This is a genomic window from Dermacoccus sp. 147Ba, assembly GCF_004151355.1.
Classification (GTDB): domain Bacteria; phylum Actinomycetota; class Actinomycetes; order Actinomycetales; family Dermatophilaceae; genus Dermacoccus; species Dermacoccus abyssi.
Genome location: NZ_SEHL01000003.1, coordinates 1 through 228,227, shown reverse-complemented (window position 1 = coordinate 228,227; position 228,227 = coordinate 1). Strand labels below are relative to the sequence as shown.

General features: G+C 69.2%; 205 protein-coding genes, 3 tRNA genes, 2 pseudogenes and 1 riboswitch (1 of these 211 running past the window's edge). Of the genes and pseudogenes, 102 read left to right on the top strand and 108 right to left on the bottom strand.

What is annotated here, in order from left to right:
• From EVU97_RS05530 to EVU97_RS05495, 8 genes are all read right to left on the bottom strand, one after another.
• On the bottom strand, positions 1 to 493 hold the 5' portion of the coding sequence (locus EVU97_RS05530) for a LemA family protein (protein WP_047310458.1). It extends 251 nt beyond the left edge of the window; 493 of the gene's 744 nt are visible here — the first part of the coding sequence; its start codon is at positions 491 to 493; its stop codon lies off the left edge, out of view.
• A gap of 100 nt (positions 494 to 593) precedes the next feature.
• Positions 594 to 818 (bottom strand): hypothetical protein, encoded by a 225-nt coding sequence (locus tag EVU97_RS05525; protein ID WP_047310459.1) that lies wholly within the window; start codon positions 816 to 818, stop codon positions 594 to 596.
• Between the two features lie 36 nt (positions 819 to 854).
• Positions 855 to 1,583 carry a sirohydrochlorin chelatase gene (locus EVU97_RS05520; RefSeq protein WP_129664183.1) on the bottom strand — a complete coding sequence of 243 codons (729 nt, stop codon included), beginning with the start codon at positions 1,581 to 1,583 and terminating at the stop codon, positions 855 to 857.
• Positions 1,580 to 2,401, bottom strand: coding sequence for a uroporphyrinogen-III synthase (locus tag EVU97_RS05515; protein WP_129664181.1), 822 nt, complete (start codon positions 2,399 to 2,401; stop codon positions 1,580 to 1,582). The genes EVU97_RS05520 and EVU97_RS05515 overlap by 4 nt, the downstream gene beginning before the upstream one ends.
• Complete coding sequence (gene cobA, locus EVU97_RS05510) at positions 2,398 to 3,150, bottom strand: uroporphyrinogen-III C-methyltransferase (RefSeq protein ID WP_225911048.1); 753 nt, start codon at positions 3,148 to 3,150, stop codon at positions 2,398 to 2,400. Before cobA ends, EVU97_RS05515 begins: the two co-directional genes overlap by 4 nt.
• A gap of 159 nt (positions 3,151 to 3,309) precedes the next feature.
• The gene (locus tag EVU97_RS05505; protein WP_129664177.1) at positions 3,310 to 4,197 is read right to left on the bottom strand and encodes a DUF4031 domain-containing protein; all 888 of its coding nucleotides are present in this window, start codon (positions 4,195 to 4,197) and stop codon (positions 3,310 to 3,312) included.
• Between the two features lie 71 nt (positions 4,198 to 4,268).
• Complete coding sequence (pyrE, locus tag EVU97_RS05500) at positions 4,269 to 4,823, bottom strand: orotate phosphoribosyltransferase (protein ID WP_129664175.1); 555 nt, start codon at positions 4,821 to 4,823, stop codon at positions 4,269 to 4,271.
• A 20-nt stretch (positions 4,824 to 4,843) separates the two neighbouring features.
• Positions 4,844 to 5,623, bottom strand: coding sequence for an SDR family oxidoreductase (locus EVU97_RS05495; protein WP_129664173.1), 780 nt, complete (start codon positions 5,621 to 5,623; stop codon positions 4,844 to 4,846).
• 731 nt (positions 5,624 to 6,354) lie between these two features.
• On the opposite strand from EVU97_RS05495, the gene EVU97_RS05485 reads away from it, so the two are divergent.
• On the top strand, positions 6,355 to 7,143 hold the full coding sequence (locus tag EVU97_RS05485; protein WP_129664169.1) for an exodeoxyribonuclease III: 789 nt from the start codon (positions 6,355 to 6,357) through the stop codon (positions 7,141 to 7,143).
• Positions 7,144 to 7,218: 75 nt separating this feature from the next.
• Positions 7,219 to 8,691, top strand: coding sequence for an NAD(P)/FAD-dependent oxidoreductase (locus EVU97_RS05480; protein WP_129664167.1), 1,473 nt, complete (start codon positions 7,219 to 7,221; stop codon positions 8,689 to 8,691).
• Here the strand turns inward: EVU97_RS05480 and EVU97_RS05475 are convergent.
• From EVU97_RS05475 to EVU97_RS05455, 5 genes are all read right to left on the bottom strand, one after another.
• Positions 8,684 to 9,130 carry a hypothetical protein gene (locus EVU97_RS05475; protein WP_129664165.1) on the bottom strand — a complete coding sequence of 149 codons (447 nt, stop codon included), beginning with the start codon at positions 9,128 to 9,130 and terminating at the stop codon, positions 8,684 to 8,686. The genes EVU97_RS05480 and EVU97_RS05475 overlap by 8 nt on opposite strands.
• Before the next feature lie 109 nt (positions 9,131 to 9,239).
• Entirely contained in the window at positions 9,240 to 10,499 is a 1,260-nt protein-coding gene (locus EVU97_RS05470; protein ID WP_240730139.1) for a glucose-1-phosphate adenylyltransferase family protein, read from the bottom strand.
• A gap of 72 nt (positions 10,500 to 10,571) precedes the next feature.
• Entirely contained in the window at positions 10,572 to 11,075 is a 504-nt protein-coding gene (locus tag EVU97_RS05465; protein ID WP_129664163.1) for a tRNA (cytidine(34)-2'-O)-methyltransferase, read from the bottom strand.
• 25 nt (positions 11,076 to 11,100) lie between these two features.
• A complete protein-coding gene (locus tag EVU97_RS05460; RefSeq protein WP_129664161.1) occupies positions 11,101 to 12,738 on the bottom strand; it encodes an AMP-binding protein in 1,638 nt (545 codons plus the stop codon).
• A 127-nt stretch (positions 12,739 to 12,865) separates the two neighbouring features.
• On the bottom strand, positions 12,866 to 13,492 hold the full coding sequence (locus EVU97_RS05455; RefSeq protein ID WP_129664159.1) for a TetR/AcrR family transcriptional regulator: 627 nt from the start codon (positions 13,490 to 13,492) through the stop codon (positions 12,866 to 12,868).
• A gap of 234 nt (positions 13,493 to 13,726) precedes the next feature.
• On the opposite strand from EVU97_RS05455, the gene EVU97_RS05450 reads away from it, so the two are divergent.
• Positions 13,727 to 14,428, top strand: a complete 702-nt coding sequence (locus EVU97_RS05450; RefSeq protein ID WP_129664157.1) for a hypothetical protein — start codon at positions 13,727 to 13,729, stop codon at positions 14,426 to 14,428.
• Positions 14,429 to 14,498: 70 nt separating this feature from the next.
• On the opposite strand, the gene EVU97_RS05445 is transcribed toward EVU97_RS05450, so the two are convergent.
• Complete coding sequence (locus EVU97_RS05445) at positions 14,499 to 15,041, bottom strand: GNAT family N-acetyltransferase (protein WP_240730138.1); 543 nt, start codon at positions 15,039 to 15,041, stop codon at positions 14,499 to 14,501.
• Positions 15,042 to 15,268: 227 nt separating this feature from the next.
• Between EVU97_RS05445 and EVU97_RS05440 the strand changes: the two genes are divergently transcribed.
• The 7 genes from EVU97_RS05440 (at position 15,269) to EVU97_RS05410 (ending at position 23,542) form a co-directional block, all read left to right on the top strand.
• A complete protein-coding gene (locus EVU97_RS05440; protein WP_129664155.1) occupies positions 15,269 to 15,547 on the top strand; it encodes a hypothetical protein in 279 nt (92 codons plus the stop codon).
• A 218-nt stretch (positions 15,548 to 15,765) separates the two neighbouring features.
• On the top strand, positions 15,766 to 17,343 hold the full coding sequence (locus EVU97_RS05435) for a carboxyl transferase domain-containing protein (RefSeq protein WP_129664153.1): 1,578 nt from the start codon (positions 15,766 to 15,768) through the stop codon (positions 17,341 to 17,343).
• Between the two features lie 6 nt (positions 17,344 to 17,349).
• Entirely contained in the window at positions 17,350 to 19,524 is a 2,175-nt protein-coding gene (locus EVU97_RS05430; protein WP_129664151.1) for a biotin carboxylase N-terminal domain-containing protein, read from the top strand.
• A gap of 71 nt (positions 19,525 to 19,595) precedes the next feature.
• On the top strand, positions 19,596 to 20,774 hold the full coding sequence (locus tag EVU97_RS05425) for an acyl-CoA dehydrogenase family protein (protein ID WP_129664149.1): 1,179 nt from the start codon (positions 19,596 to 19,598) through the stop codon (positions 20,772 to 20,774).
• A 199-nt stretch (positions 20,775 to 20,973) separates the two neighbouring features.
• A complete protein-coding gene (locus tag EVU97_RS05420) occupies positions 20,974 to 21,483 on the top strand; it encodes a MaoC family dehydratase (RefSeq protein ID WP_047310477.1) in 510 nt (169 codons plus the stop codon).
• Positions 21,484 to 21,588: 105 nt separating this feature from the next.
• Positions 21,589 to 22,410 (top strand): CoA ester lyase, encoded by an 822-nt coding sequence (locus EVU97_RS05415; protein WP_129664147.1) that lies wholly within the window; start codon positions 21,589 to 21,591, stop codon positions 22,408 to 22,410.
• A gap of 202 nt (positions 22,411 to 22,612) precedes the next feature.
• Complete coding sequence (locus tag EVU97_RS05410) at positions 22,613 to 23,542, top strand: formate/nitrite transporter family protein (protein WP_129664145.1); 930 nt, start codon at positions 22,613 to 22,615, stop codon at positions 23,540 to 23,542.
• Positions 23,543 to 23,623: 81 nt separating this feature from the next.
• Here the strand turns inward: EVU97_RS05410 and EVU97_RS05405 are convergent, their stop codons facing one another.
• Together EVU97_RS05405 and EVU97_RS05400 are read right to left on the bottom strand one after the other, a co-directional pair.
• Complete coding sequence (locus tag EVU97_RS05405; protein WP_129664143.1) at positions 23,624 to 25,354, bottom strand: MFS transporter; 1,731 nt, start codon at positions 25,352 to 25,354, stop codon at positions 23,624 to 23,626.
• Positions 25,351 to 26,061: an LppX_LprAFG lipoprotein gene (locus EVU97_RS05400; RefSeq protein WP_129664141.1), complete on the bottom strand. Its 711-nt coding sequence runs from the start codon at positions 26,059 to 26,061 to the stop codon at positions 25,351 to 25,353. The genes EVU97_RS05405 and EVU97_RS05400 overlap by 4 nt, the downstream gene beginning before the upstream one ends.
• Before the next feature lie 131 nt (positions 26,062 to 26,192).
• Here EVU97_RS05400 and EVU97_RS05395 point away from each other — a divergent pair, with 131 nt between their 5' ends.
• Positions 26,193 to 27,053 carry an alpha/beta fold hydrolase gene (locus EVU97_RS05395; RefSeq protein WP_129664139.1) on the top strand — a complete coding sequence of 287 codons (861 nt, stop codon included), beginning with the start codon at positions 26,193 to 26,195 and terminating at the stop codon, positions 27,051 to 27,053.
• 58 nt (positions 27,054 to 27,111) lie between these two features.
• On the opposite strand, the gene EVU97_RS05390 is transcribed toward EVU97_RS05395, so the two are convergent.
• Positions 27,112 to 27,450 carry a TetR/AcrR family transcriptional regulator C-terminal domain-containing protein gene (locus tag EVU97_RS05390; RefSeq protein ID WP_129664137.1) on the bottom strand — a complete coding sequence of 113 codons (339 nt, stop codon included), beginning with the start codon at positions 27,448 to 27,450 and terminating at the stop codon, positions 27,112 to 27,114.
• A 68-nt stretch (positions 27,451 to 27,518) separates the two neighbouring features.
• Between EVU97_RS05390 and EVU97_RS05385 the strand changes: the two are divergent.
• The 3 genes and pseudogenes from EVU97_RS05385 to EVU97_RS05375 all read left to right on the top strand — a co-directional run.
• A pseudogene (locus tag EVU97_RS05385) lies at positions 27,519 to 28,739 on the top strand (MFS transporter); the annotation flags it as partial.
• Positions 28,740 to 28,863: 124 nt separating this feature from the next.
• The gene (locus EVU97_RS05380) at positions 28,864 to 30,201 is read left to right on the top strand and encodes a M20/M25/M40 family metallo-hydrolase (RefSeq protein ID WP_225911051.1); all 1,338 of its coding nucleotides are present in this window, start codon (positions 28,864 to 28,866) and stop codon (positions 30,199 to 30,201) included.
• Positions 30,202 to 30,206: 5 nt separating this feature from the next.
• A complete protein-coding gene (locus EVU97_RS05375; RefSeq protein ID WP_129664133.1) occupies positions 30,207 to 31,637 on the top strand; it encodes an MFS transporter in 1,431 nt (476 codons plus the stop codon).
• A 72-nt stretch (positions 31,638 to 31,709) separates the two neighbouring features.
• Here EVU97_RS05375 and EVU97_RS05370 read toward each other — a convergent pair whose 3' ends face one another.
• Together EVU97_RS05370 and clpB are read right to left on the bottom strand one after the other, a co-directional pair.
• Positions 31,710 to 32,594: a universal stress protein gene (locus EVU97_RS05370; protein WP_047310481.1), complete on the bottom strand. Its 885-nt coding sequence runs from the start codon at positions 32,592 to 32,594 to the stop codon at positions 31,710 to 31,712.
• 131 nt (positions 32,595 to 32,725) lie between these two features.
• A complete protein-coding gene (gene clpB, locus EVU97_RS05365) occupies positions 32,726 to 35,365 on the bottom strand; it encodes an ATP-dependent chaperone ClpB (protein WP_047310482.1) in 2,640 nt (879 codons plus the stop codon).
• A gap of 330 nt (positions 35,366 to 35,695) precedes the next feature.
• Between clpB and EVU97_RS05360 the strand changes: the two genes are divergently transcribed.
• On the top strand, positions 35,696 to 37,534 hold the full coding sequence (locus tag EVU97_RS05360; protein WP_129664131.1) for an ABC transporter ATP-binding protein: 1,839 nt from the start codon (positions 35,696 to 35,698) through the stop codon (positions 37,532 to 37,534).
• A gap of 257 nt (positions 37,535 to 37,791) precedes the next feature.
• Here EVU97_RS05360 and hchA read toward each other — a convergent pair whose 3' ends face one another.
• Together hchA and EVU97_RS05350 are read right to left on the bottom strand one after the other, a co-directional pair.
• A complete protein-coding gene (hchA, locus tag EVU97_RS05355; protein ID WP_129664129.1) occupies positions 37,792 to 38,643 on the bottom strand; it encodes a glyoxalase III HchA in 852 nt (283 codons plus the stop codon).
• A 211-nt stretch (positions 38,644 to 38,854) separates the two neighbouring features.
• Positions 38,855 to 39,478: a DUF2382 domain-containing protein gene (locus tag EVU97_RS05350; protein ID WP_129664127.1), complete on the bottom strand. Its 624-nt coding sequence runs from the start codon at positions 39,476 to 39,478 to the stop codon at positions 38,855 to 38,857.
• Positions 39,479 to 39,605: 127 nt separating this feature from the next.
• Here EVU97_RS05350 and EVU97_RS05345 point away from each other — a divergent pair, with 127 nt between their 5' ends.
• Complete coding sequence (locus EVU97_RS05345; protein WP_129664125.1) at positions 39,606 to 40,070, top strand: SRPBCC family protein; 465 nt, start codon at positions 39,606 to 39,608, stop codon at positions 40,068 to 40,070.
• 79 nt (positions 40,071 to 40,149) lie between these two features.
• On the opposite strand, the gene EVU97_RS05340 is transcribed toward EVU97_RS05345, so the two are convergent.
• Positions 40,150 to 40,431 carry a hypothetical protein gene (locus EVU97_RS05340; RefSeq protein ID WP_047310487.1) on the bottom strand — a complete coding sequence of 94 codons (282 nt, stop codon included), beginning with the start codon at positions 40,429 to 40,431 and terminating at the stop codon, positions 40,150 to 40,152.
• A gap of 90 nt (positions 40,432 to 40,521) precedes the next feature.
• Between EVU97_RS05340 and EVU97_RS05335 the strand changes: the two genes are divergently transcribed.
• Both EVU97_RS05335 and EVU97_RS05330 read left to right on the top strand, forming a co-directional pair.
• Positions 40,522 to 40,785: a hypothetical protein gene (locus EVU97_RS05335; protein ID WP_118914607.1), complete on the top strand. Its 264-nt coding sequence runs from the start codon at positions 40,522 to 40,524 to the stop codon at positions 40,783 to 40,785.
• A 94-nt stretch (positions 40,786 to 40,879) separates the two neighbouring features.
• A complete protein-coding gene (locus tag EVU97_RS05330; protein WP_129664123.1) occupies positions 40,880 to 41,719 on the top strand; it encodes an SGNH/GDSL hydrolase family protein in 840 nt (279 codons plus the stop codon).
• 25 nt (positions 41,720 to 41,744) lie between these two features.
• On the opposite strand, the gene EVU97_RS05325 is transcribed toward EVU97_RS05330, so the two are convergent.
• A complete protein-coding gene (locus tag EVU97_RS05325; protein ID WP_165357889.1) occupies positions 41,745 to 42,473 on the bottom strand; it encodes a TetR/AcrR family transcriptional regulator in 729 nt (242 codons plus the stop codon).
• Positions 42,474 to 42,561: 88 nt separating this feature from the next.
• Between EVU97_RS05325 and EVU97_RS05320 the strand changes: the two genes are divergently transcribed.
• Entirely contained in the window at positions 42,562 to 43,575 is a 1,014-nt protein-coding gene (locus EVU97_RS05320) for a zinc-binding dehydrogenase (protein WP_129664119.1), read from the top strand.
• A gap of 72 nt (positions 43,576 to 43,647) precedes the next feature.
• On the top strand, positions 43,648 to 45,414 hold the full coding sequence (locus EVU97_RS05315) for an oleate hydratase (RefSeq protein ID WP_129664117.1): 1,767 nt from the start codon (positions 43,648 to 43,650) through the stop codon (positions 45,412 to 45,414).
• A gap of 145 nt (positions 45,415 to 45,559) precedes the next feature.
• Here the strand turns inward: EVU97_RS05315 and EVU97_RS05310 are convergent, their stop codons facing one another.
• From EVU97_RS05310 to EVU97_RS05290, 5 genes are all read right to left on the bottom strand, one after another.
• Positions 45,560 to 46,036 carry a heat shock protein transcriptional repressor HspR gene (locus tag EVU97_RS05310; RefSeq protein ID WP_370448525.1) on the bottom strand — a complete coding sequence of 159 codons (477 nt, stop codon included), beginning with the start codon at positions 46,034 to 46,036 and terminating at the stop codon, positions 45,560 to 45,562.
• Positions 46,033 to 47,052, bottom strand: a complete 1,020-nt coding sequence (locus EVU97_RS05305; protein ID WP_129664115.1) for a DnaJ C-terminal domain-containing protein — start codon at positions 47,050 to 47,052, stop codon at positions 46,033 to 46,035. Before EVU97_RS05305 ends, EVU97_RS05310 begins: the two co-directional genes overlap by 4 nt.
• A 168-nt stretch (positions 47,053 to 47,220) precedes the next feature.
• A complete protein-coding gene (locus tag EVU97_RS05300) occupies positions 47,221 to 47,871 on the bottom strand; it encodes a nucleotide exchange factor GrpE (protein ID WP_129664113.1) in 651 nt (216 codons plus the stop codon).
• A gap of 162 nt (positions 47,872 to 48,033) precedes the next feature.
• Entirely contained in the window at positions 48,034 to 49,914 is a 1,881-nt protein-coding gene (gene dnaK / locus EVU97_RS05295) for a molecular chaperone DnaK (protein WP_129664111.1), read from the bottom strand.
• Positions 49,915 to 50,248: 334 nt separating this feature from the next.
• Positions 50,249 to 51,319 (bottom strand): NAD(P)/FAD-dependent oxidoreductase, encoded by a 1,071-nt coding sequence (locus EVU97_RS05290; RefSeq protein WP_129664386.1) that lies wholly within the window; start codon positions 51,317 to 51,319, stop codon positions 50,249 to 50,251.
• A 137-nt stretch (positions 51,320 to 51,456) separates the two neighbouring features.
• Here EVU97_RS05290 and EVU97_RS05285 point away from each other — a divergent pair, with 137 nt between their 5' ends.
• Positions 51,457 to 52,395: an alpha/beta fold hydrolase gene (locus tag EVU97_RS05285; protein WP_052946768.1), complete on the top strand. Its 939-nt coding sequence runs from the start codon at positions 51,457 to 51,459 to the stop codon at positions 52,393 to 52,395.
• Between the two features lie 67 nt (positions 52,396 to 52,462).
• On the opposite strand, the gene EVU97_RS05280 is transcribed toward EVU97_RS05285, so the two are convergent.
• The 7 genes from EVU97_RS05280 to EVU97_RS05250 form a co-directional block, all read right to left on the bottom strand.
• Positions 52,463 to 54,556, bottom strand: a complete 2,094-nt coding sequence (locus EVU97_RS05280) for a neutral/alkaline non-lysosomal ceramidase N-terminal domain-containing protein (RefSeq protein WP_205744861.1) — start codon at positions 54,554 to 54,556, stop codon at positions 52,463 to 52,465.
• 152 nt (positions 54,557 to 54,708) lie between these two features.
• Positions 54,709 to 55,581 carry an oxidoreductase gene (locus EVU97_RS05275; RefSeq protein ID WP_129664107.1) on the bottom strand — a complete coding sequence of 291 codons (873 nt, stop codon included), beginning with the start codon at positions 55,579 to 55,581 and terminating at the stop codon, positions 54,709 to 54,711.
• 75 nt (positions 55,582 to 55,656) lie between these two features.
• The gene (locus EVU97_RS05270) at positions 55,657 to 56,130 is read right to left on the bottom strand and encodes a VTT domain-containing protein (protein ID WP_118915115.1); all 474 of its coding nucleotides are present in this window, start codon (positions 56,128 to 56,130) and stop codon (positions 55,657 to 55,659) included.
• Positions 56,127 to 56,798, bottom strand: coding sequence for a CDP-alcohol phosphatidyltransferase family protein (locus EVU97_RS05265; RefSeq protein ID WP_129664105.1), 672 nt, complete (start codon positions 56,796 to 56,798; stop codon positions 56,127 to 56,129). Before EVU97_RS05265 ends, EVU97_RS05270 begins: the two co-directional genes overlap by 4 nt.
• 100 nt (positions 56,799 to 56,898) lie before the next feature.
• Entirely contained in the window at positions 56,899 to 57,231 is a 333-nt protein-coding gene (locus EVU97_RS05260) for a YnfA family protein (RefSeq protein WP_047310498.1), read from the bottom strand.
• Positions 57,232 to 57,250: 19 nt separating this feature from the next.
• Positions 57,251 to 57,724 (bottom strand): DinB family protein, encoded by a 474-nt coding sequence (locus tag EVU97_RS05255; RefSeq protein WP_129664103.1) that lies wholly within the window; start codon positions 57,722 to 57,724, stop codon positions 57,251 to 57,253.
• A 34-nt stretch (positions 57,725 to 57,758) separates the two neighbouring features.
• Positions 57,759 to 58,520: a sulfite exporter TauE/SafE family protein gene (locus EVU97_RS05250; protein WP_052946899.1), complete on the bottom strand. Its 762-nt coding sequence runs from the start codon at positions 58,518 to 58,520 to the stop codon at positions 57,759 to 57,761.
• Between the two features lie 79 nt (positions 58,521 to 58,599).
• Between EVU97_RS05250 and EVU97_RS05245 the strand changes: the two genes are divergently transcribed.
• A complete protein-coding gene (locus EVU97_RS05245) occupies positions 58,600 to 59,562 on the top strand; it encodes a patatin family protein (RefSeq protein ID WP_129664101.1) in 963 nt (320 codons plus the stop codon).
• A gap of 92 nt (positions 59,563 to 59,654) precedes the next feature.
• Here the strand turns inward: EVU97_RS05245 and EVU97_RS05240 are convergent, their stop codons facing one another.
• Positions 59,655 to 61,100: a DEAD/DEAH box helicase gene (locus EVU97_RS05240; RefSeq protein ID WP_129664099.1), complete on the bottom strand. Its 1,446-nt coding sequence runs from the start codon at positions 61,098 to 61,100 to the stop codon at positions 59,655 to 59,657.
• 362 nt (positions 61,101 to 61,462) lie between these two features.
• Between EVU97_RS05240 and EVU97_RS05235 the strand changes: the two genes are divergently transcribed.
• Positions 61,463 to 62,773 carry an MFS transporter gene (locus EVU97_RS05235; protein ID WP_129664097.1) on the top strand — a complete coding sequence of 437 codons (1,311 nt, stop codon included), beginning with the start codon at positions 61,463 to 61,465 and terminating at the stop codon, positions 62,771 to 62,773.
• 7 nt (positions 62,774 to 62,780) lie between these two features.
• On the opposite strand, the gene EVU97_RS05230 is transcribed toward EVU97_RS05235, so the two are convergent.
• Entirely contained in the window at positions 62,781 to 63,122 is a 342-nt protein-coding gene (locus EVU97_RS05230; RefSeq protein WP_129664095.1) for a hypothetical protein, read from the bottom strand.
• 198 nt (positions 63,123 to 63,320) lie between these two features.
• Here EVU97_RS05230 and EVU97_RS05225 point away from each other — a divergent pair, with 198 nt between their 5' ends.
• The 4 genes from EVU97_RS05225 (at position 63,321) to EVU97_RS05210 (ending at position 66,575) form a co-directional block, all read left to right on the top strand.
• Positions 63,321 to 63,860 (top strand): hypothetical protein, encoded by a 540-nt coding sequence (locus EVU97_RS05225; RefSeq protein ID WP_129664093.1) that lies wholly within the window; start codon positions 63,321 to 63,323, stop codon positions 63,858 to 63,860.
• 43 nt (positions 63,861 to 63,903) lie between these two features.
• Positions 63,904 to 64,578 (top strand): peptidyl-tRNA hydrolase, encoded by a 675-nt coding sequence (locus EVU97_RS05220; protein WP_369798723.1) that lies wholly within the window; start codon positions 63,904 to 63,906, stop codon positions 64,576 to 64,578.
• 234 nt (positions 64,579 to 64,812) lie between these two features.
• The gene (locus EVU97_RS05215) at positions 64,813 to 65,358 is read left to right on the top strand and encodes an NADPH-dependent FMN reductase (RefSeq protein WP_129664091.1); all 546 of its coding nucleotides are present in this window, start codon (positions 64,813 to 64,815) and stop codon (positions 65,356 to 65,358) included.
• A gap of 83 nt (positions 65,359 to 65,441) precedes the next feature.
• Complete coding sequence (locus EVU97_RS05210) at positions 65,442 to 66,575, top strand: alanine racemase (protein ID WP_129664089.1); 1,134 nt, start codon at positions 65,442 to 65,444, stop codon at positions 66,573 to 66,575.
• An 88-nt stretch (positions 66,576 to 66,663) separates the two neighbouring features.
• Here the strand turns inward: EVU97_RS05210 and EVU97_RS05205 are convergent, their stop codons facing one another.
• From EVU97_RS05205 to EVU97_RS05195, 3 genes are all read right to left on the bottom strand, one after another.
• The gene (locus EVU97_RS05205; protein ID WP_047310507.1) at positions 66,664 to 66,999 is read right to left on the bottom strand and encodes a metal-sensitive transcriptional regulator; all 336 of its coding nucleotides are present in this window, start codon (positions 66,997 to 66,999) and stop codon (positions 66,664 to 66,666) included.
• Positions 66,996 to 69,311, bottom strand: a complete 2,316-nt coding sequence (locus EVU97_RS05200) for a cation-translocating P-type ATPase (RefSeq protein ID WP_129664087.1) — start codon at positions 69,309 to 69,311, stop codon at positions 66,996 to 66,998. Before EVU97_RS05200 ends, EVU97_RS05205 begins: the two co-directional genes overlap by 4 nt.
• A 101-nt stretch (positions 69,312 to 69,412) precedes the next feature.
• A complete protein-coding gene (locus EVU97_RS05195) occupies positions 69,413 to 69,619 on the bottom strand; it encodes a heavy-metal-associated domain-containing protein (protein WP_118912817.1) in 207 nt (68 codons plus the stop codon).
• Between the two features lie 196 nt (positions 69,620 to 69,815).
• Here EVU97_RS05195 and EVU97_RS05190 point away from each other — a divergent pair, with 196 nt between their 5' ends.
• Positions 69,816 to 71,390 carry an alkaline phosphatase gene (locus EVU97_RS05190; protein WP_129664085.1) on the top strand — a complete coding sequence of 525 codons (1,575 nt, stop codon included), beginning with the start codon at positions 69,816 to 69,818 and terminating at the stop codon, positions 71,388 to 71,390.
• Positions 71,391 to 71,527: 137 nt separating this feature from the next.
• The gene (locus EVU97_RS05185; protein WP_165357888.1) at positions 71,528 to 72,802 is read left to right on the top strand and encodes an MFS transporter; all 1,275 of its coding nucleotides are present in this window, start codon (positions 71,528 to 71,530) and stop codon (positions 72,800 to 72,802) included.
• Between the two features lie 32 nt (positions 72,803 to 72,834).
• On the opposite strand, the gene EVU97_RS05180 is transcribed toward EVU97_RS05185, so the two are convergent.
• On the bottom strand, positions 72,835 to 73,635 hold the full coding sequence (locus EVU97_RS05180; RefSeq protein ID WP_129664082.1) for an SDR family oxidoreductase: 801 nt from the start codon (positions 73,633 to 73,635) through the stop codon (positions 72,835 to 72,837).
• Positions 73,636 to 73,779: 144 nt separating this feature from the next.
• Between EVU97_RS05180 and EVU97_RS05175 the strand changes: the two genes are divergently transcribed.
• Both EVU97_RS05175 and EVU97_RS05170 read left to right on the top strand, forming a co-directional pair.
• Positions 73,780 to 74,256, top strand: a complete 477-nt coding sequence (locus EVU97_RS05175; RefSeq protein ID WP_129664080.1) for an NUDIX hydrolase — start codon at positions 73,780 to 73,782, stop codon at positions 74,254 to 74,256.
• Positions 74,257 to 74,389: 133 nt separating this feature from the next.
• Positions 74,390 to 74,785 carry a DoxX family membrane protein gene (locus EVU97_RS05170; RefSeq protein ID WP_052946773.1) on the top strand — a complete coding sequence of 132 codons (396 nt, stop codon included), beginning with the start codon at positions 74,390 to 74,392 and terminating at the stop codon, positions 74,783 to 74,785.
• A 91-nt stretch (positions 74,786 to 74,876) separates the two neighbouring features.
• Here EVU97_RS05170 and EVU97_RS05165 read toward each other — a convergent pair whose 3' ends face one another.
• Both EVU97_RS05165 and ppc read right to left on the bottom strand, forming a co-directional pair.
• A complete protein-coding gene (locus EVU97_RS05165) occupies positions 74,877 to 75,818 on the bottom strand; it encodes a 2-hydroxyacid dehydrogenase (protein ID WP_129664079.1) in 942 nt (313 codons plus the stop codon).
• A gap of 48 nt (positions 75,819 to 75,866) precedes the next feature.
• Positions 75,867 to 78,653: a phosphoenolpyruvate carboxylase gene (gene ppc / locus EVU97_RS05160; protein ID WP_129664077.1), complete on the bottom strand. Its 2,787-nt coding sequence runs from the start codon at positions 78,651 to 78,653 to the stop codon at positions 75,867 to 75,869.
• Between the two features lie 75 nt (positions 78,654 to 78,728).
• On the opposite strand from ppc, the gene EVU97_RS05155 reads away from it, so the two are divergent.
• A complete protein-coding gene (locus tag EVU97_RS05155) occupies positions 78,729 to 79,352 on the top strand; it encodes a LysE family translocator (protein ID WP_165357887.1) in 624 nt (207 codons plus the stop codon).
• 80 nt (positions 79,353 to 79,432) lie between these two features.
• Here the strand turns inward: EVU97_RS05155 and EVU97_RS05150 are convergent, their stop codons facing one another.
• On the bottom strand, positions 79,433 to 80,344 hold the full coding sequence (locus EVU97_RS05150) for a DUF559 domain-containing protein (protein WP_129664073.1): 912 nt from the start codon (positions 80,342 to 80,344) through the stop codon (positions 79,433 to 79,435).
• 163 nt (positions 80,345 to 80,507) lie between these two features.
• Positions 80,508 to 81,698 carry an MFS transporter gene (locus EVU97_RS05145; RefSeq protein WP_165357886.1) on the bottom strand — a complete coding sequence of 397 codons (1,191 nt, stop codon included), beginning with the start codon at positions 81,696 to 81,698 and terminating at the stop codon, positions 80,508 to 80,510.
• Positions 81,699 to 81,831: 133 nt separating this feature from the next.
• On the opposite strand from EVU97_RS05145, the gene hrpB reads away from it, so the two are divergent.
• Positions 81,832 to 84,387 (top strand): ATP-dependent helicase HrpB, encoded by a 2,556-nt coding sequence (hrpB, locus tag EVU97_RS05140; RefSeq protein ID WP_129664069.1) that lies wholly within the window; start codon positions 81,832 to 81,834, stop codon positions 84,385 to 84,387.
• Here the strand turns inward: hrpB and EVU97_RS05135 are convergent.
• The 4 genes from EVU97_RS05135 to EVU97_RS05120 form a co-directional block, all read right to left on the bottom strand.
• Complete coding sequence (locus EVU97_RS05135; RefSeq protein WP_240730137.1) at positions 84,378 to 85,679, bottom strand: MFS transporter; 1,302 nt, start codon at positions 85,677 to 85,679, stop codon at positions 84,378 to 84,380. The genes hrpB and EVU97_RS05135 overlap by 10 nt on opposite strands.
• 197 nt (positions 85,680 to 85,876) lie before the next feature.
• Entirely contained in the window at positions 85,877 to 87,895 is a 2,019-nt protein-coding gene (locus tag EVU97_RS05130) for a thioredoxin domain-containing protein (protein WP_129664067.1), read from the bottom strand.
• A gap of 150 nt (positions 87,896 to 88,045) precedes the next feature.
• A complete protein-coding gene (locus EVU97_RS05125) occupies positions 88,046 to 88,279 on the bottom strand; it encodes a hypothetical protein (RefSeq protein WP_129664065.1) in 234 nt (77 codons plus the stop codon).
• A gap of 74 nt (positions 88,280 to 88,353) precedes the next feature.
• Complete coding sequence (locus tag EVU97_RS05120; protein ID WP_129664063.1) at positions 88,354 to 89,523, bottom strand: phosphatase domain-containing protein; 1,170 nt, start codon at positions 89,521 to 89,523, stop codon at positions 88,354 to 88,356.
• 103 nt (positions 89,524 to 89,626) lie between these two features.
• Here EVU97_RS05120 and EVU97_RS05115 point away from each other — a divergent pair, with 103 nt between their 5' ends.
• Both EVU97_RS05115 and EVU97_RS05110 read left to right on the top strand, forming a co-directional pair.
• Complete coding sequence (locus EVU97_RS05115) at positions 89,627 to 89,914, top strand: GNAT family N-acetyltransferase (RefSeq protein ID WP_047310523.1); 288 nt, start codon at positions 89,627 to 89,629, stop codon at positions 89,912 to 89,914.
• A complete protein-coding gene (locus tag EVU97_RS05110) occupies positions 89,911 to 91,068 on the top strand; it encodes a glycosyltransferase (RefSeq protein ID WP_205744860.1) in 1,158 nt (385 codons plus the stop codon). Before EVU97_RS05115 ends, EVU97_RS05110 begins: the two co-directional genes overlap by 4 nt.
• Here EVU97_RS05110 and EVU97_RS05105 read toward each other — a convergent pair.
• From EVU97_RS05105 to EVU97_RS05075, 7 genes are all read right to left on the bottom strand, one after another.
• Entirely contained in the window at positions 90,993 to 91,874 is an 882-nt protein-coding gene (locus EVU97_RS05105; RefSeq protein WP_129664061.1) for a glycosyltransferase family 2 protein, read from the bottom strand. The two genes, EVU97_RS05110 and EVU97_RS05105, sit on opposite strands and share 76 nt — an antisense overlap.
• Positions 91,864 to 92,595, bottom strand: coding sequence for a glycosyltransferase (locus tag EVU97_RS05100; protein ID WP_129664059.1), 732 nt, complete (start codon positions 92,593 to 92,595; stop codon positions 91,864 to 91,866). The genes EVU97_RS05105 and EVU97_RS05100 overlap by 11 nt, the downstream gene beginning before the upstream one ends.
• A 296-nt stretch (positions 92,596 to 92,891) precedes the next feature.
• Positions 92,892 to 93,965, bottom strand: a complete 1,074-nt coding sequence (locus tag EVU97_RS05095) for a glycosyltransferase (protein WP_240730136.1) — start codon at positions 93,963 to 93,965, stop codon at positions 92,892 to 92,894.
• 26 nt (positions 93,966 to 93,991) lie between these two features.
• Positions 93,992 to 94,699, bottom strand: a complete 708-nt coding sequence (locus tag EVU97_RS05090) for a glycosyltransferase family 2 protein (protein WP_240730135.1) — start codon at positions 94,697 to 94,699, stop codon at positions 93,992 to 93,994.
• A complete protein-coding gene (locus EVU97_RS05085; protein ID WP_165357885.1) occupies positions 94,696 to 95,520 on the bottom strand; it encodes a glycosyltransferase family 2 protein in 825 nt (274 codons plus the stop codon). The genes EVU97_RS05090 and EVU97_RS05085 overlap by 4 nt, the downstream gene beginning before the upstream one ends.
• A gap of 78 nt (positions 95,521 to 95,598) precedes the next feature.
• Positions 95,599 to 95,784 carry a catalase gene (locus tag EVU97_RS05080; RefSeq protein ID WP_047310525.1) on the bottom strand — a complete coding sequence of 62 codons (186 nt, stop codon included), beginning with the start codon at positions 95,782 to 95,784 and terminating at the stop codon, positions 95,599 to 95,601.
• Between the two features lie 188 nt (positions 95,785 to 95,972).
• A complete protein-coding gene (locus tag EVU97_RS05075) occupies positions 95,973 to 97,448 on the bottom strand; it encodes an amino acid permease (protein ID WP_052946901.1) in 1,476 nt (491 codons plus the stop codon).
• 431 nt (positions 97,449 to 97,879) lie between these two features.
• Here EVU97_RS05075 and EVU97_RS05070 point away from each other — a divergent pair, with 431 nt between their 5' ends.
• On the top strand, positions 97,880 to 99,433 hold the full coding sequence (locus EVU97_RS05070; protein ID WP_129664053.1) for an MFS transporter: 1,554 nt from the start codon (positions 97,880 to 97,882) through the stop codon (positions 99,431 to 99,433).
• A gap of 168 nt (positions 99,434 to 99,601) precedes the next feature.
• Entirely contained in the window at positions 99,602 to 100,255 is a 654-nt protein-coding gene (locus EVU97_RS05065) for a class I SAM-dependent methyltransferase (protein WP_240730134.1), read from the top strand.
• Positions 100,256 to 100,263: 8 nt separating this feature from the next.
• On the opposite strand, the gene EVU97_RS05060 is transcribed toward EVU97_RS05065, so the two are convergent.
• Positions 100,264 to 101,964 (bottom strand): long-chain-fatty-acid--CoA ligase, encoded by a 1,701-nt coding sequence (locus EVU97_RS05060; RefSeq protein ID WP_129664051.1) that lies wholly within the window; start codon positions 101,962 to 101,964, stop codon positions 100,264 to 100,266.
• Positions 101,965 to 102,136: 172 nt separating this feature from the next.
• Here EVU97_RS05060 and EVU97_RS05055 point away from each other — a divergent pair, with 172 nt between their 5' ends.
• The 6 genes from EVU97_RS05055 to EVU97_RS05030 all read left to right on the top strand — a co-directional run bounded on the left by EVU97_RS05055 (position 102,137) and on the right by EVU97_RS05030 (position 105,449).
• Entirely contained in the window at positions 102,137 to 102,655 is a 519-nt protein-coding gene (locus EVU97_RS05055) for an O-acetyl-ADP-ribose deacetylase (protein ID WP_129664049.1), read from the top strand.
• Between the two features lie 40 nt (positions 102,656 to 102,695).
• The gene (locus tag EVU97_RS05050; protein WP_047310530.1) at positions 102,696 to 103,064 is read left to right on the top strand and encodes a MazG nucleotide pyrophosphohydrolase domain-containing protein; all 369 of its coding nucleotides are present in this window, start codon (positions 102,696 to 102,698) and stop codon (positions 103,062 to 103,064) included.
• The gene (locus EVU97_RS05045; protein WP_047310531.1) at positions 103,061 to 103,594 is read left to right on the top strand and encodes a methylated-DNA--[protein]-cysteine S-methyltransferase; all 534 of its coding nucleotides are present in this window, start codon (positions 103,061 to 103,063) and stop codon (positions 103,592 to 103,594) included. The genes EVU97_RS05050 and EVU97_RS05045 overlap by 4 nt, the downstream gene beginning before the upstream one ends.
• Before the next feature lie 76 nt (positions 103,595 to 103,670).
• Entirely contained in the window at positions 103,671 to 104,186 is a 516-nt protein-coding gene (locus EVU97_RS05040) for an RNA polymerase sigma factor (protein WP_129664047.1), read from the top strand.
• Positions 104,183 to 104,818 carry a methylated-DNA--[protein]-cysteine S-methyltransferase gene (locus tag EVU97_RS05035; protein WP_129664045.1) on the top strand — a complete coding sequence of 212 codons (636 nt, stop codon included), beginning with the start codon at positions 104,183 to 104,185 and terminating at the stop codon, positions 104,816 to 104,818. The genes EVU97_RS05040 and EVU97_RS05035 overlap by 4 nt, the downstream gene beginning before the upstream one ends.
• Before the next feature lie 109 nt (positions 104,819 to 104,927).
• Entirely contained in the window at positions 104,928 to 105,449 is a 522-nt protein-coding gene (locus EVU97_RS05030) for a DUF4240 domain-containing protein (protein ID WP_129664043.1), read from the top strand.
• Positions 105,450 to 105,582: 133 nt separating this feature from the next.
• On the opposite strand, the gene EVU97_RS05025 is transcribed toward EVU97_RS05030, so the two are convergent.
• Positions 105,583 to 106,170, bottom strand: coding sequence for a DinB family protein (locus EVU97_RS05025; RefSeq protein ID WP_129664041.1), 588 nt, complete (start codon positions 106,168 to 106,170; stop codon positions 105,583 to 105,585).
• 197 nt (positions 106,171 to 106,367) lie between these two features.
• On the opposite strand from EVU97_RS05025, the gene EVU97_RS05020 reads away from it, so the two are divergent.
• The 3 genes from EVU97_RS05020 (at position 106,368) to crcB (ending at position 109,290) form a co-directional block, all read left to right on the top strand.
• Positions 106,368 to 108,401: a PhoX family phosphatase gene (locus tag EVU97_RS05020; RefSeq protein WP_129664039.1), complete on the top strand. Its 2,034-nt coding sequence runs from the start codon at positions 106,368 to 106,370 to the stop codon at positions 108,399 to 108,401.
• Between the two features lie 107 nt (positions 108,402 to 108,508).
• Entirely contained in the window at positions 108,509 to 108,934 is a 426-nt protein-coding gene (locus EVU97_RS05015; protein WP_129664037.1) for a CrcB family protein, read from the top strand.
• Positions 108,931 to 109,290 carry a fluoride efflux transporter CrcB gene (gene crcB / locus EVU97_RS05010; protein ID WP_129664035.1) on the top strand — a complete coding sequence of 120 codons (360 nt, stop codon included), beginning with the start codon at positions 108,931 to 108,933 and terminating at the stop codon, positions 109,288 to 109,290. Before EVU97_RS05015 ends, crcB begins: the two co-directional genes overlap by 4 nt.
• Here crcB and EVU97_RS05005 read toward each other — a convergent pair.
• The 3 genes from EVU97_RS05005 to EVU97_RS04995 form a co-directional block, all read right to left on the bottom strand.
• Positions 109,228 to 110,790, bottom strand: a complete 1,563-nt coding sequence (locus EVU97_RS05005) for a cell wall metabolism sensor histidine kinase WalK (protein WP_129664033.1) — start codon at positions 110,788 to 110,790, stop codon at positions 109,228 to 109,230. The two genes, crcB and EVU97_RS05005, sit on opposite strands and share 63 nt — an antisense overlap.
• Positions 110,787 to 111,509 (bottom strand): response regulator transcription factor, encoded by a 723-nt coding sequence (locus tag EVU97_RS05000; protein WP_047311104.1) that lies wholly within the window; start codon positions 111,507 to 111,509, stop codon positions 110,787 to 110,789. The genes EVU97_RS05005 and EVU97_RS05000 overlap by 4 nt, the downstream gene beginning before the upstream one ends.
• A gap of 1,124 nt (positions 111,510 to 112,633) precedes the next feature.
• Positions 112,634 to 114,922, bottom strand: a complete 2,289-nt coding sequence (locus EVU97_RS04995; RefSeq protein ID WP_129664031.1) for a bifunctional UDP-sugar hydrolase/5'-nucleotidase — start codon at positions 114,920 to 114,922, stop codon at positions 112,634 to 112,636.
• A gap of 208 nt (positions 114,923 to 115,130) precedes the next feature.
• Here EVU97_RS04995 and EVU97_RS04990 point away from each other — a divergent pair, with 208 nt between their 5' ends.
• From EVU97_RS04990 to EVU97_RS04965, 6 genes are all read left to right on the top strand, one after another.
• Positions 115,131 to 116,186 carry a pirin family protein gene (locus tag EVU97_RS04990; RefSeq protein ID WP_129664029.1) on the top strand — a complete coding sequence of 352 codons (1,056 nt, stop codon included), beginning with the start codon at positions 115,131 to 115,133 and terminating at the stop codon, positions 116,184 to 116,186.
• A gap of 135 nt (positions 116,187 to 116,321) precedes the next feature.
• The gene (locus EVU97_RS04985) at positions 116,322 to 117,182 is read left to right on the top strand and encodes an oxidoreductase (protein WP_129664027.1); all 861 of its coding nucleotides are present in this window, start codon (positions 116,322 to 116,324) and stop codon (positions 117,180 to 117,182) included.
• The gene (locus EVU97_RS04980; protein WP_129664025.1) at positions 117,179 to 117,904 is read left to right on the top strand and encodes a lysoplasmalogenase family protein; all 726 of its coding nucleotides are present in this window, start codon (positions 117,179 to 117,181) and stop codon (positions 117,902 to 117,904) included. Before EVU97_RS04985 ends, EVU97_RS04980 begins: the two co-directional genes overlap by 4 nt.
• A gap of 36 nt (positions 117,905 to 117,940) precedes the next feature.
• Positions 117,941 to 118,426, top strand: coding sequence for a hypothetical protein (locus tag EVU97_RS04975; RefSeq protein ID WP_129664023.1), 486 nt, complete (start codon positions 117,941 to 117,943; stop codon positions 118,424 to 118,426).
• A 132-nt stretch (positions 118,427 to 118,558) separates the two neighbouring features.
• Positions 118,559 to 119,011 carry a hypothetical protein gene (locus tag EVU97_RS04970; protein WP_129664021.1) on the top strand — a complete coding sequence of 151 codons (453 nt, stop codon included), beginning with the start codon at positions 118,559 to 118,561 and terminating at the stop codon, positions 119,009 to 119,011.
• 1 nt (position 119,012) lies between these two features.
• Complete coding sequence (locus EVU97_RS04965; protein WP_047310542.1) at positions 119,013 to 119,207, top strand: helix-turn-helix transcriptional regulator; 195 nt, start codon at positions 119,013 to 119,015, stop codon at positions 119,205 to 119,207.
• On the opposite strand, the gene EVU97_RS04960 is transcribed toward EVU97_RS04965, so the two are convergent.
• Positions 119,204 to 119,650 (bottom strand): hypothetical protein, encoded by a 447-nt coding sequence (locus tag EVU97_RS04960; protein ID WP_225910973.1) that lies wholly within the window; start codon positions 119,648 to 119,650, stop codon positions 119,204 to 119,206. The genes EVU97_RS04965 and EVU97_RS04960 overlap by 4 nt on opposite strands.
• Positions 119,650 to 120,696, bottom strand: coding sequence for a 6-phosphofructokinase (locus tag EVU97_RS04955; protein WP_129664019.1), 1,047 nt, complete (start codon positions 120,694 to 120,696; stop codon positions 119,650 to 119,652). Before EVU97_RS04955 ends, EVU97_RS04960 begins: the two co-directional genes overlap by 1 nt.
• 157 nt (positions 120,697 to 120,853) lie before the next feature.
• On the opposite strand from EVU97_RS04955, the gene EVU97_RS04950 reads away from it, so the two are divergent.
• The 10 genes from EVU97_RS04950 (at position 120,854) to EVU97_RS04905 (ending at position 135,498) form a co-directional block, all read left to right on the top strand.
• A complete protein-coding gene (locus EVU97_RS04950) occupies positions 120,854 to 124,765 on the top strand; it encodes a Pls/PosA family non-ribosomal peptide synthetase (RefSeq protein WP_129664017.1) in 3,912 nt (1,303 codons plus the stop codon).
• A complete protein-coding gene (locus EVU97_RS04945) occupies positions 124,762 to 126,120 on the top strand; it encodes a M1 family metallopeptidase (protein ID WP_129664015.1) in 1,359 nt (452 codons plus the stop codon). The genes EVU97_RS04950 and EVU97_RS04945 overlap by 4 nt, the downstream gene beginning before the upstream one ends.
• Positions 126,121 to 126,389: 269 nt before the next feature.
• Positions 126,390 to 127,616 carry a branched-chain amino acid ABC transporter substrate-binding protein gene (locus EVU97_RS04940; protein ID WP_047310546.1) on the top strand — a complete coding sequence of 409 codons (1,227 nt, stop codon included), beginning with the start codon at positions 126,390 to 126,392 and terminating at the stop codon, positions 127,614 to 127,616.
• A gap of 111 nt (positions 127,617 to 127,727) precedes the next feature.
• Positions 127,728 to 128,717 (top strand): branched-chain amino acid ABC transporter permease, encoded by a 990-nt coding sequence (locus EVU97_RS04935; protein WP_227484350.1) that lies wholly within the window; start codon positions 127,728 to 127,730, stop codon positions 128,715 to 128,717.
• Positions 128,714 to 129,892 carry a branched-chain amino acid ABC transporter permease gene (locus tag EVU97_RS04930; protein ID WP_047310547.1) on the top strand — a complete coding sequence of 393 codons (1,179 nt, stop codon included), beginning with the start codon at positions 128,714 to 128,716 and terminating at the stop codon, positions 129,890 to 129,892. Before EVU97_RS04935 ends, EVU97_RS04930 begins: the two co-directional genes overlap by 4 nt.
• Positions 129,889 to 130,848, top strand: a complete 960-nt coding sequence (locus EVU97_RS04925) for an ABC transporter ATP-binding protein (protein ID WP_129664013.1) — start codon at positions 129,889 to 129,891, stop codon at positions 130,846 to 130,848. Before EVU97_RS04930 ends, EVU97_RS04925 begins: the two co-directional genes overlap by 4 nt.
• On the top strand, positions 130,835 to 131,548 hold the full coding sequence (locus EVU97_RS04920) for an ABC transporter ATP-binding protein (RefSeq protein WP_129664011.1): 714 nt from the start codon (positions 130,835 to 130,837) through the stop codon (positions 131,546 to 131,548). The genes EVU97_RS04925 and EVU97_RS04920 overlap by 14 nt, the downstream gene beginning before the upstream one ends.
• Positions 131,549 to 131,667: 119 nt before the next feature.
• Entirely contained in the window at positions 131,668 to 132,513 is an 846-nt protein-coding gene (locus EVU97_RS04915; RefSeq protein WP_129664009.1) for a thioesterase family protein, read from the top strand.
• 375 nt (positions 132,514 to 132,888) lie between these two features.
• The gene (locus EVU97_RS04910; protein WP_129664007.1) at positions 132,889 to 134,484 is read left to right on the top strand and encodes an aldehyde dehydrogenase family protein; all 1,596 of its coding nucleotides are present in this window, start codon (positions 132,889 to 132,891) and stop codon (positions 134,482 to 134,484) included.
• A gap of 138 nt (positions 134,485 to 134,622) precedes the next feature.
• Positions 134,623 to 135,498 (top strand): glycerophosphodiester phosphodiesterase family protein, encoded by an 876-nt coding sequence (locus EVU97_RS04905; protein WP_129664005.1) that lies wholly within the window; start codon positions 134,623 to 134,625, stop codon positions 135,496 to 135,498.
• Here EVU97_RS04905 and EVU97_RS04900 read toward each other — a convergent pair.
• The 3 genes from EVU97_RS04900 to EVU97_RS04890 are packed head-to-tail and all read right to left on the bottom strand — an operon-like array spanning position 135,402 to position 139,254.
• On the bottom strand, positions 135,402 to 136,445 hold the full coding sequence (locus tag EVU97_RS04900) for an ABC transporter ATP-binding protein (RefSeq protein ID WP_129664003.1): 1,044 nt from the start codon (positions 136,443 to 136,445) through the stop codon (positions 135,402 to 135,404). The genes EVU97_RS04905 and EVU97_RS04900 overlap by 97 nt on opposite strands.
• Positions 136,442 to 138,172: an ABC transporter permease gene (locus EVU97_RS04895; protein WP_370448524.1), complete on the bottom strand. Its 1,731-nt coding sequence runs from the start codon at positions 138,170 to 138,172 to the stop codon at positions 136,442 to 136,444. Before EVU97_RS04895 ends, EVU97_RS04900 begins: the two co-directional genes overlap by 4 nt.
• Positions 138,136 to 139,254, bottom strand: a complete 1,119-nt coding sequence (locus EVU97_RS04890; protein WP_129664001.1) for a thiamine ABC transporter substrate binding subunit — start codon at positions 139,252 to 139,254, stop codon at positions 138,136 to 138,138. The genes EVU97_RS04895 and EVU97_RS04890 overlap by 37 nt, the downstream gene beginning before the upstream one ends.
• A gap of 61 nt (positions 139,255 to 139,315) precedes the next feature.
• Positions 139,316 to 139,425, bottom strand: a riboswitch (TPP riboswitch).
• Positions 139,426 to 139,530: 105 nt separating this feature from the next.
• On the opposite strand from EVU97_RS04890, the gene EVU97_RS04885 reads away from it, so the two are divergent.
• From EVU97_RS04885 to EVU97_RS04870, 4 genes are all read left to right on the top strand, one after another.
• Complete coding sequence (locus EVU97_RS04885; RefSeq protein WP_129663999.1) at positions 139,531 to 139,866, top strand: DUF4235 domain-containing protein; 336 nt, start codon at positions 139,531 to 139,533, stop codon at positions 139,864 to 139,866.
• 333 nt (positions 139,867 to 140,199) lie between these two features.
• Positions 140,200 to 141,726 carry a circularly permuted type 2 ATP-grasp protein gene (locus EVU97_RS04880; RefSeq protein WP_129663997.1) on the top strand — a complete coding sequence of 509 codons (1,527 nt, stop codon included), beginning with the start codon at positions 140,200 to 140,202 and terminating at the stop codon, positions 141,724 to 141,726.
• On the top strand, positions 141,723 to 143,687 hold the full coding sequence (locus EVU97_RS04875; protein WP_205744859.1) for an alpha/beta fold hydrolase: 1,965 nt from the start codon (positions 141,723 to 141,725) through the stop codon (positions 143,685 to 143,687). Before EVU97_RS04880 ends, EVU97_RS04875 begins: the two co-directional genes overlap by 4 nt.
• The gene (locus EVU97_RS04870) at positions 143,687 to 144,859 is read left to right on the top strand and encodes an amidohydrolase (protein WP_129663995.1); all 1,173 of its coding nucleotides are present in this window, start codon (positions 143,687 to 143,689) and stop codon (positions 144,857 to 144,859) included. The genes EVU97_RS04875 and EVU97_RS04870 overlap by 1 nt, the downstream gene beginning before the upstream one ends.
• 94 nt (positions 144,860 to 144,953) lie before the next feature.
• On the opposite strand, the gene EVU97_RS04865 is transcribed toward EVU97_RS04870, so the two are convergent.
• On the bottom strand, positions 144,954 to 145,889 hold the full coding sequence (locus EVU97_RS04865; RefSeq protein WP_129663993.1) for a DUF559 domain-containing protein: 936 nt from the start codon (positions 145,887 to 145,889) through the stop codon (positions 144,954 to 144,956).
• A gap of 149 nt (positions 145,890 to 146,038) precedes the next feature.
• The gene (locus EVU97_RS04860; RefSeq protein ID WP_129664367.1) at positions 146,039 to 146,473 is read right to left on the bottom strand and encodes a nucleoside deaminase; all 435 of its coding nucleotides are present in this window, start codon (positions 146,471 to 146,473) and stop codon (positions 146,039 to 146,041) included.
• 64 nt (positions 146,474 to 146,537) lie between these two features.
• Between EVU97_RS04860 and upp the strand changes: the two genes are divergently transcribed.
• Positions 146,538 to 147,188: a uracil phosphoribosyltransferase gene (gene upp, locus EVU97_RS04855; protein ID WP_129663991.1), complete on the top strand. Its 651-nt coding sequence runs from the start codon at positions 146,538 to 146,540 to the stop codon at positions 147,186 to 147,188.
• Positions 147,189 to 147,216: 28 nt separating this feature from the next.
• On the opposite strand, the gene EVU97_RS04850 is transcribed toward upp, so the two are convergent.
• Positions 147,217 to 148,290: a small ribosomal subunit Rsm22 family protein gene (locus EVU97_RS04850; RefSeq protein ID WP_240730133.1), complete on the bottom strand. Its 1,074-nt coding sequence runs from the start codon at positions 148,288 to 148,290 to the stop codon at positions 147,217 to 147,219.
• A gap of 125 nt (positions 148,291 to 148,415) precedes the next feature.
• On the opposite strand from EVU97_RS04850, the gene EVU97_RS14940 reads away from it, so the two are divergent.
• The 8 genes from EVU97_RS14940 (at position 148,416) to EVU97_RS04815 (ending at position 154,420) form a co-directional block, all read left to right on the top strand.
• Positions 148,416 to 148,592: a hypothetical protein gene (locus EVU97_RS14940; RefSeq protein WP_165357884.1), complete on the top strand. Its 177-nt coding sequence runs from the start codon at positions 148,416 to 148,418 to the stop codon at positions 148,590 to 148,592.
• A gap of 4 nt (positions 148,593 to 148,596) precedes the next feature.
• Entirely contained in the window at positions 148,597 to 149,487 is an 891-nt protein-coding gene (locus EVU97_RS04845; RefSeq protein WP_129663989.1) for a PH domain-containing protein, read from the top strand.
• A 39-nt stretch (positions 149,488 to 149,526) separates the two neighbouring features.
• Positions 149,527 to 151,101, top strand: coding sequence for an APC family permease (locus EVU97_RS04840; RefSeq protein WP_129663987.1), 1,575 nt, complete (start codon positions 149,527 to 149,529; stop codon positions 151,099 to 151,101).
• Between the two features lie 154 nt (positions 151,102 to 151,255).
• Positions 151,256 to 151,831: a peptide deformylase gene (gene def / locus EVU97_RS04835; RefSeq protein ID WP_047310558.1), complete on the top strand. Its 576-nt coding sequence runs from the start codon at positions 151,256 to 151,258 to the stop codon at positions 151,829 to 151,831.
• Positions 151,832 to 151,883: 52 nt separating this feature from the next.
• On the top strand, positions 151,884 to 152,759 hold the full coding sequence (locus EVU97_RS04830; protein WP_129663985.1) for an SMP-30/gluconolactonase/LRE family protein: 876 nt from the start codon (positions 151,884 to 151,886) through the stop codon (positions 152,757 to 152,759).
• Between the two features lie 98 nt (positions 152,760 to 152,857).
• Positions 152,858 to 152,930, top strand: a tRNA-Arg gene (locus EVU97_RS04825).
• 271 nt (positions 152,931 to 153,201) lie between these two features.
• Entirely contained in the window at positions 153,202 to 153,681 is a 480-nt protein-coding gene (locus EVU97_RS04820) for a lamin tail domain-containing protein (RefSeq protein ID WP_129663983.1), read from the top strand.
• 13 nt (positions 153,682 to 153,694) lie between these two features.
• Positions 153,695 to 154,420: a sulfite exporter TauE/SafE family protein gene (locus EVU97_RS04815; protein WP_165357883.1), complete on the top strand. Its 726-nt coding sequence runs from the start codon at positions 153,695 to 153,697 to the stop codon at positions 154,418 to 154,420.
• Positions 154,421 to 154,423: 3 nt separating this feature from the next.
• Here the strand turns inward: EVU97_RS04815 and selB are convergent, their stop codons facing one another.
• The 3 genes from selB to EVU97_RS04800 form a co-directional block, all read right to left on the bottom strand.
• The gene (gene selB, locus EVU97_RS04810) at positions 154,424 to 156,217 is read right to left on the bottom strand and encodes a selenocysteine-specific translation elongation factor (protein ID WP_129663979.1); all 1,794 of its coding nucleotides are present in this window, start codon (positions 156,215 to 156,217) and stop codon (positions 154,424 to 154,426) included.
• A 2-nt stretch (positions 156,218 to 156,219) separates the two neighbouring features.
• Positions 156,220 to 157,509 (bottom strand): L-seryl-tRNA(Sec) selenium transferase, encoded by a 1,290-nt coding sequence (gene selA, locus EVU97_RS04805; protein ID WP_129663976.1) that lies wholly within the window; start codon positions 157,507 to 157,509, stop codon positions 156,220 to 156,222.
• 215 nt (positions 157,510 to 157,724) lie between these two features.
• Positions 157,725 to 157,820, bottom strand: a tRNA-Sec gene (locus EVU97_RS04800).
• A 160-nt stretch (positions 157,821 to 157,980) separates the two neighbouring features.
• Between EVU97_RS04800 and selD the strand changes: the two genes are divergently transcribed.
• Positions 157,981 to 158,955: a selenide, water dikinase SelD gene (selD, locus tag EVU97_RS04795; protein ID WP_129663974.1), complete on the top strand. Its 975-nt coding sequence runs from the start codon at positions 157,981 to 157,983 to the stop codon at positions 158,953 to 158,955.
• Positions 158,956 to 159,017: 62 nt separating this feature from the next.
• Here the strand turns inward: selD and nrfD are convergent, their stop codons facing one another.
• The 5 genes from nrfD to EVU97_RS04765 form a co-directional block, all read right to left on the bottom strand.
• On the bottom strand, positions 159,018 to 160,265 hold the full coding sequence (gene nrfD, locus EVU97_RS04790) for an NrfD/PsrC family molybdoenzyme membrane anchor subunit (RefSeq protein WP_129663972.1): 1,248 nt from the start codon (positions 160,263 to 160,265) through the stop codon (positions 159,018 to 159,020).
• Positions 160,262 to 161,347: a 4Fe-4S dicluster domain-containing protein gene (locus EVU97_RS04785; protein ID WP_129663970.1), complete on the bottom strand. Its 1,086-nt coding sequence runs from the start codon at positions 161,345 to 161,347 to the stop codon at positions 160,262 to 160,264. Before EVU97_RS04785 ends, nrfD begins: the two co-directional genes overlap by 4 nt.
• Positions 161,344 to 164,628, bottom strand: a complete 3,285-nt coding sequence (fdh, locus tag EVU97_RS04780; protein ID WP_370448527.1) for a formate dehydrogenase — start codon at positions 164,626 to 164,628, stop codon at positions 161,344 to 161,346. The genes EVU97_RS04785 and fdh overlap by 4 nt, the downstream gene beginning before the upstream one ends.
• A gap of 74 nt (positions 164,629 to 164,702) precedes the next feature.
• Positions 164,703 to 166,043 (bottom strand): cytochrome P450, encoded by a 1,341-nt coding sequence (locus EVU97_RS04770; protein WP_129663966.1) that lies wholly within the window; start codon positions 166,041 to 166,043, stop codon positions 164,703 to 164,705.
• Between the two features lie 88 nt (positions 166,044 to 166,131).
• Positions 166,132 to 167,034, bottom strand: a complete 903-nt coding sequence (locus EVU97_RS04765; RefSeq protein ID WP_129663964.1) for a hypothetical protein — start codon at positions 167,032 to 167,034, stop codon at positions 166,132 to 166,134.
• 93 nt (positions 167,035 to 167,127) lie between these two features.
• On the opposite strand from EVU97_RS04765, the gene EVU97_RS04760 reads away from it, so the two are divergent.
• Positions 167,128 to 167,784, top strand: coding sequence for a histidine phosphatase family protein (locus EVU97_RS04760; RefSeq protein ID WP_129663962.1), 657 nt, complete (start codon positions 167,128 to 167,130; stop codon positions 167,782 to 167,784).
• 73 nt (positions 167,785 to 167,857) lie between these two features.
• On the opposite strand, the gene EVU97_RS04755 is transcribed toward EVU97_RS04760, so the two are convergent.
• Complete coding sequence (locus tag EVU97_RS04755; protein ID WP_129663960.1) at positions 167,858 to 168,595, bottom strand: hypothetical protein; 738 nt, start codon at positions 168,593 to 168,595, stop codon at positions 167,858 to 167,860.
• A 147-nt stretch (positions 168,596 to 168,742) separates the two neighbouring features.
• On the opposite strand from EVU97_RS04755, the gene EVU97_RS04750 reads away from it, so the two are divergent.
• The 6 genes from EVU97_RS04750 (at position 168,743) to EVU97_RS04725 (ending at position 175,572) form a co-directional block, all read left to right on the top strand.
• Positions 168,743 to 169,567 (top strand): rhodanese-like domain-containing protein, encoded by an 825-nt coding sequence (locus EVU97_RS04750; RefSeq protein ID WP_225910975.1) that lies wholly within the window; start codon positions 168,743 to 168,745, stop codon positions 169,565 to 169,567.
• A gap of 81 nt (positions 169,568 to 169,648) precedes the next feature.
• Positions 169,649 to 171,343 carry an ABC-F family ATP-binding cassette domain-containing protein gene (locus EVU97_RS04745; RefSeq protein ID WP_129663956.1) on the top strand — a complete coding sequence of 565 codons (1,695 nt, stop codon included), beginning with the start codon at positions 169,649 to 169,651 and terminating at the stop codon, positions 171,341 to 171,343.
• An 80-nt stretch (positions 171,344 to 171,423) separates the two neighbouring features.
• Positions 171,424 to 171,597 (top strand): CsbD family protein, encoded by a 174-nt coding sequence (locus EVU97_RS04740; RefSeq protein ID WP_129663954.1) that lies wholly within the window; start codon positions 171,424 to 171,426, stop codon positions 171,595 to 171,597.
• A gap of 362 nt (positions 171,598 to 171,959) precedes the next feature.
• On the top strand, positions 171,960 to 173,459 hold the full coding sequence (locus EVU97_RS04735; protein WP_129663952.1) for an amino acid permease: 1,500 nt from the start codon (positions 171,960 to 171,962) through the stop codon (positions 173,457 to 173,459).
• Between the two features lie 83 nt (positions 173,460 to 173,542).
• A complete protein-coding gene (locus tag EVU97_RS04730) occupies positions 173,543 to 174,595 on the top strand; it encodes an SAM-dependent methyltransferase (RefSeq protein ID WP_240730132.1) in 1,053 nt (350 codons plus the stop codon).
• A 71-nt stretch (positions 174,596 to 174,666) separates the two neighbouring features.
• Positions 174,667 to 175,572: a phosphotransferase gene (locus EVU97_RS04725; protein WP_225910976.1), complete on the top strand. Its 906-nt coding sequence runs from the start codon at positions 174,667 to 174,669 to the stop codon at positions 175,570 to 175,572.
• A 71-nt stretch (positions 175,573 to 175,643) separates the two neighbouring features.
• Here EVU97_RS04725 and EVU97_RS04720 read toward each other — a convergent pair whose 3' ends face one another.
• Positions 175,644 to 176,645, bottom strand: a complete 1,002-nt coding sequence (locus EVU97_RS04720) for an endonuclease domain-containing protein (RefSeq protein WP_129663950.1) — start codon at positions 176,643 to 176,645, stop codon at positions 175,644 to 175,646.
• A gap of 504 nt (positions 176,646 to 177,149) precedes the next feature.
• Here EVU97_RS04720 and EVU97_RS04715 point away from each other — a divergent pair.
• On the top strand, positions 177,150 to 178,973 hold the full coding sequence (locus EVU97_RS04715; protein WP_129663948.1) for a phosphoenolpyruvate carboxykinase (GTP): 1,824 nt from the start codon (positions 177,150 to 177,152) through the stop codon (positions 178,971 to 178,973).
• Between the two features lie 91 nt (positions 178,974 to 179,064).
• Here EVU97_RS04715 and EVU97_RS14935 read toward each other — a convergent pair whose 3' ends face one another.
• Entirely contained in the window at positions 179,065 to 179,553 is a 489-nt protein-coding gene (locus EVU97_RS14935; RefSeq protein WP_165357876.1) for a hypothetical protein, read from the bottom strand.
• Between the two features lie 61 nt (positions 179,554 to 179,614).
• Between EVU97_RS14935 and EVU97_RS14930 the strand changes: the two genes are divergently transcribed.
• From EVU97_RS14930 to EVU97_RS14925, 3 genes are all read left to right on the top strand, one after another.
• On the top strand, positions 179,615 to 179,941 hold the full coding sequence (locus EVU97_RS14930; RefSeq protein ID WP_165357875.1) for a hypothetical protein: 327 nt from the start codon (positions 179,615 to 179,617) through the stop codon (positions 179,939 to 179,941).
• Positions 179,938 to 180,588, top strand: a complete 651-nt coding sequence (locus tag EVU97_RS04705) for a nucleoside/nucleotide kinase family protein (RefSeq protein ID WP_370448526.1) — start codon at positions 179,938 to 179,940, stop codon at positions 180,586 to 180,588. Before EVU97_RS14930 ends, EVU97_RS04705 begins: the two co-directional genes overlap by 4 nt.
• Positions 180,589 to 180,700: 112 nt before the next feature.
• Positions 180,701 to 181,270 carry a hypothetical protein gene (locus EVU97_RS14925; protein ID WP_165357881.1) on the top strand — a complete coding sequence of 190 codons (570 nt, stop codon included), beginning with the start codon at positions 180,701 to 180,703 and terminating at the stop codon, positions 181,268 to 181,270.
• Between the two features lie 375 nt (positions 181,271 to 181,645).
• Here EVU97_RS14925 and EVU97_RS04695 read toward each other — a convergent pair whose 3' ends face one another.
• The 4 genes from EVU97_RS04695 to EVU97_RS04680 all read right to left on the bottom strand — a co-directional run bounded on the left by EVU97_RS04695 (position 181,646) and on the right by EVU97_RS04680 (position 185,657).
• Positions 181,646 to 182,287: an RNA polymerase sigma factor gene (locus EVU97_RS04695; RefSeq protein WP_129663944.1), complete on the bottom strand. Its 642-nt coding sequence runs from the start codon at positions 182,285 to 182,287 to the stop codon at positions 181,646 to 181,648.
• Positions 182,288 to 182,519: 232 nt separating this feature from the next.
• Positions 182,520 to 183,302, bottom strand: a complete 783-nt coding sequence (locus tag EVU97_RS04690) for a ParA family protein (protein WP_118912894.1) — start codon at positions 183,300 to 183,302, stop codon at positions 182,520 to 182,522.
• A 59-nt stretch (positions 183,303 to 183,361) separates the two neighbouring features.
• A complete protein-coding gene (gene glpK, locus EVU97_RS04685; RefSeq protein WP_047310579.1) occupies positions 183,362 to 184,870 on the bottom strand; it encodes a glycerol kinase GlpK in 1,509 nt (502 codons plus the stop codon).
• A 61-nt stretch (positions 184,871 to 184,931) separates the two neighbouring features.
• Entirely contained in the window at positions 184,932 to 185,657 is a 726-nt protein-coding gene (locus EVU97_RS04680; protein WP_047310580.1) for an MIP/aquaporin family protein, read from the bottom strand.
• Positions 185,658 to 185,908: 251 nt separating this feature from the next.
• Between EVU97_RS04680 and EVU97_RS04675 the strand changes: the two genes are divergently transcribed.
• From EVU97_RS04675 to EVU97_RS04645, 7 genes are all read left to right on the top strand, one after another.
• Complete coding sequence (locus tag EVU97_RS04675; RefSeq protein WP_129663942.1) at positions 185,909 to 187,636, top strand: glycerol-3-phosphate dehydrogenase/oxidase; 1,728 nt, start codon at positions 185,909 to 185,911, stop codon at positions 187,634 to 187,636.
• 97 nt (positions 187,637 to 187,733) lie between these two features.
• On the top strand, positions 187,734 to 189,257 hold the full coding sequence (locus tag EVU97_RS04670) for a hypothetical protein (protein WP_129663940.1): 1,524 nt from the start codon (positions 187,734 to 187,736) through the stop codon (positions 189,255 to 189,257).
• Between the two features lies 1 nt (position 189,258).
• Positions 189,259 to 189,984, top strand: coding sequence for a response regulator transcription factor (locus EVU97_RS04665; protein ID WP_129663938.1), 726 nt, complete (start codon positions 189,259 to 189,261; stop codon positions 189,982 to 189,984).
• 11 nt (positions 189,985 to 189,995) lie between these two features.
• A complete protein-coding gene (locus tag EVU97_RS04660) occupies positions 189,996 to 191,495 on the top strand; it encodes a cell wall metabolism sensor histidine kinase WalK (RefSeq protein WP_129663936.1) in 1,500 nt (499 codons plus the stop codon).
• 25 nt (positions 191,496 to 191,520) lie between these two features.
• On the top strand, positions 191,521 to 191,976 hold the full coding sequence (locus EVU97_RS04655; protein ID WP_129663934.1) for a GtrA family protein: 456 nt from the start codon (positions 191,521 to 191,523) through the stop codon (positions 191,974 to 191,976).
• Positions 191,977 to 192,065: 89 nt separating this feature from the next.
• Positions 192,066 to 192,160: transfer RNA gene (locus tag EVU97_RS04650), tRNA-Ser, on the top strand.
• A gap of 327 nt (positions 192,161 to 192,487) precedes the next feature.
• Positions 192,488 to 193,987, top strand: coding sequence for an LCP family protein (locus tag EVU97_RS04645; RefSeq protein ID WP_052946789.1), 1,500 nt, complete (start codon positions 192,488 to 192,490; stop codon positions 193,985 to 193,987).
• Positions 193,988 to 194,098: 111 nt separating this feature from the next.
• Here EVU97_RS04645 and EVU97_RS04640 read toward each other — a convergent pair whose 3' ends face one another.
• Both EVU97_RS04640 and EVU97_RS04635 read right to left on the bottom strand, forming a co-directional pair.
• On the bottom strand, positions 194,099 to 194,302 hold the full coding sequence (locus EVU97_RS04640) for a cold-shock protein (RefSeq protein WP_047310585.1): 204 nt from the start codon (positions 194,300 to 194,302) through the stop codon (positions 194,099 to 194,101).
• 222 nt (positions 194,303 to 194,524) lie between these two features.
• Positions 194,525 to 196,315: an ABC transporter ATP-binding protein gene (locus EVU97_RS04635; RefSeq protein WP_129664358.1), complete on the bottom strand. Its 1,791-nt coding sequence runs from the start codon at positions 196,313 to 196,315 to the stop codon at positions 194,525 to 194,527.
• A gap of 124 nt (positions 196,316 to 196,439) precedes the next feature.
• Here EVU97_RS04635 and EVU97_RS04630 point away from each other — a divergent pair, with 124 nt between their 5' ends.
• The gene (locus EVU97_RS04630) at positions 196,440 to 196,880 is read left to right on the top strand and encodes a MarR family winged helix-turn-helix transcriptional regulator (RefSeq protein WP_129663932.1); all 441 of its coding nucleotides are present in this window, start codon (positions 196,440 to 196,442) and stop codon (positions 196,878 to 196,880) included.
• On the opposite strand, the gene EVU97_RS04625 is transcribed toward EVU97_RS04630, so the two are convergent.
• Positions 196,822 to 197,148 (bottom strand): hypothetical protein, encoded by a 327-nt coding sequence (locus tag EVU97_RS04625; protein ID WP_129663930.1) that lies wholly within the window; start codon positions 197,146 to 197,148, stop codon positions 196,822 to 196,824. The two genes, EVU97_RS04630 and EVU97_RS04625, sit on opposite strands and share 59 nt — an antisense overlap.
• 50 nt (positions 197,149 to 197,198) lie before the next feature.
• Here EVU97_RS04625 and EVU97_RS04620 point away from each other — a divergent pair, with 50 nt between their 5' ends.
• The 3 genes and pseudogenes from EVU97_RS04620 to EVU97_RS04610 all read left to right on the top strand — a co-directional run bounded on the left by EVU97_RS04620 (position 197,199) and on the right by EVU97_RS04610 (position 199,135).
• Positions 197,199 to 197,435, top strand: coding sequence for an FAD-binding oxidoreductase (locus tag EVU97_RS04620; protein ID WP_129663928.1), 237 nt, complete (start codon positions 197,199 to 197,201; stop codon positions 197,433 to 197,435).
• Between the two features lie 15 nt (positions 197,436 to 197,450).
• Positions 197,451 to 198,242: pseudogene (locus tag EVU97_RS04615) on the top strand (FAD-linked oxidase C-terminal domain-containing protein); the annotation flags it as partial.
• Complete coding sequence (locus EVU97_RS04610; RefSeq protein WP_129663924.1) at positions 198,239 to 199,135, top strand: diacylglycerol kinase family protein; 897 nt, start codon at positions 198,239 to 198,241, stop codon at positions 199,133 to 199,135. The pseudogene EVU97_RS04615 and the gene EVU97_RS04610, both read left to right, overlap by 4 nt.
• A 20-nt stretch (positions 199,136 to 199,155) precedes the next feature.
• On the opposite strand, the gene crtI is transcribed toward EVU97_RS04610, so the two are convergent.
• The 8 genes from crtI to EVU97_RS04570 all read right to left on the bottom strand — a co-directional run bounded on the left by crtI (position 199,156) and on the right by EVU97_RS04570 (position 207,236).
• On the bottom strand, positions 199,156 to 200,637 hold the full coding sequence (crtI, locus tag EVU97_RS04605) for a phytoene desaturase family protein (protein ID WP_129663922.1): 1,482 nt from the start codon (positions 200,635 to 200,637) through the stop codon (positions 199,156 to 199,158).
• Entirely contained in the window at positions 200,634 to 201,353 is a 720-nt protein-coding gene (gene idi / locus EVU97_RS04600; protein WP_240730130.1) for an isopentenyl-diphosphate Delta-isomerase, read from the bottom strand. The genes crtI and idi overlap by 4 nt, the downstream gene beginning before the upstream one ends.
• A 55-nt stretch (positions 201,354 to 201,408) precedes the next feature.
• Positions 201,409 to 202,617, bottom strand: coding sequence for a polyprenyl synthetase family protein (locus EVU97_RS04595; RefSeq protein ID WP_129663920.1), 1,209 nt, complete (start codon positions 202,615 to 202,617; stop codon positions 201,409 to 201,411).
• Entirely contained in the window at positions 202,614 to 204,353 is a 1,740-nt protein-coding gene (locus tag EVU97_RS04590) for an FAD-dependent oxidoreductase (RefSeq protein WP_129663918.1), read from the bottom strand. The genes EVU97_RS04595 and EVU97_RS04590 overlap by 4 nt, the downstream gene beginning before the upstream one ends.
• Positions 204,350 to 204,667: a lycopene cyclase domain-containing protein gene (locus EVU97_RS04585; protein WP_255352605.1), complete on the bottom strand. Its 318-nt coding sequence runs from the start codon at positions 204,665 to 204,667 to the stop codon at positions 204,350 to 204,352. Before EVU97_RS04585 ends, EVU97_RS04590 begins: the two co-directional genes overlap by 4 nt.
• Position 204,668: 1 nt before the next feature.
• Complete coding sequence (locus tag EVU97_RS04580) at positions 204,669 to 205,139, bottom strand: lycopene cyclase domain-containing protein (RefSeq protein WP_165357880.1); 471 nt, start codon at positions 205,137 to 205,139, stop codon at positions 204,669 to 204,671.
• A 31-nt stretch (positions 205,140 to 205,170) separates the two neighbouring features.
• Positions 205,171 to 206,196 (bottom strand): DUF5914 domain-containing protein, encoded by a 1,026-nt coding sequence (locus tag EVU97_RS04575; protein ID WP_205744858.1) that lies wholly within the window; start codon positions 206,194 to 206,196, stop codon positions 205,171 to 205,173.
• Between the two features lie 80 nt (positions 206,197 to 206,276).
• Positions 206,277 to 207,236 (bottom strand): phytoene/squalene synthase family protein, encoded by a 960-nt coding sequence (locus EVU97_RS04570; RefSeq protein ID WP_129663912.1) that lies wholly within the window; start codon positions 207,234 to 207,236, stop codon positions 206,277 to 206,279.
• Between the two features lie 327 nt (positions 207,237 to 207,563).
• Here EVU97_RS04570 and EVU97_RS04565 point away from each other — a divergent pair, with 327 nt between their 5' ends.
• Together EVU97_RS04565 and EVU97_RS04560 are read left to right on the top strand one after the other, a co-directional pair.
• Positions 207,564 to 208,778: a glycosyltransferase gene (locus EVU97_RS04565; protein ID WP_129663910.1), complete on the top strand. Its 1,215-nt coding sequence runs from the start codon at positions 207,564 to 207,566 to the stop codon at positions 208,776 to 208,778.
• 38 nt (positions 208,779 to 208,816) lie between these two features.
• Positions 208,817 to 210,400 (top strand): glycosyltransferase family 39 protein, encoded by a 1,584-nt coding sequence (locus EVU97_RS04560; RefSeq protein WP_165357879.1) that lies wholly within the window; start codon positions 208,817 to 208,819, stop codon positions 210,398 to 210,400.
• 115 nt (positions 210,401 to 210,515) lie between these two features.
• Here EVU97_RS04560 and EVU97_RS04555 read toward each other — a convergent pair whose 3' ends face one another.
• Positions 210,516 to 211,238 (bottom strand): DUF998 domain-containing protein, encoded by a 723-nt coding sequence (locus tag EVU97_RS04555; RefSeq protein WP_165357878.1) that lies wholly within the window; start codon positions 211,236 to 211,238, stop codon positions 210,516 to 210,518.
• Between the two features lie 235 nt (positions 211,239 to 211,473).
• Between EVU97_RS04555 and EVU97_RS04550 the strand changes: the two genes are divergently transcribed.
• The gene (locus tag EVU97_RS04550) at positions 211,474 to 212,889 is read left to right on the top strand and encodes a tryptophan-rich sensory protein (RefSeq protein ID WP_129663904.1); all 1,416 of its coding nucleotides are present in this window, start codon (positions 211,474 to 211,476) and stop codon (positions 212,887 to 212,889) included.
• Positions 212,889 to 213,611 (top strand): CPBP family intramembrane glutamic endopeptidase, encoded by a 723-nt coding sequence (locus tag EVU97_RS04545; RefSeq protein ID WP_047310595.1) that lies wholly within the window; start codon positions 212,889 to 212,891, stop codon positions 213,609 to 213,611. Before EVU97_RS04550 ends, EVU97_RS04545 begins: the two co-directional genes overlap by 1 nt.
• Positions 213,612 to 213,815: 204 nt before the next feature.
• Here EVU97_RS04545 and EVU97_RS04540 read toward each other — a convergent pair whose 3' ends face one another.
• The 12 genes from EVU97_RS04540 to EVU97_RS04485 form a co-directional block, all read right to left on the bottom strand.
• On the bottom strand, positions 213,816 to 214,457 hold the full coding sequence (locus EVU97_RS04540; RefSeq protein WP_240730129.1) for a DUF3253 domain-containing protein: 642 nt from the start codon (positions 214,455 to 214,457) through the stop codon (positions 213,816 to 213,818).
• A 496-nt stretch (positions 214,458 to 214,953) separates the two neighbouring features.
• Positions 214,954 to 215,205, bottom strand: coding sequence for a hypothetical protein (locus tag EVU97_RS04535; protein WP_129663900.1), 252 nt, complete (start codon positions 215,203 to 215,205; stop codon positions 214,954 to 214,956).
• Positions 215,206 to 215,223: 18 nt separating this feature from the next.
• Entirely contained in the window at positions 215,224 to 216,096 is an 873-nt protein-coding gene (locus tag EVU97_RS04530; protein ID WP_129663898.1) for a glycosyltransferase family 2 protein, read from the bottom strand.
• Complete coding sequence (locus EVU97_RS15200; RefSeq protein ID WP_240730145.1) at positions 216,096 to 217,619, bottom strand: glycosyltransferase; 1,524 nt, start codon at positions 217,617 to 217,619, stop codon at positions 216,096 to 216,098. The genes EVU97_RS04530 and EVU97_RS15200 overlap by 1 nt, the downstream gene beginning before the upstream one ends.
• On the bottom strand, positions 217,619 to 219,013 hold the full coding sequence (locus EVU97_RS04520) for a glycosyltransferase (RefSeq protein ID WP_129663896.1): 1,395 nt from the start codon (positions 219,011 to 219,013) through the stop codon (positions 217,619 to 217,621). The genes EVU97_RS15200 and EVU97_RS04520 overlap by 1 nt, the downstream gene beginning before the upstream one ends.
• Positions 219,010 to 219,813 (bottom strand): glycosyltransferase family 2 protein, encoded by an 804-nt coding sequence (locus EVU97_RS04515; RefSeq protein ID WP_047311137.1) that lies wholly within the window; start codon positions 219,811 to 219,813, stop codon positions 219,010 to 219,012. Before EVU97_RS04515 ends, EVU97_RS04520 begins: the two co-directional genes overlap by 4 nt.
• Positions 219,810 to 221,084 (bottom strand): glycosyltransferase, encoded by a 1,275-nt coding sequence (locus EVU97_RS04510; RefSeq protein ID WP_165357877.1) that lies wholly within the window; start codon positions 221,082 to 221,084, stop codon positions 219,810 to 219,812. The genes EVU97_RS04515 and EVU97_RS04510 overlap by 4 nt, the downstream gene beginning before the upstream one ends.
• 41 nt (positions 221,085 to 221,125) lie before the next feature.
• Positions 221,126 to 222,307: a hypothetical protein gene (locus EVU97_RS04505; RefSeq protein ID WP_129663892.1), complete on the bottom strand. Its 1,182-nt coding sequence runs from the start codon at positions 222,305 to 222,307 to the stop codon at positions 221,126 to 221,128.
• Positions 222,308 to 222,390: 83 nt separating this feature from the next.
• Complete coding sequence (locus EVU97_RS04500) at positions 222,391 to 223,362, bottom strand: WcbI family polysaccharide biosynthesis putative acetyltransferase (RefSeq protein WP_129663890.1); 972 nt, start codon at positions 223,360 to 223,362, stop codon at positions 222,391 to 222,393.
• On the bottom strand, positions 223,359 to 225,068 hold the full coding sequence (locus tag EVU97_RS04495) for a PIG-L family deacetylase (protein WP_129663888.1): 1,710 nt from the start codon (positions 225,066 to 225,068) through the stop codon (positions 223,359 to 223,361). Before EVU97_RS04495 ends, EVU97_RS04500 begins: the two co-directional genes overlap by 4 nt.
• The gene (locus EVU97_RS04490; protein WP_240730128.1) at positions 225,068 to 226,054 is read right to left on the bottom strand and encodes an acyl-CoA/acyl-ACP dehydrogenase; all 987 of its coding nucleotides are present in this window, start codon (positions 226,052 to 226,054) and stop codon (positions 225,068 to 225,070) included. The genes EVU97_RS04495 and EVU97_RS04490 overlap by 1 nt, the downstream gene beginning before the upstream one ends.
• Complete coding sequence (locus EVU97_RS04485) at positions 226,051 to 228,132, bottom strand: catalase (RefSeq protein ID WP_129663884.1); 2,082 nt, start codon at positions 228,130 to 228,132, stop codon at positions 226,051 to 226,053. Before EVU97_RS04485 ends, EVU97_RS04490 begins: the two co-directional genes overlap by 4 nt.
• Between the last annotated feature and the right edge of the window lie 95 nt (positions 228,133 to 228,227).

Genomic DNA, 228,227 nt, shown 5'->3' with positions numbered 1-228,227 from the left:
CGGGGCCGGCCATGAACTTCGTCGGGATCGAGTCGACCTTCGAGTTCAGGTCACGCACGCAGGCGTTGTAGTAGCGACGCGCGGAGGCGATGCGGTCCTCGGTGGCCGACAGCTCGCCCATGAGCTGCTGGTAGTTCTGGTTGGCCTTGAGGTCCGGGTAGGCCTCGGAGACCGAGATGAGGCGACCTAGGGCCTGCGTCAGCTCGCCTTCCGCGGCGGCCGCGTCAGCGGCGTGGTCGGGCGAACCGTGCGTGTTGACGGCAGCGCCGCGAGCGCGGATGACGTCGTCGAGCGTCTTGGCCTCGTGCTGCGCGTAGCCCTTGACCGTCTCGACGAGGTTCGGGATGAGGTCGTGGCGGCGCGTCAGTTCGACATCGATCTGGTGCCACGCCTCCTGCACCGTGTTGCGCTGCTTGACGAGGCCGTTGTACATGACAACGGCAGCCACGGCGAGCGCGACGATGATGAGAAGAAGGATGATGACCCACGTCATGACAAGGCTCCAATTGAACGTGTGTGCCGGAGTATCAGCTTGGTTGGTTCGACCCTAGCCGAACAGTGCGCACCGATCACGCTGTGCGGGGCGGCCCGGTTCACCGACCGCGGCGCACCTTGAGCGCTTTGACGAGGTAGATCGTCGCCGCGAGCGCGACCAGACCCGTCATGAGGACGCCTGCGGCGGCGCCCAGACGCCCGGCGTTACCGCCCGATCCGTCGCCGTAGCCGTTGAGCACACCGGCGACGAAACCGTAGATCGACCACGCCCAGAACAGGACGGCGGCCACGGCCAGAAGGGGAACGGCGGCGGGATGCTTCATGGCGACGATCGTAGGGCGTGCTGCTCGGCTGCGGGCTCAGGCCTCGTCGAGACGCGCGAGGATCTGCTCGACCACCTCGGGGGCGGCGCCCAGCGGCTGGGTGACGATGTCAGCACCCGATCGGCGCAGCTTCTCGGAGAAGTGGCCCTCCCCGAGCAGGAGCGAGGCGACCGCGACGCGAGCACCGGGCCGGTCGCGGTTGGCGTTGACCGCGTCGGGCACTGCGGGCGTGCCGGCCGAACCGAACGCGACATCGACCTCGGCACCCCACGCCTCGGCGAGCAGGCGCGCCTGAGCGCGGGCGTCGGCCGCGGCCTCGAGCCGGCTGGAACCGGCGGCGGCCATGACAACAGGATCCCGGCGCTCGACGCCTGCTTCGGTCAGGCGTTGGACGAGCAGGTCGGCGATTCGGCGCGACGGACCCAGGGCGCCGGTCGAGCGGGCGTTCGGCCACGCATCGACGGCCTTCGCCACGTCGACACGGACGTGGTACCCGCCGCAGAAGAGCAGCGGCACGACGACGACCTCGTCGTAGCGGGGGGCGAGTTGAGCGACAACGTCGGCGACGCGTGGCTCCTGCACGTCGACGTAAGCGTCGGTGACATCGAGTTCCGGCCGTCGGTTGTGCACGGCGGCGACGAGGTCGAGAACGACCTGCCGGCCCCGTTCGTTCGCCGTCCCGTGGGCGACGAGGACGACGGCGCGTCGGGTCGATGCCCTGCTCGCCGCCGCTACTGCTTCGCCGGCGCTCGGGTTGGGCGTCACGAGGCGTCCCGACCGAGTTCGGCGATGACGAGTTTGACGAGCGCCCCGAGGCGGAAGCGCTCCGGTACGAGCGGTTCGATGCCGTAGGCACGCAGTGGCGCGGCCGTCGTGTCGCCCACGGCGGCTGCGCGGACACGCCCCTCCCGCAGTGCGGCGACGACCTCGTCCCGAACCCCGGCGAGGTGCGCTGCGGTGAAGAAGGCATCCGCGCCGGGGGCTGCCGTGAAGGCAATGGCGTCCACCTCGCCGCGCGCGACGAGGTGGGCGGCACGCTCGACGGCCTGCGGGTCGGGAGCCGGGCCCCAGCGGTAGACGACGAGCGAGACGACGTCGGCGCCCGAGTCGCGCAGTTGCTCGTCGACGCCGTCGGACCCTGCGCCGTGGTGCTGCACGGCTACACGCGTGCCGCGCAGATCGAGGGTCGCCAGATGACGCTTCACCTCGTCTGCTGTTTCACTTTCGGCACTCCAGGAGACCTCGAGCCCGGCGCCCTGAACGGCGCCGCGAGCCTTGGGGCCTCGGGTGAGGATGCGAGCGCCTGCGAGAGCTTCGACGAGCGCTTCGCGTTGCCCGGCCGCCTCGGCTGCCTCGAGCCACCCGCGAAAACCGATCGCTGTCGTGACAACGACGAGCTCAGGCTTCTTGTCGACGAGTTCCCCTGTCCGAGCGTTGAGTTCGGCATCGTCAACGTGAGGGACGTGCGACATGGTCGGCGCGTGGATCACCTCAGCGCCACGTCGTTCGAGTGCTCCGGCGAATTCCTCGGCCCGGCGCTGGGCGGTGAGGACGATGCGGCGTCCGGCGAGATCCTGCGTCATGGGCGCTCCCCTTCGATGTTGTGGCTGAGGGCTGCGATCTGCTCGTCACCGAGCGCATCGACGACGTCACCGATGACGATGACACTCGGGTTACCGATACCGCCCTCGGCGCAACGTGCGGCGATGTCGGCGAGCGTTGCCTTGACGACGCGTTGAGCCGGCGTCCACGCCCGGTGCACGACGCCCGCAGGCGTCGCGGGGCTCTTGCCCGCATCGACGAGCCCCGCAGCAAGCTCCGCGAGACGCCCCATCCCCATGAGGACGACGATGGTGTGGGGCCATGCGGCCAGGGCCGGGAGTGACAGGTCGTCGTGACCGGACAAGACGAGTACGCCTGCCGAAACACCCCGGTGCGTCACGGGGATTCCGCCGGCGAGCGGCGCAGAGACCGCGCTCGTCACGCCCGGAACGACGTCGACCTCGATGTCGTGTGCCCGACAGTGGAGGTACTCCTCGCCACCGCGGCCGAGCAGATAGGGGTCGCCGCCCTTGAGGCGCACGACGTACCGGCCGGCCCGCGCCTCGCGCACCAGGGTCGCGTTGATCTCGTCTTGCGGCACGGGGTGATGGTGCGGCGACTTGCCGACGTCGATGATGCGCGCCGAGAGGTCGAGGCTGCCCAGTTCGTCACGCGGACCGAGCCGATCGGCGACGATGACGTCGGCGCGCTCCAGCTCGCGAACCGCGCGCAGCGTGAGGAGATCGAGCGCACCCGGCCCACCGCCGACGAGGACGACCTTGCCCGCCATGGCCATCACTCCTTCGTCGCGTCGGGCGGCTCCCCGCCTCGAATGGGCCTTCGACGCTAGACGAGGTGGGCGCGGCGATTCCGAGCGTTCCGCAGATCGGATCCTTCCTCGCCATTCCGCCCGTTCTTGAGCGACCGTGTGGGCGTGTCTGACAACTCTTCAGGCGCTGTGGCGGTGCAACGAAGCCAGTTCCCGCTCGAGGTTCGCGCGGGCGGCGTCCTCCCAGAGGTCGTGGCCGAGTTCCGTGTGGAACAGCCGCTTCGCGCGTAGGAGGCCTTCGAGAACCTCGATGCGACCGGCGCGGAACGTGGCGTCGTCGAGGTGGTCGAAGTCGAGGCGCACGTCGCGGGCGTAGACGTCGTAGCGCCCGGCATTGGCGCCGAGGACGGCGAGATCGGCGTCACTCAGGAGCGCTCCGCGCTCGTCGCCGTCGGCCGGGTCGTGGGTGATCGTGAGACGCACGAGTCGCTCGACCTCCGCGACCTCGTCGGCGGGAAGGAGCGGCGTGAGCTGCTCGCGGGCGAGCTGAGCGGACGCCTCCTCGTCCTGGCCCGGGGCGCCGTCGTACACCGCGTCGTGGAACCAGGCGGCGAGCAGGACGCTGCGATCGTCGCAACCGAGGCGGGCGAGGGCGTCGAGCGTCCCGACGAGGTGACGCACGTCGTGGTAGTGCCGGTGCGGCTCGCTCCAGCGCTCGATGAGGTCGGCGCCGACCTGCGGCGCGCCGGGCAGGAGCTTCGGCCATGCGTCGCGCGCCCGCGTCGTCGCGGCCTTGCGCTTCGGGGTGCGCTCGGTGGCGCGCACCCGCATCCCGCCCTTGATGAGGCGACGGATGAGTTCCGTCTCGCGCACCGCCTCGGCTCCGGCGGCCACGAGGGCGTCGTACATACGCTCGGGCACGTCGTAGTGGTCGTGATCGAAGGCCGCGAGAGGGACGCCGTTGGCTGCGGCGAACTCGTGCAGTTCCTCGAGCGACGAATCGGAGACGAGGTGGCTGAAGATCGTGCCCCACGCGGGCCAGCGCGGCGGATCGATGAGGATGGCCATTCGGCCATTGTGCCCGGCGTGGGTTGCCCCGGCGGGCACGAAGATGGCGGGTGTGGCGTTCAGCGACGCGATCAGGCGAGGCCGAGGTCCTCCATCGAGAACGCGCTGACGTAGGTGAGGCCCTCGGCCTCGATCTTCTCCTTGGAGCCGGTGGCGCGGTCGGCGATCGTGGCGACGCCGACGACCTCGGCGCCTTCCTCGCGGCACGCGGCAACGGCTTCGAGTGGCGACGCGCCGGTCGTCGTCGTGTCCTCGACGACGAGCACGCGACGACCCTTGATCGACGGGCCTTCGATGCGCTGCTGAAGACCGTGCGCCTTGCCCGCCTTGCGGACGACGAACGCGTCGACACGCTCACCTGCGGCGGCCGCGGCGTGGAGCATCGACGTGGCGACCGGGTCGGCGCCGAGCGTCAGGCCACCGACGGCGACGTAGTCGAAGTCGGACGTCAGGTCGCGCATGACGCGACCGACGAGAGGCGCGGCCTCGCCGGAGAGTGAGATACGGCGCAGGTCGACGTAGTAGTCGGCCTCCTTGCCGGAGCTCAGCGTCACCCTTCCGTGGACGATGGCCTGGTCCTTGATGAGCTGCAGCAGCGCGGCGCGATCGGCGTCGATGTTCGTCATGGCAGCGATTCTAGGAAACGTCAGTCGCGCGGGCGGTGGCGGTTGCTCAGACGCGGGCTGCGCACGAGCGGGCGCGGCACGACGCGCAGCAGGCCGGTAATGGCCTTGTACTGGCGGCCGGGCACGGAGACGACCTTGCCTGCGTCGACGTCGGCGAGACCGTCGCGCACGAGACGGTCGACGTCGAGCCACAGCCGCTTGGCCAGCGGGCTGGTCTTGTCGACGGGGATCTCGCCGCGCTCGTGGAACTCCGTGTGTGTGAAGCCGGGGCACAGCGCGGTGACGGTGACACCCGTGCCGTGCAGCTGCGCCGCGATGGACTCGCTGAACACGGTGACGTACGACTTGGCGGCCGAGTACGTGCCGCTCGCCATGAAGCTCGCGACCGACGACACGTTGATGACGGCGCCACGTCGACGCTCGACCATCGCGCCCGCCGCGGCATGGGTGAGCACGACGACGGCCTTGACCATGACGTCGACCGACTCGATCTCCTTCTCGACAGGAGTGTCGAGGAACGAGGTCTTCACGCCGAAGCCTGCGTTGTTGACGAGGACGTCGACGGGTTCATCACGCCGACACACGCGCTCGGCGACGCGGCGCAGGTCGTCCGCGACGGCGAGGTCGGCTGCGAGCACCTCGACCTTCACGCCGTGGCGGGCTTCGATCTCGGCCTTGATCTCCTCGAGCCTCTCGGCCCGTCGGGCCACGACGACGAGGTCGTGCCCACGTGCGGCGAGTTGTTCGCAGAATTCCCGGCCGATCCCGGCGCTGGCTCCCGTGACGAGTGCTGTTGTCATGGCTTCACTCTGACATGCGAGAGGCGAGCGCAACGGGTCAATTCGGGTCATCCGGAACCCTAGACTTCGCACATGACGCAGATCACATGAAAGGTCATTGAGCGGCATGCCCGCCGCTACCCACCTTGGATCGAGGCCCTTGGGCGGCGGGGAGGAAGCCGAGGGAACCACCCGGAGGGAAGATGCCAGACCAAGTGACGGACCTTGACGGCCTCGGGGACTACCAGCCGCACAAGTCTCCGACGGGAGCACTGCTCACCATTGGCGTCACGGACATCTCCCTGTCCACCTTCGTCGTCGAGGCGGCAAAGGTGACGGACTGCCTTGCGGCCATCCGCCGATCTCCCCATCAGGTGCGTTGCGCAGGAGTCGGTGACATGTATCTGACCCCGAACGCAGCTCGCTCGTGGCAACTCACCGTTTGGGCCGACATTCCCTTGTGCCCCTTCACCCCACAGGACGCCTGGGCAACACTGATCGCTTGGCGACACCTCTTGCAAGAACCGCCCCTGGATCGACACCCCGATCGAGGTGGGGAGCACGTGTACGGCCCGTGGATCCACAACCGCCCAGTGCGCATCCGGAATCCCCGAAAGGGAGCGTTCGCCGCGCATCCCCTCACCTACTTCCAGGAGAGCCTCCCCGTCACGGTCGATGGGGCGGATTGGACGGAGTACATGTGGGACACCTGCTTTTCGGGGGTTGTCGGCGGCGCGTTCTAGGGTTAGGGCATGCGAATCGCCACATGGAACGTCAACTCCATCCGCACCCGCGTCGACCGCGTCGTCGCCTTCCTCGAGCGTCACGACGTCGACGTGCTCGCCATGCAGGAGACGAAGTGCAAGGACGAGCAGTTCCCCATGGCGCGCTTCGAAGAGGCCGGCTACGAGGTGGCCCACCACGGCCTCAACCAGTGGAACGGCGTCGCCATCGCCTCCCGCGTCGGGCTCGAGGACATCTCGATCGGCTTCGAGGACATGCCGGGTTTCGGTGACCCGATCGCGGCCGAGGCCCGCGCAATCGGCGCGACCTGCGGCGGCGTGCGCGCCTGGTCGCTCTACGTGCCCAACGGCCGCGAGATCGACCACCCGCACTACTCCTACAAACTCGAGTGGCTCGAACGGCTCCGTCTCGACGGCGCGAAGTGGCTCGCCGAGGACCCGTTGGCCCAGATCGCGCTCATGGGCGACTGGAACATCGCCCCCACCGACGAGGACGTGTGGGACATGGGCTTCTTCGAAGGCAAGACCCACGTCACACCGCCCGAGCGGGACGCGTTCCAGGCCATGATCGACGCAGGTTTCAGCGACATCGTGCGCCCCTTCACCCCCGGCCCGGGCACCTACACGTACTGGGACTACACGCAGCTCCGCTTCCCGAAGAAGCAGGGCATGCGCATCGACTTCGCCCTGTGCTCCCCCGCGCTCGCCGAACGCGTCGAGGGCGCGCAGATCGACCGTGACGAGCGCAAGGGCAAGGGCGCGAGCGACCACGCGCCTGTCATCGTCGATCTCGACTGACGCCGCACACATCGGGCGGCCACCGGGCAATGTCGGTACCGTCCCCGGCGCGCACAGACCGTTAGGTTGGAACGCGTGAGTGCAGTGGCCGAAGTGGACGTCGTCGTCGTCGGAAGTGGGTTCTCCGGCATCGGCATGGCCGTTGCCCTGAAGGCCGCCGGGCGCAGCTTCACCATCCTCGAGAAGGGTGACGAGATCGGCGGCACGTGGCGCGAGAACCGCTACCCCGGCGTCGCCTGCGACGTGCCCAGCCACCTGTACTCGTTCAGCTTCGACCTCAACCCGTACTGGTCACACACGTACTCGAGCGGCGACGTCATCCAGGACTACCTGCTTTCGGTCGTCGAGAAGCACGGCCTGCGTGAGCACGTGCGGTTCGACTCGTGGATGCAGGCCGCGGCCTACGACGACGCCTCCGGCACGTGGCAGGTCACCTCGATGGGAAGCGACGGCTCCGTCTCCGTCGTCACGGCCCGCGCCCTCGTGCTCGGCGTCGGAGCCCTGCACATGCCGCACATCCCGCTCATCGACGGTCTGCACACCTTCGGCGGCGAACTCATCCACACCGCGTCATGGCCGCAGGAGACGTCGATGTTCGGCCGCCGCGTCGGCATCATCGGCACCGGCGCGGCTGCCGTGCAGTGCATCCCGCCGCTCGCCGAGGACGCCGAGCACCTCACCGTCTTCCAGCGCAGCGCGCCGTGGATCATGCCGCAGAACAACGACGAGTACTCCGACGCGACGATCGACCGTTTCCGCCGCCACCCCGCCCTCATGCGCGTTCACCGTGAGGCGTTACGCCGCAAGAACGATCTGCGCGCCGTCGCGTTCGACAGCCACCCCAAGCTGCTCGAGATCGCCTCGCGCGAAGCGTCACGACACCTCAAGAACCAGGTGAAGGACCCGGACCTGCGCCGCAAACTCACCCCCGATTACACCATGGGGTGCAAGCGCGTCGTCCTCTCCGACACCTACTACCCCGCTCTCGTGCGCGAGGACGTCAGCGTCGTCACCGAGCCGATCGTCGCCGTCATGCCCGACGGCGTCGTCACCGAGGAGGGCACCGTCCACGAGCTCGACGCGCTCGTGCTCGCCACCGGCTTCGACCCCAAGGGTTCCTACGCGCACCTGCAGATCGCCGGACGTGACGGTCGTTCGTTCGCCGAGGAGTGGCAGAGCGGCGTCGAGTCCTACCTCGGCGTGACGATGGCGGGCTTCCCCAACCTCTTCATGCTGCTCGGACCGAACACCGGCCTCGGTCACACGAGCGTTCTGCTCATGGTCGAAGCGCAGATCGCCCACGTCATGCGGTTGCTCGACGAGCGCGACCGCCGCGGAGCGTCATCCGTCGAGGTGCGCCCCGAACTCGTGCCCGCCTTCACCCGCGAGATGCGCGAGCGCAGCGAACGATCCGTGTGGCGTCAAGGCGGCTGCACGTCCTGGTACCTCGATGACGACGGCGAGAACCGCACCTTGTGGCCCGGGGGCGTCGGCGAGTACGAACAGCGCCTCACACGGCCCGACGCGATCGACTTCCTCTTCACCTGACCTGGCTTCCGTCGCCGGGCGGCTGCCACGGGTCGTTCGGTGCTGGTGGAACGGAGCCAGGGCGCGGAACGTACCCCGGTGGCGGCTGCATCAGTATTGGCGGCACGAATCCGCGGATCGGCGGCATCTCCGGAAACGGCTCACGCGCTGAATCGAACTGCTCGGGCATCAGCTGCGAGCGACGAGACACCCAGGCGACGAAGTAGACGAGCGGGCCCAGCACCGGCAGTGCCCAGACGAGCGTGCGCCAGCGGCGCCACCCGTCGAACGTGTCGACGAGAAGCCTCGGCCGTTTGCGCAGGCTCGTCATCGCAGCATGTGACGTGATGAGCCAGAGCGTCAGGCCGCCGAACAGCACGACGGGGGCAAGGAAGAGCACACCGAACACAATGAAGTCGGCGCCGCCCTCCTGGATCTGGGTGTCGTCGAGGAACGTCATGGTCCGACGCTAGAGCGAGGCGGCTCGTCGATCCCGAGAGCAGCCTTCGGGCCTGTGGACAACGCTGCGCAGGCGTCGTTGTCCACAGGTGAGCGGCAATGTCAGCGCCTCAGGCGACGGTGCTTCCCGGGTCGATCTGGCTCCCTGCCACGACATCGGATCGCACCACACTGTCGTGCCCCACTACGGCGATCGCGTCGTCGTGGGCTCGCTTACCGGCGCTCGACGTTCCCACGCGAACGCCCGCGCGAACGGCGACGTTCGCATCGAGGATGGACGTGCTGACCACGGCCTCGCGCTCGATGACGCACGCGTCGAAGATGACGCTGTCCTCGACCACGGCACCTTCGCGCACGACGACGCCGGGGCCGAGCGTCGAGCCCCGCACCGTCCCGGCGATGTCGCATCCGGGCGAGATGACGCTCTCCTCGACCACGGCGCCCGCACGGACCCGCGCGGCGCCCCTGTTCGTCGCGAGCGTCCGCATCGGCCAGTCGACGTCGTCGAAGACACGCACGACGCCGCGCACGAGGTCACGGTGTGCCGCGAGGTACAGCTCCGGACGCCCCATGTCCTTCCAGTACCCCTCAAGCGGGTACGTGCGCACCAGGCCGTCCGCGATGATCTGCGGCAGCAGGTGCTCCGCGAAGTCACCGAGGCCGGTCTCGTCGACGGCGTCGTCACCCTTCCCGTCGTCAGGGCGGGTGGCCTTCTCGGCCTTGTCGAGGCCCAAGAGGAGGGCGTCCTTCTCGTACACGAAGATCTCCGCCGAGATGGTCGTGCTCTCCGGGTTCTCGGGCTTCTCCTCGACGCGCGTCACCTTGCCGGTGGCGTCCGTGATGACGACGGCCTTGTCGGAGGCCTGCGAGCGCGACACCTGCGTGGTGACGATGGTGCAGGCGGCCCCGGTCTCGAGGTGAGCCGCGACGACGTCGCGCAGGTCGAGGGCGAAGATCTGGTCGGCGCTCAGGACAACGACGACGTCAGCGTCCTCGCGCTCGATCTCCCGGCGGATGCGGTAGAGGTCGTCCGCGTTACCCGCTGCGAAGCCACCGGTGCGCACGGCGTCGACCTCGTCGGGCACGACGCGCCGGAAGCCGCCGACGTTGCGGTCGAGATCCCACGGCCGCCCGTGCTGGAGGTGCTCGTCGAGTGAACCGGCCTGGTACTGCACTGAAACCCACACCGAGCCGATGCCCGAGTTGGCGGCGTTCGACAGGGTGATGTCGATGAGTTGGTGAGTACCTCCGAAAGGCAGAGCCGGCTTCGCGCGGTCGGCGGTGAGCGCTCCCATGCGGGAGCCCTTTCCGCCGGCTTGGACGATGGCGAGCACCTTGGGTGCGCGGGGCAGGGGCATCGAGTCGGCCATGCGCCAATCCTGCCGGGCGCCACCGGCGTTCACAACCACTCGCCGGGGTGGGCGACGCGAGTCGTCACAGCCTCAGTCGAGGGGCTGCGCCGCAATCGCCTCGATGCTCGTGGCCGCCCCGCCCGCTCCCTCGAAGCCGAGGTGACGCCACGCCTCGTAGGCGACGACGGCGACGGCATTTGCGAGGTTGAGGCTTCGGTTACCCGGCGCCATCGGCAGGTGCACACGCTCGTCCGTAGCGAAGGTAGCGAGCATTTCGTCGGGCAAACCGGTTGCCTCACAGCCGAAGACGAGAACGTCGTCGCTGCAGTAGTCGACCTCGTCATACCGACGAGCGCCACGGGAGGTCAGCGCCAACCACCGGCCCGGGCACGCCTCGCGGGCTGAATCGAGGTCGGCATGAACGTGCACCTCCGTCAGCTCGTGGTAGTCGAGCCCGCCGCGGCGCAGGAGACGGTGGTCCATCGAGAAGCCCATCGGCTCGACGAGGTGCAGGCTCGCCCCGACGTTCGCCGCAAGCCGGATGACGTTGCCCGTGTTGGGCGCGATCTGCGGGTGAACGAGGACGATCTGCACGCGGCGAACCTAACGGATGCCGGCGTCACTTCATGTACTCCGAGGCCTGCTCGCGCAGCTCGATCTTGCGGATCTTGCCCGTCACCGTCATGGGGAACTCGTCCATGACACGCACGTAGCGCGGCACCTTGTAGTGGGCGAGGTTGCCGCTGCAGTACTCGCGTAGCGACTCCGCTGTGAGCTCCTCGGCGCCGTCCCGCAGGCGCACGCACGCCATGAGTTCCTCGCCGAAGCGCTCGTCGGGCACGCCGATGACCTGCGCGTCGACGATGTCCGGGTGGTTGTAGAGGAACTCCTCGATCTCACGCGGGTAGATGTTCTCGCCGCCGCGGATGACCATGTCCTTGATGCGCCCGGTGATGGCGACGTAGCCGTCCTCGTCCATGACGCCGAGGTCGCCGGTGTGCATCCAGCCGTCGACGATCGCCTCGGCCGTCTTGTCGTCGGCCTCCCAGTAGCCGAGCATCACCGAGTAGCCCTTGGTGCACAGCTCGCCGGGCTCGCCGCGGCCGACGACCTCGTTGGTCACGGGGTCGACGATGCTCACCTCGAGGTGCGGGCCGACGCGGCCGACCGTCTGCGTGCGCTGCGCGACGGTGTCGTTCTTGCGCGTCTGCAGCGACACCGGCGAGGTCTCCGTCATGCCGTAACAGATGGAGACCTCCTCCATGTGCAACTTCTCCATCACCTGGCGCATCGTGTGCTCCGGGCACGGCGAGCCGGCCATGATGCCGGTGCGCAGGCTCGTGAGGTCGAACTCGTCGAAGTTGTCGAGGGCGAGTTCGGCGATGAACATCGTCGGGACACCGTAGAGGCTCGTGCAGCGCTCGGCCTCGACGGTTCGCAGGGAGATGACGGGGTCGAAACCGGGCGCGGGGATGATCATGGCGGCGCCGTGCGTCGTGCACGCGAGATTGCCCATGACCATGCCGAAGCAGTGGTAGAAGGGCACCGGGATGCAGACGCGGTCGTCGGCTGTGTAGCTGCACAGCTCGCCGACGAAGAAGCCGTTGTTGAGGATGTTGCGGTGACTCAGCGTCGCGCCCTTGGGGAAGCCCGTCGTGCCGCTCGTGTACTGGATGTTGATGGCCTCGCCGTTGTCGAGACCGGCCTGGATCTCGCGAACGGCCGCGACGCCGCGCTCCCCCGCGTCGCGTCCGGCGGCGAACAGTTCGTCCCAGGCCCGCTCACCGATGAAGACGATGCGCGCCAACTGCTCGCACTCGTCCTTGACCTGCTCGATGATGCGCGCGTAGTTGCTCGTCTTGAAGTTCGGCATCGAGATGAGCGTGGAGATGCCCGCCTGCTCGAGCACGTACTTGAGTTCGTGGCTGCGGTAGGCCGGGTTGATGTTGACGAGGACGGCGCCGATCTTCGCGGTGGCGTACTGCGTCAGGGTCCATTCGGGGCAGTTGGGCGCCCAGATGCCGACTCGATCGCCCTTCTCGACGCCGGCTTCGAGCAGGCCCGCCGCGAGCGTCTCGACATCGGCGAGGAACTCGCCGTAGGTCCAGCGCCGGCCACTCTCGATGTCGACGAGCGCCTCGTGATCGGCGTAGGTCTCGACGGTGGCGTCGAGGTTGTCGCCGATCGTCTGCTCGATCAGCGGAGTGTCCGTCTCACCGCGCGTGTGACTGAGTGCGGCGTCCAGCGTTTCGGTCATCGTCAGCTCCCTATCGGCGCGGCGTCCGGGCCGCGCGCGCGGTGACTGGGGTCACAGGTCGGTCCGGCCAGTGAACCACATCACAAGGGTTCAGTTAATGGCTATTAACCGAAATTCTTCTGCTGTCTCAGCGCGACGGCGTGAGCGCGGCGAGCGCCATCTGACGCAGGACGCCGCGGGTACGCTCCCCCTGAGCCGCGGCGAGGGGGGTCGTGCGGCCACTGGAATGCGGTGTCGAGTTGAGGGCGCCGAACCCGGCGTGCGCTTTGATGCGTGCGCTCTCGACGGAGAGTTCGGGGTCGAGATCGCACAGAACGCGCACCCAGATCTCGACATAGCGGCGCTGCAGCTGACGCACCGTGTGGCGGGCGTCGGCGTCGAGGCTCGCGAGATCGCGCCCCTGCACCCGGATGAGTGCGGGCTTCGTCAAGGAGAAGTCGATGTGGAAGTCGACGAGCGATTCGAGCGCGGCCTGCGGAGTTGGTGCCGCCTCGACGACCGCAGAGCCGTGGGTGAGGAGGTACTCACTGATGCCGACAAGGAGCTCCTCGAGAACGGCTTCCTTGTTGGCGAAGTGTCGGTAGACCGCCGGGCCACTGATGCCGACGGCCTTTCCGAGGTCTTCGAGCCGGACGCCGGCGAGGCCGCGGTCGGCGATGAGTTCGGCCGCGGCGTCGAGGATCTGCTGACGACGCTCGGCCTTGCCGCGTTCGCGGGCGGTGCGCGTGTCCGCCGCCGCGTCGGTCGCCGTCATAACCGTCTCGCTCTCGGTCGCTGGAGATTTCAGTTAAGCACAGTTAACCGAAAAGACAGGTGAACCGTGCACACTCCAGCGCGCGCCCAGGGGCGCCGAACGCTGTTGCGGGGGCGCGCAGAGGTTGTTTCACGAAGCACGCGAGCGCACGGAAGGCGGCGGACCACGGCCCTGACACATCGATCGTCAACGGCGACGAGCAAGAGAACAGCGGCGGCCCGCACGGTCCAACTCGTGGCGACGACCCTCGCCCTGACGAGTTGCGCCGCCGCGAGCAGCGACGGGCAGCCGCGAGCCCCCAAGGGGCACACTCCCACCGAGGGATCGACGAGGCTGTCAGCACACGCATCGTCCGGCCCGGGCGTCGCAGGCCGGCTTTTGGACCTGAGCAAGGTGCGCAAGGGGGATGTGTTCACCGTGGACCAACTCGATCGGCTCGACGCGGCGGCTGCCCGGCGGGCCGGGACCGTCACGACAACGAAGATGTATCGCGACGATGCTCTCTCGCAGGACACCACGCTCGTGACATACGTCGACTGCTCACACAAGAAGGCGTTCGTCCAACGTGACGACGAACTCCTCGTCCTGGAACGAGAGGGCAAGCCCTTGCGCGACCCCGATCACGTGGTCGCCTTCGCCACAGTCTCCGACGCCTGCTCACCTCCGCAGGGCCAACGGTCAACGGAGGAGTTCGTCGTCACGGCCACCGACGACAGCAGCGTCACCCTGACGAGGCGGCAAGCGACCGACCACCCTGAGCGCATACGACCGGTTCGCGTTTACGCGCGCACAGAGGCTCGCCTCACCGAGATGCACGAGGAGAAGACTGTCGGCGACGAGAGACGGACACGGGGTCGGTGGACGTTCGCGTACGGCGAGAAATTGCCAGTCCCCCAGGCGCCCTCCGGGTGGGTGACCGCGTCGCAATCACGATGATCGAGGCACATTGACCGAAGCTGGTCTGGCCGTCACGGGCACCCTCGGCCCAACCCGCCCTCCGCGGTCCTCACCCGAGACGGGCGAAAGGCTCCGCGTAGGTGTACGTGCCGCTCGGAACGTCGGCTTCGTCGCCGAGGGCGCACGCCTGGAAGTATGCGCCCCATGCAGGGTCGGCGGCGATGCCGAAGTGCGAGGCCGGGACGAACCCGAACCGGGCGTAGTAGCCGGGATCGCCCAGCAGGACGACGACCCGCTCACCGCCCTCCGTCGCGCGGCGTAGGAGTTCGCGGACGAGGGCCGCGCCCACGCCGCGCCCTTGGAACGTCGGGGTCACTGCGATCGGGCCGATGCCGAGCGCGGCCACTCCGTCGACGTCGCCCCAGGTCGCCACGGCATAGCCCACGGGGGCGTCGCCGCTGCTCGCCACGAGCGCGAAACGAGACTCGTACGCGTCGCTTTCACGCAGCCAGCCGACGAGAGTGGCCTCCCCCGGCGCTCCGTCGGCCTCGACGGGCGGGGCGCTGTGCTCGGCCGCCGCGAACGCCTCGGCGACGAGTTGCCGCACGGCGGGAGCGTCTGCCGCAGTCTCTTCGCGAATGTCGATGTCCACGCGGGCATCACACCATGTTCTACCGATGCTGCTGGACGGGGTCGGAGCGACAGCTCCACGAGCGGCGGCCTTCCTCGCACCGCGTCGCCGCGCGGCTCCGAGCCTCGACAACGCGCACGTGGCGACACAAAACCGTGACCACTCGAACCGTTCCGCCCCGATCGCGACGGCGTTACGCTCCCCTCAAGAGCCGGTCGTGGTACCGGACACGAGGAAAGGCACACACCATGGTGTTCTGGTCGATCGTCATCGCCGCCATCGTGATCACACTCGCGCTCGCATGGAACAAGGACCGCAAGCGCCGCACGATTCGCTCCAGCCCAGACGGCTTCGGCAACCACGCCGAACAGCGCTTCCTCGAAGAGGATCACCCCGTCACCGTCCACTTCGGACCAGGTGGCGGCACGGGGCCGGCGAGCACCCGCCAAGGCGAGGGAAGCAGCATCAGTTACTACGGCACGCATAGTTCTGGCGGCAGCAGCGGCGGCTTCGGCATCACACCCTGAAGCCCACCCCCGGACGGCCCCGAACCCTCACGGTTCGGGGCCGTTTCGCATGCCCGTCGAGTCGACACTCGCGCGGAGTCCCACACATTTCAGTTAATTGTGATTAACTGAGTTCGCGAGTGACCCACGTCACGACGTGCTCAACGGCGCGCACGGATGCGACGTGACGTCACTCGCCCCGACCGCCTTCCGACCCACCGACACCGGGGAGCGAACGCATGGCCCTCGATCACGCCGCGAACCGAGCAGAGCACCGGCGCCTGCTCGAGGAGCTCGACGGCAAACTCCGCACCGCAGCCCGCGGTGGCAGCGACAAGGCCCGCGAGCGTCACGTCAGCCGCGGCAAGCTGCTGCCGCGCGACCGCGTCGAAACGCTCCTCGACCCGGGCAGCCCCTTCCTCGAGATCGGCGCCCTCGCCGCCGACGGCATGTACGACGACGAGTGCCCCGGCGCCGGCGTCATCGGCGGCATCGGCCGCGTCGAGGGGCGCGAGTGCGTCATCGTCGCGAACGACGCCACCGTCAAGGGCGGCACCTACTACCCGATGACGGTGAAGAAGCACCTGCGCGCGCAGGAGATCGCGCGCGACAACCACCTGCCGTGCATCTACCTCGTCGACTCCGGCGGCGCGTTCCTGCCCAAGCAGGACGAGGTGTTCCCCGACCGCGAGCACTTCGGCCGCATCTTCTACAACCAGGCCACCCTCTCGGCGAAGGGCATCCCGCAGATCGCCTCCGTCATGGGATCGTGCACCGCCGGTGGTGCCTACGTTCCGGCGATGAGCGACGAGACGGTCATCGTGCGCAATCAGGGCACGATCTTCCTCGGCGGTCCACCGCTCGTGAAGGCTGCCACGGGTGAAGTGGTCACGGCCGAGGATCTCGGCGGTGGCGATCTGCACTCCAAGACCTCCGGCGTCACCGACCACCTCGCCGACGACGACCACGACGCGCTGCGTCGCGTGCGCAGCATCGTGCGCACCCTGGGCCCGAAGGCCGAGGTTCCGTGGCGCATGGTGGAGCCGCGCCCGGCGAAGCACGACCAGGAGCGCCTCTACGACGTCGTGCCGGTCGACCTGCGCACGCCCTACGACGTGCACGACGTCATCGACACCATCGTCGACGACGGCGAGTTCCACGAGTTCAAGGCCGAGTACGGCAAGACGCTCGTCACGGGCTTCGCTCACATCCACGGCCACCCCGTCGCGATCATCGCGAACAACGGTGTTCTCTTCGGCGAGAGCGCCCAGAAGGGCGCGCACTTCATCGAACTCGCCGACAAGCGGAAGACGCCGCTGCTGTTCCTGCAGAACATCACCGGCTTCATGGTCGGGCGCGAGTACGAGGCCGGCGGCATCGCGAAGCACGGCGCGAAGATGGTCACCGCCGTCGCGTGCGCCCGCGTGCCCAAGCTCACCGTCGTCATCGGCGGCTCGTACGGCGCGGGCAACTACTCGATGTGCGGTCGCGCGTACTCGCCGCGTTTCCTCTTCATGTGGCCGAACGCCCGCATCTCCGTCATGGGCGGCGAGCAGGCGGCGTCGGTGCTCGCGACGGTTCGTGGCGACCAGCTCGAAGCGGCCGGCACGCCGTGGAGCGACGAGGACGCCGACGCCTTCAAGGAGCCCATCCGTCAGCAGTACGAAGACCAGGGCAACCCCTACTACTCCACCGCGCGCCTGTGGGACGACGGCGTCATCGACCCGGCCGACACGCGCGACATCGTCGGCCTGGCCCTCGGCGCGTGCGCCCAGGCCCCGCTCGACGATGTTTCCTACGGCGTTTTCCGGATGTGATCTGAGATGAACGAGAGCACGACGACCACGGCCCAGGCGCCCGGGCAGCGCGCCATCACGAGCGTCCTCATCGCCAACCGCGGCGAGATCGCGGTGCGCGTCATCCGCACGCTGCGACACATGGGCATCCGCTCGATCGCCGTCTACTCCGACGCCGACGCCGAGGCGCTGCACGTGCGTGAGGCCGACGACGCCGTGCGCCTTGCCGCTCCCGAGCTGCTCGAGGGCGCCTCGAAGGAGCGCTACCCCGAGGGCCGGCCCAAGAACCCGTACCTCGACATCGACCGCGTCATCGCCGCGTGCCGCCTCACGGGCGCCGACGGCGTCCATCCCGGTTACGGCTTCCTCTCCGAGAACACGGCCTTCGCGGCCGCGTGCGAGGAGAACGGCATCGCCTTCCTCGGCCCGAGCGCGCACGCGATCGAGACGATGGGCGACAAGATCACCGCGAAGAACGCCGTCATGGCGTTCGACGTGCCGGTCGTGCCGGGCATCGCGCGCCCCGGTCTCACCGACGACGAACTCGTCGCTGCCGCGTCCGACGTCGGCTTCCCGGTGCTCATCAAGCCGAGCGCCGGCGGTGGCGGCAAGGGCATGCATGTCGTCGAGCGCGCCGAGGACATGGCCGACGCCGTGGCCCGCGCCCGCCGCGAGGCCGCCACGAGCTTCGGCGACGACACGCTCTTCCTCGAACGCTTCGTCCTGCGCCCGCGCCACATCGAGGTGCAAGTCATCGCGGACAAGCACGGCAACGTCATCCACCTCGGTGAGCGCGAGTGTTCGCTCCAGCGCCGGCACCAGAAGGTCATCGAGGAGGCGCCCTCGGCCCTGCTCGACGCCGAAACGCGTGCTCGAATCGGCGAAGCAGCCTGCAACACAGCACGATCCGTCGACTACGTGGGTGCGGGAACGGTTGAGTTCATCGTCTCGGCCGACGCGCCGGACGAGTTCTTCTTCATGGAGATGAACACCCGCCTGCAGGTCGAACACCCCGTCACGGAGCTCGTCACGGGCCTCGACCTCGTCGAGCTCATGGTGCGCGTGGCCGCCGGTGAGGAACTGCCGTTCACCCAGGACGACGTCACGCTCACCGGCCACGCCGTCGAGGCGCGCGTGTACGCCGAGGACCCGGCCCGCGGCTTCCTGCCCACCGGTGGCACGGTCGTCGGGCTCGACGAGCCGCAGGCCGCGAACCTGCGCATCGACTCCGGCATCGCCCGTGGCACCGTCGTCGGCTCCGACTACGACCCCATGCTGAGCAAGGTCATCGGCTACGGCGAAGACCGCGCCGCTGCTCTTGCCTCGCTCGACGAGGGCCTGGCGAAGACCCACGTGCTCGGCGTGACGACGAACATCGACTTCGTCCGCTTCCTCCTCGCCGACGACGACGTTCAAGCCGGACGCCTCGACACCGGCCTGCTCGACGCCCGCGTCGGCGACTACGTGGCAACCCCGGCCCCCGACGACGTGCTCGTCGCCGCTGCGGCGACGCTGCTCGCGCCTTCTTCCGACGCCGAAACCACCCCGACGGGGGCTCAGGCCGTGTGGCGGGGCATCGACGGCTGGCGCGTCGGCGGACGCCGCAGCGCACGGACGGTGCGCTTCGAGGTGGCCGACGCCGAGACCGAATCGGGCACGAGCGTCACCGAAGTCGCCCTCGTCTCGACGAAGGACGGCGGCGAGGAGGTCACGCTGCGCCGCGGTCTGCCGCCCCAGCAGGCGAGCCAGCCGCAGGCCGACGCCGCGAGCAGCGACGCCACTCGCGCCACGATCATGCGCCGTGACGGCTCGGGCCGTCTCGTCATGACGACGGCGGGGCTGCGCCGCACGTTCAGCACCGAGGTCGTCACCGACAAGCAGGGTGTGCGCACCGTGTGGGTCGGCTCGCCCGAGGGCACGTTCGCGGTCAAGGAGGCCAAGCACGTCAGCCTCCACGGTGACGCGGCGGCCGCGGCCGGCGACGACATCAAGAGCCCGATGCCGGGCGCCGTCATCGCGGTGCAGGTGGAGAACGGCGACGAGGTGAGCGCGGGCCAGACGATCGTCATCGTCGAGGCCATGAAGATGGAGCACTCGCTCACCGCGCCCATCGACGGCACCGTCGAGATCCTCGCCCCCGCCGGCACCCAGGTGGCCGTCGACGAGGTGCTCGCCCGCATCACCCCACCCGACGCCACCTGACCGATCACCCGCGGCGCGTCACGCGCGCCGATACCAGCACACCGACTTCCTCCCGAACGAAGGAGAAACCGATGAACACGTCGTTCCTCGCGGCCGACAATCTGCCCGACGAGTACGCCGACCTGCAGAAGATGGTGCGCGACTTCAGCCAGAAGGTCGTTGCGCCCGTCTCCGCCGAGCACGACAAGAACCACACGTTCCCGTACGAGGTCGTCAAGGGCATGGCCGAGATGGGCCTGTTCGGGCTGCCGTTCCCCGAGGAGTACGGCGGCATGGACGGCGACTACTTCGCCCTGTGCCTCGCCCTCGAGGAGCTCGCGAAGGTCGACCAGAGCGTCGCCATCACGCTCGAGGCCGGCGTCGGCCTGGGCGCCATGCCGATCTTCCGTTTCGGCAACGAGGAGCAGAAGAGCGAGTGGCTGCCGCAGCTCGCCTCGGGTGAGGCCCTCGGTGGCTTCGGTCTGACGGAGGCCGGTGCCGGTTCCGATGCGTCGGGCACGAAGACGACGGCCCGCGAGGACGGCGACGAGTGGGTCATCAACGGCTCGAAGCAGTTCATCACCAACTCCGGCACGGACATCACGAAGCTCGTCACGGTCACCGCCGTCACGGGTGAGTCGCAGACGAGCGACGGCCGCACGAAGAAGGAGATCTCGACGATCATCGTCCCGACCTCCGCGCCGGGCTTCACCGCCGAACCGGCCTACGACAAGGTGGGCTGGAACGCCTCCGACACGCACCCCCTCAGCTTCGACGACGTGCGCGTGCCCAAGGCCAACCTCCTCGGTGAGCGCGGCCGTGGCTACGCCAACTTCCTGCGCATCCTCGACGAGGGCCGCATCGCCATCGCGGCACTCGCCGTCGGTGCCGCGCAGGGCTGCGTCGACGAGTCGGTGAAGTACGCGAAGGAGCGTCAGGCGTTCGGGCAGAACATCGGCGCCTATCAGGCCATCCAGTTCAAGATCGCCCGCATGGAGGCCCGCGCCCACGCCGCGCGTTCGGCCTACTACAACGCGGCAGCGCTCATGCTGGCCGGCAAGCCGTTCAAGAAGGCCGCGTCCGTCGCGAAGATGGTGGCCTCCGAGGCCGCCATGGACAACGCCCGCGACGCCACGCAGGTGCACGGCGGCTACGGCTTCATGAACGAGTACACGGTCTCGCGCCACTACCGCGACTCGAAGATCCTCGAGATCGGCGAGGGCACCACCGAGGTGCAGCTCATGCTCATCGCCCGGGAACTGGGACTCTGAATCACTCGTGAGGATCGGAGCGCAGCGCAGCGAGCACCGGACCGGAACGAGTGACCGAAGAGTCCCCACAAAAATGCTGACTCTGAATCACTCCCGAGGATCCGAGCGCAGCGCAGCGAGCACCGGACCGGAACGAGTGACCGAAGAGTCCCAAGAAAATGTTCCTGAACACGCCACACGCACGAGTGAGGACACTCCCATGACCCCCATCCCCGAGACGCCGGACGACGTCACGCAGGGCAAGACCGTCGAGCAGCGCGGCCTGTGGTTCGAGGAGTACGAGGTGGGTACGACCTACCTGCACCGCCCCGGACGCACGGCGACCGAAGCCGACAACACTCTGTTCACGACGCTGACGATGAACACGCAGGCCCTGCACCTCGACGCCGCCTACGGCGCCGAGACGGAGTTCGGCGAGCGCCTCGTCAACTCGATGTGGACGCTGTCGACGCTCGTCGGCCTCAGCGTCGCGCAGCTGACGATGGGCACCATCGTCGCGAATCTCGGCTTCAGCGAGATCTCGTTCCCGGCGCCGATGAAGGCCGGTGACACGCTCTACGCGGAGACGACCGTCGAGGACAAGCGCGAGTCGAAATCGCGCCCAGGCCAGGGCATCGTCACGCTGCGTCACACCGGGCGCAACCAGCACGGCGACGTCGTCGCGGTGGCGGTGCGTCAGACGCTCGTGAAGTGCGCACCGGCTTCCTGAACCAGCCGACCTCATGATCTGCACCTGGTGACGGTTGGGGTAAGTGGTGACGTCTGACCGTCACCACTTACCCCAACCGTCACCGTCTTCGACCCGGAGGAACCGATGGACACTGCAACCTCGTGGACGATGCCCGGCCCCGGCTGGCTCTTCTGCCCCGCCGACCGCCCTGAGCGTTACGCGAAGGCCGCGGCAGCCGCGGACGTCGTCATCCTCGACCTCGAGGACGCGGTGAGCCCGGACGCCAAGGCGGGCGCGCGTCAGTCGGTCGTCGACGACCCGCAGGACGTCGAGCGCACGCTCGTGCGCGTCAACGCGGCCACCACGGACGAGTTCGCCGACGACCTCGCCGCGCTCGAGAAGACGCCTTACCGGCGCGTCATGCTCGCGAAGACGGAGACGCGCGCCGACGTCGACAAGCTCGACGGGTACGAGGTCATCGCCCTCGTCGAGTCGCCGCTCGGCGCGGTGAACGCCTCCCAGATCGCAGCGGCCGAGAACGTCGTCGGCTTCATGTGGGGTTCGGAAGACCTCACCGCAGGGCTCGGCGGGCGCCGTAGCCGCCTCGCCGACGGCAGCTATCACCCGATCGTGACGCAGGTGCGCGGCAGCGTCCTGCTCGCCGCCAAGGCCCACGGCTGCTTCGCCCTCGACTCGGTCTTCATGGACATCGGCGATCTCGACGCCCTCGCCGCGGAGACCGACGACGGGGTGAACATCGGCTTCGACGCGAAGGTCGCCATCCATCCCAAGCAGGTCGCGGTCATCCGCGACGCCTACGCGCCCACCGACGAGCAGGTCGCCTGGGCCGAGGGCCTCCTCGCAGCCGCCGAGGGCGAGCGCGGCGTCTTCACGTACGAGGGTCAGATGGTCGACGGGCCGGTGTTCAAGCAGGCCCAGCAGATCCTGCGGCGCGCGGAGAACTGACGCCGTCCAATCACTCACATCGGAAGCCCCGACGTCGCCCCACCGGTGACGCCGGGGCTTCGTCGCATCCTGCGTCCACATCGAGGAGATGCAGCGCAACGACAAGAGCCCCTTGCTCTACCACTCCGGCACGATGCACGACTGGAACGAAGCAGCCCTCACCTACGAGATCTGACGCTCCACCGAAACCAGAAGGACCACCATGACCGACACCCTCGAGCGCCCGGGCGACAGCGCCTCGGACGCCCGGAACAGCGACGAGCACGTGCCTGCGCACCGCTCGTCCGGCACGAGCCCGACGCCCGCAGCGCGGCCCGTCTCCGAGTTCTCGACCATCCCCGAGATGGTCGACCGCGTCGCCGCAGGCGCCCTGGAGAAGGCGAGCCACCCGCTGTCGCACTTCGTGCGCTCCCTCGTCGGCGGCGTCTTCGTCGCCTTCGGCGTCCTGCTCTCCCTGACGGTGGCAACCGGCGTGTCGACACCCGGCCTCAAATCCCTCGTCATGGGCCTGGCCTTCGGGATGTCGTTCGTCCTCATCCTCGTCTCGGGCGTCTCGCTCATCACCGCCGACATGGCCGCCGGCCTCATCCTCCTGCTGCGCCGCCAGATCGGCGTGGGCGCGTACGGCCGATTCCTCGGCCTCGGGCTAGTGGGAAACCTGCTCGGCACACTCTTCTTCGTGACGGTGGCTGCCCTCGCCGGCGGGCCCTATCTCGCGAAGCCGTTCACCGAGCAGGCGCTCAAGGTCGGCGTCGCGAAGAGCGGTGAGGGCACGTTCTCGGCCATCCTGCTCGCCGTCCTGTGCACCTGGTTCCTGCAGACCGCCATGTTCATGTTCTTCAAGGCACGCAATGAAGGCACCCGGATGGCGTTCGCGTTCTACGGCCCGTTCGCCTTCGTCGTCGGCGGCACGCAGCACGTCATCGCGAACATCGGCTTCATCGGCTTCCCGTGGCTGCTCCACGCGTTCCACCCCGACGCCGCGCCCGCCACGCCCATCACGTGGGACTTCGGCGATCACGGCATGCTGCGTAACCTCGCGACGACGACGCTCGGCAACTTCATCGGCGGCGCCCTGCTCGTAGCGCTCCCGTTCTACATCGTCTCGCGGCTCATGCAGCGCGAGCGCTGAGTTCCGAGCGAACGTGAAGGAGGCAGGCACCTGGCTGGGGTGCCTGCCTCCTTCACGTTGTCGGACCTGAGCCGACATCGATCAGCTCTCCAGCGGATCCGCCACGTCGCGTGCGGCGATGACCGAGCGGCCGAGGAAGAACAGTGCGATCGCGGCAGCCACGAGTGCCGCGACGCCGGCGCCGATGAAGACGGTGTGCACCTGGACGACGCCGGCGTCGCGCACCGTCTGGGCGTTGGGCCGGTCGACCTTCTGCATCTCCGTAGAGAAGCGGTGGAGACCGACGGCCGTGAGCAGCGCGAGTCCGACGACCATGCCCATCATGCGGCCGACGACGACGAGCGCGGACGTCACGCCGTGCGCGCTCTCCGGGGCGTCGGCGAACGCCGCGTCGTTGACGGGGGCGATGGCGAGACCGATGCCGAAGCCCGCGACGAGGAGCACGAGCGTCGAGATGACGAGATCGGAGAGGGCTCCGCTGCGCCACCCCGACATGGCGAGGATGGCCCCGCCCGCGAGCACGAGCCCGGGAGCCGCGACGAACGCCGGGCCGATGCGGCGCAGCAGGAGACCGCCGACGAGCGCACCGATCGGCACGGCGACGAGGAAGCGCAGCAGGACGAGGGCTGCCGTCGTCTGCGAGTTCGTCATCGTGAGGCGCGCGAGCACCGGGATCTCGACGACGACCGCCACGAGGGCCGTCCCGACGAGGAACGACACGAGCAGCGCCGCAGGCACACGTCCGGTGAGCACGCCGCGCTCGATGAGCGGCTGCTTCGCCGTCAGGTGCCGCACGACGTAGCCGACGAGCAACACCCCGGCGACCGGCAGCAGCCAGACACCCGAGTCGCTCATGGCCTGCTTCGAGGAGTCGGCGGTGGCGAACGTCCACACGACACACGCCAGCGCGCCGGTGAGCAGGGCCGCACCGAACACGTCGACCGCCCGAAGGCGCGGCCACCACACCGGAGCCGTGAGCACGACGAAGCCGGCGAGCAGGCCGAGACCCCAGAACCCGATCGGCGTGATGAGGCGGGACGTGTAGCCCTCGTACGGCACGAACGGCGGGCCGTAAGTGACGTTGGACGTCAGCTTCTCCGGCGCCCACAGCGCCAAGATGACGACGGCCGTGCCGAGCGCTCCGGCGATCCAGCCGACGCGTGCGACCCACCTCGAGCGAGCGCCGAGATGCAGCGGTTCACCGGTCGGCGCGCCCCGGCCGAGCACGGCGATGACGACGGCCAGGACGACCGCCGCGCCGGCGTTGAGCCAGAAGATGGCACGCCAGGACCAGAACGCGAGGACGGCTGCTCCGAGCAGCGGGCCGATGACGGCACCGATCTCCTGCACGGCCGAGACCATGCCGAGGGCGACGCCGCGGCGTTCGCGCGGCAGGAGATCGGCCACCAGGGCGAGCGTGGCGGGCACGAGGCCGCCACCGCCGATGCCCTGAATGACACGGCCTCCGACGATGACCGGGAGGTCCACGGCGAGCGCCGTCACGACGCTGCCGAGGCCGAAGAGCACGAGGCACCACAGGAGCACGCGCTGGCGTGACACGAGGTCGGACAGCCGCCCGATGAGGGGAAGCACCGCGATGTAGCCGAGCAGGAAGCCCGAGACGATCGGCGCGGCACGCTGCAGCTGGTCGATACCGAGCCCGACGCCCGACATCATCTCCTCGAGCGCGAGGACGACGACGTAGGTGTCGGCAGCCGTCAACAGGACGGCGAGCGCTGCTGTGGCGAGCAGCGCCTTCGATCGGGGCGTCGGCTCGCTCACCGCGGGCGTCACGGTGGCGTCGGTGCTCATGCGGGCTTGGAGATCGTCGCCTTCTGCCCGAACTTCGACATCTCGAGGTTGTACGTGGCGTCGGAGGAGTCGAAGAACGAACCGTTGATCGACATCGAACGCATCTCGTTCTTGTCGTTGAGACCGACCTCGACCGTGTAGTCCTTACGCGTGCGCCCGAAGCCCATGGCCTTCGTGGCGGTGGGTCCGTCGACCGTGCCCTTGAACAGGGTCACCTTCTCGCCGCCGACGAGCTTCTCGCCCGTCTTCTTCATGTCCTTGCTCAGCACCGGCAGTGCCGGGAGGCCCTTCGAGGCGTTGAACAGCGACGACGGCAGCGGCACACCCATGTCGTCGAGGTTGACGGCGATGTACTTCGACGAGAAGCCGGGCTTGACCCAGCTCTCCTTCTCGATGCTGATGACCTCGGCCTTGACGTCGCTGCCGCCGGTGTTCGCGGTGACCGTGCCCTTGAACGACTGCGGCGAGTTGACGACGTCACCCTCACCGGACTTCAGGGACGACTCCTGGTCCGGCGTCCCCGAGGAGGTGAGCTTGACGTGGTAACCCGCCGTCTTCGCCATGACGTCCTGCGCGGCCTTGAGGCGCGTGCTGGCGTCGCTGTCGTCCGACGTGTCGGACTTCTTCGTCGACGAGCACCCGGCCAGGGCGAGCGTGGCGAAAGCTCCGGCGAGCGCGATGCGGCGGGAGGGCAACTGTGCGGTCATGCGGTCAACCTATCCATCGGGGGCGCGCGAGCGCCCCATTTGTGCGCATTGGCGTTTCCCGATTGAGACGCTCGCCGGAGCCTTCCCGGTTCCGCCCACCTGACGGCGGCAGCGTGTGTTTGGGTGTGTTCATGGCCCGCATCGACTGGAACACCCGCGAAGTGACTGCTCCCGACGGCGCCCGACTTGCCGTCTTCGTCCACGAACCGGCCGGTCTCGCCCCGGACGCGACGACGATCGTCATGGCGCACGGGTGGACCCTGGATCACCGCTCCTGGGAGCCCGTCGCCGAGCGGCTCGCCGCCGAGGGCGGGCGTCGCATCGTGGCGTGGGATCAGCGCGGACACGGCGGCTCAAGCGTCGCCGGTGGCGCACGACGTGGCGGGGAGGCGAGCGTCCACGCGCTCGGGGACGACCTCGCCCTCGTCATCGAGAAGGCCGTTCCGGCGGGCTCACCGATCATCCTGGCGGGCCACTCGATGGGCGGTATGACGATCATGGCGTTCGCGGGCATGCACCCCGACGTTGTGCGCGAGCGCGTCACGTCCGTCGTCCTCGTGGCGACGTCCGCCGGGCAGCTGCGCGGCCTGCGCATCCCCGGCGAAGCACTCGCCATGCGGGCCCTGAGCCACATCCCGTGGCGCCCGGGCGTTTTCGCGACGACGCGTTCGCAGCGCATCGCGTTCGGCCAGGAGGCCCGCAAGGAGGACGTCATCGCCGCGCGCGCCCAGATGCGCGGCACCCGCCTGTCGACGACGGGCAGCTACTACAAGGCCCTCATGGCCCACGACGAACTCGCGGCCCTTGAGTCACTCAAGGACACCCCGGTGACGATTCTCGTCGGCACGCGCGACATGCTCACCCCGCCGCGGCACGCCAAGGCGCTCGCCGAGGCACTGCCGGACGCCGACGCTCAGTTCCTCGAGGGCAAGGGGCACATGCTCACCTACGAGGCGCCCGACGAGGTGGCCGCCGCCATCCTCCGATCCTGAGCGGCCACCGGGGCACCGGTCCCGCGTTTCCCAGGCAACTTCTCGGGGCGGCTTGCCGTCAGGCGAGCCCTGCCTGACGCTCCAGCCCCGCGAGGATGAGGTCGAGGCCGGCGACGAACTGCTCGAAGTCGTCGTGGTCGCGGAAGATCGGCGCCATCGAGTGTGCGAAGGGAAACACCTCGGGGTCGCGCTGCATCCACGTGTCGGCCCACTCGCCGAGATAGCGCTCGCGCATCTCGTCGGGGTTCTCCCCCGGCTCGGGTTCGGGTGCCTGCTCGATCGCCATCTGCGCGCCCATGCCGACGACGTAGTTGACGACGGCCGAAACGGCCTGGAAGCGGTGCCGATCCGTGAGGTCGAGGCGCAACAGGTGTTGGCCGATGCCCTCCCAGAACACGAGTGAGTTCTCCTACAGCTCCATGTCGTGCATGAAGTGCGCCGCCGTCCACGGGCGCGCCTGGCGGAACGCTTGGCGACATGTTCGGTTGCCGCCGCAGCCTCCTCCTCGGCCTCAGCGCCTTTGGCGCCGTCAGCCTCGGCGTCCTCTTCATCGACGCGGCGTGGCAGCTCGCCGCCATCCGCGCCCTGCTCGGCATGGCGGCCGCCTTCATGGCCCCCGCCACGATGTCACTCACCTTCCGCCTCTTCGACGACGACAAGCTGCGCGGCAAGGCGATCGGCCTCATCGTCACCGTCGCGATGATCGGCTTCGCCATCGGCCCGGTGCTCTCGGGCCTCGCCGTCGAACACAAGAGCTGGCACGTCCTGCTCCTGCTCAACGCGCCCGCCGCCCTCATCGCCGTGCTCGGTGTTGCCTGGGGCATCCCGGCCGACGAGAAGAGCGAACTTCGCACCGGCAGCCTCGACACCGTCGGCGCCTTCTTCTCCATCACGACGCTCGCCGTCGGCCTCTACTCCTTCACCCGCGGCGTACAGAACGGCTGGGCCTCGACGACGACGCTCACTTGCTTCGCCGTCGCCATCGCCGCCGGCATCGGCTTCTACCTTGGTGAGCGCAGCGCCGCCAATCCGATGGTCGACCTCAACCTGCTCGCTCGCCCCACCGTCCGCGGCAGCGCCCTCATCCAGACCGCCGTCATGCTCGCCATGGTCGGCACGATGTACGGCACCTCGCAGCAGTTCCAGTTCGCCTGGGGTTGGAGCCCGGTCGAGGCCGGTTTCGCCAACCTGCCGTTCGTCTTCGCGATGCTCGCCGCGTCGCCCTTGGCCGACAAGCTCATCGCGACGATCGGTCAGCGCAAGACGTCGGTCTTCGGCGGCTCGATGGCCGTGCTCGGCCTCGTCGTCATGACGTTCGCCGTCGCGCAGAACTTCATCGCCATCGCGGCAGCCACGATGATCCTCGTCGTCGGCGTCCGCTGCACCATGAGCAGCGCCGCCCTCGCCCTCATGGGCGACCTGCCCGACGACCAGACGTCCTTCGGTGCCGCGCTCAACGACACCGTGCAGGAGCTCGGTAACTCGGTCGGCGTCGCCATCATCGGCACCGTCATGGCCATCATCGTCGGCATCAACCTTCCCGGTGGCCAGTGGCCGCAGGCGCTCGTCGACAACTTCATCCACGACGAGCAGGTCAGCTTCGCCATCATGGCCGTCGTCGTCGCCGGCTTCGTGGCCCTGGGCGCCCGCTCCCTCACGGACTCGAAGGCCACCGACGAGCACTGAGCCACGACCCCCTCACGATGTTGAGCGGTGAGCGCGACACCGATGCCGCGCTCACCGCTCAACATCGTCATGGGGTGGGGCGGTTTCGGCACGGGGCGCCGGGCCTCGGTCGTAGCGTGAGCCTATGTCGAACCACGACCCTGCCCAGGCGATGACGGACGACGACGCGGTGGCCGCTTTCCGTGCCGCGTTGCGCCACCCGACCGTCGCCGGAAGCGCCTACGACGCCGCGGTGTTCAGCGCGTTTCACGAGACGCTGCGCTCGTCATTCCCCTTGCTGTTCGCCGCGGCGGAGTCGGTCGAGGTGCCGGGCGACGCTCTGCTTCTGCGCGTCGGCGGAACCACCGACGCCGATCCGCTCGTCCTCATGGCTCACCAGGACGTCGTCCCGATCGAACCGAGCGACACGTGGACCCACCCGCCCTTCGACGCCCATGACGACGGGGAGTTCCTCTGGGGCCGGGGAACACTCGACGACAAGGGTTCCCTCGTCGCCATCTGCGTGGCGATCGAGCGGTTGCTCGGCCGCGGGGTCACGCCCCGTCGCGACGTCTGGCTCTCCTTCGGCGCCGACGAGGAAGTCATGGGTCATCACGCCGCGGCCGCCGTCGAGGCATTGCGGGCGCGCGGCGTCACGCCGTTCCTCGTGCTCGACGAGGGCGGCGCCGTGGCCTCCGAGGTCTTCCCCGGCGTGACGAAGCCCGTCGCGATGATCGGCGTCGCCGAGAAGGGCACGGCCGATCTCCGGCTCGTCGCACACGGCGACGGCGGGCACGCCTCGACCCCGAAGACGGGCGGCGCCACGGCGAAACTGGCCCGCGCCATCTCGGCACTCGACGCCAACCCCGCCCCCGCGCGGCTGACGCCGACCGCCGTCGCGATGTTCGATGCGGTCGCCGAGGTGGCGGCCCGCCCGCTCTCCCTCGTCCTGGGCCGGATCGGGTCGGCGAGCGGCCTCTTCGCCCGGGTTCTCACGCGCCTCGGCCCCGAAACCGCCGCCATCGTCCGCACGACGCGTGCCGTCACGATGCTCGAAGGCTCCAAGGCCCAGAACGTCATCGCGACCACCGCGACAGCCGGCGTCAACATGCGCATCAGCGTCGGCGAGAGCCTCGACGAAGCGGTGGGCGCCGTCGAGCGGGCCGTCAGGCCCCACGCACAGGTCGAGCTCATCGGCGGCAGCGGGCCGACGCAGGTGGCGCCCGTCGATCACCCCGCGTTCGAGACGCTGCGCCGCGTGACACGCGAGGTGCTGGCCGACGCCCACGTCGCTCCCTACGTCATGAACCAGGCCACGGACGCCCGTCACTTCCACGCCGTGTGGCCGCACGTCTATCGCTTCACCCCGTTCCATATGTCGAAAGCGCAGCGCGAGAGTCTGCACAACGTCGACGAGCGCATCACGCGGGCCTCGTGGCTCGAGGGCGTGCGCTGGTACGAGCGTCTCGTCGAGGAGGCCTGATTCCCGTGGAGCTGAGCACGCGATCGGGCGGCGACGTCGTTCCGAAGATCGCCGCCGTCGTCGGCTTCCTCGTCGTGGTGGAACTGACGTCCGGCGTCATCCAGGGCTACTTCACGCCGCTCTACACCGATATCGCGCGGCATCTGGGCATCCACGACGCCGATGTGAACTGGTTCGAGGCGGCGCAGTTGCTCGTCTCCGCGGTCACGGTGCCGGTGTTGGCGCGCCTCGGCGACATCGTCGGGCACAAACGCGTGCTCCTGCTCTCCAGTGCGATCACGGCGTGCGCCGCATGGGGCGTCGCCTTCGCGCCGAACTTCTGGCTCTTCCTCATCGCCTGGGCGCTCATGGGGCCGTACGTCGTGTGGCTGCCGCTCGAGATCGCGCTCGTTCACCGGCGCACGAAGGGCGATAGCTCGCGCACCCGGACGGCTGCTGCCGTGCTCGTCCTCGCGCTCGAGGTCGGCGTCATCGCAGGAGCGCTGACGTCAGGCGCCCTCCAACCGGTGATCGGCATGACGGGTCTGCTCGCCATCCCGGCAGTCGCGATCACGGCGTGCTTCGTCGTCATCTGGTTCGGGGTGCCCGAGACGCCCCCGACGGGCTCGCACCGCCTCGACCTGCCGGGTGCCGCGCTGCTGTGCGGGTTGTTGCTCGCCGTCATGGCCGGGCTGATGCTCGTGCGCTTCGTCGGGCCGGGAAGCCCGTGGCCGTGGTTGGCCCTCGTCGTCGGAGCCGGCCTTGTCGTGCCGTTCGTGCGCCACGAGATGCGCCACCCCGACCCGGTCATCGACGTACGCCTCCTGCGTGAGCGCCGTCAGTTGTCGGTGCAGCTGGCCACCGGCCTGTTCGGCTTCAGCGTGCTCGGCGCCCAAATCCCGCTGTCGACGTTCGCCCGCACCGACCCGGACGTCACGGGCTACGGCCTCGGCGCCAGCGCGGGTGGGGTCTCGATGCTCATCGGCGGCTACGTGCTGTCCATGGGGCTCGGTGCCGTGACGGCGCCCGCGCTCGCGAAGCGGCTCGGCGAGTTCGGCGCGTTGGCGGTGGCCGCGTGCCTCGTGGCGCTCGGGTACGGGCTCAACGTCGTCAGTCACGGTTCGGTCGTCGGCCTGCTCGTCAACATGATGATCGCCGGAATCGGAAGCGGCGCCCTCGTGGCGGCGCTCCCGGTGGCCGCCGCCGGTGCGGCACCGGCGTCGCACACGGGCCAGATGACGGGGCTGACGAACATGGCGAAGACGGTGGGCGGCGCGATCGCGTCCAGCATCTTCGCCCTGTGCCTGGCCTCGGCCGGGCAGACGGAGGACGTGGGCGACCACGCGCCGCTGGGCGGCTACCTCGCCGTCTGGGCGATCTGCTCGGCCACGGCCGTCGGCGCGGCCCTCCTGCTGTGGCGCGCCCGCCGAGTGAGCGGTGGCCCCGAACCCCAGTGATGCAGAAAGTGACGGTTGTGCACGAAATATCGTGCACAACCTCCACTTTTCGCGGTCAACCAGGCGTCAGCCTCAGCGGGCGTCGCTGCGGGGAACGATGATCATCGGCACCGGCAGAGCGGCGAGCATGCGCGTGGCCGACGTGCCGAGGAACGTCGTGCGCCCGCGCGCCAGGCGCGAGGAGCCGACCATGAGGGCGGTGCGCTCGTCCCAGTCCATCTTCTTGACGGCGTGCTTGAGCGAGCGGCCCTTGCCGACGCGCGTCGTGACGTCGGCGCGCGCACCGATGCGCTTCGCCGCATTAGCGAGCACGCGCTCGGCCTCGTCGAAACCGTCGACGTGCAGCTGCTTGTCGTCCTTGAGCGAGACGAGCGAGACGAGGTCGAGCGGCAGGCCGACGCGGGCAACACCCTCGGCTGCCTCGAGCACGATCTCCTGCGCGCCCGGGCGCGGGCCGATGGCCGCCGACAGCGACGCGAGGGTGTCGAACTTCGACTTGCGGTAGTTACGCGGCGCCATCGCCACCGGAACGGGGCTCGCGTGGAGCAGACCCCCGACGATGGGGTTCGTCGCCACGGCCTGACCGGGGCCGGAACCGGCACCGATGACGATCATGGCCGAGCCGAGCTGCTCGGCGGTGCGCAGGATGCCCTGCGTGATCGACGTGTCGTGCGCGACGTGCGTCTCGACGTTGACGTCCTTGTCGACCGACTTCGCGGCCTTCTTCAGCCAGCCGCGGGCCTCCTTCTCCACCCCCTTCTCGAAGCTCGTGTCGCCGATGGCCAGCGTCGCCGTGTGCGTGGGGTGGTGCACGACGTAGACGATGTCGAGTGTGGCGTCGAAGGTGCGCGCCAGCACGGAGCCCAGCTTGAGGGCGTCCTGGGAGCGCTTGTCGCCACCCCAGGCGACGAGGTAGCGGGAGCCGCCCGCGGGCACTGCCGAGTCGTTGTTTCCCATGAGTCGAACTTACCGCCAATCGGGTGGGATTGGTCCCCTCCCAAGGGTGCTCCCCTGAACGAGAAACCGTGGCCGACACGAAGAGAGGCGGCGGCTCCCAGGGGAACCGCCGCCTCTCGTGAGGGAACGTGTCAGCTCACGGCACCGGGCACGACCTTGAGGCCCGTGACCGGAGCCTCCATACCCGCCGGCGCCTCGACACCCTCGGGCATCTTCAGCGCCTCGCCGCGCTCGACGTCTATGACGACGTTCTGCCCGTCGAGCACCTCGCCGCCGAGCAGCGCGCGCGCAAGGCGGTCGCCGATCTCCTTCTGCACGAGTCGGCGCAGCGGACGTGCGCCGTAGGCCGGGTCGTAACCCGTCGCGGCCAGCCACTCGCGCGCGGCCGGCGTCACGTCGAGCGTGATGCGGCGGTCGGCGAGGCGGCGGCTGAGCGACGCCACCTGCAGTTCGACGATGTGCGAGAGCTCGTCCTGCGTCAGCGGATCGAAGATGACGACCTCGTCGAGACGGTTGAGGAACTCGGGCTTGAACTGCCCGCGCACCGCACCCATGACGGCGTCACGCTTCGCGTCCGGGCTCATCGTCGGGTCGACGAGGTACTGGCTGCCCAGGTTCGAGGTCATGACGAGGATGACGTTGCGGAAGTCGACCGTGCGGCCCTGACCGTCCGTGAGGCGTCCGTCGTCGAGCACCTGCAGCAGGATGTCGAAGGTCTCGGGGTGAGCCTTCTCCACCTCGTCGAGCAGCACGACCGAGTACGGGCGACGACGCACGGCCTCGGTGAGCTGACCGCCCTCTTCGTACCCGACGTATCCGGGCGGCGAGCCGATGAGGCGAGCCACCGCGTGACGCTCCGAGTACTCCGACATGTCGATGCGCACCATGGCGCGCTCGTCGTCGAAGAGGAAGTCGGCGAGCGACTTCGCGAGTTCCGTCTTACCCACACCCGTCGGGCCGAGGAAGAGGAACGAACCGGTCGGACGATCGGGGTCGGCGATGCCGGAGCGCGAACGGCGCACGGCGTCGGACACAGCCTCCACGGCATCACGCTGGCCGATGAGACGCTCACCGAGGAAGTCCTCCATGCGCAGGAGCTTCTCGGTCTCGCCCTCGAGCAGGCGGCCTGCGGGGATGCCGGTCCATGCTGCGATGACCTCGGCGATGTCGTCGGCTCCGACCTCCTCGGAGACCATCGGCGCCTCACCACCGGCCGTCGAGCTGGTGGCCTCGGCCGCCTGGGCCTCCTCGAGCTGCTTCTCGAGCGTCGGGATGTCGCCGTAGAGCAGCTTCGACGCCGACGCGTAGTCGCCCTCGCGCTGCAGCCGCTCGGCCTGCGTGCGCAGGTCGTCGATCTGAGCCTTGAGGTCACCCACCTTGTTGAGGCCGGCCTTCTCCGCCTCCCAGCGCGCCGTCAGCGCGGCGAGTTGCTCCTCGGTGTCGGCGAGGTCGGCCCGCAGCTTCTTGAGCCGGTCGACGGACGCCGGGTCGGTCTCGTTCTCGAGGTGCAGCTCCTCCATCTTGAGACGGTCGACGCTACGGCGCAGCTGGTCGATCTCGACCGGCGAGGAGTCGATCTCCATGCGCATGCGCGATGCGGCCTCGTCGATGAGGTCGATGGCCTTGTCGGGCAGCTGACGGCTCGTGATGTAGCGGTCACTCAGCGACGCCGCGGCGACGAGCGCCTGGTCCGCGATGGCCACCTTGTGGTGCGCCTCGTAGCGCTCCTTGAGCCCGCGCAGGATGGCGATCGTGTCCTCGACGCTCGGCTCACCGACGAACACCTGCTGGAAGCGACGCTCGAGCGCCGGGTCCTTCTCGATGTTCTCGCGGTACTCGTCGAGCGTCGTCGCGCCGACGAGGCGCAGTTCGCCGCGCGCGAGCATCGGCTTGAGCATGTTGCCCGCGTCCATCGACGAGTCGCCGCCGGCGCCCGCGCCGACGACCGTGTGGATCTCGTCGATGAAGGTGACGATCTCGCCGTCGGAGCTCTTGATCTCCTCGAGAACGGCCTTGAGGCGCTCCTCGAACTCGCCGCGGTACTTGGCTCCGGCGACCATGGCGCCGAGGTCGAGCGAAATGAGGCGCTTGTCGCGCAAGCTCTCCGGCACGTCACCGGCGACGATGCGCTGCGCGAGGCCCTCGACGACGGCCGTCTTGCCGACGCCGGGCTCACCGATGAGCACCGGGTTGTTCTTCGTTCGGCGGCTGAGCACCTGCACGACGCGACGGATCTCGCTGTCGCGGCCGATAACCGGGTCGAGCTTGCCCTCGCGGGCGACGGCGGTGAGGTCGGTACCGAACTTCTCGAGCGCCTCGAAGGTGCCCTCCGGGTCGGCGTTCGTCACCTTGCGCCCGCCACGTGTGCCCGGGATCGCAGCCTCGATGCCCTCGGCGTCGAGCGACGAGAAACGGCCGGTGCGCGCGAGCGCGAGAAGGATGTGGTCGGTGGAGGTGAACGAGTCACCCATCGACGACATGATCGTGCGCGCCTGCTCGAGGATGTTGAGCAGTTCGCGGCTCATGCCCGGCTGTCCGACGCTGGCGCCGCTCGAGCTGGGGTACGTGGCGAGCACGCGGTCGGCCTCCGCCGTGACGGCGGCCGGGCTCGATGCCGAGGCCTCGAGCAGGGGACGCGTCGTCGTGTCGGTCTGCTCGACGAGCGCCTTGAGCATGTGGGCAGGCTCGATCGACGGGTTGCCCGCCGTCTGCGCTGCGGTGACGGCGCCGGAGAGGGCCTCCTGCGCCTTCGTGGTTAGTTGAAGATCCATTGGCTGACTCCTTGCCCTTGAAACGTGTGCGATGCGTGCTGCTTTCACCGTGTCACTGGGAACAGTTCTACTGGGTGCAACACTGCTTGTCATCGTCAACGACAGGAAAGTTGAGCCTATTCCACTCAAGGCTGCCGCCAGTGCGGCGTTTCTCCACCAACGACACGGTCACCGACGTCGCTGCCGGTTCGCTGCTGCGAGATGCGGACCTCGACGAGCCAGGGAGGCGACGCCTGATCGGAGCCCGCGAGCCCCCGCAACCATCCTCGCGGCTCGCGCCGGACGATTGACGCGATTTCGGGTTGTCACACCCCGGTGAGACTCTGAACTGTGCGCAGTCTCGGCAAGATCCTCTCCTCCACACGCGTGTTGTGGCCCTCCTACGTCGCCATCCTCTTCACCTCGGTGCTCATCACCGCAACGGCGTTGCTCATGCCGTTCATCATCTCGGGTGCCACCGACGAGGTCGTCGATGTCGTCAAGGCGGGTGGGCACACCGACGGGCATGTGAAGACGATCGTGTGGTTCGCCGTCGCGCTACTCGTCGCTGACCTCGCGAACACGTTCATCAGCAACATCGGCGGGTACATCGGTGACGTCGCCGCGGTACGCATGCGCCGCATCCTGTCGACGCGTTACTTCGAGAAGCTGCTCACGCTGCCGCAGAGCTACTTCGACCGTGAACTGACCGGCACGATCATCAACCGGTTGTCGCGCAACATCTCCGAGACGACGCAGTTCCTCAACATGTTCGCGAACAACTTCCTGCCGATGTTGCTCACGACGTTCGCGGTACTCATCATCTCGGCGGTCTACTCGTGGCCACTCGCGCTCTTGCTGCTCATCGTCTTCCCGGTCTACATGTACCTGACGACGCTCACGAGCAAGAAGTGGCAGGTGCTCGAGCAACAGAAGAACGAGCAGTTCGACATCGCCGGCGGCCGCTTCGCGGAGGTCGTCGGGCAGATCCGCGTCGTCAAGAGCTTCGGCCAGGAAAAGCGCGAGCTCACGTCGTTCGACGACCGGTACGCCAGCACCGTCGCGACCACGCGCGTGCAGTCGCGCTACTGGCACCTCATGGACGCCGCCCGCCGCGGCTCGCTCAACGTCATCTTCTTCGGCGTGTACGCCATCGTGTTCGTACAGACCGTGCGCGGCGTCTTCACCATCGGCGACATGGTGCTGCTCATCCAGCTCGTCAACATGGCCCGCCAGCCCGTCATGATGATGAGTTACCTCGTCGACTCGGGGCAGCGCGCCGTCGCGGGCAGCCGCGACTACTTCAAGGTGCTCGACGAAATGCCCGAGCGTGACATCGCCGCCCTCGCTGCCGACGATGCGCCGGCGTCGCGGGCGAGCAGCGCGACGGCTCGTGGGAGCGACGACGGCCGCGACGACACCGTGATCGAGTTCGACGACGCGACCTTCGGCTACGACGACAATCGCGCGGTGCTCGAGCACATCGACCTCTCCATTCGACACGGTGAGCGCATCGCGTTCGTCGGCGAGTCGGGCGGCGGCAAGACGACGCTCATCAGCCTGCTGCTCGGCCTCTACCGCCTGCGCGAGGGCCGCCTCAGCGTCTTCGGTCGCGACGTCGACGAGACGCCGCTCGCGCAGCTGCGCTCGGACTTCGGCGTGGTCTTCCAGGACAGCTCGCTGTTCAGCGGAACCATCCGGGAGAACATCGCGTACGGGCGGCCCGACGCGAGCGAGGAAGAGATCGTCGACGCCGCGAAGCGCGCCAACGCCGACATCTTCATCCGCCGTTTCGACGACGGCTACGACACGACGATCGGCGAACGCGGCCTCAAGCTCTCGGGTGGGCAGAAGCAGCGCATCGCCGTGGCGCGAGCCATGCTCAAGGACGCCCCGATCCTCATTCTCGACGAGGCGACGAGCGCGCTCGACACGAAGTCGGAGCGCCTCGTGCAGGCCGGTCTCGACGAGCTGATGGAGGGGCGCACGTCGCTCATCATCGCCCACCGCCTCTCGACGATCAGCACGGTCGACCGCATCGTCACGCTGCGTGACGGGCGCATCGACGAGGTCGGGCCCCCTGAGGAACTCGCCGTCTCCGGCGGCATCTATGCGGAGCTTTTGGCCCTCCAGGCCTCGGGGCGCAAGACCGACAAGAAGCGCCTCAAGGAATACGACATCGCGGGCTGACAAGAACGGAGCCGGCGTGGGCACCGCAGCGGAGCGAGGATGTCCGCGCTGGCTCCGGGCGCAGGCAACCGCGTCATGTGATCGCGGGCTGACAAGAACGGAGCCTGCGTGGGCACCGCAGCGGAGCGAGGATGTCCGCGCTGGCTCCGGGCGCAGGCAACCGCGTCATGTGATCGCGGGCTGACAAGAACGGCTTGGGTGGTGGGACCGGAGCGAAGCGAGGATTCCGCCACCCAAGCCGGGCGCAGACGATCGCGTCAGGAGACCGTGCCGGTGAGGTGCTCGACGGCGAGACGGCCCAGCGCATTCGCGGCCAGCGGGCTGTCCCCCGTGAGCAGCTTGCGGTCTGCGTGAACGGCACCGGTCATGTCGTCGTTGACGAGCGTGATGCCTTGACCGCGCAACGCTTCACCGAGCGCCCAGGTGAGCTTGCCCGGCAGGTAGCCGATCTCGACGTTGGCGCCCTCGTCGAGAGAGTCGGGGAACACCGCGATCGAGTAGCCGTCGAACGGTGAGGAGCCGTTCTCGCCGGCCGCGAGCAGCGCAGCCGGACCGTGGCAGAGGGTGATGACGTAGCGGTCGACGTCCAATGCCCAGCGCAGCACCGCGCCGACGTTCTCGTCATCCTGAAGCGAAATCATCGCACCGTGACCGCCCGGAATGAAGATGGCCGCGTACTCGCTGTCGGCGCCCAGCTCGTTCTTGACGACGTCCGCGAGGTTCTTCGGGTTGCGGATCTTGGGCAACAGGGTCTCGAACGCGTCCTTGACGGCGTCGTCCTCCTTGGGGAACGCCCAGTACTCGAACTTGCCCATGAGCCCGGACGGCGTCGCGATCTCGATCTCGTACCCCGCCTCGCTCAGGTGCATGAGGGGTACGAGCGTCTCGATCGGGTGGTTGCCGGTGCTGAACAGCGCCTCTCCCTCGACGGGCAGGTAACGTTCATCGACCATGACGGCGAGGATCTTCTTCGGCCCCTCGGTCACGGTGCGCTTCTCACCGCCGTCGAAATCGCTCTTCGCCGGGACGTACTGGCCCAGGGAGTACACCGAGGGGAAGTACGCGCCGTGCTCGGCCTCGTCGGCCTGGGGCTTTTTGGACTCGGACATGGTGTGACCTCCAGATCAGGTTGAATCCTGCTCAGGCTCAACGCCTCTCGCGCTGAACTATTCCAGCAGTACCTCGGCGCATGATGCCCTGTTCGTGCTGGGTGCGATGCTTCCCGTCGAGGGCGCGCCGCTCACGTGCGACCACGTTCCCGCCGTGCGGGGCGACGGACGACGAGGCGCAATCGTGGACCACCGCCTCCCGTCCTCCGTGTCAGCGGGTGACGTCGGGGTAGGTGTCGCCGTCGAGGTCGAAGTCGACGACTTCTCGGCGCACCGTGTCGGTGTAGGTCATGTTCTGCGTCTCGCGATCGACGCTCAGACGCAGCCGCTCGACGGCGTACACCTCGGTGCTGATGACCGGGCGCTCCTCGTGCAGCACGACGTCGTAACCGTCGGCCTCTGCCGAACGGCGGGCTCCGGAGCGCTCGCGTTCGTCGCGCTGGCCGTCGTAAACCTCGTCGCGTGAGTCGGAGCGCACGCCGTCAATGGCATCGTCGTCCCGGCCTTCGGCCTCGCCGTAGGCGCCGGCGGGGGTCTCCTTCGAGCCGTACGGCATGCCGCCGGTGCGGTCCTCGATGCGCGGCTCCCAGTACGACGGAGGCAGATCGAGCACCTCCTCGCTGCCGTCGTCGTAGACCCGCACGAGGTCAGCCACCTCACGGCGCACGGGCAGCGTCACCGTCAGTTCCTCGACGATGATGCGCTTGCGCACCTCGACCCGCCCCACCTCGTAGCGTTCGACGCCGGGCGTCAGGCGCTCCTCGTGCAGCACCATGCCGTCCGCCTCGTCGCGGCGCCCGTCGAAGGGGCGCTCGACGCCTCGCTGGTCGCTCATCTGTGACTCCTTCGTCCGTGGCGCGGTGCGCCACCCGGTTTCACGTTCACGCTACCGGAGCGGTCGAAGGCACGCTCCCCTGCGGCCACCCCTTGCGGAGCGCGGCCGAGTGAGAAAAGGTGAAGGCATGACTGACAACCAGAAGATCACCGTCACCCGCACGATCGAAGCTCCGGCCCAGAGCGTGTTCAACGTGCTCACCAACCCGGCCGAGCACGTGAAGCTCGACGGCTCCGGCTTCATCCGCAGCGTCGACCACGGCGACCGCATCCAGAAGGTCGGCCAGGTGTTCACCATGAACATGGAGGGCGAGCACATGGGCGGCGAATACCAGACCGACAACCACGTCACCGGTTACGTCGACGACAAGCTCGTCGCCTGGCAGACGGCGCCGGCCGGCACCGAGCCGAAGGGCTGGGAGTGGATGTACGAGCTCGACGCGAAGGGCCCGAACGAGACCGAGGTGACCCTCACGTACGACTGGAGCAAGGTCACCGACAAGGAACTGCTTAAGAAGGTGCACTTCCCGCTCGTCCAGGAGCACGCGCTCGAGGAGAGCCTGCAGAAGCTCTCCGAGCTGGCCGCAAGCTGACGCCTGAAGCGCACAAGGCGAAGCGCCGCACGCCCGAAAGGGGGTGCGGCGCTTCGTCGCGTCGGTCAGCGCGCGTCGGTCAGCGGGTGGGCTGCTGCGCGGGGTTGTCGTCGAGCCAGCCGCCGTTCTCCTCGGCCAGTTTCTCGAAGCGCTCGGCGAGCGCCTGCGCGACGGCGGAGGCGGCGTCGTCGATCGTCGCCTGACGCACGTAGACGCCCCAGTCGTGGTCTTCGTCGTCCTCTTCACCGGCGAGCGCCTCGCGGACGACGCGCACCTCGGTGAAGTCGTCCTCCTCGAGCAGGTCTTCAGCGATCTCGTCGGCGATCTCGCGTTCGGGGAAGATCATGAGGTACTCGGTCATGCCACCACTGTGCCAAGCGTGCTCGCCGATTGCCACAGGACGCGCCGCCGGTAGATTGGGCGGCGTTCCCCCACTCAAGGAGTCCCCCGAATGACTTGGGCGTTCGTCATCGCGCTGATCCTTCTCGTGCTCGTCGCGCTGAGCAACTTCGCGCTGCAGAAGCGCGTGCGCCAGCTCGAGCAGGAGGTGACCGATCTGCGCAGCGGCCAGGACATCTCCCAGCGCGTCAGCTACCTCGTGAACAACGGCCGCGAGGTCGAGGCGATCGCGGTGTACCGCAAGGCCACCGGGCTCGGTCTCGTCGAAAGCAAGAGCGCCGTCGAGGTCATCGCGAGGAACAACCCGCAGATCTGACGACGGCTCGGTTCACCCGGCTTTCACGACGTCGTCGCACGCCGGTCGTCGGGGCGCCACGACGACGTCGGCCGTCAGCCCTAGGTTCGCGGCGATGAACGGACGTTATGTGGCGGTGGGTGACTCGTTCACCGAGGGCGTCGGTGACGCGAACCTCATGTACCCCAACGGCGTGCGCGGGTGGGCCGATCGTATGGCCCGCCAGATGGGGCGCGCGGACGCGACGTGGGAGTACGCGAACTTCGCCATCCGCAGTAAACGCCTCGACGAGATCGTCGACGAACAGTTCGACGCCGCACTCGCGTTGAACCCGACGCTCATCTCCTTCTACGCAGGCGGCAACGACATCCTCGCCGTCCGCTCCGATATGCCCGCCATCATGGAGCGTTACGAGGCCGCGCTGCAGCGCCTCGTCGGATCGGGCGCGCAGGTGCTGCTGTTCACGACGTTCGACGTGAAGATCTCGACGGCGCTCGAGCCGCTGCGGCGGCGCATCGTCTTCTACAACGACTCCGTGCGCGAACTGGCCCGCCAGTACGGCTGCCTGCTCGTCGATCACACCCAGTTTCGCGAGTTCGACGACCCGCGCATGTGGGCGTTCGACCGCATCCACATGAGCCGGCTCGGGCACAAGCACCTCGCCGCCTACGTGCTCGCCGAACTCGGCATCCCCCACACGCTCAAACTGCCGGAGCTGCCTCCGTTCGAGGCGCCGCACTGGCGCGAGAGCATCCGCACCGAGAGCCGATGGCTCGCCACCGAGGTGATCCCCCTCCTCCGGCGCCGCATCAACGGCGTCCGTGAGGGCGATTCGCTCCCCCCGAAGTGGCCCGAACCGATCCGCCCCGCGGACGGCATGAAGCGACTGGCCCGTGCGCGCGCGGGTGACGCCGTCGAGGTCAGGGCACGCGCAGGTGAACGCCACGCCGGCTGAGCGCCCGCGTCACGCTCACGGGCGATCAGACGCCCGCGCCGCGCACCGCGACGTCGACGAGATCCCCGAGGCGGCGCGCCACGGATTCGACCTCGGCGCGTCCGGTACGCGTGCGGTTCAGCTCGAGCACCCCACCGGAGACGATGAGGCCCGCGGCGACGACGCTGCGCTCCGCGTCACCCCCCGCTGCGACGAGCAGCGCCGCGATGGCGTCCTCGAGACCGGCGACCAGCGCGACGACCTTCTCGCGATACGGCCCGGGCGCACCGAACAGCACCTCCCGTCCGACGACCATCGCGTTCTCGGGGTAGTCACGGGCCTGCTGCGCGAACGGTTCGAGCAGACGCAGGACGCGCTCGCGCACCCCACCGTCACCGGCGTCGTCGGGCAGGTGATCGTCGACGAGATCACGCCACTCGTGTTCGACGACCATCATGAGCAGTTCCGCCTTCGTCGGGGCGTACTGGAACACGGTGCCGGCGGCGACGTTGGCGCGCTTGGCCACCTCGGCCGTCGTCATGCGCTCGTACCCCACCTCACCGAGCAGGCTCTCGGCAGCCGCGAGGATGCGGGCCTGCTTGTCGGCCTTGTTGCGTGCGCGACGACCCTGCTGGTCCGCGCCGCTCACGACGGGACGTCGGCGGGTCACGACCGTGGCGTCAGGCGTACCCGGCGTGGGGGCCGGCCTCGTCGGGGCCGTCGAATCGGCCGACGGTGTCGCGGACGCGGCCGTGGCGCTGAGGGGAAGCGTCATGGATCGAAACATTACCCGGGCCGAAAGGCCCTGGTGGCGCCGCAAAAAATGAGTACAGTCAAAAATATCCGGAAACGAAGGAGACACCATGGACACCATGAAGGCCGCACGCCTCGACGTCACGCACCACACCCTGAACGTTGAGGAGGTACCCGTCCCGACGCCAGGGCCGGGCCAAGCCGTCATCGAGGTGAAGGCGGCGGGCGTCTGCCTGTCGGACGTGCACCTGCTCGAAGGGCTCATCGCGCCGCAGTTCCTCGACAGCGAGAAGGTGACGCTCGGTCACGAGGTCGCGGGCATCGTCACCGCCCTCGGTGATGGCGTGCCGACACTGCCCGGCATCGAGGTGGGCAGCCGCGTCCTGCTGCAGGCCGGCCACCGCCTCCCGAACGGCCGCATCCTGACGCGCGGTGTCGACTACGACGGCGGGTACGCCGAATACGCCGTCGCGCAGGCCGAGACGCTCGTCCCGATCCCCGGCGACCTCCCGTTCGAGCAGGCCGCCATCATCCCCGACGCCGTCTCGACGCCGTGGGCAGCCATCCAGACGAGCGGGCGCGTGCGCGCCGGGGAGGCCGTCGGCGTCTGGGGCCTCGGCGGGCTGGGCATTCACGCCGTGCAGTTGCTGCGTCTCATCGGCGCCTCCCCCATCGTCGCGATCGACCCGCTCGAGGCCGCCCGCGAACGGGCGCTCGCCGTCGGCGCCGACGTGGCGTGCGCCCCTGAAGACGCAGAGGACGCCATCCGTCAGCTCTCACCCCGCGGTCTCGACGTCGCGTTCGACTTCGCGGGCGTGGCCCCCGTGCGGGCCCAGGCGATGGCCTCCCTCGCGCCGCAGGGACGTCTCGTCATCGTCGGCCTCGCCGGGCGGCCCATCGAGATTCCGTCCGACACCGCATTCGCCTACAAGCAGCTGACGTTGCGCGGCCACTACGGCAGCGAGGGAACGGACGTCCACCAGCTCGTCGCGTTGACCCGCACGAAGCGGCTCGACCTGTCGGCGTCGATCAGCGGGGTCTTCCCGCTCGAGGAAGCGCCCGAGGTGCTCGAGCGGCTCGCGCGCAAGGACGGCAACCCGATCCGTTTCATCCTGCAGCCCTGACGGCGCACGCAGCCGTCCGCTCATCCATCGTCCGGCGCGATGATCTCGCGCACCCGACCTCGAGGAGATCCCATGTATTACAGCAGTGGAAACTACGAAGCCTTCGCCCGTCCCCGCCCGCCGAAGGACGCCGCGAGCAAGCACGCCTGGATCGTCGGCAGCGGCCTCGCGGGCCTCGCGGCGGCCGTCTTCATGATCCGTGACGCCGCCGTCCCCGGCGAGAACATCACGATCCTCGAGAAGGGCTCCCTCGCCGGTGGCGCCCTCGACGGGATCGAGGAGCCCGAGAAGGGGTTCGTCATCCGCGGTGGACGCGAGATGGAGAACCACTTCGAGTGCCTGTGGGATTGCTTCCGCACGATCCCCAGCCTTGAGGTCGAGGGCGCGTCCGTGCTCGACGAGTTCTACTGGCTCAACAAGGACGACCCGAACTACTCGCTGCAGCGCGCCACCGTCGAACGCGGCCAGGACGCGCACACCGACGGGTTGTTCACGCTGAACAAGAAGGCGCAGAAGGACCTCGTCAAGGTGTTCCTCGCGACGCGCGAGGAGATGGAGAACAAGCGCATCGACGAGGTGTTCGGCCGCGACTTCCTCGACAGCAACTTCTGGCTCTACTGGCGCACGATGTTCGCGTTCGAGGAATGGCACAGCGCACTCGAGATGAAGCTGTACCTGCACCGCTTCATCCACCACATCGGCGGACTGCCGGACTTCTCGGCGCTCAAGTTCACCAAGTACAACCAGTACGAGTCGCTCGTGCTGCCGATGACGAAGTGGCTGAGCGAGCAGGGCGTGCGTTTCCAGTACGACACGGAGGTGACGGACGTCGAGTTCGACCTGACGGCGTCGGCCAAGCGCGCGACCCGCATCGAGTGGACCCGCACCGGTGAGCACGCCGGTGACACGGGCGTCGACCTCGGGGAAGACGATTACGTCCTGATGACGATCGGCTCACTCGTCGACAACTCCGACGAGGGCGACCACCACACCGCCGCGACGCTGAACCGCGGCCCTGCGTCGGCGTGGGACCTGTGGAAGAAGATCGCGCGCAAGGATCCGTCGTTCGGGCGTCCCGAGGTGTTCTGCAGCTCCATCGACGAGACGAAGTGGGAGTCGGCGACCGTCACGACGCTCGATGAGCGCATCCCCGAGTACATCCGGCGCATCGCCAAGCGCGACCCCTTCAGCGGACGGGTCGTGACGGGCGGCATCGTCACCGTCAAGGATTCGAGCTGGCTCATGAGCTGGACGGTGAACCGCCAGCCGCACTTCAAGAAGCAGCCGAAGGACCAGATCGTCGTGTGGGTCTACAGCCTGTTCGTCGACACGCCCGGCGACTACGTCAAGAAGCCGATGAGCGAGTGCACCGGCGAGGAGATCACCGCCGAGTGGCTCTACCACCTCGGCGTGCCCGAGGCTGACATTCCCGAACTCGCGGCGACGGGCGCGAAGTGCGTACCGGTCATGATGCCGTACGTGACGTCGTTCTTCATGCCCCGCAAGGCCGGTGACCGCCCTGACGTCGTGCCGGAGGGCGCGGAGAACTTCGCCTTCATCGGCCAGTTCGCCGAGACGAGCCGCGACTGCATCTTCACGACCGAGTACTCGGTGCGCACCGGCATGGAAGCCACCTACCAGTTGTTCGGCGTCGAGCGCGGTGTTCCCGATGTGTTCAACTCGACCTACGACGTGCGGACGCTGCTCGACGCCTCGGCGCGCCTCAAGGACGGCGAGAAGACCGAGCTGCCCGGCCCCGCCGTACTGCGCCGCAAGATCGCGAAGGGGCTCGACTCCACCGAGATCGGCGTGCTGCTGCGCGAGCACGGCATCCTGTGACGGCGACCTGACGCCCGCATCGCGCGCCGAGGCCCTCATCCCGAGTCGGGGATGAGGGCATCGGCCATGCAGGTGTTGTACGACGACGGTGTGGCGCTGCGTCGCGCGCTCCGGAGGGTGCGACGTGCGTCTGACGAGCTCGGGCTCAGCGGGTGCCGTACGGCACGAGCGAACGCCCGGTCGAGCGCGGGCGCGGTCGTTCGCCGGGCCGCAGCGCGACGATGCCGTCGCGCCCGGCCGCGAAGACGCGCGTGTGAGAGCGCGATTCGAGCGCGTCGCGGTACTGCGCGTTCTGTTCGCTCAGCTCCTCGATCCGCGCCCGCAGCGCCGCGACCTGGTGCTCAAGCTCCATGATGCGTTGGATGCCGGCGAGCGAGACGCCCTCCGACGACAACTCCTGCACCTGACGCAACTGCGCGATGTCGCGCATCGAGTAGCGGCGACCGCCGCCACCCGTGCGTTCGGGGGTGACAAGCCCCAGACGGTCGTACTGGCGCAACGTCTGCGCGTGCATGCCCGCCAGTTCGGCCGCCACCGAGATGACGTAGACCGGCTTGGACGGGTCGGCACGCACGAAGTCGGCCTGCCCGGAGCGGAAACCACCGCTCTCGCGCGGTGTCACGACGCGGCCTGACGCGCCTTAGCGAGCAGCTCTTCGCGCGGGTCGGCTTCGCCCGCCGCGAGGGTCTCGACAGCCTGACGCTGCTCGTCGGTGAGCTCCTTCGGCACGACGACGTGAACCTTCGCGATGAGGTCGCCGGTCGCCTTCTTCGTCTTCACGCCACGGCCCTTGACGCGCAGGCTGCGGCCCGAGGGCGTGCCGGGCGCGACGCGGACCTTGACGCTCTTGCCGTCGAAGGTGGGCACCTGCACCGTGGCGCCGAGGGTCGCCTCGGCGAACGTCACGGGCAGCTCGACGGTGAGGTTGTCACCGTCGCGGCCGAAGATCGGGTCGGTGCCGACGCTGACGTGCAGGATCATGTCGCCGTTCGGGCCACCGCCGAAGCCGGCACGGCCCTTGCCGCGCAACCGGATCTTCTGCCCGTCCTTCACCCCGGCCGGAATGCGCGCGGTGAAGCTCTGGCCATCGGCGTCGCTGATGCGCACCTCGCTGCCCTCGACGGCCTGACGGAACGTGATCGAGGCGCGCGCCTCGACATCCTGGCCACCGCGCGGCTGCGCCTGACGCTGGTAGCCGCCCCCACCGGGGAACCCTCCGCCGGAGAAGCCACCACCGGCTCCGCCGAACTGTGCGAGCAGATCCTCGAGGTTGAGGCCCTGCTGACCGGCGCCACCCGCCGAATACGTGCGGGCGCCACCACCGCCGCCACCGAACATCGAGGAGAAAACGTCCTCGAAGCCGCCGGCTCCCCCGGCGCCGCCGCCGAAGCGGGCACCGCCGCGCGCCATCTGGCGAACGGCGTCGTACTGCTGACGCTGCTCGGGGTCGGCGAGCACCTGGTGAGCCTCGCCGATGTCCTTGAACTTCTGCTCCGCGGCAGCGTCACCGGGGTTCTTGTCCGGGTGCCACGTGCGGGCGAGCTTGCGGTAGGCCTTCTTGATCTCGTCCTCGCTCGCGTCCTGCGCGACACCGAGAGTGGCGTAGAAGTCCTTCTCGAACCAGTCCTGACTGGCCATGCGCACCTCCTGATCTGTGTGATGGCGCGTCGTCCGGCGTCCGGGACGCTGGGGGCGCGTATCGCGTGCGCGTGCGAAAGATGAATGTGGTCGAGGTGAGCGAGTCGCTCACCCGTGGTGGCGTGGGACCGAACGGTTCGTGCGGCCCCACGCCGACGTGGTTCGGCGTCAGCCTGCCACCGAGACGCGGGCGGCGCGCACGACGCGCTCACCCACCTTGTAGCCGGGCTGCAGCACCTGGACGACGAACGTTCCGTCGACGCCCTCGGGTGCCTCGGCCTCGACGTGCATGAGGGCCTCGTGGACGTTAGGGTCGAACGCTTCACCGGCCTCGCCGAAGCGAGCGACACCGTAGCGGTCGAGCGTCGTCTCCAGCTTGGAGGCGATCTTGCTCATCGGGCCGTCGGTGAGGTCGCCGTGCTGGCGGGCGAGCTCGATGTCGTCGAGCACCGGGATGAGGGATTCGACGACCGAACCGATCGTCGTCTCCTTCTCGCGGGCCCGGTCACGCTCGACGCGGTTGCGGTAGTTGACGTACTCGGCCTGCAGACGCTGCAGGTCGGCCAGGCGCTCGGCCGCGAGCTTGGTGTCGGGGTGCTCGTTCTCCTCGACGCTCTCGCTGGCCTCGCCCGCGACCTCGTCCGGCGTCGACGCCGATTCGGCCTCGTCGGCCTGCTGCTGAAGGTTCTCGCCGGCCGCGTCCTGCTCGGACGCCTTGACGTTCTTCGTGTTCTTGCCGCCGGGCAGGTCGTCGCCGACACCGCCGGCGAACGAGTTGTCACCCTCGCCCGGTGCGGGGTTGTTCTGTGCGTCCGTCATGTCGGACTCCTTCCTGCCACGCGGGTGATCCGGGTGGCACAGCGGCCGGTGAGCTGCCTGTGGGCAGCCCACCGGCCGTGCAGATCCGTGTCGCGCCGAGCCATGGCTCGACGATGTGAGGGCCCGGGTGGAGACCGTCACCGGCCTCCACCCGTCACCGCATCACTTCTTGGTGTCGTCCTCGTCGTCGACGACCTCGGCGTCCACGACGTCGTCGTCGCCACCGGACTGGGGCTGCTCCCCGGCAGCACCCTCAACACCGGCGTCGCCGGCCTCGGCGCTCGCGGCGTACATCGCAGCGCCCATCTTCTGGCTGGCCTCGGACAGCGCCGTGGCCTTGGCGTTGATGTCCTCCGGCGTCGCGGACGACTCCGGCTTCAGGGCCTCCTTGAGCTCGGCGAGGGCGCTCTCCGTGGCGGACTTCTCGTCAGCAGGCACCTTGTCGCCGTTCTCCTCGAGGAACTTCTCCGTCGAGTAGACGAGAGCCTCACCCGTGTTGCGGGCCTCAGCCTCCTCGCGACGCTTCGCGTCCTCGGCGGCGTGCTCCTCGGCCTCCTTGACCATGCGCTCGATGTCTTCCTTCGGCAGCGCGGAGCCACCGGAGATCGTCATCGACTGCTCCTTGTTCGTGCCACGGTCCTTCGCGGAGACGTGGACGATGCCGTTGGCGTCGATGTCGAACGTGACCTCGATCTGCGGCACGCCACGGGGAGCCGGGGCGATACCGGTGAGCTCGAAGTTACCGAGCGGCTTGTTGGCCTTGGCGATCTCACGCTCACCCTGGAACACCTGGATGTCGACCGACGGCTGGTTGTCCTCAGCCGTGGAGAACACCTCGGTGCGCTTCGTCGGGATGGCCGTGTTGCGCTCGATGAGCTTGGTGAACAGGCCACCCTTCGTCTCGATGCCGAGGCTCAGCGGTGTGACGTCGATGAGGAGGACGTCCTTGCGCTCACCCTTGAGGACACCGGCCTGCAGGGCGGCGCCGACGGCGACGACCTCGTCCGGGTTGACGCCCTTGTTCGGCTCCTTGCCGTCGCACAGCTTCGTCACGAGCTCCGTGACGGCCGGCATGCGGGTGGAACCACCGACGAGCACGACGTGGTCGATGTCGGAGACCTTGACGCCTGCGTCCTTGAGGACGTTCTCGAACGGCTTCTTCGTGCGCTCGAGCAGGTCGGAGGTCATCTTCTCGAACTGCGCGCGGGTGAGCGTCTCCTCCGCGTGGATCGGGCCGTTCTCGCCCATGGACAGGTACTGCAGGGAGATGTTCGTCGAGCTGGAGCTCGAGAGTTCCTTCTTGGCCTGCTCCGCGGCGTCACGCAGACGCTGCATGGCGATCTTGTCCTTCGACAGGTCGACGCCCGACTCGCTCTTCACCTTGTTGACGAGGTGGTCGACGATGCGCTGGTCCCAGTCGTCACCGCCGAGCTTGTTGTCACCGGAGGTGGCGCGCACCTGGATGGTGGCGAAGCCGTCCTCCTCGTCCTTGCCGACCTCGAGGAGGGAGACGTCGAACGTACCGCCACCGAGGTCGAAGACCAGGATGAGCTCGTCTTCCTTGCCCTTGTCGAGGCCGTAGGCCAGAGCAGCAGCGGTGGGCTCGTTGACGATGCGCAGGACGTTGAGGCCCGCGATCTCGCCGGCCTCCTTCGTGGCCTGACGCTCGGCGTCGTCGAAGTACGCCGGAACCGTGATGACGGCGTCCGTGACGTCCTCACCGAGGTAGGACTCGGCGTCGCGCTTGAGCTTCATGAGCGTGCGCGCCGAGATCTCCTGCGGGGTGTACTTCTTGTCGTCGATCTGCGTGCTCCAGTCGGTGCCCATGTGGCGCTTGACGGAGCGGATGGTGCGGTCGACGTTCGTCACGGCCTGACGCTTGGCGATCTCGCCGACGAGGATCTCGCCGCCCTTGGAGAACGCGACGACCGACGGGGTGGTGCGAGCGCCTTCGGCGTTCGCGATGATCTTGGGCTCGTTACCTTCGAGGACGGCAACGGCCGAGTTGGTGGTACCGAGGTCAATACCTACTGCGCGACCCATGAGGGATGCTCCTTCGTGTTGCTCACGACGACGCCGGGCCGCATGACCCGAGCCGTCAGGTTGACTGATGCTGACTCAACTCCGGTTGGTCTGCAGTGTCAATCCCAGACTCACCAAAGTTGCTCTTACTTGACTCAACTTTCGTGAGCGCTGGATCATTCCCGGGTGCCGAAGGATTTTCTCAAGAGGATTTTTCGGCGCGCGACGGCTGGGCGGTGCGCGCCGTTTCGGGGTCCGACGGCTGCACAACTCCCAAGGCTGGGCATTTGACGCCACCCCGGCGTCGCGTCGGCTGCGAAACCCACAAGATCGGGCGAAACGCAGCACGCGGACGTCAGTCTCGCGATCGGTCCTCGGCGAGGTACTTCTCCACCGCCCGGGCCGCCTGACGAGCCGCGCGGGAGGCGCCGATCGTGCTCGCCGACGGCCCGTAGCCGACGAAGTGGATCCGCGGGTCGAGCGCGGCCGTCGTCGCGCCCTGGACGTTGCCCGGCACCCGCTCGAGCGCGATGCCGCCGGCCGACGAGCGCAGGTGCAACGGCGCGAGGTGGTCGATCGCGGGCCGGAAGCCCGTCGCCCACAGAATGACGTCGACACGCTCGAACCGGCCATCCGACCAGCGCAGCCCGTCCGGTTCGATCCGCTCGAACATCGGCAACCGCGCGTCGTACACACCGAGGCGGGCCGCATCCTTCTCCTGGGGCCGCAAGGTGAGTGCTGTCCCGGAGACGACACTCTGAACCGGCAACCCCTGCACGGCCCGCTCCTCGATGCCCGTGACGACGGCGACGCCGTCGAACCCCTCGCTCCACACCGGCTCGCGCCGCGTCACCCACACGACGTCGGCGATCGGGGCGATCTGCCCGATGAACTGCACCACCGACGCGCCGCCCCCGACGACCGCGACACGCTTGCCGCGCAGGTGCTCCGGGCCGGGGTAGGTGGCGGTGTGGAACTGCTCCCCCGCGAACTGCGCCGCACCCGGATAGGTCGGCACGAAGGGCCGGGTCCATGTGCCCGTCGCATTGACGAGGGTGCGCGTGCGCCACGTGCGGCCGTCGTCGGCCGTGACGACGAGCGGGCCCCGCCGCGCCCCGTCCTCCGCCTCCACGCGCATCACCTTGACGGGCCGTTCGACCGGCAGGTCGTGTTCGCTCTCGTACTCACCGAAGTACTCCGGAATGACGACGTTCGCCCGTTCCGGTGAGCGCCCGGGCGCGGTTGAGTCGGGCAGGTCGGCGACTCCGTGGACGTCGTCCATCGTGAGCGCGTCCCAGCGGTGCTGCCACGCCCCGCCCGGGCCGGAATCGCGGTCGAGCACGACGTGCTCGATGCCCCGCCGCTTCAGCGCATAGGACGACGCCAGGCCACCCTGACCGGCTCCGATGACGAGGGAATCGTGGATCACGCACACGAGAACGCCGCCGATCGTGCGGTTATGCCGTCACCGGCCGCGCTGATTACCGCCGGGTAGGCTCTTCGGGCAGTGGGGCGATCGGCAAGGCCACCCCATCGAGACGACATGCAGAGGGTGACGAACACGTGAGCGCACAGGCCGTTGCTGCCGACGAGAAGGTGCAGGGCGAGAACGTCACCGTCCGTCGCGTGCGCCGCGGCACGACCCAGGCCCGCGTCACCACGCTCAAGGGTCCGGCAGGCCGGGACTTCGTCCTGCTCGCCGGCATCGGCGTCGCCTCGAACTACTACGTACGCCTCGCGGCGGACCTCAACACCACCGGTTCGGTCCACGCCATCGACCTGCCCGGGTTCGGCGGGGTGCGTCACCGCGACCGCGCGCTCGACATCGGCGACTTCGCCGAGATCGCGGGCGCCGTCATCGACGACCTCGGCCTCGACGACCCCGTCGTCATTGGTCACTCGATGGGCGCTCAGGTCGCCACGGAGCTTGCCGCCCGCCGCCCCGAGCTCACCTCGCTCGTCCTCATCGGCCCTGTCATCGACGCCGACGCCCGCACCATCCCCCAGCAGATCCTTCGCCTCGCGCACTCCGCGCTCTACGAACCGGGCGCGGTGCGGGTGCTCGTCGGGATGTCGTACGCGATGTGCGGCCCGCGCTGGATCCTCAAGACCCTGCCTCGCATGATGCGCTACCGCATCGAGGAGCGCATCGGCGCCGTGCAGGCCGACACGCTCATCGTGCGCGGCGACCACGACGCGAACTGCCCTCGCGAGTGGGCCGAGCGCCTCGTCGAGCTCGTTCCTCGCGGCCGAGCCGTCGAGGTCGACGACGCCGCGCACTCCGTCATGTACCGCCACGCGCACGAGGTGGCGAAGCTCTGCCTGCTCCACGACGGGGGCGAGGAAGCCGTGCGCGAGCTCGAGCCGCCGAGCAAACCGCGCCACCCCGCCATGCGGGTGCGCGGCGTCGCGATGAACGTCGCCGGCATGGTGCGCGGCGACGACGCGCTCATCGCGCGCGGCATCGTCACCCAGCGCCACGCCACCGACATGGCCGACTGAACCAGCCGCACCAACACAGCTCGGCCCCGAAACGGCGAACGTTGCGGGGCCGAGGTGCGTCCACAGGTCAGTTGACCGTGAACTCCTGCGAGGTTCCGGTGTACGGCGAGACCTTGCCGTTCCAGCCGTTCTTCCAGTCACCCGTCTGCACAAGGCGGTAGGTGCCCGCCGGGACGTCGCCCCGGATGCGCCAGTCCACCGTCGTGCGCGAGTATGAGGCGCCCTCGCGCTTCCACGTGTAGGACGTGTCCCAGTCGCGGTCGGTGAGGTAGGTGACCCACTGCGAGCCCTCCTTGCGCTGCACCTCGAGGAAACTGCGCTGCGTGCGGAAGTCGTTCTTCGGGTGACCGCCGCGGAAGACCGCCGTCGCCGTCTGGCCACGTGAGTAGGAGGCCTTCGGCTGGGTGAGCACCTGGCCGAACGACTGGCTGAGCGGCTTGTCGTCGAGCACGACACCGGCGCGCGACGCCCCACCGGATTTCGTCGTCGGCGTGACCTGGTTGCTCACGCTCGTCCCGTCACGCATGGCCTTGGCCAGGCCCGAGTACTCCTGGAGGAAGGCACCGAGCTGGTTCGGGCCGAACTCCGTCGACGCACCCTCGTAGTGCTGCTTCGCGTACTCCTCACGCGTCGTGAGGTAGCCCATGTAGGAGTTCGTCAGGCCCGCGACGACGACGTTGTCGACGCCCGTGCCGGCGAGCTGCTTGCTCACCTCGGCCCGGATACGGCGACCGCTCATCGTCGTGGCCTCGGCGGGAACACCGACGAGCGCGACGTTGCCGATGCGCAGGATCTGCACCGGAGCCGCCGTGGGCGCCATACCGAGCTTCCCGTCCGGCAGGAGCACGGCCTTCTCCTCCTGGCACGCGTCGTCGGCACCGAGGATCGTCGTGAGCGACGCCAGGGCGAAGCGCGTGAGGCCCCCGAGGGCCGAGGTGTCGATCTTGTTGTACTTGTCGGTGACGCTGAAGCTGCCCTTCGTCATGCCCTCGTAGATGCCGGGGATGTCGGACGGGCCGTTCTCGGCGCCGGCCGCGAACGACCAACCGCGAGCGGGCTTGCACAGCTTCTTTTCACCGGCGCCCTGCGTGTACTCGCCCTTGACCGTGTAGTCGGCGAAGTTGGCCCAACGCCCACGGGAGTCGATGGGACCAGTTACCGGGGTCGACGGGCCGTTCCACAGCTGCTCGCCCCGCGTGTACTGGCGCATTCCGTCGATCTCGGTGTTGACGAAGTCGTCGCTCGAACCACCGAAGCCGGGCGCCGATTTCGAGTTGCCCTGCGTGGAGACGACGTCGCCCTCGTCCGAGCTGGCGAACGCCGCGACGAAGGTCTTGGCCTTCGTCGGGTCGGACTTCATCTTCTTCTCGAACTCGTACTGCGCGCGGCCCTTCGTGTCGCCGCTGATGTGCGTCGTGTCCTTCGAGAACTGCGTCGGGTGCGTCGAGAACCAGTTGATCATTCCGACCGGCTGACCCGACGCGGACGTCAGCTTGAGCACCGTCATCGTCTCGTTGACGTTCGAGTCGAAGGAACCGGCGTCCTTGTTCGCCTCGTACGCCTTCGCGGAGCGGTTCTTCGTCGCGCCCGAGAGGTTGCCGCTCGTCACGGAGATGTTGCCCGGCTCGACGTTGGCGTCCGCGCGCTCGATGGAGGCGACGATGCCGTTGACCATGGCATCGAAGTTGCGCTGGTCGTAGCCGGAGCCCGACTTGTCGGCCCCGGCGATCTGGTAGAGCTTGTCGTGCGACTGGCCGGAGTTGGCGACGTGGGTGTGCGTGGCCGAGAGCATGACGTTCGAGTCGTCGTAGCGGCTGCCGTACTTGGCCTTGAGCTTGTTGACGACGCCCAGCTTCACCGACTGGAACATGGCACCGGCGTCGGCGCTGACGAAGACGACGCGCTTGCCCGTCTTCGGGTCCCCCATGACGTAGGCGTGCGAGTACAGGCGCTCCTGGAGGCCGTTCATCTCCTGGTTGGCCGCGTATCCGAAAGCACCGGTCTCGGCCACCGCGCCGGTGATGTCGTAGATGCCCGCACCCACGAGGTACGGGGCGTTCGTCTCGGCCGACGCCGCCGGAGCCCCGGCGAGCGAACCCGCCGTGACGGCGAGAGCGCCCATCATCGCGAGCGCCGAGACCCGCTTGCTCTGCTTCTGCATTCCGTTCGCCTTCCTCTGTGACGCACGACACGTCAACGACCCGCACAGGTTATCCCGGACGTGCGATCAGTTAGGGGAAATGTCACCGAAACCTGGACGACCGCGCCGGGTGTCCCCCGACGCGGTCGCTCACGTGGCGCCCGGAAGACCGGTCAGGCGCCGATGGCGTTGAGCGCGTCGATGTCGCCGGGCTCGAGCGTGACGTCGCCCGCACCGCAGTTCTCCTCGAGGTGCGCCACCGACGAGGTGCCCGGAATGAGCAGGACGTTCTCGGAGCGCCCGAGCAGCCACGCGAGGCCGACCTGCGAAGGCGTGATGCCGCGCTCCTCGGCAATGGCCTTGACGGTCTCGTTCTCCGCCACCTTCGGCATGCCCGGGAAGGCCGAACCGAGCGGGAAGAACGGCACGTAGGCCACGCCTCGCTCGGCGCACAGCGTGAGGGTGGCCTCGTCGTCGCGGGCGAGCAGGCTGTAGGGGTTCTGCACGCAGACGGCGCCGGCGTCGATGCCCCGGGCGGCCTCGTCCCTCGTCACGTTGCTCACGCCGAAGTGCTCGAGGAGGCCGTCGTCGACCAGTTCCTGCATGGCGGCGAGCTGGTCGTCGAGCGGGCAGTACTCGGTGCCCGGGTCGCTCATCTCGTCCTTCGGCATGACGCGCAGGTTGACGACGGGGAGGCGCTCCACGCCGAGGGTGTCGAGGTTCTCGCGAACCGCTGCCTTGAGGGCGTCGGGGTGCTGATCGGGCAGCCAGTTGCCCTGCTCGTCGCGGCGGGCACCGATCTTGGACACGAGGACGAGGTCGTCGGCGTACGGGTGCAGCGCCTCACGGATGAGCTCGTTGGAGACGTTCGGCCCGTAGAACTGCGACGTGTCGATGTGGTTGATGCCGAGCTCGACCGCGCGCTTGAGCACGGCGATGGCTTCGTCGTGGTCTCGTGGCGGCCCGAACACGCCGGGGCCGGGCAACTGCATGGCGCCGTACCCGACGCGAGCGACGGAATGCCCTGCCAGTTCGTAAGTCGTCATGGCTCTATTCGACTACTCGCAAGCGGTCGACGAAAGGTGGCGTCCGTTCGATTTCGGTGGGCGGGACGGGCCTCGTCAGCCGAACAGGTCGAGGTGCCACAGGGCGGAAGCGCCCTCGAGCAGCAGCCAGAAACGTGCGAATCGTCCCACGAGGACGGTGGAGAGGAAGATCGTCATGCTCATGCGCACGCTGCCCGCGACGACCGCCATGACGAGCAGCGGCGGCAACCCGACGAACGACGACGCCAGCATGATTCCGGTCGACAGCAGCGGCTGCTGCGTGAGCCGGTTCGACCACCGCTCGTACGTCTCCCGACGCTTGCCCTTGTCGAGCTTCTTCTGCAGCCACGCCGACTCGGTGCCCCGTGCACCGAGCACGTACCAGACGACCTTCCCGAGTGTCTGACCGGCAGCGGCGACGAGGGCGAGCCCTACCGTCAGCGCAGGGTCGGAGCGCAGCCCGATGACGGGCAGATACGCCTCGACGTTGAAGAACGGCAGCAGCGCCGACGCGACACCGACCCCGAAGGCCAGGAGCAGCGCCGTCACCGATCACTCGTTCCGGCAGCTCCATTGGTTCCGGTGGTTCCGGTCTCTGGCGCCGAGTCCGCTGCGCCGGTGAACGGCGGAATCGGCAGGCCGATCGCGAGGAGCCGGCGCAACGACACGACCTTGAGCACCACGAGCGCGAGCGCAATGACGAGGCCCACCCACATCGACCCGGTGAGGAGCATGAGGACGACGACAGCCGCAGAGTTGACCGCCTTCGCGGGCTTCGACCAGTTCCACGTGAAGATCGTGCGGTCGACCTCGAAGAAGTAGTTCGGCGAACGCACCCACCAGGCGAGGAACGCGATCGACAGGAACGCGTCGATCGTCATGAACTGGAAGAGGTAGATGAAGATCGGCACGACGAAATCGTGGTGCAGCCACGCGAGGCCGAGGTAGACGGGCGCGCAGTTGACGCGGTCGCACAGGATGTCGAGGACCGCGCCGATGCGCGTCTCGCATCCGAGTTTGCGAGCGACAGCACCGTCGAGGATGTCGCCGACCCAGTAGATGCCGAGCGCCGCCCACAGGAGGTGCTCGTCACGTCTGACCACGGCGAGCGCCGCCACCGCGAGGGAGGCTATGGTACGCACGAACGTGATGACCGTTGCCGGGGTCCAGAGTCGTTCGGCGGCGGGGTCGGCACCGTAGCGCTCCACCAGCGTCATGCCTACCTCGTCTCCTGTGCGTGCGACGAGGCGATCATGACACGCACGAACGTCCCAATCGCACGCCACGCGGCGTCGAGACGCGTTCGCAACCTCCCGATCAGCCGCGGGGCGCGTACATGATGACGGCGACGCCCACGAGGCAGACGAGCGCGCCGACGATGTCGTAGCGGTCGGGGCGGAAGCCGTCGAGCGCCATCGCCCACAGCAGCGAGCCCGCGACGAAGACCCCGCCGTAGGCCGCGAGGATGCGCCCGAAGTTCGCGTCCTGCTGCAAGGTGGCCACGAATCCGTAGATGCCGAGCGAGACGACACCCGCGCCGATCCACGCCCAACCGCGGTGTTCGCGCACGCCCTGCCACACGAGCCAAGCGCCGCCGATCTCGGTGAGCGCGGCGAGGGCGAACAGGGCGACGGAGCGCAGGATCGTCATGTCTGCATCGTCTCAGGCGTCACTCGAGCACGAGGTGCTGACGTCCGTCGATCAGTTCTCGCGCAGCATCGAGATGGCCCGCATGAGTGGCTGTCTCCGTGATGACGTGCAGCAGCGCATCGCGCAGGTTCTCGACGTGGCAGGGGCCCCACGCGTCGCGCCACTGCAGCGGACGTGCTTCCAGTGACATGGCGGCGATGACGGCGTCGGCCGCGCGGCATTCGCGCTCGTACAGGTCGAGGACGGTCGCGAGTGTTTCGCGCCCGGGAACCTGCCACGCGTCGTCAGCGAGCCGAACCCCTTCACCGGCCATGACCCAGCGGAACCAGAAGCGCTCGACGTCGAGCGCGAGGTGGTGGACCGCACCCAGGAGGCTCCAACTCGAGGGAAGCGGGGCCCTGCGGGCGGCGTTGTCGTCGAGTCCCTCGAGGCTGGCACGCACGTGGCCACGCTGCTTTTCGAGGTAGGCGATGAGCACCGCGCGTTCGTCCATGGACCCAAGTCTGCCGGATTCGTGAGCGGCTCCGTCAGAGCGAGAGCAGGCCGCGCACGAGCGCACTCGCGCCGCCGATGCCGGCCAGGAGCATGGCGAGCGCCTTGGCCCGCTCCGTCGGAACGTGGCGTGCGAGCCCGCTTCCCATCCCGATACCGACGAGCACGAGCACGACCACGTACGGCAGGAGCCACAGCGGCGGCAACTCGTGGACGCCCGTCGAGCCGAGGAGCACCTTCGCGGCCACCGAGACGGCACCCATCGTCATGAAGATCGGCTGGAGCGTGGCCGCGAACGACGTGTGCTCCCAGCGCGTCAGTCGCGAGTGAATGACGAGCACCGGCGCGGACACCCCGCTGACCGTGTTGAAGAAGCCGCCGACAACGCCGGCCACGGGCGTCGGCCAGGCGCGGGTGACGTGGGGCAGGCGGCCGAGGCGATCGGCGAGCGCGGTGAACGCGATGGCGCCCAGCACCGCCGCACCCACGATGACCTGCAGCCACGCGGCCGACGCCGCCCTCACGACGAGCGCGCCCACGACCGCCCCGGGCACGACACACGCACAGATGACGGCGGCACGGCGCCAATCCACCTGGCGGCGCAGGGTGAGGGTGAGCAGCAGCCCCGAGACGGTCGTCGTCGCGTTCGCGAGCAGGACGCCGGTGGCCGCTCCCATGACGAGGGTGAGCGTCGGGGCGAGGACGAGACCCATGCCGGAACCCGAGAGTCGTTGCAGCACAGCACCGATGAGGATGGCGCAGGTGACGGCAGCGAGCGTCGTCACGGTGAGATCCACGAGACCATTGAACACCGATGGACGCGCGCCACAGGATTCCCCGTTTGTGAGGCACGGACGAGGTCGTCACAATGAGCCGGTGCATGACGTACTCGATCTCCTCCGGCGGCGACTGGCGGCCGGCTCCACGCCCGGCTCGCGTGACGACGACGCGCGCCTCGCTGTCGTCCTCGAGGGCGGCAGTTCACGTGCCGCGTACGGCGGGGGCATGGTGGCCGAGATGGAGGAGCGTGACCTTCTCCCTGCCGTCGACGCCGTTTACGGAACGTCGGCCGGAGCGCTCAACGGGGCCTGGCTCGTGTGCGGGCGGGCGCGAGCCAACATCCACGGCTGGTGGGCTCCCGAGAGCATGAACGCCACCATCCGACCGCGAAACGCGTTGCGCGGAAAGCCGGTCGTCGACACCGACGTCATCGTCTACGACCTGTACGAGAACGTCACGCCCATGGGCTTCGAGGAGATTCTCGCCAGCGACGTCGAGTACCACCCCATCGCCACGGCCGCAGCGACGGGCGAATCGGTCGACCTCGTGAACACGATCCACGACAAGGCGAGTTTGCAGAACGCCATGCGGGCCACGGCCCGTCTGCCCGTGTTGGGCGGGCCGCCCGTCGAGATCGACGGGGAGTTGTACATCGACGGCGGCATCAGTGAGAACGTGCCGATCGAGACCGCCCTCGAGCAGGGTGCGACGCACGTGCTGGTGCTTCGTACGAAGGCGCCGTCCCTGGAGATCTCCCCGGACAAGCGCATCGAACGTCAGCTCGTGGCGCGGTGGATGACGCGGCACGCGCCCGGTTCGGCCGGCGCGTGGAAGCGTCGCGCGGAACGCAAGGTGGAGCTCGAGTCGCTCATGTACGACGACCCGCGCATCCTGCAGGTCTCACCACCCGCCGACGTGGCGCGCATCTCCGTCGTCGGCCGGGCTGAGGACGTTCAGCGCCGCGCCGTCGAGGACGGCCGGCGCATCATGGCCGATCTGCTCGACGAGGCAGACATCGCGCGCTCCTCCACCTCGGAAGCCTTGCACGGGCCCCACTGACCCGCTCCAGACGGCCCCCCCCCAGACGACGAACGGCCGGTGAGGAGTGAATCCTCACCGGCCGTTCGTCGTTCGGAAGAAACGTTGCCGCGTCAGCGTCGGCCGCTGCGCGAGTTCGCGGAGAACGACGCCGCTCCCCCACCGCTGCGGCCACCCGTGGCCGACCCGTTACGGCGCGAGCCGCCGCGGGCCCCACCGCCCTGGCCGCCACGTTCGCTCGAACCCTGCGACCCACCTCGGCCGGAACCGCCGCGCTTCTGGCCCGAACCGCCCTGACCACCACGGCTGCGACCACCGGAGGGCGAGCCGCCCCTCTTCGAGGGCTGCTGGACGGGCGCACTCGGCATCGCAGCAGCCACGGCGCTGGCGTCGAGAAGCGAACGCTCGCCGGGGGCGAGTTCCTGCAGCAGCGGGTGCGCACTGTCGACCGACGTCGTCGTCGCGGTGATCTTCGCCGCGCGCAGGAGCGACTTCACGTCGCCGCGCTGATCCGGCGTCATGAGCGTGATGACGGTGCCCGCCGCGCCGGCGCGTGCCGTACGTCCCGAGCGGTGCAGGTAGGCCTTGTGCTCGGCCGGCGGGTCGGCGTGAACGACGAGCGACACGTCGTCGACGTGGATACCGCGCGCCGCGATGTCGGTGGCCACGAGCGTGCGAACGCTGCCCGAGTGGAAGGCGTCGAGGTTACGCACGCGGGCGTTCTGCGACAGGTTGCCGTGCAGGTCGACCGACGGCACACCGCGGGCGGCGAGCTGCTTCGACAGCTTCTTCGCGCCGTGCTTGGTGCGGGTGAAGACGACGGTGCGCCCCGGCGCGGAGACGAGGTCGGTGAGGACGTCCATGCGCGTGTCCTTGTCGACGGCGAGCACGTGGTGCTCCATCGTCGCCACCGGCGAGCTGGCCGAATCGGCTTCGTGCGTCACGGGGTTCGTGAGGAACTTCTTGACGAGAACGTCGATGCCGTTGTCGAGCGTCGCCGAGAACAGCAGGTGCTGAGCGTCGCTCGGCACCTTCGAGAGGATGCGCTTGACGCCGGGCAGGAAGCCCATGTCGGCCATGTGGTCGGCCTCGTCGAGCACGCAGACCTCGACGTCCTCGAGGTTGCAGAAGCCCTGACCCATGAGGTCCTCGAGGCGTCCGGGACACGCGACGAGAACGTCGACCCCGGCGGCGAGCGCCTTGACCTGCGGGTTCTGGCCGACACCACCGAAGACGGTCGTGTAGGTCAGGCCGGCGGCCTCGGCGAGGGGCTTCAGCGAGTCGGCGATCTGGTTGGCGAGCTCACGCGTCGGTGCGAGGACGAGCGAACGCGGCTTGTACGTGCGCGTTTCGTAGCGCGTCTCGTCGAGACGAGCGACGAGCGGCAGGAGGAATGCGAACGTCTTGCCCGAGCCGGTACGGCCACGGCCGAGAACGTCACGGCCACCGAGGGAGTCGGGCAGCGTCGCGGCCTGGATGGGGGTGGGCGTGGTGATGCCCAGCTTGTCGAGCGTCTTCGTCAGGACGGCAGGCACGCCGAGATCGGCAAAGGAAGTCAAGAAATCTCCGAACACATGGATTCACCCGCGAGGCGTAACACCTCGCGTCGCAGGCGAACTCGTTGTTCTCACGATCACCGGGTCGACGGGCGAGAAACGTCGCCTCCGGCCGACCGGCCACCTGCTCGAACGGCCAGTCTACGCGCTGTACAGGCAGACTCCTGCCGCCGCTCACGTCCAGGGCACCCCGGACGCGTGAATCGCAGCCGTCGGCGCCCCATCCTTGTGTGCCCATAGGCTGGGCAACGCACCGCACACATGCCTAGGCTGCACGCAGACCAATCCGTCCACCGCGCCCGCCCGAAGAACCTGACGGCACGCGATCCGCGTGCCGAGGACGCCGACAGCACAAGGGGAATTCGATGGCCGCCATCGCCCACACACCAGCCCGTCGGTTGGACGATCACCCGCCCATCAGCCGTGGTTCGCTCACGGTGGCCGGCATGTCGACCATCATCGAGTGGTACGACTTCACGCTGTATCTCTACATGACGACGGTGATCTCCCGCGTCTTCTTCGGGGGCGGCACCGGCGGCACCGCCGCCACGTTGCTCGTGTTCGCATTCACCTACCTGCTGCGCCCGGTCGGCGCGGCGGTGTTCGGTCACATCGGCGACCGGATCGGGCGCAAGCCGGTTCTGCTCATCTCGATGGCGCTCATGACGGTCGCGATGCTCGTCACCGCACTGCTGCCGACCTACGCGTCGATCGGTGCGACGGCGGGCTGGCTCATGATGGCGATGCGCTGCCTCATGTCCTTCAGCGTCGGCGGTGAGTACTCCGGCGTCATCACCTACCTCGTCGAAGGTGCGGAGCCGAAGCGTCGCGGATTCATCACGTCGCTGGCCTCGGCGGCCAGTGAGGTCGGCGGTCTCATGGCTGTCGGTCTCGCCGCCCTCACGACGTCGTTCTTCACCGGCCCGGACCTCGACTCGTGGGGCTGGCGCATCCCGTTCTTCATCGGGGCGATCATGGCCGGCGCCACGCTCCTCATGCGCTCGCGCATGGACGAGTCGCCCGTCTTCGAGGAGGAGGACGAGGACGACAAGGCGACGAACCCCCTCGTCGAGGTGCTTCGTGTCGAGCCCGGCGCCGTCGCCCGCGGCTTCGCTATCTCCGCGCTCGGCTCGATCACCTACTACGTCGGCATCGGCTATGCGCCGACATTCCTGCAGAACGCCGGCAAGTTCAGCGAGAGCGACGCCCTGTGGCTCGGTACCGCAGCCGCGGTCGCCGTCATCCTCGTGACGCCCTTCGCGGGCATGGCCGCCGACCGCTTCGGGCGCCGCCCGATCCTGCTCCTGTTCGGCGTCCTCGCGGCGGTGACCTCGCTGACGATGTTCCAGCTCATGGCCTCCGGCAGCCGAGGCGCAGCACTCACGGGCGCCCTCGTCCTCGCCGCCGTCGCCGGTGGCTGGAGCGCCGTCGCCGCATCGACGATCGCGGAGCAGTTCAAGTCGAAGGCGCGCATGTCCGGCATGGCCCTTGGCTTCACGACGGCCACGGCCATCTTCGGCGGGTTCGCCCCGCTCGTCGGCGAGCGCCTCATCGAGATGACCGGCTGGAAGCCCGCCCCCGGCGCGATGATCGCCGTCGTCGCGCTCTGTGTGCTGCCGGTCGTCTGGTACCAGAAGGAGACGGCCCCGGCCGTCGTCGAGAACGAGACGCACTGACGCGCCGCTACCCGAGCATGCGGGTGGCGGACGAGAGATCGGCGGGCACGCGGTAGACGCGCTGCTCGCCGTTCTTCGTCACGGTGACGACGAATGCGTCACCCTCCTTCGTCACGTTCTCGACGGTGGCGTCCGGCACGAGCGAGCGGACAGCCGTTGTCACGTTGCGCACCTGCGTCGCGGTGGCGTTGTCGCGGAGCTGAGCCTGCGCGGCGGCACTGGCGTCCGTGGCCCACGACGTGACGACCGCTTGAGCTCCTGCTCCGAGGGCGACGAGCGTGGCCGCGACGGTCAGCGTGACCGTGGCGAGTGTGCGGATGGGACGACGACGGTGAAGCCTTCGTGGCATGGCGTTTCTCTCCTTCGAGGTTGTCTCGCGAACGAGCGTCACCGCCCCGGCTGTGGCGCTCCTGTCACCGCCGTGTCACCGGCATGGGAGCCGTCACCGGACGTTCGTCCCGGCGCCCCGCCTCGCAGCGGGGGTAGTCTGCGAGGTACCGGACGGGCGCATCAGCGCAGCCGTCCGCCTCTCGTGAGGACGAGTCACATGAAGAAAATCGTCGCGTCGCTGTACGCGCTGTTGAGCGCGAGTGTCGTGGCGTGCGGCTCCCCCGAGGCCGCCGTGACCGACTCACCGTGGTCGTCCGTCGCCACAGGCATGAGCGGCGACTGGGGTTGGCGACTCGTGCAGTCGACGAAGGGTGAGCACCGTTGCCTGGGCCTCGTCGCGGGGCGCGACGGTGAGGTGCCCTCGACGAAGGCTGCGGGACGCGCCCTCGCGCAGCCGCGCAAGGATGACGACGTGCGCGCCTCCGGCTCGTGCTCCTTCGTCGGAACCCTTTCGAAGACGACGACACGCGACGTGAAACTCGAGCTCGACGACGCCTCGACCCTTTCGGCGGGCATGGTGCCGGCCAAGGCCATGACTCTGCTCGCGGGAACCGTCACGACGCCGACCCAACCGATCGTCGACATCGAGGGACTCCCCCGGGCCCGCTACTGGCTCGCACCGAATCTCGACACGAGCGGCACCTTCGACCTCCAGGGCGCCGACGGCGCGGCGGTCGCCTTCACCACGCCCCTGTGATCACGCCTCGTGGACGCACCCGCGAGTTGAGACAATGCCGGACGTGAACACGAGCGACGTCCCCTGGGCCATGCAGATCGCGCTGCGCGTGGAGAAGAGCGACCCACCGAGCGACATCGACGCCTGTGAAGCGGCCGCTCGCGCGTGCGTCGGGCTGATCGTCGAGGCGGAGCGTCGGGCCGTCGCCCCGCTCGCTGAATCGGACGAGGCTGTGGTGGACACCTCGTGGCTCGAGGCCGTCGACGCGTGGCGCGGCATCGCCATCCGCAAGATCGTGCGGCGCGCCCGCGGCAAGCGCTGGGACGACGCGCAGACCGTGCCCGGCTTCACGTGCACGCAAGGCCGCGCCGAGGCGCGCGCCTTCGTCCCGGCACCGGTCAAGCCGCTGCCGCCCGAACTCGCGAAGATGCAGGTCGAAGGCACCGCGCTGCCCGAGGGTGAGAGCACCACCGAGAACGCGATGGTGACAGTGCGCATCAGCCCCCTCGTCGAGATGACGAGCGGCAAAACGGCCGCACAGTGTGCCCACGCGGCGCAGCGGGCGTGGGAGGCGATGACGCCCGACGAGCGCAGCCGTTGGGCGAACGACGGCCACCGCGTGCGGGTCGTGCGCGACACGGAAGCGGCTTGGGCCGCCGACGCGGGCCGCGTCAGCATCATCGACGCCGGCTTCACCGAACTCGAGGGCCAGCACGAGACGACACGCGCGAACTGGTGAGTGCGAGGCGTTCGGCTTGAGCGTCGCGTTCCCCGTCCGGGGCGAGGCTCTCCCACATGCGCGACTCCTCGCGCATGTGGGGAGGTCAGAGCCCAAGGGTTCCCCACTCGCGCGGCATCTCGCGCATGTGGGAGGCGCCGTGACCGCCCCCATCTGTCCACGGGGTCGCAGCAGCCTTGGTGATTCTTGAACGTTCAATAGCCTGGGTCGACATCCCCTTTCGAAGGAGCAGGTATGAAGATCGGCGTCGTTCTCGGATCCATCCGTGACACCCGCAAGGGCGAACTCGTGGCGCAGTGGGTGTTCGACCAGTCATCCGCACGTGACGACGCCGAGTTCGAGCTCATCGACCTCGCCTCGTTCGACGTGCCGCTCCTGACGAGTGCCACCCTCCCGGCCCAGGCGAACCGCTCCTACGACAACGAGCAGGTGACGGCGTGGAGCAAGGCGATCGACGCGTGTGACGCGTACGTCTTCGTCACGCCCGAGTACAACCACGGTGTGCCCGGCGGCTTCAAGAACGCCGTCGACTCCCTCGGCCCGGAGTGGCAAAGCAAGCCCGTCGGCCTCGTCTCCTACGGCGTCGACGGCGGCGTGCGCGCCGTGGAGCACTGGCGCCAGATCCTCGCCAACTTCCACATGATCGTCGTGCGCCAGCAGGTCTCGCTCCTGCTGTTCAGCGAGTTCACCGAGAACGGCCTCAAGCTCGAGGACCGCCGCTCCGGCGAGCTCACGATGCTGTTCGACCAGGTCGTCTCCGCGGCCAAGCGCTGCGCCTGAGCGGTTCCCTCACGGCCGGCCGGCGCTCGCGGACGGCGGGCTCGGCGCACTAGGGTGCGTTCACCCCATCAAAGGATCCACCCATGTCAGCCGCACCGCGCCTCGTCGTCGATCTGGACGTGCTCGAACGCAACATCGAGACGATGGCGGCCCGTGGGCGGCGAGCCGGGCTCCCGATTCGGCCGCACGCCAAGACACACAAGATCCCCCGGATCGCCGCGATGCAGCGAGACGCCGGCGCCCGGGGATTCACGCTCGCCACGATCAGTGAGGCCGAGGTCTTCGCCGCGGCGGGCTTCGACGACCTGTTCATCGCCTACCCGCTCTGGGTCGACGCCGGAGACGGGGCGAGAGTCGCACGGTTGAGCGAGTCGGCGCAGATCACCGTGGGGTGCGACAACCTCGATGCAGCCCGATCCCTCCGTCGCCATACGGGCACCGCTTCGCTGCGCGTGCTCATCGAAGTCGACTCAGGCCAACACCGCAGTGGCGTGACGCCGGGCGACGCGGGCGAGTTGGCGGCTGCCGTGGCCGGGCTCGGCCTCGACGTCGTCGGCGCGTTCACCTTTCCCGGGCACTCCTACGCCCGTGAGGCGCGCGGCAGCGCCGCCCAGGACGAGCGCGCCGCTCTCTCACTGGCTGCCCAGGCCATGCGAGCCAAGGGCGTAGAACCGAACGTGCGAAGCGGCGGGTCGAGCCCGAGCATGGCGTTCGTCAGCGACGGGCCGTCTGTTTCGTCGGCGGGAACCTCACCTACCTCGTTGACGGTCGGCGAACCTGCACCCGCCGACGCGGCCTCGTCGGCGCCCACCGAAATGCGGCCTGGCGCCTACGTGTTCAACGACGCTCAGCAGTGGGAACTCGGGGCGTGCACCGCCGAGGACATCGCCCTCACCGCGCACGGCACCGTCGTCAGTCACGCGGGAGGACGCCTCGTCGTCAACGCCGGGAGCAAGGTGCTCGCCCCCGACAAGGCGGCCTGGGCCACCGGTCACGGGCGTCTGCTCGACCACCCCGACGCCCGCATCATGCAGCTGTCGGAGCACCACGCCGTCGTCGACATGGGCGGTTCGTCGTTGCCCGCGCTCGGCTCGACCGTGCGCCTCGTGCCCAACCACTGCTGCAACGCGATCAACTACGCGGACGAGGTCGACGTCGTGCAGGACGGGCGGCGCCTCGTCACGTGGGCCGTGGCCGCCCGCGGCCTCAACGGCTGAGCGGCTGGAAGGCGTAGCGCTTACGCGGCGCCAGCGCACTCAGCTGCGCCGCTTGGACGCTTGGGCGCCGCCGCGGGCGAGAGAACCGTCAGCGAATGAGGCGGCCGATGGCGTCGCGCACCTCGGCGAGTTTGATCTCCTGCTCGTCTCCCCCGGCGCGGGCCGCGTCGACGACGCAGTGGGCCATGTGGTCGTCGAGCAGTTCGAGCGCGACGGCCTTGAGGCCGGACTGGATGGCCGAGATCTGGGTGAGCACGTCGATGCAGTAGCGGTCCTCGTCGACCATCTTCTCGATGCCGCGCACTTGCCCCTCGATCCGCTTGAGGCGCCGCGAGAGCGCCCTCTTCGAGTCGTGGTAGCCGGGCGTTTCAGCCGATTCGTCACTCGTGCAGCAGGTTTCGGCCACCGAAGGCGTTTCGGTCATGACTGGTCCTTCCCGCTCGACGACGAGGCGGCGAAGCCTCGCAGACGCAGACTGTTGAGGACGACGAACACGGAGCTGAAGGCCATCGCCGCGCCCGCGATCATCGGATTGAGCAGGCCGAACGCGGCCAGCGGTATGGCCGCCACGTTGTAGGCGAAGGCCCAGAAGAGGTTGCCCTTGATCGTGCCGAGGGTGCGACGGGCGAGGCGGACGGCGTCAGCCGCCACGCGCAGATCGCCGCGCACGAGCGTGATATCGGCCGCCTCGATGGCGGCATCCGTGCCCGTGCCCATCGCGAGGCCGAGGTCGGCCGTCGCGAGCGCGGCAGCGTCGTTGACGCCGTCGCCCGCCATCGCGACGACGCGCCCCTCACCCTGCAGGCGCGTGACGACGTCGACCTTGTCGGCGGGCAGCACATCGGCGATGACATCGGCGATGCCCACGTCGGCAGCCACGGCGTGCGCGACACGCTCGTTGTCGCCGGTGAGCAGCACCGGGCGCAGGCCGAGTTCCTTGAGCTCGGCGACGGCCTGGGCGCTCGTGGGCTTGATCGTGTCGGCGACCGCGACGAGGCCGCGCGCCGCGCCGTCCCAACCCACCGCGACCACGGTGGCGCCACCCGCTTGAAGGCGAGCCGCTTCGTCGGCGAGGGCAGCGGGAACCGGCATCGACCAGTCCTCGAGCAGCGCTGGTCGACCGACGACGACCTGGCGGCTCGTGTCGCCGTCGACCACGACGCCCTGGACGCCCAGACCGGGCACGTTCTCGAAGGAGTCGAGCGTCGGGCGCAGCGCCGTGCGGTCCTGCGCAGCCCGCGCGATGGACTGGGCGATGGGGTGTTCCGAACCGCTCTCGAGCACGCCGGCGTAGGTGAGCACGTCGCCGTCGGCCTCACCGTCGGCGGCGACGACGGTCTGTACGCCCATCTCGCCACTCGTCACGGTGCCCGTCTTGTCGAGCACGACGGTGTCGACGCGACGGGTCGATTCGAGCACCTGCGGGCCCTTGATGAGGATGCCCAACTGCGCGCCGCGACCCGTACCGACCATGAGGGCCGTGGGCGTCGCAAGGCCGAGCGCGCACGGGCAGGCGATGATGAGCACGGCGACAGCGGCGGTGAAGGCACCCTCCACGTCGCCGGCGATCACGAGCCACGCCACGAACGTCAGCACCGCGAGGGCGATGACGACCGGTACGAAGACACCGGAGATCCGGTCGGCCAGACGCTGGGCGTCGGCCTTGCCGTTCTGGGCGTCCTCGACGAGCTTCGCCATCCGCGCAAGCTGAGTCTCGGAGCCGACGCGGGTGGCGCGCACGTCGAGCCTGCCGCCCGCGTTGAGGGTGGCCCCGACGACCTCGTCGCCGTCCGTGACGTCGACAGGCACCGACTCGCCGGTGAGCATGGACGCGTCGATGGCCGACGTGCCGTGCTCGACGACGCCGTCCGTGGCCACCTTCTCGCCCGGGCGCACGACGAAGCGATCACCGACGGCGAGCGCGCGCACGGGGATGCGCTCCTCGCGCTCGGAACCGCCCGAGCCGCGCAGGACGGTGACCTCCTTGGCCCCGAGGTCGAGCAGCGCGCGCAGCGCCGCGCCGGAGGCACGCTTGGAGCGGGCCTCGATGTAGCGGCCGAGCAGGATGAACGTCGTCACGCCTGCGGCGGCCTCGAGGTAGATGTTCGAGCTACCGTGCCCGCTCGAGGAGGCGAACTCGAAGCCGTGCTTGAGGCCGGGCATGCCGGCGTGGCCGAAGAAGAGTGCGTAGAGCGACCAGCCGAAGGCCGCGAGGACGCCGACGGAGACGAGCGTGTCCATCGTCGTCGAGCCGTGGCGCGCGTTCGTCCACGCCGCACGGTGGAACGGCCACGCGCCCCACACGACGACCGGCGCGGCCAGCGTCAGCGACAGCCACTGCCAGTTCGTGAACTGCAACGGCGGCACCATCGCCATGAGGACGACCGGCACGGTGAGAACCGCGCTGATGAGGAGGCGTTGACGCAACTCCTCCGTGTGTCGTTCGGCGTCCGACAGCGGCGCGTCAGCACCATCGGCATCAGCGTCGCCCACAGGAGTGAGCGGCTCGGGTTCGATGACGCTCGCGCCGTACCCGGCCTTCTCTACGGTGGCGAGGAGGTCGGCGACGTCGGTGCCCCCGGGGTAGCTGACGTGCGCCTTTTCCGTGGCGTAGTTGACGCTCGCGTCGACGCCGTCGAGCTTGTTCAGCTTGCGCTCGATGCGGTTGGCACACGACGCGCACGTCATGCCGGTGAGCGCGAGTTCGACCTCGTCATGGGTGGTGGTCGCCTGCATCCTCGTCCTTCCTCACTCGATGCGGAGCGCGGCTGAAGACGGCGCGGGCGTGGGGAGCCACCTTCAGCTGCGACTGCGGTTCGCCGTCGCCGTTCGGCCGATCACGCGAGCTGGTATCCGGCCTCGGTGACGGCCGCTTCGACGGCCTCGCGCGAGACGGGCTCGTCGGAGGCGAAGGTGAGGCTGCCGCTCTCGTGGTCGACCGTGACGTCGCGGACGCCCGCGATCTCCTCGACCTCTTCGGTGACGGACGCAGCGCAGTGGCCGCAGGTCATTCCGGTGACGGTGTAGCTGTTCTCGTGAGCCATGGTCTTCTCCTCTCGGGTGCGGCGCGCAGCCGCTCGGTGAGGACAACAGTATACCCCCACGGGGTATTCGCCGACAGGGTGATCTCCGCGACGCTCTTCACGCAGCGTGCGCTCCACGTTCACGGCAGGGCCACTCACAGCGGCGGAAAATCATCGAAAGTCGTTGTGTTCCAGCACTCGACGATCAGGACGCATCATGTTCGACATCTCTCGCCGCCACTTCGTCGTCGGCGCCGGAGCCGGCTTCGGCGCGACGCTCATCGGAGCGAACGCCACAGCTTCCCCCGGCGGGGGCCGACTTTCTCAGAACCCGTTCGCTCTGGGAGTGGCTTCCGGCGACCCCCTGTCCGACTCCGTCATCCTCTGGACCCGCCTCGCCCTCGACCCGCTGGACGAGAGCGGTTTCGCCGGCATGCCGGCGCGCACCGTTCCGGTGCAGTGGCAGGTCGCCGAGGATCCCGGCATGCGGCGCGTCGTACGTCGCGGAACCTTCAGGGCCAGGCCGGAGAACGCCCACAGTGTCCACGTCGATGTCAGAGGGCTGCGGCCTGGACGCGAGTACTGGTACCGCTTCAAGGTGATGCGTTGGCTCTCACCGATCGGCCGCACCCTCACGGCACCCGCCCCTCACGAGATGCCGGCCTCGCTCGCCATGGCCTTCGCCAGCTGCGCACAGTACGAACACGGCTTCTTCACGGCCTACCGGCGACTCGCACAGGATCACCCGGACCTCGTTCTTCACCTCGGCGACTACCAGTACGAGTACAGGGCGAACACCTACGTCTCCCCGGACGGCAACGTGCGCGACCACGCCGGGCCCGAGACGTGCGACCTCGCGAGCTACCGCCAACGCCACGCCCAGTACAAGGCCGACGTAGACCTGCAGAGCGCACACGCCGTCGCGCCGTGGCTCGTCGTGTGGGACGACCACGAGATCGACAACAATTGGGCCGCGGGCGTGCCCGAGAACACCAAGGCCGAGGAAAACAACGGTACGCCCGCGGCGTTTGCTGCGCGGCGGCGCGACGCCTTTCGCGCCTACTGGGAGAACATGCCGCTGCGCCTGCCCCAGCCGAAGGGCGCTTCGTTCCGGATCTACCGCCGCACACAGTGGGGCCGCCTGGCCACCTTCCACATGATGGATACGCGCCAGTATCGCGACGACCAGCTCTACGGCGACGGGTGGAAGGCCAAGGGCCCCGAGATCGACACGCCCGGACGTTCGATGACGGGAGAAGCTCAGGAGAAGTGGCTGCTCGACGGGTTCACGGCGTCGCGCCAGCGTTGGGACATTCTCGGACAGCAGGTGTTCTTCGCCGCGCAGGATGCCGACGCCGGCCCCGGCGAGAAGTACTCGATGGACGCGTGGGACGGCTATCGGGCGAACCGTTCGCGCCTCACGAAGGGGTGGACCGAGGCGGGCGTCCGCAACCCGGTCGTCCTCACCGGGGACGTGCACAAACACTGGGCAAACGACCTCAAGCTCGACTGGTCGGACCCCGATTCCCCCGTCGTCGGCTCCGAGCTCGTCTGCTCGTCGATCACGTCGACCGGTGACGGTTCCCACTCGACGACCAGCCCGAACCAGCGCATCAACCCCCACCTGAAGTTCTACAACGACGACCGCGGCTACGTCACCACGCGCATCACCCCGGAGGCGATGACGGCCGAGTTCCGTTCGCTCGACATCGTGACGAAGCCCGGCGCCGACGCCGTGACGAAGGCCCGTTTCCGCATCGAGGACGGTGTTCGCGGCCTCCAGCGGGCCTGATGCGATGCCCACGTGAGCCACGCCACTCGTTTTGACCACGTCGACAAGAACCGTCCATCCTTGGCGAGTTCTCCCGCCCGCGACGGCGACCCCGACGCAGGCGCTCCACCCTCGCCCACCCTCAGCGAAGGACACCAGTGACGCAGATCGACACGACCCGAGCGACCCCTTCGACGCGGCGGGCTCCCCGCCCCCACTCGGGCTGGGACGCTCCGACGCGCGTGCGCATCACGCTCACGGCGGCCTCGATCTTCGTCCTGCTCGTCGGCGCGAACCTCATCACGCCACTGTTCCCGCTGTTCTCCGCGCGCCTCGGGCTGACGACGAGCGACGTAACGCTGGCCTTCGTCGCGTACATCGTGCCGCTCGTCGTCGGGCTACCGATCGTCGGTCACTGGTCCGATCACTACGGACGACGGGCCGTCATGGCCGTCGCCGTGGTGGTCGCCCTGCTCGGGACAGCGGCGTTCGTCACGGCGCAATCGCTCGGCGCGCTCGTGCTCGGCCGCGCTCTGCACGGCGCGGCCGTCGCGCTCGCCACCGGCACCGCAGCGGCGAGCCTGCGCGACCTCCTGCGCGAGCGATCGGAACTCGCCACGGCTCTGACGCTCCTCAGCTCGGCGGGCGGCGTGGCAGCCGGCCCGTTCATCGGCGGTTTGCTCTCGCAGTTCGGCGACCCGATGCACACGCCCTACCTCGTCCACGGTGCCGCCGTCGTGGTGCTGCTCGGCCTGCTCATCGCGGTGAAGCCGCTCCCGCCCGTCGCGCCTCCGCCCGCCGACCACCCGCGCTGGCTGACGCTCATGCCCGCCATGCCGCGCGTGTCCGCGACGACGCGTCGCATCTTCACCCTCGCTGCGGCGACCGGGTTCCTCTCCTTCGCCGTGTTCGGCTACTTCCTCGCCATCGCCCCCGGTCGCTACGCCGATCTGCTCGGCGGCTCGCGCCTCATGGCCGGCATGCTCGCGACGATCGCGCTCGGCAGCTCGGCCGCCGCACAGCTCGCTCCGATCCGCGGGGCGCACAAGGCCGCGGTGGCCCTCACCCTCATGACCGGTGGACTCGCTCTCGCCTTCTACGCCGACCACGCCCACACCGCACCGGCCCTCGTCGTCGCAGGCTTCCTCATCGGCAGTGGCCAGGGCGTCGCGTTCCGCACGCTGTTCGCCACGATGAGCGCGCTGACGCCGCCGCGCGAGGTGGCACGCTCGGTGAGCCTCATGTACGTGGTCACCTACTGCGGCAGCGCCATCCCGGTGCTCGTCCTCGGCATGGCGATCGACCACTTCGGCGCAGACACACCCGTTGGCGTCTACTTCGTCGCCACCATCGTCATGGCAGCGCTGCTCGCCCTGGCCTGCCTGCGCTACCGCGTGCCGGCACGCGACGAGTTCGCCCACCACGGGCACTGAGCCCGGTCGGCGGTCCGCGACGAGCCGAACCGTCAGCTCGACGCGAGGTGCTCCCCGAAGCGCTGCATGCCCGAGATCCAGCGGTCGTAGTCGGCCGTCTTGCCGCGGAGCATGTCGAGCACGTTGGCGTGCGGGAGGATGAGGAAGGTCTCGGCCCGCATGGCATCGACGACGTCCTGCGCCACCTGCTCGGGGCTGAGCACCGGCCCCGACTCCGTGACGGCGCGCTGTGCAACGCGCGACCCCTCGCTCACGTCGGTGAGCAGCGCCGTGTCGACGCCCATGGGGCACAGGCACGACACACGCACACCCTTCGTGCCGTAGGTGACGGCGAGCCACTCGGAGAACGCGACGGCGGCGTGCTTCGTCGTGGCGTACGTGGCCGAGCCGAGCTGCGTGATGAGGCCGGCGGCCGACGCCGTCGAAACGAAGTAGCCCTCGCCGCGCCCGACCCACCCCGGCACGAGCGCCTGCGCTGCGCGCACGTGCGCCATGACGTTGACGTCGAACGACGCCGCCCACGCCGCCTCGTCGGCGAGGTCGGCTCCACCGCCGATACCCGCGTTCGCGGCGTACACGTCGACGGGCCCGTCGAAGGTCTCCTCGGCCAGCGCGATCATTGCGGCGATGTCGGCCGGGTCAGCCGCGTTGCCCGCCCGCGCGGCTACGGCTCCGTGGGTCTGCGCGAGGCGCTCCCGCATCGCTTCGAGGCGGTCACCGTCGAGGTCGCTGATGACGACCTTGGCCCCCTGTTCGAGGAAGGCCTCCGCCATCGCGGCGCCGATTCCTCCCGCGGCGCCCGTGACGATGCACACCTTGCCAGCCAGCTCCATGATTCGCTCCTTGCTCCGTCGCTCAACGTGTTCCCGATCACATCACACGTCACCGACAACCCCGGACACGGCCCCACCGGAACGAGACGGGGCCGCCCGGACTTGGGGTCGAAACCAGCGAAGGCGCGGGGTAGTTTCGGGGACATGACGTGGTTCCCACCCGAGATCCCGGCGTCCGCGGGCGCCATGCTCTTCGACGAGGCGGGCAACCTCCTCGTCCTCGAACCGACCTACAAGAAGGGCTGGACGATCCCCGGCGGCGCGATGGAGGCCGACGGCGAATCACCCTGGGACGCCTGCCGCCGTGAGGTGCTCGAGGAGACGGGGCTCGTCGTCACCTCGGGGCGCCTCGCCGTCGTCGACACGCGGCCCGACAAGCAGACGGGCACGATCGGCCTGCGCTTCCTCTTCCACTGCGGCACGCTCACCGACCAGCGGATCGCGTCGATCGAGCTGCAGGAGAGCGAGATCCGCAGCCACCGCTTCGTCGATCGAGAGGGTGCGAAAGCCCTCCTTTCCAAGCCGGTCCGACGACGCGTCCTCGCCGCCTGGGACGCACCGCACTGCCTCTACCTCGAGAACGGTCGCCCCGTGGAGGGCATCGAGACACCGGCGTCATGACACCGAGCCGGTGTCGGATCGGTCACATCATGAGCTCCGTGCGGAATAGCGCCCGATCGGGCAGGCTTATGCGTTGGCAGACGTGGGCGGCGCTCGCCCTCCACCGACATTCCCCGAAAGGTTGCGATTCTCCATGGTCAACCCCGGCAAGGCCCTCGGCCGCGCACTCATCGGCTCGCTGTTCATCTACGGCGGCCGTAACGCTCTCGTGAACCGTCAGCACCTCACGGGTCTGATCGACAACGCGCAGGAGCAGTACGGCGTCAAGGAGAAGGTGCCCGCCACCTCCGAGCAGCTCATCCAGGCAAACGGCGCCGGCATGGTCGCCCTCGGTTCGACCCTCGCGCTCGGCATCAAGCCGAACCTGTCCGCCATCGGCCTGCTCGGCATGATCGGCGTGACGACGGCCGCTGCGCACGACTTCTGGAACCTCGAGGACCCGCAGGAGCGCAACGAGCAGATGACGAAGTTCTTCGGCAACGTCGCCGCTGCCGGTGGCCTCATCACGCTGCTGTCGACGAAGGGCTGATCCGTCGCGCCACCAGGCGCCCAGATCGCACCGAAGCCGCCCTCCCCCATGGGGACGGGCGGCTTCGTCGTGTCGCGGCTCGACGGAGCGATCAGTTGACCGGCGTCACCGCGCGGCCGTCGGCGAGCCACGTGCGCACGTTCTCCAGCACGGTGTCGGCCATCGCACGGCGCGTTTCGCGGGTGCCGCTCGCAATGTGCGGCGTGAGCACGACGTTGTCGAGCGCCATGAGAGCCTCGTTGATGTGGGGCTCGTTCGGGTAGACGTCGAGGCCCGCCCCCGCGATGGTGGCGTCGTTCAACGCCTGGACGAGCGCGTCCTCGTCGACGACGGTGCCGCGCGCGATGTTGACGAGGTAGCCCTCCGGCCCGAGCGCAGCAAGGACGTCGGCGTCGACGAGCGCCTTCGTCGCGGCACCGCCGGGCGTCAGGACGACGAGCACCTCGGCCCAGCCGGCAAGCTCTACGGCACTGCCGAAGTAGCGGTAGCTCGTCTCGACCTCGTTGCGGTTGTGGTAGCCGATCTCGCACCGGAACCCCTCGAGCCTCGTCGCCACCTCCTGGCCGATGCGGCCGAGACCGAGGATGCCGACGCGCCGCCCCGTCACCTCGCGCTGGAGCGGGAACGCGCCGTTCTTCCACTTCCCCGCGCGGGCGAACCGGTCGGACGCGCTGATCCCGCGCAGCACGTCGATGATGAGCCCGACGCCGAGGTCAGCGACGCCGTCGTTGAGGACGTCGGGGGTGTTCGAGACGGTGATGCCGCGCTCGCTCGCCGCCTCGACGTCGGTGCTGTCGTAGCCGACGCCGAAGTTCGCGATGAGTTCGAGATCGGGCAGGGCGTCCATGAGGTCGGCGTCGAAACCGGCGAACGAGGACGTCACGGCAACCTTCACGCCGGCTCCGTGCTCATCGAGGAAACTGCGACGCTCACTCTCGTCGGCGGGCAGGCACAGCGCGCCGTCCTCGGTTGTCAGTTCCTCGGTCAGGTCGGGCAGAAGGACGTGCTGTCCCGCGATGACGACGTTGCTCATGGCCCCATCCTGCCAACTGCCCGAACGACCGTGGGCAGCGGAGAGCCGTCAGCCCGAGTTGCGCAGCGCCGTGGCCAGCCCGTTCATCGTGAGCAGGATGCCGCGCTTGAGCTGCGGGTCGTCGTCACCGGCGCGGTAGCGACGCAGCAGCTCGACCTGGAGGTGGTTGAGCGGTTCGAGGTACGGGAAACGGTTGAACACCGAACGCTTGAGCGCCGCGTTGTCCCACAGCAGGTCGTCGTGGCCGGTGATCTTCTCGTACATCGCTAGGGTGCGCGCGTGCTCGTCACGGATCTGGCCGAAGACGCGCTCACGCAGCTCCTCGTCCTCGACGAGTTCGGCGTACTCGGCGGCCAGACCGAGATCCGACTTCGCCATGACCTGCGCCATGTTGGAGATGACGGTCTGGAAGAACGGCCACCGCTCCGCGTACCCGCGCAGCTGCTCGAGCCGCTTCTCGTCGTCACCGATCCACCGCTCGAGGGCAGCGCCGGTGCCGTACCAACCCGGCAGCATGACGCGGCACAGCGACCACGACATGACCCACGGGATGGCGCGCAGATCGTCGATGGAGTTCGTTGCCTTGCGTGAGCTGGGGCGCGAGCCGATGTTGAGCTCGCCGATCTCGGCCACGGGCGTCGAGGTCTTGAAGTACTCGACGAAGCCGTCGGTGCGGTGCACGAGGTCGCCGTACGCCTCACGGGCGAGCGCGGCGATCTCGTCCATCGCGGTGTAGGCGGCCTCCACCTCGTCGGGCTCAAGACCCTCGACGTCGAGCAGGGACGATTCGAGCGTCGCGGAGACGAGCGCTTCGAGGTTGCGCGTGGCGAGCTTCGGCTCGGCATACTTCGCGGCGATGATCTCGCCCTGCTCGGTCAGGCGAAGCGAGCCGCGGACGGCGCCGGGCGGCTGCGCGAGGATCGCTTCGTAGCTCGGGCCGCCACCACGACCGACGGTGCCGCCGCGGCCGTGGAACAGGCGCAGCCGGATGTCGGCGTCCTCGGCCACCTCGACGAGGTCGAGCTCGGCGCGGTAGAGCGCCCAGTTGGCGGCCATGTAGCCGCCGTCCTTGTTGGAGTCGCTGTAGCCGAGCATGATCTCCTGCAGCCCACGCTTGCCGTCGACGAGCGCCCGGTAGGCGGGCACGTCGAGCGCGGCGCGCAGCGTCGTCGCGGAGACCTGGAGATCCTCGATCGTCTCGAACAGCGGCACGATGTTCACCGAGCAGACGGGCGTGCCGCCGTCGACGGTGAGCAGGCCCGCTTCTTTGAGGAGTACGGCCGTCTCGAGCATGTCGGAGACGCTCGTGCACATCGAGATGACGTAGTTCGGCACGGCCTGCTCGCCGAACGTCCGCACCGCGTGAGCGGCGGCCGCCGTGATGGCCAGCTCCTTCTCCGTCGTCTCGCTGAACGACGCCGACGGGCCCGCAAGGGGTCGGTTCGACGCGAGCTCGGCGGTGAGGAGTTCGACGCGGGCGTCCTCGTCGAGCGAGGCGTAGTCGTCGTGCACGCCCGCCCAGGCGAAGAGTTCGGCGATCGTCGCCTCGTGCGTATCGGAGTTCTGACGCATATCGAGGCCGTAGAGGTGGAAGCCGAACGTGCGCACGGCCTCACGCAGGGTGGCGAGCCGGTCGTCGGCGATGAGGTTGTCGCCGGTGCTGCGCAGCGACGCGTCGACGATGTCGAGATCCGCCAGCAGCTCCTCGGGGGTCTCGTACGCCGGAGCGGCCGCGTCGAGCGTCATGGTTTTGGCGTGCGTCTCGGAGAAGAAAGCCTCGAACGTCACCGACAGACGCGCGCGGACCCAGGCGAGCGCCTGACGGTACGGCTCATCGTCGCGCGCGTCGCCGGCGTCGGCGCCGCGCTTGGCGAGGGCGAGGAGGTCGTCGCTCGTCGGCGACATGCGAACGGACATCGACAGGCTCTTCTCGAGCTGCGCCAGCTCGTCGAGGTAGTGCCCGACGGCCGTCTCGGACGCGCGCCGCGTGGCGTAGTCGACGACCTCGCCCGTGACGTTGGGGTTGCCGTCACGGTCGCCGCCGATCCACGAACCGGCGCGCAGCATCGGCTCCTCGCCGATGCCCTTGCCCGGGTACAGCTCGTCGAACGCGGTGCGCAGGCCGGCGTTGATCTGCGGCATGACGTCGAAGAACGCCGCGTCGTACCAGCGCAGGCCGGCGTCGATCTCGTCGGTGATCGTGATCTTCGACAGGCGGATCAGGGCCGTCTGCCACAGCGTGAGGACCCACAGCTTGATCTGGCGCAGGTTCTCCGCGTCCTCGACCGGGTCGAGGGTCATGCGCTCGCGTTCGCGCATGAGGGACTTGATGTGGCTCTGCGCCTCGAAGACCGTGCGGCGGCGCGTCTCGGTGGGGTGGGCCGTGATGACGGGCACGACGCTCGCGCCAGCCAGGCGCTCGGCCGCGAGGTCACCGTCGATGCTCGCGCCCGCGAGCTTGCGGTAGGTGGCGGCGAGGGAGCCGTCCGGGGCCTCCTCACCCGCCGCGACGTGGGTGGAGCGGCGGCGCTCACGGTGCAGGTCCTCCGCGATGTTCGCGAGCAGCGCGAAGTGGCTGAAGGCGCGGATGACGTGGAGGGCGTCGCGGGTGCCGAGGCCGGTGAGCGTGTCGCCGAACGATGCGCGGTCGACCTCCTGGCGACGCACGCCGAACGCGCGCACGCGGGCGTCCTCGACGAGGCCGAAGACGCGCTCGCCCTCGTGCTCACGCACGACGTCGCCGAGCAGGCCGCCGAGGAGGCGAATGTCGTCACGCAGCGGCTCGGTCTGGGAGCGGTCAGCGTCGGTCGTGATGAAGTGCAGTGGTTCGGACATGCTCGCCAGTATGCCGAGAGCGGAGGGCGCCACGACGGAGCGTCCAGTCGGCGAAGCGTTCCCTACGATGGCCCGGTGATCTCAACCGTGGTGACGGCGCTCGGCCTCGGGCTGGCCGCCGGCATCAGCCCCGGCCCCCTGCTCGTCCTCGTCGTCACCGCGACGTTGCGCGGCGGGCTGCGCCGGGGCCTCGCCGTGGCCTGTGGGCCGTTGCTCAGCGACGCCGTCGTCGTGGGCGTGACGCTCCTTGCGCTGGGCCGGATGCCGACGTCGTGGCTGGCCTGGCTCGGTGTTGTCGGTGGCATCGCGGTGGCTGCGGTCGGCGTGCAGACGATGCGCGAGGCCCGTCCGGAGAGCCTCGCGCTCGGCGCCGGAGCCCCACGCCGCACGGGTCGTGACGAGGTGCGCCGCGCCATCGCGCTGAACCTCGTCAGCCCGCACCCGTGGATCAGTTGGCTGACGTTCCTCGGGCCGCTGACGGTGACCGCGTGGCGCTCGAGTCCGGCGGCCGCGATCGCGTTCGTCGCGGTGTTCTACCTCATGCTCGTCGGCGCGAAGGCCGTCCTCGCCGTTCTCGTCTCCCGCGGGCGCGACCGACTCACGGACACCGGTTACCGCCGCGCCGTCGTCCTCGCCGGGTGGGCGCTCGTGGCGCTCGGCGTCGTCATGGCCGTCGAGTTCGCGACGAAGCTCGTGTGAAGTGAGCAGCCGCCCCACCTGTGAGTGTTGGCCCAGTGTGTGAGCGGCGCCGGTCACAGACCGGGCCAACACTCACATCGTTATGCGGCCGTCGCCGCAGCTCGCGCCAGCATCGAGCCCACATATCCGGGGCGACGCATGTCATCGAACGTGAAACGCAGCACTCGATATCCGAGGCGAGTCAGCGCCATCTCCCGACGTTTCTCGCGGCGGAGGTCGTCGGGTGAGGCGTACTTTCCCATTCCGTCGAACTCGACGACGACGTTCGTGCCCTCGATGACGAAGTCGACCCGGGCAACGAACCGTCCGACGTCGTCGTGGACGACGACCTGCGGCACGAGTCGCACCCCGGCCACGTGTGCCTCCCACCGCACCAGTGACTCGCCGACCGATTCCACCCGACCATCGGCCAACGAGACGGCCAGGCGCGCCTCGCGAGCGCCGGGGCGCTTCCCGAAGACCTGCGACGCTTGGAGCAGGCTGGACCTAGTCACGCCCGCGTGCGCGGCGGCGTCCGCCGTCACCAGTCCCGCTCGCGGACCGTGGGCAGCGGCAATCTGAACGCAGGCCTCCTCGAGCCGCTGACATCGCAGGCCTTCGATCACCACGGTCTCGCTGCCCCACGGCATGAAGGAATGCAGCACTCCGCGCGAAGCCTGCACGCGAGGTCGGCGGGAGACCTCGACCCTTTCGGGTTCGGACAGGACGGCCACGCCGTGAGCCACCGCGCTGGAACGTCCGACGAGGTACAGGTCTGGCCGTCCGGCCAACAGACTGCCGCAACGGCGAAGGTGAAGGCATCGGGCACGCTCGAACGCGGTGACGCCAACGAGTGGTGCCACGATGAGGTAGTCCCCACCGCCCAACGACTCCAGTAGTCCGGCGGAGACCCAGGAGGCGAGGGTGCGTTTCGACAGGCCCTGCCGATCGGCGTCGGAACGGTGGAAGTCATGGCGGCCTTCGGCGAGACGGCGCTTCAGCGGTTCGGTCATGCCGTCAGCGTGCGTCGCGTCGCCTGCCTCGTGCCGACGTCGGGCCCGCCGCCTGTGGAAAGGGGTGTCAGAGCGTCACACCTGGGGAAAACAACCTGTGAGTGTTGGCCCAGTGTGTGAGCGGCGCCGGTCACAGACCGGGCCAACACTCACATCGTGCGCATCAGCGCGCGGCTGCGCGGGTGATGCGCCGTCGGTAGGCGACGACCATGAGCGTCGCTGTCAGCATGCCGATGGCGGCGACGACGTAGACCGCGTGGATGCTGCTCGTGTCGAGCACGAGAGCTCCGAGCGCGGCGCCGCCGGCGATGGCGAAGTTGAAGATGCCCGAGTCGAGCGCGGCTGCGGGCTCGGCATAGTGACGCGCCGACGTAAGCACCCAGTGCTGAAGCACGACGGCCATTGCGCCGCCGAACAGGCCCCAGATCGTCATGGCGATCGCCGCGACGATGGGTGCGCCCGAAATCATGAGAACGAACACGCCGACGGTCATGCCGGTGGTCACGAGCAGCAGCGCGAGCATCGGGCGCGTGCGCATGATCGGCGCCGAGCCGACGTTGCCGATGAGGCCCGCAACACCCATGAGCAGCAGCATTCCGCCGACGCCGGCCTCGCTCACGCCCGCGAACTCCTGCAGCGCCGGGCTCGCGTACGTGTACGCGCAGAACTGCGCGACGACGAGCACCGCAGTGACGAACAGGGCCAACCGCACCGGGCCGATCGACCACGCGTGGCGGTAGCCGTCAAACGTGAAGCGCTCCGTGACGAGAACGCGCGGCACGAGCACCCACAGCGCGCCGGCCGTCACGAGGCACAGGGCGGCGAGGACGAAAAAGGCCGTGTGCCACGTCCACGTCGTGCCCAGCCAGGTGCCGAGCGGAACGCCGAGAATCGTGGCCGCCGCGGCGCCGGTGAACGCGACCGTCGTCGCGAGCGCCGCGCGCTCCGCGCGCACGATGCGTGACGCGACGATGGCGATGAGCGCCCAGAACACGCCGATGCCGAGGCCCGCGATGAGGCGCGCCACGAGGTAGACGGCCACGTTCTGCGCGGCCGCCGTCGCTGCCGTCGCGGCACTGACGAGGAGCAGAGCAACCACGAGCACGAGGCGCCGGTCGAGCGTGCCGATGACGACGCTCGTCGACAGACCCATGACACCCGCGACGGCGCCGGCGAGCGTCACACCGAGACCCACGGCGCCCTTCGACGCATCCAGGTCGTCGGAGATGAGGGTGAGAACGCCGATCGGCAGTTCCTCCACCGTCACCATCGCGAAGATGCCGACGGCGAGCGCCACCACTCCGGGCCAACCCGAGTCGCGCAGTTCTCGAAGCGACGACACTGACCTGGGCATGACGCGGTGACTCCTTCTCGCAAAATGACGGTGTTGAGGTCCACTCTCGCAGGCCGGGCGGCCACCCACGTCATCGCCCTGACGCTGCGTCGCTCGGGTTGCCGCTGGCGTGCGTCGCGCCCGGCACGAAAGGATGGCGAACGTGCCTGAATTCGACCTCGACCGCATCGGCGCGGGGCTGCCCTTCGCGGCGTCACTCGACGCGTTGCGCAATGCCCTGACGCGGGGCGTCGCCGTCGTTCAGGCACCGCCGGGTACCGGTAAGACGACGCTGGCGCCGCCGCTCGTGGCGAACCACGTCGCAGGCGCGGGTCGTGTGATCGTGACGCAACCGCGAAGGGTCGCGGTGCGCGCAGCGGCCCGCCGGCTGGCGCAGCTTTCCGGCACGACGCTGGGCGAGCGCGTCGGATATGCAGTGCGCGGTGATGCGCGCACGAGCGCGTCAACGCTCGTCGAGTTCGTCACGCCGGGACTGCTCGTGCGCCGCCTGTTGGCGGACCCGGAACTGACGGGTGTGGCCGCCGTCGTGCTCGACGAGGTCCACGAGCGCTCGCTCGACTCCGACCTGCTCGTCGGCATGCTCGCCGACGTGCGCGAACTGCGCGACGATCTCGCTCTCGTCGCGATGTCGGCCACGCTCGACGCCCCGACGTTCGCCGACGTCCTCTGTGGGGACGACGGCGCCGCGCCGCTCGTCGACTGCCCCTCGGCGCTGCACCCGCTGACGCTCGACTGGGCGCCGTTCGACGCACCACGCACCGACGCGCGCGGCGTGACGCGTGACTTCCTCGACCACGTTGCCCGCGTGACGGTTGACGCCGCTCGCACCAGCGACGACGACGCTCTGGTGTTCCTGCCCGGCGTGCGCGAGGTGTCGCACGTGGCCGACGCCGTCCGCCGTGCCCTACCGGATCGTGACGTGCTCGAATTGCACGGGCGCGTCGACGCGCGCGAGCAGGACCGCATCACGGCCGGGCGCGGGCCAGACGAGCCGCGGCGCGTCATCGTCTCGACGGCGATCGCGGAGTCGTCACTCACCGTGCCGGGCGTGCGGCTCGTCATCGACGCCGGCCTGTCGCGCGAACCGCGCCGGGATGCGGCACGCGGCATGGCGGGCCTCGTGACGGTGGCGTGCTCGCGAGCGTCAGCCGAGCAGCGAGCCGGACGCGCGGCCCGTCTGGGGCCGGGACGCGTCGTGCGCTGCTACGACGAGCGGACGTTCGCGCGGATGCCCGAGCACGTCACGCCGGAGATCTCGACGGCCGATCTCACCTCCGCAGCGCTGACGCTCGCCGCGTGGGGCACGCCCGGCGGCGTCGGGCTGCGGTTGCCGACGGCGCCGCCCGCTGCGGCGCTGCACGCGGCGGACGAGTCACTCACCGCCCTCGGGGCGTTCGACGGTTCGGATGACGGCCGTCTCACCCCGCTGGGTCGCACCCTCGCGGGCCTGCCGACCGACCCGCGCCTGGGGCGGGCGCTGCTCGTCGCGGGCGAGGGAGTCGACGTCTGTCGGGCCGCCGGGGTCGTGGCGGCCCTCTCCGACGATCTCCGCGCGAACGACGCCGACCTCGCCCGCGCTTTGCGAGAGCTGAGCGGCCCCGCCCGAGCCCGGTGGTCGAAGGAACGCGACCGCCTCACCCGCCTTGCTGAACACCACCCGAGCGAAGCGGGACGCGAAACGCCGCCCGTGCCCGGGGAGTGCGCCGACGGGTTCGTCGTGGCCCTCGCCTACCCCGAGCGGGTGGCTCGGCGGGTGACTGACGGCGTCTACCTTCTCGCTTCGGGCACCCGCGCGGCGCTTCCGCCGAATTCGCCCCTGCGCCACCACGAATGGCTCGCCGTCGCCGACGCCACGCGGGCCGACGGACGCGTCGCGCAGGGCACGGGCGCCGTCGTCAGGCTCGCCGCGCCGCTGACGCGCGAACTGGCCGAGCGCGCCGCGAGCCACCTCCTCGTCGACGAAGTCCGCGCCACCTGGGACGACGGCCGTGTCACCGCGCGTCGCGTGCAGGCCCTCGGCGCGATCGAGTTCTCGGCTACCCCGACGAAGCCGACACCCGAGGCCGCGCGAGCGGCCGTCCATGACGCTCTGCACAGGCACGGCCTTGACCTGCTCACTTGGAGCGACGAAGCCACTGCTCTGCGTCGCCGCCTCGCCTTCCTCCATCACCACCTCGGCGAGCTCTGGCCGGCGATGGACGATACGAGCCTCCTCGACCGCGCCGACGAGTGGCTCGGCCCGGAGCTCGACGCACTCGCTCGCGGGGCGAAGGCGTCGTCGGTGCGGTTGCTCGACCCGCTACGTCGTCTGCTTCCCTGGCCCGAAGCGACCCGCCTCGACGACCTCGCACCCGAACGCTTCGAGGTACCGAGCGGCTCGCGCATCCGGGTGAGTTACCCCGAGGACCCGGCCGATCTACCGGTCGTCGCGGTGAAGCTTCAGGAGTGCTTCGGGCTCGATGAGACCCCGCGCCTGGCCGACGGCCGCGCCCCGGTGCTGTTCCACCTGCTCTCACCGGCGGGGCGTCCGCTCGCGATCACCGACGACCTCGCGTCGTTCTGGGCCGGGCCGTACGCGGGCGTGCGCGCCGACATGCGCGGGCGCTACCCCAAGCACCCGTGGCCCGAGGATCCGACGACGCACGTCGCCACCGCGAAGACGAAGAACCGTCTCGGTTCTCAGCGGTAGCGGCGCAGGAACAGCAGCGACACGACGACGAGCACGGCCGGCATCACCGTGAAACCGAGCGCCACGGCGGTGATCGCCTGGCCGGTTTGGGTCGCGCCGCCTCCGGTCGACGGTGCGTACCCACCGAGTGCCAGCACGGCGGCGTAGAGGAACGGGCCGAGGGCGAGGCCGAGTGTCTCCCCCGCGGTCCAGACCCCGGTGAACGTGCCGATGCGGTTCTCGCCCGACGCCGTCGCGTCGTCGGCCGCCACGTCCGGCAGCATCGCCATGGGGAAGAGCTGAATGCCCGCGTAGCCGACGCCGACGACAGCGAGCGTCAGGGCTGTGGCTGCCATGCCGACGTTCGAGGCCCACCACGTCGTGACCGCGCCCACCGCGAAGACGAGGGACGCCACGACGTAGCCCTGTCGCTTGTCGCGACGCTCGGCGAAGCGCTGCCACAGCGGAGTGACGAGGAGCGCCGGCCCGACGAAGCAGACGAACAGGACGGTCGCCGCACCGTCGTCCTCCAGGACCCAGCGTGCGACGTAGTCGACGCCGGCGAGCATCGCTCCGGTGGCGAGGGCCTGGATGATCCACGTGCACACCAGGTTTCGGAAGGCACGGTTCGCGCTGACGACGCGCAGTTGCTCCCGTAGCGACCCCACGGAACTCGTCGTCACGCGCGGAGTGACGCCGGCGGTCCCACGCCACGACGCGAGCGTGCCCACCGCGATCAGGGCGCCGACGAACAGTCCGACACCCCAGTAGCCCACCGCGTCACGCACGACGGGTGCGAGGCCGCCGCTCACGAGGATGGCGAGCGCGAGCACGGCGACGCGCCACGTCATGAGGCGGGTGCGTTCGTCGTAGCTGGAGGTGAGTTCGGCGGGCAGCGCCATGTACGGCACCTGGAAGAACGCGTACGCGCTGGCGCACGCGAAGTAGAGAACGACGACCCAGATCGCCCCAGCCGTCGTCGAGCTCGGCCCGACGAAGAGCAGAGCGAACAGGACGGCGAGCGTCAGGCCACCGCGCAGGAGGAACGGGCGTCGGGATGATGCGCCGCGCCGATCACCGAGGCCGCCGACGATGGGGTTGAAGATGACGTCCCACGCCTTCGGCAGCAACACGAGAAGGCCGGCGAGCCACGCCGCGACACCGAGGTTGTCCGTGAGCAGGGGCAGAAGGAGCAGCCCCGGCACGGCGCCGAACGAACCCGTCGCGACCGATCCCAAGCCGTACCCCGCGCGCACGCGAGTGGGCAGAACGTCGTCCGCGCGCACCCCGTTCGCCGCGCCCCCACTCATCATGCGCGTGACGGTCACAGCGCCGAAGCACGAGCCAGGCAGGATTCGGACATTAGCCCGGGTCGCCGCAGGTGACGCAGTTCGGTGCGCGTGACGCAGTTCGGTGCGCGTGACGCAGTTCGGTGCGCGTGACGCAGTCTGAGCCAGTTCGAACCGCGTCAGCTGCACCGAAGTGCGTCAGCTGATGTCGGGCGGCCGGGTCAGACCTCCCGCAGGCTCCGCTCGAGTTCGCCGACGTCCGTCGTCGGCGCGTCGCAGACGAATCCCCGGCAGACGTAGGCAGTGGCACGGCCGCCTGTGGCCGGGCGGTCGGCGAGCAGCGGAACGCCCTCGGCATCCGTACGGCCAACGACCCGCACGAGGCCAGGGCTCGTCGCCTGCCAGGCGCCGGTGGCCATGGCGTCAGTGTCGGGCGAAGCGCCGTCGCTGACGATCGCCACCTGAACCGGGCCCGCCGCGAGCGCCTCGGCTGCGGCGAGCGCCCACCCGGCGAACCGGGGCGCCTGACGCGCGACGGCACCCAACTGCCCGATAGACACCTCCGCGAACTCGCGGTAGTCCGCCTCTCCCGTGAGCGCGAACGCCATGACCGCCGCGCTCGCCAGGGCCGACGCGCCGCACGGCTCGGCGTTGTCACCGGTCGAACGGGGCCGGGTGAAGAGCTGTTCGGCGTCCGAGCCCGTGTCGTAGACGACGCCGTCCGTGACGAAGAGGTCGCGCGAGGCATCGAGCAGCTCTGTGGCGTGCGTGAGGTAGCGCGCTTCCCCGGTGGCCTGGTGGAGCACGAGTAGGCCCTCGGCGAGGTTGCCGTAGTCGTCGGCACAGCCGAGCGCTTCGCTCACCCCACCGCCGAGCGAGGTGCGGCGCAGCCGACCGTCCACGATGTGTGATTCGAGCACGACGTCGGCCGCGGTGCGCGCCGCGTCGAGCCAGCGCGGCTCGTCGAGAATCATGGCCGCCTCCGCGAGAGCTGCAATCGCGAGTCCGTTCCAGGAGGTGACGACCTTGTCGTCGCGGGCCGGCTGAGGCCGCCGGTCGCGGGCGGCGAGCAACCGCGAACGAACGTCGTGCCACCACGCGTCGGGGTCGCCCACCTCGTCCGGGGCGAACACGTCTCCGGGGTCTCGGCGCAGCTGCAGCGTCGAACTGCCGTGCTCGAACGTGCCGTGCGGCGTCACCTCGAGCAGGCGCGCAGCGCGAGCACCGTCCTCGTCGCCGAGCACCTCGACGAGCTGCGCCGGCGTCCACGCGTAGGTGAGTCCTTCGACGCCGTCGGTGTCCGCGTCGAGTGCCGAAGCGAACGCGCCCTCGTCGGCGAGCAACCGACGCAACATGAACTCGGCGGTCTCGACCGTGACGCGACGAGCCGGCGCCGAACCTGTGGCACGCCACAGGTGGGCGTGGACGCGCAACAACTGGGCGTTGTCGTACAGCATTTTCTCGAAGTGCGGCACGACCCACGCGGCGTCGACGCTGTAGCGCGCGAAGCCGCCGTCGAGCTGGTCGTACATTCCGCCGCGAGCCATGGCCTCACAGGTGCGCTCGGCCATGGCGAGCGCGTCGGCGTCGCCCGTTCTGGCGTGGTGACGCAGGAGGTGCTCGAGCGTCATCGACGGCGGGAACTTGGGGGCTCCCCCGAAGCCGCCGCGTGCATCGTCGAACTCGCGCCGCAACGTCGTGATCGACGCGGCGAGGGCTTCGTCGTCGAACTCGGCAACACCGGTGGGCGCCTTCGCCGTCATGCCGCTCACGGCGTCGACGATGGCGCGGCCACTCGATTCGGCGCGCTCACGGTCGGTGCGCCAGATGTCGTCGATGGCGGAGAGCACCTGGAGGAAGTGGTCGCGCGGGAAGTACGTGCCCGCGTACAGCGGTGCCGCGTCGGGCGTGAGGAACACCGTCATCGGCCAGCCGCCGTGGCCGGTGAGCGCCTGCGTGACGTTCATGTACACGGCGTCGATGTCGGGGCGTTCCTCGCGGTCAACCTTGATGGCGACGAAGTTCGCGTTGACGACGGCCGCGACCTCAGGGTCTTCGAACGACTCGTGTGCCATGACGTGGCACCAATGGCAGGCCGCGTACCCGACGGAGAGCAGGATCGGAACGTCGCGCTCACGCGCCTCGGCGAACGCCGCGTCGTCCCACTCGCGCCAGTCGACCGGGTTGTCGGCGTGCTGACGAAGGTACGGGCTCAGGGATGCGGCAAGACGATTGGCCATGCCTCGACGCTAGTGGCCGGCACCGACAGGAACAACGGACATCGGATGCTCGTGCAGCATCGAACGCGCGCCGACGCGGGTGCGCACAGCGATCGATCGGTTCACGCGCCTGGGCCGAGAACGGGCCGGGCGCGCTGGACAGCGGCGGTGTTACGCCGCGCGACTGAGTTCTGTCACGGTGTCGGCTGTGGCATCCACGGCCTCGTCCTCGTCGGGTGAGACGAGCACCGCGTCGAACATCCGCTCCTCCACCGTCGCCAGCACGAAGATCAGGACGAACATCACGATCACCGAGCTCACGACGAGGAGAAGCGACTCTTCCAGGCTCATGCCCTCTACCGTGCCACCTTCGGGCAACGCTTGAAAGGTCAACACCCCGAACACAGGTGAACGTTCTGTAACGCTCCGGCACATACCGATTCGATGCATTTTGCGAACGGATCGGTATGTTCCAGGTGTCAGAGACCTGCTGCGGCAGCGTCGCGCTGGACGAGCGACCGAATCGTCTGCTCCTGCTCCGGTGTCTCCCAAGCCATCTCGTCGAGCAGTCGATTCGTCTCCGCGAGCACCCGCTTCACACCCGCCGGCGAGACGAGCCCGAGCTCGTGCGCCTTCGCCGCGGCGCCCACGTACGTGTCGACCACCCAGATGTTCTTCGCGGCCAACTTCTCTCGTTCAGCCGGAGCCATCGCAACGACGTCATGGATGAACACGGCCCGCACGACGTCGCCGTGCGCCTCGACGATGGCCTCACCCACGGCGATGTCACCCTGGCCCGAGTCGCCGATGAAGACGAGGTCGTACTCGGGGTAGAGCTTGGCGTAGTGGTCGATGTTCTCGACCTTCTTGGCCGCCATCGAGTCGTGCGTCGCGAGGTTGAAGATGCTGCCGGTCATGATCGACATGTCGGCCAGCCCGGCCTTCGTCAGCGTCTCGCGGCTGTGGCCCTTCATGAGCCCGAGCGCATCCGAAGGTCGCGCCGTGACGAAGGTGAGGTCGCCCCGCGAGATCGGCTCGTCGCGCGGGCCCAGGTCGAGTGCCTCGTAGAACTCGAGCACGCCGGGGATGACGCTGCCCTTCGGGTAGCGGTCCTCGTGGATCTTCGCCAGCGCCGTGTCGTCGATGTCCGACAACGCCTTCGCCTGACGCTCCCCGTCGAGCGACGAGCTCGCCGCGAAGTGAGCGAGGATCTCCTCGCGGATGCCCTCGTCGTCGACGTCGGAGAACACGAGGCCCTCGAGGTCGTGGCGGCCCTTCGCGAGGTTGATCGTGTTCTTCAGGTGCGACAGGTCGTTGCCCGCGTGCGAGAGCAGGATGTCGCGGATCGCCGCTTCCATGACCTCGTCCGTGTGGCCCTCCTGCATACCGCGGATGATCGACGCCTGCGCGTGCAGGCCGAGGTCGTCACGACGCTCGTAGGCCAGGAGCTGCACGAGGTCGTCCCGGTGATCGCGGCCGATGAGCCGGTTGTCGACGCTGTCGAACAACTCGACGGTGTCGAGCTTCTCCATGGCCTCGTCGAGCTCGGCGGCGGGCGCGGAGCGCAGGATGTCGAGCACTTCGCGCTCCTCGGAACGGCTCGTCGAACCGTCGATGAGGGCGGTGAGCAGATCGAGGGTGCTGGGCACGGTGTCCTCCTGTGGGGCAGGGCTCGTCGGCGAGCGGCGGGTCGCTGCGTTCACCCTAGCGAGAGCCACCATCAACGCAGCCTGCGCGTGGCAGGGTGGGGGCATGAGTGATGTCATCTCCGTCCAGAAGAACGCCGAGACCGGCCGCTTCGAGGGCTTCCTCGACGGCGAGCTCGTCGGCATCGCCGACTACCGCGAGTCCGGCGACGTCGTCGACATGCCGCACACCGTCGTCCCCGAGCAGTTCGCAGGCCGCGGTTTCGCGGGCCAGATCGTCAAGTTCGCGCTCGACGACATCCGCGCCGGCGGCAAGAAGGTGCAGCCCACCTGCCCGTACGTCGACTCGTGGATCAGCAAGCACCCCGAGTACGAGGATCTGCGCGCCTCGTGATCTGCGAAGGACGGCCACCTGCAGCCCTGCGGGTGGCCTCCGTTCCGGCCGACCACCCCTACGTCCGTCACCTCGCGCCACCGCCCGGTGACGAGGCCGATGCCGGTCGCCGTGTCCTGCGCCTCGCCGACCCACCCGTGGTCGGTGAGGACGGCAGTGTGCGCTGGTGGCCGCCGCGGATGCTCCAACCGGGCTGGGTCGCACGAAACGCTACGGACTTCGACGTCCTGCACATCCACTTCGGGTTCGAGTCGTTCACTCCACACGCACTGGCCCGGGTGGTGCGCGAGTTGCGCGAACACGGGAAGGCACTGGTCGTCACCGTGCACGATCTGGTCAATCCGCACATCCCCGACGAGCGCGTTCAACTCGATCGGCTGGACGTGCTCGTGCCGTCAGCGGACGCCGTGGTGACTCTGACCGAGGGTGCTCGAGACGTCATCGAGAAACGTTGGGGGAGAAAAGCGCACGTCGTCGCGCACCCTCACATCGTCGAGCTGGATGACCTGTCACGAACAGAGGCCGCCCCGTTCGCACCCGCGACGCCCCGTCCGCGCGTGGGTGTGCACCTCAAGAGTTTGCGAGCCAATGTCGATGCTCTCGGAGCGTTGCACGCCCTCGCTCTCGTGAGTGAGTTCGCCGACCCCGTCGTCACCATGCACGCCGTCACGGACGACCCGCGGGATCCCAGTCACGACCCCGAGGTCTCCCGGTTGGCGCAAGAGCTGGCCGACGCCGGGCGCATCGATCTCGTTCTTCACGAGCCGTACGACGACGCTGCCCTCCACGCCCACCTGCGCTCGCTCGACGTCAGCCTCATGCCCTACCGGTGGGGCACCCACTCGGGATGGATCGAGATGTGTCACGACCTCGGCGTACGCGTCGTCGCCCCCGACATCGGCTTCTACCGAGAGCAACACGAGCCCACGCTCTACCCTCTCGGTGCAGACGGCGGGCTCGACCCCCGCACGGTCGCAGACGCCGTCGCCCGCGCTTTGGCGCAGCCCCGACCGCCCGGCGCCGCCGCGCAGCAGCGAAGAGCCCAGCGGCTCGACATCGCTCGCGCTCACGCCGCGATCTACGAGCGCGCCTGCGCCGCAGCGGCACGGCCTGCGTCGGTGAGTTCCAGCGACGCATCGCTCCACACGACGTAGCCGCTCGCAGCGAACTGCGCCAGCCACCCCTCCATCGGCCAGGCCCCCCACCGCTCGCGATACACGCCTGCGTTGCGCACGATGTCGACGAGGTGGTGGACGGGCGGCACCACGCTCGGATGCCATTGATGCACCACGTGGGCTCCCCCGACCCATGCCATTGACACCCCCGCAGTCCGGGCGCGCTGCCCGAAATCCGTGTCCTCGGCGCCGTAACCCACATAGGCCTCGTCGAATCCCCCGATACCGTCCCACACGTTGAGCTCCAACCCGACGGCGAGGGACCACAGCAGACGGTGGGACTCGTCGACGACGACCCGACCACTCGGTGGCGCGGGGCGCGCAGGATGGGGATCCACCCACGGCATCGCCTCGTCCGGCGAGCACCCCTCCAGACGTCGTTCGGGCGGCAGGTAGGTCACGACGGCGTTGAGGACGGCAGACTCGCCCAGGCGTTCGGCGGCGCCGTCGAAGGCCTCGAGGAAACCTGGCAGCGGCGCACAATCGACGTCGAGGAGAACGACCCGCCGAGCCCCGTGCTCGCGCGCCGCCTCGACCCCTGCGTTGCGTGCCCGCGCCGTGGGCATGCCCCGTGGATCGTCGTCGACCGAGGCCAGAACGACGTCACCCCACACTCCTGCGGCACGCAGGTCGTCCTCGAGATCGGGCATGTCGACACCCACCACGACATGAAGAATGCCCGGTGCCACGGCTCGGAGGAATCGTCGTTGGTTGACGAGATGCGTCAGGCGACCGCGCACCGGCGTCACCACGACTGTGCGCCCGAAGCGCGAATCATGGGGCACGACAAGCTCCTTCGACGACGTCGACGGCACGCTGCGCCGCCTCCTGGGTCCTCCACGCGCGCCAACCGGCGCCGACCGGCCCCCGTCCGCGACGCGCTACCTCGGCGAGGGCTCTTCCCGTGGCGCGAGCCACCTCGTCCGCCCCGGATTCCACCGGTACGACACGGGCGATGCCGGTCGCGGCGAGGCATCGCCCCATGGTGGCCTGCTCGTCGAACGGCCTGCGTTGGGCCACGACGACGGCGGGGGCCCCGAAAGCAGCCACGTCGGCTATCGCGTTCTGTCCGGCGTGGGTGACGACGACATCGGCCTGCGCCAGCAGGGTCTCGATCGGCGTCGCACCGGGCGCCGTACTCGGTGTCCGCCACCTCACTTCGGGCGTTGCGGCGCGCACGACGTCGGGCAACGTCGGGTCGTCCCAGCCTTCACCGCCGGCGAGGAACACGCCGACGGCCTCCTGCGAGCGCACCCGGTGGGAGGTCGCGCACGCGCCGGCGAAGCGGGTCAGACCACCGACTTCGAAGAGCGCATCACGCCACGGTTCGAGGTGCGCATCGAGTCCGACACCGGGTGGCCACGGAGCCAGCAAGGCTGCCGCCATGCCGTAGGCGAGCCGGTGCGGCGCATCGTCCCGCCGTCCCGGTTGCGTGACGACCACGACGGGCACGCCGAGCAGCCGCACGAGGGCCGCCACCTCCACCGAGACGTCGACAACGACCACGTCGGGCGCCTGGGAGTGCACCCACTGCGCGATCCGGCATGCGCGCTGCGCGTAGCCGCCGCCCAGGGGTGCCCAGTGAAGCGCGCCACCCGCCTGCGCATCACGAAACGGTGCGTCCTGACGCTGGTCGTCACGGGGGAGAACAACTGCCTCGAGACGCGGGTCGTCCGCGGTCTCGGGCAGTGGCCCGCTGCCGAGAAACGTGACGGCGTGGCCTCGCGCTGCGGCGGCGCGGCCGATGACACCCGCCCTCGTCGCGTGGCCACGACCGTGGTGGTGAACGTACTAGCCGATTCTCATGCGTTTCCCGTCGCGTCGGCGAGCGTGCGGAGGTGTTGGTCCACGAGTCGTTCGACGCCGAACCGCCGTTCCGCCTCAGCCCGCACGGCACGCCGATCGAACGAACGCAACGATCCGAGCGCCTGAACGAGCGCGGCCACCCGGACCTCGTCCCGCGTCCCGGGCCCGTCGGGCACGAGCACACCCGTGGCCTCAGTGACGGCTTCACGCACACCTCCCCGCTCGAGTGCGATGACGGGCGTGCCGCACAGCGACGCCTCGACGGCGACGAGGCCGAATGGCTCCTCCCACACCGGCGTCACGAGGAGGGCATCGCTCGAACCGAGAACGTCCGTGATGCCGGCGGACCCGAGTGAACCGAGATGTGTGATGTCGCTCCCGAGAAGCGGTGCCACCTGGCTCTCGAAATACGCTCTGTCACTGACCGGGCCGACGAGGCGCAACGGACGGCCGGCCAGGCGAGCCGCAACGGCCGCGAGGTGCGGTGCCTTCTCCGGCGTGATCCGGCCGACCCAGGCGAGCGCCCCGTCGTGCGCACCCGGCCCGAGTGTGAATGCCTCGGGGTCGGCGCCGTTCAGGACGACCCGAGCATCGACGGTGGTCCACTGCGCGGCGAGTGCGCGCGAGACGGCGACGTACCGCGCCGAGGGCGCCGCCAGGGCCGCACCGAGCTCCATCCACGGGAACGGCGGCGTGTGCAGCGTCGTGACGACCGGTGCGGCCAAGGCCGGCGAGAGGGACATCGGCAGGTGGTGCAGGCTGTGGTTGGCCACGACGTCGATGTCGCGTCGCGCGATGAGTGCGGACATCGCGCTCGTGAAGGCATGGTGATCGGCGAGGAAGGGCGCCTCCGGCACCTGGGGGTCGAGCGCCGCCACCTCCGAAAGGCGTGGCAGCTCGGGGTAGGTGATCACCTCGTCGGCCAGCGAAGCGGGAGTTCCCGGCGCAGCGTGCAGGACGACGTGATGACCGCGTCGGCGAAAACCCCCGACGAGGGCGGCGGTGAGTGCCTCCCGGCCTCCGGCGAACGGGGCGACCAGCGTCGTCGCGAGGACAGCGATGCGCATCATGAGACCCCCCGTGTGAGGTTCTTCAGCTAGGTCGCGAACCCACCGCTCGCGCGTGCCTCGAGCCGACTCGACGTCACCACCCGGTGCGCGTCGGTCGCACGAACACGCACCCCGGGTGCCGCGCGCAGGCGGCCGACGAGATCGGCGTCCTCGTGCAGGGTCAGAGCGCGGTACCCGCCGACGGCGAGGTAGGCCGAGGCCCGTACCCCCAGGTTCGCACCGTGGACATGGGGGTGGTCCTCGACGAGGTGGTGTCGCTCGAGCCACAGGGCACGATCGTGCAGCGGCAGCGTCGCGTCCGGTTCGACGGTGCCGACGAGCGCGTCCTCACCGGCTCGGGCAGCGGAAAGATGCGTTGAGATCCAGTGGCCGGGCACGATGGTGTCGGCGTCGGTGGAGGCCAGCCAGAGTGTGTCGGGTTCGTGACCCGCCCCGGCATGAAGTGCGAGCGCTCGCGCGTTCCCAATGGCGCGCGCCAACCCGACACCACCGGCCATGACGGTGATCGATTCGAGTGCGGCACGCCCCGCCTGGTGCCACGCCTGGGTGGCGGCGCGCACGACGGTGTCGCTGCCGTCCGTGCACGAGTCGAGCACGACGATCGCGCGCAGGATGACATCGGCATGTGGGCCGGCAAGCTGGAACGACGCGTGGAGCGCCTCGAGGCAAGCAGGTAAGGCGAGCACCTCGTTGCGAGCCGGGATGACGACGGTGAGGGCGTCCACTCGTGTCATGGGCGACGCCCCTGGGCTTCGAGGTCGACGCGTGCGCTCGGGTCGAGTGACATCAGGATCCCCTCGGCGAACGGGCGGGCCGCGACGCCGAGTGCCCTGTCCCGGGTCCGTGCACCGGCCACACCCCGCGCCTCGTGCGGTCCGACGCCCAGTGTCGCGAGGAACTCTGCGGGCTCGCACAGCTCGATGGCGCCCTCGATCTCGACGAGGAACTCCGCCCGTGCCAACAGAGCGTCATCGCCCGAGAAGGTGACACGCGGGTCACGAGCCAGCGGCGTGTGGAGGCGGCGATCGGGGCGCACCTCGACATCTCCGAGGGCCAACCACGAGAGCAGACAGGCGTGTTGGGCGCTCGACGTCATCTCGCCGACCTGCCAGCGCACGACGGTGCGCGGTTGACGCCACACGCCACCGTGGCCCCGCACCGACGGTTGCGGGATGCGTTCCGCGAGGGCCAGTTGTTCGTGCTCCTTGGCCTCTGCGAAACCCTGACGCCCGGCGGCGTCCGGGCCGTCGTGCCACGCCACTGCGTTCGGAACGTGACGCAGCGCAATCCCGGCATTCCAGGCGCGGTACGCGAGATCCCAGTCCTCACCGCCATAGCCGACGAGTGAGGCGTCGAAACCGCCGAGCGCGGTGAATACCGCACGGGGTAGAGCGAGCACAGCGCTGATGACGTAACGCCAGTCATCAGGGCCCGCTTCGGCGAGGTCACGGGTGCGCGCGTAACCCTCACGCAGCCACTGCGGTTCCTCGAGGAGCGGAAGGTGGTCGTCCGCGAGCTCACCGGCGGCCAGGGCGGCTACGCCCGCGCGCCCCAAAGCGCTCAGATCGGCGTGCCGACGGCGCCCGACGACGAGGGCGTCGTCCGCGCACGCGGCGACGACGCGTGCCAGAAGTCAGGTTCGGGCACTCTTCTCGCGCATGTGCGCGTCCTGCATGAGTGTCGGACCGCGATCCCCTGCGCGCAACGAGTTCTGGTCGTCGTAGACGACGCTCCCCTGCTGCGTCGTCATGACATCGTCGTCGCGGACGTCCTGGTGGATCTCGTCTGCGTTGCCTCGGGTCGTGTGCGGGTCAGCCATTCGGACCTCCAACTTCATGGGAGCACTTGCTCGTGGCGGCGCAACCTTGGATCGTGACCTCCTTCATAAGCTATCCCCGACGAAGTGCGACCCACCACGTCCGCAGGGGTGTGCGTGGGCCGATCGCAACCGCCCCACATGCACGAGACCCCCGCCCGAAGGCGAGGGTCTCGTGGTCACCGGAAGCGTCAGTCGTGGTTGCGCGTACGCGTGAGATCGGCCTCCAGGGGCTCGACCTTCTTCGACTTCGTGACGAGCTTGTGGCCCGCCCACACGGCCAGGAAGATCGGCAGGAAGATGTAGCTCTCGAGCAGACCGCCCGGCTCCACGGTTCCCTCGAAGATCAGATCCGAGTTCTGCAGAACGATGACGACGGCGCACATGACGAGCGCCACGATGGGTCCGAGGGGGAACCACTTTGCGCGGAACGGAAGGTCGGCGATGTCGCCGCCCTGGGCCACGTACGCGCGGCGGAACTTCAGGTGACTCCATGCGATGCCGCACCACGTGATGAATCCGGCGAGACCGGAGGCATTGACCAGCCAGGTGTAGGCATCCTCCGACGCGAGGCTGAGGCCGTAGCAGGCCAGCGCCACACCGGCCGTTGCGAGGAGAGCCAGCATCGGCACGTGCCGCTTGTTCGTGCGCAGGAAGATCTTGGGCGCCTTGCCGGACTGCGCGAGCGAGTACAGCATGCGCGTCGACACATAGAGGCCGGACGAGCCGGCGGAAAGGATCGCCGTGAGAATGACGGCGTTCATGACGCTCGCTGCGCCCACGACGCCGGCCTTCTCGAAGATGAGGGTGAACGGGGACGCCGTGATGTCGCCGTCGGCAGACTTCGCGAGCTTCGGGTCGGTGTAGGGCAGGAGGAAGCCGATGACGATGAAGGCGCCGACGTAGAAGAGCAGGATGCGGAAGAAGACCGCTCGGATCGCCTTGGGGATCGTCTTCTCCGGTTCGTCGGCCTCGCCCGCGGCAACACCGATCATCTCGGTGCCCTGGAAGCTGAACCCCGCGATCATGAAAATGCTGATGAGGCCGGTGAAGCCCCCGACGAACGGCGCGTCACCCGTCGTCCAGTTCTTCGTGCCGGGGGCGTCGGTCATGATGCCGAAAATCATGAGCACCCCGACGACGAGGAAGACGAGCACGGTGAGGACCTTGATCGAGGAGAAGAGGAACTCGCTCTCCCCGAATGCCTTGACGCTCACGGCGTTGATCGTGAACAGCACCGCGAAGAAGACCATGGCGACCAACCTCTGGTCGACGTCCGGCCACCAATAACTGACGATGATGCCGGCCGCCGCGATCTCGGCGGCCACCGTCACGGCCCAGTTGATCCAGTAGTTCCATCCCTGCGCGAAGCCGAAGCTGGGGCTGACGAAGCGCGTGCCGTAGGCCTCGAAGGAGTTGGCCAGGGGCAGGTACGTCGACATCTCACCGAGGCTCTGCATGAGCAGCCACACCATGAAACCGATGACGGCGTAGGCGACGAGCGCGCCGCCGGGTCCGGCGTCCTTGATCGAGCCGGCGGAGGCGAGGAACAGGCCCGTTCCGATGGCGCCACCGATGGCGATCATGTTGAGGTGGCGCGCCTTGAGGTCGCGGCGCAGGTCGTTGTCGCCGGCCCCGCCGGGCAGGCTCCCTTCGCCTCCTGGCATCGGGGGCGGCGAATCGACGCTCGTGGACATGGTGGCTCCTGTAGAAAGTGGAAATCGGCGACCCCGAGGGCGCGCCCATGAGCCCGCGCTCTCGCGAAATCGGCCAAGGGTAACAACCGCGAGTGAAGCAGGTCACTCACCGCCACGGCCGGTGAACACCCGGAACGTCGTCGGCCGAGGAATCGGTCGCGCGATCGACCCGAAAAGATGCATCGTCGCTCTATGTGTGCGGCACTTCACACCACTCACGAATTGCGTTGGCATCCTTGGGTCGCTCGCGGGACTCGCTACGAATTTCGCGCCCTCGCAGGCCATTTCGAATGGACAAGACGCAACCCCGCCGGTTTGCTTGACGGTCGCTCAAACGAATAATGCTCGCTATCCCAGCGCCCCGGTTCGGGTTCGTCCGCCGCGTGTGCGCAGGAGGAACGATGTCTGACGTCCGCCAAGCAGCCGGGTCCGTGGGGGACGGACCACACGGCGCACACCCCGAACTCGAGGTCAACCACGTCACCGTCGTCGAGAAGGGCCCCCTCAAGAAGGCCATCTCCGGCGCCACCATGGGCAACCTCATGGAGTGGTACGACTTCGGCATCTACGGCTACCTCGCCGCCACGATGACGAAGGTGTTCCAGCCGGAGACCACCGACCAGACCACCGGCATGATCATCACGTACGCCGTCTTCGCGGTGAGCTTCCTCGCTCGCCCCTTCGGCGGCATCTTCTTCGGGCCGCTCGGCGACAAGATCGGCCGCCAGAAGACGCTCGCCATCACGATGATCGCGATGTCGCTCGGCACCGGCCTCATCGGGCTCCTGCCGTCCTTCGCCACAGCCGGCTGGTGGGCGTTCGCAGCGCTCATCGTCCTGAAGATGGTCCAGGGCTTCTCCACCGGTGGTGAGTACTCCGGCGCGACGACCTTCGTCGCCGAGTACTCCCCCGACAAGAAGCGCGGCTACCTCGCGAGCTTCCTCGACACCGGCTCCTACCTCGGTTTCGCCATCGGTGCCGCCGTCGTGGCCGCCCTGAGCTTCGGCGTCGGCGACGACGCAATGCTCGACTGGGGTTGGCGTGTGCCGTTCCTGCTCGCTATCCCGTTCGGCCTGCTGGCTCTGTGGTTCCGAATGAAGATCGAGGAGTCCCCGACCTTCGAATCGACGCAGGCGGCCAACGCGGCCGCGGAGAAGCACGACGAGATCGACGAGTCGCAGACGCAGCTCGGCCTCATCGGCATCGTCAAGCACCACTGGCGCCCCCTGCTCATCGCGATGGCCCTGGTCGGCGCCACGAACACGGCGGGTTACTCGCTCACGTCGTACATGCCCGGGTATCTTGAGTCCAACCACGACTACACGACACTCGGCGCCGCGACCGCGACGATCCCGGCCCTCATCGCCTTGTCCCTGGCCGTCCCCTTCGTGGGGAAGCTGTCGGACAGCATCGGCCGCAAGCCGGTCTACTGGATCGCCATCATCTCCACCCTGGTGTTCACCTACCCCGCGTACCTCATGATGGAGAACAAGAGCCTCGTGTGGCTCTCGATGCTCATGCTGGCGTTCTCCGTGACGTTCTACGTCGCCATGTCGGCTTCGACGCTTCCGGCGCTGTTCCCGACGGCATCGCGCTTCGGCGGCATGGCCCTGTCGTACAACATCGCCGTCTCGCTCTTCGGCGGCACCGCCCCGACGATCAGTGAGTCCCTCGTCAAGCTGACGGGCAGCAAGGCGTCGCCGGCGCTCTACACGATGTTCTTCGCCGTCCTCGGCGGCATCGCCCTCATCGGCATGAAGGAATCGGCGCGCAGGCCGCTGCCCGGTTCGATGCCGACGGTCGGTAGCGAGGAGGAGGCCAAGGAGCTCGTCGAGACCCAGCACGACAACCCGGATCTCGACCACGACGAGCTGCCGTTCCACGCGCACGACGTCGCGAACGCCGAAGCCGATGGCGAGGACCTCGGCGACGGCAAGAAGCTGGCCGGCGTCTGATCGCCTACGCTTCGCCTGACGCGGGCCCGCTCACCTGTTCGGTGGGTGGGCCCGCGGCGCGTGTTCAGAGGTTTCGCGTGGCGTTGGGCAGACTCACCTGCGGCTGGGCAGTGCCCGCCTCGGCCCAACCGCACCGAAGTCTGCCCAACGCTCGCTACCCTCGCTCGCGTGACCTCAAAAGAGCACGGCGTACGGGCCGCCTACGACGACGTGGCCGACCTCTACGCCGAGCACTTCCGCGCCACTGAGGCCGAGCAGCCGGTCGACGTGGCCATGATCGAGCACTTCGTCAGTCTGCTCACCAGCGCTGACGGTGCGCGCCCGCGGGTGCTCGACGCAGGCTGCGGAGCTGGCCGGATGCTGCCGCTGCTCGCCCGGTTCGGGGCCGACGTCGAGGGCGTCGACCTGTCACCGGCCATGATTCGTCGAGCGCACCGTGATCACGCGCAGTTCACCACGCGCGTCGGGACGCTGACCGCGCTCCCCCACGACACTGCGTCGTTCGACGGAGCGTTCAGCTGGTACTCGACAATCCACAACCCCGACAGCGACCTGCCGACGATGCTCGCCGAGCTCGCGCGGGTGACGCGCGCCGGCGGGTGCGTCCTCGTCGCCTTCCAGGCGGGCGAGGGCGAACGCGACGCCTCGGGCGCCTACCGAGAACGGGGCCACGACATCGTCCTCACTCGGTACCTGCGTACGCCGGACGACATGTCAGCTGCGCTCGAGGAGGTAGGGCTCGAGGTGATCGCACGGCTCGAGCGTCCGGCAGTCGGCGGCGAGCGCGAGCCTCAGGCTGTCGTCATCGCGCGCCGCACCTGATCACCGGCTCAGCGAGCGTCGGCAGCCTTTTCCTTCTCCTCGACGAGCTTGGCCACGTCGCGGCGCTGGACCTTGCCCATCTGGTTCGTCGGCAGTTCGTCGACGACGACGAAGCGGCGGGGTGCCTTGTACGCGGTGAGGGTCTGCTTGACGTGACTGCGCAGCGCTTTCGTGTCGACATCGCTGTGCCCCTCCGCCAAGACGACGGCCGCGACGACGTCCTCGCCACCACCCGAAGCAGGCATGCCGACGACGGCAACGTCCTCGACCGACTCGTGCTGACGCAGGGCGCCCTCGACCTCGCTCGGGTACACGTTGAATCCGCCGGTGACGATCATTTCCTTGATGCGGTCGACAACCGTGAGGTAGCCGCCCTCGCCCATCTCGACGACATCGCCGGTGCGGAAGAAGCCGTCGTGGAACGCCTGACGCGTCTCCTCGGCGCGGCCGAAGTAGCCGCCGAACACCTGGGGTCCGCGCACGAGCAGTTCGCCCGGGCCCTCGGCGGGGGCGTCCTTCGTCACGTCCTCGGGGTCGGCGAGGCGGATCTCGACGTCGGGGAACGGCACTCCGATCGAGCCGGCGCGGCGGTCGGCGGAGATCGGGTTGCCGACGACGACGGGGCTCGTCTCCGTCAGGCCGTAGCCCTCGATGAGGTGACCGCCGGTGGCCTGCTCCCAACGCTCGACGAGGTCGACGGGCAGCGACATCGCACCCGACAGACCGATGCGGATGCCCTTGAGGCTCACCCCGCGCTTCTCGGCCTCCTCGATGATCTTCCCGTACAGCGGCGGAACTCCGGGAGCGAACGTCGGGGTGCGGCGCTTGATGGCTTCGACGATGAGCGGCACCTCCGGCGCCGGCAGCACGAGCAGACACGCGCCCAGGTTGATGCCGGCGAGCACCGAGATCGTCAGGCCGTAGGCGTGGAACATCGGCAGCACGACGAGGAACGTCTCGCGCCCGTCCTCGAGCTGCGCCCACGCCTTGCCCTGCAGACAGTTGGCCACGAGGTTCGCGTGCGTGAGCGGCACACCCTTCGGCGTTCCGCTCGTGCCCGAGGTGTAGAGCATGACGGCGGCGTCGTCCTTGCTCGGGCGCGGATGCCAGATCGGCAGGTCGCCGTACGTGAGCAGGTTCTCCCAGGCCATGACGCCGTCGGGCGCGGGGCCGGTGAGTTTCTCGCGGGAGGCGCGCGCCTTCGCGACCGGCAGACGCAGCGCAAGGCGCTTCGCGAGCGGCAGCGCCTTCGTCACGTCGACGGAGATGATGGTGTCGATGTCGGTGGTCTGCGCGAGGTCGGTGATCATCGGCGTGATCTTGTCCCACGCGATGACGATGCGCGCGCCGTGATCGGCGAACGGCGCCTTGAGCTCGTCCTGGGTGTAGAGCGGGTTGTGCTGCACGGCGACGGCGCCGATGCGCATGATCGCCTGCGTCGCCACGATGTTCTGGGGGCAGCCGGGAAGGAGCACGGCGACGCGGTCACCGGCTTCGACACCCATCTCGACGAGGGCCGCGGCGACGCGGTGGACGTCACGGGCGAGATCGCCGTACGAGGTCACCTGCCCCATGAAGTCGATGGCGGGGCGGTCGCTGAACTTGCGTGCGGCGCGCTCGAACTGCTCGACGAGCGTCTCGGTGCCGTAGTCGAGGTGCAGCGGCACACCCGGGGCGTAGGAACCCGCCCACACCGATTCGTTCGTCATCGTTCGCCCCTCGCTCTCACGGGGTTCTCACCCCATACGTCAACCCTGCCACGCTACCCGCGTGACGAGCCTCTCAGCGACCCTCTCCGGTGTCGCGCAGATCACCTTCGCGCACCCGCCTCGGGCAACGCACTGTTGACGACGACCACCCCGTCAGGCGCACGATGAACCCATGGCCACACCACGCATCGAGATCACCCTGGGCGACATCACGACGGAGGACGTCGACGCCATCGTCAACGCCGCCAATTCGAGCCTGCTCGGGGGTGGCGGTGTCGACGGAGCGATCCATGCCGCAGCCGGTCCCGACCTCCTCGCGGAGTGCAGGCGGGTGCGTGCGAGCGACTACCCGGACGGCCTCCCGACGGGCCGAGCCGTCATCACGGGGGCCGGTCGGATGCCGGCGCGTCACGTCGTTCACACGGTCGGCCCGAACCGTCACGCCGGCCAGACCGACCCGGCGCTGCTCGAGTCGTGCTTCCGCGAATCGCTGCAGGTGGCCGACGCAGCAGGCTGCCGGTCCGTCGCCTTCCCCGCCATCAGCGCCGGCGTGTACGGCTGGGACGTCCACGAGGTCGCTCGCGTCGCCGTGCGTACCGTCCAGGCAGCGTCGTGCGAGAACGTCGACCTCGTCCGATTCGTCCTGTTCGACAAGCGGTCCGAGGACGCCTTCCAACTCGCCCTCGGCTGACGGGGCCGGCCTTGTCGGTTCCGCGTGATTGCATGACGGCATGGAACTCGGTGAGTGGAGTGAGCGCGTCGAACGCGTGTCGGCGGGCTACGGCGACTACTACGGCGTCGAGCGCTCGCCCGAGTGGACGCTACTCAAACTCACCGAGGAGGTCGGCGAACTCGCCCAGGCGCACCTCGCGCTGAGTGGTCAGGGGCGCAACCGCGGCAAGAGCCCGGACGAGTTGCGCACCGACCTCGAGGGCGAGGTCGCCGACGTGCTCGCCATGGTGCTCGTCTTCGCCGGGCGCGCCGGAATCGACGCGGAGGCGGCACTCGAGCGGAAGTGGCTTCCGTGGGAGCGCTTCCACGGCGAGCGGGCGGCAGGCGGCGATCCGACTCCGCCCGGCGCCATCGAGGAGCGCCAATGAGCCCCTCGCGCCGGCACACCCGCATCACGACGCCGCTCGGCGATCTGCTCCTCGTCGCGAGCGCCGACGCCGTTGTCGGCGCCTACTTCGACGGCCAGAAGTACCAGCCGGAGACCGCGTGGTTCGGCGACGACGTCACGGGCACCGGCGACGACGTCCTCACGGAGGGCTCGCGACAGCTGAGTGAGTACTTCTCCGGCGACCGCCTGACGTTCGACCTGCCGCTCGCGCCGGTGGGCACCACGTTCCAGCAGCGCGTGTGGCAGCAGTTGCTCCTCATCGAACCGGGAAGCACCTCGACGTACGGCGCCATCGCCGCAGCCCTGAGCGACGACGGTGAACTCACGCCGGGGCTCGCCCAGGGTGTGGGGCAGGCCGTGGGGCACAACCCGGTCTCCGTCGTCGTGCCGTGCCACCGCGTCGTCGGATCCGACGGTTCGCTCACCGGCTTCGCGGGTGGGCTGGAGCGCAAACGGTGGCTGCTCGCCCACGAGGAGAGCGACGAACAGCGCGCCACGCGCCTGTTCTGATCGCTCCGTCCGCCGTGTCGAACCTTTTTTTGTGCCGCGACCTCACACTTCGGCCCCGTCGCGCGACTACCCGGTGATGACGAACCAACCGCTCTTCCACGAGATCGTCGAGGCCCACTCCTCGGCGGTGCTCGCCGTGTGCGCCTCGGTCCTGGGCCCCGGCCCCGACGCCGAAGACGCGTGGCAGGAGACCTTCGTATCGGCGCTCAGGGCCTACCCCTTCGACGGGGTAGCGAACGTCGAGGCGTGGCTCGTGCGGGTCGCCGGTCGACGCTGCATCGACGTCCTGCGTGGCCGTCGGCGAGAGCAGCCGATCGACGACGCCGACCTCCTCGGGGTGCTGGGTCGCGACCACGCTCCGGGCGCCGACGAGCTCGCGCTCCCGGACGAGGTGTGGGAGCACGTCGTGACGCTCACGCCGCGGCAACGGTTCGTCATCGTCCACCGGTACGTGGCGGGGTGGAGTTTCGGTGAGATTGCAGCCGAACTCGATTGCAGCCCGGCTGCTGCGCGACGCTGCGGCTCCGACGCGGTCGCCGCCCTGCGAGCTCGCCTCGTGCCGTCCGACACGCCCACCGAGGAGTCCCGATGACATCCACACCGGCAGAAACCGCTTTCGAGGAGTGCCTCGCGGCCTTCGCACAGATCCACGACACGGAGACGCTGGCCACCCGTCTCGCGGCGAGTGGCTCGGGCGACATCGACATCGTCTGGTGCACTCACGACTCGCCCGTCGGCACCCTGCTGCTCGCCCTCGCGGGCGATGCCCTCGTCCGTGTGGCGTTCGAGCGCGAAGGGTTCGACGTCGTGCTCGAGAGCCTCGGTGAGCGCGTCGGACGCCGCACCCTGCGGGCCGCAGCGCCGGCCGACGATCTGCGCCGTCAGCTCGATGAGTACTTCGCGGGCGTGCGCTCGAACTTCGAGACGCGCACCGACCTGCGCCTGTCGAGCGCACCGTTCCGGCGGGAGGTACAGAGCAAGCTCGCCGACATCCCGTACGGCACCACCGCGAGTTACGCGCAGGTGGCGACGAACGCGGGGCGCCCCAAGGCGGTGCGCGCCGTCGGTTCGGCGTGCGCCACCAACCCGCTGCCCATCGTGTTGCCGTGCCACCGCGTCGTGCGCAGCGACGGCGGCTACGGCAACTACCTCGGGGGCGAGGAAGCCAAGCGTTTTCTCCTCGACCACGAGCACGCCCACGCTCCGGCCGCAGCGCGCGGTTGAAGCCGTCAGACCCAGCGACAAAGTCGAGACCGAGCTGTCACCTCACCCTCTTCCCACGAGCACGAGCGCGGTCGTAGCCTGATGAAAAGCCTCGACTCGGGAGCACACGATGGACCGGACGCAGTACTGGGAACTCATCGAACAGGCACGTGACGCCGTGCCGGACGGCGACTGCGACGAGAAGGCCGACGCCTTCGTCACCGCGCTCGCCGAGCACGGCGCCGACGAGATCGCCGACGCGTGGTTGCGCCATCGCGAACTCATGCACGACGCCTATTCGTGGGACGTCTGGGGCGCCATCTCGCTCCTGCTCGGCGGATGCAGCGACGACAGCTTCGACTACTTCCGCAGTTGGCTCATCCTCCAAGGCAGGGAAGCGTTCGACGCCGTCATCGACGATCCTGATTCGCTCGTTGATCTCGTGCCCGACGGCGAGATCGACGAGAACGCCTACGAGTGCGAGGAACTCGAAGGCGCGCCCTTCGTCGCCTACGAGGAGGTCACGGGCGAACAGATGCCGCTGCATCGCGACATCCCCGACGAACCCGACCTCGGCGAGGAGTTCGACTTCGACGACGACGAGGAGATGAAGCGTCGCTACCCGCGGCTGTGGGCGCGCGTCAACGGCTGATCGCCGCGGATCAGCTCGTCGTCACGAGCCGAACCAACGTGAGGAGGCGACGGGAACCGCCCGGTTCCCGTCGCCTCCTCACGTTCTCGTTCGAGCGTCCGCCTGCCTGTAGGGCGAACGCAGCACGCCTCCGTCAGGCGCTCACGTCCTTGAGGTGATGCTCGAGGTCGTGGAGGAAGTAGACAGCCAACGTCGCCACGGTGAAGGTCGAACCGTTGTCCCGCAGGCCTCGCCGACCCCACTCATCGTCCCTGACGGCGTCCCACTGGTCGGCCGTCTGCGTCGCCTCACGGCGGTAGGCCTCGGCCACACCCTGCGGGTCGTCCTCGCCGTAGCGCGAATCGACGGCCACCGTATCCGGATCCCAGTTCGGGAACGTCGGGTCGTCCTGCGCGAGCATGAGGTCGAGGCGGCCGCGGTACAGCGCGTTGATGTCACGTACGTGGCAGGCGTACTCGAGCGGTGACCACACGTCCGGAGCCGGACGACGCGGCGCGTCGAGGCGGTCGAGCACGGCCTCCCACTTGGGGATGGTCGCGCGAACGCGCTTCCCGGTCGTCTGGACGTCGAAGTCCGGGGAGAAGCCGCATTCGTCGCACCCATCGGTGACGACAGCCATCCAGCCCTTGTCGGGCGATGCGCCGTCCTCACCGTTCTGACGTGCGGATTCGGTGTCTTCGACGGGCCGCTCGGCGAGCCCGCCCTGCTGGTTTTCGTCCATGCTCGCCACCCTGCCACGACAGGCGCTCAGGTTCACGTCTTAGGCGAACCTCAGTCACGGAATGCTTTGGCGCAGTTCACCTCACGTCTGCTCTCACGTCGCTTGCCGAGCGCTTGCACGCCACAGGATCGCTCCCCGTGGGCGTCTGCGGATGCCCCTGGCCCTCGCCCCATTTCCGAACGCACCAGGAGTCTCCCGTGAGCCCGAAGCTGCTTCCCCTCGTCAACACTCGTCACGGCTCGCGCAGCTACAAGACGTGTGAGTACCGCTGCGCGAACCAGTGCGACGCCCCGACGCCGAACACGTCGGAGAACGAGGAGTTCGCGACGCTCGCCCGTCGCGCCATCGCTCGCCGCTCGGTGCTCAAAGCCACGGCCGGAACGATGGTTCTCGGCGGCCTCGCGGCCTCGCCGGCCGCAGCAGGCGGCAAGGGGCACGGCCACGGCCATGGCCATGGCCACCGCGGTCCGAAGAAGGTCGGAACGACGGAGTTCACCTCCGTCGCGCCCAACCGCAAGGACGACGTCGTCAACGCTCCCGAGTTCACGCACGACGTCGTCATCCGCTGGGGTGACCCGGTGACGGCACGCGCGCCCAGGTTCAACGCCTACAAGCAGACGCCGGAGGCTCAGGCCCAGCAGTTCGGCTACAACAATGACTACGTCGGTCTCATCCCGCTCGACGGCCGCCGCGCTCTGCTGTCGGTCAACCACGAGTACACCGACCCGGAGCTCATGTTCCCCGCAGGCATGGACGAGCTGACGAAGAAGAAGGTCGAGATGGCTGCCCACGGCCTCGCCGTCGTCGCCATCGAGAAGGGCCGCAAGAAGGGTTCGTGGCACACGGTCGACCCGCGCCGCTCGCGCTACAACCGTCGCGTCACGGCGTCCACGCCGCACCAGGTCGACGGCCCCGCCGCAGGCCACCCGATGCTGCGCACGAAGGCCGACCCGCGCGGCCGCACGATCCTCGGAACGTTCGCCAACTGCTCCGGTGGCACGACGCCGTGGGGTACGACCCTGCACGGTGAGGAGAACTTCCACGGCTACTTCGACGCCTCCGGTTCGCTCGACTCGACGCAGTCCGCTGCGTACGCGCGCTACGGCATCAACGGCAAGGGCAAGGGCTGGAAGGACGTCGACGAGCGCTTCGACCTGACGAAGGCCCCGAACGAGCCGAACCGCTTCGGCTGGGTCGTCGAACTCGACCCGCTCGACCCGAGCGCGCCGCCGGTCAAGCACACGATGCTGGGGCGCCTCAAGCACGAGGGCTGCAACGTCACGATCGCCGAGGACGGCCGCGTCGTCGCCTACACCGGTGACGACGAGAAGGGCGAGTACATCTACAAGTTCGTCTCGCGCGACCGCTACCGCCGCGACCGTTCGCCGCACTCGCGCCGCCACAACAAGGCGCTGCTGTCGGCCGGCACCCTCTACGTCGGTAAGTTCACCGGTGACGGCACCGCTGACGGCCTCCACGACGGCACCGGCACCTGGATCCCGCTCACGAGCGACCGAAAGTCCTACGTGCCGGGCATGAGCGTCGCCGAGGTGCTCATCCACACGCGCGTCGCCGCCGACAAGGTGGGCCCGACGAAGATGGACCGCCCCGAGGACATCGAGCCGAACCCGGTCAACGGCAAGGTCTACTGCGCGCTGACGAACAACTCCGACCGTGGCAAGAAGTTCACGACGGACGAGGCGAACCCGCTCGGCACGTCGATGGTGCGCGAGTCGCTCGGTGCGCCGCTGACGGCGAAGTCGGGCAATCGCAACGGCTACGTCCTCGAAATCACCGAGAAGGGCCGCAAGACGGCGACGTCGTTCACGTGGGATCTCATGCTCATCTGCGGCGACCCGGCCGCGCAGGAGACCTACTTCGCGGGCTTCCCGAAGGAGCAGGTCAGCCCGATCTCGTGCCCGGACAACGTCGCCTTCGACGCCGAGGGCAACCTGTGGATCTCCACGGACGGCAACGTCCTCGGCTCGAACGACGGCCTCTTCCGGGTGCCCACCGAGGGCCCGGAGCGCGGACGCGTGCAGCAGTTCCTCACCGTGCCCTTCGGCGCCGAGACCTGCGGCCCGCTCGTCTCCCCCGACCAGCTGTCGGTCTTCACCGCCGTGCAGCACCCCGGTGAGACGGACGACGCCACGTTCGAGAAGCCCACGAGCACGTGGCCGCACACGGACGCCTTCCCGCGCCCGTCGGTCATCGTCTCGTACGCCAAGTGACGCAACCGATCGTCTGAGCGAGCGGCCCGAGCGCGCACGGTGCGCGTCGGGCCGCTCGTTCGTGTCCGCGCCCGCGCGCCAGCATGGACGTTCTACGCTGACCCACGATGCCCGACGACGCCCGCCCCGCCCACCGCCATCCACGCGCGGTGACTCTCGTGGCGCTCGGTGGGGCGCTCGGCGCGGTGGCCCGCTTCGGCGTCGCCGAGGCGCTGCCCCACGCCGACGGTGACGTTGCGTGGGCGACGTTCGTCGTCAACATCGCGGGTGCCTTCGTGCTCGGTTGTCTGCTTGAAGCGCTGACCCGCAGCGGACCCGACACCGGGGCACGCCGCTCCGTATGCCTCGTCCTCGGCACCGGGTTCTGTGGTGCCTTCACGACGTACAGCACCTTCGCGCATGACACCGTGACGCTCGACAGGGGCTTCGGCGTCGGGGTGGGCTGGGCCGCGCTCCAGGTGACGTGCGGTCTTCTCGCCGCCGCGTTCGGCGCCGTCGTCGGCGCTGCCGCCACCTCGAGGCGGCGGGCATGACGGCGCTTCTCGTTGCTCTGGGCGGCGCGCTCGGCGCGGTGCTGCGTTCGGTGACCGACGGCGAGATCAAGCTGCGCTCCCGCCGCACCTGGCCGATCGCCACGTTGTGCATCAACGTGGTCGGCTCGTTCGTGATCGGCCTCGTCGCGGCACTGAACACGAGCGCTACGGTGACCGCCTTCGTCGTCACAGGGGTGTGCGGCGGGTTCACGACGTTCTCGACGGCCAGCGTCGAAGCGATCGGCTTGGTGCGCGAGCGCCGCGGCGTGACGGCTCTGGCCTACGTCCTCGCGTCAGTGCTCGTCTGTGTCTCTGCGGTTCTCGTCGGCATGGCGCTCGGGCGCGCGCTGGTCTGAGCGCGGACGCTCGTTGGGGAACCAGGCCTCGACGGTGAGGCCGTCCGGGCTCGAATCGAACGTGAGGCGCCCGCCGACGGATTCCATGAGGGCCGTCGTGATGGCCAGACCGAGCCCCGAACTCGTCGCGCTCGTGCGGTCGCGGTTACCGAATCTCTTTCCGGGAGAGGCGGCCACGGCTTCGGGCAGGCCCGGACCGTTGTCCTCCACCCGCACCACGACTCCACCGTCTCGCACGTCGACCGTGACACCGACGTCGGTGCCGGCCGGCGTGTGCCGCCGAGCATTGGCGACGAGGTTCGTCACGACGCGACGCACGCTCGCCTCGTCACCGACGACGACGGCGGGCTCGTCAACGGCGTGGAACGCCCACCGGTGTTCCGGCGCGAGCAGCGTGGCGTCGGAGAGTGCTTCGAGGGCGATGAACGTGACGTCGACCTCCGCATCGTCCAGTTGACGCTCGTCCTCGACGCGCGCCAGAACGAGCAGGTCGTCAACGAGCCGGCCCATGCGCCGCCCCTCGCGTTCGATGCGCTCGAGCGACGGACGCAGCTGGTTGCCCTCCGGGGCGAGCGCCGTGATGGCCGCGAAGAGTTCATCGGCCTCGGCCGGAGTGAGTTTCTCGCCGGGCTCCAGGCGCGCAGGCCACACGTGCGACATGTTGGCGTAGTAGTCGTCGACGATCGAACCCGACAGTTCCGCGTGCGAGCGGACGACGGCGATGGGCGTCCGGAGTTCGTGACTGACGTCAGCGAGGAAGGCGCGCCGGGTGGCCTCCCCCTCGTCGCGCCGTCGCAGAGCCTCCTCGACCTGCTCGAGGAGGTTGTTGACCGAGCGAGCAACCGCATCGACCTCCTCGACACTCGATTCCCCCTCGGGGACGCGTCGGCGCACGGCGTCCGTCACCGAGCCGACCGGTGTGGCCGCCATGTCCGACGTCGTGGCCGCGATCTCCCGCAGGGGCCGCGTGAGCCGACGCGTTCCGAGGGCTCCGACGCCGGCGGCCAGGACGCCCGCGAGAAGCCACACGACCCCTTCGAAGAGTCCCAGCTTGGCGAGGTCACGCTCGGTCGTCTCGTCGGAGGTCGCGACGAGAACCCGCCGTTCGGGTGTTACGGCGACCAGCACGCGCATCTCGTCCCGGTCGGGGAACGTGACCGAGTGAAGCCCCGGCGGCCCCTGCACGAGACGCCCGAGTTCGTCGCGATCGGCCGCAGTGACCGTGCGGTCCTCACCGACGGCCGCGATGTCGACGTCGTCGCCGGTCTGCCACAACGCGAGGCTTCCGCCCGGCAGTTCGGACGCGAGTTCTTGCACGCTCGCCTGGGGATGGGACACCGCCGTACGCAACTGCCTGTCCATGGAGTCGTGCAAGACCGCGCGGGTGACGAGTACGGACACGCTGGTGCCGACAGCCGTCACGAAGAGCGCCAGAAGGACGATGAGCGTGACGATGCGACGCTCGAGGGTGCGCGGCAAGAAGCTGCGCAGTGCTCTCATGCGCCCGGACGCATCGTGTACCCGATGCCCCGCACGGTGCGGATGAGCGGGAGCCCGTCGGCATCGATCTTCTTGCGCAGATACGAGATGTAGAGCTCGACGACGTGCTCGCCGCCGGCGAAGTCCTCACCCCAGACGGCCGAGAGCAGCTCTTGCTTGGAGCACACCCGACGGGCGTTCTCAGCGAGGTGGCGGGCGAGCGCGAATTCCGTGGCGGTGAGCTTGATGGGCACGCCCGCACGCTCCACCTCGAAGGTGGAGGTGTTGATGACGAGGTCGTCGACGGCGAGGTGATCGCCCTGCGCCGCTGCGGTGAGGCCGCGACGGCGCACGAGAGCCTCGGCTCGCACGATGACCTCTTCGAGGCTGAAGGGCTTCGTCAGGTAGTCGTCACCACCCTGGCGGATGCCGGCAACGCGATCGTCGACGCCGTCCCGCGCCGTGAGGAAGATGACGCCGACCTCGGGGTTGAGCGCACGCAACCGAGCGAGCACCTCGAAGCCGTCGATGTCGGGAAGACCGATGTCGAGGACGACGACATCGGGTTCGCTGATGCGGCACTTGGCGACGGCCACTTCCCCGGTGGGCGCAGACTCGGCGTCCCACCCCTGGAAGCGGAAACCTGCAGTGAGGGAGTCGACGAGCCCGGGCTCGTCGTCGACGACGAGGACACGCAGTGCTCGGCCACCCGTGTGGGGAGGCGTTTTCGGTGCGCTCATGCGTCCACAGTAGGGCGTCGCCCACCGCGCGAGGCCACCCTTGGCCGCGGCAGGTCGCATGAGAAGGAATTCTGAAAAAGTAGTTGTACGTTCAATGACGTGCCCGGGGTCGTGCTCCCGTTCCCCCCTTTGTGTGATGCGCCCCGGGCACGCTCACTCTTCGCAGCGCGGCTGCGCACTGCAGGCTCGGTGTCCACAAGCAGCGCGGGAATCGCGCTCTTCGATCGGCTCGAGCGGGCCCTTCCACAGGCCGCACCACGCGAGCCTTTCGTGGTCGGTCAGTTCGGGCCACGCTCCTTTTCATGGACCCGAGAACCGAGACCTCCCGCCTCGTCCTGGTGAGCAGCGAGCCGGATGAACTCCGCACCAGCCCAGCGCTCCCGGACGCACGCCACGCCACCTCAGCTTGTCTGGACGACGACCTCGACTGGCACGCCCTGCTGCTCGCGGCGGGCATCCGCCAGGAGCGAGGCGACCACCGCGAATGGCGCGCGGCACCTCGACGGGCCGGGCTCGCCTCCTCAGTCATCGACGCGATCATGACGCCCCGCGTCACCTCCGTCACGGTCGAGAACGCCGTCACGAGGTTCGTCGACCGCTTCGGTGACGGCGACCTCGACGTCCTCCGGGGCGCGATGGACGAGCTCGGAGCCGAGCGGTGGCGCACTGAGGTTCTGACGAGCCATCGGGTCGTGCTGCGCAAGGACGCCCCGTACAAGGCCGACGTCATCGCCGAGGCTGCCGAGGTGCTGCGCCACTACGACGTGTGGGCCGCCGACCACCTCGTCGAACGCGCTCGGGACGAGGTGCTGCGCGGAGCGTGGTGTGCCGTCACCGGCCAGTCGAGCGGCTTCACCTGGCGGCATCTGCTGCTGGCCGCGGGCTTGGACGATCCCCTCGTCTGCCCGCTCACGCGGCGGTTCGTCCGGCGTCACCTCGGACGGCGTGCGGCCGCCGCACCGGAGACGGAGCTCCTTGCGGTCATGACGCGGGCCGCCTGCCTGCTCGGCGTCGACACGCTGGAACTCGACCACCAACTCTGGCGCGCTGCGCTCACGCCTCCGCCCCACCGTGGCGTGAGCCAGGGCGGGGCGGAGAGCGACGGCGTCAGCCGCGAGGAGACATCAGACGGTGCGACGCAGGCGAGCGACGACGGCGCCGATGCCGGCGACGAGCAGGAGGCCGAGGCCCGCGAGGCCGGTGACGGCCTGCTCGTTCCTCATCCCGTCGGTCTCGACCTTGGGGCCGGTGGTCGAGGTGCTGGAGGATGACGGGTTACCGCCACCGCTCGTGCTCGTACCGTCCGTCGGGGACGCCGTCGGCTCGTCCGTGGTGGACGGGTCGCTCGGCTCGCTCGTGCTCGAGGGGTCGCTCGGCTCGCTCGTCGGGTCCGTGGGTCCCGTGGTCGGTTCCGTCGGCTCGGTGGTCGGGCCGGTCGGGGTCGTCGTCGGCGCACCACCCTCGATCGTGACGGGGAAGCCGCCGCTCGTGCCGGTCGGCGCAGCCTTGAAGGTGACGAGGGCATTACCCGAGGCGTCGGCGGGCACCGTGAACTTCACCGTAGCCGTGCCGTGGTTGGCCGGGTAGGGCGGTGTCGTGGACGAGCTCGTCGTGATGGGGAACGTGCCCACGGACGTGCCGTCGACGAAGACCTCGACGCTCTTGTTGGCGGGCGCACCCTTGCTGGTCATGTCGAAGCCGGAGACGGTGAACGAGGCCTCCTTGCCCGCGGTGAGCTTTGTCGGCTGGTCCACCACGGACAGCGACTGCTTGGCGTAGCTCGGCGAGAGCGGACTCGCGGCCTTGAGCCACTCGACGAACAGACCCTGGTCGATGAGGCCGGAATCGCTCACGGCGCCACCCTCCTTGAGGGCGGTGAAGTTGTCGCCACCGGTGATGAGGAAGGAATTGGACGCCACCGTGTAGCTCTTGGACTCCTCCAGCGGCTTGCCGTCGACGAGCACGGACGTGATGCGCTCACCGGCGGGCTTGTTCTCGTCGAACGTGTACGTCACGTTCTTCGACAGGCCGAGCTTGAGGAACGGGCGGGAGCTGCCCTCCGGCTGCCACTGCTGCTCGAGAATCTTGACGAGCGTTGCGCCCGTGACCTCACGGGTTGCAACGGTGTTGTTGAACGGCATGACGGCGGCGGCCTGCGCGAAGGTGAGGTTGCCGGACGCGTCGGGCACGAGGTCAGCGCGCACGCCGCCGGGGTTCATGAGGCCGATCTCGACGCTGCCGGTGCGGCCCGGCTTGTTGAGCGAGTCGACGTAACTCTGCGCGATGAGGTTCGACAGGTTCGACTCGGCCAGACGGTCGTCGCGGCTGCCGTCCGCCTTGAGCGCCGAGGTGATCGGACCGCTGCTCTGGGCGACGACCTGCTTGCCGATCTCCTCGGCGCGGGCGTTGGCGGAGTCCACGACGGCGGCAGCAGCCGTGTACGCGGGCAGCGAGGTGCACGCGTCGCTCGGTGCACTCACCGGCCGGTTCGTCACCTTGTACTGCGTCACCTTGCCGCTCGCCTTGTCGTAGCCGAGCTGCAGAACGCCGAGGTACTTCGCGTAGAAGTCGGTCTGAATGATCGGGCGCGTGCCTTCACCGCCGGGAACAGGCGCGTCCCAGCTGTAGAGCTGGTGGGTGTGACCGGTGAAGATGGCCGAGACGTCGCCGCTCGTCTTCGTCACGATGTTGTTGAACACGGGGCTCGCGGCCTGCATCGACGACAAGGTGGCCTCGCCGCCCTCCGGCGCACCCTCGTGGTACTCGGCGACGACGACGTCGGCCTCACCGTTCGCGGCGTTCCCGTCCTTGAGCCTGGCAGCCACGCGGTTGACGGCAGCCACCGGATCGCCAAAGGTCAGGCCGGCCACACCGTCACCGGCCACCATGTTGGGCGTGTCGGTCGTGACGGCACCGACGACGGCCACCTTGACGCCGTTGACATCGAGCACCTTGTACTCGGGCAGAGCGGGCGTCGTGGTGCCGCTCTTGTAGACGTTGGCGCCGAGGTAGGTCCAGCTCGCGCGCGAGCTGACCCGGCCCGTCAGGTCGTCGAAGCCCTTGTCGAACTCGTGGTTGCCCACCGAGCTGGCCTCGAGACCGAGAGCGTTGAGGAAGTCGATCGAGGGGTTGTCCTGCTGCGAGGCCGACTCGAACGGCGTGCCACCGACGTTGTCGCCGGCGGAGATGAACGACGCGTCCGGGTACTCGGCCTTCGCCGACGCCACGGTGCAAGCGAAGTCCTTGGTGAAGTGGCCGTGGAAGTCGTTGGTACCCAGGAGCGTCAGAGGCGTGAGGTCGCCGTCGAGAGAGTCGACAGGCGCAGCGGCGAGCGCGGAGGGGGCGAACGTGCCGGCGCACGCGAGGGCGAGGACGCCGGTGAATGCGGATCGGCGCACGAGAGAGCTCGACATGGTTGGGGGTGTCCTTCGGATTCGGCTGCGCCGCAGGCGCGGGGAGGGTGCCCGACTATCTTGCGGGAGGTTTCGGCCCTCGAATCCGTTTGCGAGGCGATCGGCATCGAATCGTCATCTGACGTTCATTCAGGACTGGCGGAATAGTTGAACCTTCAACTACATTGAGGGAAGATCCAACACTTCACGGCCACCGAGGAGGCCCCCAATGCCCGCAGTCACCGCAGACACGCTCACGCTGCCGCACCTGCCCGAGGCGAGCCCGCAGGCCGTCGAGCGCTCCGTGCGCCGCCAGATCACCGGGCCGAAGGGCTTGGAGGGTGAGGGTTTTCCCGTCACCCGTGCCTTCGCCGGCCTCACCCACGCCGAGCTCGACCCGTTCGTCCACATGGACGAGATGGGCGCGGTCAACTACGCGCCGGGCGAGCCGCGCGGCACCGACTGGCACCCGCACCGCGGCTTCGAGACGGTCACCTACATCATGGACGGCCGCTTCCAGCACCAGGACAGCCACGGCGGTGGCGGCATGATCGAGAACGGCGCCACGCAGTGGATGACCGCTGGTTCGGGCGTGCTTCACATCGAGACGCCCCCTGCTGAGCTCGTCGTTTCCGGCGGCTTCTTCCACGGCGTCCAGCTCTGGGTCAACCTGCCCAGGGCCGAGAAGTGGGCCGACCCGCGCTACCAGAACCTCGAGGGCGGCGACTCGGAGCTCATCACGACGCACGACGGCGGCGCGCTCATCCGCATCATCGCCGGCTCCATCGGCGGCCACAGCGGTCCGGGTTCGACCCGTACGCCCATCACGATGGCGCACGCGTCCATCGCCGCCGGCGCCCGCGCCGACATTCCGTGGGACGCGTCCTACAACGGTCTCGTCTTCGTCTTCTCCGGTTCGGGGTCGATCGGCCGCGACCGTCGTCCGATCGAGGCCGGCCAGACGATCGTCACCGGCCCGGGCGACCTGCTGACGCTGACGGCCGACGATCGTCAGGACGTCGAGACCCCGTCGCTCGAGGTGCTCCTCCTCGGCGGACGCCCGCTGCGCGAGCCCGTCGTGCAGTACGGCCCGTTCGTCATGAACACCAAGGCCGAGGTCATCGAGGCGTTCGAGGACTTCCAGCGAGGCCGCCTCGGCCACGTGCCCGCCGACGGCATCCGCCCCTACCGCGCGAGCGCGTCGGAGATCGCGGAGGCCAAGGAGAAGCGTCTGCGCGAAGCCGTGGCGTCGATGCCGCACGGCGGTGACATCAGCGAAGGGTGAGTCGGCAGGAGGTCTGCCGACGCCCGACGTTCGACCCGGTGCGCGCTCTCCGGTTCGCGCACCGGGCCGTCCACATGCCTGTGGCATCCGTGGAGTGCCCGTGCGTTGTCGGGGCCGGGCGTTACCCTCACCGACATGACGACGAAGATCGCCCTGGTCACAGGAGCCTCTGCCGGTATCGGTGAGGCCATCGCACGCGCCCTGCTCGACGAAGGGTGGACGGTGTACGCCGCAGCACGCCGCGTCGATCGCATGGCGGGCCTCGCCGACCGCGGCGCTCACGTTCTCGGCATGGACGTCACGGACGACGCGTCAATGACCGCGGGTGTTCAGCGCATCCTGGACGCGTGCGGACGCATCGATGCCCTCGTCAACAACGCCGGCTACGGCTCGTACGGCGCGCTCGAGGAGGTGCCGATGGACGAGGCCCGCCGCCAGTTCGAGGTCAACGTCTTCGGCCTCGCGCGCCTGACGCAGCTCGTCACACCGACGATGCGCACCCAGCACAGCGGACGCATCGTCAACATCTCGTCGATGGCCGCCCACATCTACGAACCGCTCGGCTCTTGGTACCACGCGACGAAGTTCGCGGTGAACGGCCTGTCCGATTCCCTGCGCCTCGAACTCAAACCGTTCGGCATCGACGTCGTCACGGTGCAGCCCGGCGGCATCAAGTCCGAGTGGGCCGGCATCTCCGCCGACTCGCTCGAGCAGCGCAGTGGCCACGGGCCCTACGCGACGCAGGCCCGCACCCTCGCGACGATGCTGCGCGGCAGCGACGCGAACTCCTCCGAACCCGAGGTCGTCGCGCGCGCCGTCGTCGCGGCGTGCACGGCGAAACGACCGCGCAGCAAGTACACGATCGGCATGGGAGCCAAGCCCCTCGTCGCCGCACGCCGCGTCCTGCCGGACCGCGCCATGGACGCCCTCCTCAGCGCCGCCTTCGACCAGGCACCCAAGCTCGTCGAGCGACGCGCCAAGCGGGACGCCTCGTGATTCGCCCACTCGCCGGCTCCTCCGGCTCCCTCCGACGCCCGACCGGCCGGCTCTACGCCGCGGCCTCGGCCCTGACGAGCGGAGCCGCCGCCGTCGGCAACGACCGCGCACACGCCGCGACGAAGTACGCCGTCGCGCCCCTGCTCATGCTCGACCTGGCTGCGCAGCCGGGCGCTTTCAGCCCCGCCCGCCGCACCACGACGGCAACCCTGCTCACCGCCCTCACAGGCTCCGCCCTCGGCGATCACTTCATGCTCGCCGAGTCCCGCTCCACCGGCACGACGGCCCGGGCCCACCTGCGGCGTGGCGCGTCGGCGTTCGCCGTGCAGCAGCTCGGCCTCATGACGGTGCTCGCTCGCGCCGGCCACCGCTTCCGCCGCGAGGCGAGCCTCGCGGCGGGCGTCACGCTTGCCGCCCTCGCCGTCGTCGACGGCCTCGCGGCACGTCGCGACGGCGCCGGCAGCACACCCGGCCCCGTCGTCGCTGGGTACGGTGTCCTGCTCGCCTCGATGGCGGCTCTGTCGCAGGGGGCACCGGCGGGCACCGGCCCCTTCGCGGCGATCCGCATCGGGGGCCCACTGTTCCTCGTCTCCGACGCAGTCATCGTCGCGCGGCAACTGTTGCCCGAGGGGCCTAGCCGCGACGTCGCAGACGGCATCGTCATGTCCACCTACACGGCAGCCCTGGGCCTCCTCGTCGACGGCACGGCACGCCTGCGGTAATGCTCGCAGTAGGCTCGTCGGCCGTAGGCTGACGGCATGGCCCTTCAGATCGACTATTTCGCCGCCGCGACCGACGAGGAGGCCGCTCGCACGGTCGATCTCGAATCCGGCCTGCGCTCCCTCCCCTTCGACGACGAGTCCGATTCCGCTGCACCCGAGTACGACGTCGTCGCGAGTCAGGACGTCGACCCGGGCCTCGCGCTCGGCTACCTCAACGAGCTGCTCACGGGAGTCCCCGTCGAGGAGTTCCTCGACTCGGGCTGGCCCGCACCGGTGGCCGTCAGCGCCGACGAACAGAAGTTCGTTCTCCAGGTCGATCCGGGGTTCGTGGCGCTCATGTCGACGCGCGAGGCTCCGTTCGACGGGCTGGCCGCCCAGTGGGCCGCCGTCGAAGCACCCGAGGACGCCGACGAGTGGAACCCTCGCCCGCGTGATCTCGCCGACTTCCTCGCCGAGTTCGTCGCTCTGACGCTACGCGCGCAGGACGAGGGCAAGCACATCTACTGCTGGCTCTGGCCCTGATCCCCACCCGAGGATTCTCGGCGTTCGAACAACGCCGGCTTCGGGCTGACCCTTGACCGCGATGTCAAACACGCTTTACTGTAAAGGAACCTTAACAGTAAAGCGTGTTTGACATCGCGAAGAGGAGTCATCATGACCACGCAGAGCACCTGGGGCACCACACGTTCGGGCCGTTCACCCTGGCCGGGAGCCATCGGAATCGGCGTCGCAGTGGCCGCCGTCCTCGGCCTCGCCGCCTGGGCGTTCGCCAGCAGTACCAACGGCGTCGTGTACGGCATCGTTCTCGCCGCCGCGTCCTTCATGCCGGGTCTCGCGCTCGGGTGGATCCTCGTCGTCGACCGCCGCACCGTGAAGGGCGCGGTGCGCAACCCGGAGGAGTCGGTCGAAGCGCAGTGGTACGACCGGGCGACGCGCGGTACCTTCCACGACCTGCTCGCCGTCATGGGCCTCACCGCGATGGCACTGAGCGTCGTGCCGCAGTGGCGCGACGGACTCACCGCGTCGGACGCCCTCCTCGCCTGCATGGTCTTCGCCGCTGCGGACGTCAGCGTGCGCTACCTGCTCATTAAGCGACGCGAGAGCTGACGTGGAGAACAATCTGCCCGCGCTGCGCGCCGAGCGCGGCTGGTCGCAACAGCGGCTGGCCGACGAGCTCGGCGTCTCGCGACAGACCGTCATCTCGATCGAGAAGGGACGCTACGACGCCTCGCTCCCCCTGGCGTTCAGCCTCGCGCGCGTCTTCACGTGCCGCATCGAGGACATCTTCACGCCCGAGGGCTAGAGCTCGGAAAGCCCCAGCGTCTCGTAGGCGTGCCAGGCCGGCTCCTCGTAGGGGTGCGCCGCCAGGACGGCGTCGACGACGCGGCGAGCGTCAGGCCGAGGCACGACCATCTCGACGCGCATCTCGTCGACGACCTCCGGCTCACCGACCCGACCGATCGTCGGGCGGGCCCCGACCTGCGGCTCGAATCGCCCTTCACCTGCCGCGCTGAACGAGCAGGCCCGGTAGTCACCGATCGCCCCCGCGCCGGCGCTGGCCGCCGCCCGTCGAACACGGTCGGCAGCCTCCCGCGGCACGAACACCACGACGACGACCAGCCCGCCCGAACGCGAACGATCCTGACGGGCCGGAGCGGCAACGGTGCCCACCTGGCGCGACTCAGCGGACTCGTCGCCCACCATTCCGAGGTAGGCGAGCGCCGTCCGCACGAACCTCGACGCCATCAGCCGAAGAGGACGGCGACGTCGTCCCACTGCTCACGCGGGACCCTCTTGAGTTCCTTGGTGGCCTCGTCCATCGGCACCGTCTCGATGTCGATTCCCTTGAGCGCCACCATCTGCCCCCACTTGCGCTGCATCACCGCGTCGATGGCGGCGTGCCCGAACCGGGTGGCGAGCACACGGTCGTACGCCGTCGGTACACCGCCGCGCTGCAGATGGCCGAGCGTCGCAGCGCGCGTCTCGATGCCGGTCTTCGCCTCGATGAGCGGCGCGAGCGCCTCGCCGATACCACCCAGACGCGGACGCCCGGCGGCATCGAGGCCGCGCTCGGCGACGATGTTCTCCGACTCGCCGCGGTCGTTCTTGAGCTGGAAGCCCTCGGAGACGACGACGACAGGCGCGCGACCGCGGGCCTGAGTCAGGCGCACCCACTCGGCGATCTGCTCGAGCGTCACCGACACCTCGGGGATGAGGATGGCGTGCGCGCCACTCGCGATACCGGCGTGCAGCGCGATCCAGCCGACGTGGCGGCCCATGACCTCCACGACCATGCACCGGTGGTGCGCCTCGGTGGTCGTGCGCAGACGGTCGATCGACTCCGTGGCGATCGAGACCGCCGTGTCGAAACCGAAGGTGTAGTCCGTGCCGGACAGGTCGTTGTCGATGGTCTTCGGGACGCCGACGATGGGGAGCCCGTCGATCGCGAGCCGCGCGGCGCCCGAGAGCGTGCCCTCGCCGCCGATGGCGATGACGGCCTCGATGCCGTGGCGATCCATGACCTCACGGATCGCCTTCGGCCCGCCCACGCCGTCAATACCGTTATAGGGGTGCGTGCGGGACGTGCCGAGAATCGTGCCGCCCTCCTTGGAGAGCCCTCGCACGCGCCGACGCGGCAGCGGCGAGATGTCGTCGACGATGAGCCCGCGCCATCCGTCACGGATACCGACGAACTCCTGCTCGTAGATCTTGTCACCCTTCATCACGGCGCCGCGGATGACGGCGTTGAGTCCGGGGCAGTCGCCTCCGCTGGTGAGAATGCCGATGCTCATGGTTCCAGTCTCACGCATTCGCCCCGGCGGGACGAATGGAGGCGGCGGCGTCTCTCCCACCGGACGCCCCGCCCAGCCACCGGCTAGCGCAGTGATTCGGCTCACCGGTGCGGCTCATGTCACCTCCAGGTCATCTGGAGGTAGGACAATGCGCCTCATGACGAGCGATTCACCCGAAAGTACGCTGCTGCGGGCCGACCGGGCACCCGCGCCACGAACGCTCGTCGACATCCTGCGCGAGACGGTGGCCGCCAACCCGGACGCGCCGGCCGTGGACAACGGCGTCGACGTTATGACGTACGCCGAGTTCGCCGACGCCGCAGAGCAGTTCGCCGACGCCCTACACGAGATGGGTATCGGCTCCGGCGAGCGGATCGGCATCCGCATCCCGTCCGGAACGCTCGACCTCTACGTCGCGATCGCCGGCACCCTCGTCGCTGGATGCGCCTACGTCCCGGTCGATTTCGACGATCCTGACGAGCGCGCCGACACCGTCTTCGGTGAGGCCGACGTCGCCGCCATCGCGGGCAAGGACCTCGTCATCAGCCCCCGCGAACACGAGCACGCGGACGACGGCAACACCCACACCGGCGACCCGGGCCTCACCGACGACGCATGGATCATCTTCACGTCGGGTTCCACGGGCAAGCCCAAGGGCGTCGCCGTGACGCACCGCAACGCCGCCGCCTTCGTCGACGCCGAAGCGAACCTCTTCCTCCAGGACGCCCCCATCGGCCCGGGCGACCGCGTCATGGCGGGCTTGTCCGTCGCGTTCGACGCGAGCTGCGAGGAGATCTGGCTCGCGTGGCGTTACGGGGCCTGCCTCGTGCCCGCGCCGCGCAGCCTCGTGAAGTCCGGCATGGATCTCGGCCCGTGGCTGAGCGCCAACGACATCACCGTCATCTCGACCGTGCCGACGCTCGTCGCGCTCTGGCCGCACGAGGCGCTGGCCGAGGTACGCCTGCTCATCCTCGGCGGAGAGGCCTGCCCGCCCGAGATCGGCGCGCGCCTGGCGAACGAGCGACGCGAGGTGTGGAACACCTACGGCCCCACCGAGGCCACCGTCGTCGCGTGTGCCGCGCAGCTGACGGGCGAACCACCCGTGCGCATCGGCCTGCCGCTGGACGGCTGGGATCTCGCCGTCGTCGACGGCGAGGGCAACCCCGTGCCCGAGGGCGAGCCCGGCGAGCTCATCATCGGCGGCGTCGGGCTCGCCCGCTACCTCGACCCGGCCAAGGATGCAGAGAAGTACGCCCCCATGCCGACGCTCGGCTGGGAGCGCGCCTACCGCAGCGGCGACATCGTCGTGAACGACCCACAGGGCCTGGTCTTCAACGGCCGCGCCGACGACCAGATCAAGCTCGGCGGCCGGCGCATCGAGCTCGGCGAGATCGACTCGAACCTCCTCCAGCTTCCCGGAGTGAGCGGCGCAGCCGCTGCAGTGCGTACCTCCCAGACCGGCAACAAGCTTCTCGTCGGCTACCTCACCGTCGAGGACGGTTTCGACCGCAAGGCCGCCACCGCTCATCTGCGCGAGACCATGCCCGCCGCGCTCGTGCCTCAACTCGCGGTCGTCGACACGCTGCCGACGCGCACCTCCGGCAAGATCGACCGCGACGCCCTGCCGTGGCCGCTCGAGATGGCCTCCGACGACGAGGACGGCGCCTTCACCGGCACCGCGGCCCGCCTTCGCGAGCTCTACACCGCCATCCTCGGCGCACCGCCGGCCTCCCCCGAGGACAACTTCTTCGACCTTGGCGGCGGTTCGCTCAGCGCCGCCCAACTCGTCGCCCGCGTCCGCGAGACGCACCCCGAGTTCACGGTCGCCGACGTCTACGAGAACGAGTCGATCGCCGAGCTCGCCGCCGCGATCGACGCGATGGATTCGCCGACCACGCGCCTCAACGACGACGTGGTCCGGGTGCGACGCAGTACCCAGACGATGCAGGTGGTCGCCTCCCTCGCCGTCCGGCAGTTCTCCGCGCTGCGGTGGCTGACGTGGCTCGGAGCGGGCGCGAACCTCGCCCACGCCGTCGGACTCGCGTGGATTCCGACGCTCGACTGGTTCTGGATCGCCCTCGGCTGGGTGCTCTTCGTCGCGCCGCCGGGACGCATGATCCTCGCCGCGCTCGCCGCCCGCGTCATCCTGCGGGGCGTGCAGCCCGGCGCCTACACCCGTGGTGGACGCACCCACCTGCGCGTCTGGCTCGCCGAGCGTCTGGCCGACGAACTCGGGGCGACGACGCTCGCGGGCGCTCCCCTCGTGAAGTTCTACGCACGACTGCTCGGCTGCGACATCCGCAAACACGTCGACCTGCACAGCCTGCCTCCGGTCACCGGCCTGCTCACGCTCGGCAAGGGCTGCTCGGTCGAGCCCGAGGTGGAACTGCGCGGGCACTGGATCGACGGCGACGTCTTCCACCTCGGGCGCATCGAGGTGGGCGCGAACGCCCGGGTCGGCACCCGCTCGACGCTCCTGCCGGGCGCACGCATCGGCAAGCGTGCCGAGGTGGCCCCCGGTTCTGGCGTCTTCGGCGACGTCCACGCCGGTGAACTGTGGTCGGGAGCGCCGGCCGTCCACATCGGCGAGGCACGCGGCCCGTGGGAGGACGAGGCGCCGCCGAACAAGCCGATCTGGCTCGGCGCCTACGCCGCCTCCGGTATCGCAGCCTCCCTCGTGCCCGCCGTCGGGGCCGCAGCCGGCATCGCCGTCTGCTGGCCGTGGCTGAAGGACGCCGACTCGGTCGCCGACCTCGCTCGCATCACCGCGATCGGCGTCGTGCCCGCCACCCTCGTCGGATTCGTCACGACGGCCCTCGTCATCCTGGGCGCCGTGCGCCTGCTCGGCCACGGTCTGCGCGAGGGCTACCACCCGATCCACGGCGGCCAGGGCTGGCGCGCGTGGACGACGATCCGCCTCCTCGACGAGGCCCGCACCTGGCTCTTCCCGCTCTACTCGAGCACCCTCACGCCCGTCTGGCTGCGTGCGCTCGGCGCCCGCATCGGCAAGGAGGTCGAGGCCTCGACCGTGCTCATGCTCCCGAAGATGGCCGACATCGGCGCCGGGTCGTTCCTCGCCGACGACACCCTCGTCGCGAACTACGAGCTCGGCGGCGGTTGGATCCGTATCGCGCCGGTCAAGGTCGGCAAGGGCGCCTTCCTCGGAAACTCCGGTATGGCCGCGCCCGGCCGCAAGGTGCCCAAGCGCGGACTCGTCGCGGTCCTCTCTGCGGCACCCGCTCGCGGCAGCGCGAAAAAGGGCACGAGCTGGCTCGGCTCTCCCCCGCAGCGCCTACGACGCGAGGCCGGCGAGTCCGACACGAGCCGCACCACCGCGCCGCCGCAGCGCCTGCGCGTGGCCCGCGCCGTCGTCGAGGCACTGCGCATCGTGCCGCAGAGCCTCCACTCGGCGCTCATCGCGGGATCGGCCCTCACGATGCTCGCCGTCGCCGACCGCTTCAGCTGGCTCGTCGCCGCCCTCACCGGAGGCTGCGTCCTCGTCGTGGCTGGGGCCCTCGGCGGCCTCTCGGCCGTCGTCGCGAAGTGGCTTCTCGTGGGCCGGCTGCGCGTCACGGAGTACCCGCTGTGGAGTTCGTTCGTGTGGCGCAACGAGCTCGCCGACACCTTCACCGAGGTCATCGCGGCACCGTGGCTCATCCGCGCGAACGCGGGCACGCCGGTGCTCAACCTCTGGCTGCGCCTCATGGGCGCGAAGATCGGCCACGGCGTGTGGTGCGAGACGTACTGGCTGCCCGAGGCCGACCTCATCCGCCTCGGCGACGGAGCCTGCGTCAACGCGGGCTGTGTCGTGCAGACCCACCTCTTCCACGACCGCATCCTCGCCATGGACACCGTCACCCTCGGCGACGGCGCCACCCTGGGGCCCAACAGTGTCGTGCTCCCCGCAGCCGCGCTGGGCCGTCACGCTACGGTGGGGCCGACGTCGCTCGTCATGCGTGGCGAGAGCGTCCCCGACAAGACCCGCTGGCTCGGTAACCCCATCGGCCCGTGGCTCGAGGACGACGACGACACCCCGGAAACCACCCGTGAACGGAGCGCACGAGCATGAGACGCCACCACACCCCCACCGGCGGCGCCGACCCGTACGTGCCCGGACACGGCGACACGACGTTCGGGGTCGACGCCTACGACCTCACGCTCGACTACTCCCCAGCCGGCAACCACCTTGACGCCAAGGCCGTGCTGACGTGCCGCATCGCCGAGGACGTCACCGAGCCCGTGGCACGCATCGAGCTCGACCTGCACAGCCGACTCAAGGTGACGAAGCTCGCCGTCGCCGGCGCCCGCGTCGGACGGTACGGCCACGACCACTCGCGCCTGTTCGTCCGTTTCGCGCAGCCCCTCGCGGCCGGCACGCCGTTCACGGTGACGGTGGCCTACAAGGGCTCGCCCGGCCCCATGCGCGGCCTCGACGGCGACGCAGGCTGGGAGGAGCTGACGGACGGCGTCATCGTCGCGTCCCAGCCCCACGGCTCGCCGACGTGGTTCCCGTGCAATGACCGCGCCGCGGACAAGGCCACGTACCGCTTCGTCGTGACGACCGATTCCGACTACGCCGTCGTCGCCAACGGCTCGCTCGTACGCCGCCGTCAGGCCGGACGTCGCACGACGTGGACCTACGAGTGCCCCAGCCCGATGTCGCCCTATCTCGCGACGCTGCAGATGGGCCAGTACGAAACGAAGCAGCTGCGCACCTCGCCGTCCGACGTGCGCCTCGTCTACCCGCCGCGCCTGCGCGAGGCCGTGCGCACCGCGTACGCCGACCAGGTGCACATGATCGACTTCTTCTCCTCACGCTTCGGCGACTACCCCTTCGACGGCTACACCGTCGTCATCACCGACGACGACCTCGAGATCCCGCTCGAGTCGCAGACCCTCTCGACGTTCGGCGCGAACTTCACGAACCGCTCGTGGGATGCCCAGCGCCTCATCGCGCACGAGCTCGCCCATCAGTGGTTCGGCAACGCCGTCACCTCATCGGCGTGGGAGGACATCTGGTTGCACGAGGGCTTCGCCTGCTACAGCGAGTGGCTGTGGAGCGAGGAGGCGGGGCTCGCGACGGCCATCCAGCGCGCCCACGAGCACCACGGGCGCCTGTCGCGGCTGCCGCAGGATCTGCGCCTGCAGGATCCGGGGCCGGACGACATGTTCGACGACCGTGTCTACAAGCGGGGCGCCCTGACGCTGCACGCGCTGCGCACCCTCCTCGGCGACGAGGCCTTCTTCGGCCTCCTTCGCCGCTGGGTGACCGAGCACCGGTATGCCACGGTGACGACGGCCGACTTCATCGCTCTCGCCGAGCAGGTCGCCGGTCAGGATCTCGGCGAGTTCTTCGACGCGTGGCTCCGAGCGCTACCAATTCCCTCGTTGCCGTCACTCCCGCTCTCCGGCCCCCGCGTCTGAGGCTTCGCGCGACGTTTCTCGAGCGAGGAATTCCCCATCTTCATCGTTGGAGTTTCTCGCTCAGATCCATCCAATTCCACTGCGGTGCAGCCAAATAAAGCACGGTGAAAACAAACATAGTTCGGCAACTAATCCGTTTTTCTCGGGCTTTGCCGTAACAAGAAGGTCACAACAGCATTCATCAGAAGTTGCACCGCCATAAACCGTTCTAGTCTCCTCTCACTATCAGCGGGTCGCCTTTCGGCCCCTTCTGCGTGGGAGAAACCACCGTGAACGCAAAGCTCACCTACCGTGTCGCCGGCCTCGGCGCGGCTGCCGCACTCGCCCTCACCGGGTGCGCCAACGACAGTTCGAAGACCTCGAACTCCTCCGAGAGCGGTGGCGCCTCGGGCGTCAACCTCCCGGCCGTCCAGACGGTCGACACCCCCAAGTCGCCCGTCATGCCCAAGGGTGACGGCAAGGCCAAGTGCTCCAACGTCACGATCGGCTACGTCGGCGCTGTGACGGGCGACAACGCCCAGCTCGGCGTCAACATCTACAACGGCATCCAGACCGCCATCAACGAGCACAACCAGGCGAACAAGGACTGCCAGGTCAAGTTCGAGAAGCTCGACACCGAAGGCAGCCCCGACAAGGCTCCGGGCCCGGTCACGACCATGGCCAACAAGTCGCAGGTCGTCGGTGTCGTCGGTCTGCCGTTCTCCGGTGAGTCCAACGCCACGGGCAACATCTTCGAGAGCAAGGGCCTCGTGCACATCACGCCGGCCGCCACGCTCCCGGAGCTGACGACGAAGGGCTGGAAGACCTTCTTCCGCGGCCTCGGCAACGACTCGGTCCAGGGCCCGGCTGCCGCCAAGCTCATGACCGAGAAGCTCAAGGCCGAGAAGGTCTTCGTCGTGCAGGACGACTCGCCCTACGGTGTCGGCCTCGGCGGCGAGACCACGAAGGCCCTCGGCGACAAGCAGGTCGGCTCCGACAAGGTGACGACCAAGCAGAAGGACTTCTCGGCCACCGTCACGAAGATCATGAACGCCAAGCCGGACGCGGTGTTCTACGCCGGCTACTACGCGGAGGCCTCGCCGTTCGCGCAGCAGCTTCGCGCCAAGGGCTTCAAGGGCAGCTTCGTCGGCCCGGACGGCGTGAAGGACAACGAGTTCATCAAGCAGGCCGGTTCGGCCTCTGACGGCGCGTACTTCACCTGCCCGTGCATCCCGGGTGAGCTCATCAAGGACTTCAACGACGCCTACAAGAAGACCGCGAACAACGCCGCCCCCGGTACGTACTCCATCGAGGGCTACGACGCCGCCACCGTGCTCCTCGCGGGCATCGACGCCGGCAAGACGGACCGCAAGTCGCTCCTCGAGTGGGTCAAGACCTACGACAAGGACGGCCTGAGCAAGCACTACAAGTGGGACGACAAGGGCGAGCTCGCCAAGCCCGACGTCTACGGCTACAAGGTCGAGGGCGGCAAGATCGTCCCCATCGGCAAGATCTGATCCGCTCCACCCACCACGGTCGACGCCGCCCGCCAGCCCTGATCGGGCCCAGTGCGGGCGGCGTCTGCCGGTGAGTACGAAAGCATCACCATGCTCAGTGCCCTGCTTCCCATGGCAGAGTCGGGTTCGACGCAGTGGCTCAGTTTCGACTGGAACGCCCTCATCTCCAACCTCGGCCCGGCCACGATCGACGGTCTGACGTTCGGCGCCATCTACGCGCTCGTCGCCCTCGGTTACACGCTCGTCTACGGCGTGCTCAACCTCATCAACTTCGCCCACTCCGAGGTGTTCATCGTCGGCGCGTACGGCGTGATCTTCACGCTCTCGGCGCTCGGCTTCAACGGTTCACCGCCGAACCTCGGCATCGGGCCGATCATCCTCAACCTGTTGCTCGCCATGATCGTGGGCATGATCGCGTCGTGTACGACGGCCGTCGCCGTCGAGCGCCTCGCGTACAAGCCGCTGCGCAAGCGCAACGCGCCCCGCCTCGTCTTCCTCATCACCGCGATCGGCGTCAGCTTCGTCATCCAGTACGCGATCTTCGCCTTCCACAGCAAGAACGCGGAGCCGGCCGTCACGATGTTCACGCCGAAGCCGATCTTCGACTTGGGCGGCACCATCATCGACAGCCAGCAGCTGACGATCATCATCGCGGCCGTCGTCATGATGATCGCGGTCGATCGCTTCATCGCGAAGTCGAAGACGGGCCGCGGCATCCGCGCCGTCGCGCAGGACCCGGCAACCTCGACGCTCATGGGCGTCAACTCCGAGCGCATCATCCTCGCGACGTTCGCCATCGGTGGTCTCCTCGCCGGTGCAGCCGCACTGTTCTACGTCATGAAGGTGCCCTCGGGCGTCATCTACAACGGTGGCTTCCTCCTCGGCCTGCAGGCGTTCGCCGCAGCCGTGCTCGGTGGTATCGGCAACATCCGCGGCGCCCTCGTCGGCGGTCTCGTCATCGGTGTGATCAGCAACTACGCGCCGTTCCTGCTCGGTGACTCCAACTGGTCGCAGGTCGTCGTCTTCGCCGTCCTCGTCCTCGTCCTCGTCGTGCGCCCGCAGGGTCTGCTCGGCCAGACCCTCGGAAGGAGCAAGGCATGAGCACCGTCGCCGAGTCGTCCGAGACGACGAAGACCGACAAGGTCACGTTCATGCAGCGCTGGCACATGCTGGAGCGTTGGCAGCAATGGGCGGCGCTCATCGTCGTCGCATTGGCGCTCTACCTCCTGCCGGTGCTCAACCCGCCGATCATCTCCACCGACGGCGGCGGCTCCGACTTCTCCATCGCGTGCTTCGACATGGCGCGCATGGCTCTCATCGCGGTCGGCCTCAACATCGTCATCGGTTACGCGGGTCTGCTCGACCTCGGGTACGTGGCGTTCTTCGCGGTCGGCAACTACGTCGCGGCCATGCTGACGAGCCCCGACAGCCCCTACCTCAAGATCCCCTACCTGTGGACGCTGCCGGTCGCGGTCATCGTCACGATGATCTTCGGTGTGCTGCTCGGTGTTCCGACGCTGCGTCTGCGCGGCGACTACCTCGCCATCGTCACGCTCGGCTTCGGTGAGATCGTCCGCCTGCTCGCCACGATCATCCCGGCCATGCGTGGCCAGGAGGGCTTCAGCAAGGTCGGCGCTCCCCCCGGTACCGCGTCCGACGGCACGCCGCTGTTCACGAACAGCAACGGTCTGCCCTGGTACTGGCTGACGCTCACCGTGCTCCTGCTCGTCATGATCCTCGTCGGCAACCTCGAGCGTTCGCGCGTCGGCCGCTCCTGGATCGCCATCCGCGAGGACGAAGACGCAGCCGAGACGATGGGTGTGCCCACGTTCAAGTACAAGGTCTGGGCGTTCGCGCTCGGCGCCGGTCTCGGTGGCCTCTCCGGCGCGCTGTTCGCCGGTCAGATCGGCTTCGTCAACAACGCGAAGTTCGACGTCGTCACCTCGATGCTGTTCGTCGCCGCCGTCATCCTCGGTGGTAGCGGCAACAAGGTGGGTGCGGCCATCGGTGGCGCCATCGTCGCGTACCTTCCGGTGCGCTTCACCGGCATCGCCGAGTACAAGTACCTCATCTTCGGTATCGCACTCATCCTGCTCATGCTGTTCCGCAGCGAGGGCCTCATGCCGGCTCGTATGCACCTGCTGACGTACGCCAAGCGCGCGTACCAGAAGGCCACCGGCAAGGAAATCGTTGCCCCCGAGTCCGAGGACAACCCGTTCGCAGGGGATTCCAAGACCTTGAACCTCGCAACCGAGAAGGAGGCTGACGAGAAATGACGAACGAGCAGAACACGCCCGCCGTCGAGGAAGAGCTCGCAGCCATCGGCAGCAGCATGGAGAAGGTGAGGGAGAAGGGCGTCAAGCTCGACGACCTCGCCGAGGCCGGTGTTCCTCTCGAGGTCGCCAAGGTCATCTCCACCGACCGTGACATCGCCGTCGGTGTCGGCGAGAAGCTCGTCGAGGTGAAGAACCTGACGATGAAGTTCGGCGGCCTCACCGCCCTGGACGACGTCTCGTTCGACATCCACCGCGGTGAGATCCTCGGCCTCATCGGGCCCAACGGTGCCGGCAAGACAACCTGCTTCAACGCGATGACGGGTGTCTACAAGCCGACGAGCGGCGACGTCATCCTCGAGGACACGCGCCTCAACGGGTTGGCCAAGCACAAGATCACCCGCGCCGGTATCGCCCGAACCTTCCAGAACATCCGTCTGTTCGGTGAGATGACGGCGCTCGAGAACGTGGTCGTCGGGCTCGACGCGCGTCACCGCACCTCGGTGCCCGGTGCGCTCATCCGCTCGCCGCGTCACTTCCGCGAGGAGAAGGACGCGGTCGACCACGCCGCAGCGCTCCTCGAGTTCGTCGGCATCTCCGACTCGGCCGAGCGTCTCGCGAAGCACCTGCCCTACGGCTACCAGCGTCGTCTCGAGATCGCTCGAGCCCTCGCCACTGAGCCGAAGCTGCTGTGCCTCGACGAGCCGGCGGCCGGCTTCAACCCGGCGGAGAAGGAACAGCTCATGGAGTTGATCCGCACCATCCGCGCCGACGGGTACACCGTCCTGCTCATCGAGCACGACATGAAGCTCGTCACCGGCGTCACCGACCGCATCGTCGTGCTCGAGTTCGGGCGCAAGATCGCGGACGGCACACCGGCCGAGGTCACGAGTGACCCGAGGGTCATCACCGCCTACCTGGGCGAGGACGAGGAGGACGACGACGATGAGCTTGCTTGAGCTGAACGATGTCTCGGTGCACTACGGACGCATCCAGGCACTGCACGGCCTGACGTTCACCGTCGAGGAGGGCGAGGTCGTCTCCCTCATCGGCGCGAACGGTGCGGGCAAGACGACGACGATGAAGACCATCTCCGGTCTGCTGTCGCCGTCGTCGGGCAACATCATGTTCCAGGGTGAGGACATCACGAAGGTGAAGCCGCACCTGCGTCCGGGCCTCGGCATCTGCCAGGCGCCGGAAGGTCGCGGTGTCTTCCCCGGCATGACGGTGCGCGAGAACCTCGGCATGGGCGCCTTCGGCCGTAAGGACAAGGCCGGCATCGACGAGGACTACGACCGCGTCTTCGAGCTCTTCCCGCGCCTCAAGGAGCGCGAGAGCCAGTTCGGCGGCACGATGTCCGGTGGCGAGCAGCAGATGGTGGCCATCGCGCGTGCGCTCATGGCACGCCCGAAGCTGCTCCTGCTCGACGAGCCCTCGATGGGTCTCGCGCCGCAGTACATCCGTCAGATCTTCAAGATCATCAAGGAGATCAACGCGCAGGGCACGACGATTCTGCTCGTGGAGCAGAACGCCAACCAGGCGCTGAGCCGTTCGCACCGCGCGTTCGTGCTCGAGACGGGTTCGATCACGCGGGCCGGTACGGGCCGGGAGCTCAAGGCCGACCCGGCCATCAAGGAGGCCTACCTCGGGGTCGCCTGAGGTGAGCACCGCGTGAAGCGCGGGTGAGAGGATGCGTCCTCTCACCCGCGCTTCGTGCGTGTTCGAGGCCGAACCGGGGGCGTGGTCTGCGCCACGTCGGGGGCCGTTAGGGTGTGAGCATGGCTGCGAGCACCTCCCCCGAAACCGCCGAGTTCACGCCCCGCGAGGACGTCGACGCGTACTTCGTCCCGCTGGGCGAGCACGACGGTGGGCGGCTGTTCGAGCCGACGATCCACGTCCAGGGTGCGTGGAACGAGGCCGAGCAGCACCTCGCGGCGTCGGCCGGGCTCATCGTGCACGAGATCGAGCGTCACGAGCCGCGTGAGGGGATGCAGCTAGCGAAGGTGACGTTCGACGTCTACGGCTTCATCCCGTTGCGTCCCACCCACGTGCGCGTGCGCACGATCCGCCCCGGCCGCACGATCGAACTCGTCGAGGCCGAGTTCAGTGTCGACGGGCGCCTCATCATCGTGGCGCGCGCGTGGCGCCTGTCGGTTCAAGATTCCTCGCCGGTCGCCGGCGCCGACCTCGAACCGCTGCCTCCCATGAATGAGTGCAAGCGCGTCGACATGGGGCAGATGTGGCCCGGCGGCTTCATCCGTTCCGTCGAGCGCTTCGACGCACCTCCCGGCTACGTGCCGGGCCGCAACCGCACGTGGCTGCGCACCGACCTGCCGAGCGTCCTCGGCGAGGAGATCAGCCCCACGACGCATTTCCTGTGCGTCATCGACGGCGCGAACGGCATTGCCGTCCGAGTCGACCCGCGCGAGTGGATGTTCCCGAACGTCGACCTCACCGTCCACCTCTTCCGCCGGCCCGACCCGACGGCCACCGGCTTCGACACGACGGTTGCCATGGGCGAGAGCGGCCTCGGCGTGACGATGACGACGCTGCACGACATCCACGGCCCCGTCGGGCGCATCGCGCAGAGCCTCACCGTGCGCGAGATGCCGAGCAAGGGCTGATTCAAGGGCTGATCTGCTGCGGCGACCCGCCCCAGCATCATCGGCCCGACAACGCCAATTGTCGCGATTCGGCACACAGAATCGAATCGGCTCGCTACAGTCGTGGCACTGCAAAGCACAGGCCGTGCACGACGCCTCCCACGTTTCGAGGCGCCCGGCACGACTTCGTCGACATTGCTCCGGAACGTCATGCACCCACTTGGCCAGGAGATCGACGAGCATCCCGCCTTCGTCGGGATGTCCGCCCTTATCGCCCACCGCGATCCCGGCGTTCGATTAACCCCAATTGATGGCCGCTCACGCGTACCCGGATCACGTGTTTCGTGACTCGCTCGAGTGGCCGTCCTGCGCACCCTTCACGCGTGAGGAGTCCCCATGACTGCCCTGCCCGCCGAGCACGACACAGCGCTCGCAGCCCTGCCCAACGCCCTGCACGTCAAGCCGGGCACCGAGTGGAGTTCGGTCCTCGACCGCGCCGCCACCGCCGCCCCGGAGGCCTTCGGCGAAGGCCGCCTCAAGAACCTCGTCGGTGGTGAGTGGCTCTCCAACGGCACCGACGAGATGCTGACGAGCCCCGTCGACGGCAGCTCGCTCATCAACCTGCCGAAGCTCTCCGTCGAGGAGGCTCAGGCCGCAGTCCACGCCGCGACGCAACAGCACCGCGAGTGGCAGAACGTTCCGCTGGCCGAGCGCAAGAAGCGCGTCCTCGCCGCCGTCGAGGCGATGACCGAGGTGCGCGACGACCTCGCGCTGCTGCTCGCCTGGGAGATCGGCAAGCCGTGGCGCCTGGCCTGCGCCGATGTCGACCGCGCCCTCGACGGCGTGCGCTGGTACGTCGAGGAGATCGACTCGATGATGGACGGCCGCCGCCCGCTCGAGGGGCCGGTGAGCAACATCGCGAGCTGGAACTACCCGATGTCGGTGCTCGTGCACTCCGAGCTCGTGCAGATGCTCGCGGGCAACGCCGTCATCGCGAAGACGCCCTCACAGGGCGGCGCGACCTGCCTGACGCTCGCGCACGCGATGATGGCGCGCGAGGGACTGCCCGCGACGCTCATCTCCGGCAGCGGCGCCAACCTCTCCGAGGTGCTCGTGCGCTCACCCGAGATCGGGGCCATGGCCTTCGTCGGTGGGCGCTCGAACGGCGGCAAGATCGCCGCGCAGCTCGTCGACACCGGCAAGCGCCACATGCTCGAGCAGGAGGGCCTCAACGCCTGGGGCATCTGGAACTTCTCCGACTGGGAGGGCCTGGCCGCCCACCTCAAGAAGGGCTTCGAGTACGGCAAGCAGCGGTGCACCGCGTACCCGCGTTACGTCGTGCAACGCGAGCTGGTCGACAAGTTCCTCGAGACCTACCTGCCCATCGTGTCGGAGCTGAAGTTCGGCCACCCGCTGGCCGTCGAGAACGACGACGACGATCTGCCGGAACTCGACTTCGGCCCGATGATCAGCGCCTCCAAGGCCCGCGAGCTGAGCGAGCAGGTCGACGACGCGATGCACCGCGGCGCCGTGCCGATCTACCGTGCCGACGTCGAAGCGCGCGGGCGCTTCCTCGAGGGCCAGGACACCTCGGCCTACGTCGCCCCGACGACGCTGCTGTCGCCCGCAACGGCCAGCTCGCTCATGCACGCCGAGCCGTTCGGCCCGATCGACACGATCGTCGTCGTCGACACCGAGGCCGAGCTGCTCGCCCAGATGAACGCGTCGAACGGTGCGCTCGTGGCGAGCCTGGCCTGTGACGACGAGGTGCTCGCACGACGCCTCGCGCGCGAACTGCAGGCGTTCAAGGTCGGCATCAACAAGCCCCGCTCGCGCGGCGACAAGGCCGAGCCGTTCGGTGGGTACGGCGCCTCGTGGCTCGGCTGCTTCGTCGGCGGCGAACTGCTCGTGCAGGCCGTGACCGAGGGGCCCGAGGGCGAGATGCTCTACGGCAACTTCCCGGAGCACTCGCGCTACCCCGAGCGCAGCTGATCCGTCGCTCTCCCCACGTGCCCTCCGGCCCCTGCGGTCGGAGGGCACGTTGCATCGCGCGGAAGGGTCGCGCAACGTCCGGCGAACTCTCGGTGAAGCCCCTGGCGTGTCGCTGACGGCGTCGGCGACGGTGAGCACGTGAGCCTCACCGACATCGCGGTCGCCCACCGGGGCGGCGCCGGCCTCGCGCCCGAGAACACCCTCGCCGCGTTCGAGATGTCGCACGCCCTCGGCCTGCGCCTGCTCGAGACCGATGTCCAGGTGACGAAGGACGGTGTTGCGCTCGCCTTTCACGACGCGACGCTCGCGCGAACGGCCGGGATCGACGCGCGTGTGCGAGATCTCACGTGGGAGGAACTGCGCGCCGTCCGGGTTGGCGGTGAGCCGATCCTGCGCCTCGACACCCTGCTCGACGCCTTTCCCGATGCGAGTTTCCTCATCGATCTCAAGACGGTGCGCGCAGCGGCCCCACTCGTCGACGCCGTGCGCCGCACGCGCAGTGCCGAGCGCGTCTGCGTCGCCGACGGCCGAGACACCTGGCTGCGCGATGTCGCCGAGACGACCGGCTGCGCGCGTTCGCTCGGCTGGCGCGGCCTGTTGACGCTCATGGGTGCAGCGAAGACGGGCACCCGAGCCCCGCGGCGCGTGCTTCACGGCGCGTTCGCCGCCCACATCGCCACCCGGCTGGGCGGCATCCCGTGGATGGCGGATGCGCGAGCCGCCGCACGCCTGGTCGACATGACGCACGACGCCGGGCTTCGCCTCGTGACGTGGACCGTCAACGACAGCGCCCAGATGACCCGCTACCTCGACGCGGGCGTCGACTCCGTCATCACCGACCGACCGGACCTGCTGCGTGAGGTGCTCGTCGCCCGCGGCGCGTGGACGGCGCCCGAAGGTTCGCCGCTCGTGCGCGCTCAGCCGAAGCGCACCGCCCCCGAGGAACTGACGCGGACTCCGACACGCGCGCCCTCGTCGAGCGTCGCGGCAGTCGGCGCGTCATCGCTCGGATAGGCGATCGCCTCCAGTTCGCGTCCCGGCAGCGCGTCGAGGGTGACGCTGACGTGCGTCGCCTCGCCCGACGCCGACACGCGCACGACCCTTCCGGCCAGAGCACCGGGAACATCGACCCCGACGACCCGCAGGCCACCGCGCCGCAGCGCCCAGGCAGCGCGTTCGAGGCCGAGTCGCTGTGCCTCGTCCGGGGTGAGGTGCGTGGTGAACCCGAGGAAGTCAGCGGTCTCCTCGTCCACCGGGTGAGCCCAGACCTTGCGCGTCGAGCCGTGCTGAACGATGCGACCGTCGCGCATGATCGCCATGTCGTCCGCGACCGTGAGCGCTTCGTCGTGATCGTGTGTGACGAAGAGGGCCGTCGCACCCTCGGCGAGCAGAACGGAGCGCAGATCGCCCGCCAGGCGTTCGCGCAGCGAGCGGTCGAGAGCCGACAGCGGCTCGTCGAGCAGGAGCAGCCGGGGGCGCGCGGCGAGCGCCCGCGCGAGCGCAACCCGCTGCTGCTGGCCGCCCGAAAGCGTTGCCGGACGGCGTGATTCGAGCCCCGAGAGCCCCACGAGGTCGAGCAGTTCGGCCACGCGGGCATCACGCTCGGCGGCCGGTGCGCCCCGTCGCGCCAACGCGTACGCCACGTTGCCTGCCACGTCGAGGTGGCCGAAGAGTTGCCCGTCCTGGAACATGAGCGCGAAGTCGCGCTTGTGGGTGGGCACGCGTGTCACGTCGGTGCCGGCGAAGGCGATGCGCCCGGCCTCGAGCGCCTGCAGACCGGCGACGGCGCGCAGGAGCGTCGACTTGCCGCAGCCACTCGGGCCGAGCACGGCGAGCACGCGCCCGCGCGGCAGCGTGAGGGAGACGTCGTCGAGTGCCGGTGTGGCGTTGCCGGCGAAGGTGACGCGGGCGTCCGTCACCTCGAGGCCTCCGGCGTCCTCCCGATCCTGGGGCTGCGTCATCCGTCCATCCTTCCCGCGGCGCTGCCGCCGATGCGTTCCACGGCAGCCATGACGAGGGCCGTCACCGTCGCGAGCAACACGGAAGCCGCCATCGCTGCCCCGAAGTTGCCCGCGCCGGGGCGGCCGAGCAGTTGATAGATGAGAACGGGCAGCGTCGGCGACTCGGGCTGGGCGAGAAACGCCGTCGCCCCGAACTCGCCGAGCGACACGGCGAGGGCGAACCCCGCCGCGGCGACGAAGGGACGCCACAGGTGTGGCAGGTCGGCCGTCATCCAGGCGCGCAACGGGCTCGCGCCGAGGGCGGCCGCGGCTTCACGCGACCTCGGGTCGAGCGAGCGCAGCACGGGTACGAGCGCGCGCACGACGAGCGGCAGCGCGACGGTGGCCTGCGCGATCGGGATGAGGATCGGCGAGCTGCGCAGATCGAGCGGCGGACGGTCGAGGGTGAGAAGGAAACCGAAGCCGACCGTCACGGCCGAGACGCCGAGCGGCAGCATGAACGCAGCGTCGAGGCCCGCAATGACGCGGCGGCCGCGCGGCGTGCGAGCCCGCCACGAGACGACGACCGACACCATGACGCCGAGCGCGAGCGCGAGCAGTGCCGCGTCGAGGGCGATGCGCCACGAAACCGAGAGGGCGGCCAGGGCGGCCAGTTCTCCGCCGAGCGCGCGGTAGTGCACGAGGGACCAGCCGTCGCCGTCACGCAGCGAGCGCAGGACGAGGGTGAAGAGAGGTGTGACGACGAGAGCCAAGGCGAAGAGGGTGGCAGCGAGCGCCGGGGCGTCGGATCGGGTGACTCGGCGCGGCTCGTCGGCCACCGCGACGCCGCGGCGCACAACGGAATCACTGCGCCGCAGACCCGAGCGGGCCCGCTCAGCGCCGAGCAGCAACAGCGCGACGAGGACGAACTGCACGGTCGAGAGCACCGCGGCGGCGCGCAGGTCGAGGAACTCGACCGTGAGCGAGTAGATCTCGGTCTCGAGCGTCGCGTAACGCAGCCCGCCGAGCATGAGCACGATGCCGAACGCCGTCGAACAGAAGAGGAACACGACCGTCGCGGCACTGACGACGGCGGGACGCAACGCCGGCCACGTCACCGTCCGGAAGACCTGGGCGGGCGATGCTCCGAGGCCGGCTGCCGCCTGCGCGGTGCGCGGGTCGAGGGAGGCCCACAACGGCCCGACCGTGCGCACGACGACGGAGATGTTGAAGAACACCATCGCGAGCAGCACCGGCTGCCACGTTCCGTCCCACCCCAGCGCCGCGAGCGGCCCGCCGGGGGCGAACAGCGAGCGGAACGCCACGCCGACGACGACCGTCGGCAACACGAACGGCAGGACGACGAGGGCGCGCCACAGCCCCGCCAACGGCACCCGCAGGCGGTAGAGCACGTGCGCGACGGGCAGCCCGAGCGCCACCGAGCAGAGCGTCGCGAGCGCCGCCATCCACAGCGTGAACCACAGCACGCGCAGGGTGCGCGGGCGGGTGACGACGTCCCAGGCACCCGCGAGGTCAACGCCCCCACCGTCGCCCGTGACGCCGCGCACCGCCATCGCGAGAACCGGCCACGCGAAGAAGATGCCGAGGAAGACGAGCGGCACCGCGGCGAGCAACGCGAGCACGAGCACGCGCGGGAGGGACGAGGTTCCCGCGCGTGCTCGTGCTGCCGGCGCAGCCACGCCGTCACGGCTCACTTCGACGTGACGTCCTTCCACTGCGTCAGCCACGTCTGACGCTTCTCGTCGATCTGCGCCGGCGAGACGTCGATCGTCTTCTCGGCGGGCTTCACCGTCTTCGCCCACTCAGGCGGAAGCTCGACGGAGGAGTCGACCGGGAAGACGTACATCGAGTTCGGCAGCGACTTCTGGAAGCTCTTGCCGTTCATGAAGTCGATGAACGCCTTGGCGCCCTCGGGGTTCTTCGCGCCCTTGATGACGCCCGCGTACTCGTTCGAGCGGAAGCACGTGTTGCCGAGCGCCGACGTCGTCGACTTGCCCGCACCGTCCACCGTGAACGCCGGCGAACTGTCGTAGCTGACGACGATCGGGCGGCTGCCCTTGCCCTCACCGGCGGTGTAGTCGACGTTCCAGGCGTCGCTCCAGCCCGACGTCAGCTTGAGGCCGTTGCTCATGAGCTTCGTCCAGTACGGCTTCCAGCCGTTCTCGCCGTACTTGCCGACCGTCGCGAGGAAGAACGCCATGCCGGGCGAACTCGACGAGGCACCCGGCGCCACCATGAGGTTCTTGTACTCCGGCTTCGTCAGGTCGTCGAGGCCCGCCGGCTTCTTCTTGTTGTTCTTCGTGAACCACGCGTCGTCGACGTTGACGCACACCGACGCCGTGTCGATGGGCGACAGCACGCCCTTGCCCTGGCCGTCCGGCAGGTCGTACGTCGACGTCGACCCGGCAGCAGCCTTCGACGTGTACGGCTCGAGCACGCCCTCCTTCGTCACCCTCGAAGCAAACGTGTTGTCGATGCCGAAGACGACGTCGCCCGTCGGGTTGTTCTTCGCGAGCACCAACTTGTTGGCCAGGGTGCCCGCATCGCCCGACTTCGACACCTTCACGGTGTAGCCGGTCTGCTTCGCGAACTCGTCCATGACGGCTTTGTCGGGTGCCCAGGACTCGTGCGTCACGAGCGTCACCGTCTTGCTCTTCGCATCCGACGCTGACGCCGACGACTTCGTCTTCGTGTCACTGACGCTGCACGCCGACGTCGCCAACACCGCAACACCGGCCACCAGCGCAGCCACCGTCGTCGGCACGGGGTGGGAACCACCCGTCCGCTCGGTCACGTGGAACTTGCTCATCACGACGTCCTCCTCACCTCGAGTGAGGGACCACGTCCGCAAGCGGCACGAGCCGCGCACGAACGGGTGAGTCTCGACTTCCTCCGCCGGTGCTAACCGGTTCAGGTTCGAGGGTTTAGTGCCCTACCTCGGCACGATCTCAGCGCAACGTGCGCTCCCCTGTCGTTCGCAGGCGACATTACACGTCGACCAATCGGCCCGCACGACTGGCGAACACACAACACCGCCTGCGAATATGGGCACAAGACATTGACCACCCTTGGAAGGGGAGACAACATGGGCAACCTCGTCTGGAAGGTACTCAGCCTCGGCGCCGGAATCGTCGCCAGCAAGGCAGCCACCACCGTCGCGACCAAGGGCTGGAAGGCCGCCACCGGCAAGAGCCCGCGCAGCGCCAAGGACCCGAACGCCGGCATCCTAGAAGCCGCCATCTACGCCGCCATCTCCACCGGCGCCCTCGCCGCCGCCAAGATGTACGCCGAGCGTCGCGCAGCCGACTACTACACCAAGTCCGCCGGCCACCCGCCGCAGGCGCTCGTCAAGCGCGCCGAGGAAGAGGCCAAGGAAGCCAAGAAGGGCAAGAGCCAGGCGCCTGTCGTCGTCATGAAGTGATTCCCTTCGTGCTGTCGCACCGAGCGTGGCGGCCGAGCCTGCGAGGCCGCCACGCTCGGTGCGACAGCACTCGGGGGAGTCCGCTTCCAGCGGGGTCGCGCACTCAAGGAGTGTTGCGGCCCCGTTGCCGTACCCGGCTCTTCATACCCGCCGGGTTGATCGTTTCCCTGCGTGACGGGGTCGCGCACTCGAGGAGTGTTGCGGCCCCGTTGCCGTACCCGGCGCTTATGCCGCGAGTCTTTTCTCCCCCTTTGGGGTGAAGTGTTACGACGCGTCATGACGGGAGTTTTCGCGTTCCTTCCGCTGCACCGCGACGCGCTGTAGCGTCATCGCATGACGACGACGTCCGCGGGTGAAAACCCCACCAACAGCGGCCCCCACGAGGGCGTTCCCGGCGCGTTCTCCGCGTACCGCGACTACATCCCCGCCACCAAGGGCGTGCACGACGAATCCGTCACCGCCGACGCCAAGATGCGGCCCGACTACTGCACCGTCCTCAGCCGCATCGAAGCCCTCGGCCCCGAACGCCTCACCGCGCGCCTCCGGGAAACCGCCGATGACCTCGAAGAACTGGGCGTCACGATCAACTCCAAGGACGGCAACCGCCCCTACCCCATCGACATCGCGCCCCGCATCATCACCGCCGAACGCTGGGCCGAGATCAGCGCCGGCCTCGAACAGCGCGTGCGCGCGCACGAGCTGTTCCTGCGTGACGTCTACGGCCCGGGCGAAATCCTCAAAGCCGGCCGCATCGACCGCGAGGTCCTGCGCCGCGCGCCCGGCTACTCCAAGGACGGCCACAAGGTGCCCGAAGGGTTCGTCCGCGCCGGCCTGTGCGGGCTCGACCTCGTCTCCCCCTCCGCCGGCGAGTGGATCGTCCTGGAGGACAACCTGCGGATGCCCGGCGGGCTCGGCATGAGCCACATCAACCGGCGCATCCTCGAAGACCACTTCGCCGAGATCCTGCCCACGCCCGGCAAACTGCGTCACCCCCGCGAGGCCTACCCCATCCTGCGCGAAGCCTTCCTCGCGGCAGCAGCTCTCGTCGAGGGCGCAGACGCCGACGACGAACTCGGCCTGTGCATGGTCTCCCCCGGTGAAACCGACACCACGTGGTACGAGCAGAACCTCGTCAGTGGCGAAATCGGCGCGGCCCTCGTCACCGCCGACAAACTGCTCGTCGACGACGGCATCCTCTACCGCCTCGACGGTGACGATCGCCACCGCGTCCACCTCCTCAACCCGCGGATGGGCGAGGAGGAACTGTTCGGCTCCGAGGGCGCCGACGGGCGCAAGCTCGGCGAGACACTGCGCGACGTCATGGCTGCCGGTGCCGTCACCATCATCAACGCCCCCGGCAACGGTCTCGCCGACGACAAGGCCGTCTACGCACTCGTGCCCTACATGATCGATTTCTACCTCGGCGAGGAACCCCTCATCGGCCAGGTGCCGACGTTGCTGTGCTCCGACGAGAAGCAGCGCGAGGAGGTCCTCGACCGGCTCGACGAGCTCGTCGTCAAGCCCATCGACGGCTACGGCGGCACCGGCATCACCGTCGGTCCCGAGTGCTCCGAGGACGAACTCGAGGAGCGACGCAGCGAAATCCGAGAGACGCCGGCGCGGTTCGTCGCGCAGGACATCATCCCGCTCTCCACACTGCCGACGCTCTCCGACGGAGCATTCGCGCCCAGTCACGTCGATCTGCGAGCCTTCGTCATGCAACGCCCGGACCCGGACGACCCCTCTCGCACGAACGCCCAGACGGCGCCCACCGCGATGACGCGAGTCGCTCCGGTGGGCACGATGATCGTCAACGTCTCCGCGGGCGGAGGCGGGAAGGACACCTGGATCAAGTCGTGAGCTTCAACCCCCGAACGAGCGAGACCTCGCCCGCCCGGCCGTCGGTACGCCACTCACTTCACCCGTGCCTGTCCCCCGACGGCAAGCTGCTCGCCGCCGTCGTCATCGACGAGGACGGCTACCCGCACGCCGTGCAACGTCCGCTCGCCACACCCGACGGCGTCGGTGCCGGCCCCGAACGCACCGTGCCCATCCCGACGCCGGGCCCGGTGCGCAACGTCGCGTACTCCCACGACGGTCACTGGATCGCCTGCGAGGTCGCCCCCGACGGTGGTGAGCGCGAGGAGATCTGGCTGTTCACCACCGACCCGGACGACCAGAGCGCGGTCAACCCGTTCGAGTTCACCGACGCGACCGTGCAGATCGTCTGCTGGGACGGCGTCGAACTCGCCCTCACCGCCATCGACGACTCGGGTCTGGCCGAAGGTCGCGTCCTGTCCGCCGTCACCCAGGACGTGCGCGTCGTCGACCGGCGGGTCGGCGGCGAACTCGTCCACGTCCGCGATGGCGTGGCGCTGTTCCGCGTCGGTTCGCGTGGCCACCGCGAGTTGCTGCGCGTCGACGTCGGGGGCGCCTGGTGGCCGCTTCTGCCGCCCGACCCCGGGTCGACGACCGACGCCGGCGTCGTGCTCGACGCAGGGCACGAGAGCGGAGTCATGCGAGCCCTCGTGCGCAGCGACCACCACGGCGAACGCTTCCGCCTGCTCGACGTGCGCGTCGGCCCCGACGGCACCGACGTCCGTGAACTCGCCGCGCGGGCCGACGCCGATCTCGACGAGTTCTCCGTCAGCCGTGACGGGTCCACCGCCACGCTGCTGTGGAACCACGACGGCCGCAGCCGCATCCAGATCCTCGACCTGCGCTACGGCGAACCCCGCGAACTCCCCGCGCCGCGCTTGCCGAAGGTCGTCGTCACCTCGCCGTCCCTCACCGCGGACGGACGGCTGCTCACGTTCTGTGTGCAGGGCCCCGAGTTCCCACCGCGCGTCGTGCTCTGGGACGTCGCGCACGGCACGTGGACCGGCGACGAGCCCGGCGCGAACCTGTCGCCCGAGGATCCGAGACCACCCATCGGTGCGCCCGGCCCGCTCGCGCGCTACAGCGCGGAGCCGAAGGGCGAAACGGCAGCGCCCGACCCAGAGGCCGACGAGGCTGACTCACGTCCCCTCACCGTGCTCGTCGACGCCGGCAGCGCGACGTTCGTCCCCGAACTCGTGCGCTACCCCGCACGCGACGGCCTCGAGCTCACGGCGTGGGTCTACCGCTGCGGTGACGAGCCCGCGCCGACGATGGTCTACTTCCACGGTGGCCCCGAGGGGCAGTCGCGGCCGAGCTACAACAACGTGCTGCGTCAGGCCGTCGACGCGGGCTACACCGTCGTCGCGCCGAACGTGCGTGGTTCGTCCGGCCAGGGGCGTGCGTTCAGCCACGCCGACGAGCGCTACTCGCGCCTGTCAGCCATCGACGACGTCGCCGACACCGTCGCCCACCTCGTGAAGACCGGCATCTCCGACCCCGAGAAGTTGGTGGTCAGCGGACGCTCGTACGGCGGTTACCTCACCCTCGCGACGCTCGTGCGTCACCCCGAGCTGTGGCGTGGCGCCATCGCAGCCTGCGGCATGAGCGACCTCGAAACGTTCTACCGCGACACCGAGCCGTGGATCGCCGTCGCCGCTCTGCCGAAGTACGGCCACCCCCTCCAGGAGCGCGAACTGCTGCAGGAGTTGTCGCCGATCCACGGGCTGGGAGAGGTCATCGTTCCCGTGCTCTTCGTCCACGGCGCGCACGACACCAACGTGCCCGTCAACGAGACACGTCAGGCCATCGCCGTCCTGGAGTCGAACGGGGTGGGCACCGACCTGCTCCTGTTCGAGGACGAAGGCCACGAGTTCGTCAAGAGAGCCAACCGGCACCGCCTCGGTGACCGGGTCGTCGCATTTCTCGAGGAGGTACTGGGCTGATGTTCGGTCGAGGCAAAGGTTCCAAGGCGCCGGAGGGCGACCTCGCCGCGCAGGTCGTCGAGTGGCGGCGGTGGCTTCACGAGAACGCCGAGCGTTCGTACGAGGAGCACGAGACGACGGATTACGTCGCCTCAGTGCTCGAGGACATGGGCCTCAAGGTTCACCGCTTCGACATGGGCACCGGTCTGTGGTGTGACGTTCCCGCCGCCGACGGAGCCTCGTCGAAGGACGTCGTGGGGCTGCGCGCCGACATCGACGCCCTGCCCATGACGGAGGACACGGGGCTCGACTTCGCGAGCGCCAACGAGGGCGTCAGCCACGCGTGCGGGCACGACGCGCACACGGCCATGCTGCTCGGCGCCGCGTCGCTGCTCGTGGCCGACCCGCCCCCGCAGCCCGTGCGCCTCATCTTCCAGCCGGCCGAGGAGACACAGCCCGGCGGTGCGAAAAAGTGCGTCGAGGAGGGCGTCACCGACGGTCTGACGCAGCTCATGGGGTTGCACTGTGACCCACACCGTCCCACCGGCGAGGTCGGGGTCATCGCCGGCCCCATCACCTCCTCGAACGCCAACTTCGGCATCACCGTGACGTCGTCGGGCGGTCACACGGCCCGTCCGCACGAGACGGGCGACACGATCTTCGCCGCTGCGCAGATCGTCACCGGGCTGACGGCGGCGCTCGACCGCCGCGTCGACCCGCGCGCCGGCGCGGTGCTGACGTTCGGTTCGATCAACGGCGGCAGTGCGGTCAACGTCATCCCCGCGAAGGTGGAGATGTGGGGCACGCTGCGCAGCGCGAAGCGTGACGTGTGGGAGATCGGCGAGGAACTCGTCACGACGTCCGTCGCGTCGATCGCGGCCACGTTCGGCGTGGAGGCTGAGGTCACGTACACCCAGGGGCCTCCGCCGGTCATCAACGACGAGGAGTGCGCCGAGCGGGCGCGCGCGGCCGTCGTCTCGGTGTTCGGTGAGGAGGGTGTCGGCACAGCGGAGCAGTCCTCCGGCGGCGACGACTTCTCCTGGTACCTCGACTCCGTGCCCGGCGTCTACCTACGCTTCGGCGTCCACTCCGGCAAGGGCGAGGAGACCGACCTGCACCACCCGGGGTTCCTGCTCGACGAGGACGCCCTCGCCGACGGCGCCCGCCTCTTCGACGCCTTCGCCCGCGGCTGACACCACGCTCCGGCCCACATGGTGACAGTTGGGGTACTTGGTGACGTTCAACCGTCACCAAGTACCCCAACTGTCCCCAACTTCTCCGGAGGCTTCACGCCGCTCGCGTGACAGCCATCGCCTCGCGGATCGTTCGAACCAACCGAACCGGCGGCGACAGGTCGCTCCAGGTGAAGCGCACCACGACGTAGCCAAGTCGCCGCAGTCGCATTTCGCGTCGCTTCTCGGCACGCAGCGCCTCGGGGTGCGTGTACTTCACCATGCCGTCGAACTCGAGGACGACACGAGTCCCTTCGACGAGGAAGTCAACGCGGGCGAACGGGAGCGACTCGTCGTCCCAGATCTCCACCTGCGGAATCACTGCGATTCCGGCATCCCGGCAGATCAACCGCAGGAGTGATTCGCCGGCGGATTCGATCGCTCCGTCGGCGAGCTCGACCGCTGCACGAGCCTGCCCGACACCGGCCTTGCGACCGTAGGCGACCAGTGCTGATTCGAGCTCCCCCGGGGTTCCGCCCTCGAACAGGTAGGAGTCGGCACTCACGACACCCGCCCGCAGACCTTCGTGTGCGGCAACCTCGATGGCGGCCTCAGCGGCAGCCTGCACACCCAGCCCATCGACCTGCTCCGGCGCCTCGCCCCAGGCCCGACGGCACACGAAGTCGTCGCGCCTCGATTGCACCCGTGGGTGGCGCGCCACTTCGATGCGATCAGGGAACCGCAGGACCGCGAGCCGGTGAACCACGAGGGCGGATCCGCCGATGAGGTGCGCCCCCGGGAGCGTCTGCAGGAGTGCCTCACAGCGGCGCACATGGTGAAGTCGACGAGCGGCGAAGTGGTCCATGTCCGCGGCGCACGGATCGACGATGCCGTACGCCCCGTAGCTGTACGACGTCACGAAGCCTGCGCGACGCCACGCCCTCAGCGTTGAGACGTCGATCCCTGCGGAGGCGAGATCACGCCGGGTGACGTAGGTGAGGCCGTCTGCCAGACGGCGGGCGAGATACGGCGGTAAGGGAGCGGCGGGCATGTCTCAAGGCTGGATCGACTCGGCAACGTTGTCACGCATGGCCATCTCGACCCTGTGGATAACTCGGAGTTGGTGGCAGTTGGGGTACCTGGTGACGGTTGAACGTCACCAGGTACCCCAACTGTCACCAACTTCTGGCGCCTCCTGCGTCAGGCGCGGCGGCGGTGGAAGAAGTCGGTGAGCACCTCGGCACACTCGGCTTCGCGGATGCCGCCGACCACCTCGATGCGGTGCGTGGAGCGGGAGTCACGCACGACGTCCCACAGCCCACCGCACGCGCCGGCCTTGCGGTCCCACGCGCCGAGCACGATGCGCGGCAGCCTCGCCTGGACGGCGGCACCGGCGCACATGAGGCACGGTTCGAGCGTGACGACGAGCGTGCAGCCGTCGAGGCGCCAACTCCCGCGGGACGTCGCGGCCCGCCGCATCGCGACGATCTCCGCGTGCCCGGTCGGATCGCCGTCCGCCTCACGCAAGTTCGCGCCGACACCGGTGACGGCGCCGCCCTCGTCGACGACGAGCGCCCCCACCGGAACGTCCCCCGCAGCCGCCGCTTCGCGCGCTCGGGCGAGGGCGTCCGCCATCCACGTCGCATACGTCGTCTCGACGGCAGGTGCTGCAGGCAGGTCCACGGGTTAAGTTTGTCCCATGCGTGTCATCGTCGCCGACCACCCGCTCATCTCGCACAAGCTCACGACGCTGCGGGACAAGCGCACCGACTCCCCCACGTTCCGCCGCCTCGCGGACGAACTCGTCACGCTGCTCGCGTACGAGGCCACGCGCGACGTGCGCGTCGAAGAGGTCGACGTCGAGACCCCGGTGACGAAGGCGCGCGGCATCAAGCTCGCCACGCCGCGTCCCCTCATCGTGCCGATCCTGCGCGCCGGGCTCGGCATGCTCGACGGCATGGTGCGGCTGCTGCCGACGGCGGAGGTCGGCTTCCTCGGCCTGGTGCGCAACGAGGAGACCCTCGAGGCCACCACGTACGCCAACCGTCTGCCCGACGACCTCTCGAGCCGCCAGGTCTACGTCGTCGACCCGATGCTCGCCACGGGTGGCACGCTGGCCGCGACGATCGACTACCTCGTCGAGCGCGGCGCCGACGACATCACCGCCGTCGTCCTCATCGCGGCACCCGAGGGCGTCGAGAAGCTGCGCGAACTCACGGCGCACATCAACGTTCCGATCACCGTCGTCACCGGCGCGATGGACGAGAAGCTCAACGAAAACGGCTACATCGTGCCCGGCCTCGGCGACGCGGGAGACCGCCTCTACGGCATCGCGAAGAACGACGCCTGAGATTCGCCGTCACTGGCGGCGCGACGGCTCACCCCAGGTCGATCGTATCGCCCCAGCCGACGTCACGCGCCTGCTTGTAGAGCGCGCCCCGCTTCTTGCTCACGACGGCGCGGCGCACCTGTCCACTGGCGTTCGAGGCATCGTTCGATTCGCACACCTGCAGTTCGACAAAGCCTTTGTTCTTGCGCGGGTGCCGGATGACACGCGCCGGCTGCTCACTGGCTGACGCGTCGGCGGCCGGAGCCGCGAAGCCCTGCGCGAGATGCGCCGGTCGTCGCACCATCGCGACGTAGCTGAACTTCTCGTCCTCGTGCGACAGTTCGCCGCCCTTGATCTGCCGGTGCACCGACGAGCGATTCACCCGGGCCGCGAAGTGACACCAGTCGGGCTCGTCCTTCGCCAGCAGGGGGCACTCGCCTTGGTGCGGGCACGGCGCCGCCACCTGCCAGGTCTCCGCGAGCAACTGATCGCGCGCTCGCAGGATGCGGCGGTAGCCGTCCGGCGTCCCGGGTTCGACGATGACGATGGCGCGCGTCGCAGCAGCAGCCGCCTCGGCGACGATCTTGTCGGCCTGCTCGCTCGTCAGTTCGCTGAGCACGTACGAGACGGTGACGAGCTCAGCCCCACCCGCGGACGGCGACCCGACGGAGACGTTCCACGACCCGACGCGCCCTTCCTGCCATACGGTGCGCGCGAGCGCGGACACCCCGCTGGCCTTCGCCAAGCGCTGCCCCAGGTCGAGTGCTTCGGGCACCTGATCGAGAACGCTCACTTCCTCGAGCGAGTCGAAGACGTCAGCGGCCGCCCAGGCCGCGGCCCCCGTCCCGCCGCCGAGGTCGGCGAGCGAACGCACGGAGCCCGCCTCGAACGTCCCCGATGCCGCGAGCGCCCGCAGCGCGGCGCGCACCGCGCCGAACGTCGCCGGCATCCGGTAGTGGGCATAGGCCAGGACGTCGACCGGCTTGGCGAGGATGGGGTCGGACGCCGCAGCGACCGCGCGGTAACGCGTCGACAGCCGCTCGACGGCCGCCGTCAACTGCTTGAGCGCCGTCCCCGATGCCTCGCGCTCGAGGGCTTCACGCAACGTCATCGACAGATCCACAGGCGCGAGCCTACTGATCCGTGCCCCGGCGCGCCTTCTTCGCTCATACCCCAGGCGCTGGAAGAATGCACGAGTTGCCCGTCCCTCTTTGGGCGCGTCGCCCACCCGAGAGAGAAGACATCGAAATGGACAAGATCAACTTCAAATCGATCCTGAAGTTCTTGTTGTTCGCGTTCCTCATCTACGCCATCTTCAGCTCGCCCGGTCAGTCGGCGGACGTCGTCCGCTCCATCGGCAACGTCCTGCGCAACGCGGTCACCAACCTGGGCGAGTTCTTCGACGCGTTGCTCGGCAAGAGCTGACGCCATGGGCCCGCTGCGCCCGACCCGCCCGTCCGAGAGCGTCGCCGGGTACCTCGCCAGGAACGAGCACGTCGTTCTCGAGATGAAGCAGCACTGGGCGCAGCTCCTGCCCGCCCTCAGCTCCTGTCTGCTCGGTCTCGTCCTCGTCGTCGTCGCGGGCCTCAGCGCCCCCGCCTGGATGGGCCCGGTGACCAATGCGGCCTGGTGGATCTGGCTCGTCCTCCTCCTTCACTTCTTCTGGCGCCTCTTCGAGTGGTGGGACAAGACCTTCGTCATCACGAACAAGCGCCTCATCCTCCTGCACGGCCTCTTCTTCAAGAAGGTCGCGATGATGCCGCTGTCCAAGGTGACCGACATGTCGTACAACCGCTCCCCTGCGGCGCGCATCCTCGGTTACGGCACGTTCGTCATCGAGTCGGCCGGCCAAGAGCAGGCGCTCAACGTCATCGACTACGTGAGCGAGCCCGACTCGAAGTACCGCGAGATCTGCGGTCTCATCTTCGGCGTCGGTGACGACGAGGGCCACCCCTCGCGGCATCCGCATCATTCGGACGAGGTGTTCGACCCGTACCGCGACGAAAACAAGACACTCCCGGTCCGCGTTCGCACGCGCGACACGCAATTCGGGACAGACGAACGTCCCGGTCGCACCCGCGGACCGGTTCCGCGCTCCAGCGATGAGACCGATCCTTACGGAATGGTCACTTTCAGCCGTCCGCTCTGGGCCGACGAGTGTGACCGTGCTTACGGTGAATTTCGTGACGTGGGCGAGGAATCGGACGACACGGACGATGACTCGGCTTGGTCGGTGAGCCGCGAACACGCGACCGCCCCACAGACCATCCGGCGCTCTCGGTATGCGGACACACCCTCCACATGGCGAGACGGCGAGTAATCTCACACGGTTAAAACTCACCTGTGGAAGGTCGCTCCTATGAGCCTTTTGCGTACCAAGTCGATCGAGGCTTCGATCGCTGACTCGGAGGCGTCCGAGTTCCAGCTGAAGAAGAATCTCTCGGCTCTCGACCTCACCGTTTTCGGTATCGGCGTCATCATCGGCGCCGGTATCTTCACGGTGACCGGCAGCGCCGCCGCCACGATGGCCGGCCCCGCCATCGTCCTGTCGTTCCTGCTCGGCGCCGTCTGCTGTGGCCTCGCCGCGCTGTGCTACGCCGAGCTCTCCTCGACCGTGCCTGTCTCGGGTTCGGCCTACACGTTCTCGTACGCGACGATGGGTGAACTCATCGCCTGGATCGTCGGTTGGGATCTGCTCCTCGAGCTGATCCTCGCCGCCGGCGTCGTCGCTCAGGGCTGGAGCGCGTACTTCAACATCCTGTTCGGCGAGTGGGGCCTCAAGCTGCCCGAGAAGCTGCAGGGAGGCACCGGCTGGTTCGACCACTTCGACCTCGCCGCCTTCGGTCTCGTCGCCGCGCTGACCTGCCTCATCGCCGTCGGCATCAAGGAGTCGCTGCGCATCAACTTCGCGCTCGTGGCTGTCAAGGTCTTCATCGTGCTGTTCATCATCGTGATGGGTATCCAGTACATCGACGCGAAGAACTACACCCCTTTCATCCCGCCGGCTCAGCAGCTCGAGGGTGAGTCGCAGACGATGCACCGCCCGCTGTGGGAGATCCTCACCGGCATGGAGCCGCAGGCCTTCGGCGTCATGGGCGTCATCTCAGGTGCCGCCCTCGTGTTCTTCGCCTACATCGGCTTCGACGTCGTCGCGACGACGGCCGAGGAGACCCGCAACCCGAAGCGCGACCTGCCGATCGGCATCATCGGCTCCCTGGTCATCTGCACCATCCTTTACGTGTCCGTCTGCCTCGTCATCACCGGCATGGTGAAGTACGACAAGATCGACCCGAAGGGAGCGCTCGCAGCAGCCTTCCGAGACGCGGGGCACCCCGGTTATGCGCAGATCATCTCCGCAGGTGCTGTGGCCGGTCTGGCCACCGTCGTCATGACCCTCATGATCGGCGCCACCCGCGTCATGTACGCGATGTCGCGTGACGGCCTCCTGCCGCGCGGCATGGCCAAGACGAACCCCAAGACGGGTACGCCGGTGCCGATGACGCTCGTCATGGGCTTCCTCATCGCGGTTGCAGCGGCCACCATCCCGATCGGCGAGTTCGAAGAGATGGTGAACATCGGTACCCTCTCGGCGTTCTTCCTCGTCTCGCTGGCCGTGCCGATCATGCGTAAGGCCCGCCCCGATCTCGAGCGTCCGTTCAAGGTGCCGGGCAGCCCGGTTCTGCCGTGGCTGTCGGCGGCGATCTGCCTCTACCTCATGCTCAACCTGCCGGTGGAGACGTGGCTGCGATTCGCCGTCTGGCTCCTCATCGGCTTCATCATTTACTTCGCCTACGGTCAGCGCCACTCGCGCGTCGGTCGCAACCCGCAGTTGCAGGGCGGCGTCGGTGACGGCGTGTACGCCACCGACCTCGACTCCTCGGTGGGCGAAGGATTCACGAAGGACGAGCGCTACTCGTCCGACGAGCGCCACTGACGCTCACCTTCGGGTCACGAGGGCCTCGCTCCGGCAATCTGCTGGGGCGGGGCCTTCGTCGTGCCGGCTCGGACACCTGAACGGCCGCGTAAACTTGGCTGGTCGCCCCGAGCCCGGAGCGGCCACCCGCCCACGTCACACCAGAGGTTCGTTCATGGCCATCCGCCCCATCACCATCGTCGGCCACAAGGCTCTGCACTCCCCGACGAAGCGGGTCAAGGAGATCACGGACGACATCCGCACCCTCGTCGACGACATGTTCGAGACGATGGAGGCCGCGAACGGCGTCGGCCTCGCGGCGAACCAGGTGGGCGTCAAGCAGCGCATCTTCGTCTACGACTGCCCCGACGACGACCTCGGCGAGAACCGCAAGGGCGTCGTCATCAACCCGAAGCTCGAGAAGGGCCGCGTGCCCGCCGGCGAGGCCGACGAGGAGAACGACAACGAGGGCTGCCTCTCGGTGCCGGGTGAGCACTTCCCGACGGCGCGCGCCGACTGGGCGAAGGTGACGGGTACCGACCTCGACGGCAACGAGGTCGTCCTCGAGGGGCACGGCTTCTTCGCCCGCATGCTCCAGCACGAGACCGACCACCTCGACGGCTACCTCTACCTCGACCGCCTCACCCCGACGATGCGCCTCGAGTCGCGCGAGGCCGTCAAGGACCGCGGCTGGCAGTACGACGGCCTGACGAAGTGGGACCCGGCCACCACGAAGGCCGAGGACGTCTGAGCGTAGTCCGGCACTCGAACCCACCATCTTCGCGGGAGGTTAGCCTGGGGCCATGAAGGCCGAGGCAGTCTCCACACCGCACACGTACCACGGCGAGGGTGTCATCTGGCACAACGACTGGGGCAACGGGCACGCGGCCCTGCGCTACGTCGACATGCTTGCCGGCGACGTGCTCGAACTGCAGGACGACGGCGACGTGCGTCGCTTCCACGTCGGCGACGTCGCGGCAGCGCTGCGCCCCCGCCTCGGCGGCGGCGCGATCGTCGCCACGGAGCGCGGCTTCGCGCTCACACGCTCCGCCGACTTCGACGACATCGAGCGCATCGACGACCTGTGGCCCGCCGATCACGAGCCGCGCACCCGTTTCAACGACGGCGGATGCTCCCCCGACGGTTCCTTCTACATGGGCTCCATGGCCTACGACCAGAGCGAAGGCGCCGCGTCGATGTGGCGTCTCGACCCCAACCACATGCCGTCGCACGTCTTCGGCGACGTGACGATCTCGAACGGCCTGTGCTGGTCGCCGGACGGCTCCCTCGCCTACTACAACGACACCCCGACGCGCACGATCCAGGTCTTCGACTGGAACCCCGAGGACGGCCTCGTGAACCCGCGCCCCTTCGTCCGCCTCGAGGACGGGATCGGCTACCCCGACGGCCTCACGGTCGACGCCGAGGGCGGCGTGTGGACGGCACTGTTCGGCGGGTCCGCGGTTCGCCGCTACGACGCCGCCGGCGAGCTCTCCGAGATCGTCGAGGTCGGCCCTTCGCAGGTGACCTGCCCGGCCTTCGGGGGCGTCAACCTCGACACGCTCTACATCACGACGTCGCGCGAGAACCTGCCCGACGACGCGGAACCCGAGGCCGGTGCGCTCTTCGCCTGTACGCCCGGCGTCATCGGTCTGCCGACGCTCCCCTACGGCGGCTGAGCAGGCCGTTAGCCCGTGGCAGGAGCCGATTCGCGTTTCGGCCTGCAGATGTGTAAAGTTCTATCTCGTTGCAACGCGCGATAAGCGCCTCGCAGCCCGCACCCGTAGCTCAACGGATAGAGCATCTGACTACGGATCAGAAGGTTTGGGGTTCGAATCCCTACGGGTGCACTCTGTGTTGAGACAGATGGAAGAGGCCCTCACTTCGGTGAGGGTCTCTTGCTTTGTTCCCGAAACCTCCTACGCCCGGATGTCACACCTCTCCCGGCGAACGGCTCACCTCCGGCGGTAGTTGAACGTAGAATCACCCTGGCTGTCATCGCAGCCACGAAGCGCCTCCCCTCGAGCACCTGCAACGGCCCGCCCCACAAGGCGCGGTCCACGTCAGGATGACGCGTCAGGGTCGGGTGCACGACCACGCCTGATCCTGAAGGACATTTCCATGCGCACGATGCCCGTACTCGCCACTGCCACGATGATGCTCGCCGCCCCGATGCTGGCACCGGCCGCTCAGGCGGCGCCCGCCGTGAAGTTCTCGCGCTGGGTCGTCGACCTGCCGGGCAACGACAAGGTGACGGCTGCCAACCTCAACAAGGAGTACATCACCCTCACCAACACGACCGCGAAGACGATCACCATCGGCGGCTACCGCGTTTCGGACAGGGGCTCCAAGCACGTCTACGTCATCCCGAAGGGCTTCAAGCTCGGGGCCAAGAAGTCGGTCGTCATTCGCTCCGGACAGGGCAAGAACTCCTCGACGACGCTCTACTGGGGTCAGGCCGTCAAGGGCCTCAAGCCGGTGAGCCGCAACAGCTTCGTGTGGAACAACAGCGGTGAAACCGCCACCCTGCGCAACGCTGCCGGCAAGGCCGTCCACGTCTGCACGTACAAGAAGAACAAAAGCGGCTCGACATCCTGCTGACCGGAGCTGTGACGTGGGCCTGAGCGGGACGACGTTCGTCCTGCTCGGGCTCCTCGTCTGCGCCGGTGCCTTCGTCCAGCGCATTGCCGGGTTCGGCCTGGCCGTCGTCGCGGCGCCATTCGTCGTGACGTTCGCGCCGCAGGTCATGCCGGCGGCGCTTCTGCTCGTCGTCCTGCCCCTGCCTGTCGTCGAGATCCTGCGCAACGGGCGAGACATCCTGTGGCGCCCGTTCGGCTGGGCCACCGGCTTCCGTGCGCTCACCATGCCGCTCGGCGTCTGGGTCGTGGCGCAAGCCTCTGGCGACGCCATATCCCTCGGGGTGGCCTTCATGGTGCTCGTCGCAGTGGCCGGATCCCTCACCCGCGTGCGGGTACGCGCCGGGACCGTGACGTCGTCCGTCGCCGGCGCCCTCACCGGCGTCTCGGCGACGGCTGCGTCGATCGGCGGCCCCTTCTTCAGCCTCGCGCTTCAGGAGGAGCAGCCACAACGCGCACGCTCCACGCTCGCGCCGTTCTTCCTCGTCGGTTCGCTACTGTCACTCACCGGTCTCGTCGTCGGAGGTCAGCTACCTCGCGACGCCTGGACGGCCGGCCTCGGGTGGCTGCCGTTCATGGCCGTCGGCGCGCTGCTGGCCCAGCCGTTGCGTCACCGTATCGATCAGGCTCGCTTCAAGCGGGTCGTTTTCGCCCTCGCGACGACGAGTGCGTTGGGCGTCATCGCCCGCGTTGCACTGACGTAGCGCTCACCGCACAACCGTGCGGGTATTGCCGTCGCGCCGGGTCCAGCCGCGAGCGTCGAGGTGCTCGAGAAGCGGGATGACGACACGGCGGGTCGTGCCGAGAGCCTGACGCGCATCGCTCGTCGTGAACGGCTGCGGGAGCGCCGCGAGCTCACGCATGGCCTGCGCCGGCGCATCCGGCAGCAGGACGATGTCCGCCGGCTGCGCTCGCAGGCGCAGCACGAGTCCCCGCTCGGCCGCGGCAGCAATCTCCCGGGAGCCGAGTTTCCAAGCGGTGAGGTCGTCGGCCTCAGGAGCATCGAAGGGGCTCGCCTGCAGGCGTTCACGGAGCTGGGCCAGGGCGGTGTCCGCTCCGCCCAGGTCACGTCGGTGTTCGGCGCCCCGCACGCGTCCGGCGTCCACGTCCAGGCCGGAGGCCGCGGCCAGCAGATGGACGACGGCGGGGGACGTGTCGAGTTCGCGCGCGAGCGCTGCAACAGCGACACCAGGGCTCAGCGGGTCACGGGCGTCTTCGCTCACGAGTTCGTCGAGTTGTTGCGACCACGCGGTCACCTGCGCGGCCGACACCGCCACGCGGTCGACGATCCCGAAGCCGTCTCCGTTCGGCAGAGCCAGTGGCCAGTCGCCCCAACCCGTCGCTCCGGCGCCTTCGAGCCAGGCGACCGAAACGTGCCCCCGGTCGACGACGAGATCGGACGCGCGGCCGCTCTCCCACCCCGCCAACGTCGCGGCGCGGGCGGCTCCAGCACCGCGCCGCTCGAGCGGTGGCGGGTCGAGATCGAGCACGGTGGCGCCTGCGTGGATGCGCGCGGCCGAGTCGTCGCGCACGATGACGCGATCCCCCAGCCGCAGCGGCAGCGGTGATTCGAGCCGCAGTCGGGCGGTCTCGTCGTCGAACGGCCGCACACGGGCAGGCACAGCCGCAGTGCCGACGTGCACGGAGACCTCACGCGAGGACTCCGACCACGCGCAACCCGTCTCACGGCGCACGTCGATCGTCGTGGACTCCAGACCCCCGGCGGGACGAAGCAGCGCGCTGCCGCGGGGAGCGGCGTCCCGGGTGATCCCGCGCAACCCCACAGCGCAACGCGAGACGGGGCCGACCTCGTCACGCGATTCTCCGAGCACCTGGAGAGAGCGGATCGTCGCGCGCTCGCCCGCGACGCTCACCTCGTCCCCCACGCGCAACGTGCCGTGGGCGAGTGTGCCGGTGACGACGGTGCCCGCACCCTTGACCGAGAAGGAGCGGTCGAGCCACATCCGTACCGAGCCTTCACCGTCGAGCGGTGGCATGCCCGCCACGAGGTCGTCGAGGGCCGAACGGAGTTCACCGATGCCGTCGCCCTGCACGGCGTCCGTCTGGACGACGCGCACGGCTCCGAGGGAGGTCTGCGCGATGTGCTCGAGAGCAGAGCGGCGCACTTCGGCGACGCGGTCGGCGTCGGCGAGGCCGCACCGGGTGAGGACGAGCAGACCCGTCTCGAGTCCGAGTGCGTCGATGGCGTCGAGGTGTTCGCTCGACTGCGCCTGCCACCCCTGATCGGCTGCGACCACGAGCATGACGGCGGGAGCGGGCCCGAGACCGGCCAGCATGTTGCCGATGAACCTTCGGTGACCCGGCACGTCGACGAAGGCGACGTGCTCACCGCTTGGCAACTCCAGACCCGCGAATCCGAGGTCGATCGTGAGGCCGCGGCGCTTCTCCTCGGCCCACCGGTCGGGGTCGGTGCCGGTGAGCGCCTGAACGAGTGTGCTCTTGCCGTGGTCGACGTGCCCGGCCGTGGCGATGACCCGCATGGTCAGTGGCCCACGGCAGCAGCGACGGCGAGAATGGCCTCCCCCACTTCGTCATCGGATTCGCTTGGCACACAGCGAAGGTCGACCAGGGTGCGCCCGCCGTTTGTCCGTGCGACCACGCACGGCTCGCCGAGCCGCAAGGGCTCCGCGAAGCTGTCAGGGAGGGCAACCGCGAGACTCGGCAACGGCACACCGGGGGCCCCACCACCACCGACGCGGGCGTCCACTTCGACGACGTCGCCGCCGACCCGGCGAGCGAGTCGTTCCGTGCGCTCGCGAAGGGTCTCCGGCGTTTCCCGAAGGGCTGTGAGGACGGGCGGGACGGGGCCTCGCAGGGTTGCCTCGAGGGCTGCGAGCGTCAGCTTGTCGGTGCGCACAGCACGAGCGAGAGGATGACGTCGGATGCGCTCGAGCGCGTCGGCGTCGCCGAGCACGAGGCCGGCCTGCGGGCCGCCGAGGAGCTTGTCGCCGCTCGCAGTGACGACGGTGGCACCCTCGTCGAGCCACGTCGCGGCGTCGGGCTCGTCGGGCAGGACCCGTTCGGGCGCGAGTAGGCCGCTGCCGACGTCCGCGACGACGGGCAGGCCCAGTGTCGCGAGTTCAGCAACGCGCGGCACACCGGCGAAACCCTCGACGCGATAGTTACTCGTGTGCACCTTGAGGATGGCCCCTGCGTCCCCCGACGCAGCCTCGTAGTCGCGAAGGTGCGTGCGGTTGGTCGTACCGACCTCGCGCAGACGGATTCCTGCGGACTGGAGGAGGTCGGGCAGACGGAACCCGTCGCCGATCTCGACGAGTTCGCCGCGGCTGACGATGACCTCGCGCCCCTCGGCGAGTGTCAGGCAGGCCAAGAGCAACGCAGCGGCCCCATTGTTGACGACGAGGGCGCCCCCCGCTGCGGGGACGCGTTCGCGGAGGGCTTCGAGGGCGCCGCGGCCACGCGGTGCCCGACGTGCTGTGGTGGGGTCGAACTCCACATCGACGTGACCTGCCGCGGCGAGCAGCGCCTCGCGGGCAGCGTCGCCGAGGGGCGCGCGACCGATGTTGGTGTGCACGACGACTCCGGTTGCGTTGATGACCCGGCGCAGCGTCGTCACCGATCCGGGAAGCGCTTCGAGGGCGACGGCCGCCACGGCGTCGGGCGCGAGTTCTCCTGAGCGAGCGCGGCGTTGGGCTTCGACAACAGACGCCTTGACGACGTCGACGCCGAGTCGGCGGACAGCCGAAGCGAAGCGCGCATCGGCGAGCAGTGCGTCGGTACGCGGGATGCTGCGGCGCGGGTCGTCATTCACCCGGCCATCCTCTCAGGCGAGCCTGCGAGGAAGCTCGCCGTGTCGCACCGAGCCAGAGACCGAGCCTGCGAGGAAGGCCCGTGTCGCACCGAGCCAGAGGCCGAGCCTGCGAGGAAGGCCCGTGTCGCACCGAGCCAGAGGCCGAGCCTGCGAGGCCGCTGGCCGGAAGACGCGGCAAAACAGGCCAAAGCTTTCCGAGCCTGCGAGGAGAAGTTTGGCGGAGGTGGACAGGAATCGAACCTGCCAAACCGAGATACTCGGTTTCACCGGTTTTGAGGACCGGGGGGCCCACCAGGAACCCTGACACCTCCGTGTTCAACGGTAGTGAATGTTGGTCCATTCACCAAGCGAACACGCTTTCGCGGATGGCGCGATTCGATCGTGCATGACCTGCGGCAGGCGAATCTCAGGCCGCCAGGTTCGCACCGGCCCCGATCACATCCCAGTGAGAGCCGTGCGTAGGGTCGGACCATGGAGCCGATTCGATTGACGCAGTTCGCCTCCGGTGGCGGGTGCGCGTGCAAGATCCCGCCCGGCGAGTTGGAGGAGGCGGTCAAGGGCCTCGTCGGTGAGCCGAACCCGAGCGTCCTCGTCGGGCTCGACGACGGTGATGACGCCGCAGCGGTCCGTGTCGGCAGCCAGGCCGTCCTGTCGACCGCGGATTTCTTCACCCCGGTCGTCGACGACCCGTACGACTTCGGGCGCATCGCCGCCACGAATGCGCTGTCGGACATCTACGCCATGGGCGGCACCCCTGTCGTCGCGATCAACCTCGTCGGGTGGCCGCGTGAACGGATCGGCCTCGACGTCATGGCCGAGGTGCTCCGCGGCGGCGCGGACATCGGTCGCGCCGCGAACTGCCCCGTCATCGGTGGGCATTCGATCGACGACCCGGAGCCCAAGTTCGGCATGGCCGTCACCGGCATTGCCGATCCGGCCAAGCTGCTGCGCAACGACGCCGCCGAGGCGGGCCTGCCGATCTCGCTGACGAAACCGCTCGGCTCGGGCGTGCTCAACAACCGACACAAGCGCACGGGTGAGGTCTTCGCCCAGGCCGTCGACGTGATGACGACGCTCAATCGGGACGCCTCCGTCGCCGCGGTCGACGCCGGCGCCAAGGCCGCCACGGACGTCACGGGGTTCGGCCTGCTCGGCCACCTGTGGAAGATGATGCGCGCTTCGGGCGTGGCGGCGGAGATCGACGCCGCAGCCGTTCCCTACATCGACGGCGCCCGCGAGGCGGCACGTGACGGCTACGTCTCCGGCGGCACACGCCGCAACCTCGATTGGGTGGCCCCGCACATCGAGTCCGAGGTCGACGAGAACGAACTGCTTCTGCTCGCCGACGCCCAGACCTCCGGCGGGCTCCTCGTCATCGGCGAGGTGCCGGGCGCGCCGATCATCGGCCGCACCGTGACGGGTGAACCCGGCATTCGGGTGCGCTAGAGATTGAGCGCGAAAGTGCTGGTTGTGCACGAAATATCGTGCACAACCAGCGCGTTTCTGCATCAGTCCCGAAGGACCGGGTGACCGTCCGGCCCTGGCAGCGGACGACGTCCGTCGGCCGTGCGCGGACCCGCCGTGATGTTGCCGGTCCCGCCGCGCTCGTCGAGGCGGCGCCGCTGCGGCGCCATCGTGTACTTCGGGTCCTTCGCCGACTCCATTCCCGCTTCGAACACGGCAAAACGGGTACACACCGAACCGGCGACGAAGCACGCTCCCGAAAGCACCGACGCCACCCGCGAGCGCCGCGCGAACAGCGCCGTCCCGACGAAGCCCGCCACGTTGAGCGCCAAACTCGCCTTGTTGAGCTTTCCGGCCGTTCCGTGGTGCAAGGGTTCGCCGACGCCGTGGGCGTCGAGGTGCTTCTCGAGCCGGTTGAGAGCCACGAGGTCGACGGACGACCCGATGAGCGCGAGTGCACGGGCCGGCCCCGCGTGCGCCACCGGCGTCCACACCATCGCGTTTCCGCTCGCCGCGGCCGACGCCGAGCCGGCGAACACGAACGGCAGGTGGTGACGCGACTCGGCCCACGTCGGCGTTGCCGTGTTCGACAGCAGCACAGCGGTGTACGTCGCGAGCGGGCCGGCAGCCAGCGCACCCAGCGCAGCGCTCGGCGCCTCCACGCGTTCGAGTGCGTCCTCGATGAATCCGAGAACGCCGGCGCGCCGAGGCGCCACCGCCCCGCGGCGCACACCACCGACCTGGGCAACGGCGTTTTCCGCGCGCCCCACGAGCGAGGCCAACGAACCGCTGTTCTTGCGCGGCAGCAGACGCAGCGCCTCCAACCCGGCGAGCGGCACTGCGCCCCCGGCGAACGCGGAGAAGATCCACGTACCCACCGACATCGGGGAGCTCAGTTTCGCCACCCGCAGCATGTTGTAGAACCGTTCGGGTCGCCCGAGGTCCACGACGAGCGCAGCGCCGCTGACCGCCGTCGCCACTCCGGACGTCAGGCGCGTGACGCGTCGCAAGGGCGCGTTCCCCGTCACGTACGCGCCAGCCGCGAGCAGCTGCGATCCCGCCGCCAGCCCACCGGTGAAGAGGTAGATCGGAATCGGCGCCTCCCACGGCACCGGCTTGACCACGTTGTGCCCGTAGTACGAGTCGAACTCCACGTCCGGCACGAGCGCGCGCTCGCCGCGTCCCTCGCGGCGGTCGTTCAACCAGTCCGTCGGACGGCGACGCTTGTCACCGCCACCACGGCGGCGGCGTGGACCCTCGGGGTCACGGTAGGAATCGAGCGGGTTCGTCACACGCCACCCCCGACGAACGCGATGGCAGCCGCAGCCGCCATGCCACCGGCCGCGGCGAGCATTCGCTTGTACGACGACGCGAGGTGTCGCGACGGCGCCACCGGGTCGGGCGGCAGCCCGTACACCTCCGGGTCGTCGAGGAGCAGGAACACCGAACCGGTGCCGCCCACACCGTCGTCACTGCCCGCGCCGTACAGGCGCGCCTCCGTCATGCCGCGGGCGTGAAGCTCAGCCACCCGCTCCTCGGCGAGGCGCGTCATCTCCGACAGCGGCCCGAACTTGATCGACGTCGTGGGGCACGTCTGCGCGCACGCGGGCGTCCGCCCCTCGGTGAGCCGGTCGTAGCAGAGCGTGCACTTCTGCGCGTTGCCGTGGTTGATGACGGCATCCTTCTCACGACGCTCGACCACGCCGAACGGGCACCCGCCGACGCAGTACCCACAGCCGTTGCACACGTCGGCCTGGATGACGACGGTGCCGAACTCACTGCGGAAAATCGCTCCCGTGGGGCAGTTGTCGAGGCACCCCGCGTGGGTGCAGTGCTTGCAGACGTCCGACGACATGAGCCAGCGGAAATCGGGCACGTCGCTACCGGCGGTCGGCGTCAGGCCCTCCGGCGACGACGCCAGAGCGAACACGTCGACGTCGAGCGAGGATTCAGGCTGCACGCCGACCGCGCCACTGGGCGTCTCGGTCGACGCAGCACTGCGCACACTCGGCATACCGAGGTCGACCAGCTTGCGCCCCGACTTCCGGGCCGCCGCGATGCGCTCCCCCGACTGCTCGACGAACGCGACGTGACGCCACGTGTCGGAACCGAGCTCACCCGTGTTGTCGTACGAGTGGCCCGTGAGCCCGTACCCGTCCTCCGGGTTGCGGTTCCACTCCTTGCAGGCCACCTCGCACGCCTTGCAGCCGATGCAGATGGACGTGTCGGTGAAGAAGCCGACCCGCTCCGCGAGCGGCTCGTTCGGGGCCCCGCCCGTGCGTTCCGTCGCCGCACGAGTACCCCACGCGGCCTCCTCGGCCGGGTCGCCCGCGCCGCCGAACTGGCGCGCCACGTAACTCGTCAGTGCGCTCATGCGTCGTCTTCACTCTCCTCGACGTCACCCTGGGCGAGGTCGTTGCCCGTCTGGACGGTCGTGCCCGCGCGGCTCTGGTACTCGGCGACGAACCGTTCCAACGCCTCACCCTCGGGGCGCCGGCCGGCACGGATGTCGCACATGCCGATCTTGCCCTCCTGGATCTGCGTGTTGCGATCGAGGACGACGCCGAACAGGTCGTTCGCGGAATCGCCTGCCACCTGGGCGAACCCACTCGAGCCCCAGTGATACGGCATACCGATCGTGTGCACCGTGCGTCCGCCGATGCGCAGCGGTCGCGCTCGCTCCGTGACGAGGACGCGCGCCTCGATCGCGGCACGGGCCGAGACGACGGTGGCCCATCCGCCGTTCTCGAGCCCACGCTCCTGCGCCAGCTGAGGCGAGACCTCGACGAACATCTCCGGCTGCAGTTCCGCGAGGTACGGCAACCACCGGCTCATGCCGCCGGCGGTGTGGTGCTCGGTCAACCGGTTCACGGTGAACATGAACGGGTAGACGTCGCCGCCGGGCGTACCGAAACTCGGCGCGTTGAGGTTGTCCTTGCGTTCGAAGACGACGCGCGTCGGGTTGGCCTGCTGTCGGTACAGCGGGTTCGCCAGGGGTGACTCGGCCGGCTCGTAGTGCGCCGGTAGCGGGCCGTCGACGAGGCCGAGCGGCGCATACAGCCAGGCCTTGCCGTCGGCCATCATGATGAACGGGTCGTCGCCGGCGAGGCCGTCAGGCCCGCCGACTCCCTTGTCCGGCCGGTAGGAGGGCGCCGTAGTCGCCGGGAAGTCGGGGATGTCTCGGCCCGTCCAGCGACCGGCCTCCTCGTCCCACCACACGAGCTTCTTGCGCTCGCTCCACGGCTTGCCGTCGCGGTCTGCGGACGCGCGGTTGTACAGCGTGCGCCGGTTCGCCGGCCACGCCCACGCCCACTCGGCGGCCGTCTCGTCCTGCTCGTCACCGGGCTTGCGTCGCGCTGCCTGGTTGACGCCGTCGGCGTAGACGCCCGCGTACAGCCAGCAGCCGGACGACGTCGAGCCGTCGGCCGCGAGATCGACGTACGTCGAAAGCGGCTTGCCCTCGGCGTCGGTGCCGTTGATCTCCGCGATGACGGATTCGGGCACCACTTCGCCGTGCTCGTCCTTCGCGTAGTCCCACGTCATGGCCTGCAGCGGCAGGTCGCGCGGGTCATCGGAATCAGCCAGGCGGGCCCGGATGCGCACGCCCACCTCGTGGAAGAAGTCGAGTTCGCTCTGCGCGTCACCCGGCGGGTTGACGGCCTTGTGGCGCCACTGCACGAGGCGCTGCGTCTGGGTGAACGAGCCGGCCTTCTCGACGTGCGTGGCCGCCGGAAAGAAGAACACCTCGGTGTCGATGTCCTCGGTCTTCCACTCGCCGGACGCGATCTCCGGCGCGTCCTTCCAGAACGTGGCCGTTTCGATGAGCTGGAAGTCGCGCACGACGAGCCACTTGAGGTGACGCAACCCGTTGCGCTGCAGCTTGCCGTTCGCCGACCCGACGGCCGGGTTCTGGCCGAGGACGAAGAAGCCCTCGACGTCACCGTCGATCATGCCCATCGTCGACTGGTAGGTGCCGTGGGCACCCGTCAGACGCGGCATGAGGTCGAGTCCGAAGTTGTTCTCGGGCGTCGCGTGCTCGCCGAACCAGGCCTTGAACAGCGAGACGGCGTACGCGTCCGCGTTGGCCCAGTAGCCCTTCGCGTCCTTCGACACGATGGAGTCGACGTAGTCCTCAATCGTCTCGTGTTCCGCGACGCGCGGCATCGGCAGGTAACCCGGCAGCAGGTTGAACAGCGTCGGGATGTCGGTGGACCCCTGGATCGTCGCGTGCCCGCGCAGCGCCATGATGCCCGCGCCGGGGCGTCCGACGTTGCCCATGAGCAGCTGCAGGATGGCCGCCGAGCGGATCATCTGCGCGCCCGAGACGTGCTGGGTCCAGCCGACGGCGTAGGCGAACATCGTGGTGCGTTCGCGCCCGGAGTTCGCGACGAGGGCATCGGCGACGTAGCGGAAGTCCTCCGGCGAGACGCCGCAGACCTCCTCGACGAGCTCGGGTGTGTAGCGCGCGTAGTGACGCTTGAGGATCTGGAAGACCGTGCGGGGATCGGTCAGCGTCTCGTCGCGCAGCACCTCGGCGTGGGCGAGCGAGGGCCCGCCGGAACCGTGTGACTCCGCACCACCCGACGCGTGATGCCCGGACGAACCACTCTTCTCGTCGCTCGACGTGCCCTGCTCGCCGGAGGGGTCGGCGTACTGCCACGAGCTCTGGTCGTACTGACCCGTCTCGGGGTCGTAGCCGGAGAACAGCCCGTCGAGGTCTTCGGTGTCGACGAAGTCCTCACTGACGAGCGTCGCGGCGTTCGTGTACGCGACGACGTAGTCGTGGAAGTACGCGTTCGTCGACAGGACGTGGTTGATGAGCGCACCGAGGAAGACGATGTCGGAGCCACCACGGATGGTGACGTGCTTGTCGGCCACCGCCGAGGTGCGCGTGAAGCGCGGGTCGATGTGGATGACCTTGGCGCCGCGCGCCTTGGCTTCGGTCACCCACTGGAAACCGACGGGGTGACACTCGGCCATGTTCGACCCCTCGATGATGATGAGGTCTGCATTCGCCATGTCCTGCAGTGGATTAGTGGCTCCACCACGCCCGAACGAGGCCCCCAGACTGGGAACCGTGGCGCTGTGTCAAATACGCGCCTGGTTCTCGATCTGTATGGCCCCGGCTGCGGTGAACAGCTTCTTGATGAGGTAGTTCTCCTCGTTGTCGAGCGTCGCTCCGCCCAACGAGGCGATACCCATCGTTCGCCTCAGGAAGTTGCCCTTCTCGTCGCGCTCCTGCCAGGTGCGTCGACGCGTGTCGAGGAACCGCTCGACCACCATGTCGATGGCCTTGTCGCGCTCGATCGGCTCGAAGTCGGTGCCGCCGGGCTTGCGGTAGAGCACCTGCTTGATCCGCGAGGGGTTGTTGACGAGCTGCTCGCTCGCCGCACCCTTGGGGCACAGGCGGCCACGCGAGATGGGGCTGTCCTTGTCGCCCTCGATGGCGACGACCTTCTCGTCCTTGACGAAGACGCGCTGGCCGCAGCCGACGGCGCAGTAGGGGCACACCGACTGGACGCTGCGGTCGGCCGTCGTCGTGCGCGGCTCGAGCGTGCGCGTCTTCTCGCTCGTCACAGCCGGGCCGCGGCCGAGGAAGTCGCCCGAGCGCACCTGACGCAGGACAGGCCATTCAAGTGGTGACAGACCCATGATGCCGGCCTCTCTGCGCGTCGGTTACTTCCTCAATTCAACCCTACCCTGCGGCTGCGACAACGCCTCGGAACCACTCAGTTCGAGCGCTGCACGAGGCGGGCGGGAAGCGTCTCGTACCCGCGCAGAATGCGTGTCGGTCGGCGGCCCGCCCCGGGAAGCAACTCGACGTCGAAGCGGTCGAAGAAGGCACGCAGGCCCACCTCCCCCTCCATGCGCGCGAGCGCCGCTCCGAGGCAGAAGTGCCTGCCCGCGGAGAAGGACAGGTGGTCGCGGGCGTTCTCGCGCGCAACGTCGAAGGCGTCGGGGTTGTCGAAGACCTGCGGGTCGCGGTTCGCGCCGGCGAGCACGAGCGTCGTCATCGAGCCCTCACCCACGCGCTGTCCGGCCACCTCGGTGTCTTCGGCCGCCGAGCGGCCGGTGAGCAGTACGGGCGGGTCGTAGCGCAGTGCCTCGTCGACGGCGTTGCCCCAACCGGACGGGTCGGCTCGCAGGCCCGCCAACTGCTCGGGGTGCTCGACGAGCAGCCGGATGGCGTTGCTCAGCAGGTTGACGGTGGTCTCGAACCCGGCGGCGAGCACGAGGCCGGCGGTGGCCTTGAGCTCACGCTCGCTGAGGCGCCCCTCGTCGTCCGTGGCGTGCAGCAGCGTCGAGAACAGGTCGTCACCGGGGTTGGCGCGCAGGTGGTCGAAGTGCTTTCCGAGCCATTCGTCGAACTCGTCGAGGGCGCCGTCGACGGTGCGGAACGTCGACCAGTCGATGCCGAGGTCCAGGCTCGCTGCGGCATGTCCGCCCATGCGCAGGACGTTGGCCCGCTCGCTCTCGGGAACGCCGAGGATCTCCGAGATGACGGCGACCGGCAGCTTCTCACAGTAGGCGGCGACGAGGTCGACCGGCCCGCCCCTGGCCGCGAGTTCGTCGAGCAGGTCGGCAGCGATTGCCTCCGTCCGCTCGCGCAACCCCTCGACGGCGCGCGCGGTGAACACCCGCGAGACGAGCTTGCGGTAGCGCGTGTGGGCGTCGCCGTCGGTGACGAGCATCGACGGCGGCTCCACGGGGTGCAGGCCCTCGCGCCGTGCCCACTGCACGAGGCGCGAAATCGCCGGGCGGTCGTCACCGGGGAAGCCGGTGCGGAACTGGGTGGAGCTGAGCACCTCCTTGACGACGGCGTGGTCAACGCTGACGTAGGAAAACTTGCTGCGCACGAGCGGACCCTGCGCGCGGATCTGGCTGAACAGCTCGGCGATCTCCTCGGGCGAGAGGTTCTGGGCCTCGACCGTGAGGCGCGCCTGGAGGTCACCCTTGTCGGCTCCGTCCTTGAGGACGCGGCTCGGCACCGCATGCGTCAGGCCCCAGCGCACGAGGGGCTTCACCCTGTTCGTCACCACGCCACTGACGAGCTCTGCAGTCGTCGTCATCACCGTCACCACCAGATCTCGGAAGTTGTGCCGCAGATCACACTACCGACGTAGTGAGTGGCGCGCAGCCAACTCCCTTTCGGATGGCTCAGGGTTTGCGACCGCTCTCGTACAGCTCGACCGCCTTCTTGTCGCCGGCCCAGAACGCCACGGCGTCCCCCTTGACCGACGGCAGTTTCGGCCGGTTCGCCGGCGACGGCTTCTTGCCCCACGCCGAGCCGACGACGGTGCTCGGGTTCGCCGGGCGCCCCTGGGGGAACGCGACGGCCAGGGCGTTGGCGTACATCGCGGCACGGTAGCGCGAGCCGAGACGGTCGTCGTGGATCCGATCCCCCTCAACCCACTCCTCCTCGCGCTCGGCTCGCCAGTCGTAGAGACGCAGATTGGGGTAGCGCTTCGTCGCGTCGCGCAGTTGAGCATCCATGTCGCGCATGTACGCGTCGTTGTACGACCCGTTCGTCGCGATCGTCGCCGGCAGGGGCCACAACACGGGCCGCCCCTTCGTCGCCTTCATGACGGTGTCGATGCGCTGGCGGATCTTCATGTTGCTGCCGGTGTGGTCGTTCGCCGCGTCGTTCGTGCCGGTGGCGATGACGTAGCAGCCCTTGAACGTCGAGGTGAGCTTCGGCGTCAGCACGTCCATGACGTTGGGCCGGTTCATGAAGCGCTCGAAGACAGACCGGCCGCCGGAGGCGTTGACGTACAGGTTCTTGACGCCGACGTTCGCGAAGCGCGCCTCGAGCCGCTCCGCCCGGTTCGGAATCTGGTCCTTGCTCACCATGCCGACACTCACCGAGTCACCGACGTAGACGACGTCCGTGCACGAGGTCTTTCCGTTGAACGGCTGCGGCGAGGAGTTCGCCGACGTTCCTGAGTTCGATGTCGATGCCTTCGACTCGCCGTTCCTCGAACCGTCCGATCCACCGTCGCCGCTGCAGGCACTCAGCCCGAGGACGGAGACGAGGCACAAGACGGCGGGGGAAGGCTTCATCGCTTCATCATGGCGAAGGTCGGGCGTCACCGCACCTTCTCGACCGCGAGACACGCTCCCGGCGGGTGCCGGCTGCGGTGATTCAATCGGGGCATGACCACGCTGCACCTCATTCGGCACGGACAGACTCCGAACAACGTCGCAGGTGCCCTCGACACCGCACTGCCCGGCGCCGGCCTCACCGATCTCGGCATGCGCCAGGCCGAGGATCTCGTGCGCCGCTTCGACGGCACACCCCTCGATCGCGTCGTCTCCTCAGCGCACCGCCGCGCCGTTCTGACGGCCGCGCCACTCACTCGCGCACGGGCGCTCGAGCCTCTGCAGGACGAGGGCTTCGGCGAAGTGGGGGCCGGCGATCTCGAGATGATGACGACGCACGAGTCACACATGACCTACCTGACGACCGTCTTCGACTGGTCCGAGGGCGAGCTCGACGAGCGGATGCCCGGCGGCCCGGACGGCCACTCGGTTCTCGAACGCTACGAGGCAGCCATCGCGCGCGCCGTCGAAGGGCTCGCGGACGACGCAGCGGTCGCCGTCGTCAGCCACGGCGCCGTCATCCGCCTCTGGGCGACGTCGCAGGCGTCCGGCATCACGCCCAAGGACGCCGAGCACAAGCGCCTGCTCAACACCACGGTCGTGACGCTCGAGGGACGCCCGGGTGACTGGCGCTTCGTCGGGTGGGACGACCCGAACATCGTCGACGCGGGTGCCTCCGACCCCACGGCGGACGCCGAGGACGACGACTGAGGGCTCCCACGCATTCGGGGCCGAGCCACGCGCGAGGCGCTGCTCGGCCCCGAAGCCGATGGATGCCGCGAAATCAGGAGTTGACGGCGCCCGTCGAGGCCGAGGAGGAAGCCGAACCCTGGCCCGCAGACGGTGACTGCTGCGTCGACCCGCCCTGACCGCGCTCGCCGTGCGGGCTGTGGCCTCCACGCGGACCGTGGGAGTCGAGCGTGACGGTCTTGAAGTCCGCGCTCACCGCGTAGGCAACGCGCTGGCCCGACTTCGTGCCGAGCGCGACGTAGCCACCCTGGGGCGTCTTGAACGCGTGCTCGACGGTGACCGCAGCATCCTTCGCCTTCACGGCGCTCTTGACGCTCGTCAGGGTCGAGCCGGTGACGTCGGCGGGGCGCTGCTTGCCGTCGTGACCATCGGGCCCGCCGCGCCCATCACGCCCACTGGGGCCGCCCGGACCGCCGGTGCGCACCTCGACCGTCTTGAGGTCCTTGCTCACCTCGACCATGACCTTCGCACCGCTCTTCGTGCCCAGCACGTCGTACGAGCCGTCCGGATCAGCCATGACGCGCTCGATCGAGACCGCGGCATCCTTGGCCTTGACGGCGTTGACGACGCTCGTCTTCGTCGCTCCGGTCACCTCGGTGTGCTTGTGACCGCCGGGGCCGCCCTTGCCCGCGTCACCGGGCTGAGCCTGCGTGCTCGAGGAACTGGACGGCGTGGGAGCCGGCGACTGCGAGTTCGCCAGCGCTGCTCCGGAGACGGCCAGCGTGCCCGCCGCGCCGAGGCCGGCCACGATCTTCGTCGTGTTGTTCAACATCTTCTTCCCTTCTCTCATGAGGAGTTGAGGGCAGCTCGCACAACGCGGGCCACCCCCACCGCCCGAGAGAACGGCCCGCGGCTGTGATGAGGCTGTCAAACGTCCCGTCACCGCGCTGTGAGCGCGCCGTGGGCGACAATGGTCGCCATGAGCAGCATGCGTGATCGCCGTCCCGACCCGACGACGTTGAACGACCTGCCCACCCGCGGCGACCACATCGCGTTCTACCGATTCGTCGCCTTCGACGACGTCGACGCCGCCGTGGCGCGTCTGCGCGCACTCACCCACGGGCTCAGCGGTTCGGTGCTCGTCGCGTCCGAAGGCGTCAACGGGATGCTGGCCGGCACGCCGCAGCAGATCGATGCCTTCCTCGAGACCGCGAGCGCCGACGCGACGGTCGCTCACGCTTTCGACGGCATCGTCGTCAAGCGCACGGCGTTCGAGCGCCCGCCGTTTCGTCGCATGCTCGTCAAGGCGAAGAAGGAGATCGTGCCCCTCGGCGTCGACGGCCTCGACATGCCGAACCGCATGGACGACGTGCACGCGACTGACGTGCCGCCCGAGCAGTGGCGTGAACTCATCCGCCGCGACGATGTCGTCGTCCTCGACAACCGCAACAGCTTCGAATACGGCGTCGGCCGCTTCCGTGACGCCGTCGATCCGGGCGTCGTGAACTTCCGCGACTTCGCCGACTACGTCGAAGACCACGCTGACGAGTGGCGCGAGAACGGCGCGAAGATCGCGATGTACTGCACGGGCGGCATCCGCTGTGAGAAGTCGAGCCCCTGGATGCAGGATCTGGGGCTCGAGGTCTTCCAGTTGCAGGGCGGCATCCTCAACTACTTCCAGCAGATGCCGGACGCCGAGCAGGACTGGGAGGGCGAGTGTTTCGTCTTCGACGAGCGCGTCAGCCTCGACACGAAGCTGCGCGACACCGGCCGCACCCGCGAGGAGATCGACGAGCCGCGCTGACCGGTTGAGCCCGGCGAAAAATCGGGTGCCGGCGACGGCGCCCCACTCGTACGGTGGGAGCTTCCGGACCCGAGGAGGCCCATGCATCCGAACCCACCCCGCGGTACACACCTTCGTCTCGACGGCATCTCGAAGAGCTACCCCGACCGCCGCGTCCTGACCGACATCTCGTTCGCCGTCGCCGCGGGCGAACGGGCCGCGCTCATCGGGGAGAACGGCACCGGCAAGTCGACGCTCCTGCGCATCGTCGCGGGCCTCGAGGACGCCGACGTGGGGACGGTGAGCGCGCCCGGCGAGGTCGGCCTGTTCCACCAGCAGCCGCCGTTCTCACTCGATCTCACCGCCGATGAGGTGCTCCGGGACGCCGCCGCGCCCCTGCGCGCTCTGGGCGACGAGGTGACGTCGGCCGGTGAGCACCTGGCCGCGCACCCCGACGACCCCGGAGCGGGTACTCGACTCGAGCTCGCCCTCGCCGAGGCCGAACGCCGCGGCGTGTGGGAGCTCGACCACACGATCGACGAGTTGGTCGAAGGCCTCGGTATCGCCGACATCCCCCGCGAGCGCCCCGTGCGCGAGGTCTCCGGGGGCCAACTCGCCCGCTTCTCCCTCGCGTGGATGCTCGTGCGCCGACCGGAGACGCTCCTGCTCGACGAGCCGACGAACCACCTCGACGACCGTGGCGCCGAGTTGCTCGCGCGCATGCTCCACACATGGCCGGGACCGGTGCTCATGGCGAGCCACGACCGGGCCTTCCTCGACGAGTCGGTGAGCCACCTGCTCGACCTCGATCCGCGGCCGATGCCGCACCGTCAGGTCGATCGTGTCGCCGACGCCTCCGACGCAGGCTCCGCCCACGGCCTCACCCTGTTCACCGGTACCTACTCGCAGTACGTCGTCGCCCGGGCCGACGAACTGACGCGCTGGCAGGAGCAGTACGAGCGCGAGCAGGACGAACTGAACCGGCTGCGTGGGCGCCTGCACGACGATCACCGCGTCGGGCACCCCGAGCGCGGGCCGCGCACCGAGGCGCGCGGCGCGAAGAAGTTCTACTCCGACCGCAATGCCACCGTCGTCGCTCGCCGGGTCAACGATGCCCGCACCGCCCTCGAGCGCCTCGAGAACGAGCAGGTGCGCAAACCGCCGAAGCACCTGCGGTTCAACGCGGATCGGTCGCTCGCCGCAGCCCGCCGCGCCGGCGAATTGCCGAGCGGGGCGCTCGTCACGGCGTCGAACGTCGCCGTCCGAGATCGGTTACGACCGACGAGTCTCGCGCTCGCAGCCAGAGAGCGTCTGCTCGTCGAGGGCCCGAACGGATGCGGCAAGTCGACACTGCTCGAGGCTCTTGCGGGGCGCATCGCTCCCGACGGCGGCAGCGTCACCGTCGCCCCGCGCGTGAGCGTCGCCCTGCTCGGCCAGGACGCCGAAGTGAGCGGTGACGACAGCGTCCGCGACACGTACGAGCAACTCGTCGGCGCCGAACTCGCTGCCAGGCGTCCGCTGGCCACGTTCGGTTTGATCGCCGGGCGCGACGAGACCCGGCCGGTGAACAGCCTGAGCGTCGGGCAACGGCGCCGGCTGGACCTCGCCGTCCTGTTGGCGCTGCCGCCCGACGTCCTGCTGCTCGACGAGCCGACCAACCACTTCTCCCTGCTCCTGTCCGAAGACATCGAGCGTGCCCTGGCGGACTACCCCGGGGCGGTCGTCGTCGCGAGCCATGACCGGATGTTGCGCCGACGCTGGACCGGTCAGCGCTTGGAGCTCCACCCACCCGGGTGAGCCGGAGAAAAACCTCTGGCCAGGGCGAAGGGCCCGGAGTAGGGTCGAAGCAATTGTCATCGAGTGAAAGGAGTTCAGCAATGGGTTTCGACGACAAGCTGGACAACGCCAAGGACGATAAGTTCGGCCAGGCCAAGGAGGCCTACGGCAAGGCGACCGACAACGAGCAGCTCGAGGCCGAGGGTAAGGGCGACCAGGGCGTCGCCAACCTCAAGCAGGCTGGCGAGAAGATCAAGGACGCTTTCAAGAACTGATCGTTCTCGGTGTCTGACACCGCTTGTACGAGAGGCGCATCTCCCGATTCGGGAGGTGCGCCTCTTGCCGTGTCCGGTTCACGTGATCCGCGAAGGAGCATCGAATTGTGACCTGCATTACCTGACGGTAGTCGTCTACCAAGCGCTCCACAGGTCACAGATCGATTTCATCTTGCTGTGAGCCACACCTCTAGTTAGGTCGAATACCGCTGCAGCGCAGTCCGTCTCACAGGTTGGTCGCGGCGACGCAGCATCGTCTTGTTTTTCGGGAGTTGAGCGAGCCCTACCGTGACGCACGGCACTTTTCCGCCCACTCGAGTCACGGGGTCAGCGGGAAGGCCCTTCCCCTTGAAAGGCTCCGCATGTCCTCGACTCTCGACGCGCCGCCGGCCGCACCTCGCGGATCCGGCGACTCCGGTGACGCCGGCTACGCCAAGCACCTGAAGAACCGCCACATCCAGATGATCGGCATCGGTGGCGCCATCGGCTCCGGCCTCTTCATGGGATCGGCCGGGCGTCTGCACTCCGCAGGCCCGTCGCTCATCTTCGCCTACGCCATCTGTGGCGCCGTCGCCATGATCGTGGTGCGCGCGCTCGGTGAGATGGTGCTCTACCGCCCCTCCTCGGGCGCCTTCGTGTCCTACAGCCGCGAGTTCATCGGCGAGAAGGGCGCGTACGCAGCGGGTTGGTTCCACTTCACCAACTGGGCGTTCACGCTCATCGCCGACTCCACCGTCATCGCGAGCTTCCTCATCTTCTGGAGCCCGCTCAAGGACGCCCTTCCGCAGGGAGGCTGGGCCGCCATCGCTCTCGTGACCGCCCTGGCCATCAACCTCATCGGCGTCAAGCTGTTCGGCGAGATGGAGTTCTGGTTCTCGGCCATCAAGGTCGGCACGATCATCCTGTTCATGCTCGCCTCGATCTACTTCATCATCGTGGGCCAGGACCTCTCGGGCGGCGGCAAGCCCGCCAGCGCCGGCGTTCACAACATCACCGACTCGGGCTTCTTCCCCAACGGTGTCTCGCCGATGTTCACATTGCTGACCGGCGTCATCTTCGCCTACGCCGCCATGGAGCTCATCGGCGTCGCCGCCGGTGAGACCGAGAACCCGCGTGAGGTCATGCCGAAGGCCGTCCGCTCGGTGCTGTGGCGCATCCTCATCTTCTACGTGGGCACCATCACGCTTCTGTGCTTCCTCCTGCCGACCGCGCAGTACAAGCAGGGCGAGTCACCCTTCGTCACTGTGCTCGACCGCGTGGGCTTCCACGTCGGTGGCGTGCGCATGGCAGACATCATGAACGTCGTCCTCATTTCGGCCGTCGCGTCGTCGATGAACTCGGGCCTGTACTCGACCGGCCGCGTGCTGCGCTCGATGGCCGTGGCCGGTACGGCGCCGCGCATCCTCGGCAAGATGAGCCGCACCCAGGTTCCCTACGCCGCCATCCTGGCGACGGCCGCCTTCGGTGCGATCGGCGTCGTCATCAACTTCAAGTGGCCGTCGCATGCCTTCGAGATCGCTCTCGAGGCCGCCACCCTCGGCATCATCGGCGTCTGGTCGATGATCCTCATCTCGCACATGATGATGGTCCGCAAGGCCGCGCGCGGCGAGCTGGAGCGTCCGGACTTCCGCCTCAAGGGTGCGCCGGTGCTCAACATCATCGCGCTCGTGTTCCTCGCTGCGGTTCTCGTGCTCATCGCGATCGACCCGACGGACAGCAGCCCCGAGTCGGCCGCTGCCGTTCGCTTCGGCGGCCCGATCCTCGTACTCCTGCTCGTCGGCGGCTGGTTCCTCGTGCGCAACCGCATCGACGCCGCGGTCTTCGACGACATCGACGACGGTGACGAGTACGTCACGAGCTGATCGCTCACCCGTTCCACGCGTGCGGCCGCCGTACCTTTCCCGGGGCGGCGGCCGTACGCGTCCTCACGCCTAGACTGACTGACGTGATCGACCTTCCCGTCCTGTTCTCCACGACCGCCGACTACTACCGCTTCGCCGTCGTCGAACTACGCCGCGAGGCCGACGTGGAGAAGGTGACGCGCGTGGGTGAGGACGCGGGCTTCGTCCAGTTGAAGAACGGCGGCATCGAGCGACTTCACGAACTCGCCTCGTCCGGCTACCTGCGCTTCTGCAAGCACTTCGCCGCCGTCGAGAAGCACGCGACGACGAAGTCCCTTGAGCACGAGGACGCCGAGGAGATCGCCGAGTGGGCCTTCGACGGCATCGCCACGCGCCTCGAGGCACTGGCCGACTCCGGCGAGTACACGCCCGGTTCGGCCATCTCCCTGCACACATGGGATTCGGGGCAGGGCCCGTGGGCGCCCGGCAAGGTGCGTCGGCCCCTCCTCGAGATACTCATGGACGAGGGCGTCCGGGTCGTGCCCAGCGGCGCCGACCTCGCGTTGTCGGTCTGCCTCGGTGAGGACCGGGTGACGACGGGTGTCACGCCCTCGCGCTACGCCCTGTCCGACTGGGCGGGTGGACGCATCCGTCTTGCCTCGCGCAAGGAGCAGGTCAGCCGCGCGGAGTTCAAGCTCGAGGAGCTGTTCACCCACATCGACCTGCCCGAGGGGGACGTGGCCGTCGACCTCGGCGCCAGCCCTGGCGGGTGGACACGCATCCTGCGTTCGCGCGGGTACGGCCACGTGCACGCCGTCGACCCGGCCGGTCTCGACCAGCGCGTGCTCGACCTGGGCGGCGTGGAACACCACCGGACGACGGCCGGGGAGTTCGTCGCTACCTTCCCGCGTCGGGTCGACCTCATCGTCAACGACATGCGGATGCCCCCGCAGCTGTCGGCCCACACGATGCTCGAGGCGTCCGACATGCTGAACCCGGGCGCAACGGCGATCGTCACGCTGAAGTTGGGCACGAACAACCCGGTCAAGCAGGCCGACGAGGCGATGAACATGCTGAGCGAGGCGTACGACATCACCTTCGCCCGACAGCTGCAGCACAACCGGCACGAGATCACCGTCGTCGCATTGCGCGCCTGACGCTGCGTTTCGCCCGACGCTGGGGAAAATCGGTCGCCGCGCGAGGATCCGGCTGTAAAACTCCCGACACCATGAGTTCTGCACCCGACGCCGCGCTGGCCACTCAGCTCCTGCGCGAGCAGGCACCGCACCTCGCCCAGCTTGCCGTGCGCCCGAGCCCGGCCTCCGGCAGCAGCAACTGGGTGTTTCGCGTTGGAGGTCACCTCGCACTTCGCCTCCCACGCTCCGACGACTACGCCACGGATCTGGGCGACGAGATCACCTGGCTGCCGACGCTCGGAGCCGGCGTGAGGACGCCGATCCCGCGCGTCGAGTTCGTCGGAACGCCGAGCGAGACATTCCCTCGACACTGGGCCGTCGTCACCTGGATCGAGGGTCGAACTCCGACGAACCTCGACGCTTCGGCGCAGCGGTCGCTCGCGTCGTCACTCGGGGAGTTCGTCGCCGAGCTTCACGCCGTCGACACGGACGGCGAGGTCGGCGGCGCCGAGCGTTGGGGTTACCGGTGCGGCGATCCGGTGACCGACGCCACCGACGCGTGGGTCGACCAGGCCGCCGCCACGCTGAGCGACCTCTTCGACCCGACGCAGGTGCGTCTGGCCTGGGCACGCCTGCGGGAAGTGGAGGCCGCGACCGGCTCCCGGACCTGGGTGCACACCGACCTTTCGACCGAGAACGTCCTCGTCAGGGACGGCGGCACCCTGGCCGGCGTCATCGACTTCGGCGGACTCGGCGTGGGCGACCCTGCCGTCGATCTGCTCTACGCGTGGGATCTGTTCGACGCTCCAGCACGCGCCGTGTTCGCCCGTGCCGCCGCAGCCGACGAAGCCACGACGGCGCGCGCCCGCGCGTGGGCCTTCCCGGGCCCGGGCCTCGTGACGCTCGCGGAGTACCGCGATTCGATGCCTGAACGCACGGTCCGCCTCACCCGCATGGTCGAGGCCGTCGCGGCCGACGTCGGGGTCCGCCTGCGCTGAGATCGCCCAACGTTGGGAGTTTTCCGGCCACGCAGCATCCCTTCGGCTGCAAAACCCCCAAGGTTGGGGTTTTACGCGAGCTGTCGGAAGTGGGGGCGCCAACCGTCCGACAGCCGTACCGAACGGCCGCGGCGCTCCAGGGCCGCGGCGACTGCCTTCACCGTTCCGGCCGGGTCGCGGTAGATGCCGTGGGACACAACGCGGATGACCTCCCACCCCTCGGTGCGCAGGGACATTTCGCGCTCGATGTCCGCATGCTTCTGAGCCTCAGTGACGTAGTGGTGGTCCCCGTCGTACTCGATCGCGATCTTGAGATCCGGGAACGCGAGATCCAGCCTTCGACGACGCCCGCAAGCCACCACCTCGAACTGCGCGTCCGGCTGGGGTAACCCCGCCAACAGAAGCAGGACCCGTAGCCGCGACTCCATGGCCGACTCGGCACCGGCATCCACGAGCCTCACCAGGTCTCGAGCGCGCCCTGGCCCCGCACCGCTGGACGACCACGACGCACGCGCCGACTCCGGTTCCACCCCGGGCAGCCTGAGAACGGCGTCCGCGAGCACGACGACGTCGACGAGCGACAGCCGGGGCAAACACTCACGCACGAGGTCGACCGGCGCCGTCGTCGGCAGCCGCAACCGCACCGAGGGAACCCAAACGCTCGACGTCTTCGAGTTTCGGAGGTGACGGTGCACGACGAGTCCCGCACCGCGCACGTCCCGGCTCGCCGGGATGCTCACCGACACGCCCTCGGACCACGGCGCCGGCAGACCCCACAGGAGCGCCGCATCGAGTCGCGAGATCCGCGCGCCCTCACCACACCGTCGCACCGCTGCGACGCAGCGGAGCCCGTGCCCCACCTGCACGCGGGCATCGACGAAGACACCCCGGAACAGACGGCGTACGTCCGCGCTGTCGAGGTCGCTCCGACTCAGCCCTGCTGCGAGAGCCTCGTCCGAGGTGAACGGGAGCGCGCCGAACCTGTCCTGGGCAGCACGTCGACGAGCTACCACGCTCTGGCGCGGGGGACGCGCTCCGGACGAGGGGTAAGAGGCGGAAGCAGAAGGGGGCATACCTCCAGCGTCGCGATTTCGCGCCGACCACCGCGAAAGTTACCCACAGCCCGCGAGGATGCCGACAAGACCGGCTCTCAGGGCGAATCACCCAACGTTGGGAGTTTCGCAGCCAACACCACACCGTTCGGCTGCAAAACCCCCAACGTCGGGGGTTCGCCGCCCGACCCCATCCCGGGAGCCGTCGTCGTGCCTCGGCACCCCGTGCCGCAGGTCACGTCGATGGCGGTAAATGTTCGATTCTCCAACCGTTAATGAACATTTCCGACATTGGTGGCAGAAACCCAACAGCGCACCATGCGTTTGTGAGCCACGTCACAACTTGGAACCCTCGGCCACTTATATTTTGACGTCGAGATACCCGTACGTTCGAGGAGTCCCACCGGGCGCTCCCCTTCGACTCCTCGAACTCGGTTGCGCGCCGGGACGACCGACGACAGCGATGACTCGGGTGACGAACGGAGATCCCGTTCGGGCCCGCTCGCACAAAGGATGGCCGATCCAATGACTACGACTGACATCGAGACGATCGGCGGCACGACGCACAAGGGCCTTGACGCCTGGGTTGCCGAGGTCGCCGAGATGACCACCCCCGACCGCATCCAGTGGGTGACGGGTTCGGACGAGGAGTGGAAGCAGATCACGGACAAGCTCGTCGAGACGGGCACGTTCACGCGCCTCAACGAGAACATCAAGCCGAACTCGTTCTACGCCGCCAGTTCCCCGCAGGACGTCGCGCGTGTCGAGGACCGCACCTACATCTGCAGTGTCGACGAGAAGGACGCCGGGCCCACCAACAACTGGATGGACCCGAACGAGATGAAGGACATCATGCGTGGCCTCTACAAGGGCTGCATGAAGGGTCGCACGATGTACGTGATCCCCTTCGTCATGGGTCACCTCGAGGCCGAGCACCCGATGTTCGGTGTCGAGATCACCGACTCCGAGTACGTCGTCGCGTCGATGCGCGTCATGGCCCGCTGTGGCACGAAGATCCTCGACCGCATCGAGGAGCTCGGTGACGACGCCCGCTACGTCCCGGCCCTGCACTCGGTCGGCGCCCCGCTCGCCGACGGCGAGAAGGACGTCGCGTGGCCGTGCAACGACGAGAAGTACATCGTGCAGTTCCCCGAGGAGCGCACGATCTGGAGCTTCGGCTCCGGCTACGGCGGCAACGCCCTGCTCGGCAAGAAGTGCTACTCGCTGCGCATCGCCTCGGTCATGGCACGTGACGAGGGCTGGCTGGCCGAGCACATGCTCATCCTGAAGCTCATCTCCCCGGAGAACCAGGTCTACTACATCGCTGCGGCCTTCCCGAGCGCCTGCGGCAAGACCAACCTCGCCATGCTCAAGCCGACCGTTCCGGGCTGGAAGGTCGAGACCCTCGGCGACGACATCGCCTGGATGCGCTTCGGCAAGGACGGCCGCCTGTACGCCGTCAACCCGGAGTTCGGCTTCTTCGGCGTCGCGCCGGGCACGAACGAGCACACCAACCCGAACGCCATGAAGACGATCAACAAGGGCAACTCCGTCTTCACGAACGTCGCGCTCACCGAGGACGGCGACGTCTGGTGGGAGGGTCTCGAGAACCCGCCGGCCAAGGCCACGGACTGGAAGGGCAACCCCTGGACGCCCGACAGCGACGAGCTGTCCAGCCACCCGAACAGCCGCTACTGCACTCCGATCGAGCAGTGCGACATCCTGGCCGACGAGTACAACGACCCGCAGGGTGTGCCGATCTCGGCGATCCTCTTCGGTGGCCGCCGCAAGACGACGGTTCCGCTCGTCACCGAGGCTCGCGACTGGCTGCACGGCACCTTCATGGGCGCCACGCTTTCGTCCGAGACGACGGCCGCCGCGACCGGCCAGGTCGGCGTCGTGCGCCGCGACCCGATGGCCATGCTGCCCTTCATCGGCTACAACGCCGGCGACTACTTCCAGCACTGGGTGAACGTCGGCAAGGACGCCGACGCGAGCAAGCTGCCCGCGATCTTCTACGTCAACTGGTTCCGCCGTGACGACAACGGTGACTTCCTGTGGCCCGGCTTCTCCGAGAACAGCCGCGTCCTCAAGTGGATCATCGAGCGCATCGAGGGCAAGGCCGCTGCGGTCGAGACGCCCATCGGTCACGTTCCGACGCCGGAGTCGCTCGACGTCGAGGGCCTCGACATGACGGACGCCGAGCTCGAGGCCGCCCTCGCGGTCGACGTCGAGGAGTGGAAGGCCGAGATCCCGCAGATCGAGGAGTGGTTCGCCAAGTTCGGCGACCAGCTCCCGGTTCAGCTTCAGGTCGAGCTCGACGGCCTCAAGGAGCGCCTCGGCGCCTGAGCCCATCAGACGTGGCGGTCCCGGCCGACCGTCACTTGACCGTCGTCGGTCACGCAACCTCCCGTTCGCTGCTCGCGAGCGGGAGGTTGCGTCATCTCCGCCGTCCGCCCACCGAGCGTCCTACGGACAGTTCGCAGGTACGCCCCGTACGCTCGAAGTCAACCGCACGTCCCCGTTCCCCGAGGAAACCGATGTCACGCTCGTTCGCCCTGACCGCCGCCGCCCTCGCGCTGCCGCTCGCTCTCGCGGCCTGCGGCAATTCCTCACCCGACGCCGAGGGGCAGTCCTCCGCGACCTCGACGTCCGTTTCGACCTCGAGCGCCACCTCGGGGGCCGGGCAGTCGTCCTCGACGAGCAGTTCCACCGGCACGAGCACCAACTCATCGGGCTCGACGCAGTCGTCCGCCGCGGCGAGCTCCACCTCGGGCGAGAGCACGGCCACCCCATCGAGCTCCTCGCAGCCCTCCGCCGTGGGACACGTGTCCGTCTCGCCGTCCACAGCACAGGGGAAGGCGCCCACCCCGACGCAGGTGAAGAAGTCCGCACTGGAGAACACCCCCGTGTCGTCTGTACACGTCACCACTCCTGACGGGGGCCCTCAGACGGGCGCAGCCGTCGCCACCCAGAGTCTCGTGACGTCGGTGAACGGTCGTACCCTCTCCTACACGTACAGCGCGTCGGGCAAGCAGCACCTCTACCGTTCGCAGCTAAACAACGCGGTCATCGCGGCGCCGAACAGCCGTGGCGTCACGATCGACTTCGGTGACGGCAGCGACATGGACGGCGCCGACCTCGGCGCGCTCCAGTGCGCACCGAAGTCGCCCCTCGCTGCATTCGCCGACAAGTTGCCGACGCAGAGCCACACCTACGCGGCCGCGGGGACGTACACCGTCACGACCACCACGTACTTCTGCGGCGACTCGGGCCCGGTGAGCAAGTCCTCGACGCAGAAGGTGACGATCAACTGATCCCGTTCGCCGAGGCCCGCGAAGGGCTCTTCTCGGCGCTGCACACGTCACCGCACGACCGGCTCGTCCTCGCTGTGGCAGGCGCACCCGGCGCAGGCAAGTCCACCGTCTGCGAGCTCCTGCTCGCGGAAGCGCAGAACCGCGACGTGTCGGCGATCGTCGTCCCGATGGACGGCTGGCATCTCGCGCACCGAACACTGGAACGACTCGGCCTCGCGCAGGTCAAGGGAGCACCCCAGACGTTCGACGCCGAAGGCTTCGTCGCCCTGGTGGCCCGTATCGCGGGGCAGCGGCCCGGGGATCCGTCCGTTTGGGCGCCCGAGTTCAGGCGCGAGATCGAGGACGCCGTCACCGGCGCCGTCGAGATTCGCCCCGAACACCGTCTCGTCGTCGTCGAGGGCAACTACCTGCTGCTCGACGAGCACCCGTGGCGCAACCTCGCCGACTTCTTCGACACCGCATGGGTCCTGACGCCCGACGAATCGACTCGCCGCACCCGACTCGTGGAACGTCACGAGCGCTACGGGCGCAGCACGGAGGACGCTCGAGCGCACGCTCTCGGCTCGGACGAGACGAACGCCCGCCGCATCGAGCACAACATGGTCGCGCGGGCGGGGCTCACCGTCCTGGAGGTCGACCCGGGCTGATCACCCCTTGGAACACCACAGGTGCCAGCGGATCCCGAGCAGATCCGTCCACCACACCGAGTGCCCGTTCTTCGGGTCACCCAGCAGGTCACGCAAGCCAAAGGGCACGCATGTGCTGGGCCAGGACGTCGTCGGCGGGGTCGGTGTGGTCGTCGGCGACGTGGGTGACGGTGTCGGCTGCGTCGGCTCACTCGTCGGAGTCGACGGCGAGGGGCTCGTCGGTTCCGACGGACGCGTCGGCTCGGTGGTCGGCGTGGTCGGGTTCGACGTCGTCGGCTGCGACGGTTCGCTCGTCGGCGTCGTCGGGTTCGACGTGGGTTCGGTGGTCGGCGACGTCGGTTGCGTCGTGCTCGGTCCGCTCCTCGACGAATCCGACGGTGCGGGAGCGGTCGACGTGGGAGCCTGCGACGTCGAAGTGCCCGGTGCGGGAGCCGTCGCCGAACCGGACGGCACCGGCGGCAGCGCGGACGTCGGCACGGTGGCCGAACCCGTCGGCGTTGCGGCGCCCGGCATCGTTGTGCGCAACGGGGATCCGCCTGCCGACGGCAAGCCTGGCAGGCGCGGCAGGGTGACCGCGGAGGAGCCCGACGGAACGACTGGGCCGTTGTTCCCTCGCTCAGAGGCGGCGCGCTCGTTCGCGCGGGGGGCGCTCGTCGCCCAGGTGGACGTCGAGGTCGGCTGACTCGTCGCGGACGCCGTCGACGACGCGGTGGGAGTGTCCGTGGAGGACGACGACGGATCGGCCGGCGCACTCGAGGAGGAGTTCGGTCCACGGGAACTCGAGGCGGCACCGTCGTCCAGCAAGACGACGCCGGCCGCCACGGTTGCGGCAAGGCCCACGAGCGCGGCGCCGGCGGCCCAAGTGCTCACCGTTCCGCCGGCGCCCGGCGCTCCGGCCGCACCGGATCCGGCGGCGGCCCCGGACGGGTCGTTCAGCGCCTCGCGCAAAGCCTCGGCCTTACCGGCGTCGAGGGCGGACGGAGTGACGGTTGCGGCCCGAGCGGACAGCGCATCACGCAACTGTTGCTCGAGGGCGGCGAACTCGTCGGGTCGAAGATCAGCCATCGGCGTCTCGCATCGCTTGGGCGAGCTTGGCCATGGCGCGTGAGGCTTGCGACTTCACCGTGCCCTGGCTGATCCCGAGGGTCGACGCGATCTCGACCTCGCTCAGCCCCTCCCAGTACCGCAGCACGAGAACCTCGCGCATGCGGGTGGGCAACGCGCCGAGGTGGCCGAGCACCTGCTGGTGCTCGTCGGCCAGAAGAACGGGCTCGTCGGAGCCGGGCCCGGCCTCGGGTTCGGCAGCAGCGGCGTACTCGCGGGCGGTGCGGCGACGCCGTAGCGCCGAGCGGGCGTGGTTGAGCACGGACGCACGCAGGTACGCGCGGGCGTTCGCGGGCGATTCGAGGGAGTCGACGTTGCGGTGCAGACCGAGGAAGGCGTCGTGCACGACGTCCTGCGCCGACTCGATGTCGTCGACGAGCTGACGAGCCAGACGCACCATGTCGTGGTACGAACTGACGTACAGGGCGTCGAGGTCGACCTCGTCCGGGGGAGAGCCCTGCGAGGACGTGTTCGCCCCCGAGGTCGCGTCGTCACCGGTCGACGCAGCGCGCTCCGAACGAGCGCTTCGCGCCCCTTCCGAGATGGCCCACCAGGGCGCCGGGGGAAGCGGAAGCGCTGCATGGACGAAAGTCATGCACCCGCTCCCCTCATCACACGGCAGATGCCGACGCCGATGTTCTGCAGGGCGATTCGGACGATGCCCCATCATCCAGTGTCGGCGAGGAACGCGGGCCGGGGCAAGCCGATCGACCCAAGTGTCCGCGCAAGCGGGTGCCTGGCCCGCGCGGTCGATCGTCCTCATGACAGAAAGACGCACACCGGACCGACAGGTTGCATGTCACCTGACGAAATATGCCCGAGGTGGCTCAGGACGTGCGCCGGCGAAGGGCCTTGGCCGTGCGTCCGATGCGTGACAGCAGCGCATCGTAAGCGTCCGTCATCGGAGCCGATCCGGCGATGGCGCTGAGAGGCTGGCGTGCTCCCTGAGCCCGCTGAACCACAGCCCGATCCGCCAGGACAGGTGAGAGGACGAGTGGCCCGAAGGTCCGCTCCAGTACCTTCACCTGTTCGGCGTGTTCGCGGACCGAGGGACGGAACCGGTTGACGACGATGCCGAGCGGTTGCAGCCCGCCCGCCTCACGTCGACGCAGGTCGTCGATCGCGGCGAAGAGTCGGTTCGCAGCATTGACGGCGAACGCCCCCGGTTCGGCGACGACGATGGCGCGGTCGCTCGCGACGAGCGCGCTGCGCGTCAGGCCGGACAGCGACGGCGGTGCATCGATGAGGACGAGATCGTAGTCGAGCTTGCCGAGCGCCTTGCGCAGCGTGTGGAGGCTCTCCCCCTCGGCGTCCGGGCGATCGAGCGCTGCGGTCGACGGGGCACCGGGCAGGACGTGAAGCTCCCCCGCACCCTCCCAGCCCGAGGCGACGATCGTCTGCTCGAGCACCTTGCGCTTCGGGCTTTCCAGCACGTCACCACTCGCACTGCCGGTGGCCTTGGCACCGAGGGCATAGGTGGCGTCACCCTGCGGGTCGAGGTCGACGACGAGCGTCGCGAGCCCCTTGCGCATCGCGGCGTCGGCGAGCCCGAGGACGACGGAGGTCTTACCCACCCCGCCCTTGAGGCTGCACACGCTGATGACGACCATGGCTCAACCCTAGGCGGGCGCGGCGCAGCGGTGCCCCGACACGCCGCGCCGCCGACAGGTCACTCCGCCCAGTCGAGGGTGCGCTCGACGGCCTGGCTCCAGCGCCCCAGCAGGCGCTGACGCTCGTCGTCCTCCATCGAGGGCTTCCAACGCTTGTCCTCGGCCCACTGACGACGCAGGTCGTCGAGGTCCTTCCAGAACCCGACGGCGAGGCCGGCCGCGTAGGCGGCACCGAGGGCCGTCGTCTCGTTGACCTTCGGGCGGATGACCTCGACGTCGAGAATGTCGCTCTGGAACTGCATGAGCGTCTCGTTGACGACCATGCCGCCGTCGACCTTGAGCTCGGTCATCTCGACGTCGGAGTCGGCGTTCATCGCCTTGACGACCTCCTGGCTCTGGTACGCCACGGCCTCGAGGGCCGCGCGGCACAGGTGCCCGCGGTTGGCGAAGCGGGTGAGGCCGACCACGACACCGCGAGCGTCGCTGCGCCAGTGCGGCGCGAAGAGGCCGGAGAAGGCCGGGACGACGTAGACGTCACCGTTGTCGTCGACCTCCTTGGCGTACTTCTCGACCTCCTTCGCGTCCTTGATGAGCTTGAGGTTGTCGCGCAGCCACTGCACGAGCGAACCGGTGACGGCGATCGAGCCCTCGAGCGCGTAGACCGGCTTCTGGTCACCGATGCGGTAGCAGACGGTGGTGAGCAGTCCGTTCTTGCTCATCACCTTCTCCTCACCGGTGTTGAGGATGAGGAAGTTGCCGGTGCCGTAGGTGTTCTTGGCCGTACCCGGCTCGAAGCAGACCTGACCGAACGTGGCGGCCTGCTGGTCGCCGAGCGCGCCCGCGATCGGCACACCGCGCAGGACGCCGCGGTGACGCACCTTGCCGTACTCCTCGGACGAACTGCGGATCTCCGGGAGCATCGACATCGGGATGCCCATGTCCTTCGCGATGGACTCGTCCCACTCGAGCGTGTCGAGGTTCATGAGCATGGTGCGGGAGGCGTTCGTGACGTCGGTGACGTGGACGCCGCCGTTCGTGCCACCCGTCATGTTCCAGATGACCCACGTGTCCATCGTGCCGAACAGCAGGTCACCGGCCTCGGCCTTCTCGCGAGCGCCGTCGACGTTCTCGAGGATCCACATGACCTTCGGGCCGGCGAAGTACGTGGCGAGCGGCAGGCCGACGACGTCCTTGTACTTGTCGGCGCCGTCGTCACCGGCGAGCTTCTTGCAGATCGCGTCGGTGCGCGTGTCCTGCCAGACGATGGCGTTGTAGACCGGCTTGCCCGTCTTCTTGTCCCACACGACGGCCGTCTCGCGCTGGTTGGTGATACCCACGGCGGCGATGTCGTCGGAGTCGAGGTCCTTCTTGGCGAGCGCCTCGGCACAGACCTTGCGCGTGTTGTCCCAGATCTCGGCCGCGTCGTGTTCGACCCAGCCGGCCTTGGGGAAGATCTGCTCGTGTTCCATCTGGCCGACGGCGACGACGTTGCCGTCGTGGTCGAAGATCATGCAGCGCGTGCTCGTCGTGCCCTGGTCGATGGATGCGACGTACTTCTTCTCAGCCATGTTCTGCTCCTCGTGCGTCGAGTTGGCGTTGGCGGTTGATGTCGAGTCTGCCCCGAACGGGTCAGCCGATGTAGAGATTGGCGGCGAAGCCTGCGATGAGGCCTCCGATGACGGGGCCGACGACCGGCACCCATGCGTAACTCCAGTTGGAGTCGTCCTTGTTGGGGATGGGAAGGAGGAAGTGCGCAAGGCGCGGCGCCAGGTCGCGTGCCGGGTTGATGGCGTAGCCCGTCGGACCACCGAGCGAGACGCCGATGGCGACGACGAGGAAAGCAACGTTGAGCGGTCCGGCCTGGCTCGGCGTCTTGGCGAACACGAGGATCGTGAAGACGAGGACGAACGTTCCGACGACCTCCGTCATGACGTTCCAGAACGGCGATCGGACGGTGGCCGAGGTGGAGAAGACGTTCGTCGGCGCGTCCTCGTGCTCGTCGAACTGCTTCTTGTAGGCCATCCACACGACGACGGCGCCGATGAAGCCGCCGACGAACTGGGCGGCGACGTAGGTGAGTGTCGAGGCGGCCGTGATGTCGACGCCCTTGGCGTAGGTGTCGGCGCCACTCGCCCACATGCCGAGGGTCACCGCGGGGTTGAGGTGGGCACCTGACTTGTAGGCGGCGAACACTCCGGAGAAGACGGCGAAGCCCCACCCGATGTTGATCATGAGAGGGCCGCCGCCGAAGCCGCCGTTCTTCGGCAGCAGGACGTTGGCCACGACACCCACACCGAGGACGATGAGGATCGCCGTTCCGAGGACTTCGCTCAAGAAGACTTGTCCGAGTGACATGCGTTCTCCGTTCCTGAAGGATCCCGTGACGGGCGCGCCCCGGGGATGCTCGTTTCGTACCCTACGCGGTGGGCTGAGGTCGCCGGGGGTTCCGCAGCGGGCGCGACGAAGGCTTCGCTCTCCGTTCGTCGTGTGACGAAAGGCCCACGCTCCGGATTCGGGAAACGTCCATTCGAGCGGTCTAAGGTGGAGGGGAAGCCGCGTTCCGCGCGGCGCCCGTGAGACCCGTCGCTCCCCTTTCGGAGGTACCCATGACGATGCACCCCTACAGCGCGAAGATGAGCCCGCAGGCCCGCGAGGAATCGTGGCGCGAGCTCGGCGAGCGCGAACTCGACGTCCTCGTCATCGGCGGTGGTGTCACGGGCGCGGGCGTCGCGCTGGACGCCGTCACGCGCGGCCTGCGTACCGGCCTCGTCGAGGCCCGCGACTTCGCGAGCGGCACCTCGAGCCGCTCGTCGAAGCTCTTCCACGGCGGCCTGCGCTACCTCGAGCAGCTCAACTTCGCTCTCGTTGCCGAGGCGCTCAAGGAACGCGAGCTCATGCTGACGCGCATCGCTCCGCACCTCGTGCACCCGGTGGCGTTCCTCTACCCGCTGAGCCACCGCGCCTGGGAGCGCCCGTACGTCGCGAGCGGTATCGCGATGTACGACCAGATGGGCGGCGCCCGCTCGGTGCCGCGCCAGAAGCACCTCACCCGCGGCGGCACGATGAAGCTGTTCCCGGGTCTCAAGCCGGACGCGATGGTCGGCTCGATCCGCTACTTCGACGCGCAGGCCGACGACGCGCGTCACACGATGACAGTGGCGCGCACCGCCGCGCAGTACGGCGCCATCGTGCGCAACTCCACCGAGGTCGTCGAACTCGTCACCGAGGCCGACCGTGTCGTCGGTGCCGTCGTGCGTGACGTCGAGACGGGCGAGAAGCTCGAGGTCCGCGCCAAGGTCGTCATCAACTGCACCGGTGTGTGGACCGACGACATCCAGAAGATGACGGGTGGGCGTGGCCGTTTCCGCGTGCGCGCGTCGAAGGGCGTGCACATCCTCGTGCCGCGCGACCGTATCGCCGGCGAGGTGGGCCTCATCCTGCGCACCGAGAAGTCGGTGCTGTTCGTCATCCCGTGGGGTCAGCAGTGGCTCATCGGCACCACCGACACCGACTGGGCCCTCGACGTCGCCCACCCCGCGGCGACGAGCAAGGACATCGACTACATCCTCGAGCACGTCAACACGGTGCTCGCCTCGCCGCTCACGCGTGACGACATCCTCGGCGTGTACGCCGGCCTGCGTCCGCTGCTCGCGGGCGAGAGCGAGGACACCTCGGCGCTCTCGCGTGAGCACGCCGTCGCGCGCCCGCAGCCGGGCCTCATCTCGATCGCCGGCGGCAAGTACACGACCTACCGTGTCATGGCGGAGGACGCCGTCAACGCGACCGCCGAGGACCTGGGCCCGATCAAAAACTCGGTCACGGAGGTGACGCCGCTCGTCGGCGCCGACGGGTACGCCGCGATGCTCAACCTCAAGCACGAGCTGGCCGCCGAGTCCGGCCTGCCGGAGTGGCGCATCGAGCACCTGCTCGGCCGCTACGGCTCGCGTCTGTACGAGGTGCTCGAGCTGGCACAGGACGACGCGTCGCTGCTCAAGCCCGTCGGGGCCGCCGACGAGTACCTGCGCTGCGAGATCGCGTACGCCGTGACGAACGAGGGCGCGCTGCACCTCGAGGACGTCCTCGCCCGCCGCACGCGCATGTCGATCGAGACCAAGCACCGCGGCGCCGACGCGGCGCAGGAGGTCGCCGACATCATCGCGCCGCTGCTCGGCTGGTCGGACGAGACGAAGAACGCCGAGATCACGTCGTACGTCGAGCGCGTCGAGGCCGAGCGCAAGTCGCAGGAGCTCGAGACCGACGAGGCCTCCGACGCCGCGCGCCTCGAGGCTCCCGACCCGCGCCCGAGTCTGCGCAAGGTGCTCGCCACCCGCTGACCCGCGCTGGTCCTCGCCGCCCCCTCCCGCCTGCCGCGGGTGGGGGCGGTGGCGTGTAGAGGCCGGTCTCCGGGGCGAGTCGGCCGTACAATGCATCGTGCCCCTCGATGTCATCGCTTTCCTGGCCGGGTTCCTCGCAGCTCTCATCGTCACGCTGCTCCTGGGACGCGCGGCCCTGCGTCGGTACGACATCGACTTCTCCGGCTGCGAAAGTGGCGGGTGCAGCGCGTTGGTCAGCCGGCTCGACGGTTATCCCCCGAGGGCTGTGCGGGCGATCGCCCACAAGGGAGGAGTCGTCCTGTGGCAGCCCCGACGGCGACTCGTCATCGCCACACCACCTGCCGCCACCGACACGGCCACACGTCGCGCAACTGCACAACCGGACGATGCCCCGTGGGGCTGGAACCTCGAAGGCCGTGACGACGGTCCGGAACTGTTCGGCGGCGAGGGCCTCGCCACGGTCGTTCGACGAGCCTCACGAACGGCGCAGCGAGCTCCCCTCACGACCTGGGCGTGGCTGCTGTTCCCCCGATTCTGGGGTGCACTAGCCGGCGCCTTCGTGCTGACTGCGCTGGGGATGGCAGGCGTTGTCGCTCTCGGTCACACAGAAACCGTGACGGTGACCAAGACCGTCGCCGACCCGGAGATCGACGAAACCTTGTGCACCTTCGTTCTCAGCGACGCGGCCGGCAAGGCGGCCGGCGAGCAGGTGTCGTCGTGCGTCATGGTCGACGAGCCTCGAGTGGGCGCGCGGGTGGAAGCCGTCGCGCTGCTGGCGAGCGACTACGCCATCGTCCTCGACGACTTGGGCTTGTCGGAGCCGACACTCGGCAGTCTCTTCATGGCAGCCGGAGCCGGCGGTGTCGCAGTGGTCTCCGGCCTCTGGCGCGCCGTCCTACCGCGCCGTCGAACGAGCCTCATCCCCTTCCCGATCGCCTCGGACGACGCCGAGGGCGCGGACATCGCGGCCATGGAGCACTTGACGCTGGCCGAACTCGCCGACCTCGAGGAGAGCATCGCCCCGCAGCCCTCGACGACCCCCTCGCACGCCGGTACTGGGGTTCGGGGGCTGATCAACCGGATGAGGCTCTATCCGATTCCTGCGGGATCTTTCGCGACGTTGGCCCTGTGCTGGCACCACTACGACGAGCATCGAAACATCGCCCTCGTGGTCGGGCTCGTGGCGCTCATGGTGTTCGTTCGAGGACTCGTGCTGAGCCTGACGCAGTTCGTCGAGGTGCGCTCCCTCACGCACCAGGCCTGGCAGGGTCCGCTCGCGTACTCACGCGTGCCGGGCGTTGCCAACGCTGTGCTGCTCTTCCTGCGCCCCGGCCGTGCGCTGTGGCTCGATCTCGATGGCAGCGTGCCGCCCCGCGGCACCGCGCAATACCGCGGTGATCTCACCGAGGACCCCTCATCGGTCCAACTGCTCGTGGACGGAGTCCTCCTGCGCGCCGATCGTCGCCACCCCGAGTTGGGCCCAGCGGAACTGGACCAGCTTCGCGAGGACGTTCTCGACGACCTCACCATGCTCATCGCCCGGGCCGACCCACCGTCCACGCACAGGAACGTCACAGAAACGACCTTGGAACTGCATAGCCGCCGGGGCGACACTGAGTGACATGAGCCCCGCTGCCCCCGCTTTGAAGCGCCCCGACGGCACGAACGTCCGGGTCCTCGTCGTCGACGACGAGTCGAACCTCACCGAACTGCTGTCGATGGCCCTTCGCTACGAGGGCTGGGACATCAAGAGCGCCGCCACCGGCAACGCGGCCGTCAAGACGGCCAAGGAGTTCAAGCCCGACGCCGTCGTGCTCGACATGATGCTGCCCGACTTCGACGGCCTCGAGGTGCTCCGGCGTATGCGCGACGAGGACCCGACGCTGCCGGTCCTTTTCCTCACCGCGCGCGATGCCGTTGAGGACAGGGTGGCCGGTCTGACGGCCGGAGGCGACGACTACGTCACGAAGCCCTTCAGTCTCGAGGAGGTCGTGGCCCGCGTGCGCGCGTTGCTGCGCCGCTCGGTCCAGTTGCAGGAGGAGGAGAGCTCGCTGCTGCGCGTCGGCGACCTCACCCTCGACGAGGACAGCCACGAAGTGATGCGCGGCGGCGACGAGATCACCCTCACCGCAACGGAGTTCGAACTCCTGCGCTTCCTCATGCGCAACCCCAAGCGCGTACTGAGCAAGGCTCAGATCCTCGACCGGGTGTGGCACTACGACTTCGGCGGCCAGGCCAACGTCGTCGAGCTCTACATCAGCTACCTGCGCAAGAAGATCGACGCCGGCCGCGCACCGATGATCCACACGATGCGCGGCGCCGGCTACGTGCTCAAGCCCGCTTCCTGAGCCGCCGCCCCGTGTTCAATCCCGCCCGGTGGCCGCTGCGCACGAAGCTGCTCACCTCGATCGTCACCCTCTTCGTCGTCATCATCGCGATCATCGGCGCGGCGACCGTCCTCACCACCCGCAACTCGCTCATGACGCAGGTGGACGCCCAACTCGCCGACGCACAGCGCTCCCTCGACGGCCCCGGTGAGGGCGACGCCCCCGGTCACACCGACGGCTACCACCGCGCCGCGCCCGGGCTCGGCGGCAGCATGCTGCGCCTGACGATCGACGCCTCCTCCACCGCGAACACGATCCGCACGAGCGAGAACGTCGTCCTGACGCCCGGCTCGATCTCGACGCTGTCGAAGGCCCAGGTTCTGACGCTGTGGAACAGTTCGCTCGGCACCGCCCCTCAGACCGTCGACGTCGGCGGCGGCCTCGACACCTACCGCCTCGTCGCCGTCTCGCGCTCGAACGGCGACGTCACCATCGTCGGCATGCCGCTCGAACCCATCGACCGGAACGTCGGTGAACTCGCCCGGAACATCGCGCTCATGGGTCTGCTCGGCCTCGTCGCCGTGGGCGGCGCGAGCTTCCTGCTCGTGCGCAGCAACCTGCGTCCGTTGCGCCGGGTCGCGGCCACCGCCGAACGAGTCTCGGAGATGCCCCTCGGACGCGGCGACGCACGCACCGACGAGCGCGTGCCGACGGTCGACACCGACCCGCGCACCGAGGTCGGCACCGTCGGCCTGGCGCTCAACAACCTGCTCGACCACGTCGACTCCGCCCTCGACGCTCGCGAGGGGAGCGAGATGCAGGTGCGCCAGTTCGTGGCCGACGCGAGCCATGAGCTGCGCACTCCCCTCGCCTCGATCTGTGGCTACGCCGAGTTGTCGCGCCGCGAGACCGAGCCTGTCCCGCCGTCCGTGACCCACGCTCTCGGGCGCATCGAATCCGAAGCCGGGCGGATGACGACGCTCGTCGAGGACCTGCTCCTGCTGGCCCGTCTCGACGCCGGCCGCGAACTCGAGCGCGAACCTGTCGACCTCACCCGCATCGTCGTCGAGAGCCTGAGCGACCTCCACGCGGCCGGGCCCGACCACGTCTGGCACCTCGACCTCCCGGAGGACCTCGACGAGGTGCCCGAAGTCGTCGGCGACGAGGCGCGTCTGCGTCAGGTCGTCATCAACCTGCTCGCCAACGCGCGCCGTCACACGCCGCCGGGGACGGTCGTGACGGCCGGGCTCGCGCGCGAGGGCGACGACGTGATCGTCAGCGTCACCGACAACGGCCCCGGAATCCCCGCCGAGTTCACGCCGCACCTCTTCGAACGCTTCACCCGCGGGGACGTCGCGCGCACGCGCACCGAGGGCTCGACTGGTCTGGGCCTGTCGATCGTGCACGCCGTCGTCACCGCGCACCACGGCACGGTGAGCGTCGAGAGCGAACCCGGGAACACCCGGTTCACCGTGCGTCTGCCCATCGAACCGAGGGGCCGACTCGCGTCACCCGAGGCAGCCGGAGCATGATGTCGGACGACACCCGGAGGTGACGATGAACGAGAACGAGGCGCTCGCCGCCGCGACGAACCCGTCTGCGGCGCCGGAAACCCAAGCCGGCGAACGGGGCACCGTGTCGCACGCCATGCGCTTCGCGCTCGTCGGCGTGGGCTCGACGGTTCTCTACACGCTGCTCTTCATGCTCCTCGACATGCGCATGAACCACCACCTCGCGAACGTGACGGCGCTGCTCGTGTGCACGGTCCTCAACACGTGGGTGAACCAGCGATTCACGTTCGACGCGGCGGGGCACTCGGGCGGCAAGGCCGCCCACGTCCAGAGCCTCGCGATCCTCGCGGTCACGCTCGCGGTGACAACGGGCGCGCTCGCGCTGGAGCACCACCTGTGGCCGAACGCGGGCACCTTCTGGGACACGGTGACGGTGACGATCGGCAACGCGATCGCGACGGTCGTGCGCTTCGTCGTCTTCCGCCGAATCTTCACGCGCTGAGCGACCGAAGCCCCCTGTGACGGCGCGGTTTGGTGTGCGCCGGGCTGTCCGATACCCTTTCAGGGCTTGCAGTGCTTACTGCTCGTGGAGGAGGCGTCGCCTAGTCCGGTCTATGGCGCCCGCCTGCTAAGCGGGTTTGGGGTTTATAGCCCCATCGAGGGTTCAAATCCCTCCGCCTCCGCCAGCGAATGTGAAGGGCCCCTCCCCAGGATCAGCGACGAAGTCGCCCTGGGGAGGGGCCCTTCACATTCGCTGATGAAAGCACGGGGATTTGGGAGGAGTCCGGGCGCCCGTGAGCGAAGCGAGCCCGCGCCCGGACGACGGCTCCCTCCGCCTCAGGGAACGAGACCGAGGTGCGACACACCAGCGCAGCACCTCCAGCGAACTCTCAGAACCTGATCGTCACCGGATTGAGACTTTCCCAGGTTCGTCCTTCATCATGGTGAGCAGCACTTTTCAAGTTCGCCGGGCCGGTGGCTCCGACGGGCGGTCAGCTATTGGGGATCTTCACATGACGCACGACTCGTACGCGAGCCATTCGGGGCCGGAGGGGCTCCGTGAGGCAACTCGCTCGGGTGAGCGTCAGCGCCGTCGGGCGTCGTTGCGCCGCAGCTTGTCGTTGACCTTCCTGAGCACGCTGTTGCCGGGGCTGGGGCTGGTGTGGACGCGCCGCCGCCGCCTGGGCATTCTGCTGGCGGCGTTCACGTTGCTCGCACTCCTCACGTTGGCCGTCGTGCTCGTCGGTGGTGGGCTCATCACCGGTGCGGCGAACGTGCTCACGGCGAAGGGCCTCAAGATCGCCCTCGCCGTCACGATCGGCGCGATCCTGCTGTGGCTGTTCTCGATCGTGCTCACGGCGCGCACGACACACATGACGGCGTGGTCGCGCCGCGGCGAGACCGTCTTCAAGGGCTTCACCGCGCTCATGTGCCTCGCGGTCACGCTCCCTGCCGCTGAGGCAGTCCGGTACGTCACGGTGACGCAGGACGCCTTCGGTTCGATCTTCATCAAGAACGGCGGCGGCCAGAGCGCGAAGGAGAACGCGTTCAAGCGGCACGAACGTGTCAATTTCCTCCTCGTCGGTTCGGATGCGGGCAAGGATCGCTTCGAGGTGCGTACCGACTCCGTCATGGTCGCCTCCGTCGACACGAAGACCGGCGACACGACCCTCATCAGCATCCCGCGCAACTGGCAGAAGGTGCCGTTCCCCACGTCCAACCCGCTGCACGACCTCTACCCGGACGGATTCACCTGCCCGGACCGTGGCGCGAGCGAGCAGTGCATCATGGATGCCGTGTGGACCGAGGCCACCGTGCAGCACCCCGAGCTGTTCAAGGGTCAGCAGTACGCCGGCCTCAACTCGACACGCGATGTCGTCACGGAGATCACCGGCCTCGAGATCGACTACTCCACCGTCATCAACCTCGAGGGTTTCCAGGATCTCGTCGATGCCATGGGCGGCGTGGACATGACGATTCCGCCCGGCGGGATCGCCATCGGCGGCAAGATCGTCAACGGCGTGAAGACGGGGATCACCGGGCGCATCCCCGAGGGTGAGCAGCACCTCGACGGTCAGCAGGCCCTCTGGTACGCGCGCAGCCGGGTCGAGACGGGCGACGGTGACCGCATGCGCCGTCAGCGCTGCATGGTCAACGCTCTGGTCAGCCAGACCAACCCGTTCCAGATGGTCCAGCGCTTCCCCGACATCATGAAGGTGGCCAAGGAGAACATCCTCCTCGACCTCCCCCAGGACCAGCTCCCCGACCTCGCTGATCTGGCCAACACGATGAAGAAGGGCCAGATGAAGAGCGTCAATCTGGCCTACCCGATCATCAGCGACAGCAACCCGGACTACGACAAGGTGCGCTCGCTCGTGAAGAAGGGCTTGGAGCGTCCGAAGGCCACGAAGAAGCCCGCACCGAAGAAGACGTCGACGTCCAGCTCGACCACGCCCTCGACGAGCACCTCGACCACCGAGGAGCCTGTGAGCGACACGACCTCCACCTGCTGATCGCACGACCTCGACGAGGACGCTCCACAGCTGATCCCGAAGTGACGAGATATCCGGCACGACGAAGGCCCCAGCCGAACCGGCTGGGGCCTTCGTGAGGTCTACCTGATATCAGGCAGAGGTGACGTTCGAGGCCTGCGGGCCCTTGTCGCCCTGCGTGATCTCGAACTCGACGCGCTGACCCTCGTCGAGCGAGCGGTAGCCGTTGGTCTGGATGGCCGAGTAGTGAACGAAGACGTCAGCGCCGCCGCCGTCCTGCTCGATGAAGCCGAAGCCCTTTTCAGCGTTGAACCACTTCACAGTGCCCTGTGCCATGGGAAATCCCTCTATCTATCGTGTTGCGTTGAGCTTCAACTTTTGAAACTCAGGCTGATGTGCATGCCATAGGCGCCTGAGGTTGAAACAACAGGAAAAACCGAGGTACTGCAAAGCAACCACCATCACGCTAACACGCGCCGCCTCCCCGAGGCTCATGCGCGACGCCCGCAAACGTGAACAGTGCATGACCGCACAGCGACGGGCGGCACCCGTTCGGCCTCAGGCTGCCAGCTCCTCGTGGTCGGCTGCCGCAACGAGTTCCGCGTAGCGCCCACCACGGGCGAGAAGTTCGGCATGCGTGCCGGCCTCGACGATCCGTCCCGCGTCCATGACGACGATGCGGTCGGCATCGCGGACGGTGGAGAGACGGTGGGCGATCGTCAGGGTCGTGCGGCCCGCGCTCAGGCGCTCCAGAGCGTCCTGGACGGAGCGTTCCGTACGGGTGTCGAGCGCACTCGTCGCCTCGTCGAGGACGAGGATCGGCGGGTTGCGCAGCAGAGTGCGCGCCAGCGCCAGGCGTTGCTTCTCGCCGCCGGAGAAACGGTGTCCGCGAGCGCCGACGACGGTGTCGTACCCGCCGGGCAGACCGGCGACGACGTCGTGGATGGCGGCGGCTTTCGCGGCGGCGACGATCTCGTCGTCCGTGGCGTCGGGCTTGGCGTAGTGCAGGTTCTCGGCGATGGTCGCGTGGAGCAGGTAGGGCTCCTGGACGACGACACCGACGAGGTCGCTCACGTCGGCGAGCGTCATGTCGCGCAGGTCGACGCCGTCGATCCGCACGCTGCCCGCGTCGGGGTCGTGCAACCGGCTGACGAGTGCCGCCAGCGTGGACTTGCCCGAGCCGGTGGCGCCGACGACGGCCACGTTGGAGCCGGCAGGCACGGTGAGGTCGACGTCGTCGAGCGCGGGTCGGTCAGCGCCGGGGTAGCGCAGAGTGACGTGGTCGAAGCGCACCTCGCCGCGCACGGCGTCAGGCTCGAGGCGAACCGGCTCGGCCGGGTCGGCGATGGCCACGGGCATGTCGAGGTACTCGAAGATGCGGCTGAACAGCGCCTTGCTCGTCGTCAGCTGGATGCCGACGTTGAGCACGCCCATGAGCGGGCGGAAGAGCGCGGACTGCAGACCGGTGAAGGCCACGAGCGTTCCGATCGTCATGCCACCACCCGTGGCGGGGAGGCCGGCCGCGAGGTAGATGAGTGCAGGGATGACGGCGAAGATGATCGACATCGTGCCCATGCGCCAGCGTCCGGCCATCTGGGCCTGGAGTTCGAGTTCGGTGAGCGTCGCGGACGAGCGCGTGAAGCGGGTGCTGAGCTGCGGGCCCGCGCCCATCGTCTTGGCGAGCACGACACCGCTGATGGACAGGCCCTCCTCGATCTGGGTCTGCATGTCGGCGAGCGTTCCCTGCGCCTTCGACTGAACCGCGCGTCGCAGACGCGCGACGCGGCGCGTCAGCCAGATGGCCGGCGGCAGGACGACGAGGCTGATGAGCGAAAACCTCCAGCTGAGCACGGCCATCGCGATCGCGGTGCCGATGACGGTCGTCACGTTGCTCGCGATCGACGTGGCGGCGTCCGTGACGACGCCCTGCATGCCGTTGATGTCGTTGGTCAGGCGGCTCTGCAGCTCGCCGCCGCGCGTGCGGGTGAAGAACCCGAGGGGCTGGCGCTGCAGGTGGGAGAACAGGTCGGTGCGCAGCGTGTGCATGACGCGCTGGCCGGTGCGCGTGGCGAGCCAGGTCTGCACGACGCCGAGAAGCTGCGTGACGATCGTGACGGCCAGGATGCCGCCGACGAGCGTGAGCAACAGCGGCACGTCCTGGTGCGGAATGGCGTCGTCGATGAGGTGCTTGGTGAGGAACGGCGGCGCGAGCGCGATGACGGCGCTGACGACGATGATCGCGAGCACGACGGCCATGGACACGCGGTGCGGCGCGAAGAGCCGCGTGATGCGGCGCATGGAGACGGGGTGGGCGTCGAGCTGGGCGATGTCAGCCTTGCTCACGCGCATGCCGGAGCGGCCGGCGCCGTGGCCGGGGCCCGGGCCGTGGGGGTTCGGTTGGCTGGTCGTGGTGATCACGTCCTTTCGGCTTTAGTGAGGTTGCCTCACTATCCGGGGATGTAACAATCGTGCCATGGCGATTCATTCCCGGCCGACGCACGAGTCGGACCTCGCGAGCCTTCTGGCTCTCACGGCCCGCCGGATGCGCCGAGCCCATCTCGACTCGCTCGAGCCGTATGGCATCACGCCCCAGCTGTCGCGAGCGCTCGCCATGATCGAGCGGCTTTCCGGCGACGGCGAGGTGCGCCCCTCGTCGATCGCGGCACGACTCGACATCTCGGCACGCTCGGCGACGGAGGTCGTCGACGCCCTCGAGGAGCGCGGGCTCGTCGAACGTCACCCCTCCCCCAGCGACCGGCGCGCCACGGCGTTGACGCTGACGGACGCCGGGCGCGCGCTACGCCAGGAGATCGGCGCGGTCCGCGCGGAGCAGACCCACGAGCTCACTCGCCACCTCACGGGTGATGAGCAGGAACTCCTGCGTGCTCTGCTGACGAAGATGCTCGACGCCTGACGTCGCTCTCCAGGCCGACGGCGGTGGCCATCGCGCCCAGCAGGACCGAGCCGACACACCACCACATGGCGGTGCCGAACGCCTCGGCCACGCTTTCGCCGTCCTGATAGGCGCTGCCGACGAGACCGACGAGCATCGGCAGGGCCGCGACGGCGACGAGGCCGGCCGTACGCGAGACGGCGTTGTTGATGCCGCTCGCCAGGCCGGAGCGTCCGGACGGCGCGGCGGCGAGGACGGTGCCCGTCAGGGGCGAGACGAGCATCGACATGCCGACACTTCCCGCAGAGCTACGAGCAGGCAACGCTCGGCGGATATCTCGTGACGCGCAGCTCCGGGCAAGCGTCCTCCGGGTACGGACGGTTCGAGCAGAACGTCGTCGCCGTCACCCTCGCCACGCCCGAGGGCGAGCTGACGCTCGGCGGGCGCACTCCCAGCTCGGCGACGGCCGCCGGGCCGAAGCTCATCGACGTACTCATCGGCAGCGAGGGCACGCTCGGCGTCATCACCGAGATGACGCTGCAGCTGCACGAGGGACCGACCGAGTTCGCTTACTAGACCTGGGCGTTCGACTCGTTCACCGACGGGTTCGACGCGTTCCGGGCGCTCGCGCAGGATCTCGGCCACGGCGTCATGCCGGACGTCAGCCGCCTCTCCGACGGTGAGGAATCACGCACGATCCTGGCCCAGTCGGCGCAAGGGCTCGCGGCGATGGCGACCTTCGCCGCGCGCGGCGCCCGCGAGCCGTCGTTCGGGGTGCTGCGCTGGGAGGACACCGACCGCACCACCCTGCGTCGGCGCCGGCGACAGGCGCACCGCGTGCTGCGCGCGTCGGGTGCGCGACGTGCGCCCGCGGCGATCGCCGAGCACTGGATCAGCCACCGCTTCCGCGGGCCCTACCAGCGCGACCACCTCATGGATCGCGGCATCTTCGTCGAGACGCTCGAGACGGCGACGACGTGGGCGAACCTGCCGACGCTCTACCGCGCGGTGCGCGATGCGATCAGTAGTGCCGAGGTCGGCCCGCACGCCGTCGTCCAGTGCCACGTCTCGCACCTCTACGACGGCGGCGCCTCGCTCTACTACACGTTCTTCTGCCGCGAGGAGAGCGACCCGCTCGCCCAGTGGCGCCGCGTCAAGACGGCCGCGAGCGACGTCATCGCGGCGCACGGTGGCACGATCACGCACCATCACGCCGTCGGCACCGACCACCGCGCCTGGGCCGCTGACGAGATGGGCGAGCTCGGCGCGCGCATCCTGCGCGCGGTGAAGAACAAGCTCGACCCGGTCGGAATCCTCAACCCCGGCAAGCTCGTTCCGCCGGTCGACGACGCCCCCGACGCGTGCGAGGCCGGGGCCTCATGACGCGGCCCGTCACCTTGGTCGTCAACCCGGCTGCGCGCAAGGGTGCAACTCTGCGCATGATCGATCCGGTGACGGACATCCTGCGCGCGCACGGTTGGCGCGTCGACGTCGTGGTCACGCGGTCGGCGGACCACGCGTCGCAGGTCGCCGCCGACGCGAGCGTCGACGACCTGCTCGTCACGCTCGGCGGCGACGGGCTCTACGGGCGGGTGGCCGCGGGCGCCGTCGTCAGCGGCTGCCTCATGGCGCCGTTGCCCGCGGGGCGTGGGCACGACCTCGTCCGCGCGCTCGCGGGCCCGGGCGACGTGCGACGCGTCGCGCAGCTGCTCGCCGTCGCGCGCGAACGCCGCCTCGACGTCGGACTGGCCGGCGACGGCGGCCCGTCGACCGCCACGGTCTTCCTCGGCGTGGCGACGCTCGGCTACGACTCGATGGCGAACACGTACGCCAACGACGCTCCGCGCGCGGTGCCGAGTTCGCTCGTCTACGCCTACGGCGGCGCTCGAACGCTCGTGCACGCGCTGCCGCGACCGTTGACGCTCGTCGTCGACGGGGTGACGCACGAGTTCACCGGGTGGAACGTCGCGATCGGCAACTCGGGGCGATTCGGCGCCGGGATGCGCGTCAACCCCGACGCGTCGATGAGCGACGGGTTGCTCGACGTCACCGTCGTCACCGACATCCCACGCTGGCGCTACCCGGCGATGCTGCCGCGCCTGTTTCGCGGCACCCATGTCGACGGGGTACGTGTTCGAGCGCTGCGCGGACGCGACATCCGCGTCATCACGCCCCACGTCGGGGATGTCTATGCCGACGGCGACCTGCTCGAGGCGTCGCCGACGACGTTCCTTGCGCTGCCCGACGCCCTGCGCGTCATCGTGCCAGCGCCCTGAGACGCCTGAGCGTCGAACCGTCAGCGCCCGACGTAGGCCTCGACGCGCGCCGCGGCGAGTTTGCCGCTGACGAGCACCATCGGCACGCCGACACCCGGCACGGTGCCGGAACCGGCGAAGAATACGCCGGGGCGGCGGCGTTCGACGTTCGGCGGGCGGAACGGGCCGGTCTGCAGGAACGTGTGGCTGAGCGCGAACGGCGTTCCCGCGGCCATACCCTGCGCCTGCCAGCCGGTGGGATCGACGAACTCGTCGGTGACGATCGTCGTCGGGTAGCCGGCGTCATCGAGGAAAGCGAGCAGCTCCTCCTTCATGCGCGGCCGCTCGGCCGCCCAGTCGACACGCCCGACGGCGAGGTTGGGTGCGGGCTCGAGGACGTACAACGTCGAACAACCCTCCGGCGCGGCGGTGGCGTCGTCACGAGACGGAATGGTGACGAGCCGCGACGGATCCTGCATCCGCGTGCCGCGCACGAGCAGATCGTCGAACGACTCCTCCCACGCCGTGCCGAAGTGGATGTTGTGGTGCGCGACGTCGCTCGGCACACCCTCGACCCCGAGGTGCCAGACGACCGCGGACGGCGAGTACGTCGCACGCTTCAGGACGGCCGGCGGTTCGAGGTCGTCGAGCAGCGTCCGGTAGGCGATGGGCAGGTCGGTCGTGCAGACGATCGCGTCACACGGCAGGCGCTCGTCACCACTCGGGCCGGACATCTCGACCCCGGCGACGGCGCCGTCAGCGCGGGTGAGGATGCGCGTCACCGTCGTGTCGTAGCGCTGTTCGACGCCTGTGCGCCCGAGCGCACGCGCCATCGCCTCGGGCACCTCGCGCATGCCGCCGGCCGGGAACCAGACACCCTCGATCGAGTCCATGTACGTGATGACGGCGTACAGCGCGAGCGCCTTCTCCGGCGCGAGACCTGCATACATCGCCTGGAACGAGAAGATGCGGTGCAGGCGTTCGTCGTCGAAGCGCTCGCGGATGACGGGCCCGAGGTGACGGAACCCGCCGAGCCTCACGAGCCGCGCGGCTGCAGCCGGGTTGCGCAGCAGGTCGAGCGGTGAGTCGAAGTTCGCGTCGATGAAGTGCGGCATCTCGACCTCGTACAGCCGCCGCAGCCACGCGACGAAGTCGTCGAACGCCGCCGCGTCCTTCGCGCCGCACTCGCGCGCGATCTCCTCGCGCATCGCCTCATGACCGTGACGGACGAAGATCGTCGAGCCGTCCGCGTAGCAGGCGCGATAGGCGGGGTCGAGCAGCGTCAGGTCGAGCACGTCGTGCACGCCGACGCCGATCCGCGCGAGGGCCTCGTCGACGAGATCGATCATCGTCAGGACGGTCGGGCCGGTGTCGAACGTGAACCCGTCCCGCTCGAGGCGGATACCGCGCCCACCCGCCTGCGTCTGCTTCTCGACGATGACGACGTCGTGCCCGGCGCCGCGCAGATGACAGGCTGCGGCCAGGCCGGCGAGGCCGGCTCCGATGACGACGACGCGACTCATGCGAGATCCTTCTCATCGAGGGGTTCGTGTTCTTCATGCTGCGTGTGCTCGTGCGCGGTCTCATCGTGCGGGAGCGCGAGCGGCGAGAGTCCATTCTCCCCCAGCTGCTCGGCGAGCAGCACGATCTGCTCGGCCGCCCACGGGCTGAGCAGCGCCGGAGTGCGACGCGCGAGGTGGACCGCGTCGGGCCAGGCGATCCAGGCCCACTCGCATACCTCGTCGGGGTGCGGTTCGAGCTGCGCCGGGTCGATGCGCCCGACGAGCACCGGGCAGATCTCGTGCTCGACGATGCCGGACGCGTCGACCGCGCGGTAACGGTAGCTCGGCAGGACGACACGCAACTGCGTCACATCCAGCCCGAGCTCTTCACGCACGCGCCGGCTCACCGCGTCCTGCGTGGGTTCGTCGGGGCGCGGATGCCCGCAACAGGTGTTCGTCCACACACCCGGCCACGCGACCTTCGTCAGCGCGCGACGGGTGAGCAGCAGGCGACCCGCGTCGTCGAGCAGGTAGCTCGAGAAGGCGCGATGCAGCGGCGTGTCACGGGTGTGCACCTCGGCGCGCGGGCACGTGCCGATCGCGGCGCCGTCATCGTCGAGCAGGACGACGACGTCGTCGGTCGCGGCCGGCACACCCGTAGGAGGAGCGGCGGGCGCGGCACCGAACGTCGCTTCCGCTGGCTTGTCGGGTGCGTCGATCATCGGCGTCTCGCGCATCGGGGGTGCTTTTTTCGAGTCGTCGGCGTGAGGTGCTGGATGATCCTGATGACGTTCACGCATCGCGCACCGCCAGTTCGTCCGCGAAACGCGTGAGTTCGTCACGCACCGCGCCCTGCGGCAGCGCCGCGAGAGCATCGAGGGCGTCAGCGTGGCGCTCGGCGATGCGGGCGACGGCCTGCGCGCGCACGCCCGCCACGTCGAGGCGCTGCAACCAGGCGTGTGTCTCGGCCTCGTCGAGTGGTTCGCGACCCGGCGCCAAGCGTCGCGTCAGCTCACCGTCGAGGGCCGAGTCGGCGAGGCCGAGGACGGTCGTCGGCTTGCGTTCGCGCAGATCCTCGCCCGCCGGTTTGCCCGTGACGGCGGGTTCGCCCCACAGGCCGATGATGTCGTCGGCGAGCGCGAACGCCTCACCGAGCGCGGCGCCGAATCGGCTCAGCCACGCCGGTGGCGCGCTCTCGCCGGTGAGCAACGCGCCGATCTCGAGGGGGCGCTGCACCGTGTACGCGCCCGACTTTGCGTGCGCGACGCGGCGTGTGCTCACCTCGTCGAGGCGTGCCTCGGCGGCGAAGACGAGGTCGAGCCGCTGCCCGGTGACGAGCTCGACGACCGCTGCGTCCCACGCGTCGGCCACGTGCTCCGGCAGAGCGCGGACGAGGCGGTTCGCGAGCGCGAACGCGAGATCACCGGCGAGGACGGCGACGCTGTCGCCGAGGCGCGCAGCGTCGGGGCCGTCGGGCTGAGCTGCGGCGGCTCTCACCCGGCGGTGCGCGGTCGGAGCGCCGCGTCGCGTGTCGGAGGCATCCATGACGTCGTCCTGCAGCAACCCGAACAGGTGCAACAACTCGAACGCCGCAGCGACACGAACGACAGCGTCGGTGGTCGCGGGGTCGTCGTCGGGGTTGGTGCACTCGAGCGCCGCGAGGTACCCGAGGCGGACGAGCCGGGGCCGCACGAGTTTGCCGCCGGCTGCGAGAAGATCACGCACGAGCGTCTCGAGCGACGATGCCTCGACCAGCGCTGACGAGGGCAGTCCGGCCGTCACCACACCGCCGGCGTCGGCCGCGAAGGCAAGGCTCTCGGCCACGCGTGCCTGCACGGCGTCGAGAAAGCTGGCGGCATCGGTGAGACGGCACGCGTCGCTGCGGCGTCCTCCATCTCGGCTCTCGGTGTCGCAGCGTCCCGCGGCGCGCCGCTCACGCCCGAGTCCTTCGAGCCCGGAACGTCCGGCGTCGAGGGCGACGTCGTTCTGCCGTCCGCTCATCGGCCACGCCCTGACGAATCGCGACCTACCGTCGCGAGGCCACGCTCGCGCAGGCGCAGCGCCGCACGGGCGGCGCGCAGCGAGCGCGGGAACCGCGCCCGCGTCGGCACGCTCCACAGCTCGTGCCCGGGCAGCCCCCAGTGGCGCAGCAACGCGTTCGCGGCCTGGAAACCGGTCGTCGCCGCCCGCTCCATGAGCGCGACGGGCAGCTCGCAGCGCACGCCGTCACCGGCGAGGACGAGCTTCGGCTGCGGCGTGACGACGCCCGGGCGCGCGGCCCACTCGTCCGTACCGGCGAGGGGGCAATCGGCCTCGACGAGCACCTCCTCGTGCACCGGCTCGCACCCGGTGAGCTCAGGGTGCAGGCGGTCGAGCTGATGTCGTAGGTCGGCGAGCACTTCGTCATCGGTGACGTCGTTGGGCACCGCGTAAGCATGCAGTTCGACGACGCTGCCGCCGCACCGCTTGGCCCACTGCGCGGCGCCGTCCTCGAGGTCGTGGACGAGCGAGACATTGTCGAGATGGCCGTACGCGGCCGTGCCGACGAACGGCGCGCTGCCCGCCGCGACGGGGCGGTCGAACCACAGTCGCTGCACGATGAAACGAGGCGCCATCTCCCCGGTCAGCACGGACGCACGCCAGGCCTCGTCGCCGAGGTCGGTGCCGTCGACGAGACGCTGCAGCACGTCACGACTCGTCGCGATGACGACGGCGTCGGCGCGGAGCGAGCCATGGGCATCGTCACGGTCAATGGCGAAGTCAATGCGGCCGCGACTCGCGTCGTCGGCACCCGCAGCAGCCGCGCCGGCGCTGACACGGAAACCCTCGCCGTCGCGCTCGATCGACTCGACGCGACAACCCGTCACGGCGTGCGCGCCGAGGCCTTCGAGGTAGGAGCGCAGCGGTCGCCACATCGTCGTGTCGAAGTCGTCGCGGCTGACGTCGAACAGCAGCCCCTCGCCGGAACCGAGGAAGTACATGTGGAACATGGCGACGAGTTCGCCGGCGGAGAAGTCGCGCGGGTCGGCGAAGAAGCTGCGTGCGAACACCTCGAGCGCGAGCGAGCGCATGCGTTCGGGGAATCGCAGCGCGTCGAGGGCGTCGGCGGCGCTCACCCCGTCGTAGCGCGAATACGTGGCGGGGAAATCGACGTCGAGCAGGTCGAGGGCGCGGTGGGCGTCGACGCGCGTGAGGTCGCGCAGACCGAACGAGGGGCTGCGGGCGACGAATGACAGGAAGTTGAGCGGCGGCCGCGTCGCGATCTGCGTGAACGAATCCTGCGTACCGTCCGCGTGACGTAGCGGGTAGTCCGCGACGGGGCGCAAGCATTCGAGGCTCGGGTCGACGCGGCGCAGCAGCGCGCGCAGGTTGTAGTACTGGCGGAAGAACGCGTGAAACCCGCGGCTCATCGTCGCTCGATCGTCCGGGGCGCCCGACGCGTCAGCGCCCGGGGTCGGCACGTCGACGGGCCAGCTGCGCACTCGGCCACCGAGGCTGCTCTCTGCCTCGATGAGCGTGACGCGCACGCCGCGCTCGGCCAGCCCGACGGCAGCGCTGATGCCGGCGATCCCACCACCCACGACGACGACGTGGGGGGCCGCGGCGTCCGGCACCCTCGACGCAGCAGTGCCGCCCCGACCGTCAGGCTCATGCCGTTCGGCCGCCGCATCACGTCCGGGGCGCCACGGCGGCACTCGTCGCAGCCCTGCCGTGAAGGCCTCGATCGTCGCGCTCATCGTGCGTTCTCCTTTCGACGACGGCCGTGGTGTTCCCACAGCAGGATCGTCAGCGTCACCATCGAGAAACCGAAGCCGAAGTCCTCGATCGGGATGTCCCACGGAAAGCGGATGCCGAGGAACTGATCACGCCCGTAGAGGACGATCGGGTCGCTCAACTTCGTCAGCCAACCGTCGACGAGGATCTGGAACGTGAACACGATGACCATCGAGCACCAGTAGCGCGCCGAGGTGAAGATGCCGGTGCGCCAACGCCCTTCGAGAGCGACGACGCCGATCATCGACGCGACGGTCAGCACGGTGTACTCGGGCACGTCACACCTCCCCCGACGGGCGATGATCGCCTCGCGCGGACGAGCCATCAGCCGCCACATGGCGTCCCTCGCCCGCCCGCCCGTCCGAATCGACCCGGGCGAGAGCACTTCTCGCGCTCCCGCTCGAGCGCCACGCGGCGAGCAGGCGCAGGCAGAACCCGACGGCTCCGTACGTCAGCAACCCGCAGATCGGGATGACGACGAAGAACACGAGCTCCTCGATCGGCATCGGGGTGAGCGGCACATCCCAACCCGACGTGAACCGCGGCGAGTACGACCAGTGATCACGCACGATGCCGACGATGTCCCACACGCTGAACAGCACGACGACGGGCAGCAGCGCCGCGAGCAATCGTCGCGGGCGCGAGTACACGCGGGCGCGCAGGACGAGTTCGAGCGGCAGCGTGATGAGCAGGCATCCACCCATGAGCAGCAGGTACTGATAGGGATCCCAGGACGCGGGCAGGCTCATGTCGCCCACCCCACCACGACGTCGGCCGCCGTCACGACTGCCCGTCCCGCGCGAAACCCGAACGCAGTTCGTAGCGACGCTCCGCGTACTCGAGGTCGTCGACCCACAACTGGCCCTGCGTGCGCAGCACGAGCGGGCGGATGAGCGGTGCGAACGCCCGCGCTGCACGGAAACCGGGGCGCTCGGAGTGCGCGATCGTCGCCTCGTGAATGACGCTGTGAGCCGGCTGCTCGGCGCTCGCCGGCTGCACGCACGTCGCGTGAGTCTCGACGGTGCTGCCGACGCCCTCGCCGTCGATGATCGTCATCGTGATCGTGCGGCTGTCGGCGCACGTGAACGCCGCGCGCACCGGCACGCCGTAGGTGTGGTTGAGGCGGAACGTCACGTCGGTGACCAGGCAGTCGTCGTCGCTCGCGTCCTCGTCGACGACGAGGTGGCTGAACGCGTAAGGGTGGAACCAGGCCCCGTGCCACGGGTCGAGACGGTTCGCGATGACGTCGGACGTCTCGCACCGCGCTTCACGCGTGTAGACCGCGACGAGCGCCTCGTCGAGTGGAGCGCGCGCGGGCAGCACCGGCGCGGCGCTCGGCGTCTCACCGTCGCTGGGCAACCGCACCCAGAACAGGACGCCGTCGTCGTGCGCGGGGTAGGTGAGCCATTCGCCCGGCCACTCGCTCGGCAGCCGCAGCCCGTGCCAGCGGCACAGCACGTCGCCGTCATCGGTGTGGCAGTTCTCCAGCAGCGCACCCATGTGCGGGCACGCGCCCGGTCCCGCGAGCGCCGAGCCGTCGTCGCCGCGCCACAACGCGATCTCGCGTCCGAGGATCGTGCGCACCGTCGAACGCCCCGCGACGACGTCCGTGCTCGCCGCCGCGACGTGCCAGCCACCCGCGTCCTGGGCGAGGGCGCGCGCCAGCATCCGCTCGATGCGGGGCACCGCAGCCTGACGCCACGTCGAGCGGATCTGCTCCTCCGGCGGCTGGGGGACGCGTCGGATCGGGTTGCGCCGCGCGATCTCGGCACGCAGCTCGGCGCGGTTGCGGGGCGGGCGTCTCAACTGCGGCTCCTTCGGCGAGTTTGGGTGGGCGAGGGGGGTGCGGTGGGTCGAGTCGGTCTCCATCGTCGGGTGCGCCTCGCTCATGACGCGGACGACGTCACGCCTGTCCTGTCGACCGCGGCCGGTGACGAGGGCGCGACCGGCGCCGCAGTTCGGGCGCGTCCGGTGACGACGACGGCTCCCGCGATGGCGCTCTTGCGTGCTGCGGAGACGCGGTGGCGCGTGCTGAACACGTCGTAGTCGGCCGCCTCGATGAGGCACAGGATGCGTGAGTACATCGCGAGCGCCGCGCCGACGCACCGTCGCGACGAGGCCGGCAGGTGCGGCAGACCGGCTTCGGCGTCGTGGAACAGCGCGCGGTTTCGGGCGATCTGCTCGGCCATGAACGCGCGCCACTGCGGGGTGACGCGGCGCAGCCACGGGTCGGCGCCGTGCGCGGCGAGTTCGTCGGCGGGCAGGTAGACGCGACCGCGTTCGAGGTCTTCGCCGACATCGCGCAGGAAGTTCGTCAGCTGGAACGCGAGCCCCAGCGCGCGGGCCGGAGCGAACGCGGCCTCCCGCGAGCGCGGGCGCAGCACAGGCAGCATCATCTCGCCGATGACGGCTGCCGAGCCCTCCATGTACTCGTCGCGCAGCTGAGGCCACGACGCCCACGACGTGCGGACGAGATCGAGCTGCATGGCGCCGAAGAAGCGGTCGTAGCAACCGGAATCGAGGTCGAGACGCCGGGCGGTGTCGACGATGGCGGCAAACAACGGGTCGTCGCTGCGCCCCGCGGCGAGGTCGGCCTGAAAGCGATGTTCGAACTGCGCGAGACGCTCCCCCGGCGGCAACGATGCGTCGAGGCCATGCCCGGTGGCCTTCTCGGGCTCGTCGACGATGTCGTCGGCCAGGCGGCACAGGGCGTACAGGCCGTAGACGTCGCGGCGCTGCTGCGGCGGCAGGAACAGCGTCCCCCAGTAGTACGTCGTGCCGTGCGCGCGGGTGATGTCGCGCGCCTGGCGGTAGCCATGCGTGAGGAGGGCCTCGGGGTCTGTCACGAGTGCCTCCACGGGTGGCGGGGTGTGAACGTCCACCGGCCGGTCGCAGGTGAGGGGGACCTGCTCGCGGGTCCGAACCATGAGCATAGCCGCCGACGCGCCGATGCGAGCGCCCCGGAGGCGATGGAAAATCACGGAATTCGACCATGGGGGTTGGCATTTGCGACCGTGCCGCGGCGACTCTGCGGGCCCGTTCGTGCCGTCGTGGCGGCACTACGATGAGGGCACCCGTCCGGCTATTCGAAGGTGTGCCATGCGATTCCGACGCCCGCGCGAACGCGACGCGAGCACCGAAACCCCGTGCGTTCACCCGTCGGAGCAAGCTGCATGAGGGTCGTCATCGCCGCCGCCGGCAGCCGCGGCGACGCCGTCCCGTTCGGGGTGCTCGCCGCGCGTCTCGTCGCCCGTGGGCACGACGTCACCGTCGTCACCCACGCGTCGCTCGCGCACGTCATGCCGGACGGCCCGCGCGTCGTGACGGTGGCGAGCGATCCGGGTGCCCTCCTCGCCGGCCCGGCGGGCACCGCACTGCGGCGTGGTGATCTGCGCGCGCTCAACCGCACGCGCAACGTGTTCGCCGAGTTCCTGCAGTCGTTCGGGCCGACCACGCGTGAGGCGCTCGCGGGCGCCGACGTCCTCGTCGCCTCGAGCTTCGCGATCGCCGCCGTCGACGAGGCGATGCGCGCCGACGTCCCCGTCGTCCGCGCGCACCTGTGGCCCGAGTTCGACACGCTCGACGGGCCGATGCCGCTGCTGCCGTACGCGTGGACGCTGCCCGCCGGTGCGCGGCGTCGCGCGCGTGGAGCGCTGCGGCGCGTCGAACCGTACTTCGCGGGCGTCGACGGCGGATGGGCCGACGGCCGACTCGACCTGCGCGCCGCCCACCCCACGGGCCTGACGACGGCGACTCTTGGCTCGCTGCACGCGTACAGCCCGCTGCTCGCCGAGCCGGTGGACGACTCCCGCACTGTCGTCACGGGGTGGTGGCGCGAGGCGCCGCACGAGGGCTTGTCGGAGCGCACCCGGGCGCTGCTCGCCTCCGGCGACGAGTGGATCGCCGTCGGGTTCGGCTCGATGCACCAGAACTCACCGGGCCGCGTCGTCGACGTCGTCACCGAGGCGTGCCGGCGACTCGGCGTGCGCGCTCTCGTTCAGCTCGACGGTGCGCCGCGCGAGGCGGATGGCGTCGTCGTCGGCATCGATGACGAGCCGCACCACGCGCTGTTCGCGCAGGTGCGCGCCGTCGTCCACCACGGCGGGTCGGGCACGACGGGTACCGCGCTCGCCGCGGGCGCGCCCAGCGTCGTCGTCCCGCACTTCGCCGACCAGTACCACTGGGCGCACCGCCTCCACACGCTCGACGCCGCACCCGCGCCGCTGCCGCGCCGACTGCTCACCGCGGGGTTGCTGACGCGTCGGCTGCGCGCGGCGTTGAGTGCTGGAATGCGCGAGCGTGCAGCGGATCTCGGACGTCAGGTGGCGACCGAGGACGGCGCGGGCGTGGCCGTCGCCGCCCTCGAACAGTTCATCGGCGGGGCATGACCGTGACGCCGTCCGTGTCGAGTTCATCGAGGTGGCGTGTGCCGGCGCGGTTCGTCGAGGCGCAGCCGTGGTGGCGCCCCGGTGCTCCGGCAGCGCTGGCCGTCATGATCGTGCTGCTCGCGACGGCTTCGCGCCACGGTTTTCACGGCGACGAGCTGTACTTTCGCATGTTGCCGCCCGCGTGGTGGTACGACGATCAGCCGCCGCTCACCGTCTGGCTCGCGCACGCAGCGACGTCGGTGAGTGACGCGGTGTGGGTGCAACGGCTGCCGGCCGCGCTCGCGGCGGGGGCGGGCGCGCTCGTCGCGGGGCTGTTTCCGCGGCTTCTCGGCGCTGATGTGAGGGTGCAGCGCATCGCCGCGTGGGCGCATGCGTTCACCGTCTATCCGCTGCTCATGGGGCACGTCATGCTGACGGCGAGCCTCGATCTGCTCGCGTGGCAGCTCGTCGTGCTCGGTGTCGTCGCTGCGCTGACGGGGCGTCGCCATGCGCTGACGTGGGCCGGCGCGGCGGCTGGGGTGGCATGTTGGAACAAGCTGCTCGTCCTCGTGCTCGTCGCCGCGGCCTTCGTCGCGCTCGCCGCGTGCGCCCGGTGGGTGCTGCGCACCCGTGACGCCTGGTGCGGCGCCGCGTTGCTCGTCGCGGTCGGCGGGTTCCAGGTGGGGGCGCAGATCGTTCACGGCGTGCCGATGCTCGACGTCTCGGCCGACCTCGTCGCCCGTCATGGGGTGCTCAACCGATGGCTCGTCGTGCCACTGCTCGTCGTGTTCGTCGGACCGCCGTTCGTCCGGGTCGCATGGCGAGGGTTGTGGTGGCACCCGGGAAGTCGTCGCGCCGCCCACCCCGGAGCTGACGACGGCCACGACGACGGTCGGCACGTCAAGGCGTTCGGCGGCGTCACGAACGCTCCATTCTCCATCGACGACGGTCACGCCGGACGCATCGCCCCGGACCCACCACAACAGCGCACCGGGCCGGTGCTCGCCGCCATGGCCGCGATCGTCCTTGTGTTCGCGCTCGTCTCCCCAGCGCAGCCCTACTACGCGGTCGCGGTGTTCTTGCCGCTTGTCGCGGTCGGCTGGGCGCGGGCGGCTGCGGACGAGGAGCACGTGTGGCGACGCGCGCCCATCGTCGTGACGGCGAACGCCGTCGTCGCAGCCCTCATCTGCCTACCGATCGCGCCCGTTTCGTCACCGGCGTTCTCCATCGTCTCCGCCCTCGACCCCATGCAGCGCGACCAGACCGACTGGCCGTCACTCGCCGCTCAGATGGCGACAGCCCGTCCGACGGGTGCGGCCATCGTCACCGATTCGTATGCCCTCGCCGGAGCTGCACATCAGTACGGCCCTGCGCTCGGGGTGCCGCGTGCCGACGTCGCCTCGTGGCACAACGCGCTCTGGAGCCTCGGGCCGCCACGCAGCGGCGGGGGCACGCGTGACGTCCTCGCCGTCGGCGGGGACGAGCACCGTATCCGTGCGGCGTTCACGCGCTGCGACCCCGCCGGGCGGCTCATCGCGCCGCACGACTCGTTCGGCCTCGACGGCACGACGATGCTGCGATGTTCCGACCCTCGAGGAGGATGGGGCGCCGTCTGGCCGACGTTGCGCCGCCTCGGCGGTTGAGACGCACTCCCCTGCTCCTCGTGTCGCGCGGCGCGCGTCCAAGGCCGCGATGTTGCCCGCTTCTTGGGGCGCGAGCGCCGTGACACCCGGGCAACATCGAGGGAGGCGGGGTGTGTCAGGGTGCGGTGATGTCGCGCGGGCGTCGCAGCAGGTCGAACGCCACGACGACGAGGGCAACTGCGAGCGCCAGCAACGAGATGCCCTCCGCCACCCCGCGCGGGATGGGCGCCGGCGCCGGCATGACGTGGTCGAGACTCATGAGCGACGACACGGCACCCAGCGCCCCGAGCACGCGCGTCAGCGTGTGACGGGGCTCGCGCTCGCTCGCGAACCGCTCGTGATCCCCTCGTGAGCCGGCCGACCGCACCCCCACCAGCCCATGTGCGAGCAATAGGACGGACGGCGCCGGCAGCGCGAGCACGCCGCCCACCATGTGCACCCCGATGGCTCCGTCAGCGGGAAAGACCGCGACCCACACGAGTCCGACACCGAGGCAGACGAGCGCCGCCGTCACGAATCGTCCGAGTCGATCGCGCGTCAGAACGCCCGCCGCCAGGATGCAGGCTCCTGCGACGCCGACGGCGACGTTGAAGAGGTCGGCGCGCGGCGAGCAGACCCAGAATCCGTGCCAGTCGCGGCAGATCGTGCGTCCGAGGTCGCTGATCATCGCGCGCCGCCAGGAGAACGACGCGCCCCGAGCATGCACCGCCGCGACGTACGCGCCCACGCACAGCACGAGCCCGAGGACGAGCAACCCAGCCGCGACACGCTCGAGCCGAGCGCAACGGCGCTCGACTCGGAGCGGCGGGTGCGAGGGCTCGCCCTGAGATTCGGACACGTCGAGGAGTGTAGGCCGCAGCCGCCCAGCCCCCTCTGGGCGCCGGCAGGCTGGAATGACGGCGAGCCGTTCCCCACGCACCGCGGCGCTCAGGTGCGCCCGCATGAGCGGCGCAGCTGACGCCCGCGCTGAGCGACCCCGCTGTGACCGGCGCCGCTGACGCCGACGTCAGGTACGACTATCCTGAAATTCCAACGTGATCCACGCGCATTCCTCGATTAAACGGATGGACTTCATGACCTCTCGCCTCGCCCTCGTCACCGGGGCCACCGGATACGTCGGCGGCCAGGTGGCCGCTGAACTCGTCGAGCGGGGATGGCGCGTGCGCGTGCTCAGCCGCAGCGAGAAGAAGGTGCGTGCGCTGCCGTGGGGCGAGCACGTCGAGGTCGTCGAGGGTGACGCGTCCGAGGCCTCCGACGTCGCGCGCGCCATGGAGGACGTCGACGTCGCCTGGTACCTGCTGCACTCGATGAGCACGTCCGACGACTTCGTCTCCGAGGAGAAGGAGATGGCCTCGACGTTCGCCGACGCCGCCCGCGACGCCGGCGTCTCGCGCATCGTCTACCTCGGTGGCCTGCACCCGGACGACGAGGACGTCGAGCAGTTGTCCGACCACCTGCGCTCGCGCGTCGAGGTGGGCCACGTGCTCATCGACTCCGGCGTTCCGACGGCGGCGCTGCAGGCGGGCGTCGTCATCGGCGACGAGTCGTCGTCATTCATCATGCTGCGCAACCTCAGCGAGCGGCTGCCCGGCGCGATCGCGCCGAAGTGGATCAAGAACCGCATCCAGCCGATCGCCGTCGCCGACGCCGTGCACTATCTCGTCGGTGCCGCCGACCTGCCCGCCGACGTCAGCCGCACCTTCGACATCGGCGGCCCCGAACCGATGCCGTACGGCGACATGATGAAGCGCTACGCGAAGGCGACGAAGCGCTGGCTGCCGCGCATCGTGGGCACGGCGCCGGTGACGACTGCCGGACTCGCCGGGCACTGGATCGGCCTCGTGACGCCCATCTCCAGCAGCCTGGCGGCGCCGCTCATCGGCAGCCTGCAGCACGACACCGTCGTCCACGAACGCGACCTCGACGACCTCGTCGGCGCACCTCCGGGCGGTCACACGTCGTTCGAGGATGCCGTGCGCGCGGCCGTGAAGGACCTCGACACCTCGCGCTGGGTACGCACGCTCGGGCTGACGTCCGCCGCCGTCGCCGCGACCGCCGTCGCCGGCTCGCTGCTGACCGACCCGAAGTCGACGTGGTACCGCACGCTGCGCAAGCCGGCGATCCAGCCGCCGCCCGCCGCGTTCCCGATCGTGTGGAGCGCGCTCTACACCGATCTCGCGCTCATCTCGAGCCTGACGATCGCCGACCTCGCCGAGACGGGCCGCACCAAGGAACAGCGCGCGTACATCGCGGCGCTCGCCGCGAACCTGGCCCTCAACGTCGGCTGGAACGGCACGTTCTTCGCCGCGAAGAAGCTGCGTCCGGCGGTGCTGGAGGCTGCGGTGCTCGCCGCCAGTTCGGCCGACCTCGTGCGCCGCGCGCACAAGGCGTCGCCGGAGAAGGGCGTCGTGCTCGCGCCGTACGCGGCGTGGACGGGGTTCGCCACCGTCCTCAGCGCCGTCATCGCCCGTCGTAACCCGGGACGCTGATGGCGACATCGCACCGCTCACCTCGCCACGTCTTCGGCGCCGCGCTCGCAGGGGCACGCGACGTCGAACTACGTGACGCCGGGGCCGATCCCGTGCCCGAGCATCGTCTCGGGGCGACGCGGGTCATCATCGGCGCGACGGGCGTCGCGGCCGCCGTCGCCCTCTCGTGGTCGCTCAATCTCGAGCCGGGGCAGGCCCTGTTCTACCCGGCGACGTTCCTCGTCTCCGTCATCTACGGAGCGGGGATCTTCGCGGCCGGCCGGGTCGGCGCGACCAGGCTGCGCTGGCGCGCTGACGGACGCGAACTGCTCGAGGCGTTCGGCATCGGCATCGCGCTGGCGCTGTTGTTCGTCGTCGGCGCGTTTCTCGTGCGCTTCATCCCGGCGCTGCGCGACCCCGTCTCGCACCTGCTCGACCATGCCCGCAAGGGCAGCCTGCCGATCGTCGCACTGACGACGGCCGTCAACGGCATCGCCGAGGAGGCGTTCTACCGAGGCGGGCTCTGGCGCGTGCTGTCGCCGAGGAAGCGCGTGCTGTGGACGACGGTCGCCTACACGGCCGTCACGGCCCTGACCGGCATTCCGCTGCTCGCACTCGCCGCGGCGATGCTCGGCTTCGTCGTCGCCGTGCTGCGTCAGCAGTCGGGCTCGCTCGCGGGGCCGATCGTCACGCACCTGACGTGGTCGATGCTCATGCTGTTCGTCCTGCCGCACGTCGTGTAGTGAGATCGGCAGCCCGACGCCCTTGACGTGGGGTGTCCCCCCGCTGCGATCTACGGTGGAAGTCAACCTGTGGTGCCAGGCTGGCACTCAGCGCGGCGTTGGGGGACGGTCGCGGCGGATCTCGAGCGATACGCCCCGTCGTCAGACTGAGCGTCAGCGATTTTCGCCGACATCGCGTCGGCAGCGACGCGATGTCGGGGAACATCACGACGAGGGGCGCTCCCCAGCGTCAGCACGAATGTCATCGTCAGCGCCACCGTCGGCAAAGATGATCCTGACGGGCCCGCGAGCTGTCTCGTCGACGGCCTTGCCCTCCTGGGTGACGAGCACCTCGCCGGCCGCTCGCATTCGATGCGCCACGGCGCGGACGGCGGGCATGAGGTCGCGCCACCCGTCATCGCCGTTCGTCGCATCGCCGCCCCCGGTGGTGGTCGACTCGCCTCCGACTCGGGTCGCCGTCCCGTGGCCACTCGCCTTCGAAATACCGTCGCCATGGAAGTCAGTGTGCGCGCCGTTGCCGACCACGCGCGCGACGTCGCTGGGGCAGATGCTCTTGCCGGCGCGATGACGCAGCAGCGCGCGGATCGTCGCTTCGATGCGGACGTCGCGTTCGTCGTCGGACGGAGTAGTCCACCATTCGTAGCCCCGCTCGCCGAGAGCGATCTTGGCCTCCTGCACGCGCGGTCGGGCGTGCTCGGCGTCCGTGCGCACGAGGCGACGGGCGGCCATCAGTTCGTCGACGAGTTCTTGCCGTAGCTTCGGCGGGATGCCGGGGTCGGACGCGCGCCAGCGTCGACCGTTCACCACGATGTAGCGACCGTCCGGGGTGCGCTCGGGTTCACTCACCCACCCACTGTGACGGCCCACGCCGCCGCGTGTCCACCGGAGCACGTCTGACATGCCCGAGCCGACGAAGACGGGTCTGCCTCGCTCCGCCTCCCCGGGGCCTGGCTCCTGTCGGCGGCACCGTCTGACTGCACATGCGCGATGCACTTGTCAGGCCGAGGGACGATCGTTGCCCGGATTCGCGTCGAACATGACGCGAATCCGGGCAACGACGATCCGTCAACGGGCGAGCCGGCGGGTAGGGTGACGGCGCCCGCCCTCGGTCGCGTTCACTGTGTCGTGCTCAGTGTCGTAGCCGATGAGATCGCGTCCAGGAGAAGCAATGCTTCGTGTCGCGTCGGTTCCGGCCGATCACCCCTACGTCGCGCATCTCTCCCCGACCGGCGAGACACCAGGCGACGGGTGCGACGAGGTGATCCGCCTGCCCGACCCGCCCGTCATCGCTGACGACGGCTCGACGCGCTGGTGGCCGCCGCGCATCCTCGATCCGGCCTGGCTACGCGAGCATGCCGGCGAGTTCGACGTGCTGCACGTCCTCTTCGGGTTCGAGTCGTTCAGCCCTGAGCACCTGCGCGAGGTCGTCGACGTGGCGCACGAGCTGGGCAAGGGCGTCGTCGTCACGGTGCACGACCTGCGCAACCCGCACATCGAGGACCCGGCGGCGCAGCTCAGCCGACTCGACGCGCTCGTGCCGGCGGCTGACGCCGTCATCACGCTGACCCAGGGCGCGGCTGAATCCTGTCCACATTCGGGCACACCGCAAGGCTCAATGCGGCGACGCCAGGGACAACGACGTAGGGGTCCACTCGACGAGGCCTTCGTCGGCGAACGCCTGCAACCAGCCCTCCATCGGCCAGGTGCCCCACCGCTCGCGGTAGAGGTTCGCGTTGCGCACGATGTCGACGACGTGATGGCGCGGCGGGTTCGCGCTCGGATGCCACTGATGCAACGCGTGCGCGCCGCCGACCCACGCCATCCGCAGGCCCGCGTCACGGGCCCGCATGCCGAAGTCGGTGTCCTCCGCGCCGTACCCGACGTACCGCTCGTCGAAACCGCCGCACGCGCGCCAGGCGTCGGCATCGAGCGCAAACGCGAGCGACCACAGGAGACGATGGTCGTCGTCGACCTCGACCGCACCCGACGACGGCGCGGGGCGCGCAGCATGCGGAGCGACGAAACGTCTCGCAGCCGCCGGGAATTCACCGTCGAGACGATCGTCCTCCCCCAGATACGTGACGATGCCGTTGAGCACGGCACGCTCGCCGCGAGCATCGAGCTGACACTGCGCGTCACGCGACGCATCGACGAAACCGGGCAGGGGGACGCAGTCGACATCGAGGAAGACGATGAGTTCCGCGCCATCATCGAGTGCCGCCGTCGCGCCGACGTTGCGGGCCCGCGCGGTCGGCATGCCCAGCGGGTGATCGTCGAGGGGCACGATGCTGACGCTCTCACCCATGACGCCCGCCACGTGCAGGTCGTCACCCAGATCAGGCATGTCGACGGCGACGATGACGTGTCGTACGTCGGGCGCCACCTCGTCGAGGAACCGTCGCTGATTGACGAGGTGCTCGAGACGCCCCCGCACCGGAGTGACGACGGCGACGGGCAGCGTCCGGCCCGACCCCATGTCGGTCATCACTGCAGCGTCCCATCTCCGAGTGCGGGCGCCTCGGCGCCGGTAGCGGCTGGCCAGCCGGAGCCGCCCTCGACGACTCCACGCGCCGCGCCCCCGGCTTCGCGGACGCCTCGCTCTGCGACACCTGCGCGCGCAACATCGTCGATGCCATGTCTGCTCCCACGCACAGCACCTCCCAGATCGTCGGCGTCAGTTCCAGCAGCTAGGTCAGCGACGCCCCCGCGCGCTGCGGCTTCGATGACGTCAGCCGCGCGGTCAACAGCGCCGTCGACGCACCAGCGCGCCCACGCACGTCCTGTCGATCGCTCGTCGTCCCCGGCGAGGACTTCACGGATGCCGGCAGCGACCTCGTCAGCGGTCGCACCCAGAGTCAGCCCGCGCGCGATGCCGGCGTCGTCAAGAGCACGAGCCATGTCGGCCTGCTCGTCGAACGGACGCTCCTGCGGCACGACGACGGCAGGAACACCGAAGGCAGCGACGTCCGCAAGAGCGTTCTGCCCCGCGTGGGTGACGACGACGTCAGCCGTCGCGAGCAGAACCTCGACGGGGTGGTCGGCGTCGGGCGTCCGCCAATGGACCTGCGGCACAGCGCGTTCGACGGCGCCCGGAAGCTCAGCGTCGTCCCAGCCCTCGCCGCCGACGAGGAGCACGCCACGCAACCTTGGTATCTCTTGCGCGACCCGCGATCTCGCGTCCGAGAAGGCCCCTCTCGGCATGCCCGCCGAAAGGCCATCCGGAACGTTCACCGCAGCACCGTCAGAATCGCTGCCCGCCAAGGCATCTGACGAGGCCCCTCGCCGTGCGCCCAGCGAAGGGCCTCCCGCAGCGTCTATTGCTGCACCGCCGGATCCGGCGCCCGGTGCAGTGCTCTGCGAGACGTCCGCCGCGACGCCGCAGCCGCCGGCATCGCGGTAACTGGCCGCCCGCGGGCCTGACGCAACACTTTCTGAGGAGTTCGGGGAGGGACATGCCGACGAACCACCGCCCGCAGCGTTCGGCCCCGCAGCATGACCCGCGAAGCGCGACAGGCCACCGACTTCGACCGTCTTGTCGCGATGGCGTTCGAGGTGCGGCGCGACGTCGAGCCGCGCCGGCCAGGGCGCCAGCACAGCCGCCGCCAGGTCGAACGCCAGCGCATGCGGTGCGTCGTCGCGTCGCCCGGGCTGAGCCACGACGACGACGGGGACGCCGAGCAGCCGCACGAGAGCGGTCACCTCGACGGAGACGTCGACGACGACGACGTCCGGGCGCGCCTGCGTCACCCACGCCGCGATCTGCGCCGAACGCTCGGCGTAGCCACCGCCGAGCGGAGCCCAGTGCAGACGCCCACCCGCATCGGGGTCGACGAACGGTGCATCCGCTTCATCGGCATCCGACGCGAGCGCGACCTGATCCCCGTCGGGCAGTGCGCCGCTGCCGAGATAGGTGATGACGTGCCCGCGCCGCGTCAGTTCGGCGCCGATGACGCCCGCCCGCGTCGCGTGCCCCCGCCCGTGATGGTGCACGTAGTAACCGATGCGCATCACGACATCGCCCCTGTCGCGTCCGGTTGGGCGCCGCCTGAGACGCTGTCGCCCGAAAGGCTCCCCGGGAGCAACGGACGGTCCGCAACGTCACTGCCCGTGCCGTTCTGCGCGCTCACGCCCGGACGAACCCCGGCTGAAGGCTTCATGTCCTCACGGATGACGAGCCGCCGCGCGTCGGCGTCGCTCGGGAGCGGGTCCAGCGGTGTGTGACGTTCGACGGATCGCGCGCCCGACGCAGGCTGCGAACGGCGCGCCGCGTCAGCCGCCTCCGTCAGCACCGCGAGATGCCCGTCGATGCAGGCATCGAGAGAGAAATGGCGGACGGCGCACTCGCGCACCGCCGCGCGGTCGAGAGCGTCGAGTTCGGTGACGGCAGAGGCAAGTCGGGCGACGAGCACGTCGTCGGGCGCCGCCGTCACGGCTCCTGCCGGGATCTCAGACGAATCCACGACCGGATTCGTCGCCGCGTCGACGAGGACACCCATGTCCGGTCGCACCACCTCGACGAGACCACCTCGTGCGAGGGCGATGACGGGCGTCCCGCACATCGCGCCCTCGACGGCGACGAGGCCGAACGGCTCATCCCATGCCGGTGTGACGAACAACGCGTCGCTCCGCCCGACGACCTTCGCGACCTCATCTGGCCGCACCGCGCCGAGATGCTCGACGTCGCCCCCGAGCCGCGGCGCGATCTGCGCCTCGAAGTACGCCGCATCGCTGACCGGCCCGACGAGAGCCAGCCGTCGCCCGGCCATCCGCGCCGCATCGATCGCGAGATGCGGCGCCTTCTCCGGCGTGATCCGACCGACCCAGGCGAGACGGCCGTCGTCAGCGCCCGGCCCGAGGACGAAACGCGACTCGTCGACACCGTTCGCCACGACCTGCCGCGTCACCGTCGACCATTGCGCCGCGAGGGCTTTCGACACCGCGACGAACCGCGACGCCGGCGAGGCGAGGGCAGCGCCGAGCTCCATCCACGGAAACGGCGGCGTATGCAACGTCGTGACGACCGGCGCGTCGTAAGCGCGCGACAGCGACATCGGCAGGTGGTGCAGGCTGTGGTTGGCGACGACGTCGAGCTCACCGGCACGATCCCGGCGCGCCAGTTCGGCGGCCGCGAACGTGAACGCGTGATGGTCGTCGAGAAACGGCTTCTCCGGCAGCTGCGGGTCGAGCGCGGCAACCGCCGAGAACCGCGGCAGCGCCGGGTACGCCACGACCTCGTCGGCCACATCGGCCGGCGTCCCCTCGGCCGCGAACAGCACGACGTGGTGGCCGCGCCGACGGAACCCGGCGACGAGCGCCGCCGTCAGCGATTCCTGGCCGCCGGCGAACGGCTCGCTCAACGGGTTGCGGTTCGTGGCGAGCACGGCGATGCGCAGCGACGTCATGCGACTCCTCCTCGCAGGTTGGCCAGATACGTCGCGAACCCGCCGACAGCTCGCCCGTCGAGACGGCTCGACGTGACGACGCGCGCGTCATCGGCCGCCCGCACGAGGCGCTCGTCCTCGGCGCGCAGCCGCTCGACGAGGTCTACGTCCTCGTGCAGCGACAGCGGCGCGAACCCGCCGACCCGCAGGTACGCAGAAGCGCGCACACCGAGATTCGCGCCGTGCACGTGAGGATGCCCCTCCCGCAGATGGTGTCGTTCCATCCACTCTGCGCGCCGCGCGCCGGTGAGAGCCGCGTCCGGTTCGACGGTGCCGACGTACGCGTCGGCGCCGGCGTTGGCCGTCGCGATGTGGGCGCTCAGCCAGTGCGGCGGGACGTGCGTGTCGGCGTCGGTCGAGGCGAGCCACAGCGCGTCGGCATCGATTCCGTCACGTTCCGCCCATTCGAGCGCGCAGCGCACTCCCGCGGCACGCGCTCGCCCGACGCTCCCCGCCGTGACGACGAGCGGCTCCACGCTGAACTGCCCGCGGTGCGCCGCCGCGCCCGCGAAGGCACGCACGATGGCCTCGCTGTCGTCGGTGCACGTGTCGAGGACGATGCACGCACGCAACGTCATCGCCGGCGCGAGATGAGCAACCTCGACGAGCGCTCGTTCGAGCGCCGTGAGGCAGTGCGGAAGCGCCTGCTCTTCGTCACGCGCAGGCACGATGACGGTGGCGCCGGCGAGAGCAGGGCGAGGCGAACCGTCACGGCTGCGAGTGAGCGCACGTGTCACGCACGGATAGGTGCGCTCGCTCATGACCACCTCCGTCGGCCCCAGGCCTCGAGGTCGAGGGGCCCGTCTGCGGGCACGGTTTCGACGATCGGTGACGCATCCGCGGGCGATTCGACCGGCCCAGCGACCCTGTCACTTCTGCGATTTTCGTCCACATTCGTCCGATGACGGGTGCGCGCCGCCGTCACGCCGCCGCCCACCCATGGCGCGCCGTCGCACGCTGCGAGCAGACCCTCGGCATCGCGCAGAACGCACGGCTGCATGACGTCGACGATGAACTCAGCGCGCTGCAGAACGTCGTCGGACGGTTCGCCGGCGCACACGCGAGGGTCATCGGCGAGCACGTCGGGTCGGCGTTCACCGCACCAGATCCCGACGTCCGCGAGCGCGAGCCACGACTCGAGGGCGGCGTACTCGCCGCTCGGTGCCACCGTTCGCGCCGGCCGCCAGAACACGACGACGCGCGGGGCGCGCCAGATACCGTGGCGCCCCCGCACGTTTGGCTGTGGAATGCGGGCAGCGAGCGCGAGTTGCTCGCCCTCCTTGAGCTGCGCGAGATCGGCTCGCTCCCCCGCGTCGGGGCCGTCGTGCCAGGCCACCGCGGCCGACGCATGACGCAGGGCGACGCCGGTGTTCCAGGCGCGATAGGCGAGATCCCAGTCTTCGCCGCCGTACCCGACGAGGCTCTCGTCGAACCCGTCGAGACGTTCGAACGCGTCGCGCGTCATGCCCATGACGGCGCTGATGACGAGTCGCCAGTCGCCGTCGCCGGCGTCACGCAGGTCGTTCGTGCGCGCGTAGCCGTCGCGCAGCCACTGGGGTGCGGCGAGGACGTCACCGTCGGCCGGCGCCTCAGGATCGGTTGCCGCACACCAGGACACGACGTCGTCACCCCGCGCAGCGACGGCGCTGAGATCGGCATGCCGACGGGCTCCGACGACGAGGGCGCCGGCGCCCGGCGCCTCGCGCGACGCCTCTCGCAAGGCGTCGACCATCGCGGCACAGTAGCCGGGCGTCGGCACGGTGTCGCCGTCGAGGAAGAGGACGAACGGTGACGACCCGGCGCGCGCGCCGAGATTGCGCACCGCCGCGGCGCGGAAGCCCTCGTTCGCCTGTCGCAGGAGCGTGACGCCGTCGGGGACGCTCGGCGGGGTGGCTGAACCGTCATCCGCGACGACGATGTGGAGGCGCAGCGACGAATCATCTTGCGCCGCCAGGGAATCCAGAACCCATCGCAGACGCTGTGGGTCCTCGAAATGCGTGACGACGACGTCGACGTCGTGTCCGTCACCCACGCTCAGGTCAGCCCCTTGCTCGCCCGCGCGAGCGTTCGCGTTCACCCGACACCACCCAGGGGCGTCAGGTGCGCGGCGAGCAGTTCGCTCTGGCGACGCGCGGCGTCCGGCGTCGTGAGCAAGCCGGGATGCGACGGGTTCGTCACGGTCACCATCGGGTCGCTCAGCGCCGCCCGGGCGGCATCGACGAGCACATCGATCACACCATCACGATCGCCCGATTCGCCTGCACCAGTAGAAGCTTCGACGACCGCCACCGACCCGGGTGCCGTCGTCGACAGTTCGGCGACCCACGGCGTGGCCAGCGTGATCGGCCGGCGACCGGCGGCGATCCATCGGCCGATCGAACCCGACGCGGAGATGTGACGGTAGGCCGCGAGCGGCACGGCGATCGTCGCGATCGCGGCGTCCATCTCGTCCTCGCTCAGGTGCCCGAGAACGCGCAGTTCGATTCCGCGCGCGTTCGCGGCGCGGCGCAAGTCATCGACGAAGTCCTCGTGCCCCTCGACCACCGCGCCGAGCATGACGAGGTCGCGACCCAGCGCCGCGGCAACATTGAGCGCCAACTGCGGATCCTTGCCCGGATGGACGAACCCGAGGACGCCGACGGGCGCGTCATCGCCCAGGGCGAGCACCGCGTCGCCCGCCGCAGTTGCACTCGGTCGTGCATCGACCGGCAACGTGGCGACACCGACGCCAGCGACATCGGCGTCGCCGAAACCCCGAGCGGCGCTGTCAGCGTCACCGGCAGGCGCCGCGACGACGTCACCCAGCATCGCGCGCTCGGCCTCGCTGCACACCTGAACAGACGCGGCGGCCGCGACGATGCGCGCATACAGCGCAGCGCGACGTTCGTAGCGCGCCTGCCCCTCGGCGGGCTGCGGAATGTCGTGAAGCGTGACGTGCACGGGCCGTGCGGCGCCCTCGATCGCGCGCACCCCGGCTTCGATCGCCCGGTGGTCGGCGCCGAGCAGCGCGTCGGTGAGGTGAACATGCACGGGCCCGGCATCGTCCGCGAGGTACGCCGCGAGGTCACGCGCGCCGGTCCCCACGTCGAGCATCGACGTGCGGCGCGCACCGGCGAGAGCCGCCCCGTGGCGCGTCACCCCGTGCTCGGGCGGGCCGAGCAGGAGGTGGTCGACGGTTGCAGCCGCATCACCCGATGCAACGTGCGCGCTGCGGGGGTCCTCAGCGGCAGTGCTCGCCGGGCGCGTCGTCGTCATCCTCGTATTGTCATGTGCGACGGCGCTTCTCGTCATCTTGACGTCTGTCGGATGTTCGAACGCATCGCCGCTCGGTGCGGCGCTCACACGTCACCGTCCACGATCTCGAGCAACGTCGCATGTCGACGCACCGCGTCCGCGAGTGCCTGCGGGTGCTCGGCGTACCACGCGGCGTGGGCGGCGACGAGCTCGTCCTCGCCCACCGCCTGACCGCGCACCTGCCACACGCGGGCGACGTCGTCATCGCTCATCCGCACCTGCGCGAGCGCGGCGGCGCGCTCGTCCATCGGCGCGACGAGGGCGCCGAGCAGCGACCGGCCAGGGTCGTACTCGCGGGGTGCGCCGAGGTCGAGGGCGGCCGCGATGCGGTCGGCGACCTCGACGAGGACGTCGTTCGTCGGGTGGTTGATGACGTGGACGCTGCGCCGTCCAGGGCGCGTGAGGGCATCACGAATGTCGACGGCGCCGTGCGCCTCGATGCGCCGCGTCAGCTCGGCGAGGGATGCGTCGCGCAGGGCACCGACGGCGCGCTCGTCGAGCTGCGGCAGGTCGGCGCTCGTCACACGAGCCGCGTGGTCACCCGCTCGGCGGCACGCCGCGATGACGCGCAGATCGTGATACGGCACGATCGGCGGCTCGCCCGCGGGCGTGCGGACGATGACCTGCGCCGGGTGCAGCCCCGCCCACCGCATGACGGGCACGATCGTCGACCTGACGTGCGGCGCCGCCGTGAACAGTTCTTCCGTGCCGACGGGCAGGCCGCGATACCCGGGGGCGACGGGTTGTGTGACGAGGTACTGGGCCTGCGCGAGGGTGCGATGCAGGTGCGGCACGTCATCGGCGACCAGTTCGTGCGCCGGGACGAGGCGGATCGTGCGGATGCGGTCGCCGTACCGACCGTCGAGAAGTACGCGCAGCGACTCCGCCTGGCAGTTGCCGTGGACGACGAGCACCGGGCGGCCCTCAGGATCGGCCGTCGGCACGGGGTCGGTGAGACCGTAGAACTCGCCGTAGTGCAGGTTGCGAGGCGTCGCCTCGACGGCAGGCACTGTCATGAGGCCTCTCCTTCGACGTCATCTCTGGCACTTTCGCCGCTGACGGCGCCAATGCCGCGCTCGCCGTCAGCCGACGAATGTGGACGAAAATCGCCGGTGTGGACAGGATTCGCCGATGTGGACGGGATTCGCAGGACGGCGCGGGTGTCGCGCGACACGGGGGTCGTTGCGGCGGTTGGGGCATCGCCGTTGCTCGGGCGAGCGACCACGATGGCGACGTCGTCGTCTTCGTAACGCGCGAGCGTCGGCCACACGAGGCGCACCTGCTCATCGACGAGACGCCCGTCGAGGGGGATGTCACGCGTCGGGTGCAGCCAGTTCGCCACGACGACGACACCGTCATCGCGCAGCAGTGCGTCGATGCCGGCGAGGGTCGCCAGCAGCGTCGCGCCGTCGAGGAAGTAGCCGATCTCGCTCAGCACGACGGTGTCGAACCGCTGCCCTTCGTCGGCGAGTTCATCGAGCACAGAAGGCAGTTCGGCGTGGCGCCAGTCGACGCCGTCGACGTCACGTCGACGAGCGCGCGCCAGCGCCTGGGCGCTCCCGTCGACCGCGACCACGCCGTCGGCGCGCTCGGCGAGCACCTGCGTCAGGACGCCCGTGGAGCATCCGAGATCGAGCACGCGCCCGAGATGCTCTTCAGGCAGCATCGCCTCGATGAGGGCACGGCGACGCCGCTCGTACCAGCGCGTCTCGACACCCCACGGGTCGTCGCTGCCCTCGAACATCGCGTCGAAGGATGCCGCCGGCGTGCGTCCATCATCGGACGAGGCGACGCGGGGCAGCGCGCCGTCGGGGTCGAAGAGTGTCTCGACGAGACGTTCGAAGTGGGCGAGGACGCCGGCGTCGAGCATCGCAGGCTCGGCTGCGGGGCGCGCGAACGTCCCGATCTGTGACGAGTACGCCGCGATGGCTGCGCGTTTGCGCTGGAGCGAGGCGACGTCGGGGACAGCGAGAACGCTTCTCTCCCAGACTAATTCGGCAACCGACGATGGGTCGCCCCAGTGCCACCACCACAACGGATAGCTGACGCACGCCGCCCCGAGCTGCGCCGCGACGTCACGCGCCACGGCTCCGCACGTGTCGTGGTCGATGTGCGCATCTGCCTCCGCCGGGGCGACGACGAGCACCCGCTCAGTTCCCGACCCACGCACCGGCGTCATCGACGGCGCCACCGTCGAGGTCACATCGGTGGCTGCGTCATCGCAGCCGACCGCTCTCGAGGGCGACTGGTCCGACACCGTGGATGCCTCCGCCGCAGTTACCTGCACGACGCGCTCCAGCGCAGCGGCCAGCTCGGCACGGTGGTCAGCGACGCGGCCGTCAGGTAGCGCAAGGCGCTCAACCCGCCCGAGCGCGCCGCCGAGCAGCACACCGAGAGCGTCGTCGAACTCGCGACGACGGACTTCGCGGACGACCTCGAATGTCAATCCCGTTGCCGCAGAGTGCGATCCCTCGCCGTCGGTGACGAGGGCGACGTCTACGGCCAACCCCGCGTCCGCGAGCATCGCCAAGAATGCGCCGACGGCGAGGGTCTCGTCGTCGGGGTGAGCCGCGACGACGACGACGCGGCTGTACCGGGCAGCGAGGGCTTCGACGTCGAGGTGCCCGAGCGACGCCCATGGCGTCCCTCGCAACCATGTGCGTTCGCTCGTGCCGGGCTCCCGCGACGACCACGAGGCCGGCGCGGCGGGCATCCCGCGCATCAGTGACGCTCCAGCGTGGCGGCGCCGATGGCGGCGAGGTCGCGTTCGGCGTGGTGCTGACGCACATAGACGCCGAGGTCGGCAACGCGCCGCGCGTGGGTCTCGTCGCTCGTCAACGGGCCGGGGCCGAGCGCGTGGCCACAGATCGTCAGCGCCTGCTCCACCGCATCGGCGACGACTGCTCGCACGCGCGACGACAACGCGAGACCCGCTGCACCGCAAGCGTTTCCACCGTCGATCGCGCGGGCTGCGTCGGCGAGCACCGCGTCGAGCAGATACGCGATGACCTCGAACCGGCCCAGATGCATGAGCGCGATCTGATCGGGTTCACGCCGCCCCGCAGCCGCACGAACCGCTGTGACGAGGCCGTCCACGCCGCCCGCCCAGACGGCGGCGACACCGATGCCACCCCACGCGAAACCGTCACGGCCGAGATAAAAACCTGGCTCCCCGACGGGCGTCGCGGGCATCGCGTCGAATGTCAGCGACGTCGAACGGATCGCGACGAGCCCACGCGACACCCAAGGCTCCTCGGCGCCACGCACCCGCGCATCCGTGAGGTCGACGGCGAACAACCGCTGTCCTTCAGGCGTACCGGCCGTCACGAGCGCATGCGACAACTGCTCACCGAGCGAGCACCACGGCTTCACCCCGTCGAGCACCCAGCCGTCACCCTCGCGACACGCGGCGAGGCCCGGCGCCCGCGCCGCGAACACACCCCAGGCGCCGTCCTCACCGCCGGGCAGCACGTCGCCCGGCGCAACCCCCGCCTCAGCGAGGATCGCAAGCGCGTCGAGGTGCGGTTCGATGACGCGCGCCGTCGTCAGGTCGAAGGCGCCGAGCGATCGGAGCGTGTCGAGATACACCGCGCTGTCGCGGCCCAACGCCGCTGCGGCGGAAGCGAACGCACCGGCAGCGGCAAGCGCCGCCCCGACGTCCCCAGCAGGGATATCGGGGCGGCACAGCACGCGAGAGGGTTCGCTCAAGCGGAGAGCTCCCGCTTCCAGAAGCGCAGCGCACGGCACGTCTCCACGAAGCCCTTTGCGCCGGTCGCGTCGCTGACGTCGACGAACCCGTCGTCCTTCTTCGACGCCACACCCGCGGCTTCGATGAGACCCGACGCGTCCGGGCCGAGGGCCAGGAACTTGTTGTGCGCGACGGCGTCCGTCACGAAGTCACGAGCCTCGGCGACCTTGCCGAGCGTCGCCGCACCGTCAGCCGACGGCAGCAGCGCGACGGCGTCGAACAGCACCGACGGCGCACCGGCGATGGCGTGATCGGCGGCGAGCTTCTCACCGTTCGACAGCGTGACGCCACCGACGGCCTTCGCGACGATCTCGACGACCGTGCCCTCGGCCTCGGCGGCCGAGCGCACCGCGGCGAGCAGGTCGGCGTCGGTTCCGTCGCTGACGACGACGCCGATCTTGCGGCCGGCGAAGCTGTCGGGTCCGTTCTTCACGATGCTCAGCGCGTTGGAGACGGGCAGGTCGTGACGCGGCGCCACCTTCGCGGGCGAGGCCTCCGGCAGCTCCATCGCGAGCTCGTCGGCGACGCGCTGCGCGAGCGACTCGTCGACGTTGCGCAGGTTGCCGAGCATGCGCGTGCGGATCTCGGGGATCTCGCACTTGCCGAGCTCGAACGCGAATGCGTCGACGATGTGCTTCTGCTCGACCTCCGTCTGGCTCTTCCAGAACTGGTTGGCCTGGCTGTAGTGGTCGGCGAACGACTCCGCACGCAGACGGCGCGCCTCACCCTCGACCTTCGTCGGGTACGTGTCCGGCTGGAACGTCGTCAGCGCACGCGGGCCACGGTCGTCACCCGAGAAACCGTTCGGCTCATAGTTGGCGCGGCCCCTCTGGTGCGCGAACTGCATGTGACCGTCACGCTGGAAGTGCGCGACGGGGCACTTCGGCGCGTTGACGGGCAGCTGCGTGTGGTTGGTCGAGCCGAGGCGCGACAGCTGCGTGTCGAGGTAGCTGAAGTTGCGGCCCTGCAGCAGCGGGTCGTTCGTGAAGTCGATGCCGGGCACGACGTTCTGCGTCATGAACGCGACCTGCTCCGTCTCGGAGAAGACGTTGTCGACGACGCGGTTGAGCGTCATCTTGCCGAGCGGGCGGATCGGGACGATCTCCTCGGGGATGATCTTCGTCGAGTCGAGCACGTCGAAGTCGAAGCTGTCGGCGAACTCGTCGTCGAACACCTGGACACCGAGCTCGTACTCGGGGAAGTCGCCGCTCTGGATCGCGTTCCACAGGTCACGACGGTGGAAGTCGGCGTCGGCGCCGTTGATCTTGACGGCCTCGTTCCAGACCACCGACTGCATGCCCTGTGCGGGCTTCCAATGGAACTTGACGAACGAGTTCTTGCCGTCGGCCGTCACGAAGCGGAAGGTGTGGACACCGAAGCCCTCCATGAAGCGGAAGCTGCGCGGAATCGCGCGGTCGCTCATCGCCCACAGGGCCATGTGCGTCGACTCGGGCATGAGGGAGATGAAGTCCCAGAACGTGTCGTGCGCGCTCGCCGCCTGCGGCCAACCGCGGTCCTGCTCCTCCTTGACCGAGTGCACGAGGTCGGGGAACTTGATCGCGTCCTGGATGAAGAAGACGGGGATGTTGTTGCCGACGAGGTCCCAGTTGCCCTCCTCGGTGTAGAACTTCGTCGCGAAGCCACGGACGTCGCGCGCGAGGTCGGCGGAGCCCATGTTGCCGGCGACCGTCGAGAAACGAACGAACGTCTCCGTCTGACGGCCCTTCTTGCCGAACAGGTAGGCGGCCGTGAGGTCGCTGTGGTCGTCGTAGCTCTCGAACACGCCGTGCGCGCCGTAGCCGCGGGCATGGACGACACGCTCCGGGATGCGCTCGTGGTCGAAGTGCATGATCTTGTCGCGGAACGCGGCGTCCTGCAGCAGCGACGGGCCGCGGTCGCCCGCACGCAGCTGGTTCTGGTCGTCGGTCATCGGAATACCCTGCGACGTCGTCATGGCGTTGCCACCGCTCACCCCCTGGTGCAGCTCGTCCCCGGTGCCGCGCGAGTCGGGGCTCGTGGTGCGCTCGTTGTCGCTCATGGCTCTCCTCATGCTGGTGGTCGTTCGATCATGGCCTCTCGACCCTATGTCGGAGAGTAAGGCCACCGCCCTCGCCGACGCCGGGCACCGCGTCG

Excerpts from the sequence above, each read along its gene's own strand:
- EVU97_RS05525 (WP_047310459.1), bottom strand. The coding sequence starts at position 818 with ATGAAGCATCCCGCCGCCGTTCCCCTTCTGGCCGTGGCCGCCGTCCTG.
- EVU97_RS05515 (WP_129664181.1), bottom strand. The coding sequence starts at position 2,401 with ATGACGCAGGATCTCGCCGGACGCCGCATCGTCCTCACCGCCCAGCGC.
- cobA (WP_225911048.1), bottom strand. The coding sequence starts at position 3,150 with ATGGCGGGCAAGGTCGTCCTCGTCGGCGGTGGGCCGGGTGCGCTCGAT.
- EVU97_RS05505 (WP_129664177.1), bottom strand. The coding sequence starts at position 4,197 with ATGGCCATCCTCATCGATCCGCCGCGCTGGCCCGCGTGGGGCACGATC.
- pyrE (WP_129664175.1), bottom strand. The coding sequence starts at position 4,823 with ATGACGAACATCGACGCCGATCGCGCCGCGCTGCTGCAGCTCATCAAG.
- EVU97_RS05495 (WP_129664173.1), bottom strand. The coding sequence starts at position 5,623 with ATGACAACAGCACTCGTCACGGGAGCCAGCGCCGGGATCGGCCGGGAA.
- EVU97_RS05485 (WP_129664169.1), top strand. The coding sequence starts at position 6,355 with ATGCGAATCGCCACATGGAACGTCAACTCCATCCGCACCCGCGTCGAC.
- EVU97_RS05475 (WP_129664165.1), bottom strand. The coding sequence starts at position 9,130 with ATGACGTTCCTCGACGACACCCAGATCCAGGAGGGCGGCGCCGACTTC.
- EVU97_RS05470 (WP_240730139.1), bottom strand. The coding sequence starts at position 10,499 with ATGGCCGACTCGATGCCCCTGCCCCGCGCACCCAAGGTGCTCGCCATC.
- EVU97_RS05460 (WP_129664161.1), bottom strand. The coding sequence starts at position 12,738 with ATGACCGAAACGCTGGACGCCGCACTCAGTCACACGCGCGGTGAGACG.
- EVU97_RS05455 (WP_129664159.1), bottom strand. The coding sequence starts at position 13,492 with ATGACGGCGACCGACGCGGCGGCGGACACGCGCACCGCCCGCGAACGC.
- EVU97_RS05440 (WP_129664155.1), top strand. The coding sequence starts at position 15,269 with ATGGTGTTCTGGTCGATCGTCATCGCCGCCATCGTGATCACACTCGCG.
- EVU97_RS05435 (WP_129664153.1), top strand. The coding sequence starts at position 15,766 with ATGGCCCTCGATCACGCCGCGAACCGAGCAGAGCACCGGCGCCTGCTC.
- EVU97_RS05430 (WP_129664151.1), top strand. The coding sequence starts at position 17,350 with ATGAACGAGAGCACGACGACCACGGCCCAGGCGCCCGGGCAGCGCGCC.
- EVU97_RS05425 (WP_129664149.1), top strand. The coding sequence starts at position 19,596 with ATGAACACGTCGTTCCTCGCGGCCGACAATCTGCCCGACGAGTACGCC.
- EVU97_RS05420 (WP_047310477.1), top strand. The coding sequence starts at position 20,974 with ATGACCCCCATCCCCGAGACGCCGGACGACGTCACGCAGGGCAAGACC.
- EVU97_RS05415 (WP_129664147.1), top strand. The coding sequence starts at position 21,589 with ATGGACACTGCAACCTCGTGGACGATGCCCGGCCCCGGCTGGCTCTTC.
- EVU97_RS05410 (WP_129664145.1), top strand. The coding sequence starts at position 22,613 with ATGACCGACACCCTCGAGCGCCCGGGCGACAGCGCCTCGGACGCCCGG.
- EVU97_RS05405 (WP_129664143.1), bottom strand. The coding sequence starts at position 25,354 with ATGAGCACCGACGCCACCGTGACGCCCGCGGTGAGCGAGCCGACGCCC.
- EVU97_RS05400 (WP_129664141.1), bottom strand. The coding sequence starts at position 26,061 with ATGACCGCACAGTTGCCCTCCCGCCGCATCGCGCTCGCCGGAGCTTTC.
- EVU97_RS05395 (WP_129664139.1), top strand. The coding sequence starts at position 26,193 with ATGGCCCGCATCGACTGGAACACCCGCGAAGTGACTGCTCCCGACGGC.
- EVU97_RS05380 (WP_225911051.1), top strand. The coding sequence starts at position 28,864 with ATGTCGAACCACGACCCTGCCCAGGCGATGACGGACGACGACGCGGTG.
- EVU97_RS05370 (WP_047310481.1), bottom strand. The coding sequence starts at position 32,594 with ATGGGAAACAACGACTCGGCAGTGCCCGCGGGCGGCTCCCGCTACCTC.
- clpB (WP_047310482.1), bottom strand. The coding sequence starts at position 35,365 with ATGGATCTTCAACTAACCACGAAGGCGCAGGAGGCCCTCTCCGGCGCC.
- hchA (WP_129664129.1), bottom strand. The coding sequence starts at position 38,643 with ATGTCCGAGTCCAAAAAGCCCCAGGCCGACGAGGCCGAGCACGGCGCG.
- EVU97_RS05350 (WP_129664127.1), bottom strand. The coding sequence starts at position 39,478 with ATGAGCGACCAGCGAGGCGTCGAGCGCCCCTTCGACGGGCGCCGCGAC.
- EVU97_RS05345 (WP_129664125.1), top strand. The coding sequence starts at position 39,606 with ATGACTGACAACCAGAAGATCACCGTCACCCGCACGATCGAAGCTCCG.
- EVU97_RS05340 (WP_047310487.1), bottom strand. The coding sequence starts at position 40,431 with ATGACCGAGTACCTCATGATCTTCCCCGAACGCGAGATCGCCGACGAG.
- EVU97_RS05335 (WP_118914607.1), top strand. The coding sequence starts at position 40,522 with ATGACTTGGGCGTTCGTCATCGCGCTGATCCTTCTCGTGCTCGTCGCG.
- EVU97_RS05330 (WP_129664123.1), top strand. The coding sequence starts at position 40,880 with ATGAACGGACGTTATGTGGCGGTGGGTGACTCGTTCACCGAGGGCGTC.
- EVU97_RS05325 (WP_165357889.1), bottom strand. The coding sequence starts at position 42,473 with ATGACGCTTCCCCTCAGCGCCACGGCCGCGTCCGCGACACCGTCGGCC.
- EVU97_RS05320 (WP_129664119.1), top strand. The coding sequence starts at position 42,562 with ATGGACACCATGAAGGCCGCACGCCTCGACGTCACGCACCACACCCTG.
- EVU97_RS05315 (WP_129664117.1), top strand. The coding sequence starts at position 43,648 with ATGTATTACAGCAGTGGAAACTACGAAGCCTTCGCCCGTCCCCGCCCG.
- EVU97_RS05305 (WP_129664115.1), bottom strand. The coding sequence starts at position 47,052 with ATGGCCAGTCAGGACTGGTTCGAGAAGGACTTCTACGCCACTCTCGGT.
- EVU97_RS05300 (WP_129664113.1), bottom strand. The coding sequence starts at position 47,871 with ATGACGGACGCACAGAACAACCCCGCACCGGGCGAGGGTGACAACTCG.
- dnaK (WP_129664111.1), bottom strand. The coding sequence starts at position 49,914 with ATGGGTCGCGCAGTAGGTATTGACCTCGGTACCACCAACTCGGCCGTT.
- EVU97_RS05280 (WP_205744861.1), bottom strand. The coding sequence starts at position 54,556 with ATGCAGAAGCAGAGCAAGCGGGTCTCGGCGCTCGCGATGATGGGCGCT.
- EVU97_RS05275 (WP_129664107.1), bottom strand. The coding sequence starts at position 55,581 with ATGACGACTTACGAACTGGCAGGGCATTCCGTCGCTCGCGTCGGGTAC.
- EVU97_RS05265 (WP_129664105.1), bottom strand. The coding sequence starts at position 56,798 with ATGACGCTGGTGGAGCGCTACGGTGCCGACCCCGCCGCCGAACGACTC.
- EVU97_RS05260 (WP_047310498.1), bottom strand. The coding sequence starts at position 57,231 with ATGACGATCCTGCGCTCCGTCGCCCTGTTCGCCCTCGCCGCGCTCACC.
- EVU97_RS05255 (WP_129664103.1), bottom strand. The coding sequence starts at position 57,724 with ATGGACGAACGCGCGGTGCTCATCGCCTACCTCGAAAAGCAGCGTGGC.
- EVU97_RS05235 (WP_129664097.1), top strand. The coding sequence starts at position 61,463 with ATGGCCGCCATCGCCCACACACCAGCCCGTCGGTTGGACGATCACCCG.
- EVU97_RS05230 (WP_129664095.1), bottom strand. The coding sequence starts at position 63,122 with ATGCCACGAAGGCTTCACCGTCGTCGTCCCATCCGCACACTCGCCACG.
- EVU97_RS05225 (WP_129664093.1), top strand. The coding sequence starts at position 63,321 with ATGAAGAAAATCGTCGCGTCGCTGTACGCGCTGTTGAGCGCGAGTGTC.
- EVU97_RS05215 (WP_129664091.1), top strand. The coding sequence starts at position 64,813 with ATGAAGATCGGCGTCGTTCTCGGATCCATCCGTGACACCCGCAAGGGC.
- EVU97_RS05210 (WP_129664089.1), top strand. The coding sequence starts at position 65,442 with ATGTCAGCCGCACCGCGCCTCGTCGTCGATCTGGACGTGCTCGAACGC.
- EVU97_RS05205 (WP_047310507.1), bottom strand. The coding sequence starts at position 66,999 with ATGACCGAAACGCCTTCGGTGGCCGAAACCTGCTGCACGAGTGACGAA.
- EVU97_RS05200 (WP_129664087.1), bottom strand. The coding sequence starts at position 69,311 with ATGCAGGCGACCACCACCCATGACGAGGTCGAACTCGCGCTCACCGGC.
- EVU97_RS05195 (WP_118912817.1), bottom strand. The coding sequence starts at position 69,619 with ATGGCTCACGAGAACAGCTACACCGTCACCGGAATGACCTGCGGCCAC.
- EVU97_RS05190 (WP_129664085.1), top strand. The coding sequence starts at position 69,816 with ATGTTCGACATCTCTCGCCGCCACTTCGTCGTCGGCGCCGGAGCCGGC.
- EVU97_RS05180 (WP_129664082.1), bottom strand. The coding sequence starts at position 73,635 with ATGGAGCTGGCTGGCAAGGTGTGCATCGTCACGGGCGCCGCGGGAGGA.
- EVU97_RS05175 (WP_129664080.1), top strand. The coding sequence starts at position 73,780 with ATGACGTGGTTCCCACCCGAGATCCCGGCGTCCGCGGGCGCCATGCTC.
- EVU97_RS05170 (WP_052946773.1), top strand. The coding sequence starts at position 74,390 with ATGGTCAACCCCGGCAAGGCCCTCGGCCGCGCACTCATCGGCTCGCTG.
- EVU97_RS05165 (WP_129664079.1), bottom strand. The coding sequence starts at position 75,818 with ATGAGCAACGTCGTCATCGCGGGACAGCACGTCCTTCTGCCCGACCTG.
- ppc (WP_129664077.1), bottom strand. The coding sequence starts at position 78,653 with ATGTCCGAACCACTGCACTTCATCACGACCGACGCTGACCGCTCCCAG.
- EVU97_RS05150 (WP_129664073.1), bottom strand. The coding sequence starts at position 80,344 with ATGACCGAACCGCTGAAGCGCCGTCTCGCCGAAGGCCGCCATGACTTC.
- EVU97_RS05145 (WP_165357886.1), bottom strand. The coding sequence starts at position 81,698 with ATGCCCAGGTCAGTGTCGTCGCTTCGAGAACTGCGCGACTCGGGTTGG.
- hrpB (WP_129664069.1), top strand. The coding sequence starts at position 81,832 with ATGGCGAACGTGCCTGAATTCGACCTCGACCGCATCGGCGCGGGGCTG.
- EVU97_RS05135 (WP_240730137.1), bottom strand. The coding sequence starts at position 85,679 with ATGATGAGTGGGGGCGCGGCGAACGGGGTGCGCGCGGACGACGTTCTG.
- EVU97_RS05130 (WP_129664067.1), bottom strand. The coding sequence starts at position 87,895 with ATGGCCAATCGTCTTGCCGCATCCCTGAGCCCGTACCTTCGTCAGCAC.
- EVU97_RS05115 (WP_047310523.1), top strand. The coding sequence starts at position 89,627 with ATGAGTGATGTCATCTCCGTCCAGAAGAACGCCGAGACCGGCCGCTTC.
- EVU97_RS05095 (WP_240730136.1), bottom strand. The coding sequence starts at position 93,965 with ATGATGCGCATCGCTGTCCTCGCGACGACGCTGGTCGCCCCGTTCGCC.
- EVU97_RS05090 (WP_240730135.1), bottom strand. The coding sequence starts at position 94,699 with ATGACACGAGTGGACGCCCTCACCGTCGTCATCCCGGCTCGCAACGAG.
- EVU97_RS05080 (WP_047310525.1), bottom strand. The coding sequence starts at position 95,784 with ATGGCTGACCCGCACACGACCCGAGGCAACGCAGACGAGATCCACCAG.
- EVU97_RS05075 (WP_052946901.1), bottom strand. The coding sequence starts at position 97,448 with ATGCCAGGAGGCGAAGGGAGCCTGCCCGGCGGGGCCGGCGACAACGAC.
- EVU97_RS05070 (WP_129664053.1), top strand. The coding sequence starts at position 97,880 with ATGTCTGACGTCCGCCAAGCAGCCGGGTCCGTGGGGGACGGACCACAC.
- EVU97_RS05060 (WP_129664051.1), bottom strand. The coding sequence starts at position 101,964 with ATGACGAACGAATCGGTGTGGGCGGGTTCCTACGCCCCGGGTGTGCCG.
- EVU97_RS05055 (WP_129664049.1), top strand. The coding sequence starts at position 102,137 with ATGGCCACACCACGCATCGAGATCACCCTGGGCGACATCACGACGGAG.
- EVU97_RS05050 (WP_047310530.1), top strand. The coding sequence starts at position 102,696 with ATGGAACTCGGTGAGTGGAGTGAGCGCGTCGAACGCGTGTCGGCGGGC.
- EVU97_RS05045 (WP_047310531.1), top strand. The coding sequence starts at position 103,061 with ATGAGCCCCTCGCGCCGGCACACCCGCATCACGACGCCGCTCGGCGAT.
- EVU97_RS05040 (WP_129664047.1), top strand. The coding sequence starts at position 103,671 with ATGACGAACCAACCGCTCTTCCACGAGATCGTCGAGGCCCACTCCTCG.
- EVU97_RS05035 (WP_129664045.1), top strand. The coding sequence starts at position 104,183 with ATGACATCCACACCGGCAGAAACCGCTTTCGAGGAGTGCCTCGCGGCC.
- EVU97_RS05030 (WP_129664043.1), top strand. The coding sequence starts at position 104,928 with ATGGACCGGACGCAGTACTGGGAACTCATCGAACAGGCACGTGACGCC.
- EVU97_RS05025 (WP_129664041.1), bottom strand. The coding sequence starts at position 106,170 with ATGGACGAAAACCAGCAGGGCGGGCTCGCCGAGCGGCCCGTCGAAGAC.
- EVU97_RS05015 (WP_129664037.1), top strand. The coding sequence starts at position 108,509 with ATGCCCGACGACGCCCGCCCCGCCCACCGCCATCCACGCGCGGTGACT.
- crcB (WP_129664035.1), top strand. The coding sequence starts at position 108,931 with ATGACGGCGCTTCTCGTTGCTCTGGGCGGCGCGCTCGGCGCGGTGCTG.
- EVU97_RS05005 (WP_129664033.1), bottom strand. The coding sequence starts at position 110,790 with ATGAGAGCACTGCGCAGCTTCTTGCCGCGCACCCTCGAGCGTCGCATC.
- EVU97_RS05000 (WP_047311104.1), bottom strand. The coding sequence starts at position 111,509 with ATGAGCGCACCGAAAACGCCTCCCCACACGGGTGGCCGAGCACTGCGT.
- EVU97_RS04995 (WP_129664031.1), bottom strand. The coding sequence starts at position 114,922 with ATGTCGAGCTCTCTCGTGCGCCGATCCGCATTCACCGGCGTCCTCGCC.
- EVU97_RS04990 (WP_129664029.1), top strand. The coding sequence starts at position 115,131 with ATGCCCGCAGTCACCGCAGACACGCTCACGCTGCCGCACCTGCCCGAG.
- EVU97_RS04985 (WP_129664027.1), top strand. The coding sequence starts at position 116,322 with ATGACGACGAAGATCGCCCTGGTCACAGGAGCCTCTGCCGGTATCGGT.
- EVU97_RS04975 (WP_129664023.1), top strand. The coding sequence starts at position 117,941 with ATGGCCCTTCAGATCGACTATTTCGCCGCCGCGACCGACGAGGAGGCC.
- EVU97_RS04970 (WP_129664021.1), top strand. The coding sequence starts at position 118,559 with ATGACCACGCAGAGCACCTGGGGCACCACACGTTCGGGCCGTTCACCC.
- EVU97_RS04960 (WP_225910973.1), bottom strand. The coding sequence starts at position 119,650 with ATGGCGTCGAGGTTCGTGCGGACGGCGCTCGCCTACCTCGGAATGGTG.
- EVU97_RS04955 (WP_129664019.1), bottom strand. The coding sequence starts at position 120,696 with ATGAGCATCGGCATTCTCACCAGCGGAGGCGACTGCCCCGGACTCAAC.
- EVU97_RS04950 (WP_129664017.1), top strand. The coding sequence starts at position 120,854 with ATGACGAGCGATTCACCCGAAAGTACGCTGCTGCGGGCCGACCGGGCA.
- EVU97_RS04945 (WP_129664015.1), top strand. The coding sequence starts at position 124,762 with ATGAGACGCCACCACACCCCCACCGGCGGCGCCGACCCGTACGTGCCC.
- EVU97_RS04935 (WP_227484350.1), top strand. The coding sequence starts at position 127,728 with ATGGCAGAGTCGGGTTCGACGCAGTGGCTCAGTTTCGACTGGAACGCC.
- EVU97_RS04930 (WP_047310547.1), top strand. The coding sequence starts at position 128,714 with ATGAGCACCGTCGCCGAGTCGTCCGAGACGACGAAGACCGACAAGGTC.
- EVU97_RS04925 (WP_129664013.1), top strand. The coding sequence starts at position 129,889 with ATGACGAACGAGCAGAACACGCCCGCCGTCGAGGAAGAGCTCGCAGCC.
- EVU97_RS04920 (WP_129664011.1), top strand. The coding sequence starts at position 130,835 with ATGAGCTTGCTTGAGCTGAACGATGTCTCGGTGCACTACGGACGCATC.
- EVU97_RS04915 (WP_129664009.1), top strand. The coding sequence starts at position 131,668 with ATGGCTGCGAGCACCTCCCCCGAAACCGCCGAGTTCACGCCCCGCGAG.
- EVU97_RS04910 (WP_129664007.1), top strand. The coding sequence starts at position 132,889 with ATGACTGCCCTGCCCGCCGAGCACGACACAGCGCTCGCAGCCCTGCCC.
- EVU97_RS04900 (WP_129664003.1), bottom strand. The coding sequence starts at position 136,445 with ATGACGCAGCCCCAGGATCGGGAGGACGCCGGAGGCCTCGAGGTGACG.
- EVU97_RS04890 (WP_129664001.1), bottom strand. The coding sequence starts at position 139,254 with ATGAGCAAGTTCCACGTGACCGAGCGGACGGGTGGTTCCCACCCCGTG.
- EVU97_RS04885 (WP_129663999.1), top strand. The coding sequence starts at position 139,531 with ATGGGCAACCTCGTCTGGAAGGTACTCAGCCTCGGCGCCGGAATCGTC.
- EVU97_RS04880 (WP_129663997.1), top strand. The coding sequence starts at position 140,200 with ATGACGACGACGTCCGCGGGTGAAAACCCCACCAACAGCGGCCCCCAC.
- EVU97_RS04870 (WP_129663995.1), top strand. The coding sequence starts at position 143,687 with ATGTTCGGTCGAGGCAAAGGTTCCAAGGCGCCGGAGGGCGACCTCGCC.
- EVU97_RS04865 (WP_129663993.1), bottom strand. The coding sequence starts at position 145,889 with ATGCCCGCCGCTCCCTTACCGCCGTATCTCGCCCGCCGTCTGGCAGAC.
- EVU97_RS04860 (WP_129664367.1), bottom strand. The coding sequence starts at position 146,473 with ATGGCGGACGCCCTCGCCCGAGCGCGCGAAGCGGCGGCTGCGGGGGAC.
- upp (WP_129663991.1), top strand. The coding sequence starts at position 146,538 with ATGCGTGTCATCGTCGCCGACCACCCGCTCATCTCGCACAAGCTCACG.
- EVU97_RS14940 (WP_165357884.1), top strand. The coding sequence starts at position 148,416 with ATGGACAAGATCAACTTCAAATCGATCCTGAAGTTCTTGTTGTTCGCG.
- EVU97_RS04845 (WP_129663989.1), top strand. The coding sequence starts at position 148,597 with ATGGGCCCGCTGCGCCCGACCCGCCCGTCCGAGAGCGTCGCCGGGTAC.
- EVU97_RS04840 (WP_129663987.1), top strand. The coding sequence starts at position 149,527 with ATGAGCCTTTTGCGTACCAAGTCGATCGAGGCTTCGATCGCTGACTCG.
- def (WP_047310558.1), top strand. The coding sequence starts at position 151,256 with ATGGCCATCCGCCCCATCACCATCGTCGGCCACAAGGCTCTGCACTCC.
- EVU97_RS04830 (WP_129663985.1), top strand. The coding sequence starts at position 151,884 with ATGAAGGCCGAGGCAGTCTCCACACCGCACACGTACCACGGCGAGGGT.
- EVU97_RS04820 (WP_129663983.1), top strand. The coding sequence starts at position 153,202 with ATGCGCACGATGCCCGTACTCGCCACTGCCACGATGATGCTCGCCGCC.
- selB (WP_129663979.1), bottom strand. The coding sequence starts at position 156,217 with ATGCGGGTCATCGCCACGGCCGGGCACGTCGACCACGGCAAGAGCACA.
- selD (WP_129663974.1), top strand. The coding sequence starts at position 157,981 with ATGGAGCCGATTCGATTGACGCAGTTCGCCTCCGGTGGCGGGTGCGCG.
- EVU97_RS04785 (WP_129663970.1), bottom strand. The coding sequence starts at position 161,347 with ATGAGCGCACTGACGAGTTACGTGGCGCGCCAGTTCGGCGGCGCGGGC.
- EVU97_RS04770 (WP_129663966.1), bottom strand. The coding sequence starts at position 166,043 with ATGACGACGACTGCAGAGCTCGTCAGTGGCGTGGTGACGAACAGGGTG.
- EVU97_RS04765 (WP_129663964.1), bottom strand. The coding sequence starts at position 167,034 with ATGAAGCCTTCCCCCGCCGTCTTGTGCCTCGTCTCCGTCCTCGGGCTG.
- EVU97_RS04760 (WP_129663962.1), top strand. The coding sequence starts at position 167,128 with ATGACCACGCTGCACCTCATTCGGCACGGACAGACTCCGAACAACGTC.
- EVU97_RS04755 (WP_129663960.1), bottom strand. The coding sequence starts at position 168,595 with ATGTTGAACAACACGACGAAGATCGTGGCCGGCCTCGGCGCGGCGGGC.
- EVU97_RS04750 (WP_225910975.1), top strand. The coding sequence starts at position 168,743 with ATGAGCAGCATGCGTGATCGCCGTCCCGACCCGACGACGTTGAACGAC.
- EVU97_RS04745 (WP_129663956.1), top strand. The coding sequence starts at position 169,649 with ATGCATCCGAACCCACCCCGCGGTACACACCTTCGTCTCGACGGCATC.
- EVU97_RS04740 (WP_129663954.1), top strand. The coding sequence starts at position 171,424 with ATGGGTTTCGACGACAAGCTGGACAACGCCAAGGACGATAAGTTCGGC.
- EVU97_RS04735 (WP_129663952.1), top strand. The coding sequence starts at position 171,960 with ATGTCCTCGACTCTCGACGCGCCGCCGGCCGCACCTCGCGGATCCGGC.
- EVU97_RS04725 (WP_225910976.1), top strand. The coding sequence starts at position 174,667 with ATGAGTTCTGCACCCGACGCCGCGCTGGCCACTCAGCTCCTGCGCGAG.
- EVU97_RS04720 (WP_129663950.1), bottom strand. The coding sequence starts at position 176,645 with ATGCCCCCTTCTGCTTCCGCCTCTTACCCCTCGTCCGGAGCGCGTCCC.
- EVU97_RS04715 (WP_129663948.1), top strand. The coding sequence starts at position 177,150 with ATGACTACGACTGACATCGAGACGATCGGCGGCACGACGCACAAGGGC.
- EVU97_RS04695 (WP_129663944.1), bottom strand. The coding sequence starts at position 182,287 with ATGACTTTCGTCCATGCAGCGCTTCCGCTTCCCCCGGCGCCCTGGTGG.
- EVU97_RS04690 (WP_118912894.1), bottom strand. The coding sequence starts at position 183,302 with ATGGTCGTCATCAGCGTGTGCAGCCTCAAGGGCGGGGTGGGTAAGACC.
- glpK (WP_047310579.1), bottom strand. The coding sequence starts at position 184,870 with ATGGCTGAGAAGAAGTACGTCGCATCCATCGACCAGGGCACGACGAGC.
- EVU97_RS04680 (WP_047310580.1), bottom strand. The coding sequence starts at position 185,657 with ATGTCACTCGGACAAGTCTTCTTGAGCGAAGTCCTCGGAACGGCGATC.
- EVU97_RS04675 (WP_129663942.1), top strand. The coding sequence starts at position 185,909 with ATGACGATGCACCCCTACAGCGCGAAGATGAGCCCGCAGGCCCGCGAG.
- EVU97_RS04665 (WP_129663938.1), top strand. The coding sequence starts at position 189,259 with ATGAGCCCCGCTGCCCCCGCTTTGAAGCGCCCCGACGGCACGAACGTC.
- EVU97_RS04655 (WP_129663934.1), top strand. The coding sequence starts at position 191,521 with ATGAACGAGAACGAGGCGCTCGCCGCCGCGACGAACCCGTCTGCGGCG.
- EVU97_RS04645 (WP_052946789.1), top strand. The coding sequence starts at position 192,488 with ATGACGCACGACTCGTACGCGAGCCATTCGGGGCCGGAGGGGCTCCGT.
- EVU97_RS04640 (WP_047310585.1), bottom strand. The coding sequence starts at position 194,302 with ATGGCACAGGGCACTGTGAAGTGGTTCAACGCTGAAAAGGGCTTCGGC.
- EVU97_RS04635 (WP_129664358.1), bottom strand. The coding sequence starts at position 196,315 with ATGCGCGTGAGCAAGGCTGACATCGCCCAGCTCGACGCCCACCCCGTC.
- EVU97_RS04630 (WP_129663932.1), top strand. The coding sequence starts at position 196,440 with ATGGCGATTCATTCCCGGCCGACGCACGAGTCGGACCTCGCGAGCCTT.
- EVU97_RS04625 (WP_129663930.1), bottom strand. The coding sequence starts at position 197,148 with ATGTCGATGCTCGTCTCGCCCCTGACGGGCACCGTCCTCGCCGCCGCG.
- EVU97_RS04610 (WP_129663924.1), top strand. The coding sequence starts at position 198,239 with ATGACGCGGCCCGTCACCTTGGTCGTCAACCCGGCTGCGCGCAAGGGT.
- crtI (WP_129663922.1), bottom strand. The coding sequence starts at position 200,637 with ATGAGTCGCGTCGTCGTCATCGGAGCCGGCCTCGCCGGCCTGGCCGCA.
- idi (WP_240730130.1), bottom strand. The coding sequence starts at position 201,353 with ATGCGCGAGACGCCGATGATCGACGCACCCGACAAGCCAGCGGAAGCG.
- EVU97_RS04595 (WP_129663920.1), bottom strand. The coding sequence starts at position 202,617 with ATGAGCGGACGGCAGAACGACGTCGCCCTCGACGCCGGACGTTCCGGG.
- EVU97_RS04590 (WP_129663918.1), bottom strand. The coding sequence starts at position 204,353 with ATGAGCGCGACGATCGAGGCCTTCACGGCAGGGCTGCGACGAGTGCCG.
- EVU97_RS04580 (WP_165357880.1), bottom strand. The coding sequence starts at position 205,139 with ATGAGCCTGCCCGCGTCCTGGGATCCCTATCAGTACCTGCTGCTCATG.
- EVU97_RS04565 (WP_129663910.1), top strand. The coding sequence starts at position 207,564 with ATGAGGGTCGTCATCGCCGCCGCCGGCAGCCGCGGCGACGCCGTCCCG.
- EVU97_RS04550 (WP_129663904.1), top strand. The coding sequence starts at position 211,474 with ATGACCTCTCGCCTCGCCCTCGTCACCGGGGCCACCGGATACGTCGGC.
- EVU97_RS04545 (WP_047310595.1), top strand. The coding sequence starts at position 212,889 with ATGGCGACATCGCACCGCTCACCTCGCCACGTCTTCGGCGCCGCGCTC.
- EVU97_RS04535 (WP_129663900.1), bottom strand. The coding sequence starts at position 215,205 with ATGTGGACAGGATTCAGCCGCGCCCTGGGTCAGCGTGATGACGGCGTC.
- EVU97_RS04530 (WP_129663898.1), bottom strand. The coding sequence starts at position 216,096 with ATGACCGACATGGGGTCGGGCCGGACGCTGCCCGTCGCCGTCGTCACT.
- EVU97_RS15200 (WP_240730145.1), bottom strand. The coding sequence starts at position 217,619 with ATGCGCATCGGTTACTACGTGCACCATCACGGGCGGGGGCACGCGACG.
- EVU97_RS04520 (WP_129663896.1), bottom strand. The coding sequence starts at position 219,013 with ATGACGTCGCTGCGCATCGCCGTGCTCGCCACGAACCGCAACCCGTTG.
- EVU97_RS04515 (WP_047311137.1), bottom strand. The coding sequence starts at position 219,813 with ATGAGCGAGCGCACCTATCCGTGCGTGACACGTGCGCTCACTCGCAGC.
- EVU97_RS04505 (WP_129663892.1), bottom strand. The coding sequence starts at position 222,307 with ATGACGACGACGCGCCCGGCGAGCACTGCCGCTGAGGACCCCCGCAGC.
- EVU97_RS04500 (WP_129663890.1), bottom strand. The coding sequence starts at position 223,362 with ATGACAGTGCCTGCCGTCGAGGCGACGCCTCGCAACCTGCACTACGGC.
- EVU97_RS04495 (WP_129663888.1), bottom strand. The coding sequence starts at position 225,068 with ATGCGCGGGATGCCCGCCGCGCCGGCCTCGTGGTCGTCGCGGGAGCCC.
- EVU97_RS04485 (WP_129663884.1), bottom strand. The coding sequence starts at position 228,132 with ATGAGCGACAACGAGCGCACCACGAGCCCCGACTCGCGCGGCACCGGG.